A 198,114-nucleotide genomic window follows, 5' to 3' on the forward strand; every position below is an offset into this window, starting at 1 on the left:
AAGCGGTATGCTAGAAACGCCAAGCACGATCCGGGGCGGAAGCCGGGCGGCACCAAAAACCTCGAGCAACAGCTCTGAGGCGCCGTCGGCTACCTTTGGATGCTCGTGAAATTCCGCCGGGCAGGCGATGTAAACGCCCAGTTTGGCAACTGAACGAATCCTATCCAGCGATCCTATATGAGACCGCGCAGCAGCAAGACCGCTGAGGCACGCGGTTCGCGCGGCGTCATAGCCCTCGGCGACCGATAAGTCCTTGCCGACAAGACCAGTGTAACGGGGGACGTGGTCGACCACCGGAAGCATGCCACTCAAGAACAGCAGGGAGCCGGCCCGCGCTGACTGGACGTAAGCGCCGAACGGGGTGGGTGCCGCCGGTACGAGCAGATCGAGTTCCTTCAAACGCGCTTCCGCGCTCGCGACTACCATTTGACGTGATGTGCGCAGTTGTCGACGTGCAGCACCTCCCCGGAAATGCTTGACGATTTTGTCAGATAGACCACGCCATCGACGTCGCCTGTCTTCACCAGGCCTGCTCCGATCCCTTGTGACGTGCCGGTGCCGATCACAGTCTTATGCACGCTCATGCCTACCTCCGTTCTGGCGACGCGGGTACCCTCGGCCGCCAGGTGGCGGTCGGTCGCTCTGGTGTTGAGTGTTCGTTGGACGGCCACGAGCCGGGAGTGTTCCGACGGTCGTGCCGTCTTCCCCTCTGTCAAAAACCATCGCGCATTAAATCCAGACCCGATATTGTACCAAGGTGTCTCCGATACCTTGGGATCGGAAGTTTCGTCAGCACACCAAGGTCTAGTGGACGTGCAGGGGGTCCGGAGCTATCAGCGTGGAACGTCACGCTCGGTAGGGAGTCCCCATGACCCGCTGGCCGGATCGCCTATTTCTCGACCTGTTCGGAAGTCGAGCTTTCCATCATCCAGGCGCCGATGGCTGGCGCAACGACGGTCGACATGGTCGTCGCCGCTGACAAGGCCGGCGCTCTCGGTTCCCTTCCAAGCCCACAGGTAAACGTTGAGGGACTTCGGCAGGCCTTGACCGAAATTAGGACGGCGACAACGGCTGCGGTCAACGTCAACTTCAGCCGAAGGTAAGGCCGCACCGATGCGATGAGAGCTTTGCTTGCGCCCTAAGCGCACGTTCGTCCCTCAGAAAACCGACGACACCATCGTACAATGGAATCGGCGATGTCCATCGAGCATTGCTTCCAGAGCGGACGAAGGGCGCGATACGAGGTTCGGCCCGCCCGTCTGTCTGACCGAAATATGGCTGCATGCCCATGCGAACGAATGAGGATACCGCCGTGGACTTAGATGCGATGACGATGCCGATGAACCCGAATCTTACAGAAGTCGACGGCGGCGAGACGAAGCCGGGCGAAGGCAGTCCCTTGGATGCGCTGATCGAATTCTACCGAGCCTTCAATGATGGCGATCTCACCGGGCTCGAAGCCGTGTGGCTCGGCGGTTCGGAGCCCAGCATGGACAACCCTATCGGTGGTATCCGCCGTGGATGGCAGGAGATCGCAGACGGGTATTCGAAGGTCTTCAGAGGTCAGGCGAAGGTTCACGTGACCTTCCATGACTTCACCAGCCAGGGCGCCGACGACTGGCATCTGTTCGTCGGTCGCGAGCGTGGAGCATGCAGCACGGCGAAGGAAAAGCTCGACGTCGCCTTCCGGACGACCCGGTGGTTCGTACGCAGGGACGGGGCCTGGCGGCAGCTACACCATCACGGGTCGGTCGAGGATCCGAAAATGCTGGCCAATTACCAGAGATTGATTTTCGGATAAAAGATCGGAGAAAGAGGGGGCGCCTCCCGATGTCGGCGCCCGCCGTAGAAGCGCTCTTGCTAGTCGTCAAGTTGTCCTCTCACCAAAGGCGCAACGTGGGTTCCCAGCAGTTCGATCGAACGACGCATCGCTTTCGCCTCAAGGGCGGCAGTGCTCATCTGGAAGGTGATTCGAGCGATCCCTCCCAACGTCCCGTTAACATGCAATATCTTCGCAGCAACAGTTTGCGGGCTGCCGACCAGAAACGCGCCACCTGGCCCGCACATATGCTGGAACTGAGCTTGTGTTGGCGGCGGCCAGCCGCGCTCCCTTCCCGCCTCCGTGAACATCTGGAACCACCCGGGGAAGAACGCTTCCCTGGCAGCGACATCAGTCTCCCCGACGAAGCCCAGAGCGTGGATGCCGATCTTCTGGTTCTTTGGAGGACGGCCGGCGGCCAGCCATGCGCGACGATAGAGTTCGACGAGGGGCAGGAAACGCTCGAAACTTCCGCCGATGATAGCGACCATCAGCGGCAGACCGAGCGTTCCGGCACGGACGAACGATTCGGGCGTCCCGCCGACGCCCAGCCAAATGGGCAAGGCTGGCTGGTGCGGGCGAGGAAAAACACCTTCGCCATTGATCGCAGGGCGAAAACGGCCCGTCCACGTAATGTTGGGCTGCTCCCTAATCTTCAGCAACAGGTCCAGTTTCTCCGCAAAGAGCGCATCATAGTTACGCAGGTCGAGTCCGAACAAAGGGTAAGCCTCCACGGAGGAGCCGCGACCGACCACCATTTCCGCTCGTCCGCGGGATATGAGATCCAGTGTGGCGAACTCCTGGAAAAGCCGCACGGGGTCGGCGGCGCTCAAAACGGCGACGGCGCTTGTAAGCCTGATCGACGTCGTGCGTGCGGCAGCCGCGGCAAGGATCACCGCAGGTGCTGAATCGAGCGCGTTCTCCCGGTGATGTTCGCCCATTCCGAAGACATCGAGTCCGACTTGATCTGCGAGCTCGACTTCTGCGAGCACGCTCGCCATCCGTTCGATGGCTGACTGCAACTGACCTGTAGCGGGGTCGGTCAGCAGCATTGCGAAACTGTCGATTCCGATTTCCAATTCATAAATCCTTTGGGGACGACGAGGCGCTTAAGTAGTTGAGCGACGCGGATGAACACGCAAGCTAGCACACGGCTGGCGAGCCTCGCGCCAGCCTGTTTTTATAATGGGTATCACTGGATAACCAATCCGTGGGACAGGGCGCAGGTTGAACCCTTCGTGATCGGTCACGCCCAGGAATCGACATCCCGGACCGCCTTGGCGAAGGCCTCGGGGGCCTCCTGCGGGAGGTTGTGGCCAACCCCGCCAGTTATCAGACGGTGTTCGTACTTCCCTTTGAATTTCCCGGCGTAGGATTTAGGATCCGGATGGGGGGCTCCGTTAGCGTCGCCCTCCATCGTGATCGTGGGAATGTGGATTTCGGGAGCGGAAGCGAGCTTGGTTTCGAACTCCTCGAACCGCTTCTCGCCTTTCGTCAGACCAAGCCGCCAGCGATAGTTATGAACAACGATCGCGACGTGGTCCGGATTAGCAAACGCCTTGGCGCTTCGCTCGAACGTCGGGTCGTCGAACTTCCAATGCGGGGAGGCGAGTTGCCAGATCAGTTTAGCGAACTCGCTCGTGTATTTTTCATACCCGTCTCGGCCACGATCCGTCGCAAAATAGAACTGGTACCACCACTGGAGTTCGGCAGCGGGTGGGAGGGGGGACTTTCCGGCGGTCTGGTTCCCGATCAGGTAACCGCTGACGGAAACCAGGCCTTTGCATCGTTCCGGCCAGAGCGCGGCTACGATGTCGGCTGTCCGCGCACCCCAGTCGAACCCGCCCAACGTCGCCTTGCCGATCTTAAGTGCGTTCATCAGCTCTATGGCGTCTACGGCAAGGGCCGACGGCTGGCCATTGCGCATCCTGTCGTCGGAACGAAACCTCGTGCTGCCGTATCCGCGCAGATGTGGCACGATCACACGATGCCCCCTCTCTGCGAGCACCGGGGCCACCTCGGCAAAGGCGTTGATGTCATACGGCCAACCGTGAAAAAGGATCACGGGCGAGCCGTCGGCAGGGCCCAGTTCGGCGTATCCGATATTGAGGTCTCCGGCGTCTATACGCTTGTCGGCAACCAGTTCATGGCTATTCTTACGAACGGCCTTCTTTCCCTGGTCCGCACCCGCGGCGCGTCCGGGGAGGATACCCGCCGCCGTCAGTCCTAGTGCGACCCCGCCGAAAGACCGACGTGTGAGGTTCTCAAATTCAAGATTGCGCATGATTGCCTCTCTGATGATGGACGATGAATGGCTGCCGCTCAAAATTCTATCGCAGCGCGGCGGTTGACCAGCGAAGTTTGAGACTGACGGGTCAAAACCGCTAGTAGACGAAGGTGTCGGGAGTGACTGACGGTGACGGCCTCGTCGCCTTCTCTTGCCGAACTGATTGTTTGGAGGCGCACGACACGACGGAGACGATTTCTTTTGCGATCAGGATGAAGCTAGTGATACTCGAACCGGAACGCCTTTGTAGGATGGCGTGCCTGACAATCGATCGTAGTGATTGAGCGACATGACCACGTTCATCTCCGGATAGTAGCCCGCCATCGAACCTCTGGGAATGTCATAGGCGACAACCGTGAATCCGCGCACGAGATGCTTGTCGTCTGCCCCTTCGGTCATCCCCTGGACGTCGACACGATCTCCGTCTTTCAGTCCTCGGCCGGCGAGATCCTCGCCATTCATGAAGACCACGTCGCGCCGCCCGAACACACCGCGATAACGATCGTCCAATCCATAGATGGTCGTGTTGTACTGGTCGTGGCTACGGATCGTGGTCAGCATTAGTGAGTCATGACCGTCGGGTAGAGGATCTTCCCAAAGGCCTGGAGATGTCAGAAAATTTGCCTTGCCCCCAGGGGTGTCCCACCGGCGAAACGACGCCGCGATGTCCAGCCTGAACCCGCCTGGCTTGCGCACGCGCTTGTTAAACTCACAGAAGTCGGGAAAGACCTCCTCGATCTTGTCGCGGATAACGTCATAGTCTGCGATCATGCCGTCCCAGTTGATGCCATGCCGATCGCCAAGCGTGGCTTTGGCGATCCCTGCGATGATTGCCGGCTCGGATCGGACGAGATCGCTCGGTGGGTACAGGAAGCCTCGCGACGCGTGAACCATGGACATCGAATCTTCGACGGTAACCAACTGTGGTCCCGATGACTGCATATCGAGGTCGGTGCGACCGAGGCACGGCAGCACGAGGGTAGTCTTCGCGGTTAGCAGATGGGAGCGGTTGAGCTTCGTTGCGATATGCACCGAAAGGTCGAGTTTGCGCATGCCTTGAAACGTGGCCTCTGGATCAGACATTGCGACAGCGAGATTGCCGCCGAGGCAGATCAGCGCCTTGGCGCGGCCATCGATAGCGGCTTCCACGGCGTCGACCGCGTTGTGGCCTTTCCCGCTTGGCGGTCGAAATCCAAACGCACGTTCCATGCCGTCGAGAAGTGTCTTGCTCGGAATCTCGGTTATGCCGACTGTCCGGTCGCCCTGAACGTTCGAGTGACCCCGGATAGGCGCGATGCCTGCGCCCTCGCGGCCGATGTTTCCTCGCAGCATCAAAAAGTTTGCAATCTGCTGGACGTTGTAGGTGCCCCGCGCATGCTGCGTGATCCCCATGCCGTAGCAGACGATGACCCTTTCTGCCTTCGCGTAGACGCCCGCAGTGCTCTCGATGGCCTGCTTCGTCAAGCCGCTGGCCTCGAAGATCTCGTTCCAACGGGTGGCTTCGACGTCGGCGCGAAGTGCATCAATACCGGAGGTATGCTCGCCGATAAACTGCCTGTCGAGGACTCCGCCGCGGCCTGCGGCAAGACTTGCTGCGTCGAGCTCGAAAACCGCCTTCATGAGTCCCTTTAGAGCGGCCATATCGCCGCCCACGCGGATCTGGTGATAGGCCGAGGCGATCGGCGTCGAGGACATCGTGACCATCTCGACGGGGTCTTGGGGCGCCGCGAACCGTTCGAGCGCGCGCTCCTTAAGGGGATTGAAGACTATGATTGGAACGCCGCGGCGCGCCGCCTGATGAAGAGTCGTCATCATTCGCGGGTGGTTGGTACCCGGATTGTGTCCGAAGCTGAAGATCGCGTCGGCGTGATTGAAGTCTTCGAGCGTCACTGTCCCCTTGCCGACGCCGATGGATTTTGGAAGGCCAACGCTGGTGGCTTCATGACACATGTTGGAGCAGTCCGGGAGATTGTTGGTGCCGTAGGCGCGAACGAAAAGCTGATATAGAAACGCAGCTTCGTTGGAAGCCCGTCCAGACGTGTAGAATTCCGCCTGATCTGGCGAGACGAGAGTATTCAGTTCGCTGCCGATCAACTTGAATGCCGCTTCCCAATCGATTGGTTCAAAGCGGTCGCTGGAGGCGTCGTAGCGTAGTGGGAGCGTGATACGCCCGGCATCTTCCAACTGGTGATCCTTCAAGGTCCAGAGTTTTGACACGGTGTGTTCCGCGAAGAAGCTCGCATCGGTCCTCTTCGCGGTGGACTCCCATGTGATCGCCTTGGCGCCGTTCTCGCAGAACTCGAACGACGAGGTGTGCTTGGGGTCTGGCCACGCGCATCCGGGACAGTCGAATCCTTCCGGCTGGTTCGCCCTCAGCAAGGTTCTGCTGCCCTGCACGGCAATCTGCTGGCGGGCCAGCGTCTTGGCAACCGCCTTCAACGCATCCCAGCCACCTGCCGGATGGTCGTAGCGCAAAATACCCGGGGGGCGGGTCTTCTTCATTTTATTTTCCTTGAACGGTTTATTCGACCTAAAGCGGCGTCCGCTGCCATTGCATGTCACTGGGCGGGGCGTTTGAAAGAGGCCGTCTCCCGGCGGAAGGAGACGGCCCCAAGGCGGATCTTGGCTAAATCCGCGCGCTCCGGCGGAGGGGAGGACGCAGGAGCGTTTCGCTGCTTGCAGCGGATCGCCTTGTCGAAGACGGAGGCGATGTCTAGACGCTATCCCTGACGCCGCCCCTGCATAAGTGCACTTTGGTATCGCCCGTCGTGATTTTGCCTTGCTGTCGGAGGGCCCGCCGCTGGACGCTGCACCATGTTTGATGAACAAATGGATCTTGTAGCGGCCGTCGCGGTCTGCCTCTGCGACGTGCGTTCGCATTTAGCGGCGGTGCAGGGAACGACCGTGTTTGTAAAGCGAACGGAACCTGCGTCCGCCGGTCAGGGCTCAATGCGCCCAAAATTCCCCGCCTTGTCTTCGACGATGCGACTTGCAAGATCGCCGTTCTGCTTCAAAGCGTTTCGAGCCAGGGTCACTCCAAGGTGAGTCGAGCGGACGCCCTCAGGCGGGGATGCGCCGGCCTTCGTGATTTATCGAAACGTTTAGCGCCAGTGTTAAGTCGAGCAAACCGTCACCACGTCCTGCGTTTCCTTGAAGCGCAATGAAAACCACGCAATGCATTCAGTCAGATCGCACGAGATTTGATTGCAATAGGCGTGGGACGTGGTGACGTAGTCGAGCCCTGCGCGAGCCGAACCTGAATCAACAAATTCGCTTACCGCTCAGATCCCCAGACGGCTTCGTGAAGCTGCGTCGTGAAGCTGGTGTCGGTAGGAGCTCCAGGTAGACGCGCCGTCACCTCCTGCAAGGTCCATCCGTTGCCGTCGGGATCCTCGAACGTCAAATAAGAGGCATAGCTCTTCCTATCGGGATTCGGCCCCTTGGCAATTCCCTTGCCGTTAGAGTGATGGAAGATTCCGCCGACGTCGTGGAAAAGGTCGCTGACTTTTACGCCGCGTCGTACGAGGTCGTCGCGCGCGGCAAGGATGTCGGGCACGACTAGATGCATGCCCTGGGCAGAGCCGGGCGCCGCCGTGGTGATGTTCTGGCCGAACATCACGGAGCCTCCTGAGCCGACTGGGGTTAACTGGACAATGCGGTAATCGTCGCCCTTGCCGTGGTCGATGTCCAGCCGCCAGCCCAGGTTTTTGTAGAACGTTAAAGCACGATCCACGTCGGATACCGGGATTACAACGAGTTCAAGATTCATGCTGGGCGGACTGGTGTCTAATGTCTTAGCCGGTGGTTTCGCTTGCAGCGTCGGGTCGGTCATGTCGGCTCCTATTGTTAGCCCGCCGCAGGGTCTTTTCGCGGTGACGTCAGGTAAACAAGGTGGATTCTGACCGGTATTGTCCGAAGGTGTGCCCGACACTTTGGTATTGGCTGCGGCCCACTCGTTACGCCTGAATCGCGAAGCGCCGATAAACTACGCGCAATAGACATTCTGCCGAAAAGCGGTGAAGTGAATGCCGCTGCTCAGCAATTCTCCCGATGATTGTGAGCCCTTAAATCAATCGCACCAACGCCGAGGGCGCCGGGCGGCTCGAGCAAGGGCCGCAGCAATTGAAAAGGATATATATTATGAGCAATCAGCAGAAGGTCGCTATAATCACTGGTGCATCACAGGGCATCGGCGAAGGTCTTGTCCGCGCCTATCGCCAGCGGAACTACCGCGTGGTCGCCACCTCGCGTTCGATCAAGCCGGGTTCCGATGACGGCGTGCATGCCGTAGCGGGCGACATTTCCAATCCAGAGACCGCCGAGCGCGTCGTCCGCGAGGCGATCCAACGCTTCGGTCGGATCGACACGTTGGTCAACAACGCAGGCGTCTTCACTGCAAAGCCTTTCGTCGACTTTACGCAGGAAGACTACGACCTGAACTTCGGCGTGAACGTTTCGGGCTTCTTCCATATCACGCAGCGGGCTGCGAGGGAGATGCTCAAGCAGGGTTCCGGCCACATCGTCAGCATCACGACGAGCCTTGTGAACCAGCCGGTGTCGAGCGTTCCCACGGCTCTCGCTTCGCTCACAAAGGGCGGATTGAACGCTGTGACGAAGGAACTGGCGATCGAATTCGCCAAGACTGGGGTCCGGGTGAACGCCGTATCTCCCGGCATCATCAAGACTCCGATGCACGCGCCTGAAACTCACGAGTTCCTATCCGCTCTCCACCCGGTCGGCCACATGGGCGAGATCAGCGACATCGTCGACGCCGTGATTTACCTCGAGAACGCAAATTTCGTCACGGGAGAGATCCTACACGTCGACGGTGGCCAGAACGCTGGCCGCTAGTAGGTTCACCAGGAAGCGGGTCACGTGGCGTGGTTACGCCGCGGGCCCTGCCGACAAACTAAAGGAAAAAAATGGAACTCGTGCTGGCCGCCGATCCGATGTGCTCTTGGTGTTATGGATTTGCCAAGCAAATGGAACTTCGGATGCATCGGCGTCGGGACGTCTCATTGACGATCATCCTCGGTGGACTGCGCGCCGGAGCGACCGAGACGCGGGCAAGCAGTTCAGACTGCACCATTGGCGAAGGTGGAGGAGGCCAGCGAGGTGCCGTTCAACCGTGAAGGCCTGCTTGCAAGGACTGGGTTCGTCTACGACACCGAGCCTGTATGCCGCGCGGTCGTTACCGCCCGGATCCTTCGCCCGCAGGCGGATCTTCTCAAGGTTTTCCGTGCATTCCAGCACGCGTTTTACGTCGATGCGCTTAACACCACGAACGGCTTCGTACTGGCGGAGGTGGGATCCCGCGCTTTCAAGGACTTAGTCACCCGTCAACCCCGATGAATTCCTCGAGGCCTACAGGAAGCGGAGTACCATCGAAGAGGTCGCGACAGACTTCGCGACGGCTCGTGCCATAGGCGTTTCTAGCTTTCCCACGCTGTTCCTCAAGAAGGGTGGAACTCTGCGAAGGGTCGGCGCTGGCTATGCGCATGTCGATGAACTGGAGAAGCATCTTGCGGCAATGGCCGCCTAGAAACCTAGAAAAACGATTCGAAATCTTGAACGAGGATATTACGAAATGCCCATAGTCACTGTACAGGTAACGCGTGAGGGCTCGGCTCCTGATCGCAACTCGGTCACGGCCGAAGAAAAGGCCGCCATCATCGCGGGCGTCAGCCAAGTCATGCTCGACGTCCTCAATAAGCCGCTCGAATCAACCTACGTGGTCATCGAAGAGTTCGAGCTCGACAACTGGGGCTGGGGAGGTCTTCCAACCGTCCAGTATCGGAAGACTAAGGCCGAAGGGAAAGCCTGACATCGAGTTGATCTCGTGAAGCTAACATGACGCCGCCGGCGGCCCGGCGGCATTTGGTTCCGCCGCGCGGAGCGCCAAAGGATGCGAAGCTCTTGCGTTCGAGTAGTTCTTCAACAGAACGCTCCGGGCATCGGGCATACCATCGTGCAGTAGCGTTCGCTTCTGTCTGTAGGATCCTGCTGCAGATGGAGCGTTTCGGCAAAGGCGGAGACCAGTTCCTGGCAGCGAGATCGGGAATGATTGCTGACTGGCCGTGTGGATTGGGGTCCCGTTCTCGAAATTTGAAGCCCATGAAAGTCTGAGCGACATTGTTGCGGCTCAAGACCATCTGCTTCGGACCACGCTGTTGCTCAACCGATACCAAGGTGCTGGCGATACCAATGTGCAGATGCAAAGCAGGATGATCCCAGACAACATTCCATTCGTACGGCCACCCGCTGTGAAACAGAAATGGAAGGAACTTACACATGAAGATTCTCATGGTATTCACCTCGCATGACATACTTGGAAACACCGGGCGAAAGACGGGCTTCTGGCTCGAGGAGGGCGCTGCACCCTACTATGTCTTCCGCGATGCGGGATTCGATCTGACGCTCGCGTCACCCAAGGGTGGGCAACCCCCGGTCGATCCGAAGAGCGATCTGCCAGAGAACCAGACGCCTGCCATGACGAGGTTCAAGCAGGACGAGGCCGCGCAAAAAGTGTTCGCCACCACGAAGAAATTGAGCGAAGTCCGTTCCGATGATTTCGACGCCATCTTCTATCCAGGCGGCCATGGTCCAATGTGGGACCTCGTGGACAATCCCGACTCCATCAAGCTCATCGAGTCCTTCTACAATGCCGGCAAGCCAGTGGCTGCCGTCTGCCACGCGCCCGCTGTCCTGCATCGCGTGACCTATCAAGGTGCTCCGATCGTCAAGGGGAAGCGGGTGACGGGCTTCACCAACGGTGAAGAAGAAGAAGTGCAACTGACGAAGGTCGTGCCGTTCCTCGTCGAAGACGAACTCAAGCGGCTCGGCGGTCTCTATGAAAAAAAGGGGAACTGGGAAATTTTCGCAATTACCGACGGCAGGTTGATTACCGGACAGAACCCGGCATCTTCCACCGCAGGAGCGCAGGCGCTCGTAAAGCTTCTGAACAGCGCGGCGGCCAGTGCTACCGCCGCATAGCCCTAACCGTGAGGCGAAAAGAGAGAGGTCGCGGGACCAGTGTCGCGCGGCCTTGCGACTTAGTGGTGGAAAAAATTGGCGCGCTCCAGGAGGCGATTCTGGCAAGGACCTTAGCCGGCGATATATTTGCACGGAGGACGTCGGCGGACTTCCTCTATGCCGCGAGTTACCTATGCCGCAAGTCACCGTTCCAGTAGTGGTGCAGGTTTTTTTGTGCGTGGCTCCTCGAGAGACTCACAAATCTCTCGGCAGTACCAACCGCTCAAAGCCGAAGTCCTGCGATGAATGGAGACGAAAGAGAGCCAGCGGCGTCGCAAGGAAACTAGGTCACCACGGCTGGGGCGAGAGTCTCCGGGTCAGCGTTCCTGAGAAGCTTAAGCGCTGCCTCCAGTATCCCAACATCCTGGGCAACAGTGCCGCCGCTTATACCGACGCCGCCGACGACTACGCCGTTTTGCACGAGAGGTGCGCCACCACCCATCGCGCAAAAGCGTTCTTGTGACATCAAATGAAAGAGTCTTTACCGGGCTGCACGAGATCGAATAATGCTGATGTTCGTAGTTGCGTGAGCGCGGAGGTGTAAACCTTGCGCTCTGAAATCAGCATCGAAAAGGCGAGGGCGCCGTTCATCCTATGCTGGAGCACAGTGTTCCCGTGAACATCGATCACGCTGACGCCCATCGGAACTTGGGCACGCAGAGATTCCGTCTTCACATGACCGGCGATGTCCTTCGCCAGAGCAAGCATGTCCATGTCACTGTTCCCCTGTTGAGTTGTGTCAGGTTGGAATGACTGGGAGTTTGCGGCGGCAGCAGCCATATCGCTACTGAACCTTGGTATCGCCGAGACAAAGTATTCGGCTGCGTCACCTTCTCGGAGCGGATCCGATCAAGGAAGCTGAGGGCAGGCTCCAGCGAGGAGCATCGGCGAGTGCGCAGGACGTGCGGTTCGGACTGGGCCTCGGCATCATCAATGCCGAGCAGTGAAGTCCACCTAGGCGACGCCGACGTCTTTTAGGAGTTGGCAGGCGACATGGATGAGTGACGCCAGCTTTCGAATGCGCAGAGCGTGTGACGCTTCCCGCCAGGGATTCTCACGAGGGCACCGTCACACCGGCAAGATATAGCCACCTACTCCGGTCGGCGATACGATCGTATTATAGATTGCCAATGGCTTTGTTCGCTATTTTCACTGAGACGGTCCGGGTGGACTGCGACGGCGGATACGGGCTACCTGCCCTCGCAGGGCTGGCTCGCGAATGCCAACCCGTAGGGAAACAATATGAGATCGGACATCGTGCCGGGCGCGCCATTTCCAGACTATGAATTGAGCGATCACACGGGAAAGCGACGTAGGCTGTCTGAACTCCAAGATTGGAATCCGATGGTGATTGTCCTTAGCCGTGGCAGCTTCTGCCCCAAGGACAGATGCCAAGCGGAACGCCTGCTTCAGCTTCATCGTGAGATGGAGGTAGGATACTGTAAGATGGTCACCATCAGCACTGACACCGTCGCGGAAACCCACGAGTTTCGGAGCGGCGTAGGGGCGCATTGGCCTTTCCTGTCAGACCCGCGACGTACCATCCAAAAGGATTTAGATATCGCGGAGTACACGGATCCGGCGCACAACCCAATGATACCACACGTCGTTGTTCTCGAGCCCGGACTGATCGTTTACAGTGTGTATAACGGCTACTGGTACTTCGGCCGCCCCACAATCGAGGAGCTGCGGCAAGACCTCCGGGCCGTTGGGCGGAAGTGTTTCCCGGACTGGGACATTACGCAACCAGAGCTTCGAACCGCTTGGAAACAAGGCCGCAAGGAACAATTCTATCCGTACGGTAGGTCCTTTTCCCAAACTCTTGCCGACGAACCGTAAGGGACTGGTAGAAGGCAGTGGGAAGGGCGAGTGCCAGCCAGCTTGTTCCGTCCCATCTCGGGTCCGCAGCGACATCCGAAGCGTAACCTGGATATTCTCACGGACTGCCAGCCCCCACGGACCAGCATTCGGACTGACTGCCTTGCCTTCACCGGCACTACTGTAGGTATTTGGACAGGAGCGCTTGAGAAAGTCCAATCCGAACTTGTACGCACTATCATGAGCCTGTGCTGCTCTGACAGCATCGATTGCGCACGAGGTAGACCAGCCGCTTTCAGGCATTATCACCAATGCCGGCGCCTGCCTCCGGGCACTGGCGGCCGATCCACAAAACGTGGATGGAGCGCTGGAAATTGCGCGGCGTTCCATTCGGGACGGCAATCGGGCGGCCGATGTGGGTGTCGGTACAAAAGTATCGCCGATACCAACGTGCAATAGCATCCAATAGATCGCTTAGGTCATCTGCATATCACTTCTGACCCTCGTCAGATGTACCTTTGGACGCCCATCGTCATTGGGACGATGGCGAAAACCCAAGAGAGGTCTACACCATGAACATCAAAGCGATTGGTCTCGGTGCATTTGCACTTTTTTGTGTCGGCAGCACAGCCCTCGCCGGCGCACTCGATGTCGTCGACAACATCGGGCCATTCTACACCGATGCCTCGATGAAGACCCTGAAGCCTATGCCTGAGTTCAAGGCGGTCTTCATGGCCAAGCCGAAGCCCATGCGCGAAATGATCATGCGCGAATGCAACGACGCAGCGATGAGCAAGCCCTATGCCGAGTTCTGCGCCAACGTGAATGCCCTCGGCGGGATGAAATAGTCCCCCGTCATTGCCCCCGCGAACGGCGCCTAAAATGGTGGCGGGCAAGCCCGCCATCAATTTTCCGCGTCGAAGACCACAATCAAACCATGGAGGGAGTTCGCGCATGAAGACGAATCTCTTGTTGGCCTCGTTCCTACTCATCACTTCGATTGGGCTGCCGAATGGCAGTTTTGGGGCCGACGCTATGGGTCTATCGATGAGTTCCAAAGGATCACACGGCTTATCCGTCCAGGGCTCGATTTTCGGCTGGTTTGCCGGCCAATCGGAGTTGGCGTCAATCACGCAAGCCGACGAGTGGCTCAATTCGCCACCACTGACGCCGACGGCACTCCGTGGAAAAGTCGTCCTTGTGAGTTTCTGGACTTACACCTGCATCAACTGGATGCGCGCACAACCCTATCTCCGCGCTTGGTCGAAAAAATACCAAAGCCAGGGGCTGGTCGTAATTGGCGTCCACTCCCCGGAGTTCCGGTTTGAGAAGAACGTCGAGAACGTCCGCCGCGAGGTGAAAGCGCTGGGGGTCGACTATCCCGTCGCCATCGACAGTAAGGGAGCGATCTGGAGCGCTTTCAACAACAATTTCTGGCCGGCATTCTATTTCATCGATGCTCAAGGGCGAGTGCGTGATCAGCATTTCGGTGAAGGTTCATACGACGAGTCCGAGAAGATCGTTCAGCGATTGCTCGCAGAAAGTGGCAACGAGGTCGTAGGCAGTGATCTGGTGTCGGTCGATGCGCGCGGCCTCGAAGCCGCTGCGGACAAAGCCAACCTGAAGTCTCGGGAAAATTATGTCGGCTATGAACGCACCCAAGGCTTTGTTTCCCTGGGCGGAGTAATTCGCAACAAGTCGCATCTCTTTGAAGCGCCGGCACAGTTGCGCCTGAACGAATGGGCGCTTTCGGGCGACTGGATCATGGCAAGCGACGGCGTGTCGGTGAAAAGGACCAACGGCCGCATAACGTACCGATTTCACGCCCGCGATCTGCATCTGGTGATGGGGCCGGCATCGCCGGGAACGTCCGTGAAATTCCGCGTCCTTATCGATGGTCATCCACCAGGCGGATCTCACGGACTTGACGTCGATGAACACGGCAACGGAACGGTAAGCGAACAACGCCTGTACCAGCTTATCCGGCAACTAGGGCCCATCGTAGACCGCCAATTCGATATCGAATTTTTTGGCCCTGGCGTCGAGGCATTCTGCTTCACTTTTGGCTGATTACGAAGCTGTCGCCCATCCCCGTGCCCCTTTGATCGAGCCGAGCAAAAGCGGGATTAGCAAGTGGAGGGATCAAAGCTGTCGATTTTTGGGTTCGGCGACTACGGCGCGTTGGTTGGTGTGCAGGCTACCCAATCGATGCTTTGCTATCTCTGGTGCGGCGAGTTCCGAAGGTATCGGCAACACGTTGGTGCAATGGATTTGCGCATCAGGTCGTCAATTTGTCCTGCACTTTCCGAATGGTTGGGAAGAATACGAGGGGCGCCATGATTGAGTTCTTTCTAGCGGTTTCGTCCGCTGCCGGTTCCGCCAGGTTGGTCCACGGATCGTCGTGCGGGACGCCAACGCCCTGGGAACTGCTCGTAGGCCTCGCGCTGGCTTTTTGGAGAAGACTATCAACCTCGACGTCACGGCGTTAACCGCGCCGCCCTTCCGGCTAAGTCGGCCAAGCGTGGGTGAAGCACGCTGATCGACATTCCTGAGAGTGCCTCGAACGTTCGTTACGTCATATCGCTTTTTCCACACCCCAACTGCGTTCCTCGCGCCGGCTGCGGTGGATCCCCAAGCCGTCGACTTTCATGGACCCTCGATGGTATGCCATCCTGACATCGGCAAGACGCTCTCAAGGTGCCGGCAAAGCCGTATTTTGCATCGCACTTCTTGTTCGTCCTCCAGGCCCACCAAAATTCACTTATAACATTTTGATTTTAGTGCTGCTTTGTGCCGCGGCCCACAAAGTGGACTCAACCCCCCTCGATAGAAGTCAGCTTGGGACAAACTGCCGTCTAATAGGCACGAGAGTTCGCCCGCTTGAGCGATTGAGAGCATGTATGAAAGACAAATAGACAGTGCTGGAACAGAACCAGTGTTCGAAGTTGCCGCGATGTGGCGCGCGATCACGATCATGCGACTGCTGGACCTTCTGGCCAGAAACCGCGTCGCGTGCTGGCCGTGCTGGAGCGGCCCTACATTGCTTTTTTGGTTGTTCGTCTGCGGCTGACTGCGTGGGCGTCCTCTTCGATAGCAGCGGCTATGCAGGATCTCGGTAGATGCATGCCGCATGGCCCACGAGCGGCCAAGGCCCAAAGGACGACAGCATCATACCACCGAAGGCCATTTTCCGTGAGCCGCCACCTAGAAGCGATTGGCCTGGCTGGACGAGCGGCAGGATGTCCGCCGTGCGCAGGCGCACGAGGGCAGAAGTATACGCCTTTGCTCGGAAATCTCGAGCGCGAAGATAGGCGCGCCGTTCATCCGGTGTTGGAGTACCAGATTGCCGTGAACGTCGATGATGCATACTGCGACTGGACGTCGGCCTTTGTCGCTTCCGCTTCCACACGTTCGGCAACCAACTTCGCTTTCTTGGGCAGATCCATGGGATTAGCCTCTGTTTGAGAGGACGCCGTTGCCATCGACAGCGGTTATCGCGGCGGCAACTCGCCTAGGTGAAAAGCCAGCCGATTCTCGACATCTCCGGGCGCCTGGAAGCCCTTAGCGGTAAGCGTTCTGATCCCTTCCTGAGCGGCGGGTCGGCTCAGCGAGGCGATGCAGGCTTCCCAGCCCGCGCCCAGCTCGACATCTGGTGGAAGGCTGGCGTTGACCAAGCGCTTGGTCTGCGCGATCGCCCATTTATCGAACCTGGAAATGCGCGTGGCGAGCGCATCAACGTACGCGTCAAGATCTGCGTCAGGCAGCGCCTTATTCACGTACCCATACGCCTCGGCCTGATCTCCGAGGATGTCCTCGGAGGCCAAAAGGACCTCCATAGCCCGATTGCGACCGATCAGGTGAGGCAGACGGGCCATCGGCCCGCCGCCGGCGACCATACCCACGCCAACCTCCCACTGGGAGATGATGGCCTTTTCCTTACTAGCGAAAGCCATATCGCAGGCAAGGGTGATTTCGCTCCCGTTACCCGTCGCGCGACCTCGGATTAGAGCGATCGAGGCCACAGGCGCGCGCGTCAGTCGCACAAGAAAATCCGGCCAGGGCGGCAGCCCTGTAGACCCAGGCGGCAGCGCGAGCATATCCTCGATCCGTGCCTTGAAGTCTGAATGGTTGAGGAAGTATCCGTCGACGCTACTGTCGAATACCACAACTCGAACGTCTTCGTCAGCCTCAATGGCGTCAATCAGATGTGTGAATTCTTGTACCATCTGCGGACCCATGACATTGAGCGGAGCATTGTCGAACGTAACTCGCCAATAGGCGGGCGTTCGGCGTGTCAGGCGAATCTGCGAGGTGATTGTCTTGGCGTCCACTTGACCCTCCTTCGGTGTTTGCATCCTGGATCTGTTCAACATGAGGCACTGGCTTCCGGCACGCGATTGGACCAACGTATCGTCAAGACCATAGTGTCGGTCCCGCAGAGCAGGGCCGACGGTGATTCAAGCGGGCTTCTGCGCCGTCCCAAGCCGCGCCGTGCCGTCTTGCCTTGTTTCGGGCAGCCCGATTTCTCACGCTCGAACGCAACAACGCGCTCCATCCTGCCGATAGTTGGCAAAGGCCATGTCGGCATCAGCCACCATCTGCGCTGCCCGGCTAGCAAAACGTCCCTAAACGCGTCAGATTGTTGCTTATTAGCTGCCGTATCGGCGTGCCTCAGGCAACTCAATGGAAGGTGCCCGCGGCCGATCCGGTGTGGCCCGGAGTCTGACGAATGGAGCCGCCACCGATCGGCCAAGACTATTCACGCAACAACTCTCAGATTTTGTGGGAGGACGGGGAGCGCATATTCCGTCGCGGCCTGCGATCGACCGACAGTGGTGAACACCGTGCTATCCTCATGGTGGAGCTTGCCGCGAGGCGCCCATCACGCGCAAGCGTCGACCGCCTCATCCATGAATACGAGCTTCGGGATAAGCTCGACGAGGTATGGGCGGCGCGACCTCTGGATTTCGTACGCGAAGGTGGTCGAACCACACTGATACTCGACGATGAGAGGGGCGAGCCACTCGACCGGTTGTTAACGGGGCCTATGGAAGTAGGTCACTTTCTGCGCTTGGCCATCGGAATTGCAGAGGCTGTTGAGAGGCTGCACCGCAGCGGGTTGATCCACAAAGACATCAAACCCGCCCATATCCTGGTTAACGCTGCGACTGATCAAGTGCGGCTGACGGGTTTCGGTATCGCATCGCCGTTACCGCGGGAGCGCCAGCCAGTCCACCCTGCTGACATGATCGCCGGTACGTTCGCCTATATGTCGCCAGAACAGACCGGGCGAATGAACCGGTCGATCGACTCCCGCAGTGACCTCTACGCTCTCGGCATTACCTTCTATCAAATGCTCGCCGGAACTTTGCCGTTCACGGCCGAAGACCCAATGGAATGGGTACACTGCCACCTCGCTAGGTGGCCCGTCGCGCCTGCTGAACGGTTGGGCGATATCCCCGACATCGTTTCGGCCTTAGTAATGAAGTTGCTCGCGAAGACGGCTGAAGACCGCTACCAAACCGCGTCCGGCCTTGTGAGCGACCTTCGCCGCTGCGCGCACGATTGGAGGGCGCAGCGCCGGATTGACGACTTTTCGCTTGGCAAACATGATACGCCGGATCGCCTTTTGATTCCGGAAAAACTGTACGGTCGGCAGAGAGACATCGGGACTTTGCTTGCCGCGTTCGACCGGGCTGTGAAAGGTGGCGCGCCCGAATTGGTGCTGGTTTCCGGCTATTCCGGCATCGGCAAATCCTCGCTTATCAACGAGCTTCAGCCGGTACTCGTTCCTCCGCGGGGGCTTTTTGCCGCTGGCAAGTTTGATCAGCACAAACTCGACGTTCCCTACTCAACGCTTGCACAAGCCTTCGAAAGCCTGATCCGGCCGCTACTCGGCAAAAGCGAGGTCGAACTTGCTCCCTGGCGCGATGCCTTCCGCGAAGCATTGGGCCAAAACGCAGCACTAATTGTCGACCTCGTTCCCGAAATAAAGCTCATTATCGGAGTGCAGCCTCCGGCGGTTGAGCTGCCGCCTCAGGACACGCAACGGCGTTTCCATCTGGTGCTTCGGCAGTTCATTGGCGTATTTGCGCGGCCTGAGCATCCCCTGGCCCTCTTCTTCGATGATTTGCAGTGGCTCGACGCCGCAACTCTCGACTTCCTTGAGGATCTGTTATGCCGGTCCAACCTGCACAATCTCCTTCTCATCGGTGCGTACCGCGACAATGAAGTCACGGCGGCTCACCCCCTCATGCGCCGCCCGCTCGACTTCGCAATGGAACGAGGCAGCAACAAGTTCCCCCAGATCCGGTACGGCCAGCGGGTTGAGCTTAATTTCCTCAATCCTGCCGAGGGGACGCATCATGTCCAACTTGCGGCCTTCGTCGGCTAATACGTGCAGGAACTGGACCGCAAAGAAAGGATTGCCGTTCGTCTTGGCATGAACCAGCTGGGCCAGGGAGGACGTCCTCCTAACCTTCGATCACGAGCAGAGGCAGTGGACCTGGGACCTTACTAGTATCAGCGCAAAGCAATATACCGACAATGTCGTGGAGTTTCTCGCCCCGAAGCTGGCGCGATTACCGCCCGACACGCAGGACGCGTTACGGCAGCTCGCCTGCCTCGGTAACTTTGCCGAAGTGGCGACGCTCTCGATGATTCTGGAGATGCCCGAGGAACAGATGCATGGCGTCCTCTGGGGGGCGCTGCGCGATCAGCTGATCTACCGCCTTGATCGCAGTTACAGGTTCGCTCACGACCGCGTGCAGGAAGCCGCTTATGCGATGATCCCGAGAAGGTCGCGAGCCAGCGCACATTTGAAAATCGGTCGACTGCTCGCATCCGGTATCCCACCGGAAGAGAGAGGCGAGGTGATCTTCAACATAGTCAACCAGTTTGATCGAGCCGCGAGACTGATCACCACCGAGCCGGAACGCGAACAAGTCGCTGAACTAAACCTGATTGCGGGGAAAAGGGCAAAAGCGGCAGGCGCCTCAATGGCGGCGCTGAGATATCTCTCGGCCGGCCGTTCTCTGCTTGGGAAAGCAGCATGGGCACGGAACGGCAGGCTCGTCTTCGAAATGGAGCTCCAATTGGGCGAGTGCCAGTATCTGGTTGGGCGACTGGCGGAAGCGGAACGGCGCCTCTCAGCGCTGTCGAAGCGCGCTCAAAACCCGGTCGATGCCGGCGCTGTCGTCTCTCTGCGCGTCAACCTCTACATGGTAATGGATCGAAGCGACGATGCCGTCGCCTTGGGTCACGCCTATCTGCGTCGGCATCAACCTCGATGGCGGCTGAACCCGACAGCAGAAGATGTCAGGAAGGAATGCGGTCGATTGTGGCGGCAGATCGAGACCTTATCCATCGAGTCGCTGCTTGATCTGCCAGCGATGAGCGATCCGAACCAGCAGGCAACGATGAACGTACTAACGGCGGTGATTGGAGCAGCGCAGTTCACCGACGTGAATCTTTTTCACCTCATCATCATCCATATGGCTGCTCTCAGCCTTGAATACGGAAACACCGAAGGCTCGTGTCTTGCGTACGCAGTCTTAGGCAGCGTGCCAAGTCCGTATCCGGACCAAGCTCAGGCTGGATACCGGGTGGGTAAAATTGCCTTGGAATTAGTCGAGAAGCGCGGATTCCATCGCAGCAGGGGTATCACCCACTATGGATTTACACTTTTCATCGCGCATTGGATACAGCCCCTGGCCACCTGTCAGGAACTGTTCCAACGCGCCTTCGAGTCCGCTCGGGCTGTCGGCGATCTGACCATTGCGTCCTTCGCTCGGGTCGACCTGGTTACAAATCTTTTGGCAACGGGACACCCACTTGAGGAGGTCGAGGACGAGGCCAACAGCGCTCTCGCTTTTGTGCAAAGCGTGGGCTTCGGGCAGATCGGCGACGTCATCGTAGCGCAAATCAGGTTGATCCGGGCGCTCCGAGGACAAACAAATGATCTGAATTCGTTCGAGGATGATGAATTCCGCGAAAGATCTTTCGAGCAGCGTCTTGAAGGCGATGCTCGCCTGGCTATCGCCGCGTCGCGATATTGGATTCGAAAACTGCAGGCCAAGGTCCACGCCGACGACTATGTTGGTGCGGTGGAGGCCGCATCGAAATCGGAGTCGCTTCTTTGGACGCTACCGTCCCAGCAAGAGCTGCCTGAATACCACTTCTATACAGCGCTCGCCTGGGCTGGACATTGCGAAGCCGCTATTCCCGAGGGCCGGCATCATGCTCTGCAGGAATTGCGCTCTCATCACGACCGGATCGCTCATTGGGCCGAGAGCGGGCCCGAGAATTTCGCCAATCGCGCAGCACTCCTCGGCGCTGAACTGGCCAGGCTTGAAGGACGAGAAAATGATGCAATGCAGCTTTACGAACGGGCAATTCGCCTGGCTCGCGAGCAAGGCTTCTTACATAATGAAGGGCTGGCTAACGAGTTGTCCGCGCGATTCTGGGCTGCCCGCGGCTTCGAGACGATTGCGAACGCGTATTTTCGAAATGCCCGCGACTGCTATCTCCGCTGGGGAGCCGATGGAAAGGTGAGGCAACTCGATCGGTTGCTTCCTGGGCTCAGGCCTGAGCACCCGATCGCCGGTCCGACCTCCACGATCACGACGCCGGTCGAGCATCTCGATCTCGCGACGATCATCCGAGTCTCGCAAGCGCTATCGGGCGAGATGGTACTGGAAACGCTAATCGACAGGCTCATGCGATCGGCTATCGAGCACGCAGGCGCCGAGCGGGGGCTTCTGATTTCTCCCGAGAGTGGAGAATTGCGGATAGACGCAGAAGCGACCGCGCGTGGCGAGGTCGTCGTCGTGCGAGTACCAGAACAGCGGGCGCCCAGCACGGCCCAGATGCCAGAGACGCTAATTCGCTACGCAATACGAACGGGAGAGACCGTGATCCTCGGCGATGCAGCGGCCCGAAACCCATTTTCTGGCGATGTTCACATCGTTCAAGGCCATGTTCATTCCGTCCTCTGTCTCCCGTTGGTCAACCAGGGTAAGCTGATCGCCGTTCTCTATCTTGAAAACAATTTGATCCGAGATGTGTTCACGCCGGAACGAGTCACCGTCCTGAAGATGCTTGCGTCGCAAGCTGCAATTTTGCTCGAGAATACGCGCCTTTATCGCGATCTGGCGGATCGAGAGGGAAAGATCCGGCGCCTCGTTGACGCCAACATCCTGGGCATCTGCATTTGGAGTGACGAGGACACCATCGTTGAAGCCAACGAAGCTTTTCTGCGTATCCTTCATTACGAGCGTAAGGATGTCGTGTCCGGCCGGTTGCGTTGGAAGGACCTGACCCCAGCGGAGTGGCGCGAACGGGATGAACGTGCCATGGCAGAGCTCCGAGCAAACGGTACCTTTCAAGCATTCGAGAAAGAGTTTTTTCGTAAGGATGGTGGTCGAACGCCTGTGTTGCTTGGCGGCACTCGATTTGAAGAAGGGCGTAACGGAGGCGTCGCCTTCGTACTCGATCTGACGGAACGCAAGCGCGCCGAAGAGGCACTCCGAGAAAGTGAACGAAACTTACGGTCTGCAATTGATGGGATACCCGGCCTCGTTGCGATCTTGGCTCCCAACGGTGAAGTCGAAGCCGTGAATCGCCAAATCGTCTACTATTGTGGCCGGCATTTGGATGAACTGAGGAGCTCGGGCCTAGGCGGAATTGTACATCATGACGACCTGTCGCGCCTTCTAGAGATTTTCACCAAGTCTATCGCCTCGGGCGTTCCCTATTCGATCGAGGCGCGCTTGCGACGATTCGATGGCGAATTCAGGTGGTTCGACATCCGCGGCATTCCAGTCCGCGACGCATCGGAGCGCATTACCCGCTGGTACGTTTTGCTGACCGATGTCGAGGATCGCACGCAAGCGTTGGTCCGATTGCAGCAGATGCAGTCGGATTTCGCTCACATCAATCGCGTGAGCACGATGGGAGAGCTGGCTGCTTCGCTATCTCACGAAATCCTGCATCCCATTGCCACGGCGCGTAACAACGCGCGCGCGGGAATGCGTTTTCTGGAGATGGATCCGCCAAATCTGGATGAAGCCAGGGAGGCGATCGGCTGTGTCGTCAGAGACGCCGATCGGGCTCGGGACATTGTCGGCCGTGTACGCGATCACATCAAAAAAGCGCCTCCGCGTAAGGAACCCTTCGATCTCAACGAGGCGGTCCGCGAGGCTCTTGCCATGGTACACAGCGCATTTGCGAAAAATAAAATCGCGGTCACTGCTCGATTGCCGGAAGAACAGGTTCCTGTTCAAGGGGATCGCGTTCAGCTGCAACAAGTAATTGTAAACTTGGTTCTCAACGCGGTGGACGCGATGGGTTCGGGTAACGAACGAGTAAATGAGCTAACGATCAGAATTGAACAAGGCGAAGCCGACGGAGTGGTGCTCGTCAAAGTCGCGGACACAGGGCCAGGCATTAGTCCGCAAAATCTTGAGCGTATGTTCGAACCCTTCTACACCACCAAGGACAGCGGAGTAGGGATGGGACTGTCGATCTGCCAATCCATTATCAAAAGCCATGGTGGCCAGCTATGGGCGGAGCCGAACAAGCCTTTCGGCGCCCTATTTCAGTTTACGCTGCCACCTCCGCGGGACGACTCATGAATATTCTCCGAATGGCTTGGCGCTTAAGGCCAAGCTAAGGCAGTGCTCAAGCTCGCCATCGTCCATCGGCTTCCCAAGGTAACAAACCACGCCGTCTTTCATCGCCTGTTTTTTCGCTGCTTCATCGGGGTATGCCGTCACCAAGATGGTTGGGAGGGCGCACCTCACCTTGACTAGATGTCGATAGAGCTCAATGCCAGTCATGCCGGGCATGTGAATGTCGGCGACCAGGCAAGCGGTCTCAGCCAAGACACGAGAGGCCAAAAAATCGGCAGCTGATGGAAAGGCCTCTACATTGTAGCCCAATAGTGTGATCAGTCTCCGCATCGAGTCGCGAAATAGCTGATCGTCGTCAACAATCGATATCAGCGCTGGCTTTGATATGGCGGGATCAGGCATCTTAGCCTCGCTTCGACGGCGCTCCTCGATCTCGCGCCTGCGTACACCGCTAGTGTCAACCGCAGTTCCTTGTGATGCAATGCCGCGATCCCTAAGCGATGGCTTAGATCGCTCAGCCGTTCGCTTAGATGAGAGGTGCTGTTCGACTTCGGCGACTGCCTGTAGGATGAAGCTGATATCGTCGGAAGATGCACTCCGCTTAAAGGCAAGTACCGGATGGGTGACGCAAATCCCAGTGTCCTGATCATTGATGACGATCCTGAGTTTCGTGACTCGGTTGCGCGCCTGTTGCGGACGGTCGGCTTAGAGACACGGCAATTTTCGTCCGTTTCCGAATTTCTCAAGGCTAATCCCACGGACGGCCCCACCTGCCTGGTTCTGGATGTGAGGCTGCCGGGGCAGAGTGGTCTCGAGTTTCAGCGAGAGCTAATTGCAGCCAATCGACAACTGCCCATCATCTTTATGACGGCGCATGCTGACGTAACGATGAGCGTGCAAGCGATGAAGGGCGGTGCGCTGGAATTTCTCACCAAGCCTTTCCGCGATCAGGATCTACTTGATGCCGTTGAGGCCGGCCTTGCTCGCGATCGGGCCCACAAGGATCGCGACAAGATGCTGCGTGCGCTTCGCGAGCGTTTCGGCTCGCTTAGTTCCCGGGAGCGTGAGATCTTCGTCGAAGTCGTTGCCGGCCGCCTGAACAAGCAGATTGCCAGCGATCTCGGGATCTCCGAATCCACCGTCAAGGTACATCGGACAAATCTGATGCGGAAAATGAGGGCGCAGTCGCTTCCCGAACTCAGCCGAATGGCGGGTGCGCTGAACTTGGTTTCGGACGAGCCTAGGCATCAGTAATCGGGCAATTGGCGTCATCGACGCCAGCTTTACATGGACACTTGCCCCATGTGATCGGTGCTTTGGCACGGTGAATTCAGAACGCGTCGGAAGAGACGCATGCCCTCCTCCTAAACGATAGCTTATCCCAGTCGACTACAAGAGAACTATCGAGTCCCAGCGGCCAATAGCGCACGGCCGATTAATCGTCATTTTAGTCACCAAATGAGAGCCCTTCAGAGCTCGCGAAAACGACTACGGCTTAGTCAGGATAGACCAGAACCACGATCGCTCGCCCTGGACCAAGATGACAACCTGGAACCACTATGATCTCGAACCGCAGCCTAGCACCAGACTGCGGGCAAAGGAGCCGGCTCTGGATCGCCGGATCGGCTGGCATCGTGCCGAGGGGTTGATCATGCTTTCTTGGGCTGTTCACAAAGAAACTACTTTCGGAATCCAGCCAACCAAAGCCGTTGCACCGTGGTGCCTGGAAATGGTGATCGGACTAGGTGCGATCACCGGCGAAACTGACGTCTAGGCTACAAGACGGTTCGACGATGCGAATGCCCTCACGCACCACCCCTGGCGGCGAGATCAACCGAACAGAGAGGGTCGCACGAACAAAGCCAAAGAGGCATCCGATCGAGCCTGCCGAGCACTTGGCGACAGGCGCGGTGGGGCGCTGGCGCGATAGAAGGCAAACGCAAGAACGGCTTGCGGAGTCTCGTGGCAGTTTCAAGAGGACTGCAGCAATGGAGATTGATCAGAGCGAGATATTGAATGCGCTTCCGGTCATGGCGTGGACAACATTGCTGGACGGATCTGTAGATTTCATCAATCGACTCTGGTGGGAGTACACGGGCTTTCGAATGGGCCAAAGCGGTGGCTGGGAATGGCAGGCTGCGGCCGAGCCGAGTGATCTGCCACAACTGCGTGAAGAGTGGCAAGTGATCCTGAAATCCGGGAAGCCAGGTGAGATGGAAGCGCGCTTGCGGCGCTTGGACGGGAGGTATCGCAGGTTTCTTATGCAGTTCAACCCGTTGCAGGACAAGGCCGGACGAGTCGTCAAATGGTTGGGGGTAGCGACCGACGTCGAGGATGTTCGGCGCGCAGAGCAAAAGCTGCGGCGAGGCGAGCTCGACCTGCAGTTGAGTATCGACAGCATCTCTGTACCCACGGAGGTGACGACGGCCACAGGCGAAGTCGAGGGCGTCAATCGACCTGCTCTGGAATTTTTTGGCAAGACATTGAACGACCTGAAGGAACGGAAAGCCTCCGAAGTCGTCCATCCAGATGATCTCGAACAATCGATTGCTGTCCAATTGGAGGCGCACCGGTCAAGGAGCGCATACAACATGGAGAGCCGGCTTCGCCGAGCCGACGGGGTGTACCGCTGGAACAACGTCCTCGGCATGCCTTTGCCGGACCAGCCAGGTAACATCCTACGTTGGCTCGATTTGCTCATGGACATCGATCAAAGGAAGCGGGCCGAAGACGCGCTGGCCGCAAGCGAGCGCAATCTGCGGCTGACCATCGATACTATCCCGGCCCTGGCATGGTCGGCGCGACCGGACGGTGCGGCCGAGTTTTTGAGTAAGCATTATCTCGACTACATTGGAGTGTCGGCAGAAAAAGCCCAAGGCTGGGGTTGGTCGTCAGCTGTCCACCCTGACGACCTGGCTGCGCTTACCGCAATCTGGAAGTCTTTGCTCGCCTCGGGATTGCCGGGCGAGGCCGAAGCGCGGCTTCGTCGCTTTGATGGCGAGTATCGATGGTTCATCTTCCGCGTAAGTCCGTTGCACGACGACAGTGGGAACATTGTCAAATGGTATGGTGTCAATACTGACATTGAAGACCGGAAGCACAGTGAGGAAAGCTTCCGCGCAATCGTCGAAACGACGCCCGAATCCGTGAAGGTGATTGCACGCGAGGGCACCGTGCTGCGTGTAAATTCCGCCGGCGCGGTCATGGCTGGCGTTTCGTCGGCCGACGTGCTGGTCGGCCAGAACTTCTTTGACTTTGTCGCTCCCGAGCACCGCGAAAAGTATAGGGCATTCCACGACAGTATCTGCGCCGGGCAAAAAGCCTTCATCGAGTTCGACCTGATTAATGCGCTTGGCGTTCGCCGTCACGTGGAGACCCACGCGGCTCCCTTGCGCAACGGAGACCGATCAGTCGCGCAACTGGGAATCACACGCGACATAACCGAGCGAAAGCAGATGGAAGAAAGGTTGCGGCGCAGCGAGGCATTTCTGGCAGAAGGACAGGATCTGGCTCGAATGGGGAACCTTTCCTGGCGTGTGGCGAGTGGCGACATCGTCTGGTCCGAACAACTCTACCGGATCTTCGAGTTCGAGCAGGGGACTAGGGTAACGCTCGATCGGATTGCCAGCCGGATCCATCCTGAAGATGAGCCGCAGTTGCAGGATATGGTGGCGCGGGCCAAGCGCGGTGAGAGCGATTTCGAATACCAGCCTCGAATCGTGCTGCCTGACGGCTCCATCAAGTACCTACGTTTGATAGCCCACCGTGCTCGCGATGATGAAGATCAGGTCGAGTATATCGGGGCAGTGCTCGACATTACGCAACGCCGGCGCTCTGAGGAAGCGGTGGAGAAGCTGCGATCGGAGCTTGCCCAGGTCACTCGCGTAATGAGCCTTGGCGCATTGACAGCCTCGATAGCTCACGAGGTCAACCAGCCGCTCGCGGGAATACTCACCAATGCCAGCACCTGCCTTCGCATGCTCGCAAGCGATCCACCCAATATCGAAGTCGCCCGAGAGACAGCGCGACGTGCGATACGTGACAGTAATCGTGCCACGGATGTGATCGCGCGATTACGTGCGCTCTTTAGCAAGCGCGAGGTGACCAATGAGCCCGTCGATCTCAACGAGGCCGCGCGAGAAGTCATTGCACTGTCGTCGAGCGATTTGCAGCGCAACCGCGTGATGCTCCGTGCCGAACTGGCTGACGACTTACCGCCGGTCGCCGGCGATCGCGTGCAACTGCAGCAGGTGATCATGAACCTTCTGCGCAACGCCTCGGACGCTATGAGCGTCATCGACGATCGTCCGCGGCTGCTATCCGTCTGCACAAGCCGCGATGCAGATGGCCAAGTTCGCTTTTCTGTACGCGATGCTGGCATTGGGTTCGGGACGGAGGGCACGGAACGGCTTTTTGAGGCGTTCTATACTACGAAGAGCGAAGGCATGGGAATCGGACTGTCCGTCAGCCGATCGATCGTCGAGAGGCACAACGGTCGGCTTTGGGCGCAAGCCAATGACGGTCCCGGGGCGACATTCTCGTTCTCGATACCAGATTGTGGCTGAAATACTCTCCCTCATGCAGAGCCATGGAGCGGCAGGCATCCGATCGGGCTATCGTCGTACCATCAATTGACGTGCGATGCGAAGCTCAAGCCCTCCTGCAATGCCCCGTGAAGGCTTGAAAGCCGCGGCATCATCTTTGCAGTCGACACAAAGTCCTCGTGATCGCTTGACGCCGGCGCACAAATTCGCTCGCGAATCCGGTTCGTCATGCCGAGCGTGGCAACATGCAGCATAAGTACCCGGTCGGTCGAGGCTATTCAAATGCGACCAACATTCAAAGGGGACGTCCTACTTTAAGACGCCCTGGATGAAGAGCAGGTCCTCATCCCGCGGAAAATCACATATCCCTATGGCGCTCGCCGCATCCTGGATCAGCGCGGCCACCTCATGGGGGTGGGAGACCATTACTAGGTGCGAAGCGTCCGGGACGACCACGACCTCCCGAGCATGGGCGCGGGTGGCCATGAAAGCCATAGCAGGGGGCGGAATGTTGCGGTCTGCGGCGCCGTAAATTGACCAGGACGGGATCGTTTTCCACGCCGCCCGAACCGTTCGGTCGGACAGGGCGGCTCGATTCACAGGACGCTGGGCGGCGCCAATCAGCCGCGCGTCGGCATCGTCTTGACCGCGGCGAAGCTGACGGCCTTTATTATCGCTCCGCTTTTTCGTTGCGGCGGTCAAGCCGACAGCATGCCTGCGCGCTGGGATCGTCACCCTTCTGCTGGCATCTGCCGCAATGACATTGTCGGTGGATCTCACCTGGATCAGCGTCTGCCGTATGGTCCAGGGGCTGGCCGGCGGCACAATCCTCGTCGCCGGTCAGACACTGCTGCTCTTTCGTTTCCGGAGTCGAAGCCACGCGGAGACGAGCCCTCCAGTCATTCAGGAGCTAGCTCAAGAGGGTCAGCGCGACAGGGTTGTAGTGCGATCGGATCGCCGGGGCTTAAAGGGCGACGGGTGATTGGGAACACCCGATGGACCACTCTCAATCAAGCATCGCAGCGCTCCTCTTCGCAGGGAATTGAGCCGTTTCTTCCTCAAGGGTGTGTGCCGAAGTTTGAAGGTCTGCGAAATTCGCCGTACTAGGCCGTGAACTCATAAATGCGGTATGACTGAGATGGGTGTGGAAAGAGGACATCCGCTTCTATAGGGATGGAGGATGGTAGACCCACTACTTCTCACCTTCGTTGCACCAATAGTCGTGATCGTTGCCTCCGCTATTGGCTTGCGGTTCGGTTTCCCCTTTTGGCTCGCCATTCCATTTGATGCCGTTGTTTTCGTGGTGGCCGGGTATTCTTCATGAGGGCGTTCAGCAGAGCTGCCTCATTGCTGAAAGCGAATGCATTGGCGCAACAGCCACTGTCTACATCGTCTCCGGCTTCTGGTTCATGGCCGTTGTGACCCTGATCGCCAGCGCTGCCCTCGAGCATCTCGCCGGAGGCTTTTACGTCGACCAGATAGGCGCGGATAAGGCAAATGCTGCCGTGGTCAGAACAAGCCCACGCTCATCTTCGTCCCGAAGCAGGCTGGCGAGACGGTTCAAACCGTCGTGAAAGTTTGGGGCTCTGACTTTGTGGGGTCCACGGCGCAGTTCTCCTACCGCGTTGTCTTAACAGCCTTCTCACTTCTTCCAAGTGGGTATGCCTTGGGAAAATGCGCGCCCCTTGTACCCGGAACCCGACACCGCGGGTGGCCATGCTGGTTGAGCTAGCTTCACAATTACTAGTTTGCGCTGTACTCATGTGAATGGGGAAATATTAGACATGGGTGCAGCAAAGGGGCGAATATCGTGGCAGAGCTTACCGGGGCGGGTGCCATAGAAATCATCCCGATCCACTTCGACGTACCCGAACACCACCTTGAACTGAAAACCTTCATTGAGACTGCCGCACAGACAGAGCTGATTATAGCAGGTCTCAATGAGTACCTGTTTGAAGGAAGGCTTGAATATCAAGTTCTAGTACTACCGCCAGAAATCGGAACATTCAAAACCAGATTGGCAATAGCTGCTGCAACCGCTGCGACAATATCATGGGGTGCTGTCGAAAGCGACATTGGAGCGGCATTCATCAAGGGGCTCACCGGGCATGAACCAGTCTATTGGTCGGAACTCGCTGGTGGTTATGTAGGCGAGTTGCTCGCCGACGAGATGAAAGTACCGCCTTCCGCCACTGACGCCCGAATAGAATGCCGTACGGGCGCACTAATCCTAAGCGAGAGTACAAAATCATTCTTGCAAAAAGACGTTTCAGAACTCAACAAGATCGGTATTCGTCCGATGCAATTCCGAGAAGGTATGAGGCTCGCAACAAATTCTATGAAGCATGTGCTGCAGATACTAAAATACAGGGAGTTGGGTTCACTGATGCCGATGAATTTCCAATCAGGCGCGGTGACTTCGGGCGGTTGCATGTGGCGCTTCCGCCGAAGGAAAAGGATCTCGATGACCGGCCATGGCATGTTGCAATTGATACCGTCAAAGTGACGTCGCCCAATTGGGAGCGCGGCGACAAGCAGCGACAATGGAAGGGCAGAGACAGTTCAGGCCATGAGCGGCTTTTCAGGATCGAAGACGAGCAGTTCTGGCACCTTGTCACAAATCAAAAGCTGAATCCGCACATCTTCGATACCATAAAGGTGCAGTGGGGCTTTCCGTTCAGAAATGGGCAAATTGAAGGACACCCGCGTTCTGCGGGTCCTAGAATATAATGAAAATACCCTAGCGCCGCCGCTTGATGGCAACGCATTGGATGCACTCCTCGGCCAGTATGGAGATATGGTTGGCAGCGCAGCCGGTTCGGGAGGCTTATTCGACCGACTCTGATGACTCGGCGACGCTCGGTTCATCACGAAGTGAATAGGATCCAAAGGCTGGGAGCCTTTTCTTTGGAAAACCATACGGATCGGCGGGTCATTCTTAGTCTGGATCGTTTCGCTGCCTGATCGGCCCGTTGCGGTAGGTAGGTAGGTGGGCTTTCTCAGATGAGGTATCCGGCGACAATGCTCACGCCGACCGTAATGTTCGCTCCTAAAGATTGCAGCCAGAAGCCGTCTGTTCGCTTCGGCCCCAAGGCTGCCGGTCAGCAATGCGCCTCAATGTGTCATTCCCACGACGCCGTCCATCCACCAAAGCGGACATCACACATTTGCAGGCCACAGGCAAGTTGTGCGCCCGACATCCATCTCGAACGACTGGGGTCGGTCCTACGCGGACCATCCGAACAATGGCTCGGAGCTATCTTCCTTTGGCTCGGCAGTAGTGCCAGAGTGGACGGAGGGAGCACGACATGAGTGAGACCCGCAAAATAGCAGCGATCCTGGTCTCGGATGTAGTCGGCTACAGTCGGCTAGCCGGCGCGGATGAAGACCGCATCTTGGCACGGCTGCGCGCGCTGCGTAGCGACCTCATCGACCCCACCATCTCCATTCATCGTGGTCGCGTCGTCAAGCGCACTGGCGACGGGAGCCTCATCGAGTTCAGCAGCGTTGTAGAAGCAGTGCGCTGCGCGATCGAAGTGCAGAATGCCATGGTTGAGCGCAATGCCGGGGTGCCGGATGACCGCCGCATCGAGTTCCGGATCGGCATTCACCTGGGCGACGTCGTGCAAGAACGCGATGGCGACCTTATGGGCGATGGGGTCAATATCGCCGCGCGCCTGGAAGGAATCTGCGAACCTGGCAATATCTGTCTTTCCGAACAAGCCTATTGGCAGGTTAAGTCAAGGCTCGATATCGCGATCAACGATCGCGGTGAGGTGCAACTCAAGAACATTGCCTATCCGATCCGGGTTTATTCGCTGCAGGTCGGCGTCCCAACTAAGGCAAAGCCTGCGGCACCAACTGCGCCTCTTGTTCTAGAGAAGCTTTCGCAGCCGCTCGCACCGCCCGACAAGCCTTCAATTGCTGTGCTGCCCTTCATCAACATGAGTGGCGATTCCGAACAGGAATTTTTCACCGACGGGCTGACGGAGGACATCATCACCGATCTGTCGAATGTGTCCGGCTTCTTCGTGATCGCCCGCAACTCCACCTTTGCCTATAAAGGCAAGCCCACCGACGTCCGTCAGATCGCTCGCGATCTGGGCGTCAAATATGTTCTCGAGGGCAGCGCCCGCCGATCCAACCACCGGTTGCGCGTCAATGTTCAGCTTATCAATGCGGCAGAAGGCGGCGATCACGTGTGGGCCGAGCGCTTCGACCGCGAAATCGCCGACATATTCGACGTTCAGGACGAAGTCACGCGACGCGTTGTTGAAGCGATTTCTGGCAAGCTTGGTGAAAAGAAACTTGTTGCCCGTTCCCGACCGTCAAATCTCGAAGCCTATGATCTTTGTGTTAGGTCGCGAGGCAAGTGCAACAATTCCAGTTCAGACAATCGTGAGGCGTGTGCTGACCTGGAGCGTGCCGTTCAGATCGATCCAAACTACTGCGAGGGGCACAGCAATCTTGCCATCTCACTGCTATTTGGCTGGATTATCTGGGGTGAGCCACAGGAACCCAGCCGCGCAAAGGCTCTGATGCACGCGAAACGGGCCGTGAAAATCGATCCCGACGATTCCCACGCTCGCAGAATCCTAGGCTGCGTTCAGCTTTATGAGCGCAACTGGGATGAAGCAAAATCCCAATTCGATGCTGCCGTTCAGCTTAATCCCAACAATGCAGATGCGGTTGCGTGGATGGGTGAGCTGCAAATCTACTTAGGCGATCCGCAAGCGGCGCTGATAGCTTGTGGCGCAGCGCTCCGTATAAATCCTCGTCCACCCGGTTGGTATTTCTGGATCATGGGCATGGCGCAGATTTCCGCCGGTCACTACGAAGAAGCAGTTGCGTCCTTGAGCCGAGAGGAAACGTACGGGACGGGTTCGAGGGAGCACCTGGTTCCCGCGCTTGCCCTTGCCGGTCGCGTTCCTGAGGCACAGCAGGAAGCCCGCCTATTTCTGGCGGGCAATCCAAATTGGAAGGTCGGTGATTTGGTGGCGAACTCACCCTTCAAGAGCCCGAGTGATGCGCAGCCGTTAGTTGATGGCTGGCGTCTGGTGGGGTTGCGGGAATAGCGCGTTGGCAGCAAGACTGGAAAGGGGTGCTGGTTAGGGCCGCCGGGCGCCTAACAGCCAAGAGACGTCCCCTTCGCGCGACCTACGGCGTGTCTTCGCTATTAGTGCCATTTATGCTGGAGCCACGGATGAAGGACTGGATTTCGTCCAGATCGATCTTGCCATCACCATTCTCGTCGACGCTGCTGAATATCCTGCCAACCGCGCGATGAACCTCGTCCTCGGACAGCGATCCGTCGCCATCCGTGTCCAACAGCCCGAACGTCAGCCGCATGCCGGCGCCGCATCATTTGATGGTCCCGGTGTCCAGCCATTCTATGTCCTCGGCCCCAGTCACCATGATTCCGCCTGCGGTCGCCATGACGGCTAGCTTCGTCGTGGCGGCCAGCATCCTCGTTGCGATCGCCTTGGTAGGCTCGGCTATCTTCCTCTCGGAAACGTTCTTCAGAATCGCGATCCTGCTGCATCCTATCCCGAACCGCTTGCTCAACCATCTGGCGGATCATTTCGCGTATTTTTCCATCCGCTTGTCCGGTCACATCCGGCAACTGCCCGGCGCCCGGCGGTTCGGTCGCCGGAGCGGGTGCAGGTGTCGAGGGTGCTGGTGTTCCGCTCGTCTGGGCGAGAGCCGGGGAGGCCAAGGCTATGAAAGCGGCGGCCGCGGCCGTCGTGCTGTGTGGAAATCTCATGGCATGCTCCATCGGTCGTGTCTGCTTGGACGGCCAAACTGGAACTCGATCTGATTGTTCCCCGAAGGGCATCAGGTCACGGCGAATTTAACGGGGCATGTCCCCGTCCGGGCCTCGATCACGGCCTTCGCCAGGAAATACAACCCTCCTTGCTGAGGCACAGAAGGGAAGCCCGCCTATTTCTTGCGGGCCTGAGCGCTGCCATTCCGCTTCCCGCCCAAAATTGCCGGACAGCTTTGCACCTATCTTGGTCATCGCGTCATCCCAGCCGCCCACCAAAAGCGGCCCCATGAGCATATCTCCATAATGATCTCAGCATCGGCTTTTTCCTGCCTGACCACCGATCAAGTGTTTTGTGAACAGCATCGTGCTAATATTGCCGTCACTGCGCTCGGCGAGGAAATCGCAGCATGTCGGAAAAGGGTCCGGTCGCGTTGCCGGCGGCCTCGATGGCAACAGGTTTTCTGGGTGGCAACGGCAACAATGCGTCCGAAGCCCGGTACGAGCGCCGGATCCTGACCGCGCTCTGCTACGACCTGGTCGGATCGACCGACCTTCTTGCCATCCTGGACATCGAAGAGTTCGAGGAACTGATATCAGCCTTCCAGCGGGCCGCGAGACAGGCGGTCGCGTCGTGTTCGGGAGCCGTCCAGGTCGAGGTCGGCGATGGCGGCGTTGCTTTGTTTCGTGCCGAAATAGACGCCAAGGACGCAGCATCGCTGGCGATCCGGGCCGGGCTCGAAATCATCGACGCCTGCAGGCGCGTCGGTTCGGACAAAGGCCGCGCCGATTTGCATGTCCGGGTCGGAATCGCGACATCGATGACGCTGATCCACAAGGGTGACGCCGACACCGGTCAGGATAATGTCACCGGCCCTGCCTTCGCGATGGCCGCACGGCTCCAGGCCATCGCGCAACCAGATACGGTGTTGGTCTCGGACGCGACGCGCAACCTGGCGCGACGGTCGCATGTGTTCAGCTTCAGGGGCCCCCATGCGATCAAGGGATTTGCCGAGCCGGAGCTGGTCTGGCGCGCGCTCAGTCACAAGCGCGAGGTCGACCGCTTCTTCGCATTCGGGCAGCTGAGCAGTCCGCTCGTAGATCGCGAGGCCGAGCTCGCCAGCATCGCCGAAACATGGGCTAGTGCCGTTGCAGGAAAGGGCGGCGTGGTGGTGATCGAGGGCGAGGCGGGGATCGGCAAGTCGCGCATTCTTCACGAAGTGCGCCGGCGCACGCGCCAACAGCGCACGAAACTGCTGCTCTTCCAGTGCACGCCCGGCGGGTTGCGCTCGGCGCTGCATCCGCTGCTGCAGAACGTACGCGGCCATCTCGCCGGCAACGAAGGACAGCTGAGCGCTGCCGCCGTGGCGGAAGTATTCCGCGATCATGACGTCCACGATCCCGAAATCATCGACATCTTCTCGTTCCTGCTCGGCGCTCCGGGAGCCGATCCGATGCTCAGGGAAATCGACGCTGAGGCAATGCGCGCGAAAGCCAATTGGGCGGTTCGCCACTCGCTCGAAGCCCTGTGCGCCAGCGGACCGATCGTCCTGGTGGTCGAGGACATCCATTGGATCGACCTAACGTCGAGACAATTGTTGGCTGAGCTTGCACAGTCAGCCCGTCACTTCCCGGCGCTTGTCATCGCGACCACGCGCCCTGAATCCGGGAGCTGGCTGGCAGCATCGAATCCAAGGCATATCTCGCTAAAGCCGCTCAACAGCGAGCAAACCCGGCTGGCGATCGCGGCCATGTGGCCGCAAGGCAAGCCCTCAACTTCCCCGGAATTGCTCGACATGGTGGAACGCGTGACCGGCGGCGTCCCGCTGTTCATCGAAGAGATCTGCCAGTGGATGACGGAGAACGCGGCGTCGGCAACGGATCGGCTGGCGCAGACCGCAATGCGCAGTCATGCCTCGGTGTTCGAAAGCGTGATCGAGGCCAGGCTCGAAACGCTGGGGCCGGCCCGCGAAGTCGCGCGCGCCGCAGCCGTCGCGGGCAATCGTTTCAATCAGGAATTGCTGCGCGCCCTGTTGCCGGAGCTCGATGACGAAATCATCGCAAACGCGCTGGATTCGCTGAGCGAGGCCGGGTTCCTGATGCGCGTGCGGCCTTCCGGCGTTCCGGTCTATGGCGTGCGCCATGCGCTTATCCAGGAGACGATCTACAACGCAACGCTGCGCAAGAGACGGCAGACCTTGCATCGCCGCCTGTTTGCCGCGGTGAGCCGCAACCGAAACCTGGCCGGGTGGCTGGGCACCGCCGAGGTTGCCGAGCACGCCGAGCGCGCAGGCCTTCTGGAGGACGCGATCGCTCAGTTCGTGATCGCAGGCACGGAAAGCTCGTCCCGCTCGGCAATGGCGGAAGCGAGGCAGATACTCGAGCATGCTTTGGCGCTCTGCGAGCGCGTTGCGGCAGCCGACATGCGAGACGCGCTGCGGCTATCGGCAATGATCGTGCTCGGTCCCATCCTGACCGGTGTCGAAGGTCCGAACTCGGCGCCCGCCCGCAAATTGTACGAGGACGGCGTGGTGATCGCCCGGCGTCGGCCGGTGGCCGAGCGGGCCAAGTGGTTCCCGATCTACTGGGGCTGGTGGTTCACGGATACTGTCGTGGACGGCGAGCGCGCGGAAGTCGTGCTCAGCGATCTCAGGGATGTCGAAGATGCTGAAGTGCAACTCCAGGCCAGGCATTGCGTGTGGGCAATCGACTTCAATCTTGGCCGCCACGACCGCTGCATCGCGGCCGTCGACGCCGGACTGTCGCTCTATGAGCACGGCCAGGGCAAAGCCAATGCTGCGTTGTTCGGCGGGCATGACGCGAGGGTCTGCGGGCTCGCCCACCGCGCCTTGTCGCTTTGGTTCGTCGGAAAGCCGGCAAGCGCGATCCATTCGATGTCGGAAGCTAGGAGATGGGCTCAGCAAACCGGACATGCCGGCAGCATCGCGCATGCCTATCTCAACGAGGCGATGCTGCATTGCTATCGCCGCGATTTTTCGATGCTGCGAAGCGTGATAGCGGATCTGCGCCACTTGACGGAGCGCCATTATATGCCCGCTCTCGCCGCCGCAGCGCAAATCTTCGAAGGCTGGTGCGACGGCAACGCCGGCCAGGTCGAGAGCGGCAGGGCAAAAATGCGGCAAGGCCTTGGCCTCCATGGCGAGTTCCAGACGCCTGAGGACGAACCGGTCTATTGCGGCATGCTGGCAGAGCTTTTGACACGAACTGCCGAGGTCGATGAGGCGCTCGCACTGCTGGGCTCGGCTGTGGCGCAGGCCGAGGCCGGCGGCAGCCGCTTCTGGCTGGCAGAGCTCTACAGGCGAAGGGCGGAGCTACTTCTTCTCCAGGGCGATGCGGAGGCGGACGTAATCGCTGCCCTCGAAAAGAGCATCGCCATAGCCGCGGAGCAAAGCGCCGTGCCTTTCCTCGTCAGTACATACGAGACCCTTCAATCATCAGGCCTGTCGCCTGAACTGTCGTCGCGCTATCGCGATCGGGTCGAACGTGCGAAATCCGCTCTCGAGCCGGGCGCCGCGCTGATCGTCAATCCCGAATCGGCCGTTCGCCACTAGCCGCCCTGCAAGAGCAACCGCGATGCTGGAGCGATACAAACGCCTTGGTCCGCCGCCCGACGAGGGGCTGGCGAGCCTGATGAAGATGCGCGAAGGCCTGGGCATCACGCGGATCGCCGACATTACGGGGCTCGACCAGCTCGGCATCCCGGTCGTGCAGGTGACAAGACCTTTCTCGCTCTCCAACGCGGTCGCGCAAGGCAAGGGCGCCATCCTAGCGCAAGCCGCGATATCGGCCATGCTGGAATCGGCCGAGAGCTTCTTTGCAGAGCAGGTAGCGAATTTCAAACCAGTCGTCGGCTGCGCCGATCACTTGGGCATCCCGCCAGATCGTTTCGAACGGCATCTCCAGGGGGGCACGGCGCCCGGATGGCGTGGCAGGGAGACGGCGTGGGTAGCCGCAGACAATCTTCTTACCGGCAGCCGCGACCTGGTCCCGTTCGAGCTCGTGCACACCGCCTATGTGATTCCGTCGCTGCCCCATGACGGCATTTTCGCGGCATCGACGAGCGGTTTGGCTGCAGGCTTCGAGGAGCCGGATGCTATCGTTCATGGCATGCTTGAATGCATCGAACGCGACGCGATCGCCACGGCATATCGGACTCACGGGTTTTTCCACCGTCAACGCATCGATCCCGAGACGATCGATGATCCGTCGCTCCGCGATATCCTGGAAACTTTGGCGGCCAAGAACGTGCTGGTCGGCCTCTGGCAAGCTTTGTCGCCGTTGGGCATACCGGTGGTGTGGTGCCATCTGCTGGAAGACGAACCGACGGAAACGGTTCTTTTGGATCACCCGGCTGATGGCTCGGCCGCCGGTTTCAGTCCTGCCGGCGCGGCGGCGCACGCCATCTACGAAGCGGCCCAGGCCCGTCTGGCGGCGATCTCGGGCGCGCGCGATGACCTGACGCGCGCGTCCTATCCGAAATACCCCGATCGGCAGATGATTGCAGCGCATCGCCGGCTCCTCCGCGATGGCCCGCGCAGCGTGGATTTCCGCGCGCTCGCCGAGCAGAAGTTCAACACGGCGTCGGATGGGCTGTCGGTCCTCTTGGCAATTCTCGAAGAGAGAGGGTTCGATGCGGTTCACCTAATCCGGCTGGGAACGAAACCGCTCGACGCACTGTCGGTTGTCAGGATTGTCATCCCTGCCTTGCAGCCGCTCTTGCAGGGGTAGGATTATGCGCCCGAAACTCGTCTTCACCGGCCCTACCGTGTCCCATTCCGACGCATTGAACGTCGTCGATGCGGTATGCCTTCCCCCGGCCGTGCAAGGCTCGATCGTTTCGGCCGTGCAGCATTTCGACCCGAGTGCGATCCTTCTCATAGATGGCGGTTTTCAGACCGAGCCGGCGGTTCGGCACAAGGAAATCCTGTGGGCCCTCAGCCGCCGCATTCACGTCGTCGGCGCGGCCAGCATGGGTGCCCTTCGAGCAGCCGAGCTGTTCCCCCATATGCAAGGCGTCGGGCTTATCTACCGATGGTATCGCCGCTTCGCCTTTGCACCCGACGACGCAGTAGCGGTATTGCATGGACCGGCCGAAGTGAATTTCGCTCAATTGACGCATGCGCTGATTGACCTGCGCCGAACCCTTCGCGCTGCTTGCCGGCGCGGCGTGATTTCACCCGAACAGCAGGCGAGGCTCGAGGGTGCGGCAAAGGCCGTCAACTTTCGCGAGCGCACCCTGGCACGGATGGTTCGGGATGCGCACGACGGCAAGGGCGACGTCGAGAAATTGTGCAGGGAGCTCGGCGCGGCTTTCGTCCAGCAAAAAAAGCAAGATGCCCTGCGGGCACTCGAACTTTTGCGGGAGCAAGCATTTGAAAAAGCACACCCCATGCCGGAATTACAGCTAACCTCGGCCTTCTCCAAGGATATGGATGATGCGGGGCTGGCGCTATAGGCCCTGAGTCTCTTGGCGGCCGACGATTTACGTAACGTAAGTGCCGTGATAGCGTGGTAGCGTCAAAGGGGGCCAAGCAATTGGACGCGGTCAATCGTGTCGTTGCGCAAGATCTGTTGCTGGGAACGCGGTTCCTGGTCTACCCGCAGGTCCCTCACCTTTCGGGTTACGGAACGCCCGAAACAGTATGGATTTCTACTCCACCCGATCTGATCCGCTCCGGCCCAGAAGATCACCGCATCTACGTTCGCGATCCGCTCCTCGACAAGGAGCCTTACGACTACCCTTATCTGCCACCGTTTGTCGGCGAAATCTTTCCGCCTGCAGAGGCTGGGTTTGACGGCCATTTCGATCAGCTTTCCCTGACCTCGCGGCAGTTCCTTTCTGCGCACGCTTTCGCCTCGGTCAGCCGCGTGCTGGACATCTGGGAAAGCTACCTCGGCAAACCGATCGTCTGGTATTTTGCCGAGACTTACGAGCGGCTCGAAATCATCCCCTTCGTCGACTGGGAGAATGCGCAATCAGGCTATGGCTATCTGGAGCTCGGCCGAGAGCGCGGCATCGACGGAGGCAACTATCCCTATGCGCTCAACTTCGATGTGATCGCACATGAGGTCGGCCACGCAATCTTGTTTTCGCTGTTCGGGACACCAGCCGGCGGCCTGACTCAAGGCGATTTCGGACCGTTCCACGAGGCCAGCTCGGATCTGGTCTCGCTCTTGTCCTTCCTGAATTTCGACAGCGGCATGGACCGGCTGTTGCGGCACTGCGATGGCAACCTGCTTGTTCTCAATGAATTGAACCGGATTGCCGAACTGACCGGCGATCGGCAGATCCGCCTCGCCAGCAACGCACGCCGCATGTCGGAGGTCACGGCGGAAATCCATGACAGGTCACGGCCATTCACGGGGGCTGTGTTCGACACGATCGTCGACGTCTACCACGCGGCACTGGTGCACGAGGGGTTGGCCGACGAGCGGCTGCTGGGGATAGATATCAAGGATGTCGACCAATCCGACATGCAGCGCATCTCGGATTTCACGTCCCGCGCCTTTCGCGCTCGGCCCTTCATGTTCAAGAGCATGCTGATCAGAGCAAGGGACGAGGTGGCTCTCGCACTTGCTCAGGCATGGCCACGCCTCGATGCGGATGACCTGTCGTTCGAAAAGGCCGCGGGGTTGGTGGTGGATGCCAGCGATCGCGTTGCGCCGATGCTCGCGGAAAAATTCGATGAGAACTTTAGCTGGCGGGAGATCTTGTGAACTGAAGGATGCAGCAAAAAGGAGCGAGGAAAATGAGCGACGACTATCACCGACCGACACTAACGTTTCCATCAGGCGCTTACAACGCAACACAGGTCAGGCTCTATGGCTTGGGGGCGGAAATTGGACTCAGCGTGCCCGGTGCGCCAGCACCCTTTGGGGACACGGGCATGTATGTCGAAACCGCGCCCGGGGAACCCATCACCGATGAGCAACGTGTCAACGCACTTGAAGTGTTGGAGAAATATGACAGCAACAAAGGCCGCCAAGATATAATAAATGGAAATCTTCCATTCCCAAAGATACCAATCAGAGTCTCCTTTCATTTCAAGATAGACCTGAAGAATTTTGGCACTGCGGTTCTTTCAACAGTAGGCAGTACCTTCATGCTCGGATCATCTCCAGAGCAGAAAACATCGTGCGGGATAATTGTCGGTTATGCCTATGAGGGACATACCTACGATTTGCCAAAGCCCAAGATAATGATCATCCCGGCGTTTCCGGAGCCCAAGATTCCGGCCGACGATTCGAATTTTGACGCCAAGGAACCTGAAGGCTACGCGGTTTGGCTCGTCGATAAGCTCGACGAATGCGTGGAGTTGGAGATGAACCAAGGCTTCATTGAACAGCTCGTTCTTGACGCCAACATGCCGGGGAAGCGCTCACCAACAATGTACGCTTCCAAGATGACGATGGGCCACCGCAGCGGAAAGCTGAACGACTAGTCTCTCATGTTCCCTGTCAAGGTTGAAGGCAAGAAGGCTCGCCTGCTTGGCAGGTTTGCCATGCAGTCGGATCGGCTGAAGCTGCACAGGGCTGGGCGTTGAACTCAGAGACGACGGTTGATCAGACTCTCATCCGCGGGTTGGATACCGGCCTTCCGTGTCTTCGTCTCGGATCTGTCCTCGATCCAGGGGGCGGGCTTCCGGCGCATCGGCCCGGCCACATAACTGGCCACGGGAGTTCCCCACCTTGGCCCTACCTCCAAGATCGTCGAGGAAATCAACAGCGGTGATTTTTGATATTTTCACGGTTGTACGCCGGCCCAAGTTCCCGGGGGGAAGTAGCGGTATCCGAGCGCAACCAATGTTTGTCGTTGTCACCGCAGGCGTGTCCGGCAAACGGCATTTTAGCAGTCGCACCAGTCAACGAGTGTGTCAGCTTTGCGAGTGCTACCGCCTGAAACCGGACAGGCAGGAAGCGGCCCCATAGCAGTCATCCGACAACTGTCGGTGACTAAACGCTGCTGAGGTGCATGCGCCCGGTTCTTTCCGCTTTTCTGTGGGGAAATCTGTGGGGTATCGGGAGAAACAGACACCTAAGTGTCTGTTTTTTCTGGTCGGAGTGGCAGGATTTGAACCTGCGACCCCCTCGTCCCGAACGAGGTGCGCTACCAGGCTGCGCTACACTCCGTGACCAGACCGCGGGCTTATAGCCGCCACACTTGGTTCCTGCAAGCGGCACGGCGGCACTTCTGTCGCATTTCGTCGGCTTTCGTCGAGCATTGCCCGAAAGGCCCGGATTCCCTTCCGGAATAAACGTGGCTTAAAGCCTTGTGTGCTAAGCCGCAGCCCTCGACAATTCGTAATTTCGGCCATTCGGAGTTTCCAGTCTTGTCCTTCAGCATCGTTGGCGACGCCCGGCCCAACAGTTTCGAATTCGAAACCGAAGCGCTGATCAAGCCATCCGGCTTTCGCGAATATGATGCGCGCTGGTGGTTCGGCCATCCCGGCTCCGCGCAACGACCGGAACTCAATCTGATCGGCGTCCAGGCGCTCGGCATGGGGCTTGGTACGCTGATCCGCCGTCTCGGCGCCGGTCCCGATATCGTCACCGGGCATGATTTCCGCTCCTATTCGCTGTCGATCAAACTGGCCCTGGTGTCCGGTTTGATGGCTGCAGGCGCACGGGTGAGGGACATCGGACTGGCGTTGTCGCCGATGGCGTATTTCGCTCAGTTCGCTTTGGATACGCCCTCGGTCGCCATGGTCACCGCTTCGCACAACGAAAATGGCTGGACCGGCGTCAAGATGGGTGCGGCGCGGCCGCTGACCTTCGGCCCGGAAGAGATGAGCGCGCTGAAAGCAATCGTGCTGTCCGGCGATTTTGACCTTGTCGGCGGCGGCTCCTACGATTTCATCCGCGACTTTCGCGCGACCTATCTCGACGATCTGACCCGCGACAAGCGCATCGCCCGAAAACTGAAAGTGGTCGCAGCCTGCGGCAATGGCACCGCCGGCGCCTTCGCGCCGCAAGCGTTGCAGCGCATCGGCTGCGAGGTCATCGCGCTCGACGTCGAGCTCGACCATACATTTCCGCGCTACAATCCCAATCCCGAGGACATGCGGATGCTGCATGCCATCCGGGACAAGGTGCTGGCATCAGGCGCCGACATCGGCCTTGGCTTCGACGGCGATGGCGACCGCTGCGGTGTCGTGGACAATGAAGGCAATGAAATTTTTGCCGACAAGGTCGGTGTGATGCTGGCAAGGGATATTTCCAGCCAGCATCCCAACTCGACCTTCGTCGTCGACGTCAAATCGACCGGCCTGTTCCATACCGACGCAATGCTGCGCGCCAATGGCGCCGTCACTGACTATTGGAAAACCGGCCATTCCTACATCAAGCGCCGCGTCGCCGAACTCGGTGCTGTCGCCGGTTTCGAAAAGTCGGGTCATTTCTTTTTCAATCCGCCGATCGGGCGCGGATATGACGACGGCCTGGTCACCGCCATCGCCATCTGCCAGATGCTGGATCGCAGCCCGGGCAGTTCGATGGCCGATCTTTATCGCGCGCTGCCGCTGACCTTTGGCACGCCGACCATGTCGCCGCACTGCGCGGACGAGGTGAAGTATGGTGTGGTCGAACGGGTGGTTGCCGACTTTCAGGCCATGAAGCGGGATGGAAGGGTTTTCGCTGGGCAGAAGATCGCAGACCTCATCACCGTCAACGGCGTGCGCGTCGTCGCCGATGACGGCACCTGGGGGCTGGTGCGCGCCTCGTCGAACAAACCGGAACTGGTCGTGGTGGTCGAAAGCCCGGTGTCGTCGCAGCGTCGACGGGAGATGTTCGAGGCTGTCGACGCCGTGCTGCGCCGCAGCTCCGAGGTGGGCGCCTACAACCAGACCTTTTGAATGGTAGTTGAATGACCGAGCGGATCGTCAGTTTTGTCATGAGCGGTGGCGTCGGCTCGCGGCTGTGGCCGCTGTCGCGCGAGGACAACCCCAAGCAGTTCCACGATCTGTCCGGCGACGGCTCGATGCTGGCCAAGACCTTGCGTCGGCTGACCGCCCGGCTGGAAGGCGGAACGCCGATCTTCCTGATCGCCGCGGAGCGCCATGCTGATCGCGTTCACGCCGATCTTGCTGGTCTCGACCTCGCCGGCGGCGGTCCGCTGTTCGAGCCGACCGGGCGCAACACAGCCGCCGCCGTCGCACTGGCGACGCTGCGCACACTGTCTGAATTCGGCGATAGCCTGGTGCTGGTGGTGCCATCGGATCACGAAATATCCACCGCAAGCCAATTCTGGCAGAGCGTAGAAGCCGGCACCGAGGCAGCACGCGAGGGCAGGCTGGTGGTGTTCGGCATCAAGCCGACGCAACCAGAGACCGGCTACGGCTATATCGAGGTCGCGGCCGAAAGCGGCGGCACCTTCGACGTGTCGCGCTTCGTCGAAAAGCCGGATATTGCGACTGCGCAGAGCTATCTCAAGGCCGGAAATTTCTACTGGAACACCGGCATCTTCCTGTTTCGCGCCCGCACCATGCGTGACGCCTTCATAGCGTTGCAGCCGGATATCTGGCAGGCCACCGAAGCAGCCTACAAGGCAGCGACATCGGATCTGTCCGGCCTTTACATGCCGCTGGAACTCTACGCCGCCATTCCGTCGAATTCGATCGACTACGCCATCATGGAGCGGGCAAAAGACATCGCCATGGTGCCGGCCGGCTTCCGCTGGAACGATCTCGGCTCGTGGCAGTCGCTGCTCGATGTCGGCCCCGCCGACGACCGGGGCAATGTCATCATCGGCGATGTCGTCGCTATCGATTGCGAGAATTCCTACATTCGCAGTGACGGCCGCCTGCTGTCGGCGATCGGCATGAAGGACATCGCCATCGTTTCGACATCGGATGCCACCTTCGTTGCCCCGGTCAGCCACAGTCAACACGTCAAGAAGATCGTCGAGCAGCTCGAAAAATCGGGTCGCCTGGAAACCAGGTTCACGCCGGCGCATGACCGCGTCATCGAAAGCGGCGCCTGGCGCCGGCGCGTGCATCACTGGCTGTTTCAGGAGACCTTGCCGCTGTGGTCGACATCGGGGGTCGACGAACGCCATGGCGGCTTTCACGAAGCGCTCGGCCTGGACGCCTCGCCGTTGATGAAGCCCAAGCGCATGCGCACCATGGCAAGACAGGTCTATGCTTTCGCCGTCGCCCGGGCGCGCGGCTGGGACGGCCCGGCCGATCGGTTGATCAGCCACGGCATCGCCTTCATGGCCGGCAAGGGCCGCACCGACAAAGGCGGCTGGGTTCGCACGCTGAATGTCGACGGTTCGGTCGCTGACGCCACCGAGGATGCCTACGATCATTCCTGCGTGCTCCTGGCGCTGGCGCATGCGCATATGTCGGGCAATCCCGACGCCTTGCGCCTCGGCGAGGAAACCTTCGCCTTTCTCGATGCGCATCTCGAAGACAGCCGTATGACCGGCTTCCTTGAGACATCGGACGGCAAAGGCGAGCGCCGCTCCAACCCGCATATGCACCTGCTCGAGGCCTTTCTCGCCTGGCACCAGGCGACCGGCGAGCGCGCCCATCTGCGGCGCGCGGCGCGTATCATCGACCTCTTCCGCAGTCATTTCTTCGATCCGGAAAGCTGGACGCTTGGCGAGTATTTCGATGCCGAATGGAAACCCTCCACCGGCGAGAAAGGGTCATGGACCGAGCCCGGCCACCATTTCGAGTGGGCCTCGCTGCTGGTCGATTTCGCTGGACGCAGCGGCCAGGCCGAGTTGAGCGGATTTGCCAGGAAACTCTACGCCTCGGCTACCGCCAATGGCCTCAACCGCGCCACCGGGCTTGCCTATGGCGCCGTCTCCAGGCAAGGCCTGCCGCTCGACCTGATATCCCGCAGTTGGCCGCAGGCCGAAGCGGTGAAGGCGGCGATCGCGCTGGATGGCTCGGGCGGCCCCGATCTCAAGCCGGAAATCGAAGCGCGCGTCGGCCGGCTGTTTCGCTGGCACATCGACCCGGCGCCGCTCGGCCTGTGGATCGACCGCATCGACGAGCGCGGCCGCTCGCTGGCATCGGACGTGCCGGCCAGCATCTTCTATCATCTGGTGTGTGCGCTGACCCAGTATCTGGACAGCACGGCCGACCCGAAGGCGTAGAAGGCTGGATCAGTACGGGCTCGCCACGTCGCCGGTCTCGACATAGATCGACTTCAGCTGCGAATAGAGTGCCAGCGCCGCCAGTGAATTCTCACGTCCGATGCCTGACTGTTTGAAGCCGCCGAACGGGATTTCCACCGGCGTCAGATTGTAGGCGTTGATCCAGCAGGTGCCGGCCTGCAACTCGGCGATGACGCGGTGGGCGCGCGGCAGGTCGCGCGTGAAGACGCCGGCAGCGAGGCCGAACTCGGTGTCGTTGGCGCGGTCGATCACCTCGTCCTCGCCATCGAATTTCAGCACGCTCATCACTGGTCCGAAAATTTCTTCACGGGCGATGCGCATGCCATCGGTGACGCCGGTGAACACCGTCGGCTCGACGAAGAAACCGCCCTGAAAACCTTGCAACGAAGGCACGTTGCCGCCGCAGGCGAGAACAGCTCCGTCCTGCTTGCCGATTTCGATATAGCCGACCACCTTGTCGTGCTGCGCCCTGGAGACCAACGGGCCCATCTGGGTTTCGGGGTCGAGCGGGTCGCCGATGCGGATTTTTTTGGTCCGCTCGACAAGGCGTTCGACGAAGCGGTCGTGAATGCCGTTTTGCACGAAGACCCGCGTGCCGTTGGAGCAGATCTGGCCGGTCGAATAGAAATTGCCGAGCATGGCGCCGCCAATGGCGTTCTCGATGTCGGCATCGTCGAACACGATCAGCGGCGACTTGCCGCCGAGCTCCATCGTCGCGTGCTTCATTTTTGAGCCGGCCAGCGACAGCACCTTGCGGCCGGTCAGCACCGAACCGGTCACCGACACCTTGGCGACGACATCGTGGCCGACAAGCCCGGCGCCGACATCGCCATAGCCCTGCACGACGTTGAACAAGCCGTCGGGCAGCCCGGCCTCGCTGTAGATCTCCGCCAGTGCGAGTGCTGAAAGCGGCGTGTTTTCCGATGGCTTGAACACCATGGCATTGCCCATGGCGAGTGCCGGTGCCGATTTCCAGCCGGCGATCTGGATCGGATAGTTCCAGGCGCCGATGCCGACACAGACGCCGAGCGCTTCGCGCCTTGTGTAGGCGAAGGGTCCGCCGAGATCGACCGACTCGCCATTGTAGGCGGCGACGGCGCCGCCGAAATATTCAAGGCAGTCCGCGGCGGAAGGCGCGTCCGCCACCAGCGTTTCCTGGATCGCCTTGCCGGTGTCCAACGTCTCGATGCGGGCGAGGTCGGCATTTCGGGCGCGCAATATGTCGGCGGCGCGGCGCAGGATGCGCCCGCGCTCGACCGGTTTCAGCCGCGCCCAAGCGGGCTGCGCCGCCCGCGCTGCCTCGACGGCGAGCTCCAGCACGTTCGGCGTCGCCGAACGTAGCATGGCGATGGTCTCACCGGTTGCCGGATAGATGACCGGCAGCGGCGCGCCGCCTTCGTCCTCGATGTAGCGTCCATTGACATAGTGCGATGCCGTGGGCTGGGCGCGCATGGTTTTCTCCAGATGTATTCGCTACCAAGTCCGTTCGACAATGCCCTATCGATCCGCGACCTGCCAGCGCGGATTGATCCATGGTTCCTGGTTGGACGGCGCCAGCGGCGTGCGGCCAAGGATGTGGTCGGAAGCCTTTTCGCCGGTCATGATCGAGGGCCCATTGAGATTGCCGTTGGTGACGCGCGGGAAGATCGAGGAATCGGCGACCCGCAATCCTTCGACGCCGATGACCCGGCACTCCGGATCGACGACACTCATCATGTCGTCGGCGCGGCCCATCTTGCAGGTGCCGCAAGGATGGTAGGCGCTCTCTGCGTGATCCCTGATGAAGATGTCGAGATCGTCGTCCGACTGCACGTGGCTGCCAGGCGATATTTCCTTGCCCCGATAGGGGTCGAACGCCGACTGGCCGAAGATCTCGCGCGTCAGCCGGATGCAGTGGCGGAACTCCGCCCAGTCGTCAGGATGCGACATGTAGTTGAAGTGGATCACCGGCTTCAATTTCGGGTCCGGCGAGCGCAGCGTCACCGAGCCGCGCGACTTCGAGCGCATCGGCCCGACATGCGCCTGGAAGCCGTGCGACTTGGCCGCCGCCTTGCCGTCATAACGGACAGCCGCAGGGATGAAATGGTACTGGATATCGGGGTAGTCGACGCCGGCGCGCGAGCGCACGAAGGCCGCCGCTTCGAAATGGTTGGTGGCGCCAAGCCCGGTCTTGAGGAACAGCCACTGCGCGCCGATGAGCGCTTTCGAGAACGGATTCAGCACCGAATTGAGCGTGATCGGCAGCAATGATTCCTGCTGGATGTAGAGCTCCATATGGTCCTGCAAATTGCGGCCGACGCCGGGTCTGTCGGCCACCACGGCAATGCCGTTTTCGCGCAAATGCTCGGCCGGGCCGATGCCGGACAGCATCAGGATCTTGGGCGAGTTGATCGATGATGCGGCAACGATCACCTCACGTCGCGCCTTAACGACCTGAATCTGTTTGTTAGCTTCGATCTCGACACCGACGGCGCGTTGATTCTCGATGATCACCCGGCGGGCGAAACCCTTGAGCAGGCTAACGTTCTTGCGTTTGAGAGCTGGCTTCAGATAGGCGGATGCCGCCGACCAGCGGCGGCCGCCGCTTATGGTCTGCTCCATCGGCCCAAAACCTTCCTGCTTGGAGCCGTTATAGTCGTCGGTCAGCTCGAACCCGGCCTGGCGACCGGCCTCGACGAAGGCGCCGTAGAGCGGATTTTTACGCGAGCCGCGCTGCACATGCAGCGGCCCGCCGTGACCGCGCCAGCCATCCTCGCCGCCATCCGAGTCCTCCATGCGCTTGAAATAGGGGAGCACGTCGGCGAAGCTCCAGCCGGCCGCACCCTCTTCGGCCCAATGGTCGAAGTCGCGGGCATGGCCGCGCACATAGACCATGCCGTTGATCGAAGACGAGCCGCCGATGACCTTGCCGCGCGGCGTCGCCAGCACGCGGCCGCCGAGATGCGGCTCCGGCTCGCTGGCAAAGCCCCAGTCGTAGAGGCTCATGTTGAGCGGGATCGACAGTGCCGACGGCATCTGGATCAGCGGCCCGATATCGGTCCCGCCGAATTCGATGACGATGACCGAATGCTTGCCGTCCTCCGACAGGCGATAGGCCATGGCCGAGCCGGACGAGCCGGAGCCGATGATGACGAAATCTGCTTCAAGCATGGTTCGTATGTGCCATAAAGTCGGCGAGCGAGACATTGCCGCCGGTAGCCACAACAAGGACGATCTTGTCCTTCACATCCACCTTGCCGCCGAGCAGTGCGGCGAGTGACGCCGCCCCCGACGGTTCGAGCACCAGCTTCATGCGTTCGAAGGCGATCCGCATCGCCCGGCGGACAGACGCGTCGTCGACGGTGATGCCGCGAACACCCGCGGTCTTGACCGCGGCAAACGGCGCGTCGCCTGGCCGTCGCGACATCAGTCCGTCGCAGATCGATTTCGGCCCGATTGGCATCGTCTCGATGGCGCCATGCGCCAGCGACGAGCCCATGCCGTTGAAACCTTCCGGTTCGACGCCGATGATCTCAGTGGCGGGCGACAGATAGTGGAAGGCGAGCGAAACGCCGCCGATCAACCCGCCGCCACCGACCGAACAGAACAAAAGACCAGCGCTGGCACCTTTGGCTTCGAGTTGGTCGAGCGCTTCGAGGCCGGCGCCCGCCTGGCCGGCGACGATTTCCGGATCGTCGAACGGATGCAGCAGGGCCAAGCCTTCGGTCTCGGCGATCTCGCGTGCCTTGGCGGCCGCGACTTCCTCGCGCGCGCGCTCGCCATGGTCGGTCAGCACGACGCGGGCGCCATAGCCCTCCGTGGCGTCACGCTTGGCGGCCGGTGCGTCGATCGGCATGACGATGGTGACGGGAATGCCGAGCGCCTGGCCGGCGGCCGCCAGCCCTTGAGCGAAATTGCCGGAGGAGTAGGCGACGACGCCTTTCCTGGCCTCGTCGGGCGAAAGCTGTTTCAGCCGCCAATAGGCGCCGCGCACCTTGAATGAGCCGGCCCATTGCAGCGATTCCGGCTTGATGAAGACGCGGGCCGCCCCCGTCTCTCGGGCCAGTGCCGCCGATTCCAGCAGCGGCGTGATCTGTGTCGCCCTGGATGTAACGGCATAGGCCTGCTTGAGGTGGTCGAGGGAGGGAACGAGAAGGTCTGACATCATTCGCCTCGCGGATACCTTTTGCTCTCTTCGAGATTGTCGAGGTTCATGTGATTGCGCATGTAGCGCTCGGACGCTTTTTGCAGGGGCTGGAAATCCCAGGGGTAATAGGCGCCGTTGCGCAGCGCCGGATAGACGACCCAGCGGCGCGCCTGGCTTTCGCGGACAGCGGCGTCGAAGCCGGCCATGTCCCAGCGCGCCTGGACCTTGTCCATGAATGCCGCCACCAAGGCCACATTGGCCGGGTCCTCGGCCAGATTGTCTCGCTCGAGCGGATCGGCTTCGAGATCGAACAGTTGCGGCAGATCGAGTTCGCAGTGGACGAATTTGTATCTGCCGTCGCGGAGCGCCACCAAAGGCGCATTGGACCCTTCGGCCGCATACTCCATCAACACCGGCGCGGTGCGCTCAATGCCCTCGGTGAGCGGCAGCAGCGACTGGCCGTCCGTCCATGGTGCGATCGCAGCGATGTCGATGCCGGCGAGGTCGCAAAGCGTCGGCGCCACGTCGAGATTGGAAACCGGCGCCTCGATCAGCCCGGCTGGCACGCCCTTGCCGGCAATCATCAGCGGCACCCGCGCCGAGCCCTCGAAGAAGCTCATCTTGAACCACAGGCCGCGCTCGCCGAGCATGTCGCCGTGGTCCGAGCAGAACAGGATGATTGTGTCGTCGGCCATGCGGGTGCGCTCGAGAACATCCAGGATCTCGCCCAGCTTGTCGTCGACATAGGAGATGTTGGCGAAATAGCCCTGCCGCGAACGACGCACCTGTTCCGGCGTGATCTCGAAAGAAGGATAGTCGCTGGCGTGGTACAGCCGCTGCGAATGCGCATCCTGCTCGTCATGCGCGATGAACCCGGTTTCCGGATCCAGCGCCTGGCAATACTCATAGAGATCCCAATATTGCTTGCGCGCGACATAGGGATCGTGCGGGTGCGACAGCGAGACGGTGAGGCACCAGGGCCGATGGCTCGCATCGTCCTGTTCGCGCGAAAGCTGATAGAGCTTCTGTGTGGCCAGGAACACGACCTCGTCGTCATACTCCATCTGGTTGGTGATCTCGGCAACGCCGGCGCCGGTCACCGAGCCCAGATTGTGATACCACCAGTCGATACGCTCGCCGGGCTTGCGGTAGTCCGGCGTCCAGCCGAAATCGGCAGGGTAGATGTCGGTCGTCAGCCGCTCCTCGAAACCGTGCAACTGGTCCGGCCCGACGAAATGCATTTTGCCCGACAGGCAGGTGTAGTAGCCGGCAGAGCGCAGATGATGGGCGAAGGTCGGGATCGATGAGGCGAATTCGGCGGCATTGTCATAGACGCCGGTGCGCGACGGCAATTGCCCGCTCATGAACGAGGCACGGCCCGGCGCGCAGAGCGGCGACGCCGTGTAGTTGTTGGCAAAGCGCGCCGAACGTGCGGCCAACGCCCTCAGGTGCGGTACGTGCAGAAACTCCGCCGGCCCGTCCGGAAACAGGGTTCCGTTGAGCTGATCGACCATGACGATCAGGAAATTGGATCGCTTAATTGTCACTGTTTGCGCCGCTCGCCAAGTTTGGTTTCGAGATAGTCCTCGACCAGCGCGATCGCGGTCGCGGCATCAGGCACGCCGTCCTTCAGCGCCCGCCTGATGTAGAGCCCGTCGATCATCGCCGCTGTCGCTTCGGCGGCGCGGTCGGCTTCGGCTCTGGGCAAGATGCCGACAAGCCCGCTCATCAGGTTCGAATGCAGTCGCCGCGCATAGACCCTGAGCAGTCGGCGCAACGCCGATGATTTCTGCGCCTCGACATAGAAGGCGAGCCAGGCGGCGATGGTTTCCGGCTGGAACTGGATGTCGGAGAAATTGACGGCGACCACCGCCGAGACGCGCTCGCGCGCGGTGTTGGCCGAACCAAGGGCGCGCAACGTGTCGGCGGTCAGTTCGGCCAGGATGTGGCGCATCGTTGCCAGCAGCAGCTCGTCCTTGGCGCCGAAATAGTGATGGGCAAGGGCCGACGAAACCCCTGCGCGCCCGGCGATTTCGGACATGGTCACGTCGAGCGAGCCGCGCTCGCCGATCGCCGAGATCGTCGCGTCGATAAGCGCCTTGCGGCGCAGCGGTTCCATTCCGATTTTCGGCATCTTGCAATGATCCCTTTCGAGAAGGATTATTTTTTATTGACGGGTCAATCAACAAAAAAATCAGCACTGGCGTCGCCTGTACCAAGCGATTGTCTGGTTCCAGCCCTTCACGAGGCGAGCAGGATTGTTTAGATTTGAACAATAGAGGCGAAATGCGCCGTGGCCCACATGCTAGGCTGGCGCCAAGGATGGAGACCGCCATGACCGCATGCATCGTTGGCTGGGCGCATTCGCGCTTCGGCAAGCTTGAGGGCGAAACGCTCGAAAACCTCATCGTCAAGGTCGCTACGGACGCGCTCGACCATGCCGGCATTGGTCCGGACGAGGTCGACGAGATCGTGCTCGGCCACTTCAATGCCGGCTTTTCGGCGCAGGATTTCACCGCCAGCCTGGTGCTTCAGGCCGACGACCGGCTGCGCTTCAAGCCGGCGACGCGCGTCGAAAACGCTTGCGCCACCGGATCGGCGGCGGTCCGCCAGGGCATCCGTGCCATCGACGCCAATGCCGCTCGCATCGTGCTGGTGGTCGGCGCGGAGCAGATGACGACAACGCCGGGGCCGGAGATCGGCAAAAACCTGCTCAAGGCGTCCTATCTGCCCGAGGACGGCGAGACACCGGCGGGTTTCGCTGGCGTCTTCGGCAAGGTCGCGCAGGCCTATTTTCAGCGCTACGGCGACCAGTCGGATGCGCTGGCCATGATTGCCGCCAAGAACCACAAGAACGGCGTCGACAATCCCTATGCGCAGATGCGCAAGGATTTCGGCTATGAGTTCTGCCGCCAGGAGAGCGAGAAGAACCCCTTCGTCGCCGGTCCTCTGAAGCGCACCGACTGCTCGCTGGTCTCCGACGGCGCCGCCGCCCTTATCCTTGCCGACACCGCCACGGCGCTGAAGATGCGCCGTGCCGTTGCCTTCCGCGCCAACGAGCATGTGCAGGATTTCCTGCCGATGTCGAAGCGCGACATCCTGACCTTCGAAGGCTGCGAACAGGCCTGGACCCGGGCGTTGAAATCGGCCGGCGTGACGCTCGACGATCTGTCCTTCGTCGAAACGCATGACTGCTTCACCATTGCCGAACTGATCGAGTACGAGGCGATGGGCCTTGCCAAGCCGGGAGAGGGGGCCAAGCTGGCGCTGGACGGCACAACGGCTAGGGATGGTCGCCTGCCGGTCAATCCCTCCGGCGGGTTGAAGGCCAAGGGCCATCCGATTGGCGCCACGGGCGTGTCGATGCATGTCTTGACCGCCATGCAGCTTGTCGGTGAAGCCGGCGGCATCCAGGTGCCGGGCGCAAAACTTGGCGGCATCTTCAACATGGGCGGTGCGGCGGTGGCCAACTACGTTTCCATTCTCGACCGGATCAGATAAACCGCCCGCATTTACGGGAGGGTTCATGACAAATCCGGTTCTGATCGAAGTGTTGCGCGGCGCGATCGTCGAGAGCGCGCATCGCGGCTCAGTCGCGGTCTTCGATGGCGACGGCAAGCCCGTCTGGGAGATCGGCGACACGGCCAAGCCGGTGTTTCCGCGCTCCGCCGTCAAAGCGATCCAGGCACTGCCATTGGTCGAAAGCGGGGCGGCGGATGCCTATGGCTTCGGCAACCGCGAACTGGCGCTCGCCTGCGCCTCCCACTCGGGCGAGCCGGCCCATGTCGACCTTGCGCGATCCATGCTGGCCAAGGCCGGGCTGGACGGATCGGCGCTCGAATGCGGCACGCATTGGCCGTCCAATCATGACGCCGAGATTGCGCTCGCCCGCGCCGGCGGCTCGCCGAACGCATTGCACAACAATTGTTCCGGCAAGCATTCCGGCTTCCTCTGCACCTGCGTCCACGCCGGCATTGCGCATCGCGGCTATGTCAAGCCGGGACATGGCCTGCAGGAGATGGTGCGCGACGCCATGCAATCGGTGACGGGCGCTGTCCATGGTGAGGACCAGCGAGCCATTGATGGCTGTTCGATCCCAACCTATGCGGTGCCGCTCAGGAGCTTCGCGCTCGGCTTTGCCCGCATGGCCACGACATCAGGTTTTGGCCCAGAGCGAGCCAAGGCTGCAAAGCGGCTGCTTTTCGCCTGCATGGCCGAGCCCTTCTTCGTTGCCGGCAGCGGCCGCGAAGACGTCGCGCTGATGCAGGCCGCACCAGGGCGGATTTTCACCAAAGGCGGCGCCGAGGGCGTCCATTGTGCCGCAATTCCGGAGCTCGGTCTCGGCATCGCGCTCAAATGCGACGATGGCGCCGGCCGCGCCGGCGAAGCCATGGCTGCCGCCGTCCTTGCCAAACTGTTGCGCGCCGACGAGGCCTTGGCGTTCAAGCTGAGCGAATTGGCAAACACGCCCATCGAAAACCGCAACGGTGCCAAGGTCGGGGCGCTGAGGCCGACAGCGGCCCTCAACTGACGTGATTGCGCTCGACGGTCAGATGCGCATAGCCGCTATCGTTTGACGAGGCGAGATCGCCTGTCGCCGGCTCGGCCCAGCGCTGCCCGACAACCGCTCCGTTCAGGGCGCCGTCGATGACATTGTCTGAAATGATGGCCGTACCGGCGCCCTCGACCACGGATACGACGATGCCGGTTCCGGCCTTGCGGATGATGTTGCCGGTGGCGACGACATTGCGCAGGTACGGGCCCCAGCCGATCTGCATGCCATAGAGCGGCGTGTTCTCGATGACGTTGTTGGAAACGGTTGTGTCGGCTTCGACGCCGATGCCAACGCCAAACCCTGGCGCGTCGGCAGGGTAGGGGCCGCTGGTCGACAGATTGCGCACAATGTTGCCCGAGCAGACGCCCATGCGGCCGCCTTCGTTGAAATTGACGATCGAGATGCCGTTGGCGGCACCGTCGACGATGTTGTTGCTGATGATGGCGCCTTCGAACGAGAATTCGGAATAGACCGCCGTTTCGCCCGAGCGCGAGCAGGTGTTGCCCGATATCTGCAGGTTGCTGGCGCTGTTGGCCCGGATCGCCGAGAAGGCGCAGTCCGAGACGATGTTGCCCGAGATGACGACATTGCCGGCGCGAAAGGCATTGATGCCGTTGCCGTTCTGCCCGGTTCCGCCTCCGCGTGCCTGGATCCGTTGGACGCGGTTGCCGGTGACCATGGTGCCGTCTTCCGCCGCCTGCCAGCGGTGCACGAGGATGCCGCCATTGGCGCAATCGGAGACGGTGTTGCCCGTGATAGACAGCCCGCCAGCCTCGACCGAGTAAATGCCGGCATCGGCGGCGCCCGATATCTCGCTGCGCTCGACCCGGCCGATCGCGTGTTCCAGCGCCAGCCCGTTCTTGCCGCTGCCGGTGATCTGGCAATTGTCGATGGCGAGGTGCGCGATGCGGCGCAGATCGAGCAGCCCTTGCGTGTAATCGCCCATCGTGCGGTTCGAACCATCGAAGACCAGACCGCTGAGTTCGATATTGTCGGCCTGTTCGGCCATGAACAGGTGGCCGTCACCGCCGTAAACGATGCGCGTCGCGCCCGGCACGCCGGAAAGCCGCACGCGGCCGGGCAGCGAAAGATTGGAGACGACATAGGTGCCGGGCGGCAGGAATATCGGCATGTCGCGGCTGTTTGCGTCACGCAGGAGTTTGGCGAAGGCCTTGCTCTGATCGTCTGATGTGCCGGGCTGCACGCCGAGGTCGGTGGCATTGATCGAGCCGCGGATCGAGGCTTTCTCGATGCCAGTCAGGTTTGCGGCCACCGCCTTGCCAAGCGCAAGCCCCATGACGGCAAAGCCGGCGGTCCCGGTCAGCAGCGTTCGTCTGTTCAACATCGGCACAGAATCCCAGCGTTCAAGCCTGCTTATCGCAGGAATCGTGCCAGCCGTTCTGTCTCTCCTGCCGAGCGCGCGACAATGGCTTGTCGAGCAGCTTCTGCGGGCCTAAGTTCAGGAAATGAGCAGAGCTTTCACGCGCGAGGAAGACAGCGAAAATGCCATCGCCGGCGTCGGTGAACGGCCAGTCAGCCACCATCGCAATCTGGTGACAGAACGCGGCCTGACGCAGATTGAGGACAATCTCGCCGATCTGCGCGATATCTTGGCGAAGGCCGAACGCAAAGCCGACCGCGAGCGCATCGCGGTCGTGTCGCGCGACCTGCGCTATTGGACCGCCCGGCGTGAAAGCGCCGAACTCTCCGTACCGGAGCCGGGCAGTAACCTTGTGCGCTTCGGCATGGGCGTCACGATCGAGAGCAATGACGGCAGGAAGGTGCACTGGAAGATCGTCGGCGAGGACGAGGCCGATCCGGCCAAGGGCACGATTTCCCATGTGTCACCGATGGCTGTCGCCCTGTTCGGCAAGAAGGTCGGCGACTTGGCCAGCGTCAACGGCAAGGAATGGGAAATCGTCAAGCTTTCCGATGGCTAGTCTTCAAGCTTGACGACATGGTCGCGGAAGAAAGCGGCTGCACCGGCTTCATCGATCTCGCTGGCGGCAACCATCATAACCAACTGGATGATATCCGCAGGATCGGCTTCAATGCTCAACCCGTTGAAGTAGAGAAACAAGTCTGCTGCGGCAAAAGCAGTGCGTTTGTTGCCGTCAACGAAGGGATGGTTCTTGGCGATACCGAAGAGATACGCCGATGCTAATTCGCAGAGATCGGGCTCTCCATAGCTCTCTCTCTGTTGCGGCCGGTGGAGCGCCGATTCCAGCATACCCTCATCGCGGATGCCCGGCGCGCCACCGTGAAGGCGCAATTGCTCAGTGTGAAGCGCCTCGACAAATTCTCGCGAATGATGCTGACTCACTTCGCTAGTGCGCGATAAGCAACTTCATATTTTTTCATCCGTTCGCGAGCTACCTTCATTTTGTTCTCAAATTCTTCAGGATCGCTCGCAAGCCGACGAAGCCGAAGCTCGCCTGCGTTCTCGGCGGCAACAAGCGTATCCCCTGCTCGAACATTTAGCCGGTCAAGCATTTCCCGGGGCAAAATCACGCCTTCGGAATTGCCGATTTTGCGTACGGTAATGTTCATTTGTGACCTCCTTCAGTCTCCTCCTGCACGGCTAGTGGACTTGAGTTAACGCTCAAGTCCACTAGCCGTGCAGGAGGAGACACTCTATATGCTGTTGCAACAGTGATTATAACGACAAGCGTTGAATGTCAAGCCAGCAGCCGGTCCAACAAACGATCCGCTGCTTCCGGTATGACCGTGCCCGGCGGGAAGATCTCGGCAGCTCCCGCCTGCCGCACCGCGTCATAGTCTTGCGGCGGGATGACGCCGCCGGCGACGATCAGCATGTCGCCGCGGCCGAGCTTTTTCAGCGCGTCACGTAGTTCGGGGATCAGCGTCAGATGTCCCGCCGCCAGCGACGAGGCGCCGACGATGTGGACGTCCTGTGCGACCGCCAGCCTGGCGATCTCATCCGGTGTCTGGAACATCGCGCCGACGGTGACGTCGAAGCCGAGATCGGCGAAGGCCGTGGCGATGACCTTCTGGCCACGGTCGTGGCCGTCCTGACCCATCTTGGCGACCAGGATGCGCGGCTTGCCGCCGGTCTTCTTCTCGAAGGCGTCAAGCTTGTCCTGCAGACCCTCGACCACGGGATGATCGCCAAGCGCCTTGCGATAGACCCCGGAAATGGTCTGCACCGTGGCGACGTGGCGCCCAAACGCCCTTTCCAACGCGAATGAAATCTCGCCGACTGTGGCATTGGCGCGCGCGGCTCGGATGGCGAATTCCAGCAGGTTTTCATTGCCTTGCGCGGCACGGGTCAGCGCATCGAGCGCGCTTTCGACGGCGGCGACGTCGCGCGTGCCCTTCAGCCGTTGCAGCTTCGACAATTGCCGCGCCCTGACTTCGGCATTGTCGATCTTCAGCACGTCGACCTCGATGTCGGACTCGGGCCGATGGGCATTGACGCCGACCAGCATCTGCTCACCGGAATCGATGCGCGCCTGCGTGCGTGCGGCGGCTTCCTCGATGCGCAGCTTGGGTATGCCCTGTTCGGTCGCAGCGGCCATGCCGCCGAGCGCCTCGACCTCCTCGATATGGGCAAGGGCGCGCGCCGCCAGATCATGCGTCAGCCGTTCGAGATAGGCCGAACCGCCCCACGGGTCGATGATGCGCGTGGTGCCGGATTCCTTTTGCAGGATGAGCTGCGTGTTGCGGGCGATCCGCGCCGAATGGTCGGTCGGCAGCGCCATCGCCTCGTCGAAGGAATTGGTGTGCAGCGACTGGGTATGGCCCTGCGTTGCAGCCATCGCCTCGATCATGGTGCGGATGATGTTGTTGTAGGGATCCTGCGCCGTCAGCGACCAGCCAGAAGTCTGGCAATGGGTGCGCAGCGACAGCGAGCGCTCGTCCTTGGGCGAAAAATTCTTCTGCATCAGGGTCGCCCACAACAGGCGCGCAGCCCGCAGCTTGGCGACTTCCATGAAGAAATTCATGCCGATGGCCCAGAAGAAGGACAGGCGAGGCGCAAAGCGGTCGATGTCGAGGCCCGCCGCGACGCCGGCGCGGGCATACTCGATGCCATCGGCGATCGTGTAGGCGAGCTCAAGGTCGGCCGTCGCGCCGGCCTCCTGCATGTGATAGCCGGAGATCGATATCGAATTGAACTTCGGCATGTTCTTCGATGTGTATGAGAAGATGTCCGACACGATCCGCATCGAAGGTTTCGGCGGATAGATGTAGGTGTTGCGGACCATGAATTCCTTCAAAATGTCGTTCTGAATGGTCCCGGCGAGATCCTTCTGCGCAACGCCTTGTTCTTCCGCAGCGACGATGTAAAGCGCCATGATCGGCAGCACCGCGCCGTTCATCGTCATCGATACCGTCATCTCGTCGAGCGGAATGCCGTCGAAGAGCTGCCGCATGTCGAGGATGGAATCGATGGCGACGCCCGCCATGCCGACATCGCCGGCAACGCGCGGATGATCGCTGTCATAGCCGCGATGCGTGGCGAGATCGAAGGCGACCGACAACCCTTTCTGGCCGGCGGCAAGGTTGCGTCGGTAAAAAGCGTTGGAATCTTCGGCCGTCGAGAAACCGGCATATTGCCGGATCGTCCAGGGCTGCTGGACATACATGGTCGGGTAGGGGCCGCGCACGAAGGGCGGCAGGCCGGGATAGGTGTCGAGATGCGGCAGCCCCTTGAGATCGCTTTGATTGTACAGATGCTTGGCAATGAGCCCTTCCGGCGTGGTCCGCTGGCCTTTGACCTCGACAGGCGTGCGGCGTGGCGGGATCCAGCCGATCTGGCCGAAGTCCGGGATCAAGAGCCGGCTCCGATCGATTGGTCGATGCGGACTGGAAACAGCGGCTCGCAGACGGCAACGCCTTCGGTGAAGGCCGGTCGCCGTTCCGCCGCCAGCGTCTCGACCGGGCGTTCGTCTTTTGATGGATAGAGCGTGGTGCCGATGATGGCCCGTTCACCTGTGCGGTAGGCTGCATTGCGCTGCTCCGCCGCTGCGTGGACGCGCTTCTGGATGTGTCCGTCCTGAAGGCTGGACAGGACACCGCCCTCGGCTTCGATCGTCTGCAATTCCGCCCAGGCCAGCTTGCACAATTCCATGGTCAGCGCCTCGACAGCGCCGGAACCATAGGCGGGATCGGCGACATGATCGATATGGCTTTCATTGGCCATGATCAGCTGCGTGTTGCGGGCAACACGACGTGCAAAACCCGCCGGCAGACCATGCGCGATCATGTGCGGCAGGATGGAGATCGAATCGGCGCCGCCGCACGCCGCAGCAAAGCATGCAATGGTGGTGCGCAGGATGTTGGTCTCCGGGTCCATCGCCGTCATCATGCGAAACGACGTCTCGGCATGGATACTGGCCGTGGATGTCGGGATCGAACAAGCCTCCTGCACCCGCGCCCAGAGCCTGCGCAGCGCCCGCATCTTGGCTATCGACAGCAACTGGTCCTGGTCGACGCTGAGTGCAAAACCGATATGAGGTGCGGCATAGACAAGCGGCTGCCGCGCCGTCTCGAACATTCTGAGGTAGGAGACAGCCGAAGCCAGCATGATGCCAAGCTCCTGCGCTTCCGTCGCGCCGGCATTGTGGAACACGCGCCCGTCAGCTTCCAGCAGCACGCCCGGAACGCCCATCGCGAAGAAATGCGCCAGCGACTGCGGCATGGAGGCCTGCAGCGCCTCGATCGACATGCGCAGCCGACCGGTTCCCGCGAAGATCGCCGCTGGATCGATGCCGAAGGAGAGGTTGAGCTTTGCCGGGTCCGACCGCCGCTTGCTCAGGAAAGCGACCAGCCAGTCGGCCACGGCGCGGCTCCAGGGATGGGCGTCGATGCGAACCTGGATGCGGTTGAGCGGTATGCCGTCCAGCACCGCCTCCAACGCCTCCGCCGTTCTCGGCAAGCCGTATCCGAACGCGTTCGGCGCCCCCTCGAAGACCAGCGACAATCCCGTGGCACCCTGTGCCACATCCTCCAGCGCTTGGCATCTGGCGCGGTTGGTGTCGGGATCGTCGATTCGCTGGCTGACGATCCATGGCGATTTCGGGTTTGCGCGCACGATCGGTTCCGCCGCGGTGCTGCGATCGTAGAGCGGTTCGATACGGATGTTGTCGTCGCTGTGCGAGACCAGCCTTTCCTCGAAAGAAGCGCCTGCCAAAGCCTTTTCCGCCAAGGCGAGCCATCGCTGGCGCTCGATGTTTTCGGGTTCCACGTCCTGGATCAAGGCTCCGGCGCCCATCCGTCCTCCTCGTTTCATGCGGCCGCACCGGCCGGGAGTGGTTCAGTCTACGGTCCCCGGTCCGATATCGCAATGCAATGCGCTTTCAGAGACCGGATTCGATCCATCAGATATAGGTCGGTCCGCGTGGACGACGATTGCCAAACAGCGGCAAAATCCGCAAGCTCCAAAAACCCGACTTGAAAGAATGGGGTGATTTGGACGAATGGCCCGGATTTGGACGAATGGCCCCGATTTGGACGAATGGCATTGTCGCTGTCCAATGGCCTCACTATACCTGCGGCAAGGCCCCTGGCTTTAGACACATCAGTTTGCGGAGACCGTGCATATGGCTGACGACAGCAGTATTTTCATCGGCGCCAGCCGCAAGCCCGACGACAGCTATCAGCGTGCCGAGCAGCTGTTGCTGCAATATGGGAATCGTCATGGCCTGGTGACGGGCGCCACCGGTACCGGCAAGACAGTCACCTTGCAGATCCTGGCCGAAGGATTTTCCAACGCCGGCGTGCCTGTGTTCTGCGCCGACATCAAGGGGGATCTGTCGGGCATCGCGATGATGGGCACGGCACAGGATTTCCTCGTCAAGCGGGCCGAACAGGTCAAGCTCGATCCTTATGACTTCCAGGAATTCCCCGTCATCTTCTGGGACTTGTTCGGCGAACAGGGTCATCCGATCCGCGCCACGGTCTCGGAAATGGGGCCGTTGTTGCTATCGCGCCTGATGAACCTGACCGAGGCGCAGGAAGGCATCATGAACATCGCCTTCCGCCTGGCTGACGAGGAAGGCCTGCTGCTGCTCGACATGAAGGATCTGCAGGCGCTCTTGGCCAACATCGCCGAGCGCGCCGACGAGATCGGCTCACGCTACGGCAATGTGACGAAGCCATCGGTCGGGGCTATCCAGCGCACGCTGCTGGTCCTGGAGCAGCAGGGCGCGGCGAACTTCTTCGGCGAACCGGCACTGCGTATCGCCGATATCATGCGCACCACCCGCGACGGACGCGGGGCCATCAGCGTGCTTGCCGCCGACAAGCTGATGATGAATCCGCGGCTCTACGCGACCTTCCTGCTATGGCTGATGTCGGAACTGTTCGAGGTGCTGCCGGAAGTCGGCGACCCCGACAAGCCGAAGCTGGTGTTCTTTTTCGACGAGGCGCATCTTCTGTTCGACGAAGCACCCAAGGTGCTGATCGATCGCGTCGAACAAGTGGTCCGACTGATCCGCTCGAAAGGCGTCGGCGTCTATTTCGTCACGCAGAACCCTTTGGATATCCCTGAAAAAGTCCTGGCCCAGCTCGGCAATCGCGTCCAGCACGCGCTGCGCGCCTATACGCCGCGTGAGCAGCAGGCAGTCCGGACGGCAGCCGAGACGTTTCGGCCAAATCCCGATTTTGACTGCATGACCGCCATTACCCAGCTTGCCACAGGCGAAGCGCTGGTCTCGACGCTGGAGGCCAAGGGTGTTCCGTCCATGGTGCAGCGGACGCTTATCCGCCCGCCATCCTCGCGGCTTGGACCCATAACTGCCGCTGAGCGGCAAAAGCTGATCCAGGAAAGCCCGGTCGCCGGCCAGTACGATCAGGCCGTCGACCGCGAATCGGCTTTCGAAATGCTGCAAAAAAAGGCCAAGGACGCGCAGGATGCCGAAGAGCAGGCCCAGCAGGCCGGCAGCGGCGGCTCGCGCTGGACCATTCCGGGCTTCGGCAATGACGATCCCGCGCCGCAATCGGGTGGCAGGCGCACATCTGCACCGCGCCCGTCCAACCGCCAGACGGTGGCCGAGGCGGCGATCAAGTCGGTGGTGCGCTCGGTCGGCTCGTCGGTCGGAAGGGCAATCGTGCGCGGGATATTGGGCAGTCTTTCCAGGGGGCGGTGAGCTTCGGATCTGAGGCAGAGGCATCCGCTTTGGCGAAATGCCCGTGGCTTGAAGCCGCATCGGATAGGCGGCATTGAGCCGGTTTTGGCGGACAGACGTTGGTTGGCCGGTTCGAGGAGGGCCCGAACCGACCTTTTCTGCGTCAGGTCGCTTCGAGCACCATGTTGAGTGGGGTCTGGGCAGCCCGCCGGACACGAGAGAACCCACCCGACCGGATCACTTCCGTCAGCCGGTTCTCTCCTGCTTGAGCTCCGAGCGCGAGGCCCGTCTCCTGTGCCAGTGATGTGGGAACGCAGATCATCGTCGAGGCCGAGTAGTACAGCCGTCCGACCGGATTGATATTTTCCTCCAGAGTATCTCCCGCCATGGGTTCGACGATCATCCAGGTGCCGCCCTCTTTTAGCGATTTGCGAATATGCACCGCCGCGGCCTTTGGGTCGCCCATATCGTGCAGGCAGTCGAAGCAGGTGATCAGATCGAAGCCACGCCCGCCAAAATCTTGCGCCCGGCCGACCTCGAAATTCAGGTTCGTCAGTCCGTACGACCGGGCATGCGCGGTCGCGGCGGCAATCGAGGCCGGATGGAAGTCGTAACCTATGAAGCGGGAGGCGGGGAAGGCCTGCGCCATTAGGATCGTCGACAGACCGTGCCCACACCCAACGTCGGCCACCGATGCCCCTGCCTTCAACGTGGCGACGACACCGTCAAGCGCCGGCAGCCAGTCCTTCACCAGGGCATTGACATAACCCGGCCGAAACAGACGTGACACGGCGCAAAACAGACACCCTGCCTGATCGCCCCAGGCAACGCCTCGCCCGGTCCTGAAAGCCGATTCCACTTTTGGCTGGTTCTCGACCATAGCAGCCGCGGTGTCGAAACCGCCAATCAGATGGACCGGGCTGTCGGGTTCGGCAAATACGAATGACTGCTCGGGCGTCAGCGAAAACCGTCCATGTTCATAGTGCACGTAGCCGGACGCCGCCTGCGCCGACAGCCATTCGCGAACGTAGCGACGCGCGCATCCTGCAGCATCGGCAAGTTCGTTGGCCTTCGCAGGGCCGATTTCCTTGAGCGTTTTGTAGAGACCCAGCGCATCTCCGATCCGAACCAACGGCACGCTGACCGCACCACCAAGGTCGCCCAGAACGCGGCCTACCAATTCATTGAGCCTGGTTTCATTGAGTTGCGTCATGTCGGGTTCCTCCTGATCTTCGGACGACGGCTTGTCGCTCCGCCGATTCCGAGGATGAGACCCCCTCTGATGATGGGCATGATGCAGCAGTCCCGTGGGGGAAGTGAAAGCGAATGCAAATAGGGACAGAAGTCCCTTATTTGTGGTCTGCGAGGAACTCAATCGGGCTGGGGCGCTCGCTCTCTGTCGGACAGCGTCATCACGATTGCCTGCGATCGGCTGTGGACGCCGAGCTTGCTGAAAATCATCGACAGTTGATTGCGCACGGTCTTCACGCTCTTGCTCAAGCGCTGCGCGATCGCGCGGTTGTCCAGCCCCTGTTTGACCAGATCCAGAAGCGCCGCCTCGGCAGGTGTCAGGCCGGCCTCTCGGATTGCGCGCGGCTGCCTGGGCCGCTCATCTCCGAGGAAGGCATCGAGTTCATCCTGGAACACCTTCCAGGCTGGCTCGGTCGGCAGGAGAACATGATTCTTGCTTTCAAGCGGCAGGAAGCGCGCTCCAGGGATCGCTGCGGCAAGCTTGCAGCCTTCATCGAACGGCACGCGCATGTCCCCGCGGCTGTGCGCGATCAACGTCGGGACGCGGAGTTTCACCGCGAGGTCGAGGACGTCGATCCCCTGCATCTGCCAGAGCAGGCGGGCGGCTACGTCGGCGCTTGCCGTCACGCGCTCAAGATCGCCCCACCAGCGGTGCTGTTCTTGTGTCCCGTTGGGAATGAAAAGATTGGTGAAGAACTGGCAGAACGCAGGATTTTCGCGTCCCCAGCCAATGCGCACGAAATTGACGAGTGTTTCGGCTTCCAAACGCTCGGCCTCGGTCTGCGCTCGAACTCTCGCACCCTGGCCGTAGGCATTCAGCAGCACCAGATGCGACACCCGCTCAGGATGCCGCAGCGCATAGGCGATGCTGAGAGCGCCGCCTTGCGAAAGACCGAGCAGAACGAAACTTGGCTGCTCGATGGTCGCCGTCACGGCGTCCAGGTCTGCGTGCCACGCTTCGATCGAGAGGTCGGCGACATGGCGATCCGACAGACCGCAACCGCGTGGATCGTAGCGCACAAACTGGTTGTGGGCCGAAAGGGCCTGGAGCCATGGCCGCCAAACCGGGCTTTCGAGATCATAATCGACATGGCTCAGCCAGTGCGCCGCCCGAACGATCACCTTGCCTTCCCCGCATGATGCGACAGCGATGCGGGTACCGTCCTCGGACGTGCAGAACCGTATGCTCTGGCTGAGTTTCATCACCACAGAATATCGCAGTGGGCCGCCACGCGACAGACCGGTCTCCGCCGATGCAGAATCGGTTCCGTTTCAGAGAGACAATCCGGTGAAGGAGCGTCGTAACCGCCGCCCCTTCGCCTGCTCAGAAGATCGAATTGGTAATCGCCTTGACCGGTCCAAGTAGCACCGAACCGTCCGGCACGCCGGCGTCGATCGGGATCGCCTGTCGGTTGGCCGTCGCCACCATGGGTTGGCTGGCGTCGCTGGTCACGACGACCGGCGTCTTCGAGGGCACGCGATCATAGAGGTCGATAATGTCCTGGTTCATCAGACGCACGCAGCCTGACGATACCGACTTGCCGATCGACCGCCATTCAGGCGAGCCGTGCAGACGATAGAGCGTGTCGACATTGCCCTGGAACAGATAGAGCGCGCGTGCGCCGAGCGGGTTCTTCAGGCCGCCGGGCATGCCGCCATTGTCGGCGCTGTAGGGCTTCAATTCCGGCTGGCGGGCTATCATTTCGTCCGGCGGCGTCCACTTTGGCCATTTCTGCTTCCACTGAACGACGGCGTCGCCGGACCATTCGAAACCGGCGCGGCCAAGGCCGACGCCGTAGCGTATCGCCTGACCGCCTGGACGAACCAGATAAAGGAAGTGGCCGGTGGTATCGACGACTATGGTTCCCGGCTTCTGTCCCGTCGGGTCGGGAACGATCTGACGCAGGAACTGCGGATCGATCTTGTCGACGGGGATGGCCGGCAAATCGAAGCCGCCGTCGCTGACTGCCGCGTACATCGTCACATAATCGGTCAGGGGCGGTTCGACATAGGCTGGCGGCGGCGGCTCGACCGGGCCCGGCCCGGTAGTGGCGCATGCGGAAACCGCGATCGAAGCGGCGCCCAGGGCTGCGGCGTTGAGAAAGCCGCGACGGCTCAGGCGAAAAGATTCGATTTCGGTTATGGACATGGTTGCCTTCTTTAAGTCTCAAATCGCAACAAAGCGTGAATTCGCCGACAGTTCCGCGGGGTGCCTGACAACACCTGGGCCGATAGGCGGTTCCGATTCTGGCCCGAACGTGGGCAAACAAAGGCGAAGCTGTGACCGAGCCGCTACTGTGGCGCCAGAGACACAGGTCTCCTAGCTGCCGGGCACAAGGGCTTCGAGCGACGGCAGGATAAGGGCCGGTGGGAAATCCTGGTATTCTTCGGGCTGGTTGGAACGGTTGATCCACACCGTGCGAAAGCCGAATTTGGTGGCGCCTGCAATATCCCAGCGGTTGGAGGACTGGAAGGAAACCGCGCCGGGGTAGAGGCGCCAGCCGGTGGCGACCATATCGTAGACAGCCGGATCGGTCTTGAAGCGCCGCACCCTGTCGACGGAATAGATGTCATCCAGAACCTGGTCGAGCGCGGCGGATTTGACCGCTGCCTGCAGCATTTCGGGCGAACCGTTTGACAGAATCGCCAGCCTCGCTCCCGAAGCCTTGAGCGCCTTGAGCACGGCCGGCACTTCCGGATAGCAATCCAGCCGCCAGTAGGCATCCAGCAATATCGCCTTGAGACCGGGGTCGGCCGAGGGAACCTTGCGCAAGGCGAAATCGAGCGCCTGTTCGGTCAGTTGCCAGAAATCGGCATAGGCGCCCATCAGCGTGCGCACCCAGGAATATTCGAGCTGCTTGGCGCGCCAGATCTCGGACAACAATTGGCCGTCCGGCCCGATCCGGTCTGCATGACGGCGCACGGCGGCATGCACGTCGAACAGCGTGCCATAGGCGTCGAAGACATAGGCGGCGTATTGCATGACAACAGTTTTGAGGGCAGGTGCGACAAGGTGCAAGCTTTGATTGCATTGCGCCCCGGCACTGGCCTCAACAAAACTCCATGATGCCGGTTGACGGCGCCCGCCAAAGCATCTTCCAATGGCCGTCACACGAGACCGATTGAGGCGGGACGACACGATGACACTGGCGGCTGCGGCGCAATCCGCGACATGGACTTTCGTCGATGGTGATTGGCACGAGGGCAACGTCGCCATTCTGGGGCCGCGCAGCCACGCCATGTGGCTCGGCACTAGCGTGTTCGACGGTGGCCGCTGGTTCGAAGGCGTGGCGCCGGATCTCGACCTCCATGCCGCCAGGGTGAATTCCTCGGCGATCGCGCTCGGCCTGAAGCCGAACATGAGCGCCGACAAGATCGTCGGGCTGACATGGGATGGGTTGAAGAAGTTCGACGGCAAGACGGCGGTCTATATCAGGCCGATGTACTGGGCCGAGCATGGCGGCTATATGGGCGTGCCGGCCGATCCCGCCTCGACCCGCTTCTGCCTTTGCCTCTATGAATCACCGATGATTCCGGCGACTGGCTTTTCGGTGACCGTGTCGCCGTTCCGGCGTCCGACCATCGAAACCATGCCGACCAACGCCAAGGCCGGCTGCCTTTACCCCAACAACGGTCGGGCCATTCTCGAAGCCAAGATGCGCGGCTTCGACAACGCAATGGTGCTCGACATGCTGGGCAACGTCGCCGAGACCGGAACCTCGAACATCTTCCTGGTCAAGGACGGTCACGTCTTTACGCCTGCGCCGAACGGCACCTTCCTGTCCGGCATCACCCGCTCGCGCACGATAACGCTGCTCGGCGAATATGGCTTCAGGACCACGGAAAAGACGCTGTCGGTGCGAGATTTCCTCGAAGCGGACGAAATTTTTTCGACCGGGAACCATTCCAAGGTGGTGCCGGTCACGCGTATCGAGGATCGCAATCTGCAACCCGGGCCGGTGGCCAAAAAGGCGCGCGAACTCTATTGGGCTTGGGCGCATTCGACTTCCCCTGCTTGAGCGGATAAAAAGGCGACCGACGCTTCATCCGGAGTTGTCCCAATCCATTCCAGACCTATCTTACTCCGGTATCGACACCGGATTTTTCCACGAGGGAGTACTATCCATGGCCTTTGAATTGCCCGCTCTGCCTTACGACTATGAGGCCTTGCAGCCTTACATGTCGAAAGAGACGCTGGAATATCACCACGACAAGCACCACAAGGCGTATGTCGATAACGGAAACAAGCTCGCCGCCGAGGCCGGCTTGGGTGATCTGTCGGTCGAAGAGGTGGTCAAGCAGTCGTTCGGCAAGAATGCCGGCCTCTTCAACAATGCTGCCCAGCACTACAACCATATCCATTTCTGGAAGTGGATGAAGAAAGGCGGCGGCGGCAACAAGCTGCCGGGCGCCTTGCAGAAGGCAGTCGATAGCGATCTTGGTGGCTATGACAAGTTCAAGGCCGACTTCATTGCCGCCGGCACGACTCAGTTCGGTTCCGGCTGGGCCTGGGTCTCGGTCAAGGATGGCAAGCTGGCGATCTCGAAGACGCCGAACGGCGAGAACCCGCTCGTTCATGGCGCGTCGCCGATCCTTGGCGTCGATGTCTGGGAGCACTCCTATTACATCGACTATCGCAACGCCCGGCCGAAATATCTCGAGGCGTTCGTCGATAGCCTGATCAACTGGGACCATGTCCTCGAATTGTACGAAAAGGCCTGATGCATGTTGCCCAAAAGTGCGCAGCGGTTTTGGGATAACGACATGCACGAAAACAAAGACTCAAACCGCGTCGTTCGAGTCCGCTTGAACACAGCGCGTTTGATGTCCTGATCGATCGTAGAGAAGCCCCGCGCGATGAACTGCTCCCCCGAAGGTTGATGCCCAACTTTCGGGGGGCAGTTCATCGAGCGGGGCTTTTCTTTTTCTGCGTCGAGATTCCCGTAACAACAAAGGTCTGGCAAAAATCATCAGGGGGAAGGGAATTTTCCCCCTGATGCATCCGTTAACGTCCTGTCCCGAAATGCCTTCATCATGGAGCCAATTGAATGAGAAAGCTTGTTATCGCCATCTCTATGCTCGCACTCGCGGCCTCGGCGGCTTTTGCCGACCCGATCCTCGATCGGCAGGCACTGATGAAGGAACGCGGAAAGATCGTCGGCGGCCTGTCGAAAGTGGTCAAGGGCGAGGAACCCTTTGATGCGGCGGCTGTGTTGACGCAACTTCAGGCGCTGCAGGCGAATGCCGACAAATTCGATGCCGATGCGCTGTTCCCGGCCGGCAGCGACACCGGCGACACCACGGCCTCGCCGAAGATCTGGGAAGACATGGCTGGCTTCAAGGCAGCGGAGGACAAATATCTCGCCGACGTCAAGGCTGCGGTCGCTGCGGCTCCCGCCGATGCCGACGCGCTGAAGGCGCAAGTCGGCGCTATCGGCTCCGATTGCGGCACCTGCCATCAAGGCTACAGAATCAAGAAGGGCTGATCACCAGCCATGGCGTGGCTGAAAAAACTTGTCGGCGCCGTCGTCATTCTGGGCGGCGTCGGCGCGGTTGCCGGGTGGGTCCTGTCGGCGCCGGTGAGGCTCGACAGGGAAACTCTGGCCAAGCTCGGTCCTGGCGACGCTGCCAAGGGCAAGCGCATCTTTTATGCCGGCGGTTGCACATCCTGCCATGCAAAGCCGGGCTCACAGGGCGACACGCGGCTTCAGCTCGTTGGGGGCCTCGAACTCAAGACGCCCTTCGGAACCTTCGTGCCGCCCAACATTTCGCAAGATCCCAAGGACGGTATCGGCGCATGGTCTGTCGAGGACCTCGCCAATGCCATGCTGAAGGGCGTGTCGCCTTCTGGTGAGCATTTTTATCCGGCGTTTCCCTATGCATCCTACGCGCGCATGAATCCGGCCGACATTGGCGATCTCTATGCCTTCTTGAAGACGTTGCCGGCCGTCGCCGGCAAGGCGCCGGGCAATTCGCTCGATTTCCCCTTCGATATCCGCCGCGGCATCGGCCTGTGGAAATTGCTCTACCTCAGCGACCAGCCGGTTGTTGCCTTCCCCGAAGGCACGCCTGATCCGGTGATATCAGGCCGCTACCTGGTCGAAGGGCCAGGCCATTGCGGCGAATGCCACACGCCGCGCGATCTTGCGGGCGGCACGAAGAAGAACGAATGGCTGGCGGGCGCCGTGGCCGCGGAAGGCAGTGGCGTCGTGCCGAACATCACATCAGGCGAGGGCGGTCTCGCCGAATGGTCGGAGGCAGATATCGCCAACTATCTCGAAACCGGCTTCACGCCCGATTTCGATTCGGTCGGCGGCGCCATGGTCGACGTCCAGCGGAACATGGCCGAACTGACGCCGCAGGACCGTGCGGCCATCGCCGCCTATCTGAAGGCGATCCCGGCGCATCCAAACGGCTATCCGGCCCGCAAGAAGACGGCGAACTAGACCGGGTCTGCGGATAACAGGTGGCGGTCGCCGAGAAAATCGAAGCCCGTTTCGAAGAAATGGTTGTAGTTGCAGGTCAGCTCTTCGCCAGGCGCGATGTCGCGCAGCGCAAAGCTCTCCTCGGGTGAGGAGACGTCGCAGTTCGGCTCGTCGGCATGGTTCATATAGCGCGCGTCGTCGGCTTCGAAGACGATGTAGTTCGGATCGCGGCGGTCGGGATAGGAGTAGCGATCGAGATAGCTCTTCACCGGGCCGGCCACGCGCTCATAAGTCTCGACCTCGATGAGCCGATCGAACCTTGGGTCCAGCTTCCAGATCAGAGTGCCGCGAGGAATGTGGTTCTTGGCAAAGACGCCGATTCCCTGGATAGGCGATTTGTCGAGATAGACGTCGACGAGCAGCATAATGGACCTTTACGCGATTGGAGGCTGTCAGGCCGGGAAAAGCCGCGCACTGGGTAGCGCGCGGTCACCGCAATTGCGAGTGAAAATGAGCAACGGGAACTTCAAAAAGTCCTGATCACCCAGCCCTCCGGAAAGGGCGCGTCGATCATCGTCTGGAGTCAGCGTTGCTGCAGCGCCAGACGGACGCCCAAAGCGCAGTAGATGCCGCCGACAACTTTGCCCTGCCATCGTAACACTGACGGATTTCGGCGCAGGAGCGTGCCGAGCCGGCCAGCGCTCACGGCAAAGACGACCGTGCTGAAAAGGCCCAGTACGACGAAGATGACCCCCAACGCGGCCATCTGAAGCATCACCGTTCCGTTTTCAGGCCGCACGAACTGAGGCAGGAAGGCGAGGAAGAACAGAGCGGTTTTGGGGTTGAGCACTTCGGTCAGGACAGCCTGTCGAAACGCCTTGCCGGCAGAGATCGCAAGCGCGCCGGCAGCCGGATTGGCCGGTGTTTTCTCCATGATCGCGCGAATGCCGAGATAGATCAGGTAGGCCGCGCCGATGTACTTTATGACGATGAACAGCGTCGCCGACGCGGCGATGACCGCCGATATGCCGATCATCGCCATGACGGTGTGAAAGACATCGCCGGCAGCGATCCCGGCGCCCGTCGCGATGCCGACCTTGGTTCCGGAACTCGTTGCCCGGGCGATCGTCAGCAGGGTGGCGGGGCCTGGAATGAAGACGAAGCCGAAAACGACCGCGATGTAAGCGATCAGAGTGGTGAGGTCGATCATTTGTTGGTTGCTCCCGTAGGCTGCGCCTTGCCCATCACTTTCAGCGCGAAGGAATAGGTGTAGGCGATCTCTTCCAGCCGCGAAAACCGGCCGGAAGCGCCGGCATGGCCCGAATCCATGTTGATCTTGAACAGAACCGGATTGTCCCCGCTCTTGCGATCACGCAGGCGGGCCACCCATTTGGCCGGTTCCCAGTAGGTGACGCGCGGATCGGTGAGACCGGCCAGCGCCAGGATCGGCGGATAGTCGTGATCAGCGACATTGTCATAGGGCGAGTAGGCGGCAATGGTCCGGTAGTCGTCGGCGGACGCGATCGGATTGCCCCATTCGGGCCATTCCGGCGGCGTCAGCGGCAGGGTCGCATCGAGCATGGTGGTGAGCACATCGACGAAGGGAACCTCGGCGACAATGCCGCCAAAACAATCCGGCGCCATGTTGGCGACGGCACCCATCAGCATGCCGCCGGCCGAACCGCCCTGCGCGACGATACGGTCATGCGCCGTGTAACGCTCCGTGACCAGATGGCGCGCGACGGCGATGAAATCGGTGAACGTGTTCATCTTGTTCTCCCGCTTGCCCTCATCGTACCAGCCATAGCCCTTGTCCTTGCCGCCGCGAACGTGAGCGATGGCGAAGACGAAGCCACGGTCGACCAGCGAGAACCAGTTGGTGTTGAAGGCGGCCGGCACGGTGATGCCATAGGAGCCGTAGCCATAAAGCAGGCAAGGTGCGGATCCATCCAGCGGCGTGTCGCGATGATGCAAAAGCGAGATCGGCACCAGTTCGCCGTCGCTGGCCGGCGCCATCAGGCGCCGCGTGACATAGTGGTCCGCATCATGGCCGGACGGCACTTCCTGGGTCTTCAGCAGCACCCGCTCGCGGGTGCGCATATTGTAGTCGAACACCTGCGCCGGCGTCGTCATCGACGAGTAGGAAAAGCGCATGATCTCGGTGTCGTACTCATAAGAACCCGACAGTCCGAGCGAGAAGGCCTCCTCGTCGAGGGACAGAAGATGCTCCTCGCCGCTGATCCGGTCGCGCACGACGATGCGCGGCAGGCCTTCCTTGCGTTCGAGCCGGACCATGTGGTCCCTGAAGCCGATCACCGACAGGATCAGCCGACCGGGCTCATGCGGCACCAGTTCCTGCCAGTTGGCGCGCACGGGATCGCCCGCCGGTGCCGTCATGATCTTGAAGTCCTTGGCGCCGTCGGCATTGGTCAGGATGAAGAAGATATCGCCGCCTTCTTCCAACTCGTACTGAAGGCCAATCTCGCGCGGCGACACCAGTTTCGGCTCGGCAAACGGATCGTCGGCGCGCATCAGGCGGTATTCCGAGGTCTCGTGATCGTTGATGCCGATCATGATCCACTCGTTGTTGCGGGTGCCGTCGACATTCATGAAGAAGCCGGGATCGGTTTCCTCATAGATCAGCTGGTCGCTTTGCGGGCTGTCGCCAAGCGCATGGAACAGCACCTTCGACGGGCGGTGGTTGGGATCGAGACGTGTATAGAAGAAGCCGTCATTGCCGGCGTTCCAGACACCTGAACCGCCGGTGTCGGGGATCTGGTCCTCAAGCTCCCTGCCGTCGGCAAGGTCACGCACGCGAAGCGTGTAGAATTCGGAGCCCTTGTCGTCGAATGCCCAAAGCAGCCTTGCGTGGTCGGCCGAATGGTCGACACCACCAAGACGGAAATAGGCCTTGCCCGCGGCCTCTGCGTCGCCATCGAGCAGGATATGCTCGGCACCGCCGTCGCGTGGCATACGGAAATAGCGCGGCTGCTCGCCACCAAGCTTGAAGGACGAGCCATAGGCATAGGGTCCGTCCTTCATCGGCACGGAAGAATCGTCTTCCTTGATACGGCCCTTCATCTCCTTGAAAAGCTGCTTCTGCAGTTCGGCCGTGTCGGCCATCAGCTTCGACTGGTACGCGTTCTCCGCCTCGAGTTCTGCGCGGATTCCCGCATCGAGCAATGACGGGTCGCGGAACATCTCCTGCCAATTGCCGGCCCGCAGCCAGGCATAGTCGTCGGTTCGCGTGATGCCGTGATGCGTGTCGGAAACCGGCCGCTTCTCGGGCGTAGGCGGGCTGACGATCGGAAATATGGATGTCTTGGTCATTGCGTCTCGCTTTGGCAGTATCTTGAATGGGCCAGTATCTTGAATAGGCCAGTATCTTGAATGGACCATCTCAAATGGAGAAAGATCTTGAACGGCGAATGAACACGCCACTCAGGGCAGGTTCAAGAGCCACAGCGTATGGGTTGTGTCGGCTCCAGGAGATGAGCCGGGAGGAGAGATGATGACTATTTGGTCTCGGACTGCTGCGGCTTTCGCCGTTGCTTCACTAACTCTGGCCTTTGCCGGCCAGTCTCATGCGACCGTATTCGCGGCTTGGCAAGTGGCCAATGTGCCGTTCGGCGATACGCTCAACGTACGCAAATACCCTTCGGGCACATCCCAGAAGCAGGCGGGATATCCGAACGGGACCGTTCTGCAGATGACCGGGCGATGCACCGGCGGAATAAACCTGCTCGACATCGCCAACCAGCCGGCATGGAAGCAGGAACAGAAGATTCGCTATCGCTGGTGCGAAGTCTGGCATGATCCGGCCCAGAACGGCAATTTCATCACCGGCTGGGCCTATGGCAAATACATCACCCCGCATTGATTGACGCGGCAGCAATCAGCCGATCGGTTGGATGACAGGCATGCATGATGCTTGCGTATGACCACGGCAACCTACGGTTTTGTGGATAAATGTGAACAACCAATATTGCTCGGGCGATAGCCAAGCAAGATCAAACATTAAAACCCGTGTCGTGAGTTGCCACGAATGTAACGGCGATCTGACGTTACGTCAGCCGCCGCCGGCGGAGCGCGAAATATCGATAAATTACACAATGCACGAAAGATTGAAGCTGATCGTGGAATAATTGATCAATATCGTTCAATATAGCGTAAGGGCCGAATTGACTTACTTGGTCTGCGCGCCCATTGATGTGCCCGCGACACGAATCGTAGAAACTCTACCTGCACAAAATTCGTGCGATGCCCTGCTTGTAAAAAAGGGCGCAGATCGATGTAACTCTTGTTGGGGCCCGAAGACCATGGATATTGTCGAAACACCTTCCAGAAACAGCGATGCGCTGATCGAATTGACCGCCGATGTGGTGGCCGCCTATGTCAGCAACAATCCCGTGCCGGTCGGCGAATTGCCGAACCTGATATCCGATGTCCATGCTGCGCTCGGGCGTGTGGGCGGAACCGCCGAACAGCCGCCTGCCGACAAGCAGAAGCCGGCGGTCAACCCGAAGCGGTCGGTTCATGACGACTACATCGTTTGCCTTGAAGACGGCAAGAAGTTCAAGTCGCTGAAGCGTCATTTGATGACCCACTATGACCTGACACCGGATCAGTATCGCGAAAAGTGGAACCTTGACCCGACCTATCCGATGGTTGCACCCAACTATGCGGCTGCCCGGTCACAGCTTGCCAAGAAGATGGGCCTCGGCCGCAAGCGCAAAGCGCGGTAATCGCTGCCAGAGCAATTCCAGGAAAAATGTGAAACGGTTTTCCCGGGAAAGCGCATAGAGCTTTCCCTTGGGAATTGCGTTAAAATAAGCCAGATCGGATCGACATCAACGGCGCCTTCGGGCGCCGTTTGATTTTTGCGCGCCGCGACGCGCGGATCGGGTATGGAGGTGTCAGGCGGTCTGCTTGAGCGCTGCCTCGGCGTCGCGCTTGATGCGCTTGACCATCGAGCGAAGGCCGTTGGCGCGCTGCGGCGACAGATGTTCGTCGAGGCCGAGTTCTTTCAATGTCGCTTCCGCATCGGTCTGCTGGATTTCGCTGGCGGTCCTGCCGGAAAACAGCGCCAGCATGATCGCAACCAGTCCACGCACGATGTGAGCGTCCGAATCGCCGGTGAAGGTGACGATCGGGTCGGTCCCGGCTCCGCGTTCGGTGGTCAGCCAGACCTGGCTCACGCATCCCGGCACCTTGTTGGCGGTGCTGCGCTGCTCGTCGGGAAATGGCGGCAGCGCCTCGCCGAGTTCGATGACATAGCGATAGCGGTCTTCCCATTCCTCGAGGAACGAAAAATCGTCGCGGATCGTCTGGATCGTGGTGGTCATGGCCCGGATATAGTCACGCGGCGGCGCCGCGTCACGGAAAAACAAGGACACCGCGGGCGTCGAGAGGGCAGACAGCCCGCGGTGCGCCGTCGAAACGGCTTAATTCTGAGGCGGCAGGTTGACGGTCTCGGGCAAGACGATTTCTTCGGGCAGGCTGCCGGTCATCGTGGATGTGTCGGGGCTGGCGGCGGACTTGTCGTCCATTATCGCTGCCGCGATCTTGGCGGTCTCCTTGGCGCGGGCGGTGATGGTGTGCATTGCCGACTTGCCGGTCTCGCAGACATCGGGCTTGCGTTCGCAAATGCCGGCGATATCGCCAACCGCTTCGCGTGCCGCAAACAAGGCCTGGATCGGCCCGACGCTTTCGCGGCCCGATTCATCGGGGCCGACAGTCAGCGGCAGCGCCAGCAGCACCAGCGAAAACCAGAAAGCCATTCTTATGAGGAAGACCATGCCCTTGCCCTCTCGTCGTGACCGGATCATGCATCCATATGGCATGACCTCTTTTGTAGGCAGGATCTTGGCACACAGGCGCAAAGGACGGCTTGCAGGCAAAGAGAGAATTTTCCTCAAATTTTAGGCAAATTCGAGACGAAGCGTTCTGCAATCGTTTTGTCTCAATTGCCAGTGATTTTCCTTAACAACAAATAACCATATATCCCCATGATTTTCCTGTATTTTTCTTGGAATGTGGAAGTCCGAGTGCCGTGTGCGTCTGTCCGATAGGTGCCGTCGCCGGATAACTCTCCGTTTACTATGGCTGCATTTGCCCGTGCTTTCGGCGGCCGGCATCCCGATATTTGCCGCAGGCCAGGGCCTTGGTCGGCCCTGCCTTATCCATTCCTTAAACGCTGGATGCGAGTTTCAAAGCCAACCAGAACCATCTGCAAAGCAGAGCTGTCCACGACAAGTGCGAGTGCGTTGAGTTGAGTTCAATCAAGGCCAGATACGTTGAATTGCCTGGCGCGATTTCTGCCGGTTGCGAACGTATGGTCCATCCGTCCATCCTTGGGCGGAGCGACCGCGAGCGCCAGCGCCGTTTCATCGGCGTCATGCTCGCCGCTCCTTTCTTTGCCGCCGGCGCCGCGGTCACGCTGGTCACTTCAGGCATGGGCGTTGCCGTCACCATGGCCGCCATCTTCGCCGCCTTTGGCCTGTGCTGGTTCGTCGCCTTGCTGGTGGCGGCGACCGGCAAGATGGCGATGGCGAGTCGGGTCGCCCTGGTGCTGGCCGGCATTTCGCTCGGCAGTCTCATTGCCGCCGCGGGCGGGTTGGGTTCGCCTGTCGCCATGCTTGTCTTGGCGCTGCCTTTCGAAGCCTGGTGGATCGGCGGCTCGCGACGTGCAGCACTGTGGGGAGCCGTGTCGGCCGCTGTCGCCATCCTGGCTCAGCCTTTGGCTGGAACCGTATTTCCTTTCGCAGGAGCGCAGATCGCGGCGTGGCACTGGCTGGTGCCGTTGGTGTGGGCGCTGACACTGATGCCGCGTGCATCGGCGTTTCAAAACACCGCCGACGCGGCTGTGGTCGACACTGCCGACCGGCTCGAAGACATCATCGATGCGGTGGTCTTGCGCGTTGCCCGTCATGGCGAGGTACTGGACGCGTCGCCAAAGGCCCGCACGCTTTTGAAACTGCCGCCCGAACTGCTGTCCGGAAACGGCCTCTTCGATCGCGTCCATCTGTCGGATCGCGTTTCCTATCTCAGCGCGATGGCCGACATGCGCGACGGTGCGCTGTCGCGCCGGCTCGAATTGCGCATCCGGCTGCCTCAGAACGGCAATAGCCTGACGGCCGACAATTACCGGCCGTTCTCGCTTGATCTGGTGCGTGGTGAGGAACAGGGTGACGTCTTTACGCTCGTCCTGCGCGAGAATGACGAGATCAGCCGGTTGCGCGAGGATCTCGCGGCGGCCAATGAGGCGGCCGCATCCGCCGAAGTGGCGAAGGGGCGCTTCCTGGCGGTGGTCAGCCACGAACTGCGCACGCCGTTGAATGCCATCATCGGCTTCTCGGATATGCTGCTGCACGAGATGTTCGGCGCCTTCAAGGATCCGCGCCAGAAGGAATATGTCGGCTTGGTACGGGATTCGGGCCAGCATCTGCTCGCCGTCGTAACCTCGATACTCGACGTGTCCAGGATTGAATCGGGCGTTTACGCGACCGAACCCGAGCCGTTCCGGTTCGCGGAAGCGGTCGACATGTGCCAGTCGATGATGCAACTGCAGGCGCAGGCCAAGAACATCGATCTGCGGGCGCAGATCGCGCCGGACGCCGGCGACATCAATGCCGATCAGCGCGCCGTGCAGCAGATGCTCATCAACCTGGTCTCCAACGCGATCAAGTTCACCCCCGACGGCGGCGACGTCGTCGTCGGTGCCAAGCGGATCGGTTCGCGCCTGCATTTCTGGGTCAGGGACACCGGCATCGGCATCGCCGAGGAGGATTTCGCCAATCTCGGCAAGCCCTTCATGCAGATCCAGAACGACTATACCCGCCGTTTCGAGGGGACTGGTCTTGGCCTTTCACTTGTCAAGGGTCTGGTGGCGCTCCACGAAGGCACGATGTCCATCGAAAGCATGCCGGGCGAGGGCACCACGGTGACCATCAGCCTGCCGGTGAACGGACCGAAGGGACATCAGGCGGAGAAGGCCGGCGTGCTGACCATGCCTGTAGCGATGGCGAAAGGGGACAGAAATGGCTCGCTCCGCAAAACAGGCTAAGGCGGTCAAGCGCCGCAGCAACGCCTTTCAGGACGGCGCTGTCGCCGTCGGCGGCATGATCTCGCGCAACCCTGTCCTGGTGGGCGGCTCGACGGCATTCCTGGTGACGCTGTTCTACGTCTCCGCAAATGCCTTGTGGTACCAGCCTTTCCCGCATGCCGGCGCATTCTTCGCGACCCGCAGCATTGCGGGTTTTCCGCACGCGGCGCCCGACGAGCCGGAAACGACGTTCAACATCGTGCGGCCATCCGGCGCGCCGGCACCGATCAAGGGCGATCCGGTTGTCGAGCAGGTGCAAGGCATATTGAAGGATCTCGATTTCTATTCGGGAACGGTCGACGGCATTTCCGGACCCAACACCCGCAAGGCTATCCAGGACTATCAGCAGAAGGTTGGGCTCAACACGTCCGGCGAGATCGACGCGCTTCTGCTCGATCAACTGGGCGCGACGCCGAAAACCGCTTCCGTGGTACCCAGGCCGCAGCCGCGTCCGGATACGCCGGCCGCCGTTCCGGTGTCTTTGCAGACAGGTTCGGGACAGACAAATTCCGGACAGGCGAATGCCGCGACGCAAGCGCCCGATGCCCGCATCGTCAAGATCCAGGCCGGGCTCAAGGCGTTCGGCAATGACGACATGCAGCTGGATGGTGTCGTCGGCGCGCGCACCAAGGCAGCGATCAAGGAATTCCAGTCGCTGTTCGGGCTGCCGCAGACCGGCGAGCCCGATGAGATCGTCTACGTCAAGATGCGCGAGATCGGCCTGACCAACTGACGGCTGAACGACGGCTCGCCCAGCGGCGGAAATATCGACAAAGCAATTCCAGGAAAAGTGTGAAACGGTTTTCCGTCCGGAATCGCGTCAAACAAGGGCTAAAGTAGTTTGCCGTTTCCTTGAAACGGCAAACTACTTTAGAGAACCCGCCTGCCTTGTTCTCATGCATGCCGTTGTTCCAAAACCGGAACCCACCTTTTGGGCGACATGCATTCGCGGAGTTTTCTCATGCGTGTCACATCGGATCTGTGGGTCTCGGCCCTGTTGCGCCGGGTTTTCGGCGCCGGCGGATTTGCCGCCGTGGTCAAGCGCGGCGCGACCGAGGCCGGCGCTATCTTCGTCCTGGCGCGGGGCAGGCTGGGCGAGGTTGCCCTCTTCGGGCCGGCGCCGCAGACAAGCTATGATTCGGCCAAGCCCGACGACCGGTTTTTCACTCTGCTCGGAGCCGGCGAGGATGCCTCCGTGCTCGACGCCAGGCTGGAAAGGGAGAAAAAGTTCGATCCCGACATTTGGGTGGTCGAGATCGAGGCCGGCACCGTGCCTGTCGAGGAGCTTATTTCCGTGAAGACGCCCTGAGGCCGGAGGTATCAGCCGCATCGTCGCTGTTCGAGGCGGTGCGTGTATCGCTGTTGGCAGGTGCTGCGCCGCGAACCGCCCTTGAAAGGGTTTCCGCCCGCCACGACCGCATCTTGTCCTGGGCCGCTTCGCGATGCAGCAGCCGGTAACGGTCGAGGAAAGTCCGGATAGCCTGCGGATGCGGGAACTGGCTGGGATAGACGGCAACCGCGATCAGGAAGGCCCTGTCCTCGCTGAGGTCGAGCGAGCGTAAGGCGGCAAGCAGTGAGGCATAATTCTGGTTGGCGGTGAGCGATCGCGCGATCTCGAAATCGATATCGAGTGCATCGGCGAGCGCGGTTTGGAAGAACGCGGCGTTTCCCGTCAGAGCTGTCTCGCGCAATTTCACATAGGTGTCGGCGCCCTTGAAAGGATCGGCGTTCGTCGCTGCCGCCTCATCGCCCGGGCGCATCATCGAGCGCAGCCTGCGCCGTGCATTCTCGGCTGCGATGCCGAGCGCCTGTTCCCGGGCCAACTCGCCGGAGGCGGTTTCCGCGCTCGCTGGCGCGATCTTGTCTGCCGCGGCGGCGTTCGCATCCGGTTCAGGCGCACGCACCAGGGTTGGCCTCTCTAGGGCCCTGATCAGATCAGCAATGGTCGGGTTCAAGCCCTTGCGGCGGGCGATGGCACGCGCATGCGGCAGGCCATGTCGCCCGATCAGGGCGATGAGATCGATGTCGCTGACGGCGCGTGAGCGGATGAGCAGCGGCGCGGCAATGTCGACCGGTTCCTCGCAAAGGCGGCGCACCAGGGCGGCGGGGGCGTATTCGCATTCGGAAAGGGCGGCCGCCACGTAACGGCGAGATTCGACGGACACATTGTCGAACAGCGGCAGCGTCAGGTCTTCGAGTTGGCCAATCTCACGGCGTGAAGGGCGGGTGAGCGAGCAGAACGCCGACACCGCGGCGCGGAACAGCCTTTCGGCCTTTCCCGAGTCTTTTCGTACCGCGATTTGCCTGAAGTCCGAAGATGACACGAAGGATACGCCCGTACTCGACACAACCTTGACGACGCTCGACCGGGACCGTGTCGGTTCCGAGAATGCCAAGAACAAAGTTCAAGTTAGCGACGATCCGTTAGCGTTCCGTTAACCCTCTGCCGGCCTTAATGACATTTGGAGGCGTTGCGTTGTGCTCCGGGGAAACCGAGAGGAATGCGCGAACCATGGGCATGGTACTGTCTTTCGTGCCGCGTACGGCACCAAACACCAGAGTAAAGCAAACCGCTGAAATGCCGGCGGCGGTGATCATCTTTCCCGGCATCCGCTACGAGCGGCCGTGTGCCGGCGAAGTGCGGCCGGTCGATCCCGACAAGCCGGGCTCGCCAGGAACAAAACCGGTCCCGCACCACTGAGTTTCGGCGGCCACCGACCACTGGTCCGGGATCATGGCTAGAAGTCCTGCAACTCGCAGGAACTCTGTTCGAAGAAGTGCGACACGATCGGCTTCCAGCTCTCGTCGGGGACGAAGGCGCGGATGACGAAGATGCCTTCCTCGATCGGCGCTTCGACGAAGATCGCCCCCTGAAGATCCTCTGGAAGATCCTTGCGCACGTCGATCATCTGCGCCGGCGTCAGCACGACGGCATCCAGAACGCCGCCGGTCGCTGTGTGGTCGTTGAAGGAATAGATGTTGTGGCCGCTGCGGTCATAGACCGAGACCGACCAGAACGGGACATGTCCAGGTGCCTTGACGCGGACCATGCCTTCGCCCAGATCGAACCGGCAGGCCGTCGCGTAAAACAGCGGGTCGACGGATTTCACCACGGGCGCGCCACCGGCCTCGGCATCGAGCCGCGTCATCTTGTATAGGTCCGACGCCATGGACAGCCGCGACCAGGCATCGCGTTCGGAAAACTCGGGCACCAGCAGCAGCACGGCGATGTGCACGATGCCGGCGCCGAGCAGGCCGAGCAGGACGGCATGCAGAAGTCCGCGCATCGCAGCGTAAAAACTACGCATTGCAGCCGACCTTGACGATTTGCGGCAGCGAGACGTCCGACAGGCCGGTGCTGCTGGCGATCGGCGTGTCGTAGAAGGTCAGCACGAAATACATCCTGCCGGAGCCGTCTGTCAGCAGCCAGTTGCCCGGCATCGGGTGATGGCCGGCGGAAATGATCACCGAATTGTCGGGCTGGCGCACCACCCCATAGGATTGCAGCGCCGCCAGCCGGGGTTTGCCGGTTTCGACCACGCCGAGCGACTGGTCGGCGGCATAAAGCGTCCAGAACCGTGCCGTCGGGAAACCACCCTCGATTGTGTAGGTGCATTCGCGCTTGAGCTCGGCGCCGCCCGTGTCGCGCTCGGCGACGAAGGACAGCCCCTCGGCGCGGCCGAGCGCAAGCACACCCTCGCGCGCCACGCGGGCTTTGGAATAGGGATCGGCGGCCGGCGTGCCGATATCGGGAAAGGCCGTCCATTGGCCGATCCTGATGGCGCCGACACCATCCTGGACTTTCAGCGCATACCAGACGCTGCCGCCACCGCCGACGATGGCTATGGCAAGCGAAAGCAGCGTCAGGAAGGCATTCTTGAGCATGAGGGGCCGGGAACACGAAGAGTTGCCGCTCGGGGATATCGCGGCGCGGGGCCTTGTGGCAAGCGGGCCGATGGATTTGCCGCCCCGGACCAGTTGAAAGACCTGCCCAGTCGGAAAGATCACAGCGCCGACAGCGTCTCCGGCGGTTGAGGCGTACTGAGGACGGGGGCCGACTGGAACAGCGTGGTCATGTCCCGCAGCGTCTGGGTCGTGCGGCTGGACAGCACCGGCGGCCGCTCGGCCGCCGCATTGGCCGCCGCCTGTTCGTCGCTCTTCTTCAGCGCTTCCTCGGCCTTGGCCGCGATCTCCTCGTCGACGAAAGGTTTGTCGATGCCCGGGATCGGCTTGAGGTCGATATTCTGGTGCGCGTAGACCATCAGTCGCTGCCACACCATCGCCGGCAGTGAGCCACCGGTCATGTTCTTGGTCGGCGTGAAGTCATCATTGCCCATCCACACCGCCGCCGTGTAGTTGCCGGTGAAGCCGACAAACCAGGCGTCGCGGTAGGACTGCGTCGTGCCCGTCTTGCCAGCGACGACGATGTTGGGAAGTTGAGCCCGCCGCGCGGTGCCCATCACCGGCACTGCCGCCAGCATGGTGTTCATCGATTTCAGTGCCTGCTCCGACAGCACCCGGTGCGGCGGCGGCGCATCCTTGGCGAAATCATAGACCACCTCGCCGGTGCGGGTGACGAGCTGGCTGACGCCGTGCCGGGAGCCGACGAAGCCATTGTCGGCGAACACGCTGTAGCCCGTCGCCTGGTCCATCACGGTCATGCCCGAGGTGCCGAGAACCATCGTCTTGTGTGCTTCGATCGGCGATTCCACACCCATCGCCTCGGCCATGGCCTTGATCGGGCCGATGCCGAGATGATCCTTGGCCAGCCGCACCGGCACGGTGTTGATCGATTTGGCCATTGCCATGATCAAGGTGACGTTGCCCGCCGACCCGCCGTTGTAATTGTGCGGTGACCAGCTGCCCCAACTGATCGGGCCGCCGGAAATAATGGAGTTGGGAGTGAAGCCGTGTTCCATCGCCGTTGCGTAGACATAGGGCTTGAATGACGAGCCGGTCTGGCGCAGCGCCTTGGTGGCGCGGTTGAACTGGCTGGCGCCGTAGTCGCGGCCGCCGACGATGGCGCGCACGGCGCCGTTGGTCTCGATGACCACGACCGCGCCCTCGGTGACGTTGTACTCCTTGCCGAACTGGCGCAGGTGGAATTCCACCGATTCTTCCGCCGCCTTCTGGATGTTGGCGTCGAAGGTCGTGTGGGCGACGAGCGAGTGCTGGCCGGGCTTGGCGATCTTCTTGACCTCGTCGAATGCCCAGTCGAGGTAATAATCCGGGCTCTTCTGTTCGCCTCGATCGACGACGTCGGCCGGATGCAGCCTGGCCTGCAGGACCTGGCCCTCGGTCATGAAGCCGGCATCGACAAGGTTGGACAACACCACATTGGCGCGCGCACGCGCCGCCGGCAGGTTGATGTGGGGGGCGTATTTGGTCGGCGCCTTGAACAGACCGGCCAGCATCGCCGCTTCGGCGAGGTTCAGGTCCTTGACGCTCTTGCCGAAATAGAAGTCGGCGGCCGCCTCGATGCCGAACGTCCCGCCGCCCATATAGGCGCGGTCGAGATAGAGTTGCAGGATCTCCTTCTTCGATAGATTGGCCTCGAGCCACAGCGACAGGAAGGCTTCCTTGATCTTGCGCTCCAGCGTGCGCTCATTGGTGAGGAACAGGTTCTTGGCCAGCTGCTGGGTGATGCTCGAGCCGCCCTGAACGACGGAGTTCGCCCGCACATTCTCGAAGATGGCGCGCGAAAGGCCGAGCACATCGATGCCGTAGTGATCGAAGAAGCGACGGTCCTCGGTGGCAAGCACCGCCTTGATGACGTGATCGGGCATCTCGTCGACCGGCACGGAATCGCGCTGGATGATGCCGCGCTGGCCGATCTCGTTGCCATAGCGGTCGAGGAAGGTGACGGCGAAGTCACCCTGGGCGCGCCAGTCGCCGGCCGTGTCCTGGAAAGCCGGAATGGCCAGCGCCAGCATCACCACGATGCCGACGGCGCCGAGCGTGAAACCTTCGCTCAACAGTTCGATGATGCCACGGCGCCAGCCGTTGACGCGGAAGCGCCGCGAGAAGATCGTCGCCGATTCCCAGAACTGGCGCGCCTTGAAACCGATCTCGTAGAGCGAGGAATCGATCCACGCGTCGAGCGCCAGCAGCCGGGCGGCGATCGGACCTCTTCTCTTGCGCGGTTCGGGACTGGCCATTCGATATCCGGCTAGCAATTGCACGACCTGAGAACCGCAAACCGGCAATTTCAGGGCGATGCATTCCGCAAGACTATTCCTCCATTTTTCCAGCACTCACAAGGGCGGCGAAGACACAGTATCGGGTTTGTTGCTGATGGGCCGGGCCGGGAATACAACTCGACGCCAACAGCATGTGACAGTAAAAGCCCGCGCCTCCAGCGGCGACGTGTGCTTTTTTATCACTGCAGCACGGGCGCGCCTCAAGCAGCTCGCAGGCTTTCTTTCGGGCGCAAATTCTGGTTCATGCGGAACAGGTTCAATGGGTCGTAGCGCTGCTTGATTTCCAGAAGCCGTCGATGGTTGCCACCATAGGCCGCTTCGACCCGGTCGACCTCGTCCTCTGGCATGAAGTTCACATAGGCGGTGCCGGCGGCATAAGGTTTGGCCGCCTCGCAGATTGAACGAGCCCAGTCGGTGCAAGCCTTGTCCATCGTCGGTTCGCGCCAGCGGGCGTGAACGTTCATGACGAAATGCGAACTGCGCTGTGGAAACGCCGTTGCGTCCTCCTTGACGCGACCTGCCGCGCCGCCGACATGGCCGATAAATATCTCGCATTCGGGTCCCGGCAGCCTGGCTATTGCCCCCCTGACGACCGCAGCCGCCTCCTCGGAAAACTCGGTGAAGTCATGGCTCTTCCAGTAGTTGCGGGCGCCGGGCGTGAGCAGTGGGTCGAATGCCTGCTGCCAGCCGGTGAACGGGCTGGGGCCCACGACATCGGCAATCGGCGTGCCGATGGCTCGAAGTTTTTGCGTCGCCTTTTCGCCTGCCTCGATGTCGCCGCAATAGCACATGGCCAGCACCAGAACCTCCTTGCCATGCCACTCCGCGGGCAGGAAGGGCAGCGGCGGCGCCTGCCGCATGACCACCCAGCAGGTCAACTCGTCAGGTGCGGTCTCGAGCGCCTTGCGATACTCCCGCAGCACCTTTTCGGCATCGGCGAAGGGATGGACGACAAGCCCCGCCAGCACTTGCGGTCCAAACTCATGGAGTTCGAACTCGAATGCCGTGACGACGCCGAAATTGCCGCCGCCGCCGCGCAGCGCCCAGAACAAGTCCGGATTTTCGGCATGGCTGGCCCGGAGCAGTTTGCCATCGGCGGTGACCACATCGACGGAGGCAAGATTGTCGATGGTCAGGCCGAATTTGCGGGTGATCCAGCCGAAGCCGCCACCCAGCGTCAGGCCGGATATGCCGGTGGTCGAGTTGATGCCGGTCGGTACCACCAGCCCGAAGGCCTGCGTTTCCTTGTCGACATCGGCAAGCGTCGCGCCAGGCCCGACCCATGCCCGCCGCGCAGCGACATCGACCCGCACCGATTTCATCAATGACAGATCAATCATCAGGCCACCATCGCAGACCGCACTTCCGGCAATGTTGTGGCCGCCGCCGCGCACCGAGACGAGAAGCCTGTTCTCCCTGGCGAAATTCACGGCACTGATGACATCGGAAGCTCCGACGCAGCACACGATCAGCCCGGGCAGCCGGTCGACCGTGGCATTCCAGACGGTCCGTGCTTCGTCATACGCTGCATCGCCTTCGCTCAGCATTTTGCCGCGCAATTGTGCCGAAAACGCTTCCAGGGCTGCGGCGTCGACTGTCGTTTTGCCGCGTTCAAGCGTGGTGAGGCTCATGGTGTTCATGGTTTCCTCCCGATTTGCAGATGAGCTGTCCTATCCCAAAAGACGGTTTTACTGTGCGCTTATATTAGCTATCGCGCAAGTTTCGCATCGGGCAGCGTTCCGACTCGCAAGCCGGGCACATGGTGCCGCCAGCCGGCGATCTCAGCCGTTTTGCCCGCGCGACCTTGCACCCTCGGCCGCCAGGATGCCGATCATGCTGATGCGAATGTGAGCGAAGCAGCGTAGCGCTATCCCACTCCTCAGGCCGGTTCGCGCTTCAGCGCCTGCGCCATGCAGTGGATGCCGCCGCCGGTCTTGGAAATCTCGTTCATGTCGACGGCCGCGACCTCGAAACCGCGCGCCTTGAGCTGGCCGATCAGCGTCTGGCTGGAGGTCGGCGCGATCACCCGGTCCTTGCCGAGCGACATGAAGTTGCAGCCGAGGGCCATCGTGTCCCGGAACGGCACGTCGATGATCTCGTGGCCCTTGCCCTTCAGCCAGTCGACGATGCCGGGTTCGGTGCAGGCGAGGCAGACGGCGGTCAGCTTTTCGGCGATCGGCACCACCATCAGGTCGATATGGACGTAGTATTCGTCGATGAAGGCGATGCGGGTTTCCCAGCCCTCCTTGTCGAACCAGGCTTGTACTTGGCGCGCGCCTTCCTCCTGCGTGCGGGCGCCGCCGCAGCCGATCAGCACGACGCCGTCCTCGATGACGTTGAAGTCGCCGCCCTCGAACGTACCAGCCGTGACCATGTCGTAGATCGGGATGCCGAGCTTTTCGTAGCTGCGGATTGCGGCATAATTCTCGCCGCGCCGCCACCAGTTGGCCATGGCGGTGATGAAGGCGCCGTAGGGCGTCATGACGCTGGAATCGCGGGAATAGACCTGCATCGGCAGTTCCGGCGTCGGCTCGTGCCAGTGGATGTGGACGCCGAAATGCTCGTAGGCGGCGACAAGGTCCTTGTGCTGCGCCTGGGCAATCTGCACGTTGCAGGGTGCCTCGCGCAGATGCTTTCGCGACAGCGAGCTAGTCGAGAGATGACGCAGGAAATTGGGTGAGCCGAGCAGCACGTCGGTCAGCACGTCGGTCTCGTTGGCGAAGCCCCAGGCGGTCAGCGGCTTGGTGCCGCCGGCAGGGTTGCGGCGCTGCAGCGAAAACGGCTCGGCGACAATGCGGTCATGAACGGTCATGGGGTGCTCCTCGTGAGGGTGTCTAATTGCTCGGTATCCACCAGTCGCGTCCGCGTGGGGTGGTGACATATTCAGGCCAACGAAATCCAATCGGCGGCTCGTAGTCGCAGAGCGGCGCGATCCAGTTCGAGCCGCCTATGCCGCCGCCGGTGCGGGCGACGAATTCATTCATCGCCGCATCGCGGGCGGTTTTGTCCTCGAGCAGGCGAAGGGCGGCGAGCGCGATCGTGCGGGAGGCGCAGGCCACCATCGGGTCGATGGTGGCGGGAATACCGCCCAACGCATTCATCACCCATGACGGATAGGGATAGCCGGTCTCCGAACGCAGCGCCGGGCGGGCGACATAGAAGCGCGCCGTCGGCGCATGCCACGACATGTCGGTGTAATCGTCGGAGGTCGAATTGACCTGCGAGGGCGGCAGATCGCGGCGCAGGATCGCTTCCGCCGCCTGCGGCTCGATCAGGCGCTCCAGTTCTTCTATGAACGGCTCGTCGCTCGCCATGCGCCCGGCATTGACCTGTATTTCGCGCGCGACTGCCTTGGCGTCTTCGTCCCAGCGCGGCGGCCCCACGCTCGACAGTGCTTCATAGGCGATTTCGGCCATGGCATGGTTGGCAAGTCCCGGCCGTGACTTCGACACCCAATGCCGCTCATGGCGGCAGCCGCTCATGCTGGCAGCGGCCTCGGCATTGCGGTCGAGCACCGCGGTGACCTGCTCGGCCATGGCAAGCGTCGGCACGCGGATCATGTACTGGATCTCGGCCAGCCCCGCCGGCAAATTGTCGGCGGTCGCTTGCCCCGCCGTCAGGATCGCCTCGCTGATCGACCAGCCGCCCTGGTGAGGCAGCATGGAATCGCGCAGAGCCTTGGAGGCCATGTACATCATCATCAATGCGTCGTTGGCGCCGGGCGCGCGCGCCGCCGAATGTGCTTGCGGAATGGGTGCGGCACCCGCAGCCAGCGCCCAGCGCTCCGGTTGGTCGCAGATGAATCGATAGATCATCGCGTAGGCCGCGCCGCAATGCGTGTCCCAGCGCGCCGTGTTGCAGAGCGGCAGCATATAGAACGGATGAAAGGAGATCATGCCGGCAAGGCCGTCATAATAACCCTTGGCGGCATGGATCGGCTTGGACCCACGCACCTTTTCCGCCGGTTCGCCGGTGAAGCGCAGCGTGCCTGATATGCCGTGGCGCTGCATCGCGGCCTTGGTCGCCAGCAGCCCGCCGAGGCTCGAAATACCCAGTCCGGAATGCGGGTCGGTGTGGCCGCCGGCCTGGTTGCCAAGTCCCCGGCGCGGACGCTCGACCGTAGCGGCATCCTGGCAATTGCCCGGCACCGCGTCGTATTCGGCGTACATGCCGATGGTCGGGCCGGGGCCATTGGTCCAATGCGCGCAGAAGGCGGTCGGCATGCCGCCGGAACCTTCTTCGACGGAAAAGCCTTCGAGTTTCAGCCGCTCGACATACCAGGCGGCTGATTGATACTCCCGCCACGCGGTCTCGCCGTAATCGAAGATGGTGCGTGTCCACGCGGACAACAACGGCTGGATGCCGTCGAGACAGGCAAGGGCGGTTGCTTGCGCCGAGGTGGCCACCGGTTTCTCCATGGCATGAGAAGAAAGCAGTGAAGCGGGTCGCTAAAAAGTGATATGTTTTCCCGGTTCGTGCAAATTCGGTTCACCTGAGGCTCCTTGCGTATACCATCGACACAAGCGCTGCGTGCGCTCGACAGCTTCGCCCGCCACGGCAGCGTCTGGCGCGCCGCCGACGAGTTGCACCTGACCCGCAGCGCTGTCAGCCATCAGCTTCGCCTGCTGGAGCGCGACCTCGGCTTCGACCTGCTCGAACGCATCGGCAAGGGCGTGGCGCTGACGCCGCGCGGCCAGCGCTACGCCAGCGACGTGCGCAAGGCGTTGACCGTGCTGGGCGACGCGGTGACGCGTGATGCCGGCACCGGCGTCGGCGGCTCGTTCGCCGTCAGTTGCACGCCCGGCTTCGCCTCGCTGTTCTTGTGCACCCATATCGGCGAGTTCCGGCAGATGTATCCTGACGTGGCGCTGCGCATTCTGACGCCGCGGCGGCTCGACGATGTTAGCAACGCCGATGCCGATGCCTTCATTGCGTTTGGTGTCGGCAATTGGCCGAACCGGGCGGTCGAACCGCTCTGCGAAATCTCGTTCACGCCGCTCTGCAGCCCGACGCTGCTCAACAAGATCGGCGGTTTTTCCCGGCCGTCGGACGTGCTGCGGGCCAACCTGCTGCATCTCGATGACACCGAGGATTGGGCGCGCTGGCTGGCGCTCTCCAAGGTGGAAAACCCCGACATTGAGGGCGGCATCTTCTTTTCGGACATGAACCTCGTCTTTTCGGCGGCGATTGCCGGCCAGGGCATCGCCATGGGCGACGAACTGACCAGCCGGCGGGCGCTGAGCGAGGGCCGGCTGGTCAGGCCGTTCGACATCGCGATCAAGTCGCCGCGCTCCTATTTCCTGGTCTCCGAACATGCCAAGGCTTCGCATCCGGTTCTGGAAGCGTTCGCGGGATGGCTGCGGTCGAAACTCCAGGAGAACCGCATTCTGCCGTATTGAGGGCAGTTGGCGACATCTCGCCATAGATGAATGGAATTTGCCGATCACGCGAAAACTATTCGGTTGCGGTGAGCCGGCACCCTGCCTACGATTTCGACAAGCGTTAGGGAAAGGGCAGTATGCAGCAACCCGGCCGTGCCGCAGAGATCAAGGCAATCGGGATCGGCAAGAGCTTCGGCTCGTTCCGTGCGCTGGACAATCTGTCGCTCGATATCGGCCGTGGCGAGTTCCTGACCCTGCTCGGGCCGTCCGGTTCGGGCAAGACCACCTTCCTGATGATCCTTGCCGGCTTCGTTCAGCCGACCGAGGGCAAGCTGTTCAGCGACGGCGTCGACATCACCGACCGGCCGGCAGAGCAACGCGCCGCCGGCATGGTGTTCCAGGGCTACGCGCTGTTCCCACATATGAGCGTAGAAGCCAACATCGCCTTCCCACTCAAGGTGCGCAAGAAATCGGCCGCCGACATCAAGCGCCGTGTCGGCGAGATGATCGAGCGCGTCGGCCTCAAGGGCCACGAGAAGAAACTGCCGGCGCAGCTGTCGGGCGGCCAGCAGCAGCGCGTGGCGCTGGCGCGAGCGCTGGTGTTCGAGCCGGGCGTGCTGTTGCTCGATGAGCCGTTTTCCGCACTCGACAAGGGCCTGCGCGGCCAGATGCAAGCCGAGATGAAGCGGCTGCATCAGGAGACCGGAACCACCTTCGTCTTCGTTACCCACGACCAGAGCGAGGCGCTGGCGCTGTCGTCGCGCGTCGCCATCTTCAACCATGGCAAGCTGCTGCAGGTCGGAGCGCCCGACGAGGTCTACGACCGGCCGGACAACCGCTTCGTCGCCGAATTCCTCGGCGAGATCAACATGCTGCCCCTAAAGGGGGTCAAGCCCGCCGGCAATGGCTCGACTGGCCTGTGCGAAGACCGCGCGGTCAGCATGGGCTGCAAGGCCGAACTCGTGCGCGGCGATGCCATCCTGGCGATCCGGCCCGAATACATGTCGATATCGGGCGAGGCGGCAGATGGTGAGAATGGCATCGCCGCTACCGCCACCAACTCCACCTATCTCGGCGCGGCAACGCGGCTCGACCTGACAACGCTGCAAGGCGCCAAGGTCACGGTCTCGGTGCCGAACGAGGTGGCTGCCGCGGCCTTGAGCAAGGGCAACTCCGTCTGGCTCACCTGGCCGGCGGAAAAGGGTTTCCTCCTTCCGTATGGAGGGCAATGACGAACGGTGTGGCGAGATATCGCAGCACCGTTTTCCGGCACTATCAACAACAAAAAAGGGGAACTGACATGACACATGACACCAAGAAACAAGCCATCGAGAGCCTGTCCGCCAGGGCAGGTCGCGGCGAGATCTCGCGCCGGCAATTCACACAGTTGGCGGCACTCGTGCTGGCCGGCACGCCGATGCTGCTGCGCTCGACAGGTGCCTTTGCGCAGGCCAAGGAACTTGTGCTGGTCAACTGGGGTGGCGATGCCATCACCGCCTACGATGCCGCCTATGGCCAGGCCTTCACCAAGGACACCGGCATCACCGTCAAGATGGACGGTTCGGGTCCGACCGAAGGCGCCATCGCCGCACAGTTCAAGAGCGGCGCGCCGACCTGGGATCTCGTCGACGTAGACCCGTTCTCGGCCATCACGCTCGGCGCCCAAGGGGCTCTCGAGCCGATCGATTACAACATCGTCGACAAGAAGAAGATGCGGCCCGGCTTTGGTTGGGAATACGCCGCCTCGACCTATTTCTTCTCCTATGTCATCGCCTATGATTCCGAGAAGTACGGCAAGGACGCGCCGACCGGCATGGCCGATTTCTTCGACGTGAAGAAATTCCCCGGCAAGCGCTCGCTCTACAAATGGGGCGTGTCGAGCTGGGAAGCGGCGCTGCTCGCCGACGGTATCGCGCCTGCGTCGCTCTACCCGCTCGACCTCAAGCGCGCCCATGACAAGATCGCCGCCTTCAAGGAAAATGTCGTTGCCTATTGGGGCGGCGGCGCCGAAAGCCAGAGCGTGCTGCTCAATGGCGAGGCCTCGATGGCGATCGTCTGGTCGACCCGCGCCTCGCTGATCGAGCAGGATTCGGGCGGCAAGATCAAGTTCATCTGGGACCAGGGCCTGATCTCGCCCGGCGCGCTGGCCGTGCTCAAGGGCAACCCCGGCGGCAAGGACGCTGCGATGAAGTTCATCGCCAGTGCCCAGGACCCTGAAAAGCAGCTGGTCATGTTCGACAAGCTCGGCCAAGGTCCTGCAAACCCGGCTGCCGACGCGCTGATCCCCGCCGACAAGAAGCGCATCAATCCGGTCGATCCCGAGAACATGAAGAAGCAGATCGCGCTCGACATGGACTGGTACGCCAAGAATTACGGGCCGGCGCTCGACGAATACACCAAGATCATCTCGGCCTGATCAGGGGCGGGGTAATCGGGTCGAAATGAGATTTTATCTCTCCGACAGGATGGGCGCGGCGCTGTTGATGGCGCCGCTGCTCCTGTTTCTTGTCCTGGCCTATGCCTGGCCGTTCCTCGGCGTCGTCAAATGGAGCTTTACACTGCCGACGCCCGGCCTCGGCCAGTATGAGGCGCTGCTCACCGACGATCTCGTGCAGTCGGTGTTCATCCGCACGCTGCGCATCGCGGCGGTCGTCACTGTCGTTTCGGTGGCAGCTGCCTACGCCATCACCGTCGTCTGGGTGCGTGGAACCCCGGCACAGCGCCTGATCGCCGAGTTCTGCATTCTCGTTCCCTTCTGGATTTCCGTGCTGACCCGTGCTTTCGGCTGGGTGGCGCTGCTCTCCAATCGCGGCCTGATCAACACCTGGCTGCAGGCGATCGGCTTCATTTCCGAACCGCTGGCGCTGGTGCGCAACGAATTCGGCGTCATCGTCGGCATGACGCACTTCCTCATTCCGTTCGCCGTCTTCCCGCTGGCATCGGCCATGCGCAGTCTCGACGACCGCGTGCTCCTGGCCGCGCGCGGGCTCGGCTCCAGCCGCATGCGCACCTTCTGGACGGTGTTTGTGCCGATGACGCGCTCCGGCATCATCGGCGCGGCGATGATCGTTTTCGTCTTCTCGCTCGGCTTCTTCGTCACGCCGGCGATCCTCGGTGGCGGCCGCAGCGTCATGATCGCCGAGCTGATCTATCTCAGGATCTTCCAGAGCCCGGACTGGGGGCTGGGTGCAGCGATCAGCGTCGTGCTGGTGCTGTTCGTCGGCGCGCTGATGGCGCTTTTGTTCCGCTATGTCAGACCGAAGCAGTTGATCTGATGCCGACCTACCGCCCCGGTCCCGTCTCGCTGATCATCGCCGCCTTCGTGGCGCTGTTCCTGCTGATGCCGCTGCTTGCGGTCATCCCGGTATCGCTGACGCCGAGCCGCATGCTGGCTATGCCGTCGGGCGAACTATCGCTGCGCCACTACCGGGCGCTGGTCGAGGACCCGCGCTGGCTCCAATCGATCCTGCTCTCGATCCGCATCGGCGTCGTCAGCAGCGCCTTTTCCACCGTGCTCGCGCTGTGCTTCAGCCTTGGCGTCTGGATGTTCCAGCCGCGCTTCACCGCGGCCTTGGTCGGCTTCGTGCTGCTGCCGATGGTGGTGCCGCCGGTGGTCTCGGCGATCACGCTCTACTTCCTGCTGACCTCGATCTCGGGGTTCAGCGCGTTCTTCGGCTACGACACCTGGCTTGGCGTCGCCATGGCGCATTCGGTGATGACCGTGCCCTTCGCCACGGTGCTGATGCTGGTCTCGCTCAGCCAGCTCGACCGCCGCATCGACCTTGCCGCGCGGGGCTTAGGCGCCACTGTGTGGGAGCGCGCCACCCGCATCATCATGCCCAACATCAAGTTCGGCATCATTACCGCGGCGCTTCTCTCCTTCGTGCTGTCCTGGGAAGAAATCGGCGTCACCCTGTTCATCACCTCGGTCAACGCCATCACGCTGCCCAGGCTGATGTGGATGGGCCTGCGCGACAACATCGACCCAGCGATCGCCGCGCTCTCGGTGATCCTGATCATCATCACCGTTCTGGTGCTGGCGGTGCGCAGTTTCGTGGCCAGGCAGCGTGGGGGCTATTAGACAAACCGCACGGAGACGCTGCCGAACCTGCCCAAATCGCCAATGACTTCGTCGCCGGCCTCGACCCCAATCGGCGTCACGCAGGTACCTGTAATCACCACCTGTCCCGGTTGGAGCGCTATGCCCAGGCCCGACAGCTCGTTGACGATCCAGGTGAGCGCGATGCGAGGATCGCCCAACACGGCTGCTCCCGATCCGCTATGTTGCGGCCTTCCGGAAACGGAGGCGACCACGGGGTGCTTTGCAAGGTCCACGTCTCGCCAGTCGTCCGCCGCCTCGCCGATGACAAACAGATTGGCGCAGGCATTGTCCGCAATGAGTTGCGGCGCCCCGACGGCGCAAAAATCGTCATAGCGTGAGTCCGGAATTTCGATCGCCGGGTGCAAGGTCGCCACGGCTTTCATCACCTCGGCGATTTCATAGGGTGCCGGACGAGGCGGCAGTTCGCGTCCGAAGCGGAAAGCGAACTCGATCTCGGCCACGCGCATCTTGCTCGTCGCCAGGGAAACCGTCCCGCCGACCTCCACCGCTTTTTCGGCCAGGAGACGTCCGGCCATCGGGCCGTCGACGTTAATGTGCCTTTGTCCGGCCAGACTGGTCGCGGCAATCTTCCAGCCGAAAAGTGGGGCCACCGAGCGATCCATGACATGCGACTGGATGGCGTAACCTTCGAGCCGTGTTTGTGGGCGCAACGCCTCAGGTATGGCGTCGAGACGGGTGCCCTTGTCCCAGTGGCCTACCAACAACCGAGACGCAGCCCTGGTCTTTTCTGCATCGAGCATCATCAGCTTCCGAAATGGCTTCGTGGATCAAAAACGGCAAGGAACATTGCGTCATGCGACCCTGTAGAGCGAGAATATGTGACCAGGAATCGAGTGTCTATGCTCCCGGCGCGGTGCCCGCGGACGATGGTGTTGGTAAAGTCGCCTTTCGAGATCATCGGCATCATTACGATGACGAATCGCCATCGCCTCCGCGCGTCGAATGGCTATATCTGTCAGAACACGCAGAACGCGGACAGGCTTCCGAAAAGCAATAGTCGGCAGCGCAGGAACCGGAGGAAAAGACGATGACCGCGCCAGGCGATTTACAGCAGGCACTGTTTCTCAGGCTGAAAAGCGATGCATCGCTGTCGGCCTTGCTGGGCGGCGCCGGACTGCTCGAACGGCCAACCGATAATGCCGCTTTTCCGTACGTGACCTGGGGCCATACCTCCGCTTTCGACTGGGATACGGGCACCGAGAACACCGACGATCAGTTGATTACGCTGCATGTCTGGTCGAAAGCCCATGGCGACGCGGAAACGCTTGCCATCATGGCCGCCATCCAGGCGCGCCTTGCCGACGCAGCATTGGTGATTGGCCCTCGCGGCCAGACACGACTGTCGCTGGAATTTGCCGAAGCCCGCCATGACGAGGATCTGCTCGTGCATCACGGGCTGCTGCGTTTTCGCGCGATAACGCAGGAAAATGCCTGATGCGCTTTCAATATGGTCAAAACCGAGTCTAGACTGGACTTTCGCGGGATTTCACCTGTTCGAGGCGGTGAAATTCCAGGTTGATTGTCTCGCGTTGCAGGGGTGTGGCGAGCATGTTTTCAGCGACGTTCACCGTTCATTTCACGTTCAGCACCGATGCGTTACAACGCCGGTCATGAAAACGCTTCGCTCCCACTTCCGAACCGCGACACTGGCGCTTTGTGCTGCCGGACTGTTCGCGTCGCAGGCGATAGCGATACCGGTCATCGCGCCGCCCGACCTGGCCAGTCCGATCGTACTGGCGGCGTCCGATTGCTACGCCATCGGCCAACAGGTGGCCGAACAGAATGGCGGAACGCTGGCCAAGGCCTCGCAGTCGACGCGCGGCGGCCAGCCGGTCTGTGTCATCGTCGTGCTCGTTCCGGGCAAGGACGGACAACGTCCGCGCCGTTCCGAAATCGTCGTTCCGCTGAACTGATCTAATCAACCTTAGGCTACGTTTCCCAGGCCGCCGGAATCGGCCTATATCTGCCCCAGTCTTCAATCTGACAAAGCTCTTCAACAGGTAAAGCTCTTCAACAGGTATCGAACTCCGCATGCGTGTACTCGTCGTCGAAGATGACAAGGATCTCAATCGGCAGATATCGGATGCGCTGGTCGATGCCGGCTATGTCGTCGACCGCGCCTTCGACGGCGAGGAAGGCCATTTCCTTGGCGACACCGAGCCCTACGACGCCGTCGTGCTCGATATCGGCCTGCCGCAGATGGACGGCATCAGCGTGGTCGAGCGTTGGCGACGCGGCGGCCGCAAGATGCCGGTGCTGATCCTGACGGCGCGCGACCGCTGGAGCGACAAGGTCTCCGGCATCGATGCCGGCGCCGATGACTACGTCACCAAGCCGTTCCACATCGAGGAGGTGCTGGCGAGGCTGCGGGCCCTGATCCGGCGGGCTGCCGGCCATGCGTCGTCCGAACTGACCTGCGGGCCGCTGCGTCTCGACACCAAGGCCTCCAAGGCCGATGTCGACGGCGTGCCGCTGAAACTGACGTCGCACGAGTTCCGCCTGCTTGCCTATCTGATGCACCATATGGGCGAGGTCGTCTCGCGGACCGAACTGGTCGAGCACCTCTACGATCAGGATTTCGACCGCGATTCCAACACCATCGAGGTGTTTGTCGGGCGGCTGCGCAAGAAGATGGGCATCGACATGATCGAAACCGTGCGCGGCATGGGCTACCGCATGCGTGAGCCGGAGGCGTAACTCGGAACCGCTCAAACCAACCGCAAGGACGCCGCTTTCGCTGCGTTTGTGGCCGCGTTCGCTGACGTTCCGCGTCATCGCCTTTTCCACGGTCTGGGCGATCGTGACGCTCGTCGTCATCTTCACCTTGATAACCACGCTCTACCGCCAAGCCAGCGAACGCGGCTTCGACAGCCTGCTTTCGGCGCATCTGTTCAACCTGATCGGTTCGATCGGCATCTCCGACAGCGGGGCGCTGACTGGCGCGCCAGACCTCGGCGACCTTCGGTTCTCGGAGCCGAATTCGGGCTGGTACTGGTCGGTGGAGCCCGCTTCGGAAGGTGTGCATGGTGATCTTCATTCGTCTTCGATGTTGAAAAACATCCCGTCGCCGAGCGTTGCCGAGGTGCCGTTCAATGCCAGCTTTCAGCGCAGCTACGCAGCCGAAGGCATCGACGGCGAGCAACTCGAAGTTTTCGAGAGCGAATTCGTTCTCGACGCCAAGAACCGGGCCGCGCGTTTCCGCGTCATGGGCAACCAGAGCGAACTCGAACAGGAAATCGCTACCTTTCAGCGCCGCCTGCTGACCTATCTCAGCCTGTTCGGCGTCGGCATGATCGCCATCAACGCGATCGCCATCCTGCTCGGCCTGCAGCCGCTGCGCCGGGTCAGGAACGCGCTAGCCATGGTGCGCGAAGGCACCGCCCAGAGGCTCGACGGCCGCTTCCCGGCCGAGATCGAACCGCTTGCCAACGAAACCAATGCCTTGATCGAAAACAACAGGCGCATCGTCGAGCGGTCGCGAACACAGGTCGGCAATCTCGCCCATTCGCTGAAGACGCCGCTGGCGGTACTGCTCAACGAGGGCCGCGCGCTCGGCGGTGCCAAGGGGCAGCTGATCGCCGAACAGGCCGCTTCCATGCAGAAGCAGGTTGAACACTATCTCCAGCGCGCCCGCGTCGCGGCACAACGCGACAGCGTCGTCTACCGCACGCCGGTGACGCCGCTGGTGCAGCGCATGGTGCGGGTTATGCAGAAGCTCAATCCGCGGACAAATCTGTCGCTGTCGCTGCCGGCGGCCGAGATCGTCTTCGCCGGCGAGCGCGAGGACCTTGAGGAGTTGCTGGGCAATCTCCTTGAAAACGCGATGAAATGGGCAAAGAGCGCGGTGCAGGTTTCGGTCGTGCCCTTGACCGGCAAGGACGANGCATAGAGGATGACGGTCCAGGCATTCCCGAGGACAAGGCGCGCGACGCGCTGAAGCGGGGACGGCGTCTGGACGAGACAAAGCCCGGAACAGGCCTGGGGCTGGCCATTGTCGCAGACCTCGTCAACGAGTATGGAGGCGTTCTGGCGCTCGAGCGGTCCGGTATGGGCGGATTGAAGGCGGTGGTGCGATTGCGGAGCCTTCAGTGATGTTCACTAGGGCCAATCGACATAGAGGGACGGGAGATGTTATTGGCGGCATTTCGATTGGTCCTGCAGCGGCCAGCGGCCAAATTTCCGACAAATATCAATACTATGGCCACGCCAACTTCTCCGATGACGCGGCCCCCGGCGCGTCCATGGCAGGCTCCCACTCAAGAAAATCGGTTGTTGGCATGAAGATTCGCGTCGCTCTCGTTTCCGCATTGCTGGCTGTTTCCGGCTGCACCACCTTGAGCGGCAAGGGTCCAACCGTGGCAGTGACACCGGCCTCGACACCTCCTTCCAGCGGCAAGGTGACCACGACGATCATTTCGGCGATGGGCGGCGGCCTCATCAGCGGGGCGATCGGCAACGGCCTCAGCGAGACCGAGAAGCGCAGCGCGCTTGAGGCTGAATACAAGGCGCTAGAATATACGACCAGTGGCCAGAAGGTGACGTGGAAGGGCGCTCAGGCTTCGCGCTACGGCGAGGTGGTTCCGGCCCAGCCGTACCGCGTCGGTTCGCAGGACTGCCGCCAGTACACGCAGACGGTGTTTTCCGCCGGTGCCGGGGTCACGGCGCGTGGAACCGCTTGCCGCAACGCCGATGGCAGCTGGACGCCGCTGACCTGACGACCGTCTGCCGACGATTGGCGGCTGGCGTCGTCAAAGCGTCGCAGCATGCATCTGTTGGCACGGCAGAGCTCTGCCGGTATTGGAAGAACCATGCTGTTCTGGGTCATAGCCGCCATTCTCACGCTGGGTGCAAGCCTGGCGGTGCTGCTGCCGCTGGCCGCCAGCGCCAAGGGCGCGTCGTCGAGCGGCGAACATGATCTCGAAGTCTATCGGGACCAATTGTCCGAGCTTGACCGCGACGCCGCGCGTGGCTTGATCCAGCCGGCCGAAGCCGCCGAGGCCCGCGCCGAGATCGCTCGCCGCATCCTTCGCCTTGACAATGCGGGTGCCGTCGGCGGCGCAAACCCTGGCCGAGCGCCGGTCACGGCAAGGCTGGTGGCAACCGTAGCCGTGCTGGCGGTGCCGCTGGTCAGTTGGGGGCTCTATGTCAAGCTTGGCTCTCCTGACCTGCCGTCGCAACCGCTCAGCGAGCGGTTGGCCAAGAATCCTGCCGACAGTTCGGTCGACGAGCTGGTGGCGCGGGCCGAAGCCCATCTGGCCGCCAATCCCACTGACGGCAGGGGCTGGGACGTGCTGGCACCGGTCTATCTGCGCATGCAGCGCTTTTCCGACGCGGCAGGAGCCTATCGCAACGCCATTCGGCTCGATGGCGACAGCGCCGTTCGCCAGGCCGGTCTCGGCGAGGCGATCGCCAGCGCGGCAGGCGGCATTGTCTCGGCCGATGCCCAGGATGCTTTCGAAGCAGCCCTGAAGCTCGATCCGGCCAATGCGAAGGCCAGCTTCTACCTGGCCATGGCATTGGCGCAGGAGGGTCGCGCCAAGGAAGCGACCACGGCATGGCAGGCGATGCTGGACAGATTGCCGCCGGATTCGCCATGGCGCGGTGCCGTCGAGCAGGCGCTCGCCAAATCCGGAAGCTCCGACGTCGCTTCCGGCGGCGCCACCAACGGTCCCGATGCCGGCGATGTCGACGCCGCATCCTCGATGTCGCCGCAGGACCGGGAGACCATGATCAATACGATGGTTGCCGGCCTCGACGACAAACTGCGGCAAAATCCGCGCGATCCGGAAGGATGGATGCGGCTCGTTCGTTCCTATGTCGTGCTCGGCAAGGCCGATCAGGCGCGTGAGGCGCTCGGTCGCGCCATTGCCGTCTTTGGAGCCGACAGCGACCAGGCGAAGAAATTCACTGCCTTTGCCGCTTCGCTTGGGCTTGCGGCGACGGAGTAGAACAAGACATGACGCGCAAGCAGAAACGATTGTCGGTGATCGCGGGCGGGCTGGTCTTCCTGGCTGCCGCGACCGGGCTGACTTTTTACGCGCTTGGCCAGAAGGCCTCCTATTTCTACATGCCGGCCGATCTCACCACCGCCAGCGTCCAGCCTGGCCAGCGCATCCGGTTGGGTGGATTGGTCGAAAAAGGCACGATCCAGCGCGGGCAGGGGGCCACGGTCGGCTTTTCGGTGACCGACACGCACAAATCGGTCAAGGTCACCTACACCGGCATCCTGCCCGACCTTTTCCGCGAAGAGCAGGGCGTCATCACCGAGGGTACTTTCGGCCCGGACGGGGTTTTTGTTGCCGATAGCGTGCTGGCCAAGCATGATGAGCGCTACATGCCCAAGGAGGTTGCGGACGGCCTCAAGGCCAAGGGCGTCTGGCAGGAGAACAAGAGTGAATAGCTCCGGCAGGAGAGCGACAATGGATCACGGGCATGGTTGAAACGGGACATTTCGCCCTCGTCCTGGCGTTTGCGCTTTCGCTGGTGCAGACGGTGGTGCCGCTGTTTGGCGCGCGCCTGAACAACCAGCGCCTCATGGCCGTCGGCGGTCCGGTCGCAGTGACCGGCTTTGCCTTGACGGCGCTGTCCTTCGCAGCGTTGGCGAGTGCCTATGCAAGCTCCGATTTCTCGGTGGCGAGCGTGTGGGAAAACTCGCATTCCTTGCAGCCGTTGATCTACAAGATCACCGGAACTTGGGGCAATCATGAAGGCTCGATGCTGCTTTGGGTGTTGATCCTGACCTTCTTCGGCGCGCTCGTCGCCGCTTTCGGCTCCAACCTGCCGGCGACGCTGCGCGCCAATGTGCTTGCGGTGCAAGGCGCCATCGGCGCCGCCTTCTTCCTGTTCATCCTGGCGACGTCCAATCCGTTCATCCGGCTCAATCCGGCGCCGATCGAAGGCCGCGATCTCAACCCGATCCTGCAGGATCTCGGCCTCGCCATTCACCCGCCTTTTCTCTATCTCGGCTATGTCGGCTTCTCGATCTGTTTTTCCTTCTCGGTTGCCGCTCTCATCGAAGGCCGCATCGACGCGTCCTGGGCACGCTGGGTGCGGCCGTGGACGCTGGTCGCCTGGATGTTCCTGACCGGCGGCATCGCCATGGGATCGTACTGGGCCTACTACGAGCTCGGTTGGGGCGGTTTCTGGTTCTGGGATCCGGTCGAGAACGCCTCCTTCATGCCGTGGCTGGCGGGGACCGCGCTGCTCCATTCGGCCATCGTCATGGAAAAGCGCTCGGCGCTGAAGATCTGGACGCTGCTGCTCGCCATCCTGACCTTTTCGCTGTCGCTGCTCGGCACCTTCCTCGTGCGTTCAGGCGTGCTGACCTCGGTGCACGCCTTTGCCACCGATCCGACGCGCGGCGTGTTTATCCTGTGCATACTGACGCTGTTTATCGGCGGCTCGCTGGCGCTGTTTGCGCTGCGCGCTTCCCGGCTGACGACCGGCGGCCTGTTCCAACCGATTTCCCGAGAAGGGGCGCTGGTCCTCAACAATCTGTTCCTGACGACGGCGACGGCGACCGTCCTCGTCGGCACACTCTATCCGCTCGCCGTCGAAGCCTTTTCAGCCGACAAGATCTCGGTCGGCGCGCCGTTCTTCAATCTCACCTTCGGACCGCTGATGGTGCCGCTGCTGCTCGTGGTTCCGTTCGGGCCGTTGCTGGCCTGGAAGCGCGGCGATGTCTTCGCCGTCGCGCAGCGCCTTATGGCGGCCTTTGCAGCGGCGCTGCTGGCGACGCTGGTCACCGCTTTGTTCATCGACGGCGCCTCGGTGTTCGCAGCCCTGGGCGTTGGCCTTGCCGTCTGGCTGATCCTTGGCGCGCTCACCGACCTCGCCGTCAAATCGGGGGTCGGCAATGTCGCAGCGGGGATCATGGTCAGGCGCTTGCTCGGCCTGCCGCGCTCGGTCTTCGGCACCGCCTTCGCTCACCTTGGCCTCGGTCTGACCACGCTCGGCATCGTCGGCACACTTTGCTTCGGCACCGAGAAGATTCTGTCGATGCATGCCGGTGAGACCGTCGAACTGTCCGGCCATACGCTGCGTTTCGTCGGGCTTCATCCGGCCCAGGGACCGAATTACAGCGAGGATCTCGGCCGCTTCGAACTGATCGGCGTCAGCGGCAGCCCTGTTGGCGAAATCAGCTCCGCCAAACGGTTTTATCCGGTGCGGCAGATGACGACGACGGAATCGGGCATCAGGACGATTGGTTTCTCGCAGCTCTACATCTCGCTCGGCGACGAGGGCAATGACGGTTCCGTCGTCGTCCGTCTGTGGTGGAAACCGCTGGTGACGTTGATCTGGGGCGGCGGCCTGATGATGATGGCGGGCGCGGCGATGTCACTGATGGACCGGCGCCTGCGCGTCGGCGCGCCGTCGCGGCGGCGCAAGCAGGCGAGCGCGGTGCCATCCGCGACCCTGCCATGAACGCGCGGCTTTCGCTGACCTCCATTGTCCTGCTGCTGGCGCTGTCCTTTGCCGGCACGGCCCTGGCGGTGAAGCCTGACGAGGTGCTGCCTGATCCGACGCTGGAGGCGCGGGCGCGGGCGCTCTCGGAAGGCTTGCGCTGCATGGTCTGCCAGAACCAGTCGATCGACGAATCCGATGCCGACCTTGCCCGCGACCTGCGCGTCCTTGTGCGTCAGCGCCTCGTCGCCGGCGACACCGACCAGCAGGTGATGGATTACGTCGTGTCGCGTTACGGCGAGTTCGTGCTGCTGAAGCCGCGTTTCGACCTGCGCAATGCGTTGCTTTGGGGCACGCCCGTCCTGCTGTTGCTGGTGGGAGGCGGTTTCATCGTGCTGACCGCGCGGTCGCGCCGCGTGCTGGCGACCAATGCGTTGACCACTGAGGAACAGGCGGCGCTGGACAAGATACTAGGCAATTAGCTCGGCCATTCCTCCGAGGGCCAGTCCCGCGACGTGTGAATGACGCGCAGGATAGCGACGCTCTGACGGCTAGCGATCGGGCGCAACTCATAGGCAATGATGTAGGGCAGGCGGTCGATGAGCTTCTCATATGTGCCTGTCACTCGGCCTGGGCGGCCCGTCGCCATCTCACCAAGGCCCTGGCCCATTTCACGAATACGATCCGCCAGGCGTCGGGCGGCAGCAGGATTGTCCTGAGCGATAAAGGCAACTTGCTGCTTAAAATCGTCCAGCGCTTCTCGCGACCAGGCGACGAACCGCTTCACGCCTTGCCCAAGCGCCTGGCTTCCGCCGATTCGATGACTGCGTCGATTTCCGCCATCGCATCGTCGTGAGGCACGACACGGCCAGCCGCCGCATCTTCCATGCCGCGTTTGATGCCTTCAATGATATCGAGTTCGCGATCGACGTAGGCCGAGACCGCCTCGGCGGCGAGGAACGATTTGCTACGCCGGGTGTCGGTGGCGATCCGCTCCAGCTTCAGCTTGGTTTCGGGAGAGACCCGGATGGTCATGGTGGTGCTTGCTGTCATTTATGAAAGCCTTGTGCTGAGTTGTGTACAAGATAGCACATTGGACATCGCAGCCAAGGGGATTGTACGTCCCCTGACTCCCAAACATTACCAAAGTTTCATGTGTCGGAAATGGCGCTGTAATGTGTGCCGCTCTAATTCTCCTTTCCTGAGGATGCCGACCAAGCAGCGTCCGTTGAAAGAGGATAAGAAATCCATGAATATTGCCCCCAATTCATATTCCGTCACCCGCAAGCGTCTCATGGCTGCCGTCGCATCTGTCGCGGTGGCCGGTGCGATCGGCGTTGGCGCGCTGACCAGCGGAACCAGCCCTGTTCTGGCCGATGCCGTGCGCGTCGAGGCGCCGCAGGTGCCGGGCTTCGCCGATGTCGTCGAGCGCGTTTCTCCCGCCGTTGTCAGCGTCAAGGTCAAGGCCAAGATCAGCCCGGCCGCCGATGATGGCTCCGACCCGTCCGACGACCAGGATGGCATGAACAACCTGCCCAACAATCCACAGCTGCGCCGCTTCTTCAAGGAATTCCGTGGCTTTGGTGACCAGGACGGCCAGGGTGGCGGCAACAGGCGCTTCAGCCACCGCGACCGCAACAACGACCAGCCGCGGCCGGTTGCTCAAGGGTCCGGCTTCTTCATCTCGGATGACGGCTATCTCGTCACCAACAACCACGTCGTTTCGGAAGGCTCGGCCTTCACCGTGGTGATGCATGACGGCAAGGAGCTCGACGCCAAGCTGATCGGCACCGACCCGCGCACCGATCTCGCCGTGCTTAAGGTCGACGGCGTCGGCAAGTTTACCTATGTCGACTTCGCCGATGACTCCAAGGTTCGCGTCGGCGACTGGGTGGTGGCCGTCGGCAATCCGTTCGGCCTTGGTGGAACCGTCACCGCCGGCATCGTCTCCGCCCGCGGCCGTGACATCGGCGCTGGCCCTTATGACGACTTCATCCAGATCGACGCATCGGTCAACCGCGGCAATTCTGGCGGTCCGACCTTCAACCTCAACGGCCAGGTCGTCGGCATCAACACCGCGATCTTCTCGCCGTCAGGCGGCAGCGTCGGCATCGCCTTCGACATTCCCGCTTCGACCGCCAAGCAGGTCGTTCAGGACCTGATGAAGAGCGGTTCCGTGCAGCGCGGCTGGCTCGGTGTGGAAATCCAGCCGGTCACCTCCGACATCGCTGAGTCGCTTGGTCTGAAGTCCAACAACGGCGCACTGGTTTCCAGTGCCCAGGACGATGGTCCCGGCAAGAAGGCGGGCATCACGGCCGGTGACGTGATCACCCAGGTCGACGGCAAGGATGTCGCTTCGCCGAAGGAACTGGCCCGGCTGATCGGCGCCTATTCGCCTGGCAAGTCGGTCGACGTCACCGTGTGGCGCGACGGCAAGAGCCAGACGGTCAAGGTCGATCTCGGCAAACTGCCCTCGAACGACAAGCAGGCCTCTGTCGACCAGCAGCAGCCCGCCGCCCCGGCCAAGCCCGACACGCTGGCCGATCTCGGCCTGACCGTTACCAAGTCTGAAAACGGCAAGGGACTGGTGGTGACCGATGTCGATCCCGACAGCGATGCCGCCGATCGCGGTATCCAGCCGGGCGACGTCATCACATCGGTCAATTCGACCGAAGTGAACGGCACCGACGACGTCACCAAGGCGATGACCGATGCAGTCAACTCCGGCCGCAAGGCAGTGCTGATGCAGATCACCCGCGACGACACCAATCGTTTCGTCGCGCTGCCCGTCGCCAAGGGCTGAGGTCGGTCCCGGAGCGTTCTCTCGGCCTTTCCAGGTGGGTGAGGGCGTTCCGGCGGCAGGTTGGACTTTTCCAGTGCGGCAGTTTCAACACCCCGAGCCGCCGTACGGGAAAGCATGGAGGAGCGCGCGTTAGTCAGTCATCGCGCCTTCCCCCGGCGGCAGCGGGCTTCCCATCGTCCGCTGCCGCACACTTTCTAAAGCGCTTCCGCGATCCGATGCAAACGACATCGGCGGCGAGCAGCTTTATCGCGCACGGCTTCGGGCAATCTTGATGGCGGTGCGCTTTGGCAAAGGCCACAATGCAGATGTCTGCCACTCAACCTTCCGGCGAAATCGCGTATAACAGCCCTATGAAGATTCTCGTCATAGAAGACGATCGCGAGGCTGCGGATTACTTGCAGAAAGCCTTTGCCGAGGCGGGTCACACCGCTCATGTCGCCGGTGACGGCGAAACCGGCTTTGCGCTCGCCGACGCCGGCGACTACGACGTGATGGTGATCGACCGGATGATGCCGCGTCGCGACGGCCTGTCGGTCATTGCCGGTCTCCGGTCCAGGGGCAACACGACGCCGGTGCTGATCCTGTCGGCGCTCGGCGAGGTCGATGATAGGGTCACGGGGCTGCGCGCCGGCGGCGACGACTACCTGACGAAACCCTATGCCTTCTCCGAGCTTCTCGCCCGCGTCGAGGTGCTGAACCGGCGCGCCAGTGCCAAGGAAGCCGAAACCGTCTACCGCGTCGGCGATCTCGAACTCGACAGGCTGTCGCATTCGGTCCGCCGTGCGTCACGCGAGATAACGCTGCAGCCGCGTGAATTCCGCTTGCTCGAATATCTGATGCGGCATGCCGGCCAGGTGGTGACGCGCACCATGCTGCTGGAAAATGTCTGGGACTACCATTTCGATCCGCAGACCAATGTCATCGACGTCCATGTCTCCCGGCTGCGCGGCAAGATCGAGAAGGGCTTCGACAAGCCCATCCTGCATACGGTTCGCGGCGCCGGCTATATGCTGAAGAGCGGCTAGCTGCGGCATGGCTCTTTCCGTGCCAGCCATCATGAAGACGACGGCAGCCCGGCTTTCGGCGCTCTACTTCCTGCTCTTCGCGCTGTGCGCGGTGGCGCTCGTCTTCTACATGACGTCGCTGTCGGCGCGAATGCTGACCGCGCAGACGCAGGAGACCATCAATGACGAAGTGCTCGGCCTTGCCCGCGCCTACCAGCGCGGTGGCCTGCCGATCCTGGTGCGCGTGGTGGAACAGCGCTCGCGCCAGCCCGGCGCCAACCTTTACCTGATCGCCGACGCCAACGGCCAAATCCTGACCGGCAATGTGCAGAGCCTGGAGCCGGGCGTTCTCGAGAACGAAGGCTGGACCAGCAGTCCGTTCTCTTATCAGCGCTTTGGCGAGGGAGAGCTCGAGCGCCTGCGCAACCTTCCCGCCGAGCAGGGTACCACCACCCAATCCGAGCAGAACGATGCGCAGGCGCAGGGCGAAAAGGGCCACAACGCCATTGCGCTGGTGCTGCGGCTGCCGAACCAGATGATCATGCTGGTCGGCCGCGACCTTGGCGAGCCGGAGCGGTTTCGTGCGGTCATCCGCCGTGCGCTGATGCTGGCGCTCGGCATGATGGGGCTGGGCGGATTGCTGATCTGGTTTTTTGTCGGCCGCGCCGCGCTGAAGCGCATCGACAGCGTGTCGGAAGCCAGCCGCCGCATTATGGGCGGCGATCTGTCGGGCAGGCTGCCGGTGACGGGGGTTGGCGATGAGTTCGACCGGCTCTCCGAAAATCTCAATGCCATGCTGGCCAGGATCGCCGCGCTGAATGAAGGCTTGAAGCAGGTTTCCGACAACATCGCGCATGATCTGAAGACGCCGCTGACCCGGCTGCGCAACCGGGCCGAAGCGACGCTTTCGGGCAAGCAAAAGCCTACCGACTACCGGCAGGCGCTGGAAGGCACCATTGCCGAGTCAGACCAGTTGATAAAAACCTTCAACGCCATCCTGATGATCTCCCGGCTGGAGGCTGGCTACTCCTCGGAGAACACCAACCGCGTCGATCTGGCGGAGGCCGTGCGCGATGTCGTCGAACTCTACGAGCCGGTGGCGGAAGAGGCAGGCGTGTCACTGGAAGCAGACGCGCGCGAGGCGGTGTCCGTCAACGGCAACCGCGAACTGATCGGCCAGGCGCTGTCGAACATCGTCGACAACGCCATCAAATATTCCACCGGCGCCAATGCCCAGCCGGCGGTGCGCGTCACGCTCGAGCGAGCCGGTGCGGACGTTCGCCTGTCCGTTGCCGACAATGGACACGGCATTCCCGACGATGGCGACCGCGCCCGCGCCACGGAACGTTTCGTGCGGCTGGAGAAGAGCCGTTCGCAGCCGGGTTCCGGTCTTGGCCTCAGCCTCGCCAAGGCGGTCATGACGTTCCACAATGGCCGGCTTGAACTCTTGCCTGGCAATCCTGGACTATCCGTGGTCATGAGTTTCCCGGCTCGGGAGGATCACTGATGAGCACTGCAGCGAAGCGGGTGGAGACTGGATGGCTGCTGAAGCCGGCTGCCAAGCTTGCTCCGCTCGACAAGGACCGTGCGCGGTTGGAACTGGCCGAGATCGCTTCCGCCGCGCGCGAAGAAGGACTGACGCGGCTGGCCAAGTTCCTGGCAGGCAAAGGGGAGGGCCAGGATTTCCTTGCCGCCGTCTTCGATCTGTCGCCGTTCCTGCGTGATACCGCACGTCGCCGGCCGCAAATCCTGGACGGGCTGTTCGAGCAGACGATCGAGGCTCGGCTGGAGGCGATCGGCGCCGCCATCGACCAGGTGCATCTAACCGAAGCAGTCTCGGAATCCGGCCTGATGATGGAGCTGCGCCAGTGGAAGGCGGAGGCGCATTTCCTGATCGCGCTGGCCGATCTTGCCGGCGAGGCCGAAACGGCGCTGACGGTCCGGCGATTGAGCGATCTTGCAGACGCCTGCACCCGTGCGGCCGTCGACTTCCTGCTGCGTGACGCGCATGGCCAGGGCAAACTCAAACTGCCGGATGTCGGCAATCCGTCGAAACAGTCGGGCTGGATCCTGCTCGGCATGGGCAAGCTCGGCGCGCATGAGCTGAATTTTTCCTCCGACATCGATCTGGTGGTTTTCTTCGATCCGGAAGCGCCCGCCGTCGTCGATCCGCTCGACGCCACCGAGTTGTTTTCGAGGCTGACGCGCCGCCTGGTGCGCATCCTGCAGGACCGCACCGAACACGGTTATGTCTTCCGCACCGATCTGAGACTGCGCCCAGACCCCGGTTCGACACCGCTGGCGATCCCGGTCGAGGCGGCATTGCGCTACTATGAGGCACGCGGCCAGAACTGGGAGCGCGCCGCGATGATCAAGGCACGCCCGGTGGCAGGCGATCTGGCCGCGGGTGCGGCCTTCCTCAAGGAGTTGCAGCCCTATATCTGGCGCAAATACATGGACTACGCGGCGATTGCCGACGTCCATTCGATCAAGCGCCAGATCCACGCCCACAAGGGCCATGGCGAGATTGCGGTCAAAGGCCACAACGTCAAGCTTGGCCGCGGCGGCATTCGAGAGATCGAGTTCTTCGTCCAGACCCAGCAGCTCATCGCCGGCGGACGCTTCCCTGAACTGCGTGGCCGCGAGACCGTGCCGATGCTCGGTGAGCTTGCGACCCGCGGCTGGATCACCACCGAGGCGCGCGATGCGCTTGCCCGCCAGTACTGGTTCCTGCGCCGCGTCGAACATGCCGTGCAGATGGTTGCCGACGAGCAGACGCACACACTGCCGGAAGATGATGAAGGCCTGGAGCGCATCGCCCGCATGCTCGCCTTTGCCGACGCTTCTGCCTTTTCCCAAGCGTTCCGTGCCTCGCTGCAGCAGGTCGAACGCCACTACGCGGCACTGTTCGAAACAGCACCCGAACTATCGACCGGCATCGGCAACCTGGTCTTCACCGGCGATGTCGACGATCCCGATACGCTGCAGACCTTGCACGGGCTCGGCTTTCAGCGGCCAAGCGACATCTGCCGCGTCATCCGTGGCTGGCATTTCGGCCGCTATCGCCTCACCCAGTCGGCGGAGGCACGCGAGCGGCTGACGGAACTGACGCCGGCGCTGCTGCGCGCCTTCGGCCAGACGCGCCGGGCCGACGAAGCTCTGATGCGCTTCGACGAGTTTCTCGCCGGCCTGCCGGCTGGCATCCAGCTGTTCTCCCTGCTGCAGTCCAATCCTGCCCTGCTGAAGCTTCTGGCGACGATCATGGGGGCCGCCCCCCGGCTGGCGGCGATCATCACCCGCAGGCCGCATGTCTTCGATGGTTTGCTCGACCCGGCCTTGCTCACCGAACTACCGGACCGCGCCTATCTGTCGGCGCGACTTTCCGCCTTCGTCGAGGGCGACCGACTTTACGAGGATGTGCTCGACCGGCTGCGCATTTTTGCCTCCGAGCAGAAATTCCTGATTGGTGTCCGGCTGCTCGCCGGCTCGATCGATCCGGCGCGGGCCGGCCGCGCCTTTTCCGATCTGGCGGATCTCACCATCGAGGCTGCGTTGAAGGCGGTGACGGCCGAATTCGCGGCACGCCACGGCACCATTGCCGGCGGCGTGGTTTCGCTGCTCGGCATGGGCAAGCTCGGCAGCCGCGAGTTGACTGCCGGATCGGATGTCGACCTGATCCTGCTCTACGACCACGCGCCGGATGCCGAAGAGTCCAACGGTGACAAGCCGCTGGCGCCTTCGCATTACTACACCCGCATGACGCAAAGGCTGATCGCGGCGGTGTCGGCGCCGACGGCGGAGGGCGTGCTCTACGAACTCGACCTGCGCCTGCGGCCGTCCGGCAACAAGGGGCCGGTGGCCACCCATATCGATGCCTTCAAGAAATACCAGCGCCAGGAGGCCTGGACCTGGGAGCACATGGCGCTGGCCCGCGCCCGCGCCATTGCCGGCGACGCCAGCCTGTGCGGCGAGGTTGAAGCGGAAGTGGCGACGGTGCTTGGACAGCCGCGCGACGCCGCCAAGGTGATGGCCGAGGCTGCGGACATGCGGGCCATGATCGAGAAGGAAAAGCCGCCGCGCGATCTCTGGGACATCAAGCTTATTCCCGGAGGATTGATCGATCTGGAATTCATCGCCCAGGTGGCCGTCATCACCGGGCAGGTCGAGACCGGGCGCCGCGCCACCGGCACCGCCGAGATCCTGTCGCGCCTTGCATCGGGCTTCGCCGATGCCGGGATAAGGCAGGAGCTTGGCGATGCCTACGCGCTCTATCTTGCACTGACCCAGATGACGCGGCTGTGCCTCACCGGAGCCTTCGAGCGCGACGACGTTCCGCCGGGGCTTTCGGATCTGCTTCTGGCGGTGACCGACTTGCCGGATTTCGGTGTGCTGGAAGCACACCTCAAGGAGACGTCGCAGAAGGTCAGGAAGGACTTTGATCTTTTGTTTCGTTCGGGATCACCGTGAAGCGATCGCCCCTTGGAATTGAAGACGTTTCGTGTTTTCCAGTCTCATGCAGCTACTCTGTTCGCCGAATCTGCCGGAGCGCGCGGCGTGCGTGAGCCTGCAAAATTCTCTCCCGCAGATAGGCGTAGAAGCGCGGCGGCAGCATACATAGTCGAATCGGGACGGTTTGCTTCCCGCGATGGGCCTGAGATCGGGACCCGGCCAGAGGAAGTCATTGGTTTCGGTCACGACGATCCATGACGGCGTGTCATCGAGGCCGAGATGGGCTTTGAGTGGCGCAGGTATTTCTACTGCATCGGCAGGATCAGCCGGTGGCGAGTGTGTGACCGGAACGACCGTTATGACTTCACGGCCCTCCACGACCCGGCGCGCGGCGACAATGGCGCATGGTCGGTTTTTGCGACCTTCTTCGGCACCCTTTCGTGTTCTCTCACCCAGAGGTAAGAATAGGAAATCACCAGACCCGGGATAGGTTTGGGCAGGCTCACGGTGTCCAGTCTTTGAGCATCGCATCGAGCCCGGCATATTCGCTCGGTACGGCGCTTTCGGCGATGGCGTTCAGCGTCTCATCATCCAGTTCTTCCGCGTTACGGGCGACTCGTCCCTTGACCAACACCTCGAACATCGCCGCCGACAGGAGTACCGTGTGGGTCCGGCCATTCTTTGTGATTGCGACCGGCGCACGCTGGGCAGCGTCCTGAAAACGCCCGACATTCTGCTGGAATTCTGTTGAAGTCACTCGCATGACAAAGTCTACCTTTCTTATCTAAGGTGGATAAAATAGATAACTTTGTCAAAGCGTTTCACCTCGCGTCCATGAGGTGGGATCAGGCCTGGGATGGTGATAAAATATTCACGCTGCAACCTTGATCGCCGGCACGGCCCTCTTCACCGGAATGCGCACCGACACGATCGTGCCGACACCTTCGCTCGACCGGATCTTCAGCGCGCCGCCCTGAAGCTCGGCCAGCGAACGTGAGATGGCAAGGCCAAGGCCAGACCCGGCATGGCTCTTGGAGAACTGGTTCTGCACCTGCTCGAAGGGCCGTCCTAGCTTGCCGAGCGCCTCCTTGGGAATGCCGCAGCCATTGTCCTCGATCGTCAGCACCAGCGCGCCGGATGTGTTGCGGGCCCTGACCGATATGTGGCCGCCCTGGCCGGTGAATTTCACCGCATTGGACAAAAGGTTGATGACGATCTGCTTGATCGCGCGGCGATCGGCGACCAGCGTCAGCGCATCGGCAATGCGCGTTTCCACGGTGATGGCCTTTTGCGCCGCCTGCAGCGAGACGACGCGAACCGTTTCGCTGATCAGCGGGCCAAGATCGATCTCTTCCCGGTCCAGCGAGAATTGGCCGGCCTCGATCTTGGACATGTCGAGAATGTCGTTGATGACGCCCAGCAGATATTTTCCGCTGCTGTTGATGTCGGTGGCATATTCCTCGTAGCGCTCCGATCCGAGCGGGCCGAACAGCCCTTGTTCCATCAGTTCGGAGAAGCCGATGATGGCGTTCAGCGGCGTGCGCAACTCATGCGACATGTTGGCCAGGAATTCGGATTTGGCCCGGTTCGCAGCTTCGGCGCGTTCGGTTTCCTTCATGTATTTGCGGTTGAGGTCGACCAGTTCGCGCGAACGCTCCTCTTCGGCCCGCCGCGCGAGGCTGAGATCATGGATCGTTGCCATCAGCCGTCGCTCGCTGTCGACCAGCTTCTCCTGGTGCAGCTTGATCTGGGTGATGTCGGAGCCGACCGAGACGATGCCGCCGTCCCGGGTCTTCAGTTCGTTGACCTGCAGCCAGCGGCCATCGGCCAGCTGCCGCTCGAAAGTGGCGCCGCCCTGCAGGCCGCTGGTGTGGGCAAGCCGCCGTTCGGAAGCAAAGGCCAGCATGCGTTCTTCCAGCGCCGCGCGCGCGGTGCCCGGCATCACGTCGCGGTCCGAAAGCCCGTTGTCCTGCTGGTATTTGGAATTGCACATGATCAGGCGCTGCGTCGAATCCCACAGCACGAAGGATTCGTTGATGTTCTCGATCGCCGTTCTGAGGCGAAGGTCGGCAGCCTCGGAACGCAGCGCCAGATGACGCTGTTCGGTGACGTCGACGGCGATACCGATCAGCTGGATCTCCGGCGCTTCCGGATCGATGACCTGTGCCCGTGCGCGCATCCAGATCCATTGGCCGTCGGCATGGCGCATGCGGAACACCTGGTCGATGTGATCGATCTCGCGTGCGACGATTCTGTTGGCGAGCTCGAACAGGTCGCCGTCCTCGGGATGGATGATCTGATCGACCTCGCCGAAGGACAGCATCGTTTCGCACGGCTTGTAGCCGAGCATGTCGTACATCGAGCGCGACCAGTACATCTTGCCGCGCACCATGTCCCAGTCCCACAGGCCGCAGCGGCCGCGAACCAGCGCCATGTCGATGCGCTGATGCGCTTCGAGGTAGATGCGGTCGGCCGCCTGCGCACGCGCGGCCTGGCCGAAATAGGCATAGAGGATGACGATCAGCACGCCGGCCGTCAGCACGAACAGGGTGACGTTCAGCGAAACGGTCTTGCGCCAGGCATCGAAAACCGCGTCCTGTGGCACCAGGGCCGCCGATGCGCCCTTTCCGCCATCCGCCAGGCTGACCGCGGCGTACCAGTCCCGTCCGCCGATGTTGACGTCCATGACGCCGGCACGATCGCCGAACATGAACAAGGGCTGGCCGCCCTCGACGAGGCCGTCCAGCGAATGGCCCTGCCATGGCATCGAGCGCGGCGTCACCGCGACGATCTTGAAAGCGCTGTCGGTGATGACAAGCACATGGCTGCGGCCCATCGCGCCCTGACGGCTGGTGGTCTCCAGCAGATCCTGTATGGCGCCGGGCACCGTTTCCGAGGTGGTGGCGAGCGAACTGGCCAACTGGCCCGCCGCCAGCGTCAGGATCGCCTTGGCATTGCGCTCGACATCGTCGCGCTCGTTCATCAGTGACAGCACGCGCAGCGCTGCGATGACGATCAGGAAGGTGATGATGAGGGCGGGTATTGATCGGCGCAGCAGCGGCTCGGCGGCCAGAAGCCGCCGGTAGGCCGGTTCGGCGATGAGCCGCGTATTCCCGGCAAGACCGTCGCCGCGCGTCTCGCGATGCGCAAAAACCGTCCCTCCGGGCGCGCCCCACGCGTCCGCCTTCGCCATAAATGGCACTCCCCGAATTTGCCTATGCTGCTTGGCGATCCGGCAAACGCCGCACATCCGAATCGTCAGTAAAGAATCAAAGGTGATTCGCCTTGTCCAGTGGTCCGGCGAAAAAAGATTAAAAATCGACTAAAATAACGCCGAAACGGCCCAATGTCTCTTGCCGGGCGCCCGCTTATGCCAGCGTACGCTCGACAATATCCCGCAGATCCGCCGATAGGTTTTCGGCGCCGGCGATCGACAGCAGCGCTTCCCTGGCCTTGGCTTGCCGCAAAGGTTCGAGCGAACGCCACGATCTGAGCGCCGTCGCCAGCCTGGCTGCCACTTGCGGGTTGCCCTTTTCAACCTCGAGCACAGTCTGAGCAAAGAACCAGTAGCCTTCGCCGTCAGCACGATGGAAGCCGGTCTGGTTGGCGCTGGAGAAGGTGCCGATCAGCGAGCGAACTCGATTCGGATTGCCCATCGAGAAGGCCGGGTGGTTGGTCAGGGCCTTCACGGTGTCGACGGTTTGCGGCCCCGGAACGCTGGCCTGGATCTGGAACCATTTGTCCATGACCAGCGGGTCGGACCCATAGGTCGTCTCGAAAGCCGCCAGCGCCTCGACCGCCTCGGGCGAACCGTGGTGACGATGCGCGAGCACGGCAAGTGCTGCCGCGCGGTCGGTCATGTTGGTCGCCGACTGGAAATGCCCGGCGGCGAGTGCTGCTCCACCCGGCTGCAGCGACAGATAATCCAGCAAGGTGTTGCGCAAGGCGCGTCGTCCGGCGCTCGCCGCGTCGAGGCTGAACGCTTCTCTGTCGGCAAGGCTGCGGTAGAGGCCCGAAAAAACGTCCCGGTTCGCAGTGCCGATCGCCAGCGCCAGTGCCTCGCGAGCCGCATAGATGGCATCGGGGTCGATGTTCCTGCCGATGTCGCGGGCGATGTCGGCTTCGCCGGGCAATGCCAGCGCCAGTGCTCGATAGGCCGGCTCCAGCGTCTCGTCACCGGCGATGCTGCCGGCGAGTTCGATCAGCCGCGGTGCAAAGGCCGGCTGCTTGCCGCCGAGGACCTCGCGGAAGGCTGATATCAGTGCATCGGTCAGCAATGTGTTGAAGGCCTGCCAGCGCGAGAAGGCGTCGCTGTCATGGCGGGCGAGAAAGAACTGGTCGTCGGCTTTCTGCTCGACGGACAATGTCACCGGCGCCGAAAAGCCGCGGTTGAGCGACACGGCCGGGCGCTCGGTGACGCCTGAAAACCGCACCATGTGGCGGCGCTTGCGGATATGGATGACGCCGTCCTCGACGCTGGCGCCTTCGACGCCGCTATACGGCACAGGCTTGCCGCCGGCGCCGATCAGGCCGAAAGCCAGCGGGATGTGCATCAGCCGCTTGCGGCTTTCGGACGGTGTCGGCGGCACCGACTGCTCGATTTCGAGCGTGAATTCTTGCGCGGCCGGATTGTGCGTCGAACTGATCGTCAGGTTCGGCGTGCCTGCCTGATGATACCAGAGCGCGAACTGCGACAGGTCGCGGCCGGACGCATCCTCGAACACCTTGATGAAATCCTCGATCGTCGCCGCGTCACCGTCGTGTCGCTCGAAATAGAGGTCCATGCCGGCGCGAAAGACGTCGGCACCGAGAATTGTGCGGATCATGCGCACCACTTCGGAGCCCTTCTCGTAGACCGTCGCCGTGTAGAAATTGTTGATTTCGCGGTAGCGGCGCGGCCGCACCGGATGCGCCAGCGGACCTTGGTCCTCGGGAAACTGGTGGGCGCGCAAGGTGCGCACTTCGGCGATGCGCTTGACCGCGCGCGAACGCTGGTCGGCAGAGAATTCGTGATCGCGGAAAACCGTCAGGCCTTCCTTCAGGCAGAGCTGGAACCAGTCGCGGCAAGTGATTCTGTTGCCTGTCCAATTGTGGAAATACTCATGCGCGATGATCGCCTCGATATTGGCGAAATCGGCGTCCGTCGCGGTCTCCCGGTCGGCCAGCACATATTTGTCGTTGAAGATGTTAAGGCCCTTGTTCTCCATCGCGCCCATGTTGAAGTCGGACACGGCGACGATGTTGAAGACGTCGAGATCGTATTCGCGGCCGAACGCCTCCTCGTCCCATTTCATCGACCGCTTCAGAGCATCCATCGCGTAGCCGGCCAGGTTCTCCTTGCCGGGCTCGACATAGATGCCGAGTTCGATCGTGCGGCCCGATAGCGTGACGAAACTGTCCGCAAGCTGGCCGAGATTGCCGGCCACCAGCGCGAACAAATAGGACGGCTTGGGGAAAGGGTCGTGCCACACTGCATAGTGCCAGCCGTCGCCGAGGTCGCCCCTGTCGACCGGGTTGCCGTTGGACAGGAGCAGCGGCGCTTCGTCACGTATTGCCTCTATGCGCACCGTGTAGACGGACAGGATGTCGGGACGATCGAGGAAATAGGTGATGCGGCGAAAGCCCTCGGCTTCGCATTGCGTGCAGTAGACATGGCTCGAGCGGTAGAGGCCCATCAGGGCTTCGTTGCCGGCCGGCGCCACCTCGGTCTCTATGAGCAACTGGAAGCGACGCGCCGCCGGCGGCTTGAGGATGGTCAGTTGATCAGGCGTCGCCAGCAGATCCGCCGGCTTTACCTTCTTGCCGTCGATCTCTATGCGCTTGAGGGTCAGCCCGTCGCCGTCGAGCACCAGCGGTGCTGACACGGAGACGTCGTCACGACGCTCTATCGTGAGCACGGCGGTGACACGCGTTGCGTCTGGCGAAAGGCGGAAGGTAAGGTCGGTTTTCGGAATGAGGTAGTCGTTGGGGCGATAGTCTTCGAGTTTGAAGACCTGGCCGGTGTCCGTGCGCATTCCGTGGGTTTTCCTGTCGATTGCGTTGGCGGCGGATTGTGTCCGCTGGTCCAAGAAATTTGAAGTCCGCGCTCTTTACACGAAACCGCCCCTCGACAAAACTGAGGCAATGCCTATTTCAGGCGTTCCTTCTCCTGTCATCATCACGAGGCATCCATGACCGTCGTCACACCGAAATTCGGCATGGGCGCATCCGTGCTGCGGCGCGAGGATGCCGCCTTCATCCAGGGCCAGGGCCGCTATACCGACGACATCCAGCCGGCTGGCGTCCTGCATGGCTATGTCCTGCGCTCGCCGGTCGCCAAGGCCAGCTTCACCATCGGTTCGACCGAGGCGGCGAAGGCGGCACCTGGCGTCCATCTGGTGCTGACCGGCAAGGATCTTGCCCATCTCGGCGATCTGAAATCCGGCGTCATGCAGGAACAGCCGGACGGCACCAAGGCTCCGACGCGCGACATCCCGATCCTGTGCCGCGACCGCGTCAACTATGTCGGCGATGCCGTTGCCTTCGTCGTCGCCGACAGCCGAGCCTTGGCGCAGGATGCCGCCGAACTGATCGATGTCGACTACGACGGCGAAGACGCGGCCTCGGGGACGGCAAATGCACTTGCCGAAGGCACGCCGCTGGTCTGGCCGGAGCTTGGTTCCAACCGCGCCTTCAGCTACCACATGGGCGACAGGAAAAAGACCGAAGCGGCTTTCGCCAAGGCCGCCCATGTCACCCGCATCGAGTTCGTCAACAACCGGCTGGTGTGCAACTACATGGAGCCGCGCTCCGCGATCGGCGAATGGAACGTTGAGGAGAAGCGCTTCGTGCTGACCACCGGGTCGCAAGGCGTGCACTCCATGCAGTATATCCTGGCCAGCGTGTTCAAGATCAAGAAAGACCAGCTGCGCGTCATCACGCCTGATGTCGGCGGTGGTTTCGGGCCGAAGAGCTTCGTCTACCGCGAATATCCGCTGGTGCTGGAAGCGGCAAAGCGGCTTGGCCGCCCGGTGAAATGGGCGGGCGACCGCACCGAACACTTCCTGACCGACGCGCAAGGCCGAGACAATTTCGTGAAGGCCGAGATGGCGCTGGACAAGGACGGCCGCTTTCTCGGCATGAAGGTGGACCTGCTCGCCAACATCGGCGCCTATATCTCGCAATACGGTCCGTTCATCCCCTATATCGGCGTCACCATGTCGACCGGCGTCTATGATATCCAGGCGCTCGACGTCTCGGTGACCGGCCTCTACACCAACACCTGCCCGGTCGATGCCTATCGCGGTGCCGGCCGACCGGAAGCAGCCTTCCTGCTGGAAAAGCTGGTCGATGCCTGCGCCCACGATCTCGGCCTGCCTGTCGAGGAGATCCGCCGCCGCAACTTCATCCGGCCGGAGCAATTTCCCTATCGGACGCAAACCGGCCGCCTCTACGACACCGGTGAATTCGAAGGCCATATGGAGCGCGCCATTGAGCAATCCGAATGGAAAGCGTTTCCGGAGCGGCTGGCGCAATCGAAGGCCGGCGGAAAAATCCGCGGTCTCGGCATGGCGACCTATATCGAGGCCAGTGCCTTTCCGGGCTCCGAACCGGCCTTCGTCGAACTCAATGGCGATGGCACGGTGACGCTGAAGATCGGCACCCAGACCAACGGGCAGGGGCACGCCACCGCCTATGCACAGTTCCTGTCGGAAAAGCTCAATCTCGACATCGACAAGATCCATGTCCGCCAGGGCGACACCGACGAATTGAAGGCCGGCGGTGGCACTGGCGGCTCGCGCTCCATTCCGCTGGGGGGTGTATCGGCTTCCCGCGCGGGCGAGGATCTGGCCAACAAGATCAAGCGCATCGCAGCCGACGAACTGGAGGCTTCTGCCGGCGACATTGAGCTGTCTGATGGTGTTGCCCGCATCGTCGGCACCGATCGCTCGATCGATTTTTCCGCTATCGCCAAGGCCGCCAAGACATCAGACGATCTCAAGGGCTTTGGCGAGTTCGTGCAGGACGAATGCACCTATCCCAACGGCACCCATATCTGCGAGGTCGAGATCGATCCCGACACCGGCGCGACCGAGATCGTCCGCTACACCATCGTCGACGATTTCGGCGTCACCGTGAACCCGATCCTGCTTGCCGGCCAGGTGCATGGCGGCGTCGTGCAAGGTATCGGCCAGGCACTGACCGAGGACACTATCTATGGCGAGGATGGACAGCTTTTGACGGCGAGCTTCATGGATTACGCCATGCCGCGCGCCGACAATTTCCCGTTCTTCCATTTCGAGACCCGCAACGTGCCTTCGACCACCAATGCACTCGGCATCAAGGGCGCGGGCGAGGCCGGCACCATCGGCTCGACGCCTGCGGCACTCAATGCGGTGACCGACGCGCTCTGGCGCGCTTATGGCGTCAAGCACATCGACATGCCGGCAACGCCGGCGCGTATCTGGACGACGATCCGGGAAGCGTCGGGAGCGTGAGAGCAGGCCCCGGCAGCCCCTCGGCCACAGCCGGCGATGATGCCGGCGGGCACGACACGCTTACCGGCATCATGCTCAAGATCGTGTCGGTGGCGGTCTTCGTCGGAATGCAGACCTGCATCAAAGCCGCAGGCACGGTTCCGGCCGGCCAGATTGTCTTCTTCCGCTCTTTCTTCGCCATCTTCCCGATCATCGCCTTCCTGGCCTTCAGGAAAGAACTCGGCACTGCCTTCACCACCAGGCGTCCGTTCAACCACATCGCCCGCGGCCTTGTCGGCGTCTGCGCCATGGGGCTCGGCTTTTTTGCGTTGACCCGGCTGCCGCTGCCGGAAGCGATCACGCTGAACTACGCGCAGCCGCTGCTGGTGGTGGTGTTCAGCTCGATCTTCCTCGGCGAGGCCATCCGTGTCTATCGCTGGAGCGCGGTCGCGGTCGGCCTGGTCGGCGTGCTGATCATCTCCTGGCCGGAACTGACGCTGCTGAGTTCCGACGAGGCGCTCGACGATCAGGAAGTGCTTGGCGTCATGGCCGCTCTTGTCGCGGCGGCGATCTCGGCCGTCGCCATGCTCTTGGTGCGCAATCTCGTGCAAAGCGAGCGCACAGCGACCATCGTGCTGTGGTTTTCGGTGACGGCAAGCGTCATGTCGCTGCTGTCGCTGCCATTCGGCTGGCAGGCGCTGACGCCGCTCCAGGCAGCTCTCCTTGTTGCCGCCGGCTTCTGCGGCGGCCTCGGCCAGATCCTGATGACGGCGGCCTATCGCCATGCCGAGGCCTCGGTGGTGGCGCCGTTCGAATACACCTCGATGATCCTCGGCGTCGTCGTCGGCTATCTCGTCTTCGGCGACGTCGCCACGCTCCATATGCTTGTCGGCGGCCTGATCGTCGTCGCCGCCGGCATCTTCATCATCTGGCGCGAACGCCAGCTTGGCCTGGAGCGCACCCGCACGCGCAAGGCGTCTTTGCCTGAAGGGTGATTACGACAGCTCGGCTCGCTCCTTCGCCAACCGAACCAGCACTGTCCTCGTCTGTTCATCGGCGGGGAAAAACGATTCGATCGCCAGTTCCGAAAGCGTCACGTCGAGCGGCGTGCCGAAGACAGTGATGGTGCTGATGAACGACAGCACCTGATCGCCATGCGCCAGCCTGAGCGGATGCACGATGGCATTCGGCTCGACGGACACCGGCCGGCTGCCTTTCAAGCCGGACGGGTAACTGCGCAATTCGCGCTCCAATTCGACCAGCACAGGGTCACCGCTCGCGTCGTTCTGGTGTTTCAGGCGCTCGAGCAGATGCGTTCGCCATTCCTGAAGGTTGACGATGCGCGGTGCGATGCCGCCGGGATGCAGGCTGAGGCGAAGCACGTTGACCGGCGGCGTCAGCAGCGAAGCCTCGCTGACATCGTCAAGGAAGGGTGCAATGGCGGCATTGGCCGAAACCAGGTTCCAGTGGCGGTCGACGGCGAGTGCCGGGAAAGGCTCGTGGCCTTTGAGGACGATCTCGACGGCCGCCATCGCCGGCGCCAGCGTCGTGTCGGTCAGGGAGCGTTCGCCGAAGCTGGGCGCAAAACCGGCGGCGAGCAGCAATTGATTGCGTTGCCTCAGCGGTATCGACAATTGCTCGGCCAGATGCAGCACCATGTCGCGCGAGGGCGCGGCGCGGCCGCTTTCGACGAAGCTCAGATGCCGCTGCGAGATCTCGGCCTCCATGGCGAGGTCGAGCTGCGACATGCGGCGGCGGGTGCGCCATTCGCGAATGAGGCTGCCGGCGGACGTTTGGGGTGTTGTCATGAGGCATGATTAGGTCGAGAGCAGACGTATTTCAATTACCTCGGAGGTTATCGGTACGGCATCCATGTCGGAGATTGGCTACTCGCCAAGCCTCAGCCAACTTCCCGCAGCTTTGCCTTCACCTCGAGAAAATCCCGCCACGCCAGCTTCTTGTGCGCGGGCGTTCGCAAGAGATAGGCCGGGTGCAGCGTCGGCATTGCCGGAATGGCGATGCCGGATGCCGTCGTGTGGACGCGCCAGTTGCCGCGCAGCCGCAGGATGCCTTCACTCGTATTGAGCAGGGTTTTTGCCGACGGACCGCCAAGGTTGATCAGCACCTTCGGATTGACCAGTTCGATCTGCCGCTCGATGAATGGCCGGCAGATCTCGGTTTCGTGCGGCGTCGGCGTGCGATTGCCCGGCGGCCGCCACGGAATGACATTGGCGATATAGACCGAAGTGCGGTCGAGCCCGATCGCCGCCAGCATGCGGTCGAGCAGCCGGCCCGATCGGCCGACGAAGGGCAGGCCCTCGATGTCCTCGTCGCGGCCGGGTGCCTCGCCGACCAGCATGACGGCGGCTTCCGGGTTGCCGTCGGCGAACACCAGGTCCTTGGCGGTGGCCTTGAGATTGCAGCCGTCGAACGCCGCCATGTGCTGGCGAAGCTCGTCAAGCGTTGTTGCCGTCGTTGCCAATTGGCGGGCAAGTGCTGCCTGAATTTCGTCGGGAACCGTGGCCGACGGTGCGCGCAAAACAGGTGGCGCATTTGGCCTGTCGCCCCCTTCGGGGCGATTTGTCGAACGCTGCTGTGCGGCGGTGCCGCCCGCAGGCGCCGCGGTCGGCGCGCGCTCCGCCGGCTTTGGCGCAACCTCGGCAAACCGGTTCACCGGCTGGTCTTCAAGCGCCTCGTCGACGCCCGCGCTGGCATAAAAGGCCAGCAGGTCGGCAATATCAGGTCTGTTGTTTGGGGAAGCAGCAGTCATGGATTCACATTCGTCCGCGTGGCGGCAATTTGCAAGGCTGGCCTCTTGCTCCACCCCGTCGGTATGCGCGGATCCTGCACCAGATAGAAGGTCCATCTGGGCGTATAGTCGGTCATCAGGAAGGCGTGCACTTTTATCCCACGTGTCCATGCATCAAGAGTGGACCCGGAATGCGCACCTTCACCGAATGTATGCGTTCCAAACATGAGTCGAACAACGGAATTGCTGGACAGCGGTCAAAGGAAATAGTGCACTCTCACCGCATACTTGGGCGGCGCGCTGGTGGCAGGCTGAGATTCGGAGTAAAAGACAAGTGTGCGGGTGTCTGCACTTACACAGATCGGATATTGTAATGGCAACGGAGAAAATCGACAAACCAGAGGATTTCATAAATTCCTTTTCATTCCACGATGTTAGTTTGGACCGAATAAATATCGATTTCGATAGTCAGACTGCGAAGCTGGTTACACCGGATATGAATTGGAATTACGAAGGCAGCTGTGGATATGTTAAGAGACCGTGCAGCTTAATATTTGGAGGGGCAACCGCGTATTTCATAGACGTTATTGATTTGGAAGGAGTAAGAATAGGAGACATGAGCACAAATCTCATAGGCGAATTGATTTTGGCAAATATTAATCTTAATCTTGGGGGCGGCAGCTCTGGCCGGGGGCGAGGTCGTGGCAGTATTAGTTTTATGTTTAAAACTCTTGAAATAGCCGACATGTAATACCCGCCCCTACCGCCACGGGCGTCTCTCAGCGGATGGATCGGAATCACACCCTCCGGCCCGCGCCTTCCAATGTGCTGGCCACGCGTCTGTCGAGCGGTAGCGCCGAGATCGAGGTGCAGCCGAATTTCGAAGCGGTGTCCTACGTGATCAGCGATCTGACCGTTGTCACGCGGCTGCAGGGGATTCGGGGCTGATCGACCTCAACGCCGCTGACCAACCTGCTTGCCCAGCGTTTCGCCTCGCTTGGCGTTGATCCGGAGACGGCCAACTAGTTGGCGATCACAGTCGAATATTCCCGCAGCGGCGCCCGCATCTTTGCCGCAGCCGGGAGCGCAGGGAGCCACCGTTCGCGTGCCGGCATCGCTTAGATATCGGCATATTTCACCCCGTCGGTATGCGCGGATCCTGCACCAGATAGAAGGTCCAGCGCGGCGTGTAGTCGGTCATCAGGAATTCGAACCTGGCGGTTTTCAACGGGTCGACCTTGCCATTCCGGAACAGCAGCCGGTCATAGGGTTCGAAATCGCGATCGAAATCGGCGAAATTGCTCGACAAAATATTGTCCGGCGTCTTGTTGCGCTGGTCGAAGGAAAGCCCGTCGCCGAACACGCTCGGCCGATTCAGGATCTCCTGCAATTCGAACTGGAATTCGACCCAGGCCTGGCCGCTGTTGTTGAGCACCTCGATGCGCATATACATCATGCCGTTGGCGAATTCGCCGGCCTTGCCGAAGGCCTGGATCGGCTTTGTCGTGCGGATCGTCAGCGTCACCGGCGTTGACGAATTCAGCTCTTCGGTGATGACGAACGGATCGTCCTTCGTCCCGATGCCCGAGGCGCCGGTGATGCGAAAGCCGCCAAGCTCGTCGGAGAAGGAGTAGGCGCCTGCCGCCCAGACCTTCACTTCGTCGGCGGCAGCGTGATGCGGCGCCAGCATCAGAAGGGCCAAAAGGAGCGCCCGGCGGATCCGGCCGGGCGGGAAAAGAAAGCGCGTCGATGAAAAGCCGGCTGGCCCAGGAATGCGCATGGCGTGAAGTATGGCCGATAAGCAAGCCGTCGAACAATTAAAAACGCGCGCTTCGCAGGCAATGCCGGGCGAAAAGCAGTCTTCCAGCCTCGCAATGCGCGACTTTTTGGCCAAAACGGCATTGTCACGTATGCGCCGGTTTCCTGTCGTCAATTGATGCGCTATGCAGCGCGGGAGCCAGCAAGATACCCGAATGGGATAAGCCAGTGCGGAGGGGTTGATGAGCGACATCGAACGCGAAAGCATGGAATTCGACGTGGTTATCGTCGGCGCCGGACCGGCGGGCCTCGCCGCTGCCATCCGCCTCAAGCAGGTCAATCCCGAGCTTTCGGTCGTCGTCCTGGAGAAGGGCGGTGAGGTCGGCGCCCATATCCTCTCCGGCGCCGTTGTCGATCCGATCGGCATCGACCGGCTCTTGCCGGGCTGGCGCGATGAGGACGGCCATCCCTTCAAGACGCCGGTCACATCAGACCATTTCCTGGTCCTTGGTCCTGCCGGCTCGTTTCGCCTGCCCAACATGCTGATGCCGCCGCTGATGAACAATCACGGCAACTACATCGTCTCGCTCGGCAATGTCTGCCGCTGGCTGGCGACCAAGGCCGAGGCGCTCGGCGTCGAGATCTATCCGGGCTTTGCCGCTGTCGGCCTGCTCTACAATGAGCAAGGCGCCGTCACCGGCGTCGTCACCGGCGACATGGGCATCGAGAAGGACGGAACGCACGGTCCGGGTTTCGCACCCGGCATGGCGCTGATGGGCAAATATGTGCTGATCGGGGAGGGCGCTCGCGGCTCGCTCGCCAAGCAGCTGATCGCCAGATACAAGCTTTCCGATGGCCGCGAACCGGGCAAATATGGCATCGGCCTGAAGGAACTCTGGCAGGTCAAGCCGGAGAACCACCGGCCGGGCTTGGTCCAGCATTCCTTCGGCTGGCCGCTTGACTTGAAGACCGGCGGCGGCTCGTTCCTCTACCACCTCGAGGACAATCAGGTGGCGGTCGGCTTCGTCCTCCACCTCAATTACAAGAACCCCTATCTGTCGCCGTTCGAGGAATTCCAGCGCTTCAAGACCCATCCGGCGATCAGCGGGACTTTCGACGGCGCCAAGCGCCTCGGCTATGGCGCGCGCGCCATCACCGAGGGCGGCTGGCAGTCGGTGCCGAAACTCTCCTTTCCCGGTGGTGCGCTGATGGGATGTGCGGCGGGCTTCGTCAACGTGCCGCGCATCAAGGGCTCGCACAATGCCGTGCTGTCCGGCATGCTGGCGGCCGAGCATGTCGCAGAGGCGATCGGTGCCGGGCGCGCCAACGACGAACTCGCTTCCTACGAGGAAGCCTGGCGCGCGACCGACATCGGCAAGGATTTGAAGAAGGTGCGCAACGTCAAGCCGCTGTGGTCGCGCTTCGGCACCATCGTCGGTGTCGGCCTCGGCGGCCTCGACATGTGGCTGAACACGCTGTTCGGTGTCTCGCCCTTCGGCACGCTGAAGCATGGCAAGGCCGACTATGCGACGCTCGAGCCTGCCGCCCAGCACAAGAAGATCGCCTATCCGAAGCCCGATGGCGTGCTGACCTTCGACAGGCTGTCCTCGGTGTTCCTGTCCAACACCAATCACGAGGAAAACGAGCCGGTCCACCTGCTTGTCGGCGACATGGAACTGCAGAAGCGGTCCGAGCACGATGTCTTTGCGGGCCCCTCGACGCGCTACTGTCCGGCCGGGGTTTACGAGTGGGTCGACAAGGATGGCAATGCCGCCGCCGATCCCACGGCCAAGGATGTGCGCTTCGTCATCAACGCGCAGAACTGCGTCCACTGCAAGACATGCGACATCAAGGACCCGAACCAGAACATCAACTGGGTGCCGCCGCAAGGCGGAGAAGGCCCGGTCTACCAGGGCATGTAGGCCCGCGCCGGCCACAGCGTGCAAAGACCCCGACGACGGCTCGGGGTCTCCCGTGGCATGTGAAACATTAGGACTGTTGAAACTGCCGCGCGCTTATGGTTCCATTCCTTGACGATAAGGAGATGGCCAATGCGCCTGGCGGTTCTGGCATGCCTTGTGGCGATCGGTGCGCTGTTCGGTTTGGCTTCGGCGGCCTCGGCCGGCACCAGGGTGGTGGTCAAGACGCGGACCTACGACATCACCGGGAACACGGGGCTGGCGCTGATGCAGGCTATGGACCGCAAGGGGCCGAAGCACGGCTTCATGACGCATGCCATCGCGCTGACCGGCTACGCGGTGGACTGGGACCTTGACACCAGCCAGGACAATGGCGTTTGCCGCTTGCGGCGTGCCAACGGCACGCTCAATCTCTTCTATACGTTTCCGCGTGTCGCCTCGGCCACCACTCCGACGCTCCGGAAGCGCTGGACGCGGTTCTTCGCCGGCGTCCGCGCCCATGAGGAAACCCATGGCCGCATCGCCAGGGAGATGATGCGGGCCACGGAAAGATCGATCTCCGGCCTCAGGATTGCCGACGACCGGTTCTGCTACAAGACACGTCGCGAGGCACAGCGACGTATCAAGGCCACCAATGCCGCATATGAGGCCAAGCAGCTCGCTTTCGATGCGCGCGAGCATCGCGACGGCGGCCATGTCCAGCATCTCGTCATCGCTTTGGTCAGGCCCTGATCCATCAGCCTGGCGTCTTGCCGGTCTGAACAATGGCCGCGGTCGCGGTTTCATGTTCATCGAGCGGCTTTTGCTGGTTCGGCCTGAGCGAGAACTCCACCATGACCGGAAGGTGATCCGAGCCGGTGTCTTCCAGCCGTGTCGCGGAATGGATGGTCACACCGCCCTTGCTGAAAACCTGGTCGATCGGCAGGCCGGCGAAGCGCCGCAGCAAGTCCGGCAGCTTGATGTGGATCCAGGTCGGGCCGGCGGAAGGCATCACGGTCAGCCCGCCAAGCGCCGCGACCCGCCGCACGGCGGCACTCCACGGCGCGGCATTGCAGTCGCCTGCCATGATGGCCGTCCCGCCGAGCGCGGAAAGCGGCTCCGTCAACTCGCCGATCTGCCAGTACTGCTCGCGTGGCCACGGCCAGCTGAGATGGATCGCCGCGACATCGACGTCGATGCGGCCGAAGTCGACGGTCGCTGTCGCCATGGCGCCGCGCCTTTCGCAACGCGCCTCGGCGCCGGCGGCAAAGGGCCGCCGCGAAAGCAGCGCGACGCCGAATATGCCGTTGGGATAGGGACAGAGGATCCGGTATGGATAGGCGCTGCTGATATAGCCAAGCTCGGTCGCCCACATCGCCGATACCTCGTCCAGGGTGATCACGTCGGGACTGGTCCGGCCGATCAGCGACAGCACCTTCTTCGGCGTTGGATTGTCGTAGCGCAGGTTCATCTGCAGCAGCTTGTAGATCGCCCGGTCTTCGTTCTTGGCTTCATAGGCGGCCTGAACCGGCCACAGGCGGGAGAAGGACAGCGACCCGGAAGTGGTGGCGAAGGCCGCCACGGCAAAAAGCAGTGCCACGGCCGCCTGCAGGCGAAATGTCGTGGCCAGCAGCGGCAGTGCGCAAAGCGCCATCAGCACGGCAAGGTGGACGCGGAAATGCGAGAAGGAATCGAAGGCGGGATGCAGCGTTCCGAAAAACCCGGCCACCAGCGCGATCGAACAGGCCAGCATTGCCAGGAATGCAACCGAAATCAGCAATGTCCCGAAGCTCGCTCTCTCCATGCCGCCTGCTTATCGGCAGAAATGCGGCCCAATCAAGATGAGAAATGCCTACGCGATGCGTGGTATCGGCCTACTGGAACGCCGTTTCCGAAAAACTTCTGAGCTTGCGCGAATGCAACCGCTCCATCGGCATTTCCGCGAGCTTCTCCATCGCCCTGATGCCGATGGTCAGGTGCTGCGCCACCTGGCGCTTGTAGAATTCGGTCGCCATGCCGGGCAGCTTCAACTCGCCATGCAGCGGTTTGTCCGAAACGCACAGCAGCGTGCCGTAGGGAACGCGGAAGCGGAAGCCATTGGCGGCGATGGTCGCCGATTCCATGTCGAGTGCGATGGCGCGAGATTGCGACAGACGCTGGACCGGGCCACGCTGGTCGCGCAGTTCCCAGTTGCGATTGTCGATGGTGGCGACGGTGCCCGTGCGCATGATGCGCTTCAGGTCGTAGCCGGTAAGGCCGGTGACTTCGGCGACGGCTTCCTGCAACGCCACCTGGATCTCGGCCAGCGGCGGGATCGGCACCCAGACCGGAAGATCGTCGTCCAGCACATGGTCCTCGCGCACATAGGCATGCGCCAGCACATAGTCGCCCAGCGCTTGGGTGTTGCGCAGGCCGGCACAGTGGCCGAGCATCACCCAGGCATGCGGCCTCAGCACCGCAATATGGTCGGTGATGGTCTTGGCGTTGGAAGGCCCGACGCCGATATTCACCATGGTGATGCCGCCATGTCCCGATTTCTTCAGATGATAGGCCGGCATCTGTGGCAGGCGGGGAACTGCGACGCCTTCACTGGGCGCGCTTTGCCCGCCCTTGGTGATGACATTGCCCGGCTCGACGAACTCCGTGTATCCGCCGCCGCCATTGGCCATCAGGTCGCGGGCGCGGGCGACGAATTCGTCGATGTAGAACTGATAATTGGTGAACAGCACGAAGTTCTGGAAATGCTGCGGCGTGGTCGCCGTATAGTGCGACAGCCGGTGCAGCGAATAATCGATGCGCTGCGCCGTGAAAGGGGCCAGGGGCCTCGGCTCGCCGAAGGCGACTTCGAAGGTGCCGTTGGCGATCTGGTCGTCGGTGCCATCGAGATCCGGCACGTCGAACAGGTCGCGGATCGGCCGCTTGATGCGCTCCGCCGTCGCGCCGTCGACATGGGTGCCTTCAAGGAAGGCGAAATGCAGCGGGATGGGTGTGGTCGATTCCGACACCGTGACCGCAACCCCATGATTGCGCATGATCAGGCGCAACTGCTCGACGAGGTAGCTTTCGAACAGGCCCGGCTGGGTGATGGTGGTGGAAAAATGCCCAGGCGTCGGCATATGGCCATAGGCCTGGCGCGAGTCGATCTGGGTGAATGAGTTGGTGGTGACGCCGATCTCCGGATAGAAGGCCCGGTAGCGCTTGCCATTGTCGCCGCCTGCTGCCGCCAGCTCTGCGAAGGAGTCGCGCAGGAACTTGGTGTTGCGGTCGTAAAGCGCCTGCAGTGCCTTGACGGCCTTTTCGGCGCTATCAAAGCTTTGCCGGCCAAAAGGCTCCGGCATGACGACAGATTCGATGGCTTGTGGGTAGATTCGCTTTTCCATGGCTCAATATAGAGACTTGGATCGGCACTTGGGAGGGGTGTCGCGACCGAAGGCGGCCAAAGCGCCGTTTTTCTTCAACCGCGCTGCAGGCTGACCAGGAGCACAAAGCCGACGCCGGACTTCTTCAGGGCTGGTGCGTCGATCGTCGAGCCGGCATCGGAGCGCATCATCGGCACGGCCAGAACCGGAGCGGCCAGAACCGTCAGGATAAGCGCCGCCCGCGGCAGAAGCCGAAGGGTCTTGAGAGTGTTGGCGGCGATGCGGTTCATGGTGTTTCAGCTTTTCTTTTCGAGGTCTTGGTTTCTTTGTTCAGTTGCGAAGATGGGTGGGGCAGGCGAGGCGGCAGGTTCTGGAACTGGCTTCGTCCCAGGCGCGGGCCGGACGGCCCGCTTCGGCGACGAGGATGGCGAAGAACATTCCAAACAGGCTCACCAGCAGGCAGACGATGGTGAAGCGGCGAGCAAGCATTGGGTCGGTCTCCTTCAACACGCCGGAGAATGCCCTGATGCAACTGAACCGGCTCTGATGCCGGCGTTCATCTGCGGTTCAAGATGGTTGACGGGGCTTCGACGGCGCCGGCGTCGGTTTGGATAGCCGCCGGCGGGTATCGAGCATCACCGGCGCAGGATGTGTCGACAAAACGAAAACGGGGCCCGTCGAGGCCCCGTCATCATGTCGTAAGGGTGCGGTCGATCAGAGCTTGTGCCAGGTCTGGCTCTTGCAGATCAGTCCGCCGAGCACGCAGCCGCTCATCTTGAGAGAGCTGCCCGACAATGTCGCCTTGCCCGAATAGGTCTTGTCGTTTGCCGGATCGGTGATGTTGCCGGCATATTTGTTGTCGCCCGTCGCCTTGAGCGAGCCGATGGTCTTGCCGGCATATTTCCCGGACCTGAGGGTGATGGAAAACGAGCCGCCGCCGGCGATGGCCGCGGTTTCGCCGGCCTGCGTCTTCCAATTGCCTTCGATCGGATCGGCCCATGCCGCACCCGCCACGATCAATGTGGCCGCAAGGGCCAGGCTCAGTTTTCGAAACATGTCTTCCTCCCTGTGGATGTCCGGCCGGACGCTCCGCCTCGCCGGTCTGCCGCTTACGCAAACGTAAGCTAATCCAGCTCCCGGCAAAACAAAAGCGGTGCCGTAGCGGAAGACTTTGGGATTTTGAAGCCGCCTGAAAGCGCCTCCTCGACGACGAAATGAAACGTTCGGCGCATCGCCTTTGTCTGCCGTGGTTAGCGAAGTCTTGCCTCCGCGTGAGAAAACTCTCGTCAAATTTGACGCAAGCAGGCTGAATTGCTGGGTTTGTATCCTTAACGATTTTCGGCGTTTACCTCTTGTTTTAGCTTTGTTTTCCTCAAATTAAGCACGCCATTTAACGACGGATTCAAGCCTGCACGGCATTCTCGAAAGCATCGGAAGAGCAGCCGGCAAGACGAAAGAAGGCAGCTCTCGGGAGCCTGACAGGGGCCGGAAAACAGGGGATTGAAATGGCACGTTTTGAAATGCTTGAAGCAGGTTTCGGCGCCATGGGAGCAACTGCCCAGGCCGACATCCTTTTCGAACTGGGCATGATGTATGCGACCGGCCGCGATTGCGAGACCGATGTCGTTGCCGCCCACAAATGGTTCAACATCGCCGCCATCAAGGGCTCGGCCCGCGCCGCGGAACTGCGCTCGGAACTGTCGGCGGCCATGTCGAAGGTCGAGATCGCCACCGCGCTGCGCGAAGCCCGCGAATGGATGACCATGCACTGAAATCTGCCGATCGCAGACAGGCTATCGAAGACAGGGAAGCTCCGGGATCAAGGCCGCACAGACGGCCAGACCCGGCGGAACGAAGGCCGCGCAAGACGGTCACGGTGTCAAGAAAGAGAACGCGGCAGGCCGCAAGGCCCAGTCGTGCGCGACACAGGGAAGCTGAGCGGGATTCTTAGGCGCGGGGGCGCCTCGAGATTGCTCGACGGGCAAAAAAAGCCACGACCAGCCGGAACAAGGCTGGCGTGGCTTTTTGCGTGGATGACGTCTCGCAGGCCCAATCGAGCGGCGCCAATGCGCCTAGACAGGCCGAATGAAGGATGAAATTGTCCGGCCTCTCTGGAAGAAGCGCGGCCGGGGCGGCCGCGCGTGAGTGGAGGAGTTCTACAACAATGAAAAAATTGAGCATTTTGAACGCAGCCATATTCGGCCTGATGATGAGCACGCCGGTCGCATTCGCCGATGACATCACCTTTGCGGTGATCGGCCCGATGACCGGACAGCTCGCCACAATCGGCGATCAGTTCAAGCAGGGCGCACAGGCCGCTGCCGACGCGATCAACGCCGCTGGCGGCATCAACGGGTCGATGATCAAGCTTGATATCGAAGACGACCAGTGCGATCCCAAGCAGGCCGTGTCGGTTGCCAACCGCGTCGTCGCCGATGGCGTCAAGTTCATCGACGGCCATGCCTGCTCCGGTTCGAGCATTCCGGCCTCGGCCGTCTATGCCGAAGCCGGCGCGCTGATGATGAGCCCGGCTTCTTCCAACCCGGTGCTGACCGACGCGGCCGCCAAGGCCGGCTGGCCGACGATCATGCGCCTTTACACGCGTGACGATGCGCAGGGCGCCTTCATCGGCCCATGGATCGCCAAGAAGTTTGCCGGCAAGAATGTCGTCGTCCTGCACGACAAGAGCGCCTACGGACAGGGCGTGGCTGACGCCGTCAGGGCAACGATGAATGCCGGCGGCCTCAAGGAGGTCTACTATGACGGCATCAACGCTGGCGAGAAGGACTATTCGGCTCTCGTCACCAAGCTCAAGGACTTGAAAGCCGACGTCGTCTATTTCGGCGGCTACCATCCTGAAGCTGGCCTGATCCTGCGTCAGTCGGCGGAACAGAACCTGAAGTTCCAGCTGATCATGCCGGACTCCATCGCCTCGCCCGAATTCTGGCAGGTTGCCGGCCCGGCCGGCGAGGGCACCATGTTCGTCTTCCCGTCGGATCCGCAGGCAAAGCCGGAAGCCAAGGCTGCCGTCGAGAAGATCAAGGCCGGCGGTTTCGTGCCGGAGGGCTTCACGCTGTTCTCATACGCCACCATCCAGGCATTCGCCGAAGGCATCAAGCGTGCCGGCAGCGACGACCCGGCCAAGGTTGCCGAAGCGTTGAAGAACGGCACGCCGATCAGCACCGTTGTCGGTGATGTCACCTTCGACGAGAAGGGCGATCTCAAGAATGCCAGCTACGACATCAACCAGTGGCATGACGGCAAATACGCGCCGATCGCGCAGTAATCGCCGACTTGGCGACCAAGTAGCGTAGAGAAATGGCCGGGTCCGTCCCGGCCATTTTCTTTTTACCTTCGAACCGTCAGCTGGCTACAGCGGTCGAGGCGGCTTGTTCCCCGACGAACCGCACCAGCACCGTCCCGTCGGTCACCTGCGCGCCCTCGGTGGCGATCTCAGCGATCACGCCGTCATGCGGCGCGGCGATGGTGTGCTCCATCTTCATCGCCTCCAGGATCAGCAGCGGCTGGCCCTTGATCACCGTATCGCCTTTTCCCACGCGCACCAGCTTGACCAATCCCGGCATCGGCGCACGCAGGCTGCCGGCGCTTGCCGCCGCCTCATCGGCCCGTGCCAACGGGTCCGACACGGCGAAGGTGTAGCCAACGGCGCCTTCGAACACGGTGATGTGGCCGGGCCAGCGGGCAAGGCGCGGCGCGGCGCGAAAATCATGCGAATTGGTGTCGTCATAGGGCTTCTCCAGCGCGACCTGGAAGCGCCCATCCGGCCGCACCGAAACCTTCGCCGCGATATCGTCTTCACCGAACTTCAGCCATGTGCGTCGCGCCACGCTGTGGAAATGGGCATAACCGGCAAGCGACGACCACGGATCGTCTGACAACGGCGATGCTCCGGCCCCCGAGGCTGCGACTGCGGCCGCGGCTATGGTTTCTCCGCTCGGCGGCGGGACGATCGTCAAAGCCGCCTGGTGTCTGCCAATCAGGCTGGTGTCGACGTCGCCTGCGGCGAAATCCGGATCGGCGGCGAGAGCGGCAAGAAAGGCGGTGTTGACGGTCGAGCCGGCGATCTCGGTCCGGGATAGCGCCGCGCCAAGCGCTTCCAGAGCCGCCTGGCGGTCCGTGGCGTGGACGACCAGCTTGGCGATCATCGGATCGTAGTACGGCGAGATGGCGTCACCCGCCCGCACGCCGGTCTCGATGCGCATCGTGGCGCCTGGCGGGGCCGCGTCTGGAAATCTCAGATGATGCAGCGTGCCCGTTGCCGGCAGAAAACCTTTTGCCGCGTCCTCGGCATAGATGCGCGCCTCGAAGGCATGGCCGGTAAGCGCGATCTCGCTTTGCGTCTTCGGCAGCTTTTCGCCGCTGGCGACCCGCAACTGCCACTCGACCAGATCGGTGCCGGTCACCATTTCGGTGACGGGGTGCTCGACCTGCAGACGGGTGTTCATCTCCATGAACCAGAAGCGGTCGGCTTTCAGGCCTTGCGAGGCATCGACGATGAACTCGATGGTGCCGGCGCCTGAATAATTGATCGCCTTGGCGGCCTTCACCGCCGCATCCGTCATCGCCTTGCGCAAAGCCTCGGTCATGCCGGGCGCGGGCGATTCCTCGATCACCTTCTGGTGGCGGCGCTGCGCCGAGCAGTCGCGCTCGTAGAGGTGCACGGCGTTGCCGAAATTGTCGCCGAACACCTGCACTTCGATATGGCGCGGCTTGTCGACATATTTTTCGACCAGCACACGGTCGTCGCCGAACGCAGCTTTCGCCTCGCGCCGCGCGCTGGACAACGCTTCGGAAAACTCATCGGGATGCTCGACCCGGCGCATACCCTTGCCGCCGCCGCCAGCGCGTGCCTTGATCAGCACGGGATAGCCGATCTCGCGTGCCTTGGAGGCAAGTAGCACGATCTCCTGCGCCTCGCCATGGTAGCCCGGAACGACCGGAACGCCGGCTTTTTCCATCAGACGCTTGGCCGCGTCCTTCAGCCCCATGGCACGGATCGAGGCCGCCGACGGGCCGATGAAAATGAGCCCCGCCGCCGTCACCTGGTCGACGAAATCGGGATTTTCCGACAGGAAGCCGTAGCCGGGATGAATGGCTTGTGCGCCGGTAGTCAAGGCCGCGGCGATGATCTTATCACCGCGCAGATAGCTTTCGCCGACGCGCGAGGGGCCGATATGCACCGCCTCGTCGGCCATCTCGACATGCAGGGATCTCGCGTCGGCATCCGAATAGACGGCGACAGTGCGCACACCCAGTTTCCGAGCCGTGCGGATGACACGACAGGCGATCTCGCCGCGATTGGCAATCAGGATCTTGGCAAACATGGAGCCTCCGCATGTAAGGCTCGCAGTCCATGGGAAGCAGGGCGCTTCAACACCCCCCTCTGTCCTGCCGGACATCTCCCCCGCAAGGAGGGAGATTGGCAGCTTTGCCCTCGCTGCGAACTTTCAATGTTGGAATTTGGCGAAAGCGATAGCGACAGTCGATCTCCCCCAATGCGGGGGAGACGTCCGGCAGGACAGAGGGGGGTACTGTCCAGCGAGCCATTCCAGCCCTCGGCGTAGACCTCCCCCTTACCAAGGGAGTGCTCTACCTTGCGGTCGGTAGTATCTATTTCGATGACGAAATTGCGCAGCCGCCACTCGCGGTCTTGAGCTTCCACCGTGTCAAGCCGGCCTGGCAATTGCGCAGCGCCGTCTCTTCCGCCGCCTTCTGGGACGGCGCGTTGAGCTTCGTCCCGCAGACAATGTAGAGGTCGACGACACGCGAATAAAAGGTTGTGGCGTAGGCCGAATGGCCGCTCGCCGCGACGTAGCCCTTGTAGGCAACGTTGCATTCGCCCGAACCCAAGGTCGGCGGAAAACGCACGTCTCCCTTGCGTCCCGCGAGCGATTCCGCCGAACTGATGCCGGTTGCCATTAATATTAGGAATATGGAAAGTATCGAAGCAGCCGTTCCCTGGCAATATTTCAGTTTCATTTCCAGCCCGTCCCCATTGCCCCATGCTGGATAAGCAGTATCGAATATTTTGCCTCGCCGCCAGTTCACTGTTTGAGATTCGAAGCCGCCTATGCTGATGAATCGGTTGTTCCATACAGTTCAGCCTTTTCGCACGGCAGCAACGGCCTGCTGGTATAGTTCCGCCGTTTGTCCGTCGAAGTTGACCGTCCATTCTCACATCCGAAACACGCCGAAGTGCGTGTCCTCGATTTCGGCGTTGAGCGCAGCGGACAGGCTGAGCGCCAGCACGTCGCGGGTCTTCGCAGGGTCGATGATGCCGTCGTCCCAGAGGCGTGCGGACGAATAGAGCGGATGGCCCTCATGCTCGTATTTCATCAGGATCGGCTTCTTGAATTTCGCCTCTTCCTCGGCGCTCCATTCCCCGCCCTTGCGCTCGATGCCTTCGCGCTTGACCATGGCAAGCACCGTTGCTGCTTGCTCGCCGCCCATCACCGAGATGCGGGCGTTCGGCCACATCCACAGGAAGCGCGGCGAATAGGCGCGGCCGCACATGCCGTAATTGCCGGCGCCGAACGAACCGCCGATGATGATCGTCACCTTTGGCACGCGGGCGGTGGCAACGGCCATCACCAGCTTGGCGCCGTCCTTGGCGATGCCGCCTGCTTCATATTTTCGACCGACCATGAAGCCGGTGATGTTTTGCAGGAAGACCAATGGGATCTTGCGCTGGCAGCACAGTTCGATGAAGTGCGCCCCCTTCAGCGCGCTTTCGGAAAACAGCACGCCGTTGTTGGCGATGATGCCGACCGGCATGCCATGGAGATGGGCAAAGCCGGTGATCAGCGTGGTGCCGTAATTCTGCTTGAACTCGTCGAATTCGGAACCGTCGACGATGCGCGCAATCACCTCGCGTGCGTCATAGGGCTGGCGCAGGTCGGTCGGCACGATGCCGTAGAGTTCATCCGCCGGATGAAGCGGCGGAATCGATCTCTGTAAGTTTAGGCTTACAGTCTTGTTCCGATTCAGGTTTTTGACGATGCGGCGGCAGATGGCGAGCGCATGGTCGTCGTCCAGCGCATAGTGGTCGGCAACACCGGAGAGCCTGGTGTGCACATCGGCGCCGCCGAGATCCTCGGCGCTGACATCCTCGCCGGTCGCCGCTTTCACCAGCGGCGGACCGCCGAGGAAGATGGTCGCCTGGTTGCCCACCATGATCGTCTCGTCGGACATCGCCGGCACATAGGCGCCGCCCGCCGTGCAGGAACCCATGACGCAGGCGATCTGCGGAATGCCGGCTGCCGACATGTTGGCCTGGTTGTAGAAGATGCGGCCGAAATGCTCCCGGTCGGGAAACACCTCGTCCTGATTGGGCAGGTTGGCACCGCCGCTATCGACGAGGTAGATGCAAGGCAAATTGTTCTGCAGCGCGATCTCCTGCGCCCGCAGATGCTTCTTCACCGTCAGCGGGTAATAGGTGCCGCCCTTCACCGTGGCGTCGTTGACGACGACCATCACCTCGGTGCCCTCGACGCGGCCGACGCCGGCGATCATGCCGGCCGACGAAATCTCCTCGCCATACATCGACCAAGCGGCGAACTGGCCGATCTCGAGGAAGGGTGAACCGACATCCAGCAATTGCGCGAGGCGCTCGCGCGGCAGGAGCTTGCCGCGCGAAACATGCCGCTCGCGCGCTTCCTCCGAGCCGCCGCGCTCGACGGTGGCCGCCTTCTCCGCAATGTCGGCGACCAGCGCCCGCATGCGCTCGGCATTGGCACGGAAGGTTTCGGAGGAGGGGGATATCTGGGTTTGCAGCGTAGCCATGCTATACCCCCTCCGCCATGATCTCGCGGCCGATCAGCCAGCGGCGGATTTCGCTGGTGCCGGCGCCGATCTCATAGAGCTTGGCATCGCGCAGCAGGCGGCCGGTCGGATAGTCGTTGATGTAGCCGTTGCCGCCAAGCAGCTGGATGGCGTCGAGCGCCATCAGCGTCGCCTTCTCGGCGGCAAACAGCACGCAGCCGGCGGCATCCTTGCGCGTCGTCTGGCCGCGGTCGCAGGCGGCGGCAACGGCATAGACATAGGCGCGCGCGGCGTTCATCACCGTGTACATGTCGGCCAGCTTGCCTTGCACCAGCTGGAACTCGCCGATCGCCTGGCCGAACTGCTTGCGCTCGTGCACATAGGGGATTGCCACGTCAAGGCACGCCGCCATCAGGCCGATCGGGCCGCCGGCAAGCACCGTGCGCTCATAGTCGAGGCCAGACATCAGCACCTCGACGCCGCGCCCTTCCTCATGCAGCACATTGTCGAAGGGCACCTCGACATCCCTGAACACCAGTTCGCCGGTGTTGGAGCCGCGCATGCCGAGCTTGTCGAGCTTTTGCGCCACGGAAAACCCGGCCATCGCCTTCTCGACGATGAAGGCGGTGATGCCGCGCGAGTTTTGCTCCGGATCGGTCTTGGCATAGACGACCAGGGTCTCGGCATCCGGCCCGTTGGTGATCCACATCTTGGTGCCGTTCAGCACATAGCGATCATTGCGCTTTTCGGCGCGCAGCTTGAGCGAGACGACGTCCGAGCCGGCGCCGGATTCCGACATCGCCAGCGCGCCGACCCGCTCGCCCGAGCACAGTGGCGGCAGGAATTTTTCCTTCTGCGCCGTCGTCGCCCAGCGGTTGATCTGGTTGACGCAGAGATTGGAGTGAGCGCCGTAGGAGAGGCCGACGGAGGCCGAAGCGCGCGAGATTTCCTCGACGGCGATCACATGCGCGAGATAGCCCATGCCGCTGCCGCCGAAATCGGGATCGGCCGTGATCCCAAGCAGGCCGAGCGCACCGAGTTCACCCCACAGATGCGCCGGAAATTCGTTCGAGCGATCGATGTCGGCGGCGACCGGAGCGATCCGGTCCTGGGCGAAGCGCCGCACCAAGTCGCGCAGCGCCTCGATCTCCTCGTCATGCCCGAAGCTGAGTGTGTTCGTGTACATGCTTGTCCTCCCTGCGCATGACCCCGAAAATCGCCTTTGATTTTCGGAAAGGGATCATGCGCGAAATCAAAATGCTGCAGCGTCCTTTGCGCGTCCGAAGGGACGCGCGGCGCTGTAGGCGTCGATCTTCGCGCCGACGAGCCGCATTGTCATTGAAAGATATGTCGCCGTTACTTCAGCGATCGACAGCCGTTCGCCCGGCCGAAACCAGACGATGACGCCGGTCATCATCTGGATCAGCGCCATGGCCGTCAGCCCGGTGTCGTCGATGCTGAAGGCGCCCGTCTCGTCGCCATCGCGCAGGATGGCGCGCAGTTCCTTCTCGTAAGCTGTGCGCATGCGCAGAATCTGCGTCAGCCGTTCGGGCGACAGGCTGCGCAATTCCATGTTCGACACATGCGTGGCGTGCCGTCGCTCGATGTGAAAGGCGATGTGATTGCGCACATAGGCCGAGAGCCGTTGCGCGGGATCTGCGCTGACGGGGCGGGCGGCTTCCCACGCATCGGTAAGACCTTCCATGTGCTCGCGCATCAGCGTGAACAGAAGCTCTTCCTTGGTTGGAAAGTAGCGGTAGAGCGCAGCTGCCTGGACGCCGACTTCGCTGGCCAACTGGCGCATCGACATCGCCTCGTAACCAAGGCGCGCGATGAGGTTGACCGCTGCCTCACGGATAGTCGCTTCGGTCTTTTCGCCATCGGACCCCGTGGTGCGTGCCATGTCAGCTCCTCTGCGGAGCAATAATAAAACGAACGTTCAATTAATTCAAGGCGCCCGATCCAAATTCACCTTCATGCAACGATCCTGAACCCAACAGAGGCGTTTTCTGCCACCAGCTCCTCGATGTCGACCTTGGAAACCGAAGCTCCGGCCGGCCCTTCCCAGAGGCGCTTGATCATTGTCGAGACCGCTTCATCAAGGCCTGCAATTTGCGTCGTTACGGACCCATCCGCTTCATTGCAAACCCAGCCCGCAAGACCAAGGCCTGCGGCCTCATCCCGGGCCCATGCTCTGAAGCCGACGCCTTGCACATTGCCGTAGATGCGCGCCTGCACTTTCCTGCGATGACCAGTCATGAATCTCTCCAAGCCTGTCTCGTTAAAATCTGGTGCATGGCTCAGGGAATGCAACATGAGAGTTGCGCGCACGACGCAATAGCTGGGCCCTCTGGCTTTAAATTTCATTGACTCAGTCCATTAATTTTGAAAAATGGAGCTGCCTTATTGGGAGTTGGCTGCGGATGTTGGACGAACGCAACGCATTGGTGGCCGATGTCAGGCGCTTCAATCGCTTCTACACGCGCACCGTCGGCCTTCTCGACGAGACGCTGACACAAAGTGCATTCACTTTGACCGAGGCGCGCGTGCTGTTCGAACTGGGTCACCGCAGCAACCCGGCTTCCGCCGAAATCGCGGGCGAGCGAGGTTTCCTGGCTGGGGCTTTTCGGCTGGAGAATGGCCCGGCGGCCTCCGAAATATCAAGACAGTTGCGTGTCGATGCCGCCTATCTGACGCGGATCCTGCGCAAGTTCGCGGGCCAGGGGCTGACCGAGGCCAGAACGGACCCGGCTGACCGGCGCCGAAGGGTCCTCTCGCTGACCTCACGAGGCGAGGCAGCGCTTGCCAGACTGCAAGCGGCGGCCGATCGGGACACGGCGCGGCTGATCGAAAGCGTCCCCGACGACAGGTTGCATGAACTGCGCAGCGCCTTGCGCAAGGCGGGGGAATTGCTGGGCGACCCCACCCGTGAAAGCAGCGAGGTGACGTTGCGGCCGCATCGCGTCGGCGATGTCGGCTGGGTCGTGCAGCGCCAGGCCCAACTCTATGCCGAGGAATATGGCTGGACGATCGAGTTCGAGGCCATGCTCGCCGAGATCGGCGCCGATTTCATTCGCAATTTCGTGCCCGGCCGCGATTTCTGCTGGATCGCCGAGCGCGGTGGTCAGCCGGTCGGCGCGGTGTTCCTTGTTCATCAGGACGACAAGGTGGCCAAGCTGAGAATGCTGCATGTCGAGGCGTCGGCGCGCGGCCTCGGCATCGGCAAACGACTGGTCGCGGAATGCGTGAACCGGGCTCGAGCTTGCGGCTACACCAAGCTGGTGCTGTGGACCAACGACATCCTCGTTGCGGCGCGTGCAATCTACGAACGTGCCGGCTTCACGCTGGTCTCGCAGGAGCACCACCACAGCTTCGGCAAGGATCTGACCGGCCAGACCTGGGAAATGGATTTGTAGGCAGCTTTTGCTGCTGGGCTGCTTGCAGACGCGATTCTAGTTCCCCCGCGCCGTTGCCAGCGCGCCAGGCAACTCCTCGGCAAGAATATCGAGTTCGTGATCGAGACCGACGCTGACGCGGATACAGCGGTCGAGCCGTGGCACCATCGGTTTGCGGATGAACACGTCGCGCGACAGCAGGCCTTGCAGAACTTTCAGCGCGAAGGCGCCATCGCCGCAGCAATCGATGGTGACGAAATTGGTCGCCGACGCCAGTGGCTTCAACCCGTTCGCTTCGGCAATGCCGGCGATGCGTCGGCGGCCGGCCGCGACCCGCGCCACCACGCTTCTGAGATAGTCCTGATCGGCGAGCGCCTCGACGCCGGCGATCTGCGCCATGCGGCTGACGCCATAATGGTTGCGGATCTTCTCGAAGTCGCGGATCACCTGAGCCTCGGCGATCGCATAGCCGCAACGTATGCCCGCCAGCCCGTAAGCCTTCGAGAAGGTGCGCATGCGGATGACGTTTGGCCTGGAGGTATCGATCGGCGGCAGCGCCGAGGCCGGTCCGAGTTCGCCATAGGCCTCGTCGAGCACCAGCATGGTGGTTTGCGGCAGCGCCTCGATGAAGCGGATGATCTCGCTCGCCTCCCACCAGCTGCCCATCGGATTGTCGGGGTTGGAGAGATAGACCAGCGGGGCCCTGTCCTTGCGCACCGCCGCCAGCAGGCCATCCAGGCTTTCTCTGTCGTTCTCGTAAGGGACTGTCACCAGCCGCCCGCCGACACCGGCAATGTGGAAGTTGAAGGTCGGATAAGCGCCGAGCGACGTGACCACAGCATCGCCGGGCGCGACATACATGCGTGCCACCAGGCTGAGCAGGCCATCTATGCCTTCGCCGACAACGACGTTCTCGGCCTTTACGCCGTGATGCGCGGCCACCGCCGCCTTCAGATCGTGATTGTCGGGATCGCAATACATCCACATGTCGCCGGCGATCTCGGCCATGCGGGCGATGACGCGCGGCGAGGGACCAAAACTGCTCTCATTGGCGCCAACGCGGGCGCGAAAAGCGCGGCCACTCTCGCGCTCCTGCGCTTCGGGGCCGACAAACGGCACCGTCGAGGGAAGCGCTGCGATGAGCGGCATGAGGGGAGGGCGCTGGTGCATGGTGGAAGCTCGCTTGAAAGGGCCTTCTTGCTAGCGCGCCGGATGGGTCGGTGCAAGTTGCCGCTGGGCAGATCCGTAGCGCTGGATTCTTTCGTCCCTTTTTGCTAGCGACACGCAATGAACAATCGTCTGCCGCCTGCCTGGTCCAAGCACATCAAGCCCGGTCCCGCGCCGAAACCGCAAGCCAATTTGCCGGTGGCAAATTCGCCTTCACATGCGCAGGTCGATGAAGCGCTGCTGAAACAGGCATACGCTTTCCAGCAGGCAAAACGGCTCAACGAGGCTCAAGACCTGTGCCTTCGAGTTCTGTCGCGCACGCCAAATCATCCGCTCGCTCTGTATATCCTGGGGACCATTTGCCTCGGCTACGACGATGAGGCGGCTTTGCGATATTTCGCCAGGGCCGTCGGTGAGGAACCGAAAAACCCTTACTACCACCTCAGCCTGGGCGAGGCCTATGTGAAGGTCGGGGAATATTCGTCGGCAATCAAGCATATGCTGCACGCGCTGCAGTTGAAGCCGGATCTGGTCGATGCGCTTTGCGCATTGGGGCGCGCTTACAATGAATTTGGCAAACCCGACATGGCTTTGCCGGTCTACGAGAAGGCGCTGAAGATCAACCGCCATCACCCTAAGGTGCTGGTCGGACTGGCCAGCGCGCTAACCAGCCTGGGGCGCATGGACAGCGCCTCCGCCCACTTGAAGGAAACAATCAAGCGTCGCGTCGCGGTTCCCGCTGCTTACAACGATCTTGTACAGACACAGAAGTTCACCGAAGAGCCGGTGGAACTCCAATCCATCCTTCTTGAACTTCGCAATCCCAAGCTTGATTCAGACGGCGCTCAGAAGCTTCATTTCGCTGCCGGTAAGGTGCTGAATGACCTCAAGCGCTATGAAGAAGCGTTCGATCATTTCAACGAGGCGAAAAAGGCTTCCGGCTACAAGTTCCACATCGAACTGTACCGTCGCTGGGTCGATTCGATGATTGAGACCTTCACGCCGGATATGTTGGCCGCCAAGGCAGGGTATGGAAATTCTTCGGACGCGCCGGTGTTCGTGGTTGGCATGCCGCGCTCGGGGACAACGCTCACGGAACAGATCTGCGGCAGCCATCCCGATGTTCATGGGGCAGGGGAACTCAGCAAACTTCGGCGAGTTGCGAATGCGATTGGCCTCAAAACGTCATCGGCTGGAGATCTGAGCCGGCCGATCATGTCGATCACGGCGGACCTCTCCAGAACACTGGCCGAAGAGCATCTGTCCTATCTGAGGGAACGAGCGCCTGCCGCACTTCGGGTGGTGGACAAGACGCCGCACAATTTTGAGCTGATCGGACTTATTGGTCTTCTTTTTCCTGGCGCGCGCATCATTCATTGCCGCCGTGACGCCATCGACAATTGCGTGTCTTGTTTTGTCCAGAACTTCAGCGAGGGGCACAGCTACAATAGCGATCTGAGAACACTGGGCCTCTATTATCGCGAATATGACCGCCTGATGCGGCATTGGGATAAGATTTTTCCAGGCCTGATTTTCGAAAACCGCTACGAAACGCTGGTCGAGGATCAAGAAGCGCAGTCACGCCGCCTCATAGATTACCTTGGTTTGCCCTGGGATGACGCCTGCCTGCGTTTTTTCGACAGGGATGGTTCGGTCAACACACCCAGCCGCTGGCAGGTCCGCCAACCGATCTACAAATCGTCGGTCAAGCGCTGGAAGAATTATGAAAACGAAATTCAGACGCTGATTGATGCGTTGGGCGATCTAGCGGACAAATAGTCCAATCCGTAATTTGCCGACGAGCTTTGCGGGTGCATGCAATGCGTCCGAGACTTTCGCTGTTAATACCGAATCAGCACCGCATCCGATGGTCGTACAACGTCCTGAAAAAACCCGGCGGTTGCCCGCCAGGTTTCGATTTCGACAAGTCGAAATGTATTAGAACGAGCGCTGGAAGCGGAGCAGGCCGCCGACGCTGTTCTTCTTGTCGGCCGGAGTCCAGGCGACGTTATCCGTGCTGCCCTCATCGAACTTGCCGGCGTGAAGATAGTCAACTTCGGCCGTGACGGTGAAGCCGGGGACGATGTCATAGGCAACGTTCGCTGCGACGCCGACGTTCTTCCAGTCATCAGCAGACGCCTGAAGGTTGAACGAGGTCTTCTCGTTGAACTTGTAGGTGCCACCGCCCCAAACTGCCCAGTTGCCGCCCCACTGCTTGTAGAAGCCTCGACCGCCCGCGGGCTGATCGTAGGTCGGGTCGTTGAGGTTATCGTCGGTGCCATAGCCACCAATGATGAACAACGACAACTCGTTGGAAACGTTCACATCCAAGCGAACCTTGCCAGCGACTTCTTCGTAGTTGCTGTCATACGCAACGACACCGGTGATCGCGCCCCAGCCCTGGGTCCACTTCACGCCGCCGACGACATGGGGAACATAGCTGTCGATCGTGCCAACGCCATACTTGCCGTTGCCGAGATCGTCGACAGAGCCAGCGCCCGAGCCTTCTTCGAGCGAGAGCACGGCCGAGAAACCATTGCCTGCGTCGAAATAGTACTGGACGACGTTGGTGTCGAAGTCGCCGTAGGGAACCAGCGTATCCTGGATGACGTTGCCGGCGTAGCCGATGAACGTATCGAAGGCCGATTCGTCTTTACCGACGCGCAGACCGCCGAGTTGGATCCAGGCGAAGTTCAGCGATACGTCCTTGTTGTGCGCATCGTTCGGGCCAAAGTCGGGATCACCGTTGCTGTTGCCGAAATTGAAGCGGGTCTCGGTGTAGGTCTTCAAGGTACCGAGCTCGGTCTCCTGGCCGGTCCAGGTTTTGAGCGTGAAGCGGGTGTTCTTGTACCAGGCTCCCTGGTTCTTGCCGTCCTGCACGTCGTTGCTGCGAGCACCATCGAACGAGCCGACGTCGCCGGCGCCGATGTCATAACGGACATAGCCGCCGATGCGCAGGCAGGTTTCGGTGCCGGGGATGTAGAAGTAGCCAGCGCCGTAGACGTCGCAAATCTTGACGTATTCAGCGGGTTCCGGCTCGGCGACGACGACGGCGTCGGCGGCGCGCGCACCGGAAACTGCGATCAGGGCCGCAGCGGAGCCGAGGAGAAGGCTCTTGATGTTCATTTTCTGACCTCCAGTCANACCGGAAACTGCGATCAGGGCCGCAGCGGAGCCGAGGAGAAGGCTCTTGATGTTCATTTTCTGACCTCCAGTCAGAATCGAACGAAACAGCGGAACCGGCAAACCGCTTTTATGCGTTAAGTGATTGAGGCTCCAGAGTTTTTCGAAAATATACTGGATTTTCCGCCGTCGCGCGAACAATCACCAAAGACGTTTGCTGGCGAAAGCGTGTCCGGAGCCGGATTTGAGATAACGTTCGAACGAGGTCGCCTTGGCTCGATTCGAGAAGGCGATATAGGTGACGATCCGCCATGGCATGAACTTGGATGTATGGCTGGATTTTCCGGCGTTATGTTCGGCAAGTCGGCGCTTCAGGTCTGAAGTCACGCCGATGTAGCGCTCACCTTCCGTAGCCTTGCTTTCCAGCAGGTATACGTACCACACGAGCCACCCCCTTAACCAAGCGAGTATCCTGGCTCGGGGAAGGCGGCCCGCCAACCCCTGCTTTTGCTGGGATCGCACAGAGGTCTGGACTTGTCCTGCGAAGCGCACAGTGCAAGCAGAAAACCTTGTTTTGCTAGGGTTTTAGCCCTCCTTCGCCGAGGCTTCGGAGGGCATCCTGCTTCGCGCAGAGGTCTGGACTTGTCCTGCGAAGCTCGAAGAGCGAAGCAGGATGGCGGAGAGGATGGGATTCGAACCCACGAGAAGCTTTTGACCTCTACTCCCTTAGCAGGGGAGCGCCTTCGACCACTCGGCCACCTCTCCGTTGCGCCGGTGGATAAAGAAAAGCGCCGGCACAATCAACAAGCCTGCATCATTATATGGAAAAATAAGATGCACTGAACCGTGGCCTTCCATGGATGCGGCGGTTCTGCGGTTGTTTCCTGGCTAGCGACTCGGGAGCTTGCCATGATTCCGACGGCCCTTCGCCGGATTCGGCGGCAAACAAGGGGGTGCGGCGGGCCTGATGGTTAACGAGAGCTTTCTGAGTGAGGCCAAATCGTGTCATTTGTGCAACAACGCCGGGGGATAGCAGCCAGGCAGCCCTTTCGCCGGTACGATCGTGGTTGAACGCCGCCGCCTCATGGGTAATGTCGATTTCGAAGGAGCGGCGCGGTGCGCATCTTTTTCGGTAGTGGGGATGGGGCAGGGAACGCTGTCCTTCAGCAAAGAATACCCAGACCCGTTTTTTAACTTTTGACTGGAGGTCAGAAAATGAACATCAAGAGCCTTCTCCTCGGCTCCGCTGCGGCCCTGATCGCAGTTTCCGGTNAGCCTTCTCCTCGGCTCCGCTGCGGCCTTGATCGCAGTTTCCGGTGCGCGCGCCGCCGACGCCGTCGTCGTCGCCGAGCCGGAACCCGCTGAATACGTCAAGATCTGCGACGTCTACGGCGCTGGCTACTTCTACATCCCCGGCACCGAAACCTGCCTGCGCATCGGCGGCTATGTCCGTTATGACATCGGCGCTGGTGACATTGGTTCGTTTAATGGTGCTCGTGCTATCGACCGGATGGATGGTGACGTCCAGGATACCTGGAGAAAAAATGCACGCTTCACGCTGAAGACCTGGACCGGCCAGGAGACCGAACTCGGTACCTTGAAGACCTACACCGAGACTCGTATCAATTTCGGCAACACGAATTTTAGCGACGAAGCCTTCAATAAGGGCATTTCGCTTAATTTCGCTTGGATCCAGCTCGGTGGCCTGCGCGTCGGTAAGGACGAATCGGCGTTCGATACGTTTACCGGTTATGCTGGCAACGTCATCCAGGATACGCTCGTTCCTTATGGTGGCTTCGACACGAACGTGATTCAGTACTACTTCGACGCTGGGAACGGCTTCTCGGCTGTGGTCTCTCTCGAAGAAGGCTATGGCGACTTCACGATCGACAGCTACGTCCCTCATGTCGTTGGCGGCGTGAAGTGGACGCAGGGTTGGGGTGGCATCAGCGGTGTCATTGCTTATGACAGCAATTACGAAGAAGTTGCTGGAAAGGTTCGTTTGGATGTGAACGCCACGAATGAACTTTCGCTGTTTATCATGGGTGGCTACGGCACTGATGATAATATCAACGACTTCGGCGGTGGTCGCTCCATGTACAAGCTGTGGGGCGGCAACTGGGCAGTCTGGGGCGGTGGCACCTACAAGTTCAACGAGAAGACCTCGTTCAACGCCCAGGTGTCGTATGATGAAGACGAGAACCTCGGCATCGCGGCGAATATCGCCTATGACGTCGTTCCCGGCTTCACGGTCACGGCCGAAGTCGACTACGTCAATGCGGGCAGCTTCCCGGCGTCCAACTGGACCGGCGCTGACGATGACAGCAGCATCGGCGGTATCCTCCGCTTCCAGCGCTCGTTCTAAGGGCTGGTTCCTTACAGGTGAAATCCAGCCCGGGCGCACAACGCCCGGGCTGTTTTTGTTTCGTGACTGGATCAAGGCAAACGGAAGGATGGGGGTAACGGTAGCTGAATAAATCCGTGGGGTGATTTCGTGGGATCCGCTGATGGGCGGATGAAATCACAACTGCGTGATTAAAATCTCTTGAAAGGACGCTTCCAAGCGGGTAGGGCTGACCTATCCCACTCGGGGGTGTGGCAAATGATGACGAACGAAGCGATTCAAGAGGGCGAGACCTCTGATCATTTTTCGATGTTTTCTTCTCAAAGTCCGAAGATTCGATACACCTACAACAAGATTAGAGAAGTAAAGTCGCATCGGGTCGGAGATCTTTTTTCAGCATATCGGGACATATTATGGGATGATGGGCGGCATAAGTATAATGTCAGCTCGTTCATCGGCGAAATAGACGAGATTCTCCTTGGGGAGCGTTTCAGCGCCTTTGACCAAAGTACCCTGGACAACCTTATCGGCACCTTGCGCCAGCGCGGCAACAGCAACGCAACCATCAATCGAAAAATGGCTGCCCTCAGCAAACTGCTGCGCAAGGCTCACAAGATGGGAGATATCCACAGCCTGCCCGAGTTCCGCCGCCAGAAGGAGCGGGCGGGTCGGATTCGCTTCCTCGAAAGGGACGAAGAGGCGCGCCTGTTCGCCGCCATCAAGAACCGCAGCGAGGATGCCTACAGGCTTTCCGTCTTCCTGGTCGACACCGGATGCCGTCTCGGCGAGGCGCTTGGGCTGATCTGGAACGATATCCAGGAGCATCGCGTCAGTTTCTGGATCACCAAATCCGGCCGCAGCCGCACCATTCCAATGACCGAGCGAGTCAAAGAAGTCATCAAGCTGCCTCCCACTGAGGGTCGCCGGCCCAAAGGACCGTTCACCAAGCTCAGCCAGGCACAGTTTCGTGCCATCTGGAACGACGCGAAGGCCGAAGTCGGCCTCGGCGCCGACGACCAGGTGGTACCCCACATACTGCGCCATACCTGCGCCTCGCGCCTTGTCCAGGGCGGCATCGACATCCGGCGCGTGCAGATGTGGCTCGGCCACCAGACGTTGTCGATGACCATGCGCTACGCGCATCTGGCCACCAACGATCTCGATGGCTGCGTCATCGTGCTGGAAACGCCTCGATCGACTCAGCCGGGCGGCAATCGCGCTGAAGGCTCCATGTTTTCTTCGCCCGTGACGACGCCTTCGTCGCCGACGGCAGGGCGAAAAAAGAGGGATGAGGCAGCCGCCGCCGCAAAAGAGTCGCCGAAAGCGGCTCGGAAAAATTCAAAAGCCAAGTAGGCTGAAGAATTCTGCTTATAGTATTGTAGCTATCCCGTGACTTTGTTTGGTCATGGGATTTACGTGGGGATATTCTTCCGCTCGGCTTGGTCGAGAAAAGCGGCTATGTCGCTCGGCAGGCTGCCGGTATCGAGGAATGGCGCATGGCCCTGGCCCTCGACAGTGATCGTCTCGATCATGGAATGGCGCTCTCTCATCTGCTTGAGCGTGTCCATGGACAGCAATCTCGAATTGGCACCACGTATGGCGAGCAACGGGATGGCCGCCAACGCCTCGAATTGAGGCCATAGATCAGGCAGCTTCTGCGTCAGATCGAGGCTCGCCACGGTATCCACCAGCTTCGGATCGAAATCCGGCACCAGCCCACCATCCGTTTCGCGGTAGAGAGCCCATGCCATCCGATCCCAATCGGGGCCGGCAAGGGCGGGGAAGTCTTCGCCATGCACGCTGCGCTGGGCGGCGGCCGCCTGTGTGCGGGTTTTCGGTGCCGGGTCGCGCTCGAGATAAGACTGGATATGAGCAAGTCCGGCCGTCTCGATCACCGGCCCGATGTCGTTGAAAACAATGGCTTTCAGGACGGATGGCCGCATCATCCCGAGCACATGGATGATCAGCCCGCCGCGCGAGGTGCCGATGAAGGCCGCTTCTCCTCCGATGTTCAGCGCCGTCAGCCCGGCCAGGATGTCGCCAGCCTCCACGCCGACATTGTAATTTTTGACGTCGGGATCATAGGCTGACTGCCCGCGCCCACGGTAGTCGAAGGCGATGACCTTTCGCGGAGTTGCCGCATCCGTCGACAGATAGAGCGCCAGCTCGTGAAAATCCTTGGCGTTGCGGGTCAGGCCAGGCAGGCAGACAACCGGCCAGGATCCGGTATTGGCCTCACCATAGATGCGCGCATGAAGGCGTAGCCCATCGGGTGCGCTGAAGAAGAAGTCGGAGAAACTTTGCTCGCTTGCCATCAGAATGTTCGATCTCGCTGTACCGATCTGGACAGCTACAGGCGAGGGCAGGGATGGTCAAATGAAAGGCTCTTTTGCCTTCTCCCACAAGGGGAGAAGGACAGAAAGCCTCAACTCCGCCCGTTCACCAGATCTCCCACGATGTCATATTTACCCGAAATACGCATCTTGTAGACTTCGTAATTCTCCATCACGCGCTGAACGTAACTTCTTGTTTCCGTGTAGGGAATTCGCTCGATCCAGTCGACGACCGCGTCGATGTCCTTGCCGCGTGGGTCGCCATACCTGGCCACCCATTGGCTGGCCCGGTTGGGGCCGGCATTGTAGCCGGCGAAGGTCAGCACGTAGGAGCCGTTGAAGCGGTCGAGCTGTTCGCCGAGGAAGGCCGAACCAAGCGTCGCGTTATAGCCGGCATCAGTGGTCAGCCGTGTTTGCGAAAACTGCAGCCCGGCCTTCTTCGCCAGTTGCCTTGCGGTTCCCGGCATCAGCTGCAGCAGCCCGCGCGCGCCGGCGCTCGACACGGCGCCGATGTTGAATTCGCTTTCCTGGCGGGCGATCGCATAGGCCAGCGCCTTGCCCGAGCCGGAAATGTCGGCCGAATCGGGAATGACGCCGAGCGGATGCGACAATGCGCCGACATCGATGCCGCGCGCCCCGGCGATCTTGCCGATTTTCAGCGCCATGAAATGGTTCCCTTGCTTTTCCGCAAGGACAGCCAGCAGCGCCAGTTCTCCCGGACTCGTCAACTGCCCGGCAAGGTCGCGATAGAGCGTCTCGGCATAGCGGTCGTAGCCCGCCTCCTGCAGCCGCTTGATGGCGCTGACGGCCTCGCGGCCGGCAAAATTCTGCCGGTCGGCTGCACTTGGCGAGGGATAGACGATGTTCAGCGCCTGCCGGCCCACGCGTTCGGCGGCAAGCTGGCCGTAGAATGTCGTGCCATAGGCAGTGGCGCGTGCAAAATAGTCCTTGGCATTGCCCGGACCGCCGACTTCCGCGGCACGGCCGAGCCAATAATAGGCGCGCGACAGCGTCATCGGCCCCTGGGCGAGGTCCGCGATGCGAGCGAAATGACTGGCCGCGGTTTTTGGGTCGTTCAGGCCACGCAGCGCGTACCAGCCAGCATGGAATTCGGCGTCTGCCGCATTGGCGGCACTTTCGGCGGCGTGTGTGGCGACGATCTTGTACGCGGCCTTCATATCGCCCTGGTCGACCAATTCGCGCGACAGCACCCGGCGCTCGACCCACCAGGCATCCGGATCGACGAGAGCGTCGCGATCGGTCGGCGCCTGCATCACAATGGCGGCGGCCCCGGCAAAATTCTCTTGCTTGCGCAGATATTCGGCCTGCGCGAAGAAGTAGCCGGCCGAACGCTGCGCCGCCGGCACCGCCTTCAGCAGTTTGGCGGCGTTCTTGTCGCCTTTGTCGGCTGCCGCCCAGGCCTCGGCGAGCTGCTGGGCACCGGCCAGGCCGGCGACGCGCAAGGCGGAATTCGCGCGGTCGGCATAGAACATGCGCTCCATGCGAAAACGGTGGTCGGCGGCCGGGATCAAGCTGCCGAATTCCTTGATCAGCGCCGCCTCGTCCCTGGCCTCCAGGATCGCGGTGCGCCAGAAGGGCGACAGCACCGAACGTGCCGCCTTGATATTGCCTGACGTCACATAGGCGCGGGCAAGAACCATCACGCCTTCGAATGTCTGCGGCTGGCCGCCGTCGAATGCCGCAATGACGGCATCGGGGGCGGGATTTTCACGATAGAGTGCGCGTTCGCTGTTTTTGCGCAGGACGACGGTGCCCGGCCAATTGGGCAGCATCTTGGCCGCAGCAGTGATATCGCCGCTCGGAATCTTGTCGCCGCCATAAAGCGCGATCGCCCAGGCAAGGATATGCTGGTCGAGCGACTGAGCGGGAAGGCCATCGCGCACACCACGAGCGCGGGGACTATCGCCCGCCGCCAACGCATCCAGCCCGCTTTTCAAGGGGGCGACGTCGGGCAAGGGCTGTAGGGTCCTGCCCTGCAGGTCAGGCAGCGCAATTGCCGCGCCTGGCATCGGAATGGCTGAGGTGACCCGTACGTCCACGCTACCACTGATCGCCATGCCCGGCATCAGCGCGAGCGTGGCGCCAAGCAGCGCGAGAATGTGAGGCCGACCGCTCGGCATGATCCTTAAGTCTTTCCTTGTCCTGGCATTCCACAAGCTGGCGAAGATGCCTCAAAGCCTAAACTTAGGTCGTGAAGAGCCCGTAAACAAAGAGTTAGCGAGGCTGTTCGAATTGCGCTTGCTGGCACCATGGCAATGCTTGCCGCGCAACCATGTCGAGACTATGGTGCGCCGCTTCGCTTTCGGCTAGAAGGCGCGCACGACAAAACACCGACACAAAATAGAAGTGCCAAGGAGTTGGACGATATGCTGAGAGGCTCGCTTACTGCGCTCGTGACACCGTTCGAAAAGAGCGGGCGTTTCGACGAGAAAGCCTTTCGCGCATTCGTCGAATGGCAACTCGGCGAGGGCACGACTGGACTGGTGCCGGTCGGCACCACCGGCGAGTCGCCGACGCTGTCGCATGACGAGCACCGCCAGGTCGTCAAGGTGTGTATCGAGGTGGCCAAGGGCCGCGTTCCGGTCGTCGCCGGCGCCGGCTCCAACAACACCGAGGAAGCGGTCGGCCTCGTGCAGTATGCCGAGAAGGCCGGTGCGGATGCTGCACTCGTTGTCACGCCCTATTACAACAGGCCGACACAACGCGGCCTGTACGAGCACTTCGCGGCGGTCGCCAGGGCGACCAAGCTGCCGATCATCATCTACAACATCCCGCCGCGCTCGGTGATCGACATGATGCCGGAGACGATGGGGCGGCTTGCGCACGACTTCAAGAACATTGTCGGCGTCAAGGATGCCACCGGCAAGGTCGAACGGGTCTCCGAGCAGCGCGCCACGTGCGGCATGGATTTTATCCAGCTTTCGGGCGAGGATGCTTCGGCGCTTGGATTCAACGCGCATGGCGGCGTCGGCTGCATCTCGGTGACCTCGAATGTCGCGCCGCGGCTGTGCGCGGAATTTCAGGAGGCGACGCTGTCCGGCGACAGCGCCAAGGCACTGGAATTGCAAGATCGTCTGCTGCCGCTGCACAAGGCGATCTTTATCGAACCTGGCGTTTCCGGGGCGAAATATGCGCTGTCGAAGCTGGGCAAGGTCGAAAATGTGCTGCGTTCGCCGCTAATGACGGTCGAACAGTCGACCGCCGACAAGATCGATGCGGCGATGAAGCACGCCGGCTTGATTAATTAGGGATGAGGCGCCACCTCTCCGCATCATGAATCAAGTCAGAAAAGCCGATCCCAACAACAAGACCGTTTCGGAAAACCGCAAGGCGCGGTTTTCCTATGAGGTGCTCGACACGGTCGAGGCCGGTCTGGTGCTGACCGGCACCGAGGTCAAGTCGCTGCGCCAGGGCCAAGCCAACATCCAAGACAGCTATGCCTCGGTCGAAGGCGGCGAGATCTGGCTGATCAACTCTTATCTGCCGGAATATCTGCAGGCCAACCGCTTCAACCATGAGCCGCGCCGGCGCCGCAAGCTGCTGCTCAACAAGCGCGAGATGGCGAAACTGTCGCAGAGTGTCGACCGCGAAGGCATGACGCTGGTGCCGCTGAAAATCTATTTCAACGACCAGGGTCGCGCCAAGCTGTTGCTCGCCGTCGGCCGCGGCAAGAAACTGCACGACAAGCGCGAATCCGAGAAGCAGCGCGACTGGTCGCGCGAGAAGGGCCGGCTCTTAAAAGAGCGTGGGTAGGCTGGGGCCATTCGCTTGACGAACCGGATTGTTCTTTTCGGTCTAGCGAGCCTGGTCTCGGTGTGCCTCATCACGGCAGGCGGCTATCTCTACTTCCGCACATTCTCGCCGGATCGCGATAAATATCCGGTCAGGGGCATCGACGTCTCCCATCATCAGGGCCAGATTGATTGGCGGCGCGTAGCCGCCGACGATGTCGCCTTTGCCGTCATCAAGGCGACCGAAGGCGGCGATCATGTCGATGATGCTTTCGCACGGAATTTGGAAGAGGCCCGGGCCGCCGGTCTCGCCGTCGGCGCCTATCACTTTTTCACCTTTTGCCGGCCGGGTGCGGACCAGGCGAAGAATTTCATCTCGGTGGTGCCGCACGATCAGCCCCTGCTGCCACCCGTGGTCGATATCGAATTCGGCGGCAACTGCCCGCAGCGGCCGACGCCCGAACAATTGAACGCCGAACTGGCCGCGTTCCTCGCTCCAGTCGAGGCGGCGTTCGGCAAGCCGGCGGTGGTCTATCTGACCGACGACGCAGCGGAAGCGTATGCAGCGCGGATTGCTGCCCGTCCGCTCTGGCTCCGCTCATTGCTCCTGGAGCCGGATCGCGACGACTGGGTCTACTGGCAGTACCACAACAGGGGTCGCGTCGACGGCATCAACGGCGATGTCGACCTGAATGTGCTGCAGGGTGGGCCGGAGAAATTGGCCGAGCTGTTCGCTGCACCTTGATCAGACGAATTCCGCTGGCGAGATGGAGAACCAAATGTCGGCGCGCTGATTCGTGTTACGCAGCGTTCCGTCCTGCCTGCGCGCTCACGAAGGTCAGTTTCAGACCAAGCGCCTCGGCCACTTTCATGATCGTTGCGAATTCGGGATTCCCTTCGCCGCTCAGGGCCTTGTAGAGAGCCTGTCGCGTCATACCGGCTTTCTCGGCAAGTCTCGTCATGTTCTGCGCACGCGCAATGACGCCAAGCGCATGAGCAATCTCCGCTGCGGTGCCATCTTCGCACGTCGCTGCCAGATATGCTTCGATTGCCTCTGGAGTGTCGAGATATTCGGCCCCGTCAAAGGCTGTGACTTTCATTGCCATATTGCCTTGTCCTTCCATTCCTTGGCGAGTTTTTTTGCGGCTGCGATGTCTCTGCTTTGCGTTCCTTTGTCGCCACCGCAAAGGAGCAGCACGCACAAGTTGCCTGCTTGGAGGAAATAGATGCGATAGCCAGGACCATCGTCGATCCGCATTTCGCTTATGCCCTCGCCAACGGGCTTGACGTCTCCCGGATTGCCTACAGTCAGTCGGTCGATGCGCCGAACAATGCGGGCTTTTGCTTGCGCGTCGCGGAGGTCTTCGAGCCAGCGTTTGAATGTATCGGTTTCGAAAACCTGCATCATGGTAACTGTAAACCATGGTTGACTATTGTCAAGGGGAGAAGCTGATTGCTTATCGTGCCTACTTGCCCAAGAACGCCGCTATCTGGCTGAAAACGCTGACGAACATTGCCTCGGTCAGCACGCCGGTATTGGTGTTGTAGCGTGAGCAGTGATAGCTCGAAAACAGCGTGACGCCACCGGCCGGCAGCTGCCCGCCATGCTTGAACGGGTAGGCGGCGACGCGCCCACCCAGTGCCCGCACGGTCGACTGGTGCGCGATCGATCCCAGTGCCAGCACGGCGCGCAAATTGGGGAACCGCGCGATCGTCGGCACCAGGAATGTCCGACAGGTGGCAATCTCTGCGGCCACCGGCTTGTTCTCCGGCGGCACGCAGCGCACCGCGTTGGTGATCGCGGTGCCGACAAGCTCCAATCCGTCGTCGGGTCTGGCCTTGAATTCGCCGCGTGCAAAACCGTGCGAAATCAGCGTCGAGTAGAGCAGGTCGCCGGCATAGTCGCCGGTGAACGGGCGGCCCGTTCGGTTGGCACCGCGAAGGCCGGGCGCCAGCCCGACGATCAGCAGTTGGACCGTCGCGTCACCTTCGGGAGGCAAAAAAGTCGGCACCGGCGCATTGAACCAGGACGGCTCGCGCTGCCGCCATTCGGCGATGAAGTCATGCAGCCGCGGGCAGAGCGGGCAATCGCGGCCGGGTTCGGAGGCGGAAAGGGCGGTCAAGGCGACTGGCCTCAGTAATCGTCCTCGTCGACTTCGGCCGGCTCGGGCCGCCGCACCGACCGCTCGGAGGGATCACGGCCGACCTCGTTCTTCAATGTCATCAGGTCGATGAAATGGTCGGCCTGGCGGCGCAGGTCGTCGGAGATCATCGGCGGCTGCGAGGCCATGGTCGAGACGATCGACACCTTGCGGCCACGCCGCTGCAACGCCTCGACCAGCGTGCGGAAGTCGCCGTCGCCGGAAAAGATGACGTAGTGGTCGACGACATCGGCGAGCTGCAGCGCATCGACCGCAAGCTCGATGTCCATATTGCCCTTGATCTTGCGGCGACCGGTCGAGTCGGTGAACTCCTTGGCCGGCTTGGTGACCACCTTGAAGCCATTATAGTCGAGCCAGTCGATCAACGGACGGATCGAGGAGTATTCCTGATCCTCGACCAGCGCCGTGTAATAATAGGCGCGCAACAGATAGCCGCGCTTCTGAAAGCTCGACAGGAGCTTGCGATAGTCGATGTCGAAGCCGAGTGCACGCGACGTCGCGTAAAGATTGGCGCCGTCGATGAATAGGGCGATTTTTTCACGAGGGTCGAACATGGAAAATATTCCTTCTCGAAATAAACGGCCGTCTAAACGAAATGCGATAGCGTTCGGTCAGGCTCATAATAAACCGGCTGACCTCCATGCCATCCGAGATAGCGCCAGTTTCGCGGCAATCCAAGGGTGCGTGCTGTACTGCAAGCAATTGTGATCGGGACACCGAACACATAACCACAGACAGGTTTTGCCAAATCGGGTGTTTGAACCAAGGTTTGGGCGCCATGCAGCCCGGCCATTGCCATGATGCTTGTATTTTGGCGGCGTTCGGGTTATGGACCGCGCCTGTTTTCCATCAAATCCATCGCATGAAAGGGGCAATCCATGGCCCGCGTAACCGTTGAAGATTGCATCGACAAGGTCGACAACCGCTTCGAGCTGGTGCTCTTGGCCGGCCACCGCGCCCGCCAGATCAGCCAGGGCGCGCCGATCACCGTGCCGCGTGACAACGACAAGAACCCGGTCGTGGCGCTGCGCGAGATCGCCGATGAGACGCTTTCGCCCGACGACCTCAAGGAAGATCTGATCCATTCGCTGCAGAAGCATGTCGAGGTCGACGAGCCCGAAGCCGACGGCGAGGCGATTGCCGATCAGACCGGCGCCGCCGTTGCGGCCACCGACGCCGATGACACCGAGGAGAACGTCACCTTCGACCGGATGACCGAGGAAGACCTCCTGGCCGGCATCGAGGGCCTGGTGCCGCCGGAAAAGAGCGACGACTACTAAGCCAGCGCTCTGGACCTGCCTGGAATACGTTTCCGGCACTTCCGTCCAGTCAGTTTCGTGGCTATCTATGGGATGCGCCGTACGCTAGTGCGGCGCATCAATCATTTCAGCACCGCGAGATCCCGCCCATGATGCGTCAGTATGAGCTTGTCGAGCGCGTCCAGCGCTACAAGCCTGACGTCAACGAGGCGTTGCTCAACAAGGCCTATGTCTATGCCATGCAGAAGCATGGCCACCAGAAGCGCGCTTCCGGCGACCCGTATTTCTCGCACCCGCTCGAAGTCGCCGCCATCCTCACCGAGATGCATATGGACGAGGCGACGATCGCGGTCGCCCTGCTGCACGACACGATCGAGGACACGACCGCCACACGGGCCGAGATCGACGATCTGTTCGGCCCCGAAATGGGCAAGCTGGTCGAGGGCCTGACCAAGCTGAAGAAGCTCGATCTCGTCTCGAAGAAGGCCGAGCAGGCGGAAAACCTGAGAAAGCTTCTGCTGGCGATTTCAGAAGATGTCCGCGTGCTGCTGGTCAAGCTCGCCGACCGCCTGCACAATATGCGCACCCTCGACCACATGCCGGAAGCCAAGCGCCTGCGCATCGCCGAGGAGACGATGGATATCTACGCGCCGCTGGCCGGCCGCATGGGCATGCAAGGCATGCGCGAGGAGCTGGAGGAGATCGCCTTCCGCTTCATCAATCCGGAGGCCTATCGCGCCGTCACCGCACGGCTTGCCGAAATCTTCGAGCGCAACAAGGGCGTGCTGACGGACATCGAAAAAGCGCTGTCCACGCTGTTCGAGAAGCATGCGATCAACGCCGGCGTGAAGAGCCGGCAGAAGAAGCCGTGGTCGGTGTTCCGCAAGATGGAGGCCAAGGCACTGTCCTTCGAGCAGCTCTCGGATATTTTCGGCTTCCGCGTCGTCGTCGATACGGTCGAGGACTGTTACCGGGCGCTTGGCGCCATCCACACCGCGTGGTCGATGGTGCCGGGCCGCTTCAAGGATTACATCTCGACGCCGAAGCAGAACGATTATCGGTCGATCCACACCACCATCGTCGGCCCGTCGCGCCAGCGTGTCGAACTGCAGATCCGCACCCGAGAGATGAACAAGATCGCCGAATACGGCGTCGCTGCCCATTCGATCTACAAGGACACCGGCGGCAAGACGAATGGCGCCGCCCACGCGATTTCGAAGGAAACCAACGCCTATGCCTGGCTGCGGCGCACCATCGAGCAGCTTGCCGAAGGCGACAATCCCGAGGATTTCCTCGAAAATACCAAGCTAGAACTGTTTCAGGACCAGGTGTTCTGCTTCACCCCGAAAGGCATGTTGATTGCGCTGCCGCGCGGCGCGACACCGATCGACTTCGCCTACGCGGTGCACACCGATGTCGGTGACACCTGCGTCGGTGCCAAGGTCAACGGCCGCATCATGCCGCTGATGACGGAGCTGAAGAACGGCGATGAGGTCGAGATCATCCGCTCCAAGGCACAGGTTCCGCCGGCGGCGTGGGAATCGGTCGTCGTCACCGGCAAGGCGCGCTCGGCCATCCGCCGTGCCACCAAGAATGCCATCCGCAAGCAATATTCGGGTCTCGGCATCCGCATCCTGGAACGCGCCTTCGAGCGTGCCGGCAAGACCTTCACCAAGGAGAGCCTGAAGCAGGTGCTGCACAGGCTGGCGCGCAAGGACATCGAGGATGTGCTGGCCTCCGTCGGGCGCGGCGAGCTCGCCTCCACCGACGTCATGAAGGCGGTATTCCCCGACTACAAGGATGAGCGCGTCACCACGGCCGTCCCCAAGCCGCGCGAGGAGGGCTGGTCGAAGATCCGCAATGCCGCCGGCATGCTGTTCCAGATTCCGGGTCGTGCCGCGCGCAAGGACAAGGACCAGCCACGCGATGGCGCCGTGCCGATCCGCGGCGTGCGCGGCGATCTGCCGGTGCGCTTCGCGCCGGAAGGGGCGGTGCCTGGCGATCGCATCGTCGGCATCGTCCAGCCGGGCACCGGCATCACCATCTATCCGATCCAGTCGCCGGCGCTGCAGGCGTTCGACGATCAGCCCGAACGCTGGATCGACGTGCGCTGGGACATCGACGAGCGCACCAAGGAACGCTTTCCGGCGCGCGTATCGGTCACCGCCATCAACGCGCCGGGGTCACTCGCCGATATAGCGCAGGTGGTTGCCTCGAACGACGCCAACATCCATACACTGTCGATGGTGCGCACTGCTCCCGACTTCACCGAAATGCTGATCGATCTCGAAGTCTGGGATCTCAAGCACCTCAACCGGCTGCTGTCGCAGCTCAAGGACAATTCGAGCGTCAGCGACGCAAGACGCGTCAATGGCTAGACCATGCTCCGGTTTCGGACAAAGTCATGGTCAATCAAAAAGAGGCAGACATGAACACCGATGAAGTGCTGGGCATTTTCCGCGAGGCGGGTGCTGTTCTGGAAGGGCATTTCATTTTGACCTCGGGCCTGCGCAGTCCGGTCTTCCTGCAGAAGGCGCGCGTGTTCATGCATGCCGACAAGACCGAGCTTCTGTGCAAGGCGTTGGCCGAGAAGATACGCGCTGGCGTGCCAGGCAAGATTGATTATGTCGTCGGCCCGGCGATCGGAGGGCTGATCCCAGCCTACGAGACCTCGCGTCATCTCCGCGTGCCGGCGATCTGGGTCGAGCGGGAAGGGGGCGAGTTCCGCTTGCGCCGCTTCGAGATCGCCAGGGGCTCGCGTGTCGTCATCGTCGAGGACATCGTCACCACTGGCCTGTCGATCCGTGAGACCATCGAGTGCCTGCGCGATCTTGGCGCCGAGGTGGCGGCCGCGGCCTGCATCATCGACCGTTCGGCCGGCAAGACCGATGTCGGTGTGCCGCTCATCGCGCTTGCCGAGTATGAGGTCCCGGCCTATCCGGCCGACCGGCTGCCGCCGGAGCTTGCCGCCATCCCGGCGATCAAGCCCGGCAGCCGCAACATCTGACGGGGCATTTTTTTCGCCCAACAATGTGCGGCGGTTTTGGGGAAAGCGACATGCGTGAAGACAGATTGGAAATGGTCGCCGGCATCGATCATTTCGTGCTGACGGTCGCTTCGCTGGAAGTGACCTGTGAGTTTTACCAGCGCGTGCTGGGTTTTGAGCGCATCGACGCGGCGGATCGGCCGACGGCGCTGGCTTTCGGTACCCATAAGATCAATGTGCATGAGGTCGGCCGCACTTTCGAGCCCAAGGCGAAGTCGCCGACATCAGGATCAGGTGATTTCTGCCTGATCACCGACCGGCCACTGGATGAGGTCCGTGCCCGGCTCGCGGCCAATGGTGTGGTGGTGGAACTCGGCCCGGTTGAACGTATCGGGGCCCGAGGTCCGATGATGTCGGTTTATTTCCGTGACCCAGACGGCAATCTGGTCGAGGTCAGCGAATACCTGCCGTAGCCGCCGGCGACGATGCGCCTTTCGGCGATGCGACTGCCGGTTCCCTAAATTCGCCGCGATTATCCGATGTTCGAAGCAAGACCTGCCGCCCCGAAGGGCGGCGACAAGCGCGGCGCACAGAAGGTGTTTGGTTGTTCTTGCGCCAGCGCGTCGTTATATAAGGTGGCGATTGCCATAGGGTGATCGTCAAGCGCAAGATGTGGCTGCCACGCCCGGCTGAAGGTGCCGTTGCGGGCGCTGTGGAACGGGAACAGAGTGCTTTTTCGACGCCGCAAGCCTGATGGCTTTTATGAGCGGGTGCGTACCTACCTTTGGCCGCGCCGCTCGTTTTCGCGCTCGCTTCAGTATTTTTCCAAGCGCATCCTGCGGCTGAAGGCCACACCGCATGCGGTTGCGGCCGGTGTTGCGGCCGGTGTCTTCGCTTCATTCTTTCCCGTCGGTTTCCATTTCATCATCGCTGCCCTCCTGTGCTGGGTGATCGCCGGCAATCTGGTGGCGGCCGCTCTCGGCGCGGTTTTTTTCGGCAACCCGCTGACCTTCCCGTTGCTATGGGGCGCGTCGTGGGAAACGGGCAAGCTCATCCTGCATGACCGCCTGCCGACGCATGGGCCGCCGGCACATCTGGGCGAGATGCTGCATAATCTCTCCTTCGCGCAATTGTGGAAACCGGTCCTCGAACCGATGCTGATCGGCGCGGTTCCGCTCGGGCTCGCCTTCGGGCTGCTGTTCTACGCCATCACGCGCTGGGGCATGAACGCTTTCCGCGAACAGCGGCGCAAGCGTCTGGCCGAGCGTGCAAGCCGGCATGCGCAATCGTCCCATCCCGGCGCAAGCATCGGTTCCACCGCGCGATGATCATCGGCATCGGCAGCGACCTGATCGACATCAGACGCATCGAAAAGTCGCTGGAGCGTCACGGCCAGCGCTTCATCCAGAGAATCTACACCGAGATCGAACAGGCCCGCTCCGAAAACCGGCGGGCGCGTGCTGCCTCCTATGCCAAGCGGTTCGCTGCCAAGGAGGCCTGCGCCAAGGCGCTGGGCACCGGTCTGGCGCAGGGCGTGTTCTGGCGCGACATGGGTGTCGTCAACCTGCCCAGTGGCGCGCCGACCATGGCGCTGACGGGAGGAGCGCAGGCCAGGCTGGACAAAATCCTGCCAAAGGGCCACCGGGCGGCGATCCACCTCACCATCACGGATGATTTCCCGCTCGCTCAAGCCTTTGTGATCATCGAGGCGCTGCCCGTCGAAGAAGCGCCACATTGATTGCCTCTGACGACCGGCATTGACGTTGCCCAGCGCGCGCCGAGACTCTATACCATCCAACGCACAATCGAGGACGACATGAGCGTGGCTGAAAAATCCGAGAAGAAATCCGGCGGGCTTGGCGAGACCGTCAGCGTCATCGTCCAGGCGCTTTTGCTCGCCCTGGTCATCCGCACGCTGCTGTTCCAGCCTTTTTCGATCCCGTCGGGATCGATGCGGCCGACGCTTTTGGAAGGCGACTATCTGTTCGTCACCAAATGGTCCTACGGCTATTCGCGCTACTCGCTGCCTTTCGGACCCGATATTTTTTCAGGCCGCATCTGGGGCTCCGAGCCGAAGCGCGGCGATGTAGCGGTTTTCAAGTTCCCGCCTGATCCGTCCGTCGACTACATCAAGCGCGTGGTCGGCCTGCCGGGTGACAAGATCCAGGTCAAGGACGGCCAGCTGTTCATCAACGGCGTCGGCGTGCCGCGCGTGAAAACAGGCCAGATCGACAATCCCGACATCACCGAGGAATCGCGCCCGATCGACGTCTATCGTGAGACCTTGCCCAACGGCGTCAGCTACGACACGCTCGATCTGAATTCGAACTCGATCGGCGACAACACCCGCGAATTCGACGTGCCGGCCGGCCACTATTTCATGATGGGCGACAACCGGGACAATTCCGCCGACAGCCGTTTCACCGTCGGCTACGTTCCCGCGGAAAATCTGGTTGGCCGCGCCAATCTTGTCTTCTTCTCGATCGCCGGCAAGGCGAGCCCTCTCGAAATCTGGAAATGGCCGTCGCTGATGCGCGCTTCGCGCCTGTTCCACTTCGTCAATTGATGGCTTTGAAGCGTCCGACGGGCGAAACTCTGGCCGGTTTGGTGAAGGCCAAGACCGGTCACGTCTTCAAGGATATCCGTTTGCTCGAGACCGCCTTGACGCATTCCAGTGCGGTCAAGGCGGCCAGCAACAACCAGCGTCTGGAATTCCTTGGCGACCGCGTGCTTGGGCTTGTCGTCGCCGATATGCTTTTCGAGAAATTTCCCGATGCGCCGGAAGGTGAAATCGCGCCGCGCTTCAATGCGCTGGTCGATGCGCGGACATGCTCCGAAATCGGCATCGAAATGCAGCTGGAGGATCTGGTCCGCGCCGATTCCGCCTTGAAGATGCGGTCGCGTGGCTCGGGCGGAAACTATCTGGCGGATGCGGTCGAAGCGCTGATCGCGGCGGTTTACGTCGACGGTGGCATCGAGGCCGCGCGGCGGTTCGTCCTGCGCTACTGGGAACCGCGCTCGCATACGGTGATCGCAAAGCCGCTCAATCCGAAATCCGATCTGCAGGAATGGATTGCCAAGACCCGCGATGCGCGCCCTGAATATGTGATCGAGAAACGAGAAGGCCCGGACCACCAGCCCGTCTTCACCGTGTCCTTGCAGGTCCGCGGCTTTGCGCCGATAAGCGGTACTGGCGGCTCCCGCAGGGTTGCCGAAGAAGCGGCGGCTTCGGCATTTCTTGTGCGCGAAGGCGTCTGGGCCACCACGTCGGCCCAAAAACCGGAGCGCGCGCGCTCAAGTGAAGGGAGTGCGGCATGACCGCCACCGAAGAGCCGGCGACCGCAGCCGCCACGCATTCCGGCTTTGTCGCGCTGATCGGCGCGCCCAACGCGGGCAAGTCGACCTTGGTCAACCAATTGGTCGGTGCCAAGGTGTCGATCGTCACCCACAAGGTGCAGACGACCCGCGCCATCGTGCGCGGCATCGCCACGCATGATAATGCGCAGATCGTTTTTGTCGACACGCCCGGCATCTTCAAGCCAAAGCGGCGGCTCGACACGGCGATGGTGACCACCGCCTGGGGCGGCGCCAAGGACGCCGATATCGTGCTGCTTTTGATCGACGCCGAACGCGGCATCAGGGGCGACGCCGACGCCATCCTCGAGCGGCTGAAGGATGTGCGCCAGCCGATGGTGCTGATCCTCAACAAGGTCGACCGGGTCAAGCACGAGGCGCTGCTGGCCTTATCGGCGGCAGCCAACGAAAGGGTGCCGTTCAAGCGCACCTTCATGGTGTCGGCGTTGACCGGTTCCGGCTGCAAGGACGTGCTCGATTATCTGGCCGAGGCTCTGCCGGTCGGCCCCTGGTACTATCCGGAAGACCAGATCTCGGACCTGCCGATGCGCCAACTCGCGGCCGAGATCACGCGCGAGAAGCTGTATCTCAGGCTGCATCAGGAACTGCCCTATTCCTCGCATATCGAGACCGAGAAATGGGAAGAGAAGCCGGATGGCTCGGTGCGCATCGACCAGACCATCTATGTCGAGCGCGACAGCCAGAAGAAGATCGTGCTCGGCCACAAGGGCGAGACCATCCGCGCCATCGGCCAGGCGGCACGCATGGAAATAGCCGGTATCCTGGAACAGAAGGTGCACCTGTTCCTGTTCGTCAAGGTGCGCGAGAACTGGGGCGACGACCCCGAGCGCTATCGCGAGATGGGGCTCGAGTTTCCGCGCTAGACCGAAGGTTCGCGTAGCGACAGCGGCAAGCGGTTTTCGGAGAGTTCAAATAAATCGCTCCAGGTCCATGGTCAGCAATCTGAACATCGACACGGCGCTTGTCAGCCGACTGGTCGCCACGCAGGAGTGATCTTGCGGTCAGGCCGGTCGAGATTGGCAGCTGAGGCTTCTATCTTAGCGACGAGATGAGGTGGAAAAGGGCGATCCCGCCTGTGATCTGGCAATTGCCTGGACGCTTTTCGAGGGCAAAAGCCGGGAAGCGTTCTGCGCCGACCTTCCCGCCGACGAAGCGATGATGTGCAAAGCGCTGATCACGGTCGGCGGATACATCGGCATCAACCCCGTCGAGTTTGAAAAATCCTGGCACGTGGCCGATGAAGTGCTTGCCGATCACGCGCGCGGGCGTGAAGTGCCGAACGGTACGCCGCTCTAGCCAACCAGAACCCTGATCCTGTCGCCGGACCATCCGCCATCGCATGGCGTGACCAGGGACATTCTGGCCGAAGCGATGCTTTCCAGGACCTATGTGTGCCAATCCGCCTATCGAGGCGGGCGACCACGTCGCCTGCGTCGCCAAGGTCGACTGAGAGGCGTCGCGAAGGAATCGCCTTCAACGGTTGACTGCTGTCACAATCAGCGACGCGACAGCGCTCCAGGGGGTTTCGATCGCTTTGGAAGAGGCAGACAGGCTTGGAGGCGTCATCCTGCTTTTCGCCTCGGTATCAAAGTGGGTTTGGCGGATCGGCGGCATCTGACGATAAAGGGGGCGGCAAGATTCAGGCGATTTCGGCGTAAATCAGGTAGATATTCCGCATTATACGGTCATTTTGGAAATATAGCACGTCACAATTGTATTTAGCCGCGAAAGTATCGGTATATATATTTAATAAATGACATTGTGCCAGTTGTGCCACTCGTCGGATTCGCAAGTGTTATTTGTGCAACACAGTATTAATCTGTTCAAGGAATTGGCATTATTCGAGAAATCGTCATTGAAGACAGATGATCGATGGGTATGTTCGCCGCTGAAAAGGGCGAGCGATGCGAGCCTTTTTCGCTGTGGGGGTGAGGCGGGAAAACATTGCCGCCAGCCACAAATCCGAAGCCATTTATAACTATGACTGGAGAGGTCAGAGAATGAACATCAAGAGCCTCCTTCTCGGCTCAGCCGCGGCCCTCATCGCGGCCAGCGGCGCGCGCGCCGCGGACGCTGTCGTCGTTGCCGAGCCGGAACCTGCCGAATACGTCAAGATTTGCGACGTCTATGGCGCCGGCTACTTCTACATCCCTGGCACCGAGACCTGCCTGCGCATCGGCGGCTATCTTCGCTACGACATGGGCGTCGGCGATTCCGGCACGTTCGATGGTGTCAACAACGTTGCCGATCACATGGACGGCGATAGGCACGACACTTATTACAAGAACATGCGCTTCACGCTGAGGACTTATACCGGCCAGGAAACCGAGCTCGGCACGTTGAAGACCTTCACCGAGACCCGGTTCCAGTTCGGCAACTCCTCTGGCGACTATGACGGAAGCTCAAGCACTGGCTGGCAAGCCGGCAATAACAAGGCAGATGGAACCAGCAAGACTTCGCTGAATTTCGCCTGGATCCAGCTCGGTGGCCTGCGGGTCGGCAAGGATGAAACGGTATACGACCAGTTCATCGGCTATGCCGGCAATGTCATCCAGGACACGCTCATCCCGTATGGTGTCAAGGATACCAACCTCATCAGCTACTACTTCGACGCAGGCAGCGGCTTCACGGGCGTGGTCTCGCTCGAAGAAGGCACCGCCGTCAACACGATCGACAGCTACGTTCCGCATGTTGTCGGCGGTTTGAAGTACAAGGGCGACTGGGGTGCGATCACCGGCGTCGTGGCCTATGACAGCAACTATGAGGAAGTGTCCGGCAAGGTCCGTCTGGACGTCAACGTCAGCAAGGAACTGACGCTGTTCGTCATGGGCGGCTACGGCACCAACGACAACATCAACGACTTCGGCACAGGCCGTACCCAATACAAGCCATGGGGCGGAAACTGGGCGATCTGGGGCGGCGGCACCTACAAGTTCAACGACAAGACCTCGTTCAACGCCCAGGTCTCCTATGACGACTGGAAGAACCTCGGCGTCGCGGCCAACGTTGCCTACACCATCGTCCCCGGTTACACGATCACGGCCGAAGTCGATTACCTCAATGCAGGAAAATTCGACGACTTCGATTTCAACAACTGGACCAAGGCCGACAAGAAGAGCAGCGTCGGCGGCATCGTTCGCTTCCAGCGCAATTTCTAACAGATCGACTGACCTCACCAGCCCGCCCGCAGCACATCGCTGCGGGCGGTTTTTTATGCCATTGGCATGAGAGTTACCCAGGGCCAAGCCGATACCTTGATTTCGCCACCCGATCGGTGAAAAGCTCCTGAAATGGAATGGCGCGACGAGGGAATCATTCTCGGCACCCGCAAGCATGGCGAAACCAGCGCCATTCTCGAGGTGTTGACGCGAGCGCATGGCCGTCATCTCGGCCTTGTTCGCGGCGGCCGTTCGCGCAAGCAGCAGCCTGTTCTCCAGCCCGGCAACCGTGTCGACCTGTTGTGGCGAGCGCGCCTTGACGAGCACCTCGGCACGTTCCAGGCCGAAGCGATCGAGATGAACGCGGCCCGGCTGATGGACAGCGCCGTCGCCGTCTACGGCTTGCAGACCATGGCCGCGCATCTGCGCCTGCTGCCCGAGCGCGATGCGCACGAAGGTCTTTACGAAACGCTTGCCGTAATGATCGTCCATCTCGACGATGCCGAAATTGCCGGCGAACTGGTGGCGCGCTTCGAGCTTCTGGTGCTGGACGAACTCGGCTTCGGCCTCGATCTCAGTCAATGTGCCGCCACCGGCACGCGACAGGACCTGGCCTATGTCTCGCCGAAGTCGGGACGCGCGGTATCGCGCGAAGCCGGTTTGCCTTGGCGCGACAAGATGCTGACTCTGCCGGCTTTCCTGCAGCGCGGCTCCGGCCTGCGCGCCGATGCGGCAGCGGTCGAGGACGCCTTCCGGCTCACCGGCTTCTTCTTCAACCGCCATGTCTATGAGCCGCGCGGCTTCGAGCCGCCAGACGCTCGTACCGGCTTCCTCGCCGCCTTGCGCAAACATCACGCGCGCGGCAAGGCCATAGCTGGCGAGGACGCAGCCAGAGAAATCATCACATGAGCGAGGTCGAACTTTATCCTGGCCGGGTCTCACCGCTCGGCCTCGGCACCATTCCGCACGCCGACATCCTGAAATACACCGGTTTGGAATTGCTGCAGCGCATCGTCGACGGCAAGTATCCGGCGCCGCCGATTTCCTTTCAGCTGAATTTCACTCTCACCGAAGTCTCGGAAGGGCGCGCTGTCTTTCGTGGCATGCCGAGCGAGCGCCATCTCAATCCGCTGGGCAGCGTACATGGCGGCTGGGCGGCGACGCTGCTCGATTCGGCACTGGCCTGTGCCGTGCAGACGCTGCTCGAAAAGGGCGAGGCCTATACGACGGCGGAGTTCAAGGTGAATTTGACGCGTCCCATCACGCCGAGGACCGGCGAGGTGGTGTGCGAGGGCAGGGTTGTTCACAAGGGCCGCACGTTGGCGGTGTCGGAAGCGACGTTGAAGGATGCCGGCGGCAAGCTGCTGGCTTTCGGCACCGAAACATGCTCGATCTTTCCGGCCGCCAATCTGGCGGCGCGTTGACTGGCGGCGCATTGAGTTTTCCGAGCTTGGATTTTCTGGCCGCTTGGCCGCCGCATTTGAATGTCAGTACGACGGATGTCAGTGAAAACTGGCCTGGTTTGGGGGAACCGCCATGTTTGAAAGCCTGATCGGCCTTGTCGCCATCATCGCTTTGTTCGTCATCATTTCGCGCCAGCAGAGCCGCATCGGCCTTGTCGAGCGCGAGCTTGGCGCGCTGCGCAGCCTGGTCCTTTCCGGTGCCGTGCCGCCTGCGGCCCAGTCGTCCGAACAGGTGGACGACAACGCGCCCGCCGACATGGCTCCGGACGCAGCGGCTGCGACCGATATCGTTCCGCCGGAGGTAAGCGCATCAGTCACCGCCCCGGCGCCAGCCACGGACACGGAAGACTCGACCGGCGAGATCGTCTCCGGGCCGTGGACCGCTCCAGAACCGGCACCGAAGGCGGTGGATCCCGCGGAGCTTCCCGGAGCGGCGAAAGCCGCCCGCCAATCCGATGTCGAAACCGCGCTCGGCACCCGCTGGGCGGTCTGGGTCGGAGGCATCGCACTGGCGCTGGGCGGCCTGTTCCTAATCCGCTACACCATCGAAGCCGGCATTTTCGGTCCCGGCGTGCGGCTGAGCATGGCCGGCGTGCTCGGCCTTGTGCTGGTCGCCGGCGGCGAGTTCATCCGGCGCACCGGCTTCAAAGTACCGGTGCAAGGCGCTGCCGGCGCCTATATCCCGGCGATCCTGACCGCGGCCGGTGCCTTCATCCTGTTCGGCACCGTCTATGCCGCGCATGGCATTTACGGCTTCATCGGCCCGGCACTTGCTTTCATTCTGCTTGGCGTCATCGGGGTGGCGACGATCGCGGCAGCCCTTGTCCATGGCCAGGCGCTGGCCGGCATCGGCCTTGTCGGCGCCATGGTGACGCCAGTGCTGGTCGCCTCGCAGGCACTCAGTCCCTGGGCGCTGTTCGGCTATCTCGCGATCGTGCTCGCAGCGACCGGCGTCATCGCCCGCATGCGCGACTGGAAATTACTGATCGCGGCCGCCTTTTTCGGCACCGGTGTCTGGACCATCCTCTATATGACCGATGCGCCGGGGGCGAACCTCTCCGCCATCCTGTTCATCGACGCCGTCACGCTGGCTGTGCTGGCCCTTGTCTGGCTCGCTCGCCGTGGCGATGAAACCGGGCCGGCCAGGGTTTTCGACTGGCCGTCTATCGTGCCTGGCTTGTTCATCGCATTCTCGGCGCTGGGCCTGTCGGTCGACCCGGTCTTTGCAGCCGCCGGCGATGCCTTGCCGGGCGCGGTGGTGATCGCCGCAATGGTGGCTGTCGCGCTTTATCGTCCGCTGGCGCTGCCGCTCCTCTATGCCGCGGGACTGGTCATGGTGCTGATCTATCTCGGCATCATCCCGCCAACCTCGATCGCTTCCGATTTTTCGGGCGGTGCCCTGGGCGTCGACGGACTGCCGGTGGCCACGTCCAACGCGCTGACCTTGCGCATCGGCATCGTACTTGGCCTGGTTTTCATCGGCGCCGGCTTCTGGGCCGCACGCCGGTTCGCCGCCGGCACGCAGATCCGCGCGGCCTCATGGGCAGCGTGGGGCGTCATCGTCCCGCTGGTCGTCCTGCTGGCGCTCTGGTTCACTTTCGGCAATCTCGACCGTGACTTTGTCTACGCTGCCGCGGCGGCACTGCTGGTCGTCATTTTCGCCGCCGGTGGCGAGTGGATCGCGCGGGCCGAGGAGCCGCCGCTCAAGGGCGGTGTCGCGGTGTCGTTTGCCCTGGGCGGCGCGGCCATCGCCGGGCTCCTGCTCATGCATATGGCTTTCGATTCCGGCTGGACCACCATCCTGCTCGGTGCGGCGGCCATCGTGCCGGCGCTGGCCACGCGCCGGCGCGCCTATCCGGTGCTCGGCTGGATTTCGGTCGGCGCTGTGATCGCGGTGCTTGGCCGCGTCGCTTTCGACCCGACCATTGTCGGCGCCGGGTTCCTGTCGAGGACACCGGTCTTCAACTGGCTGTTGCCCGGCTACGGCGTGCCGGCGCTGGCCTTCGGCTTCGCCGCCTGGCAGCTCGCCCGCACCACGAATGGCCGGCCGCGCCTTGCCATGGAGGCGGCTGCGGCGCTGTTTGCGCTGCTCACGCTCGCCATGCTGGTGCGCCACGCCATGCACGGCGGCGTCATCGACACGGGTGCCATGACGCTCGCCGAACAGTCGATCTACACGCTGATCGCCATTGGCGCCGGCGCCATCCTGGTCGCCATCGACATGCGCTCGCCAAGCTCGGTGCTGCGCTATGGTTCGATGGCCGCCGGTGTGGCCTCGGTCGCCTTCATCGTTGTCAGGCATTTCGTCTTGCTGAACCCATTGTTCACCGACGAATCGACCGGCCGCATCCCGGTGTTCAACCTGTTGTTCCTCGCCTATCTCCTGCCGGCGATCGCCGCCGGGGGACTGGCGCTCTACACCAGGGACAAGCGGCCGAAATGGTATGCGCAGATGCTGGCTGTGGTGGCTGCCGCACTTGCCTTCGCCTATGCCACGCTCTCGGTGAGGCGTCTGTTCAAGGGCGAGTTCATCGGCTTGTGGAGCGGCCTCGGCCAGCTGGAAACCTACACCTACTCGGCGCTTTGGCTGGTCATCGGTGTGGCGCTGCTCACCGCCGGCGTCTGGCTGAAGTCGCAGGTGCTGCGAATTGCCTCGGCCGCGCTGATCGCGATCGCCGTGCTGAAAGTCTTCATCTTCGACATGTCGGAGTTGGAGGGAGTGCTCAGGGCGCTGTCCTTCATCGGCCTCGGCGCGGTGCTGATCGGCATCGGACTGTTTTATCAGCGGCTGCTGACGCGGGCGGCGAAGGAGGGATGACACGCTTGCTTCCGTGAACAGTTCTTACCGGTTCATGGACCGCCTATTCGCTATTTTCGGATGGTGCCACGCACGCGGCGTTGTACGACTGCCTCTTTGATGAGGCCCGCGATCTTGCGGACAAACGCCGGGCTGAAGGGGCCTATTGGCTTCGTCGTGACCAGATCATAAGCTTCGTCGACTTGTACGCGGTTGTACTCGTCTAGAATCAGCCACGACGGAAAATCGAGCCCACCTCTGCGGCACTCGATTTCGCTCACGGCAACATGCGTGTGGGACTGGTCGGGCTTTTGCGAAGTGAGCGGGAACAAGAAGAGTGCGGCAGGCGTTGCCGGGCGTTCTAACCACAATGCAGACGGGCCGCGCCTTGCGGCCGGACTCCTCGCCGACATCAGCCTGCCGCGCCCATAGATAGTAGTATCGAAGCAAATCGCCGGGCTTAAGCATCCGGCTTGTCGCCGGTTGTGATGGCCTCCAATCCGGACATGAGTTCATCGTGGATCTCGTCCGGCGCGTCCTCAAGCGTGTAGGCTACGGCATGAGGCGAACTGACGAGCTGCCGGTATTGGGTGGCTGACAGGATGATCAGCTTCTCCTTGCCACGTTTCGTGAGAGCGACAGGCTCGATCATTGCCGTTTCGAGAATTTCGCCGGACGCCCGGTTCATGTCTGAAAAGGTGAACTGCTTCATCGGGTGGTCCTCATACGTATTTCACCTATTGTGCATATTTTACGTATCTAAGCAATCGATTTGCCGCTGCCTTCCGGTCGGGAATAAATCGGCACCAGCCAGCGTTATCTCATTGCTTGGGTGACCGGAGCGGCGGACCGCTTCGCGCTGGCCGCTTGCGCCGCGCCCGGAAGGCGCGTTCAATCGGATCAACAAGGGCGACCTCGAAAACCAGCGGTCATGGACGAAAAGAAGGCAGCAATCCTTGGCGAAATACCGCGCCTGCGCCGCTACGCACGCTCGCTTTTGCGCGACCGCGACGCTGCCGACGATCTCGTCCAGGATTGCCTCGAGCGGGCGCTCGTGCGGCTCGACAATTGGCAGACAGGAGAAAGCCCCCGGAGGTGGCTGTTTACGATCATGCATCATTTGTTCATCGACCAGATGCGCAAGGTGAACCGTCGCGGCGAGGCGGCGATGTTGCCGCTGGAGGCGGGCGAGGCCGTTGCCCAGCCGGCCGAGCAGATGGAGAGCATTGCCTCGCGCGAGATCATCGACGCATTGCAGGCGATCAGCCCCGACCGTCGCGCAGCCCTTGTCATGGTTGCCATCGAAGGTTTTTCCTACGCCGAAGCCGCCAACATTCTGGGCGTGCCTGCGGGCACGCTGATGTCGCGCATTGCGCGCGGGCGTGAGGAATTGCGCGGGTTGCTGGACGACACGGCGCGCCGCCGGGCGATAAGGATCGTCGAGAAATGATCCGCCGCGACTTTTCCGAACGTGACATCCACATGGCGCTCGATGGCGAGCTGCCCGGCGATGAGCGCTCGGCCTACGATGCCTGGCTCGACGCCAATCCCGAGATGAAGGCCAAGAGCGCCCGTTTCACCGCCGACCGAGCGGCGCTGCGTGCCGCCTTCGCCGACGTGCTGGACGAAGCCGTGCCTGCGCGGTTGCGCAAGGTCGTGCTTGGCGAGACGCCGGTCAAGGCATCTGTGCCACGCTCACGCTGGTGGCTTGCCGCTGCTGCCGCCGTGCTTCTGGTCACTGGCGGACTTGGTGGCTACTTTGCCGGCATCGATGGCATCGGCCAGGAGGACCCGGCGGAAGATCGGCTGGCCGAGCAGGCAATCGCGGCCCATGTCATCTATGCCGCCGAAAAGCGGCATGCCGTCGAGGTGCCGGCCAGCGACAAGGACCATCTGCAGACCTGGCTGTCCAACCGGATAGGGCTGAAGCTGGTGGCGCCGGACCTGACCGCCGACGGATTCCAGCTGGTCGGCGGCCGGCTGTTGCCGGCAGGCGAGAGCAAGGCCGCCATGCTGCTTTACGAGGACGGCAATGGGCAGCGTATCTCGCTGTTCGTCACCACGGAATCGACCGAGAATGCCAAGGGCACCTACGCCGCCGCGCAAGACGGACCCGAGGCCGTCTACTGGCTGGACAAGGGCTATGGCTGTGCCGTGGTCGGCTCCTTGCCGCGCGAGCGGTTGGCCGAGGTCGCGAGGAGCGCCTACACGCAACTTGTAAACGGGCTGGCAAGCTGAACGGCATCGCTTTTGCCGGTGCCGTCGATGCGCGAATGCTGATCCGGCCGAAGGACCTTTTGCGCCCGTCGGGCCGGCGTCGGATTTGTCACAATTCGGCCCTAATCGAGGTGCGATAGCGCTTGATGAATGCCGTCGCATCGCCCCGAAAATCGGAAACGGTTTTTGGAAACCCGAGGCGAAGATTCAAGGTGGTGGAGCGGACTTCGTGCGCCCAGGTGGACGCCGGTTTTCCCAACGCCCTGGTTGGCGTCAAGGACGTGTTCGAGTAGGGCCATTTCCACCACCAATCGAGGTTTTCTGAAGCCGCATGCCTGCCGAGATCCGCACGGCCCGCGCGTCTGACGTCGATGATCTCGCCGCCATTGAGAAAGCTGTTTTCTCAAGCGACCGTATTTCCCGCCGCTCCTTCCGCCTGTTCATCGAGCGTGAAACCGCCGAGACGCTGGTCGCCGAAGTCGACGGCCGCGTGGCCGGCTATGCGATCGTGCTGTTTCGCAAGGGCAGCGGCGTGGCGCGCCTCTACTCGATTGCGACCAGTCCGTTTTTCGGCGGACTGGGTGTCGGCCGCATGCTGCTCGGATCCGCCGAAGATGCCGCCTTCGAGCACGACCGCATGATGCTGCGCCTCGAAGTTCGCGAGGACAACAGCCGCGCGATCCGCATCTACGAACGGGCCGGTTATCACAAGATCGGCCGTGAGCCCGGCTACTATGAGGATGGCGAAACGGCACTTCGCTACGAAAAGACCTTGCGTGGCGGCATTCCGATCGCCACCAAGGTTCCGTTCTACCCGCAGACCTGCGAATTCACCTGCGGCCCGTGCTGCCTGATGATGGCGATGGCCAATTTCGATCGCGGCTTCGTGCCGGATCCGGTCATGGAAATCCGCCTGTGGCGTGAAGCGACGACCGTCTTCATGATGTCGGGTCCCGGTGGTTGCGAACCGTTCGGCCTTGCTGTCTCGGGCTACGAAAGCGGGCTCGCGGTGGAGATCTACGTTTCCTTCTATGGCGCGCTGTTCCTGCAATCGGTGCGCAGTGAGGACAAGCGCAGGGTGATGGAACTGGCCCAGGTCGACTTTCGCCGACGCGCGGAACTTTACGGTATCCCGGTGAATTACCGTGCATTCACAATCGACGATATCCGCGCTGCGATCGCTGGGGGAAAGCTGGTGCTGGTGCTGATCAGCGGCTTCCTGATGTTCGGCAAGAAGGTGCCGCACTGGGTGCTGGCGATCGGCGATGACGGCGACCATATCCTGATCCACGACCCTTGGGTCGAGGATGAAAGGCAGGAGACCATTCTTGATGCAGCCAACATTCCCGTGCCTTACGGCATCTTCATGAACATGGCGCAGTTCGGTCGCGATGGACTGCGTGCCGCCATCACTCTGGGAAAGCGTGACAGATAATGACCTGGGTCATCCTTACCGGCAGGCAGAGCGATCTCGACCAGGTGGCGACACCGCACAAGATCATCACCAATCGCGACTATCTCGCGCATCCGTCACTGTTTCGCGGCCAGCGGCCGAAGGTCATCAACCTGTCGAACAATTACGCCTACCAGAGCCGCGGCTACTATGCGTCGCTGCTGGCAAGCTCGCGCGGCCACAAGGTGATCCCGACGGTCGAAACGATGATCGACCTTTCGGAGCGCAAGCTCTATGAACACGCGCTGCCGGAACTGGAGCTGGCGCTCAACAAATGCCGCAAGGACCTCGGCGACGTTTTTCCGCAAAAGGTCTGCATCTTCTTCGGCATCGGCCCGTCGAAAATCTGGGACCGCTTCGCCAAACTTCTGTTCGACTGGTTCCGCGCGCCGGCGCTCGAAGTCCACATCAAGGACAGCGCCGAATGGGCCTCGATCCGCAAGATCGGTTTCCATCCGCTGGCGCGGATGACCGAGGACGAGGAAAAAAGCTTCATCCAGTGCCTGGAGACCTACACCAACCGCGAATGGCGCGACACCAAGGGCCGCACGCCGGCGCGCTACACCTTCGCCACGCTGGTCGACCCGCATGAGGAATTGCCGCCCTCGGAGATATCGTCGCTGCGCTATTGGGCCAAGATCGCCGAGAAGATGGGCGTCGAAATCGAGCCGATCACCAAACGGGACCTCGCCAAGCTCGCCAATTACGACGCGCTGTTCATCCGCGAGACCACCTCGATCTCCAACCACACCTATCGTTTCGCCCGCCGCGCCCAGCAGGAAGGAATGCCGGTGATCGACGATCCGCTGTCGATGATCCGCTGCACCAACAAGGTCTATCTCAACGAGCTGATGGCCTACAACAAGGTGCCGGTGCCGCCGACGGTGATGATCGCCGGCACCTCGGATCTCGAACTGGCGGCGCAGACCCTGGGCTTTCCGCTGGTGCTGAAGATCCCGGATTCGTCGTTCTCGCGCGGCGTCAAGAAATGCGCCAATTTCGAGGAACTGAAGACGCTGGCCACCGAATGGCTGGAGGATTCCGACCTTCTGATCGCGCAGAAATTCATTCCGACCGAGTATGACTGGCGCGTCGGCGTGCTCGGCGGCCAGCCATTGTTTGCCGTGCACTATCTGATGGCCAAGAAGCACTGGCAGATCGTCAACCACAAGGCCAACGGCAAGCCCGACCAGGGCGGCATCAAGACCTTCACGCTAAAGGAAACGCCGGCGCATGTCGTCGAGACGGCAGTGAAGGCGGCGCGCTGCATCGGTGACGGGCTCTATGGAGTCGATCTCAAGGAGACCAAGGACGGCGTCTTCGTCATAGAGGTCAACGACAATCCCAACCTCGACCATGGCTGGGAGGATTCCGGCGAGAAGGACGAGGTCTGGGTGCGGCTGACGCAGTGGTTCCTGGAGCGGCTGGACCGGCCGGGGCGGTAATTTGATCGGGGGTAGAACATGCAGTTCATCGTCATCGAGGATTTCACCGGCTGCGATCGCAAGGAGATCTACCGTCGCTTTCGCGACCGGGGCCGCCTGAAGCCGGACGAGCTTCTCGTGCACCACAGCTGGATCGCGGCGGACATGAGCCGTTGCTTCCTGCTGGTGGAAGCCAATGACGTCACGCTGCTGCAGCGCTGGGTCATCGAATGGGCGGATCTGGTGGAATTCGAGATCGTTCCCGTGGCGACAAACAAGGACATGGCTGAGGCATTGAGCGGGCACCTCTGATCATCGCCGCACACTACGTCAACGCAGTGCCGGCGAGCCGACTGCGCGCCGACACTCGTCGATCAGCCACAGGCGAAACGCCGCCACGACATCGCGCCTGGCGCTGCGCTCCGGGATCGTCAGGCAATAGGGCTGGCGCAGCTCCAGTGCCTGGGCGAGGGGCCTGACAAGTCGGCCGTCTGCCAGCGCCGCGGCACAGTAGATCCCTTGCGCCAGCGCCACGCCCAATCCCGAAATGGCAAGGTCGAGTGCCGCGCGCGATGAGTTGGCCGAGAGGCCGCGCTGCGCTGCCCGGCCGGGCTCGATGCCGGCCGCCTCGAACCAGTTGTGCCAGGACGGAAAGGACGCACCAGTCGGTCCCCAGCCCGTGTGGATAAGCGGCAGGCTGGCCAGGCCCTCGGGTTTGATTGTGTCCGCCAGCCCGGGGGCACACACGGGATAGACTGCGTCCTGGACGATGTCCTCGGTCGGGTGCTCGCGATAATGCGGCCCATAGGAGAGCCTGATGTCGATCAGTTCACGGTCGAACGGCACCGGGTCGTCGTCGCCTCTGAGCGATATGTCGACGACGCCATGGCTTGAGGCAAAACCAGCGAGACGCTGCGAAAGCCAACCCATGGCCATGGATGGCGACACCGACACCACAAGGCGTGGGCGGAACGTATCGCCGCCCAGCTGGCGCGCGACGCTGCCGATCTCCTGGAAGGCCATGGTCAGCCTGGGCAGCATCTCGACGCCTGCCTCGGTGAGGACGACGCGCCGGTTGACGCGGTGGAACAGCTTGCGGCCCATCTGCTCCTCGACCGTGCGGATGAGCTGACTGACGGCAGCGGCCGACACCGAAAGCTCTTCCGCCGCCGCGGCAAAGCTGCCTATACGGGCCGCAGCCTCGAAAGCTTGAAGCCCTTTGAGAGAAGGAGGTACGGCCATAATCACCGAATAGATAAGTTCAGCTTATCTAGATTGCAGAAATCGTCGTTTTTGGAAAGGTTGTTCATTGGCTACAGTGGGTTCATCAAACTCCAGTCTGGATCGAAGCACGTGGATCATCGTGACGTAATTTCATCGCTGACGCAGGAGGAGCGCAATCGGCTGACCGCCAAGTCTGATGTTGCGGGCCTCGTTCAGCTTGCTGCTCATTGGGGCGCGATCATGGTCGTCGGATCGCTGATCGCCGTCAAGGTGCCGTTCTGGCCACTGCTGATGCTGCCGCAAGGTATCCTCATCGTCTTCCTGTTCACGCTGCTGCACGAAACGGTCCATCGCACGGCCTTTGAGTCGCAATGGCTGAACGATGCCGTGGCGCGGGTGTGCAGCCTGGCGATCGCGCTGCCGGCGGACTGGTTTCGCTATTTCCATTTCGCCCACCATCGATACACGCAGGACCCGCAGAACGACCCGGAACTGGCCTTCCCCAAACCGGAGACATGGCGGCAATATCTCGTCCACATATCCGGCATCCCTTTGTGGTGGGGCCACCTCAAGACGCTTTATGCCAATGCGATGGACCGCGGCCGGGAAAGCTACGTTCCGCCAAAGGGCTATGACAAGGTGCGCATCGAGGCACGCGCCATGATTGCCTTTTACGCCGTGGTCCTTCTGCTGGCCGTCTATTTCCGGCTCTCGGTGCTTCTCTATGTCTGGATCTTGCCCGCTCTGTTGGGGCAGCCGTTTCTGCGCCTCTATCTCTTAGCCGAGCACGGCCGTTGTCCGTTCGTCGCCAACATGCTGGAGAACACCAGGACCACGCTGACCAACTGGCTGGTCCGCAGGCTGGCGTGGAACATGCCGTTCCATGCCGAGCATCATGCCTATCCAGGCGTGCCGTTTCATCAACTGCCGCGGTTTCATGCGCTGATCGAGCGGCATCTCAAGGTGGTCGAGCCCGGCTATGTCAGCTTCCACGGCAAATACATCGACACGCTGCGTTGACGATGGCCGGCCTCAGCCGGTCTGGCTGTGGAGCGCTCGGGATTTCAACAGACGCTGGATCTCGGCGGCCGTTGACGGCACGCCGATCAGATAGCCCTGCGCCTCTGTACAGCCATTGCCGCGCAGGATGTCGAGTTGCGCCTCGGTCTCGACCCCCTCGGCGGTGACAGTGATGCCAAGCTCGGCGCCCAGCCCGATGACGGTGCGAACGATCGCCGCGGCGTCACGATTGCCCAGGTCGTGGATGAACGAACGATCGATCTTGATCTTGTCGACGGGAAAACGCCTGAGATAGCCGAGCGAAGAATAGCCGATGCCGAAATCGTCCAGCGCGATACGGATGCCGAGTTCGCGCAACTGCCGCAGCGTCCTTAGCACCGCCTCGCTTTCGTCCATCAGCACGGTTTCGGTGATTTCAAGCTCCAACCGACCGGCTGGCACGCCGGAGAAAGCCAGCGCCGAGATGACGCTGCGGGCGAAGCTGCCGCTTTTAAGTTGCACGGCCGAGACATTGACCGCGACGCGCAGGCCGGCGGGCCAGTCGGCCGCCGCCGTGCAGGCTTTCCTCAGCGCCCATTCGCCAAGCGGCACGATCAATCCGGTGTCTTCGGCGACCGGAATGAAGCTGTCCGGCGCCACCGTGCCGCGTGTCGGCGAATGCCAGCGCATCAAGGCTTCCGCGCCGACGATCTCCCCGGATGCGATGTTCATGATGGGCTGGAAATCGAGGTCGAACTCCTGGCGCGGCAGCGCGGTCTCAAGGTCGACCTCCAGCGCACGCCGTGCCTGTACCATTGCGTCCATTCCGGGTTCGAAGAACCGATACAGATTGCGCCCTTCGCTCTTCGCCCGGTAAAGCGCTGTATCGGCGTTCCTCAGCAGCGTGTCGGCATCTCGGCCGTCGTCGGGGAAAACCGCGATACCCAGGCTGATTCCGATATGCATCTCGCGGCTCTTGTCGCGGAACGGTTTTCCGATTGTCTCGACGATGCGCTTCGCGAGTTTTTCAGCACTGGCAATGCCCTTGAAATTGAACTGGATGATGACGAATTCATCGCCGCCGAAGCGGGCGACGACGTCGTTTTCATTATGCAGGCAGCGCTGTAGTCGCTCGGCCACGCTCTTCAGAAGCCAGTCGCCGGCCGGATGTCCCCAGGTGTCGTTGACCGCCTTGAAGCGATCGAGATCGAGCGAGAAGATCGCCAGCGGCGTGGCCGCCGTGTCCTCCAGCGCAAGGTCGAGCCGTTCGCGGAACATCGAGCGGTTGGGCAGGCCGGTCAGCATATCGTGATGCGCAAGATGGGTCATGCGCTCTTCGGTACGGCGGCGCTCCGTAACATCGTCGAAGGTCGCCACCCAACCGCCGCCGCTCATCGGCTGGCGGGTGACCAGAACCGTCCTGCCGTCGGTAAGATGCCGATAGGCCGAGTGCATTTTTCTCGCCACCAGGCAGGCCTCGGTCTTGGCGACTTCGCTGTCGACATCGATCTTCGTATAGATGCCGAGCTCCAGCAATCGTTCGAGCGCGTCGCGGTGCGTTGTTCCAAGCGGGAAGTCCGCCGCGGTGACGTTGTAGAGTTCTAGAAAACGCCCGTTGCGCACGATCATCTTGCCGTCGGCGTCATACATCAGCAGGCCTTGCGACATGTTGGCGAGCGCTGCGTCGAAGCGGCGGTGCTGCTCCTTGAGATCCTCTTGCGCGCGGCGCTGCTCGGTGATGTCTTCATAGATCGAGACCCAGCCGCCCAGAGCCAGAGGGCGGTGCGAGATGCTGACGATGCGGCCGTCCGACAGTGTTTCTTCGTAGGTCGACGGCTTTGCCTGATCGATATAGGGCTTGCGGATGGCGTAGAGTTCGTCGGCGGTTTGCGAGGCGATGCCGATATCGGCGCTGTGGCGCAGAATGTCGAGGAACCGGATGCCGGGCCTTATCACGCTGGCTTCGAGGCAAAAGATGTTCAGGTAGTTGCCGTTGCAGATGATCATCCGCTCGTCGGCGTCGAACATGCACAGGCCGTGCGACATGTTCTCGACCGCAGCCGAAAAGCGTTGGTTCTGCTCGCGCAGTTCGTCTTCCATGTGGCGGGAGTGGTCCATGCCTTCGGCCTCCCGTTTCGGGATGGTCGGACCATCCTTGGCATCAGCGACGGGCATGAGCGCGCCTGCGGACCGTGATCGAACGCGCTATTATGGCCGCCGCCGGTTAATTTAGCGTTTTTAGCCGATTGCGGTCGCCGAAACCTGGTGCCGCGACGTCTCGATCGCGGAAAACCGCTTCAGGAACGCATTTTGCGCCCAGGTCACCGAGCGTGGCGTGAAATCGAAGCGGTCGGCATTGAAGCCGCGCGGCCGGCCGAAGAACTCGGTCGCCTCGGCGGTCGAAAAGCCGGCGAGCAGCGTTGCCTCGAAATAGGCGGCGATCTGGTCGGCGCGCTTGATCTCCTTGCGCAGCGCAGCACCCGGTTCCGGCAGCGAGAAGCGCAGATGGATGGCGCGCTGCAGCCGCAACTCACAATCCTTGTAGCTGCCGCCCATTACCGATTTGAACGGTGAGATCATGTCGCCGATGACATATTCGGGGGCGTCGTGCAGAAGAGCCGCCAGCCGGGCGTCGGCCGAAGCCTCGGGTACCAGGTCGCGGAACAGCGCTTCGACCAGCAGCGAGTGCTGGGCAACCGAAAAGGCATGCTCGCCGCTGGTCTGGCCGTTCCAGCGGGCAACGCGGGCGAGCCCGTGCGCAATGTCTGAAATCTCGATGTCGAGCGGCGAGGGGTCGAGCAGGTCGAGCCGGCGGCCCGACAGCATGCGCTGCCAGGCGCGTGCCGGTGCGCCGACGCGGTCGGCCGCCATCAGACCCCCTCCGCGCTGGCGGCTTCCTGCGGGAAGGTGAATTTTGCCCAACCGGGAATGGCCAGCGTAACTGGAACGTCCGCCGCCATGATCGGCAGATCGGCGTCGAGCGCCGCCTTGATCCGGTCGATACGGACAATCGCCAGACCAGCCGTGCCGGCAGTCGAGCCAAGCGTGCCAACCGGCCTGCCTTCGACGGTCAGCTCAGAGCCGGGCGCGGGCAGGGGCCGGTCGGCTGACACAATCAGCACGCGCCGCCTGGCGGTGCCGCGATGCTGCATGCGCGAGACGACCTCCTGGCCGACATAGCAGCCCTTCTTGAAGCCGACGCCACCGGTTTCGTCCAGCAGCACGTCGTGGGGGAAGGCGTCTCCGAGTTGGTAGTCGCTGCCGCTTTCGGCAATGCCGCCGGCAATGCGGAAGGCTTGCCACGCGGCAAGATCGCTGCGCTCATCTGTTTCGCCATAGGAACGCGTGACGGCACCCTTCGGAAAGCGTGTGTCGGCGGCTGCCGTTGAATCAGATTGTGAGGGTGTTGATTCATGTCCCCATGCGACGGTGACAAATGCCTGATCGGATTTTGCAATCTCGACCTTGGCGCGCAGTTTGTAGAGCGTCAGCCGGCGTATGAAATCGTCCGCTATGTCGGCACGGCATTCGAGCCGGAATGCATTCTCGCCGGTGCGCGAGATCAGGAAATCGAACAGGATCTTGCCTTGCGGCGTCAGCAGCGCACCGGGCTTGGCTTCGCCGGGAGCCAGAATGTCGAGATCGGTGGTCACGATGTTTTGCAAAAAATGCTCGGCATCCGGACCTGATACGGAAATGAGGGCGCGGTCTTTGAGCTGGGCAAAGGGCATGGGCGGAAAAGCAACCTGATCTTGCAAAATGGTCGGCCTTTACGTAAGCCGCTGGCACTCCCCCCGCAAGAGAGCATGGCCATGATCTACGACCTCATCCTGACAGGCGGCACAGTGGTCAACCATGACGGCGAAGGGGCTCGCGACATCGGCGTGAAGGACGGGCGCATCGCTGCCATCGGCGGTCTCCGCCAGGCCTCGGCCGGCGAGACGATCGACTGCCGCGGCCTGCATATCCTGCCGGGTGTCATCGACAGCCAGGTGCACTTTCGCGAGCCGGGACTGGAGCACAAGGAAGATTTGGAAACGGGGTCGCGCGCGGCCGTGCTTGGCGGCGTCACCGCCGTGTTCGAGATGCCCAACACCAATCCTTTGACCACCAGCGAGGCAGCGCTTGCCGACAAGGTCCGGCGCGGCACGGATCGCATGCATTGCGATTTCGCCTTCTGGGTCGGCGGTACCCGCGAAAACGCCGGGGATGTCGGCGAGCTTGAGCGGCTGCCGGGCGCTGCCGGGATCAAGGTTTTCATGGGCTCGTCCACTGGCGACCTGCTGGTCGAGGATGACGAGGGCGTGGCGTCGATCCTGAGAAACACGCGCCGGCGCGCCGCCTTTCATTCGGAAGACGAATTCCGGCTGCGCGAGCGTCTTGGCGAGCGCATCGAGGGCGACCCGGCATCGCACCCTGTCTGGCGCGACGAGATCGCCGCCTTACGCTGTACCGAACGGCTTGTACGCATCGCGCGCAGCGTTCGCGCCCGCATTCATGTCCTGCACATCTCGACGGCCGAGGAGATTGTGTTTCTCGAACAACACAAGGATGTCGCGACCTGCGAGGCAACGCCGCATCATTTGACGCTAAGCGCCGACGACTACGCACGCCTTGGCACGCTGATCCAGATGAACCCGCCGGTGCGCGCCGCCCGCCATCGCGACGGCGTCTGGCACGGCATTGCCCAAGGCGTCGTCGACGTGCTCGGCTCCGACCATGCGCCGCACACGCTGGCCGAGAAGGCCAAGCCGTATCCGGCCTCACCGTCGGGAATGACCGGCGTGCAGACGCTGGTGCCGATCATGCTCGACCACGTCAATGCCGGCCGGCTGACCTTGCAGCGCTTTGTCGACCTGTCCAGTCATGGCCCGCAGCGGATCTTCGGCATGGCCAGGAAAGGCCGCATCGCCGCCGGCTATGACGCCGACTTCACCATCGTAGACATGATGCGGCGCGAGATGATCACCAATGCGCAGGCCGGCTCGAAAGCCGGCTGGACGCCTTATGATGGCAGGGAAGTGACGGGTTGGCCGGTCGGCACCGTCATTCGAGGCCGACGTGTCATGTGGGAGGGCGAAATCGTCACGCCAGGCCAAGGCAAAGCGGTGGAGTTTTCCGAGGCATTGCCCGTCTAGGCTCCCGGATCTCTGCAAGGGCAGAGGCAGAAAGCTCAATCCCCGGCGACGAAGAACGACCACTGTCCGGCAGGCGTGATGCCGACACGGTAGAAGATATAGGCGCCGAACTGCTTCATATCATTGAAATCGCCGGCGGTGACGATCTTGAAGAGCTCGACCCGCTGCTTGGCGTCCAGCTTGTCCAGCGGCAGGGCGAAGAAATACGGCCACACATAGAGTTCTTGTGGCGTGCCGGCATCGAGGTGGACGTAGCCGGCATTAAGCACCTCCTCCAGGATGGCCAGAATCTCCTGGCCGTCTGGGTCTCCGGAGAGGCCCTTGAGGAAGGCGATGGCGTCGCCGTCTATGTCGGTCAGCGATATCTGTGTCATGCTCTCGCCCGTGCCGATCAACGGTCGCAGCTTTTCGATATCGCCGCCCTTGCAGGCTTCGACGATCAGATCGTGCATGCGCCGCACCGGTTCCGGCAGCTTGCCGAGATCGTAGACGACCTCAGGCACCGGCGTTTCCGGATCGACGCGCGGTCTGGTCACGCCGCCATCCGCCGGGCTGTCCGGCTCGGCTTCGGCAGGAGCAGTCGGCTGGCTGGCCGGCGGCGGTGTTCCGACCGGGTTGGGCATTGGCACGGCGCTTCCGGGGGGCGACATGTCGTCGTCGGCCGGCGGCGTGACTGTCGGGGGGAGCTCTTCGCGCTTGATTTCGCTCAGCGCATACACGGGGCTGCTCGCGAGACACACAAGCAGGGGAATCGCGGCACAGCAAGCGGCGAAGGAGATGCGAAGGATCAAGCCACACGGCTTGCCTGACATCGAAAAACTCACTGCCCGTTTCTCCCTGCTTCCGGGCATGACGCCCGAGCGGCATGTTCCCGTCAAAGAACCGGACGTCGGTTCAGTGCCGCAGCCGTTCAGGTTCGAAGGCGCCAGCAATCACCTTTTCACGCATACGGTCGAGCAGGGCAAGGGCCGAGGTCTCGCCATTGGCACGCAACATCTCGCCGAAGGCTGTTTCGAGCGCTGCTTCGGCGATGATCTCGGGCTCTATCCCGGCGGAGAGACCTTCCGCCCAGGCCTCGCTGTGGCTTTCCACGGCGGTCAGGCGTTTTTCTTCCCTGACCAGCGCGTCGATGTCGTTGACACCATGTTCCATAAGCGAATGTCCACCCTTTCAAGCTGCGATCCATCGATGTGGATCAGGCCTGATCTGTTCATTTCACACGCAGGGGCAATTAAGTATTTGTAAATACGACATTTTTTTGATCGTCTTTTACAAAGCCCGATTGCCTTGTGCGAAGCTGCGTTCAGCTCGAGTCAAACTTAGCCGATTGGGGCGGCCTGCGGGGCGAAAACCTTCAGTTTGAGTTAATTCCGCTTTCGCGCGGTAAGGTTTCGTTAATACTGTTGCAGAAGTGCAACATGAGGATTGCACCAAGATATCGCCTGGCACAAGCCGATATATCCGCTGTGCCCAGCAATGATCCGGATAGTTGTTGATGAGCGAGTGCCTAGTTGCCGTAACGCGAGGCGATATCGCGAGATAGCGTCTCGCCTTCCTTCATGTAGCGGCTGATGGCTTCGGTCGCCGAGGGCGTGCACCTCGTATAGGTGCCGCCGAAAGAGCGGTAGCCGCGATTGAAGCTGGCGATGAAGCGGGCGCGCCGCTCGGCGTCCGGATTTTCCGAATCGAGCAGTTTTGTCATCTCGACACGCCACTGCTCGCCCTTCTCGCCGCACAGATTGCGCAGGAAATGCAGCGAGCCCAGAACCTCCGCCAGCCGCATCAACCCAGGCTCGAACGGCGACTCGGCGCTGAGCGCGGGCCGTATCGAAACGGTCGTGCTGACGGAAAGACACACGGCGAGGAGCATGGATGGACGGTTCATAAGCCTTCTCTACCCAACGGCGTGGCTCTGCCAAACAGGATAAGTCTTTGTGGCGAAACAATTTGTCGCCTGCAAGGCGGTTTTCAGGGCAGCAGTCCGGCGTTTCTGCCAGGGGCCAACAAGTCTTCTGCGACCGCGAATACCGAGCCTGCTAGCGGCAGCGCCGCCATCTCGATGAGCGTATAGAAGGCCGCCGTCTCTGCATCGTCGCTGGCCACCGCCTCGCCGCCGGCATAGACGGCTCCGAAGACTGTGAGGAGATAGTCAACCGGGTGGCTGTCGTCCCTGCCGTCGATGTGGATTTCCCGAAGCCGGCGATAATCGGTGGCCCGCAAGCCGGTCTCTTCCAACAGTTCGCGAGCGATGGCTTGCTCCAGCGTTTCGTCGGGCTCGACCTTGCCGCCTGGAAAGGCATAGAGCCCCTGCGAGGGTTGCCGCGCCCGCTTGACCAGAAGCACGGTGTCTGCGCGCACGACGGCGACCGAAACTGCCGGAAGTGTCTTGCGCGCTTTGTTCATGGGTTCCCGATCAGGCGTGAAGCTGGTCTGTTGTGGAACCGCCAGCATGCGGAAGCTTTAGCGGTTGCGCAACGGCGGTTCTATCGCCACTTTCAAGCTGAACCATTCGAAGGGCGCCAATCGACCATGTGCGGACGTTTTGCCTTGACCGCGACGCCGGACCAGACTGCCGCCTTGCTAGGTTTGGCTGAACTGGAGGATTTCCCGGCGCGCTACAACATCGCACCAACCCAACCGATCCTGATGGCGGTCGCCGGCCCCCCGCAGGCGCCGGGCTCCAATCTGCCGGACCGGCAGCCGATGCTGGTGCGCTGGGGGCTGATTCCGACCTGGGTCAAGGATACCAGGGAATTTCCGCTGCTGTTCAACGCGCGCTCTGAAGGCGCAGCTGAGAAGGCCTCGTTCAAAGCCGCCATGCGCCATCGCCGCGCGCTGGTGCCGGCGTCGGGTTTTTACGAGTGGCGGCAAACTGGTGGCAAGAAGGGGCAGCCCTACTGGATCAGGCCTAGGCATGGCGGGTTGCTCGCCTTTGCCGGCTTGATCGAGACCTATGCCGAGCCGGGCGGTTCGGAAATGGACACCGGCGCTATCTTGACCGTCAACGCCAATGCCGACATCGCCCATATTCACGACCGCATGCCGGTGGTGATCGATCCCAGGGATTTCGCCCGCTGGCTGGATTGCCGCACGCTCGAGCCGCGCGATGTCGCCGACCTGTTGCGGCCGGCACAGCCTGATTTCTTCGAGGCAATTCCCGTCTCCGACCTCGTCAACAAGGTCGTCAACACCGGACCGGAGATCCAGGAGCGGGGCGAGATCGGGCCGGAGCCCGAAAAAGTCAAGCGCCAGAAGCCCGGCGCGGACGACAGTCAGCTGACGTTGTTTTAGCTGAGCTGTTCTTCAGGGCCGCATGTCAGCGCCCTCATGCCTGGCACCTTTGGCGCCAGCCACACACTGCTTCAGGCAGCGCGGGGCGATACGATCTTCTGCGCCGGCTTCTTCTTCTTCGCGGTGTGGAGAAGTGCGGCGACGATCGCGGCCGGGCCTATGGCGCGATAGTGGTTGGCCAGCGCCGGTTGCTTGGCGCGATTGGATTCCTGCTTGCTTCGGAGCATGTCTCTCTTCCCAGGTAACATTTTCGTGTCTGCGTTTGATGGCCGATTCTGACCAAATCGTGACGCCTGCTGATCTAGCCGGCGAATGTTTCATGACTGTGCCGACATGTTTAATAAAATGTTTCAGTGGCTCATTACCTGTGATCCAGCGACGTTTTTGCCGAAACTAGCGACTTGACGGCAACACTCGCCAAGGCGATAAAGCCGCCCATGAAAACGTCTTTCGCCATTTGTGGCATTTGCATTATTGGCTAGCCTCGCGCTGGTCCGGACGTTTTCGCCTCATCTTTCCCCAGATTGGACAAACGCCCCGGCCAGCAGGCTGGAGCCTGATTTGCGTCTTGGCGCGGGCTGGCTCCATCCAGATGAAAGATCTGAAACGGGAAGGCACGAATGTCTGACGCATCGCAGGGCCTGCGCCTCTACAACACGCTGACGCGGACGAAAGAGGATTTCGTCCCGATCGATCCGCTGAACGTGCGCATGTATGTCTGCGGTCCGACCGTCTACGACTTTGCCCATATCGGCAATGCCAGACCGGTGATCGTCTTCGACGTGCTGTTCCGCCTGCTGCGCCAAGTCTATGGCGAGGCGCACGTCACCTATGTGCGCAACATCACCGACGTCGACGACAAGATCAACGCGCGCGCTCTGCGCGACTTCGGCGGCGAGATCGCTTCCGGAACACTTTCGCTCAACGAGGCGATCAGGCGGGTCACCGAAAAGACCGCCGACCAGTTCCACAGCGATGTGGCGGTTCTCGGCTGCCTGGAGCCGACGGTCGAGCCGCGCGCCACCGAATTCGTCGAGCCCCGCGCCGACGGCAAAGTCGACATGATCACCTTGATTCAAAGCCTGATCGAACGCGGCCATGCCTATGTTGCCGCGGGCGAAGTCCTGTTCGATACGGCGTCGATGCCGGACTACGGCCAGCTGTCGAAGCGCAATCTCGACGAGCAGCAGGCTGGTGCTCGCGTCGCCGTCGACGCGCACAAGAAAAATCCCGGCGATTTTGTCCTGTGGAAGTTGTCGTCGCCGGAGGAGCCCGGCTGGAATTCGCCATGGGGCAGGGGTCGGCCGGGCTGGCACATCGAATGCTCGGCAATGTCGGCCGCCTATCTTGGCGAGGTGTTCGACATCCATGGCGGCGGCCTCGACCTGATCTTCCCGCACCATGAGAACGAGATCGCCCAGTCGCGCTGCGCCCATGGCACGGACGTGATGGCCAACATCTGGATGCACAACGGCTTCCTGCAGGTCGAAGGCCAGAAAATGTCGAAAAGCGTCGGCAATTTCTATTCGATCAACGAACTGCTGGAGACCGAGACCTTTGGCGGCCGCAAATGGCCGGGCGAGGTGCTGCGGCTGGCGATGCTGATGACGCACTACCGCGAACCAATCGACTTTTCCGTGCGCAAGCTGGAAGAGGCCGAGAACACGCTGCGCAAATGGAAGCGAGTAGCTGATGGAGCGCGTTATGAAACGGGCCCCCCTAGCAGCTTTGTTAAGGCACTTTCGGACGACCTTTCGACACCTCAGGCCTTTTACATATTGGCGGAGCTCGTTTCAGACGCGAGCAAAGGTCTGGGGTCGGAGGGCTCAGAAACGCCCTTTGTTGAAATTGATGGCGATCCAATAGACGTCGAATTTAAGTTGAATGCCGCTGCTGAGGTAAAGGCAGCTTTGTTATTTCTTGGTTTTGACTTTGCGGAAGCAAAAGTTGCCGAACATGCCATTGTTGAGGCAATTGAAACCCGACTTGCCCTCATAGCGTCGAAGAACTGGGCCGAGGCCGACCGCATCCGCGACGAACTGCTGGCGCAAGGTGTACAGTTGAAGGACGGTAAGGATCTGGTCACTGGCGAGCGAGTGACGACGTGGGAGGTCAAGCGGTGAGGTTGGCGCGAAACACTTTTGAAAGGTTGGCGGAGACCCTGGTGACAGCCGATCTCCCCCCTTGCGGGGGAGATGTCCGGCAGGACAGAGGGNCCCCCCTCTGCCCTGCCGGGCATCTCCCCCGCAAGGGGGGAGATCAGCCCTCGTCGCCGATTTCGCTAATCACCGGCGAAGGGGTGTTTGATGGGACACGATCTCGTTCCGCAACGACACCGCCGGAATGCAAAATCCATGCGTCGCGTCATGACCGATGCGGAGTTGAAACTTTGGAATGAGTTGCGTGCTCACCAGCTTATGGGGATGAGCTTTCGACGGCAGGTGCCGATCGGACCTTATATCGTTGACTTTGCTTGCTCGGCCTATCGTCTCATCGTCGAGGTAGACGGCAGCCAGCATGCGGATAGCGAAAATCTACAACAAGACGAGACACGCAGCGCATATTTTAAGAGCAGTGGCTGGACCATCCTGCGCTTCTGGAACGACGACGTCATTCGCGATATCGACAATGTCTGCCAGCACATCGTCATCGAGGCCGGCCTGGCCGCTGCCGAAGTGCTGGCGATCGAACCAGCTAGGGAGGCAATTTCATGATAGACCATCTTGGCATCACCGTTGCCGATTTCGATGCTTCGAAGGCTTTCTATGACAAGGCGATGGCGCCGCTTGGTGCAGCGCTCCTCTACATGGTGCCGCTGGAATACACCGGCGGCGCCAAGGTCGGCGGCTATGGCCGTGACCGGCCGGTGTTCTGGCTGAGTTCGGCCAAGGACAAGCCCAGGGATCACCAGCACGTCGCCTTCACCGCGCGCAGCCGCGCCGAGGTCGATGCCTTCCACGCAGCGGCACTTGCTGCCGGTGGCAAGGACAATGGCGGGCCGGGCCTGCGCCGGCATTATCACCCGAACTACTATGGCGCCTTCGTCTTCGATCCCGACGGCAACAATGTCGAAGCCGTCTGCCATGCGCCGGAGTGAGCCGAGATGAGCCTCGACAACCGGCCGATCTACACCGGCGGCTGCCAGTGCGGCGCGGTGCGCTTTCGCGTTGAAGGCGCGCTCGGCGACGCTTCGGTCTGCCATTGCCGCATGTGCCAGAAGGCGTTCGGCTCGTTCTATGCGCCGCTGGTTTCGGTGCGTGGCGCCCGGCTCGACTGGACGCGCGGCGAGCCGAAATACTTCCGCTCCTCCAACCATGTCGATCGCGGTTTTTGCGCCGATTGCGGCACGCCGCTGACCTTCACCGCGCCGGACGGCGTTGGCCTCGCCATCGGCGCGTTCGACAATCCGGCGGAGATCGTGCCGCTGATCCAATGGGGTGTCGAGGCAAAGCTGCCTTATGTCGATACGATCCCGCAATTGCCGGGCGAGGAGACGATGGCCGACGTGTCGTCGGCCTCTTATCTGGCCGATCTCGTCTCCTATCAGCATCCGGACCACGACACCGAACAATGGCCGCCGAAGGAAAGACCATGACCGAGACAGTAAGAACTGGCGGCTGCCAATGCGGCGCCGTGCGTTTCCGCATTCATGGGGCGCTCGGCCGTCCCTCGATCTGCCATTGCCGGATGTGCCAGAAGCAGTTCGGCTCGTTCTTCGGTGCGCTGGTCACGGTGCCCAGGGATGGCGTCAAATGGACCCATGAAGAGCCAAGCTATTTCCAGTCGTCGGTCAACATCGATCGTGGTTTCTGCGCCCGCTGCGGGACGCCGCTGACCTACCGGCAGCCCGGTGGACTTGAGATCGCTATCGGTGCCTTCGACGACCGCTCAGATCTCGCCCCGCAGATCCAGGTCAACTACGCCGCGCGGCTGCCCTGGGTGGAGACGATCTTCGATCAGCCCGTCCACCAGGATCCCGACTACTATAACAGGCAGGAATCCATCATCTCCTTCCAGCACCCCGACCATGAAACAGCGGACTGGCCGACCAAAGGTTTGCAACTATGAGCAGTCAATTGCGTACCCTCTATCCCGAGATCGAGGCCTTCGAGTCCGGCATGCTCGATGTCGGCGACGGCCATCAGGTCTACTGGGAACGTTCCGGCACCAAAGGCGCCAAACCGGCGGTGTTTCTGCATGGCGGGCCGGGCGGCACCATCTCGCCAAAGCACCGGCGGCTGTTCGACCCGAAGCTCTACGATGTCATCCTGTTCGATCAACGCGGCTGCGGAAAATCGACGCCCAATGCCTCGCTCGAAGCCAACACGACCTGGCACCTGGTCGCCGACATCGAACGCCTGCGCGAAATGGCCGGCTTCGACAAATGGCTGGTGTTCGGCGGCTCCTGGGGGTCGACGCTGGCGCTCGCCTATGCCGAAACGCACCCCGAACGCGTCAGTGAGTTGGTGGTACGCGGCATCTACACGCTGACACGTGCGGAACTCGAATGGTACTATCAGTTCGGCGTCTCGGAAATGTTCCCGGACAAATGGGAGCGCTTTCTGGCGCCGGTCCCGGAGGCCGAGCGCGGCGACATGATGGCTGCCTACCGCAAGCGGCTGGTCGGCACGGATCGCAAGGCGCAGATCGAAGCCGCCCGCGCCTGGAGCCTGTGGGAGGGCGAAACGATCACGCTGTTGCCGGAACCGGAGACCAGTGGACCGTTTGGTGAGGACGACTATGCCATTGCCTTCGCCCGCATCGAAAACCACTATTTCGTCCATGCCGGCTGGCTTGAGGAAGGGCAGCTGCTGCGCGACGCGCACAAGCTGAGCGACATTCCCGGCACCATCGTCCATGGCCGCTACGACATGCCGTGCCCGGCGCGCTATGCCTGGGCGCTGCACAAGGCCTGGCCGAAGGCGGATTTCCATCTGATCGAGGGCGCCGGTCATGCTTATTCGGAGCCGGGGATTCTGGATCAACTGATCCGGGCGACGGATCGGTTTGCAGGGAAGATATAGTCGATGCACGGCGATCCTTCACACCCCCCTCTGTCCTACCGGACATCTCCCCCGCAAGGGGGGAGATTGGATGTCGCCTTCGCTTTCGCCAATCGCCGACGATGCAGGACCAGCGCTATCGTCAAAGCTGCCGATCTCCCCCCTTGCGGGGGAGATGGCCGGCAGGCCACAGGGGGGTGCTCAAGCACCTTGCTGTCATGAAAAAGGAAAGACTGTTCCTCTTCGACACCACCTTGCGCGATGGCCAGCAGACGCCGGGCATAGACTTTTCCGTCGAGGACAAGATCGCTATCGCGAAACTGCTCGACGCTTTCGGCCTCGATTATGTCGAAGGTGGCTATCCCGGCGCCAACCCGACCGACACAGCCTTCTTCCAGGAGAAACGTACGTCGCGCGCCAAATTCGTCGCCTTCGGCATGACCAAACGGGCTGGGGTGTCAGCTTCCAACGATCCCGGCCTTGCGTCACTCGTGCAATCCAAGTCGGATGCCATCTGCTTCGTCGCCAAGAGTTGGGACTACCATGTCCGTGTCGCGCTCGGCTGCACCAATGAGGAGAACCTCGACGCCATCAAGGCCTCCGTCGAGGCGGCGATCGCCGCCGGCAAGGAGGCGTTGGTCGATTGCGAGCATTTTTTCGACGGCTTCAAGGCCAATCCCGATTATGCGCTGGCCTGCGCCAGGACCGCCTGTGATGCCGGCGCGCGCTGGGTGGTGCTGTGCGACACCAATGGTGGCACGCAACCCTCGGAAGTCCGCGCCATCGTCGAGAAGGTTATTTCATCAGGTATTTCAGGCGATTATCTCGGCATCCATGCTCATGACGACACCGGCCAGGCAGTGGCGAATTCCCTCGCCGCTGTCGAGGCCGGCGTGCGCCAGATACAGGGCACGCTCAACGGCATCGGCGAGCGCTGCGGCAACGCCAATTTGATCTCGATCGTACCAACGCTGGCGTTGAAACCGACCTTCGCCGATCGTTTCGAGACGGGCATTTCGGCTGAGGCGCTGACCGGCATTTCGCGCCTGTCCCGCGCCTTCGACGAACTCCTGAACCGCGCCCCGGAAGCGCAAGCGCCCTATGTCGGGGCCTCTGCTTTCGCCACCAAGGCGGGCATCCATGCCTCCGCGCTGGCCAAGGAGCCGGCGACCTATGAGCATGTGCCCCCGGAAACGGTCGGCAACCGCCGCCGCGTCATGGTTTCGGACCAGGGCGGCAAGGCCAATTTCCTCGCCGAGTTGAAGCGGCGCGGCATCGACGTGCCGAAAGATGATCACCGGCTCGACGCGCTGATATCAGTGGTCAAGGAGCGCGAGGCCGAGGGCTACGCCTATGAGGGCGCCGATGCCAGCTTCGAGCTCCTGGCACGCAAGATGCTGCACGGCCTACCGGAGTTCTTCAACGTCACCTCGTTCCGCTGCATGGTCGAGCGCCGCTTCGACGCCAACGGCCAGCTGAAGACGGTCTCCGAAGCGATCGTCAAGGTGGTGGTCGACGGCGAGGAGAAGATGTCGGTGGCCGAGGGGCATGGCCCGGTCAACGCACTCGACATCGCGCTGCGCAAGGACCTTGGCAAGTTCCAGAGCGAGATCGCCGACATGGAACTGGCCGACTTCAAGGTGCGTATCCTCAATGGCGGCACCGAGGCGATCACCCGCGTTCTGATCGAATCGCATGACGGCACCGGCGCGCGCTGGTGGACGGTCGGCGTTTCCGAAAACATCATCGACGCCTCGTTCCAAGCGCTGATGGATTCCATCGTCTACAAGCTGATGAAGAACCGCGAGATGGCCGGACTGGTGGCCGCCGAATAGGGTTGAACCATCAGCGAAAGTCCATTGATCCATCAGAACTTTGCGATGGTCTTGCCAAGGTGGCTGGGCCATAGCGTTGGCCCATGGCCACTGAAACAATCACCCTGGATGCGGATTCCAAGGCCCGTCGCGGCTTCCTGCTGGCACTGGGGGCCTATCTGCTATGGGGGCTGCTGCCTTTTTACATGAAGGCGGTCGCTCATCTGCCGCTCGCCGAAGTCATTGCCCATCGCATCGTCTGGTCGGTGCCGATCGCCGCCGCCGTCCTGATCTGGGCCGGCCGCACGGCGGATTTCAAGGCGGCACTGCGTTCGCCGCGCACCATCGCCATGGCCGCGCTGACGGCTGCGCTGATTTCGGTCAACTGGGGCATCTATGTCTGGGCGATTGCCGTCGACCGCACTGTCGAGACCGCGCTCGGCTACTACATCAATCCACTGGTCAGCGTCGTTGTCGGCGCGCTGCTGCTTGCCGAGCGCCTCGACCGGCTGCAGATCGCGGCGGTGGTGCTGGCGGCCGTCGCGGTCGCGGTGCTGACCATCGAGGGCGGCAAGCTGCCCTGGGTGTCGCTGGCGTTGGCTTTTTCCTTCGCCGCCTACGGCTTCTTCCGCAAGACGCTGCCGATCGGACCGAGCCAGGGATTTTTGCTCGAAGTGCTTCTGCTGTCGGTGCCGGCACTTGGCTACATCGTTTATCTCATCGCGACCGGGCAGGACCACATCGTATCCAGCAGCGGTGCCGATAGGGCGCTGCTGATCGGCTGCGGTCCAGTCACGTCGATACCGCTGCTGCTGTTCGCCTTCGGCGCCAAGCTGCTGCGCCTGTCAACCATCGGCATCATGCAATATATCGCGCCGACCATGGTGTTCCTGATCGCCGTTCTGATCTTCGACGAGCCTTTCGGCACCACCCAGGCGATTGCGTTCGCGCTGATCTGGGCGGCCTTGGCGGTCTATTCCTGGTCGATGTTGACGACAGCGCGCCGCGCCGCGCCGCAGCCCGCACGGTAAGGAGTTTCGATGTACCTGCTGCATATCGCCAACAAGAACTATTCCTCATGGTCGCTGCGGCCCTGGGTGTTGATGCGCGCGCTGGATATCCCATTCGAGGAGCGGCTGACGCCATTCCCGACCGCATCGAGCTGGGAACTCTACCGGTCGTTTTCGCCCAGCGGCCGGGTGCCGTGCCTGATCGAGGACGGCTGGGCGGTCTGGGATTCGCTGGCCATCGTCGAATATCTGGCCGAACGCCACCATGGCGTGTGGCCCGTCGAAGCCAAGGCGCGCGCCTGGGCACGCTCGGCCGCCGCCGAGATGCATTCGAGCTTCACCGCATTGCGCGGGGCATGCCCGATGAGTTGCGGCGTGCGGGTAAAGCCGTTCCCGATGTCCGATGGGCTGAAGCAGGACCTTTTCCGCCTCGGTGACCTCTGGAATGATGGTCTTGCCCGTTTCGGCGGGCCGTTTCTGGCCGGCGCTCATTTCACCGCCGTCGACGCTTTCTTTGCTCCGGTGGCGTTCCGCGCCCAGTCCTATGGGCTCCCCTTCGAGGGTGCGGCTGCGGCTTATCCGGCGCAATTGCTTGCTCTACCGGCGATGCGCGAATGGTATGCGGCTGGCCTTGCCGAAATCTGGCGCGAGTCCGATCACGAAGCGGAAGTGGCCGCCGCCGGCACAGTCATCGAGGATCTTCGCGCCACGGCGTGATAGCCGCCGGCGGGTGCTACATCTGTCCGAGCCGCCTGACAAAGAGATAGGTCGCTCCCGCGATTACCATCGCTACCGCCGTCACCACCCAGAAGCCCATTGGCGTGTCGACCAGCGGCAGGCCGCCGACATTCATGCCGAACAGGCCGGAGATGATGGTCATCGGCAACAGCACCGCCGTCATCACCGACAGTACGTACAGCAGCCGGTTCGACTGCGTTGTCAGCTTGGCCATCAGCTCGTCTTGCAAAAGCCGGGCGCGGGCCTGCAACTGCTCGCCGTCATAGTGCAGCGTCTGCGCACGATGCGACAGCCGCGCCGCCATGTCGTTGATGGAATCCGGCAGGTCGTTGCGGTGCGAATGGTCGAGATGGCGAAACAGATTGGTCAGCGTCGCCATCTGCCGGTGGATCACCACCAGGTGCCGGCGCGCGTCGACCAGCGCCTGCCGCTCATTGTGCCATGCGTCGCAGACGATGCGATCCTCGATGCCGTCGAGACTGTCGCCAAGTGCCGCAAGTTCGGCCACCATGCCGTCGAACGACTGGCCGACGACCGCCTCGATCAGCGCGGCCGGCGAGCGGAATTTGCGCGATCCGTTCTCGATCGCCTTGCGGATGTTATCGACAGACTGCAGCGGCTGCTTGCGGGCGCCGACCAGCATGGTGTCGTTGAGGGCGAAGCGGAAATGGCCAAGTCCGCCCGTTTCCGCCGAATAGTCATGGCGCAGATCCGGCAGGTCGCCATAGAGCCAGTCGTCCTCGAGGTCGATGTGGCAGCCATGGCTGGCGGACAGGAAAGCTTCACGCACCGGTGCCGGCAAAGCCTGATCGGTGCCGATCTCATGGCGAGCGCGCATGTCGGAAAGCTGGTAGCTGCGCCATGTCCAGTGCGCGGCGGCGGCGTCCCTGGTTCGCACGCCCTCAGCGGTGAAGTGATAGATGAAGAACAATCCGTGCTCGTCGGGCAGGTAGGGCGACAGGTCGGTGCCTTCCGGGGCGACAGTGATATCCATGGGGGCGGTGCCAGATGCATGTTCCGAAGATGGCACCGCACGGCGGCTGCCTGGCCTTGATTTCTAGCACGAGCGAACCCGGTTCCGTGTGACGGTTTCTTGACAGCCGATCACGGTCTGTCGATCACCTACGTCAATCCGGTGGTGACGGCCTTCGCCACCCCCGGATTGTGTCCCTGTCAGTGCTTCGGGCCGAAGCCGGGGTAGGGCTTTAGGGATACGATTGCGGCAATGTCCATCATGCCGGCCTTGACCAACGGCAAGGGTGGCGAGGTGGGCGCGAACCTCTGCATCATCGGCTGCCTCGAACATCATGCCGCTGCCCGGGATGTCGCCTCGGTTCCACATCTGGCGTACCGCGCCTTCGGCATAGAGCGTGCGCCGCTGTTCGGCTTCGCCGGGTAGAAGCGGAGCGAAATCGGCATCGGCAAATTTTTCGGTGTTGCGGGTGAGAAGGGCAAAGAACTGCATGGCGGTCTCCTTTGGTTGGAATGGCCGAATTATCGCTCCCGCCGGTCAGACTGTCCAAGACTGGTTAGGCTAAAGTTGAGACCTGGGGGGACTGGAGCCCGGAGAAAAATGTTCGATCTGCGTCAGCTCCGCTATTTCGTCACCGTCGCCGAAACCGGCAATGTCGGGCGCGCCGCCGAAATGCTGCATATTTCTCAGTCGCCACTCAGCCGGCAGATCATCCAGCTCGAGGAGCAACTCGGCGTCGCTTTGTTCGAACGGGCAAAGCAGCGGGTCCACCTCAACGCCGAGGGCCGCGCCTTCCTCGTCGAAGCCCGCGCGCTGCTGTCCAATGCGCGACGTTTGGAGCAGTTCGGCCGCAACCTGGCCAGCGGCGCCGTCGGCCGGCTCGCCATCGGCTATGTCGAAGGCGCCGTTCATGCCGGGCTTGTCGCTGGGATGCTGCGCCAGTTCCGTCGCGACCGGCCGGATTTCCACCTGCAGCTGAGAAGCCTGCGTTCGGCGGCGCAGTTGGAAGGGCTACGGCAGCGGTCGCTGGATCTGGGCTTTGTCTACTCGCCGCCAGCCGATGATGACCCGGATGTCGCCGCGATAGCGCTGCGGCATGAGCCGCTGGTGCTGGCGATCCCCGAAGATGATCCGCTTGCTGAAGTGCCAGAGATTGGGCCCGACCACCTTGACGGTCGCACCTGGATCACCGTCGTGCGCCAGCCGGACGACACCAATCGCGGCCAGTTCCTTGCCGCCTGCGCCAAGGCCGGCTTTCTGCCCGACATCGCCTATGAGACGGCGGACCCGCTGACCTCGCTCGGCCTTGTCAGCGCCGGTCTCGGCCTTGCGACGGTGCAAGCCAGCCTGCGTGTCGCTGCGCCGCCGCGGATCGTATTTCGCGACCTGCCGTGGTTCGACCGCACGGTCTCCATCTATCTCGCCTGGCGGCGTCATGACCGACGGGCGGTGATTGCCGATTTGCGGCAGGCAGCTGAGGAATAGGGGAATAGGGGAATAGGGGAATAGGGGAATAGGGGAATAGGGGAATAGGGGGCGCCGTTCCCAGGCACTTCACATATTCCCCTACTGCCTTACTCCCGTATTCCCCTACATCTTGTCTATCACCGACTGCACGCCCTCGGTCGGGGCGTCTACGGAGGATCCAGCCACCATGATGGCGGCGACGATCGCTTCGGGGTCGTCGACAACCAGCGGCTTGACCCGTTGCGCGGTGTGGATGAAGCCCTCAGCGGCCATGTGATCGAGCAGCGTCAGCATCGGATCCCAGAATCCTCCGACATTGCCGAAGACGATCGGTTTGCGATGATGGCCAAGCTGCGCCCAGGTCATCACCTCGACGATCTCCTCGACCGTGCCGATGCCCCCCGGCAGCGCCACAAAGGCGTCGGATTTCTCGAACATCTTGTGTTTGCGCTCGTGCATGTTGTCGGTGATCAGCAACTCGTCGAGCCGGTCAAGCGCGGTTTCGGTTGCCTCCCTGTTGATCAGGAAGCGCGGAATGATGCCCGTCACCTTGCCGCCGGCGCGCAAAGCGCCTTCGGCGACAGCGCCCATGATGCCTTTGGTGCCGCCGCCATAGACCAGCCGCATTCCTGCTTTGGCAATCGAGCGTCCGAGCAGGTTTCCGGCCTTGATATAGATTTCATCACGGCCCGGAGACGAGCCGCAATAGACGCAGACGGATCGAATCGTGTTCATGCCGATGATTGGTGATTGGGTCTGAAAGCGTGGTCAAGCCCCAAGGGTCAACAAGCCCGGGCTTTTTCTTGTCGGCCCGTTTTTCTTGTCGGCATTGGCAAAACAAGCTAGACCGGCGTTAGGTGGCTAAGGGGTAGGGAAATATGGCAATTAATCCACTGAAGGCGTTCCTGTTCGCGGCGGGTGGGACCGTTGCTGCCGCGGGAACCGCCTATGTATCGGGCGCACTCGACCCGTATCTCAATCCCACGCCGCCGGCGCAAGTGGCGGCGCAGACGTCGCCCGCAGCGCCAAAATCGGCCGATCCCGGCACCGAAGCGCGGCTGCCCGCCGCGGAGGTCCCCGCGGCTCCCGCCGC

General features: G+C 61.5%; 181 protein-coding genes, 2 tRNA genes and 5 pseudogenes (1 of these 188 cut by a window edge). 103 read left to right on the plus strand and 85 right to left on the minus strand.

Features of this window, described 5'->3' with window-relative positions; translation table 11 throughout:
• On the minus strand, positions 1–426 hold the 5' portion of the coding sequence (locus X735_RS143960; protein WP_023812726.1) for a RidA family protein. The gene continues 45 nt to the left of window position 1, outside the view; only the first 426 of its 471 coding nucleotides appear in the window; it begins with the start codon at positions 424–426; the stop codon falls past the left edge of the window.
• Positions 420–509 (minus strand): annotated as a pseudogene (locus X735_RS1000000168890) (3-oxoacyl-ACP reductase); the annotation flags it as partial. The pseudogene X735_RS1000000168890 and the gene X735_RS143960, both read right to left, overlap by 7 nt.
• Before the next feature lie 359 nt (positions 510–868).
• Between X735_RS1000000168890 and X735_RS1000000170420 the strand changes: the two are divergent.
• Positions 869–1,091: pseudogene (locus tag X735_RS1000000170420) on the plus strand (nitronate monooxygenase); the annotation flags it as partial.
• A 248-nt stretch (positions 1,092–1,339) separates the two neighbouring features.
• Positions 1,340–1,801, plus strand: coding sequence for a nuclear transport factor 2 family protein (locus X735_RS143955; protein ID WP_023812729.1), 462 nt, complete (start codon positions 1,340–1,342; stop codon positions 1,799–1,801).
• Between the two features lie 59 nt (positions 1,802–1,860).
• Here X735_RS143955 and X735_RS143950 read toward each other — a convergent pair whose 3' ends face one another.
• From X735_RS143950 to X735_RS143935, 4 genes are all read right to left on the minus strand, one after another.
• Positions 1,861–2,898, minus strand: a complete 1,038-nt coding sequence (locus tag X735_RS143950; RefSeq protein WP_023812730.1) for an LLM class flavin-dependent oxidoreductase — start codon at positions 2,896–2,898, stop codon at positions 1,861–1,863.
• A gap of 167 nt (positions 2,899–3,065) precedes the next feature.
• On the minus strand, positions 3,066–4,103 hold the full coding sequence (locus X735_RS143945; RefSeq protein WP_023812731.1) for an alpha/beta hydrolase: 1,038 nt from the start codon (positions 4,101–4,103) through the stop codon (positions 3,066–3,068).
• Positions 4,104–4,313: 210 nt separating this feature from the next.
• Positions 4,314–6,608: an FdhF/YdeP family oxidoreductase gene (locus tag X735_RS143940; RefSeq protein ID WP_023812732.1), complete on the minus strand. Its 2,295-nt coding sequence runs from the start codon at positions 6,606–6,608 to the stop codon at positions 4,314–4,316.
• 772 nt (positions 6,609–7,380) lie between these two features.
• Entirely contained in the window at positions 7,381–7,938 is a 558-nt protein-coding gene (locus X735_RS143935; RefSeq protein ID WP_050592726.1) for a VOC family protein, read from the minus strand.
• Positions 7,939–8,246: 308 nt separating this feature from the next.
• On the opposite strand from X735_RS143935, the gene X735_RS143930 reads away from it, so the two are divergent.
• The 3 genes from X735_RS143930 (at position 8,247) to X735_RS143925 (ending at position 9,930) form a co-directional block, all read left to right on the plus strand.
• Positions 8,247–8,957: an SDR family oxidoreductase gene (locus tag X735_RS143930; RefSeq protein WP_023812734.1), complete on the plus strand. Its 711-nt coding sequence runs from the start codon at positions 8,247–8,249 to the stop codon at positions 8,955–8,957.
• A 237-nt stretch (positions 8,958–9,194) separates the two neighbouring features.
• Positions 9,195–9,458 carry a hypothetical protein gene (locus X735_RS1000000169945; RefSeq protein ID WP_245273263.1) on the plus strand — a complete coding sequence of 88 codons (264 nt, stop codon included), beginning with the start codon at positions 9,195–9,197 and terminating at the stop codon, positions 9,456–9,458.
• Between the two features lie 235 nt (positions 9,459–9,693).
• On the plus strand, positions 9,694–9,930 hold the full coding sequence (locus X735_RS143925; RefSeq protein WP_023812735.1) for a 4-oxalocrotonate tautomerase family protein: 237 nt from the start codon (positions 9,694–9,696) through the stop codon (positions 9,928–9,930).
• On the opposite strand, the gene X735_RS1000000168895 is transcribed toward X735_RS143925, so the two are convergent.
• Positions 9,908–10,411 carry a hypothetical protein gene (locus X735_RS1000000168895; protein ID WP_128302955.1) on the minus strand — a complete coding sequence of 168 codons (504 nt, stop codon included), beginning with the start codon at positions 10,409–10,411 and terminating at the stop codon, positions 9,908–9,910. The genes X735_RS143925 and X735_RS1000000168895 overlap by 23 nt on opposite strands.
• On the opposite strand from X735_RS1000000168895, the gene X735_RS143920 reads away from it, so the two are divergent.
• Positions 10,398–11,099, plus strand: coding sequence for a type 1 glutamine amidotransferase domain-containing protein (locus X735_RS143920; protein ID WP_023812736.1), 702 nt, complete (start codon positions 10,398–10,400; stop codon positions 11,097–11,099). The two genes, X735_RS1000000168895 and X735_RS143920, sit on opposite strands and share 14 nt — an antisense overlap.
• Before the next feature lie 504 nt (positions 11,100–11,603).
• Here X735_RS143920 and X735_RS1000000170305 read toward each other — a convergent pair.
• On the minus strand, positions 11,604–11,852 hold the full coding sequence (locus X735_RS1000000170305) for a heme-binding protein (RefSeq protein ID WP_196815342.1): 249 nt from the start codon (positions 11,850–11,852) through the stop codon (positions 11,604–11,606).
• A 528-nt stretch (positions 11,853–12,380) separates the two neighbouring features.
• On the opposite strand from X735_RS1000000170305, the gene X735_RS143915 reads away from it, so the two are divergent.
• From X735_RS143915 to X735_RS143905, 3 genes are all read left to right on the plus strand, one after another.
• A complete protein-coding gene (locus tag X735_RS143915; RefSeq protein ID WP_023812737.1) occupies positions 12,381–12,977 on the plus strand; it encodes a redoxin domain-containing protein in 597 nt (198 codons plus the stop codon).
• Between the two features lie 551 nt (positions 12,978–13,528).
• The gene (locus X735_RS143910) at positions 13,529–13,804 is read left to right on the plus strand and encodes a hypothetical protein (protein ID WP_023812738.1); all 276 of its coding nucleotides are present in this window, start codon (positions 13,529–13,531) and stop codon (positions 13,802–13,804) included.
• 106 nt (positions 13,805–13,910) lie between these two features.
• Positions 13,911–15,026 (plus strand): redoxin family protein, encoded by a 1,116-nt coding sequence (locus X735_RS143905; protein ID WP_023812739.1) that lies wholly within the window; start codon positions 13,911–13,913, stop codon positions 15,024–15,026.
• A gap of 1,250 nt (positions 15,027–16,276) precedes the next feature.
• On the opposite strand, the gene X735_RS1000000170310 is transcribed toward X735_RS143905, so the two are convergent.
• Together X735_RS1000000170310 and X735_RS143900 are read right to left on the minus strand one after the other, a co-directional pair.
• Positions 16,277–16,402, minus strand: a complete 126-nt coding sequence (locus X735_RS1000000170310; RefSeq protein ID WP_023812740.1) for a hypothetical protein — start codon at positions 16,400–16,402, stop codon at positions 16,277–16,279.
• Positions 16,403–16,447: 45 nt separating this feature from the next.
• Positions 16,448–17,287: an enoyl-CoA hydratase/isomerase family protein gene (locus X735_RS143900; RefSeq protein ID WP_023812741.1), complete on the minus strand. Its 840-nt coding sequence runs from the start codon at positions 17,285–17,287 to the stop codon at positions 16,448–16,450.
• 398 nt (positions 17,288–17,685) lie between these two features.
• On the opposite strand from X735_RS143900, the pseudogene X735_RS0134730 reads away from it, so the two are divergent.
• A pseudogene (locus X735_RS0134730) lies at positions 17,686–19,218 on the plus strand (AAA family ATPase); the annotation flags it as partial.
• 289 nt (positions 19,219–19,507) lie between these two features.
• A complete protein-coding gene (locus X735_RS01000000166180; protein ID WP_050592732.1) occupies positions 19,508–23,590 on the plus strand; it encodes an ATP-binding protein in 4,083 nt (1,360 codons plus the stop codon).
• On the opposite strand, the gene X735_RS143895 is transcribed toward X735_RS01000000166180, so the two are convergent.
• Positions 23,585–23,989 carry a response regulator gene (locus X735_RS143895; RefSeq protein WP_031213567.1) on the minus strand — a complete coding sequence of 135 codons (405 nt, stop codon included), beginning with the start codon at positions 23,987–23,989 and terminating at the stop codon, positions 23,585–23,587. The two genes, X735_RS01000000166180 and X735_RS143895, sit on opposite strands and share 6 nt — an antisense overlap.
• A 216-nt stretch (positions 23,990–24,205) precedes the next feature.
• Between X735_RS143895 and X735_RS143890 the strand changes: the two genes are divergently transcribed.
• A complete protein-coding gene (locus X735_RS143890) occupies positions 24,206–24,841 on the plus strand; it encodes a response regulator (RefSeq protein WP_023812743.1) in 636 nt (211 codons plus the stop codon).
• A gap of 734 nt (positions 24,842–25,575) precedes the next feature.
• Positions 25,576–28,152 carry a PAS domain S-box protein gene (locus X735_RS143880; protein WP_023812745.1) on the plus strand — a complete coding sequence of 859 codons (2,577 nt, stop codon included), beginning with the start codon at positions 25,576–25,578 and terminating at the stop codon, positions 28,150–28,152.
• A gap of 288 nt (positions 28,153–28,440) precedes the next feature.
• On the opposite strand, the gene X735_RS1000000169955 is transcribed toward X735_RS143880, so the two are convergent.
• Positions 28,441–28,956 carry an alpha/beta hydrolase gene (locus tag X735_RS1000000169955; protein WP_023812747.1) on the minus strand — a complete coding sequence of 172 codons (516 nt, stop codon included), beginning with the start codon at positions 28,954–28,956 and terminating at the stop codon, positions 28,441–28,443.
• A 985-nt stretch (positions 28,957–29,941) separates the two neighbouring features.
• Between X735_RS1000000169955 and X735_RS143865 the strand changes: the two genes are divergently transcribed.
• Positions 29,942–30,637, plus strand: a complete 696-nt coding sequence (locus tag X735_RS143865) for a hypothetical protein (protein ID WP_023812750.1) — start codon at positions 29,942–29,944, stop codon at positions 30,635–30,637.
• Positions 30,638–31,439: 802 nt separating this feature from the next.
• Positions 31,440–33,206 carry an adenylate/guanylate cyclase domain-containing protein gene (locus X735_RS0134745; protein WP_031213570.1) on the plus strand — a complete coding sequence of 589 codons (1,767 nt, stop codon included), beginning with the start codon at positions 31,440–31,442 and terminating at the stop codon, positions 33,204–33,206.
• Positions 33,207–33,288: 82 nt separating this feature from the next.
• Here the strand turns inward: X735_RS0134745 and X735_RS1000000169960 are convergent, their stop codons facing one another.
• On the minus strand, positions 33,289–33,480 hold the full coding sequence (locus tag X735_RS1000000169960) for an EF-hand domain-containing protein (protein WP_023812753.1): 192 nt from the start codon (positions 33,478–33,480) through the stop codon (positions 33,289–33,291).
• Between the two features lie 12 nt (positions 33,481–33,492).
• Positions 33,493–33,696, minus strand: a complete 204-nt coding sequence (locus X735_RS1000000169965; RefSeq protein WP_023812754.1) for a hypothetical protein — start codon at positions 33,694–33,696, stop codon at positions 33,493–33,495.
• Between the two features lie 609 nt (positions 33,697–34,305).
• Between X735_RS1000000169965 and X735_RS143860 the strand changes: the two genes are divergently transcribed.
• The 5 genes from X735_RS143860 to X735_RS1000000166850 all read left to right on the plus strand — a co-directional run bounded on the left by X735_RS143860 (position 34,306) and on the right by X735_RS1000000166850 (position 41,358).
• Positions 34,306–37,467, plus strand: coding sequence for an AAA family ATPase (locus X735_RS143860; RefSeq protein WP_023812755.1), 3,162 nt, complete (start codon positions 34,306–34,308; stop codon positions 37,465–37,467).
• A 22-nt stretch (positions 37,468–37,489) separates the two neighbouring features.
• Entirely contained in the window at positions 37,490–38,644 is a 1,155-nt protein-coding gene (locus X735_RS0134755) for a YcaO-like family protein (RefSeq protein ID WP_023812756.1), read from the plus strand.
• 4 nt (positions 38,645–38,648) lie between these two features.
• Positions 38,649–39,371, plus strand: a complete 723-nt coding sequence (locus tag X735_RS143855; protein ID WP_023812757.1) for a TfuA-like protein — start codon at positions 38,649–38,651, stop codon at positions 39,369–39,371.
• An 80-nt stretch (positions 39,372–39,451) separates the two neighbouring features.
• The gene (locus tag X735_RS143850) at positions 39,452–40,633 is read left to right on the plus strand and encodes a hypothetical protein (protein WP_023812758.1); all 1,182 of its coding nucleotides are present in this window, start codon (positions 39,452–39,454) and stop codon (positions 40,631–40,633) included.
• 32 nt (positions 40,634–40,665) lie between these two features.
• A complete protein-coding gene (locus X735_RS1000000166850) occupies positions 40,666–41,358 on the plus strand; it encodes a hypothetical protein (RefSeq protein ID WP_128302964.1) in 693 nt (230 codons plus the stop codon).
• A gap of 611 nt (positions 41,359–41,969) precedes the next feature.
• On the opposite strand, the gene X735_RS143845 is transcribed toward X735_RS1000000166850, so the two are convergent.
• Positions 41,970–42,046: transfer RNA gene (locus X735_RS143845), tRNA-Pro, on the minus strand.
• A 200-nt stretch (positions 42,047–42,246) separates the two neighbouring features.
• On the opposite strand from X735_RS143845, the gene X735_RS143840 reads away from it, so the two are divergent.
• Entirely contained in the window at positions 42,247–43,767 is a 1,521-nt protein-coding gene (locus X735_RS143840) for a phosphomannomutase/phosphoglucomutase (RefSeq protein WP_023812760.1), read from the plus strand.
• An 11-nt stretch (positions 43,768–43,778) separates the two neighbouring features.
• Positions 43,779–46,019 carry a mannose-1-phosphate guanylyltransferase/mannose-6-phosphate isomerase gene (locus tag X735_RS143835; protein WP_023812761.1) on the plus strand — a complete coding sequence of 747 codons (2,241 nt, stop codon included), beginning with the start codon at positions 43,779–43,781 and terminating at the stop codon, positions 46,017–46,019.
• Positions 46,020–46,028: 9 nt separating this feature from the next.
• Here the strand turns inward: X735_RS143835 and betB are convergent, their stop codons facing one another.
• Genes betB through betI form a run of 5 tightly spaced genes read right to left on the minus strand, consistent with a single transcriptional unit; the run spans position 46,029 to position 52,300 of the window.
• Complete coding sequence (gene betB, locus X735_RS143830) at positions 46,029–47,492, minus strand: betaine-aldehyde dehydrogenase (RefSeq protein WP_023812762.1); 1,464 nt, start codon at positions 47,490–47,492, stop codon at positions 46,029–46,031.
• A gap of 45 nt (positions 47,493–47,537) precedes the next feature.
• A complete protein-coding gene (betA, locus tag X735_RS143825) occupies positions 47,538–49,190 on the minus strand; it encodes a choline dehydrogenase (protein WP_023812763.1) in 1,653 nt (550 codons plus the stop codon).
• Positions 49,183–50,184: a threonine/serine dehydratase gene (locus tag X735_RS143820; protein WP_023812764.1), complete on the minus strand. Its 1,002-nt coding sequence runs from the start codon at positions 50,182–50,184 to the stop codon at positions 49,183–49,185. The genes betA and X735_RS143820 overlap by 8 nt, the downstream gene beginning before the upstream one ends.
• The gene (gene betC / locus X735_RS143815; RefSeq protein ID WP_023812765.1) at positions 50,184–51,713 is read right to left on the minus strand and encodes a choline-sulfatase; all 1,530 of its coding nucleotides are present in this window, start codon (positions 51,711–51,713) and stop codon (positions 50,184–50,186) included. The genes X735_RS143820 and betC overlap by 1 nt, the downstream gene beginning before the upstream one ends.
• Entirely contained in the window at positions 51,710–52,300 is a 591-nt protein-coding gene (gene betI, locus X735_RS143810) for a transcriptional regulator BetI (RefSeq protein ID WP_023812766.1), read from the minus strand. The genes betC and betI overlap by 4 nt, the downstream gene beginning before the upstream one ends.
• A gap of 200 nt (positions 52,301–52,500) precedes the next feature.
• Between betI and X735_RS143805 the strand changes: the two genes are divergently transcribed.
• Together X735_RS143805 and X735_RS143800 are read left to right on the plus strand one after the other, a co-directional pair.
• The gene (locus X735_RS143805; RefSeq protein WP_023812767.1) at positions 52,501–53,667 is read left to right on the plus strand and encodes an acetyl-CoA acetyltransferase; all 1,167 of its coding nucleotides are present in this window, start codon (positions 52,501–52,503) and stop codon (positions 53,665–53,667) included.
• 25 nt (positions 53,668–53,692) lie between these two features.
• Entirely contained in the window at positions 53,693–54,697 is a 1,005-nt protein-coding gene (locus X735_RS143800) for an asparaginase (protein WP_023812768.1), read from the plus strand.
• On the opposite strand, the gene X735_RS143795 is transcribed toward X735_RS143800, so the two are convergent.
• Positions 54,690–56,066, minus strand: a complete 1,377-nt coding sequence (locus tag X735_RS143795; protein ID WP_023812769.1) for a TIGR03808 family TAT-translocated repetitive protein — start codon at positions 56,064–56,066, stop codon at positions 54,690–54,692. The genes X735_RS143800 and X735_RS143795 overlap by 8 nt on opposite strands.
• A gap of 121 nt (positions 56,067–56,187) precedes the next feature.
• Between X735_RS143795 and greA the strand changes: the two genes are divergently transcribed.
• Positions 56,188–56,661 carry a transcription elongation factor GreA gene (greA, locus tag X735_RS143790; protein ID WP_023812770.1) on the plus strand — a complete coding sequence of 158 codons (474 nt, stop codon included), beginning with the start codon at positions 56,188–56,190 and terminating at the stop codon, positions 56,659–56,661.
• Here greA and X735_RS143785 read toward each other — a convergent pair.
• The 4 genes from X735_RS143785 to X735_RS143775 form a co-directional block, all read right to left on the minus strand.
• Positions 56,658–57,044: a type II toxin-antitoxin system death-on-curing family toxin gene (locus X735_RS143785; protein WP_023812771.1), complete on the minus strand. Its 387-nt coding sequence runs from the start codon at positions 57,042–57,044 to the stop codon at positions 56,658–56,660. The two genes, greA and X735_RS143785, sit on opposite strands and share 4 nt — an antisense overlap.
• Positions 57,041–57,271, minus strand: coding sequence for an AbrB/MazE/SpoVT family DNA-binding domain-containing protein (locus X735_RS1000000167920; RefSeq protein ID WP_081734931.1), 231 nt, complete (start codon positions 57,269–57,271; stop codon positions 57,041–57,043). Before X735_RS1000000167920 ends, X735_RS143785 begins: the two co-directional genes overlap by 4 nt.
• Positions 57,272–57,399: 128 nt before the next feature.
• On the minus strand, positions 57,400–59,517 hold the full coding sequence (gene scpA / locus X735_RS143780) for a methylmalonyl-CoA mutase (protein WP_023812773.1): 2,118 nt from the start codon (positions 59,515–59,517) through the stop codon (positions 57,400–57,402).
• The gene (locus tag X735_RS143775; RefSeq protein WP_023812774.1) at positions 59,514–60,956 is read right to left on the minus strand and encodes a methylmalonyl-CoA mutase subunit beta; all 1,443 of its coding nucleotides are present in this window, start codon (positions 60,954–60,956) and stop codon (positions 59,514–59,516) included. Before X735_RS143775 ends, scpA begins: the two co-directional genes overlap by 4 nt.
• A gap of 328 nt (positions 60,957–61,284) precedes the next feature.
• Here X735_RS143775 and X735_RS143770 point away from each other — a divergent pair, with 328 nt between their 5' ends.
• Positions 61,285–62,832, plus strand: coding sequence for a helicase HerA-like C-terminal domain-containing protein (locus tag X735_RS143770; RefSeq protein WP_023812775.1), 1,548 nt, complete (start codon positions 61,285–61,287; stop codon positions 62,830–62,832).
• 142 nt (positions 62,833–62,974) lie between these two features.
• On the opposite strand, the gene X735_RS143765 is transcribed toward X735_RS143770, so the two are convergent.
• From X735_RS143765 to X735_RS143750, 4 genes are all read right to left on the minus strand, one after another.
• Positions 62,975–64,024, minus strand: a complete 1,050-nt coding sequence (locus X735_RS143765; RefSeq protein WP_023812776.1) for a class I SAM-dependent methyltransferase — start codon at positions 64,022–64,024, stop codon at positions 62,975–62,977.
• 158 nt (positions 64,025–64,182) lie between these two features.
• Positions 64,183–65,265, minus strand: coding sequence for an alpha/beta fold hydrolase (locus X735_RS143760; RefSeq protein WP_023812777.1), 1,083 nt, complete (start codon positions 65,263–65,265; stop codon positions 64,183–64,185).
• Between the two features lie 121 nt (positions 65,266–65,386).
• A complete protein-coding gene (locus X735_RS143755) occupies positions 65,387–66,211 on the minus strand; it encodes a L,D-transpeptidase (protein ID WP_023812778.1) in 825 nt (274 codons plus the stop codon).
• 171 nt (positions 66,212–66,382) lie between these two features.
• The gene (locus X735_RS143750) at positions 66,383–67,045 is read right to left on the minus strand and encodes a haloacid dehalogenase type II (protein WP_023812779.1); all 663 of its coding nucleotides are present in this window, start codon (positions 67,043–67,045) and stop codon (positions 66,383–66,385) included.
• Positions 67,046–67,202: 157 nt separating this feature from the next.
• Between X735_RS143750 and X735_RS143745 the strand changes: the two genes are divergently transcribed.
• From X735_RS143745 to X735_RS143730, 4 genes are all read left to right on the plus strand, one after another.
• Entirely contained in the window at positions 67,203–68,081 is an 879-nt protein-coding gene (locus X735_RS143745; RefSeq protein ID WP_023812780.1) for a branched-chain amino acid aminotransferase, read from the plus strand.
• Positions 68,082–68,187: 106 nt separating this feature from the next.
• Positions 68,188–68,784, plus strand: a complete 597-nt coding sequence (locus tag X735_RS143740) for a superoxide dismutase (protein WP_023812781.1) — start codon at positions 68,188–68,190, stop codon at positions 68,782–68,784.
• A gap of 326 nt (positions 68,785–69,110) precedes the next feature.
• Entirely contained in the window at positions 69,111–69,548 is a 438-nt protein-coding gene (locus X735_RS143735) for a cytochrome c (RefSeq protein ID WP_023812782.1), read from the plus strand.
• Between the two features lie 9 nt (positions 69,549–69,557).
• Positions 69,558–70,508, plus strand: a complete 951-nt coding sequence (locus tag X735_RS143730; protein ID WP_023812783.1) for a cytochrome c — start codon at positions 69,558–69,560, stop codon at positions 70,506–70,508.
• On the opposite strand, the gene X735_RS143725 is transcribed toward X735_RS143730, so the two are convergent.
• From X735_RS143725 to X735_RS143715, 3 genes are all read right to left on the minus strand, one after another.
• Positions 70,505–70,912, minus strand: coding sequence for an SET domain-containing protein-lysine N-methyltransferase (locus tag X735_RS143725; protein WP_023812784.1), 408 nt, complete (start codon positions 70,910–70,912; stop codon positions 70,505–70,507). The genes X735_RS143730 and X735_RS143725 overlap by 4 nt on opposite strands.
• A 158-nt stretch (positions 70,913–71,070) precedes the next feature.
• Positions 71,071–71,697: a LysE family translocator gene (locus X735_RS143720; RefSeq protein WP_023812785.1), complete on the minus strand. Its 627-nt coding sequence runs from the start codon at positions 71,695–71,697 to the stop codon at positions 71,071–71,073.
• Positions 71,694–73,817, minus strand: coding sequence for a S9 family peptidase (locus X735_RS143715; protein ID WP_023812786.1), 2,124 nt, complete (start codon positions 73,815–73,817; stop codon positions 71,694–71,696). The genes X735_RS143720 and X735_RS143715 overlap by 4 nt, the downstream gene beginning before the upstream one ends.
• Positions 73,818–73,998: 181 nt before the next feature.
• Between X735_RS143715 and X735_RS143710 the strand changes: the two genes are divergently transcribed.
• Together X735_RS143710 and X735_RS143705 are read left to right on the plus strand one after the other, a co-directional pair.
• Positions 73,999–74,367, plus strand: a complete 369-nt coding sequence (locus X735_RS143710; RefSeq protein ID WP_023812787.1) for a hypothetical protein — start codon at positions 73,999–74,001, stop codon at positions 74,365–74,367.
• Between the two features lie 439 nt (positions 74,368–74,806).
• Positions 74,807–75,232, plus strand: coding sequence for a MucR family transcriptional regulator (locus X735_RS143705; protein ID WP_013532660.1), 426 nt, complete (start codon positions 74,807–74,809; stop codon positions 75,230–75,232).
• A 171-nt stretch (positions 75,233–75,403) separates the two neighbouring features.
• On the opposite strand, the gene X735_RS143700 is transcribed toward X735_RS143705, so the two are convergent.
• Complete coding sequence (locus tag X735_RS143700; RefSeq protein WP_023812788.1) at positions 75,404–75,832, minus strand: SufE family protein; 429 nt, start codon at positions 75,830–75,832, stop codon at positions 75,404–75,406.
• A gap of 99 nt (positions 75,833–75,931) precedes the next feature.
• Positions 75,932–76,285 carry a DUF5330 domain-containing protein gene (locus X735_RS143695; RefSeq protein WP_023812789.1) on the minus strand — a complete coding sequence of 118 codons (354 nt, stop codon included), beginning with the start codon at positions 76,283–76,285 and terminating at the stop codon, positions 75,932–75,934.
• A gap of 536 nt (positions 76,286–76,821) precedes the next feature.
• Here X735_RS143695 and X735_RS143690 point away from each other — a divergent pair.
• The 3 genes from X735_RS143690 to X735_RS143680 all read left to right on the plus strand — a co-directional run bounded on the left by X735_RS143690 (position 76,822) and on the right by X735_RS143680 (position 79,900).
• Positions 76,822–78,552 carry an ATP-binding protein gene (locus X735_RS143690; protein ID WP_023812790.1) on the plus strand — a complete coding sequence of 577 codons (1,731 nt, stop codon included), beginning with the start codon at positions 76,822–76,824 and terminating at the stop codon, positions 78,550–78,552.
• A complete protein-coding gene (locus tag X735_RS143685) occupies positions 78,527–79,324 on the plus strand; it encodes a peptidoglycan-binding protein (RefSeq protein ID WP_023812791.1) in 798 nt (265 codons plus the stop codon). Before X735_RS143690 ends, X735_RS143685 begins: the two co-directional genes overlap by 26 nt.
• A gap of 228 nt (positions 79,325–79,552) precedes the next feature.
• Positions 79,553–79,900, plus strand: coding sequence for a DUF1491 family protein (locus tag X735_RS143680; protein WP_023812792.1), 348 nt, complete (start codon positions 79,553–79,555; stop codon positions 79,898–79,900).
• On the opposite strand, the gene X735_RS143675 is transcribed toward X735_RS143680, so the two are convergent.
• Complete coding sequence (locus X735_RS143675; protein ID WP_023812793.1) at positions 79,878–80,915, minus strand: hypothetical protein; 1,038 nt, start codon at positions 80,913–80,915, stop codon at positions 79,878–79,880. The two genes, X735_RS143680 and X735_RS143675, sit on opposite strands and share 23 nt — an antisense overlap.
• 188 nt (positions 80,916–81,103) lie before the next feature.
• Between X735_RS143675 and X735_RS1000000167925 the strand changes: the two genes are divergently transcribed.
• Positions 81,104–81,292, plus strand: a complete 189-nt coding sequence (locus tag X735_RS1000000167925; protein WP_023812794.1) for a hypothetical protein — start codon at positions 81,104–81,106, stop codon at positions 81,290–81,292.
• 37 nt (positions 81,293–81,329) lie between these two features.
• Here the strand turns inward: X735_RS1000000167925 and X735_RS143670 are convergent, their stop codons facing one another.
• The 6 genes from X735_RS143670 to X735_RS143645 all read right to left on the minus strand — a co-directional run bounded on the left by X735_RS143670 (position 81,330) and on the right by X735_RS143645 (position 89,209).
• Positions 81,330–81,899 (minus strand): DUF1254 domain-containing protein, encoded by a 570-nt coding sequence (locus X735_RS143670; RefSeq protein WP_023812795.1) that lies wholly within the window; start codon positions 81,897–81,899, stop codon positions 81,330–81,332.
• Positions 81,892–82,476: a DUF1214 domain-containing protein gene (locus X735_RS143665; protein WP_023812796.1), complete on the minus strand. Its 585-nt coding sequence runs from the start codon at positions 82,474–82,476 to the stop codon at positions 81,892–81,894. The genes X735_RS143670 and X735_RS143665 overlap by 8 nt, the downstream gene beginning before the upstream one ends.
• Positions 82,477–82,595: 119 nt before the next feature.
• Positions 82,596–84,749: a penicillin-binding protein 1A gene (locus tag X735_RS143660; protein WP_023812797.1), complete on the minus strand. Its 2,154-nt coding sequence runs from the start codon at positions 84,747–84,749 to the stop codon at positions 82,596–82,598.
• A gap of 242 nt (positions 84,750–84,991) precedes the next feature.
• Positions 84,992–86,431 (minus strand): FAD-binding oxidoreductase, encoded by a 1,440-nt coding sequence (locus X735_RS143655; protein WP_023812798.1) that lies wholly within the window; start codon positions 86,429–86,431, stop codon positions 84,992–84,994.
• A gap of 239 nt (positions 86,432–86,670) precedes the next feature.
• Complete coding sequence (locus tag X735_RS143650; RefSeq protein WP_023812799.1) at positions 86,671–87,603, minus strand: dimethylarginine dimethylaminohydrolase family protein; 933 nt, start codon at positions 87,601–87,603, stop codon at positions 86,671–86,673.
• A gap of 22 nt (positions 87,604–87,625) precedes the next feature.
• Complete coding sequence (locus X735_RS143645; RefSeq protein WP_031213575.1) at positions 87,626–89,209, minus strand: peptidase M20; 1,584 nt, start codon at positions 89,207–89,209, stop codon at positions 87,626–87,628.
• An 84-nt stretch (positions 89,210–89,293) separates the two neighbouring features.
• On the opposite strand from X735_RS143645, the gene X735_RS143640 reads away from it, so the two are divergent.
• The 5 genes from X735_RS143640 (at position 89,294) to X735_RS143620 (ending at position 94,253) form a co-directional block, all read left to right on the plus strand.
• The gene (locus X735_RS143640; protein WP_023812801.1) at positions 89,294–90,190 is read left to right on the plus strand and encodes a LysR substrate-binding domain-containing protein; all 897 of its coding nucleotides are present in this window, start codon (positions 89,294–89,296) and stop codon (positions 90,188–90,190) included.
• 119 nt (positions 90,191–90,309) lie between these two features.
• Positions 90,310–91,404, plus strand: coding sequence for an ABC transporter ATP-binding protein (locus tag X735_RS143635; protein ID WP_023812802.1), 1,095 nt, complete (start codon positions 90,310–90,312; stop codon positions 91,402–91,404).
• Positions 91,405–91,472: 68 nt separating this feature from the next.
• Positions 91,473–92,588, plus strand: a complete 1,116-nt coding sequence (locus X735_RS143630; RefSeq protein ID WP_023812803.1) for an ABC transporter substrate-binding protein — start codon at positions 91,473–91,475, stop codon at positions 92,586–92,588.
• A 25-nt stretch (positions 92,589–92,613) separates the two neighbouring features.
• A complete protein-coding gene (locus tag X735_RS143625; RefSeq protein ID WP_023812804.1) occupies positions 92,614–93,447 on the plus strand; it encodes an ABC transporter permease in 834 nt (277 codons plus the stop codon).
• Positions 93,447–94,253: an ABC transporter permease gene (locus X735_RS143620; RefSeq protein ID WP_023812805.1), complete on the plus strand. Its 807-nt coding sequence runs from the start codon at positions 93,447–93,449 to the stop codon at positions 94,251–94,253. The genes X735_RS143625 and X735_RS143620 overlap by 1 nt, the downstream gene beginning before the upstream one ends.
• Here X735_RS143620 and X735_RS143615 read toward each other — a convergent pair.
• On the minus strand, positions 94,250–95,035 hold the full coding sequence (locus X735_RS143615) for a fumarylacetoacetate hydrolase family protein (protein WP_023812806.1): 786 nt from the start codon (positions 95,033–95,035) through the stop codon (positions 94,250–94,252). The two genes, X735_RS143620 and X735_RS143615, sit on opposite strands and share 4 nt — an antisense overlap.
• 287 nt (positions 95,036–95,322) lie before the next feature.
• Here X735_RS143615 and X735_RS143610 point away from each other — a divergent pair, with 287 nt between their 5' ends.
• The 9 genes and pseudogenes from X735_RS143610 to X735_RS143575 all read left to right on the plus strand — a co-directional run bounded on the left by X735_RS143610 (position 95,323) and on the right by X735_RS143575 (position 103,180).
• A complete protein-coding gene (locus X735_RS143610) occupies positions 95,323–95,730 on the plus strand; it encodes a DUF3168 domain-containing protein (RefSeq protein WP_023812807.1) in 408 nt (135 codons plus the stop codon).
• A gap of 175 nt (positions 95,731–95,905) precedes the next feature.
• On the plus strand, positions 95,906–96,208 hold the full coding sequence (locus X735_RS143605; RefSeq protein ID WP_023812808.1) for a hypothetical protein: 303 nt from the start codon (positions 95,906–95,908) through the stop codon (positions 96,206–96,208).
• A 118-nt stretch (positions 96,209–96,326) separates the two neighbouring features.
• Positions 96,327–96,992: a response regulator transcription factor gene (locus tag X735_RS143600; RefSeq protein WP_023812809.1), complete on the plus strand. Its 666-nt coding sequence runs from the start codon at positions 96,327–96,329 to the stop codon at positions 96,990–96,992.
• Positions 96,976–98,387, plus strand: a pseudogene (locus X735_RS01000000166190) (ATP-binding protein). The gene X735_RS143600 and the pseudogene X735_RS01000000166190 overlap by 17 nt, the downstream one beginning before the upstream one ends.
• 185 nt (positions 98,388–98,572) lie before the next feature.
• Complete coding sequence (locus tag X735_RS143595) at positions 98,573–99,010, plus strand: hypothetical protein (protein WP_023812810.1); 438 nt, start codon at positions 98,573–98,575, stop codon at positions 99,008–99,010.
• A gap of 93 nt (positions 99,011–99,103) precedes the next feature.
• On the plus strand, positions 99,104–100,243 hold the full coding sequence (gene ccmI / locus X735_RS143590; RefSeq protein ID WP_023812811.1) for a c-type cytochrome biogenesis protein CcmI: 1,140 nt from the start codon (positions 99,104–99,106) through the stop codon (positions 100,241–100,243).
• Between the two features lie 8 nt (positions 100,244–100,251).
• On the plus strand, positions 100,252–100,695 hold the full coding sequence (ccmE, locus tag X735_RS143585) for a cytochrome c maturation protein CcmE (protein ID WP_023812812.1): 444 nt from the start codon (positions 100,252–100,254) through the stop codon (positions 100,693–100,695).
• A gap of 32 nt (positions 100,696–100,727) precedes the next feature.
• Positions 100,728–102,719, plus strand: coding sequence for a heme lyase CcmF/NrfE family subunit (locus X735_RS143580; protein ID WP_023812813.1), 1,992 nt, complete (start codon positions 100,728–100,730; stop codon positions 102,717–102,719).
• Positions 102,716–103,180 carry a cytochrome c-type biogenesis protein gene (locus X735_RS143575; protein ID WP_023812814.1) on the plus strand — a complete coding sequence of 155 codons (465 nt, stop codon included), beginning with the start codon at positions 102,716–102,718 and terminating at the stop codon, positions 103,178–103,180. The genes X735_RS143580 and X735_RS143575 overlap by 4 nt, the downstream gene beginning before the upstream one ends.
• On the opposite strand, the gene X735_RS143570 is transcribed toward X735_RS143575, so the two are convergent.
• Both X735_RS143570 and X735_RS143565 read right to left on the minus strand, forming a co-directional pair.
• Positions 103,177–103,485 carry a type II toxin-antitoxin system RelE/ParE family toxin gene (locus X735_RS143570; RefSeq protein ID WP_023812815.1) on the minus strand — a complete coding sequence of 103 codons (309 nt, stop codon included), beginning with the start codon at positions 103,483–103,485 and terminating at the stop codon, positions 103,177–103,179. The two genes, X735_RS143575 and X735_RS143570, sit on opposite strands and share 4 nt — an antisense overlap.
• Positions 103,482–103,751, minus strand: coding sequence for a CopG family ribbon-helix-helix protein (locus X735_RS143565; RefSeq protein ID WP_023812816.1), 270 nt, complete (start codon positions 103,749–103,751; stop codon positions 103,482–103,484). Before X735_RS143565 ends, X735_RS143570 begins: the two co-directional genes overlap by 4 nt.
• A gap of 196 nt (positions 103,752–103,947) precedes the next feature.
• On the opposite strand from X735_RS143565, the gene X735_RS143560 reads away from it, so the two are divergent.
• The 4 genes from X735_RS143560 (at position 103,948) to X735_RS143545 (ending at position 110,972) form a co-directional block, all read left to right on the plus strand.
• Positions 103,948–105,501, plus strand: a complete 1,554-nt coding sequence (locus tag X735_RS143560; protein WP_023812817.1) for a Do family serine endopeptidase — start codon at positions 103,948–103,950, stop codon at positions 105,499–105,501.
• A gap of 350 nt (positions 105,502–105,851) precedes the next feature.
• Positions 105,852–106,526, plus strand: coding sequence for a response regulator transcription factor (locus X735_RS143555; protein WP_023812818.1), 675 nt, complete (start codon positions 105,852–105,854; stop codon positions 106,524–106,526).
• 7 nt (positions 106,527–106,533) lie between these two features.
• The gene (locus tag X735_RS143550; protein WP_023812819.1) at positions 106,534–108,012 is read left to right on the plus strand and encodes a HAMP domain-containing sensor histidine kinase; all 1,479 of its coding nucleotides are present in this window, start codon (positions 106,534–106,536) and stop codon (positions 108,010–108,012) included.
• Positions 108,012–110,972: a bifunctional [glutamine synthetase] adenylyltransferase/[glutamine synthetase]-adenylyl-L-tyrosine phosphorylase gene (locus X735_RS143545; protein WP_023812820.1), complete on the plus strand. Its 2,961-nt coding sequence runs from the start codon at positions 108,012–108,014 to the stop codon at positions 110,970–110,972. The genes X735_RS143550 and X735_RS143545 overlap by 1 nt, the downstream gene beginning before the upstream one ends.
• A 484-nt stretch (positions 110,973–111,456) precedes the next feature.
• Here X735_RS143545 and X735_RS143535 read toward each other — a convergent pair whose 3' ends face one another.
• The 3 genes from X735_RS143535 to pepN all read right to left on the minus strand — a co-directional run bounded on the left by X735_RS143535 (position 111,457) and on the right by pepN (position 116,968).
• Positions 111,457–111,717 carry a type II toxin-antitoxin system prevent-host-death family antitoxin gene (locus tag X735_RS143535; protein WP_023812822.1) on the minus strand — a complete coding sequence of 87 codons (261 nt, stop codon included), beginning with the start codon at positions 111,715–111,717 and terminating at the stop codon, positions 111,457–111,459.
• A 108-nt stretch (positions 111,718–111,825) separates the two neighbouring features.
• Complete coding sequence (locus tag X735_RS143530) at positions 111,826–114,147, minus strand: PAS domain-containing sensor histidine kinase (protein ID WP_023812823.1); 2,322 nt, start codon at positions 114,145–114,147, stop codon at positions 111,826–111,828.
• A gap of 175 nt (positions 114,148–114,322) precedes the next feature.
• Positions 114,323–116,968 (minus strand): aminopeptidase N, encoded by a 2,646-nt coding sequence (gene pepN, locus X735_RS143525; protein ID WP_023812824.1) that lies wholly within the window; start codon positions 116,966–116,968, stop codon positions 114,323–114,325.
• Positions 116,969–117,124: 156 nt separating this feature from the next.
• On the opposite strand from pepN, the gene X735_RS143520 reads away from it, so the two are divergent.
• Together X735_RS143520 and X735_RS143515 are read left to right on the plus strand one after the other, a co-directional pair.
• A complete protein-coding gene (locus tag X735_RS143520; RefSeq protein ID WP_023812825.1) occupies positions 117,125–119,431 on the plus strand; it encodes a xanthine dehydrogenase family protein molybdopterin-binding subunit in 2,307 nt (768 codons plus the stop codon).
• 71 nt (positions 119,432–119,502) lie between these two features.
• The gene (locus X735_RS143515; RefSeq protein WP_245273271.1) at positions 119,503–120,405 is read left to right on the plus strand and encodes a DMT family transporter; all 903 of its coding nucleotides are present in this window, start codon (positions 119,503–119,505) and stop codon (positions 120,403–120,405) included.
• On the opposite strand, the gene X735_RS143510 is transcribed toward X735_RS143515, so the two are convergent.
• Positions 120,406–121,218 carry a helix-turn-helix transcriptional regulator gene (locus X735_RS143510; protein WP_023812827.1) on the minus strand — a complete coding sequence of 271 codons (813 nt, stop codon included), beginning with the start codon at positions 121,216–121,218 and terminating at the stop codon, positions 120,406–120,408.
• A gap of 92 nt (positions 121,219–121,310) precedes the next feature.
• Complete coding sequence (locus X735_RS143505) at positions 121,311–122,180, minus strand: uracil-DNA glycosylase (RefSeq protein WP_023812828.1); 870 nt, start codon at positions 122,178–122,180, stop codon at positions 121,311–121,313.
• Positions 122,181–122,532: 352 nt separating this feature from the next.
• On the opposite strand from X735_RS143505, the gene X735_RS143500 reads away from it, so the two are divergent.
• Both X735_RS143500 and X735_RS1000000168910 read left to right on the plus strand, forming a co-directional pair.
• Entirely contained in the window at positions 122,533–122,910 is a 378-nt protein-coding gene (locus X735_RS143500; RefSeq protein ID WP_023812829.1) for a hypothetical protein, read from the plus strand.
• 35 nt (positions 122,911–122,945) lie between these two features.
• Entirely contained in the window at positions 122,946–123,107 is a 162-nt protein-coding gene (locus X735_RS1000000168910; protein WP_155930594.1) for a hypothetical protein, read from the plus strand.
• Positions 123,108–123,294: 187 nt separating this feature from the next.
• Here X735_RS1000000168910 and X735_RS143495 read toward each other — a convergent pair whose 3' ends face one another.
• Complete coding sequence (locus tag X735_RS143495; RefSeq protein WP_023812832.1) at positions 123,295–123,939, minus strand: hypothetical protein; 645 nt, start codon at positions 123,937–123,939, stop codon at positions 123,295–123,297.
• 10 nt (positions 123,940–123,949) lie between these two features.
• Here X735_RS143495 and X735_RS1000000168915 point away from each other — a divergent pair, with 10 nt between their 5' ends.
• The 3 genes from X735_RS1000000168915 (at position 123,950) to X735_RS143485 (ending at position 126,568) form a co-directional block, all read left to right on the plus strand.
• Positions 123,950–124,096, plus strand: coding sequence for a hypothetical protein (locus tag X735_RS1000000168915; RefSeq protein WP_155930595.1), 147 nt, complete (start codon positions 123,950–123,952; stop codon positions 124,094–124,096).
• A gap of 63 nt (positions 124,097–124,159) precedes the next feature.
• The gene (locus tag X735_RS143490) at positions 124,160–125,839 is read left to right on the plus strand and encodes an electron transfer flavoprotein-ubiquinone oxidoreductase (protein WP_023812833.1); all 1,680 of its coding nucleotides are present in this window, start codon (positions 124,160–124,162) and stop codon (positions 125,837–125,839) included.
• Positions 125,840–125,968: 129 nt separating this feature from the next.
• The gene (locus tag X735_RS143485; RefSeq protein WP_023812834.1) at positions 125,969–126,568 is read left to right on the plus strand and encodes a DUF922 domain-containing protein; all 600 of its coding nucleotides are present in this window, start codon (positions 125,969–125,971) and stop codon (positions 126,566–126,568) included.
• Between the two features lie 4 nt (positions 126,569–126,572).
• On the opposite strand, the gene X735_RS143480 is transcribed toward X735_RS143485, so the two are convergent.
• The 5 genes from X735_RS143480 to X735_RS143465 all read right to left on the minus strand — a co-directional run bounded on the left by X735_RS143480 (position 126,573) and on the right by X735_RS143465 (position 130,230).
• Positions 126,573–127,619, minus strand: coding sequence for an endonuclease/exonuclease/phosphatase family protein (locus X735_RS143480; RefSeq protein ID WP_031213576.1), 1,047 nt, complete (start codon positions 127,617–127,619; stop codon positions 126,573–126,575).
• A gap of 70 nt (positions 127,620–127,689) precedes the next feature.
• Positions 127,690–129,195: an AMP nucleosidase gene (locus X735_RS143475; RefSeq protein ID WP_023812836.1), complete on the minus strand. Its 1,506-nt coding sequence runs from the start codon at positions 129,193–129,195 to the stop codon at positions 127,690–127,692.
• 74 nt (positions 129,196–129,269) lie between these two features.
• A complete protein-coding gene (locus X735_RS143470; RefSeq protein ID WP_023812837.1) occupies positions 129,270–129,464 on the minus strand; it encodes a hypothetical protein in 195 nt (64 codons plus the stop codon).
• Between the two features lie 40 nt (positions 129,465–129,504).
• Positions 129,505–129,663, minus strand: a complete 159-nt coding sequence (locus X735_RS1000000169360; RefSeq protein ID WP_023812838.1) for a hypothetical protein — start codon at positions 129,661–129,663, stop codon at positions 129,505–129,507.
• 225 nt (positions 129,664–129,888) lie between these two features.
• On the minus strand, positions 129,889–130,230 hold the full coding sequence (locus X735_RS143465) for a DUF2147 domain-containing protein (protein ID WP_023812839.1): 342 nt from the start codon (positions 130,228–130,230) through the stop codon (positions 129,889–129,891).
• A gap of 449 nt (positions 130,231–130,679) precedes the next feature.
• On the opposite strand from X735_RS143465, the gene X735_RS143460 reads away from it, so the two are divergent.
• Both X735_RS143460 and X735_RS143455 read left to right on the plus strand, forming a co-directional pair.
• The gene (locus X735_RS143460; RefSeq protein ID WP_013532614.1) at positions 130,680–130,946 is read left to right on the plus strand and encodes a sel1 repeat family protein; all 267 of its coding nucleotides are present in this window, start codon (positions 130,680–130,682) and stop codon (positions 130,944–130,946) included.
• A 392-nt stretch (positions 130,947–131,338) separates the two neighbouring features.
• The gene (locus X735_RS143455; protein WP_023812840.1) at positions 131,339–132,460 is read left to right on the plus strand and encodes an ABC transporter substrate-binding protein; all 1,122 of its coding nucleotides are present in this window, start codon (positions 131,339–131,341) and stop codon (positions 132,458–132,460) included.
• Between the two features lie 76 nt (positions 132,461–132,536).
• Here X735_RS143455 and X735_RS143450 read toward each other — a convergent pair whose 3' ends face one another.
• The 6 genes from X735_RS143450 to X735_RS143425 form a co-directional block, all read right to left on the minus strand.
• Complete coding sequence (locus X735_RS143450; RefSeq protein WP_023812841.1) at positions 132,537–134,519, minus strand: acetyl/propionyl/methylcrotonyl-CoA carboxylase subunit alpha; 1,983 nt, start codon at positions 134,517–134,519, stop codon at positions 132,537–132,539.
• Positions 134,520–134,805: 286 nt separating this feature from the next.
• Positions 134,806–135,174, minus strand: a complete 369-nt coding sequence (locus X735_RS143445) for a hypothetical protein (protein ID WP_023812842.1) — start codon at positions 135,172–135,174, stop codon at positions 134,806–134,808.
• 195 nt (positions 135,175–135,369) lie between these two features.
• Positions 135,370–136,977 (minus strand): carboxyl transferase domain-containing protein, encoded by a 1,608-nt coding sequence (locus X735_RS143440; RefSeq protein ID WP_023812843.1) that lies wholly within the window; start codon positions 136,975–136,977, stop codon positions 135,370–135,372.
• Between the two features lies 1 nt (position 136,978).
• Positions 136,979–138,142: an isovaleryl-CoA dehydrogenase gene (locus X735_RS143435; RefSeq protein ID WP_023812844.1), complete on the minus strand. Its 1,164-nt coding sequence runs from the start codon at positions 138,140–138,142 to the stop codon at positions 136,979–136,981.
• Between the two features lie 66 nt (positions 138,143–138,208).
• Positions 138,209–138,859: a TetR/AcrR family transcriptional regulator gene (locus X735_RS143430; protein WP_023812845.1), complete on the minus strand. Its 651-nt coding sequence runs from the start codon at positions 138,857–138,859 to the stop codon at positions 138,209–138,211.
• Positions 138,860–138,930: 71 nt separating this feature from the next.
• Positions 138,931–139,215: an acylphosphatase gene (locus tag X735_RS143425; RefSeq protein ID WP_023812846.1), complete on the minus strand. Its 285-nt coding sequence runs from the start codon at positions 139,213–139,215 to the stop codon at positions 138,931–138,933.
• A 164-nt stretch (positions 139,216–139,379) separates the two neighbouring features.
• On the opposite strand from X735_RS143425, the gene X735_RS143420 reads away from it, so the two are divergent.
• Positions 139,380–140,372, plus strand: coding sequence for a helix-turn-helix domain-containing GNAT family N-acetyltransferase (locus X735_RS143420; RefSeq protein WP_023812847.1), 993 nt, complete (start codon positions 139,380–139,382; stop codon positions 140,370–140,372).
• 36 nt (positions 140,373–140,408) lie between these two features.
• Here X735_RS143420 and X735_RS143415 read toward each other — a convergent pair whose 3' ends face one another.
• Positions 140,409–141,521, minus strand: coding sequence for a pyridoxal phosphate-dependent aminotransferase (locus tag X735_RS143415; RefSeq protein ID WP_023812848.1), 1,113 nt, complete (start codon positions 141,519–141,521; stop codon positions 140,409–140,411).
• 117 nt (positions 141,522–141,638) lie between these two features.
• Between X735_RS143415 and X735_RS143410 the strand changes: the two genes are divergently transcribed.
• On the plus strand, positions 141,639–143,297 hold the full coding sequence (locus X735_RS143410; RefSeq protein WP_023812849.1) for a sulfotransferase: 1,659 nt from the start codon (positions 141,639–141,641) through the stop codon (positions 143,295–143,297).
• Between the two features lie 159 nt (positions 143,298–143,456).
• Here X735_RS143410 and X735_RS143405 read toward each other — a convergent pair whose 3' ends face one another.
• From X735_RS143405 to X735_RS143395, 3 genes are all read right to left on the minus strand, one after another.
• Positions 143,457–144,644: a porin gene (locus X735_RS143405; RefSeq protein ID WP_023812850.1), complete on the minus strand. Its 1,188-nt coding sequence runs from the start codon at positions 144,642–144,644 to the stop codon at positions 143,457–143,459.
• 198 nt (positions 144,645–144,842) lie between these two features.
• Positions 144,843–145,085, minus strand: coding sequence for a GIY-YIG nuclease family protein (locus X735_RS143400; RefSeq protein ID WP_023812851.1), 243 nt, complete (start codon positions 145,083–145,085; stop codon positions 144,843–144,845).
• A gap of 230 nt (positions 145,086–145,315) precedes the next feature.
• A tRNA-Ser gene (locus X735_RS143395) sits at positions 145,316–145,406 on the minus strand.
• A gap of 535 nt (positions 145,407–145,941) precedes the next feature.
• Between X735_RS143395 and X735_RS07685 the strand changes: the two genes are divergently transcribed.
• Together X735_RS07685 and X735_RS143390 are read left to right on the plus strand one after the other, a co-directional pair.
• Complete coding sequence (locus tag X735_RS07685) at positions 145,942–147,006, plus strand: porin (protein ID WP_023812852.1); 1,065 nt, start codon at positions 145,942–145,944, stop codon at positions 147,004–147,006.
• A gap of 237 nt (positions 147,007–147,243) precedes the next feature.
• A complete protein-coding gene (locus tag X735_RS143390; protein WP_023812853.1) occupies positions 147,244–148,338 on the plus strand; it encodes a site-specific integrase in 1,095 nt (364 codons plus the stop codon).
• A 59-nt stretch (positions 148,339–148,397) separates the two neighbouring features.
• Here X735_RS143390 and X735_RS143385 read toward each other — a convergent pair whose 3' ends face one another.
• Together X735_RS143385 and X735_RS143380 are read right to left on the minus strand one after the other, a co-directional pair.
• Positions 148,398–149,300 (minus strand): alpha/beta hydrolase, encoded by a 903-nt coding sequence (locus X735_RS143385; protein ID WP_023812854.1) that lies wholly within the window; start codon positions 149,298–149,300, stop codon positions 148,398–148,400.
• 110 nt (positions 149,301–149,410) lie between these two features.
• Positions 149,411–151,459, minus strand: a complete 2,049-nt coding sequence (locus X735_RS143380) for a lytic transglycosylase domain-containing protein (protein ID WP_023812855.1) — start codon at positions 151,457–151,459, stop codon at positions 149,411–149,413.
• Between the two features lie 246 nt (positions 151,460–151,705).
• Here X735_RS143380 and dapA point away from each other — a divergent pair, with 246 nt between their 5' ends.
• From dapA to X735_RS143360, 3 genes are read left to right on the plus strand one after another with little or no spacing between them, the layout of a single operon-like run.
• On the plus strand, positions 151,706–152,587 hold the full coding sequence (gene dapA, locus X735_RS143370; protein WP_023812857.1) for a 4-hydroxy-tetrahydrodipicolinate synthase: 882 nt from the start codon (positions 151,706–151,708) through the stop codon (positions 152,585–152,587).
• Positions 152,588–152,612: 25 nt separating this feature from the next.
• Entirely contained in the window at positions 152,613–153,092 is a 480-nt protein-coding gene (gene smpB, locus X735_RS143365; protein WP_013532594.1) for an SsrA-binding protein SmpB, read from the plus strand.
• A 15-nt stretch (positions 153,093–153,107) separates the two neighbouring features.
• Positions 153,108–153,815, plus strand: coding sequence for a GH25 family lysozyme (locus tag X735_RS143360; protein ID WP_023812858.1), 708 nt, complete (start codon positions 153,108–153,110; stop codon positions 153,813–153,815).
• 55 nt (positions 153,816–153,870) lie between these two features.
• Here X735_RS143360 and X735_RS143355 read toward each other — a convergent pair whose 3' ends face one another.
• From X735_RS143355 to X735_RS143340, 4 genes are read right to left on the minus strand one after another with little or no spacing between them, the layout of a single operon-like run.
• A complete protein-coding gene (locus X735_RS143355) occupies positions 153,871–154,176 on the minus strand; it encodes an addiction module antidote protein (RefSeq protein WP_023812859.1) in 306 nt (101 codons plus the stop codon).
• Positions 154,167–154,478: a type II toxin-antitoxin system RelE/ParE family toxin gene (locus X735_RS143350; RefSeq protein ID WP_023812860.1), complete on the minus strand. Its 312-nt coding sequence runs from the start codon at positions 154,476–154,478 to the stop codon at positions 154,167–154,169. The genes X735_RS143355 and X735_RS143350 overlap by 10 nt, the downstream gene beginning before the upstream one ends.
• A 58-nt stretch (positions 154,479–154,536) precedes the next feature.
• Positions 154,537–155,193, minus strand: coding sequence for a uracil-DNA glycosylase (locus X735_RS143345; protein WP_023812861.1), 657 nt, complete (start codon positions 155,191–155,193; stop codon positions 154,537–154,539).
• 11 nt (positions 155,194–155,204) lie between these two features.
• Complete coding sequence (locus X735_RS143340; RefSeq protein WP_023812862.1) at positions 155,205–155,786, minus strand: NYN domain-containing protein; 582 nt, start codon at positions 155,784–155,786, stop codon at positions 155,205–155,207.
• A 324-nt stretch (positions 155,787–156,110) separates the two neighbouring features.
• Between X735_RS143340 and rpoZ the strand changes: the two genes are divergently transcribed.
• The 14 genes from rpoZ to X735_RS143270 all read left to right on the plus strand — a co-directional run bounded on the left by rpoZ (position 156,111) and on the right by X735_RS143270 (position 170,291).
• Positions 156,111–156,512, plus strand: coding sequence for a DNA-directed RNA polymerase subunit omega (gene rpoZ, locus X735_RS143335; protein ID WP_023812863.1), 402 nt, complete (start codon positions 156,111–156,113; stop codon positions 156,510–156,512).
• Between the two features lie 128 nt (positions 156,513–156,640).
• A complete protein-coding gene (locus X735_RS143330; RefSeq protein ID WP_023812864.1) occupies positions 156,641–158,869 on the plus strand; it encodes a bifunctional (p)ppGpp synthetase/guanosine-3',5'-bis(diphosphate) 3'-pyrophosphohydrolase in 2,229 nt (742 codons plus the stop codon).
• Between the two features lie 50 nt (positions 158,870–158,919).
• The gene (gene pyrE, locus X735_RS143325) at positions 158,920–159,498 is read left to right on the plus strand and encodes an orotate phosphoribosyltransferase (RefSeq protein WP_023812865.1); all 579 of its coding nucleotides are present in this window, start codon (positions 158,920–158,922) and stop codon (positions 159,496–159,498) included.
• 50 nt (positions 159,499–159,548) lie between these two features.
• On the plus strand, positions 159,549–159,950 hold the full coding sequence (locus X735_RS143320) for a VOC family protein (protein WP_023812866.1): 402 nt from the start codon (positions 159,549–159,551) through the stop codon (positions 159,948–159,950).
• Between the two features lie 255 nt (positions 159,951–160,205).
• Positions 160,206–160,805, plus strand: a complete 600-nt coding sequence (locus tag X735_RS143315) for a DUF2062 domain-containing protein (protein WP_023812867.1) — start codon at positions 160,206–160,208, stop codon at positions 160,803–160,805.
• Positions 160,802–161,215, plus strand: coding sequence for a holo-ACP synthase (acpS, locus tag X735_RS143310; protein ID WP_023812868.1), 414 nt, complete (start codon positions 160,802–160,804; stop codon positions 161,213–161,215). Before X735_RS143315 ends, acpS begins: the two co-directional genes overlap by 4 nt.
• Positions 161,216–161,293: 78 nt before the next feature.
• Positions 161,294–162,043 (plus strand): signal peptidase I, encoded by a 750-nt coding sequence (lepB, locus tag X735_RS143305; protein WP_023812869.1) that lies wholly within the window; start codon positions 161,294–161,296, stop codon positions 162,041–162,043.
• Positions 162,043–162,795: a ribonuclease III gene (gene rnc / locus X735_RS143300; protein ID WP_023812870.1), complete on the plus strand. Its 753-nt coding sequence runs from the start codon at positions 162,043–162,045 to the stop codon at positions 162,793–162,795. The genes lepB and rnc overlap by 1 nt, the downstream gene beginning before the upstream one ends.
• Positions 162,792–163,715 (plus strand): GTPase Era, encoded by a 924-nt coding sequence (era, locus tag X735_RS143295; RefSeq protein WP_023812871.1) that lies wholly within the window; start codon positions 162,792–162,794, stop codon positions 163,713–163,715. Before rnc ends, era begins: the two co-directional genes overlap by 4 nt.
• A 190-nt stretch (positions 163,716–163,905) precedes the next feature.
• Entirely contained in the window at positions 163,906–164,148 is a 243-nt protein-coding gene (locus X735_RS143290) for a hypothetical protein (protein WP_023812872.1), read from the plus strand.
• A gap of 704 nt (positions 164,149–164,852) precedes the next feature.
• Positions 164,853–166,010, plus strand: coding sequence for a porin (locus X735_RS143285; RefSeq protein ID WP_023812874.1), 1,158 nt, complete (start codon positions 164,853–164,855; stop codon positions 166,008–166,010).
• Between the two features lie 132 nt (positions 166,011–166,142).
• Positions 166,143–166,919, plus strand: coding sequence for a DNA repair protein RecO (gene recO / locus X735_RS143280; protein WP_023812875.1), 777 nt, complete (start codon positions 166,143–166,145; stop codon positions 166,917–166,919).
• Positions 166,916–167,434: a PaaI family thioesterase gene (locus X735_RS143275; RefSeq protein WP_023812876.1), complete on the plus strand. Its 519-nt coding sequence runs from the start codon at positions 166,916–166,918 to the stop codon at positions 167,432–167,434. The genes recO and X735_RS143275 overlap by 4 nt, the downstream gene beginning before the upstream one ends.
• Before the next feature lie 112 nt (positions 167,435–167,546).
• Entirely contained in the window at positions 167,547–170,291 is a 2,745-nt protein-coding gene (locus tag X735_RS143270; RefSeq protein ID WP_023812877.1) for a DUF2339 domain-containing protein, read from the plus strand.
• A gap of 50 nt (positions 170,292–170,341) precedes the next feature.
• Here the strand turns inward: X735_RS143270 and X735_RS1000000169970 are convergent, their stop codons facing one another.
• Both X735_RS1000000169970 and X735_RS143265 read right to left on the minus strand, forming a co-directional pair.
• Complete coding sequence (locus X735_RS1000000169970; RefSeq protein WP_245273265.1) at positions 170,342–170,551, minus strand: hypothetical protein; 210 nt, start codon at positions 170,549–170,551, stop codon at positions 170,342–170,344.
• A 179-nt stretch (positions 170,552–170,730) separates the two neighbouring features.
• Positions 170,731–170,982 carry a type II toxin-antitoxin system Phd/YefM family antitoxin gene (locus X735_RS143265; RefSeq protein ID WP_023812878.1) on the minus strand — a complete coding sequence of 84 codons (252 nt, stop codon included), beginning with the start codon at positions 170,980–170,982 and terminating at the stop codon, positions 170,731–170,733.
• A gap of 219 nt (positions 170,983–171,201) precedes the next feature.
• Between X735_RS143265 and X735_RS143260 the strand changes: the two genes are divergently transcribed.
• The 5 genes from X735_RS143260 to X735_RS143240 all read left to right on the plus strand — a co-directional run bounded on the left by X735_RS143260 (position 171,202) and on the right by X735_RS143240 (position 175,676).
• A complete protein-coding gene (locus tag X735_RS143260) occupies positions 171,202–171,720 on the plus strand; it encodes an RNA polymerase sigma factor (RefSeq protein WP_023812879.1) in 519 nt (172 codons plus the stop codon).
• A complete protein-coding gene (locus X735_RS143255; RefSeq protein WP_023812880.1) occupies positions 171,717–172,508 on the plus strand; it encodes an anti-sigma factor in 792 nt (263 codons plus the stop codon). Before X735_RS143260 ends, X735_RS143255 begins: the two co-directional genes overlap by 4 nt.
• Positions 172,509–172,818: 310 nt before the next feature.
• Positions 172,819–173,922 (plus strand): peptidase C39 family protein, encoded by a 1,104-nt coding sequence (locus tag X735_RS143250; RefSeq protein WP_023812881.1) that lies wholly within the window; start codon positions 172,819–172,821, stop codon positions 173,920–173,922.
• Positions 173,922–175,385 (plus strand): RimK family protein, encoded by a 1,464-nt coding sequence (locus X735_RS143245; RefSeq protein WP_023812882.1) that lies wholly within the window; start codon positions 173,922–173,924, stop codon positions 175,383–175,385. Before X735_RS143250 ends, X735_RS143245 begins: the two co-directional genes overlap by 1 nt.
• 18 nt (positions 175,386–175,403) lie before the next feature.
• Complete coding sequence (locus tag X735_RS143240; RefSeq protein ID WP_023812883.1) at positions 175,404–175,676, plus strand: DUF3303 family protein; 273 nt, start codon at positions 175,404–175,406, stop codon at positions 175,674–175,676.
• Between the two features lie 18 nt (positions 175,677–175,694).
• On the opposite strand, the gene X735_RS143235 is transcribed toward X735_RS143240, so the two are convergent.
• A complete protein-coding gene (locus X735_RS143235; protein WP_023812884.1) occupies positions 175,695–176,606 on the minus strand; it encodes a LysR substrate-binding domain-containing protein in 912 nt (303 codons plus the stop codon).
• 111 nt (positions 176,607–176,717) lie between these two features.
• Here X735_RS143235 and X735_RS143230 point away from each other — a divergent pair, with 111 nt between their 5' ends.
• The gene (locus tag X735_RS143230; RefSeq protein ID WP_023812885.1) at positions 176,718–177,608 is read left to right on the plus strand and encodes a fatty acid desaturase family protein; all 891 of its coding nucleotides are present in this window, start codon (positions 176,718–176,720) and stop codon (positions 177,606–177,608) included.
• Between the two features lie 12 nt (positions 177,609–177,620).
• Here X735_RS143230 and X735_RS143225 read toward each other — a convergent pair whose 3' ends face one another.
• The 3 genes from X735_RS143225 to X735_RS143215 form a co-directional block, all read right to left on the minus strand.
• Entirely contained in the window at positions 177,621–179,762 is a 2,142-nt protein-coding gene (locus tag X735_RS143225; protein WP_023812886.1) for an EAL domain-containing protein, read from the minus strand.
• A gap of 63 nt (positions 179,763–179,825) precedes the next feature.
• Positions 179,826–180,458: an HD family hydrolase gene (locus tag X735_RS143220; protein ID WP_023812887.1), complete on the minus strand. Its 633-nt coding sequence runs from the start codon at positions 180,456–180,458 to the stop codon at positions 179,826–179,828.
• Complete coding sequence (locus X735_RS143215; RefSeq protein WP_023812888.1) at positions 180,458–181,318, minus strand: folate-binding protein YgfZ; 861 nt, start codon at positions 181,316–181,318, stop codon at positions 180,458–180,460. The genes X735_RS143220 and X735_RS143215 overlap by 1 nt, the downstream gene beginning before the upstream one ends.
• 75 nt (positions 181,319–181,393) lie before the next feature.
• Between X735_RS143215 and X735_RS143210 the strand changes: the two genes are divergently transcribed.
• The gene (locus tag X735_RS143210) at positions 181,394–182,725 is read left to right on the plus strand and encodes a dihydroorotase (RefSeq protein WP_023812889.1); all 1,332 of its coding nucleotides are present in this window, start codon (positions 181,394–181,396) and stop codon (positions 182,723–182,725) included.
• Between the two features lie 35 nt (positions 182,726–182,760).
• Here X735_RS143210 and X735_RS143205 read toward each other — a convergent pair whose 3' ends face one another.
• From X735_RS143205 to X735_RS143190, 4 genes are all read right to left on the minus strand, one after another.
• Positions 182,761–183,549: a hypothetical protein gene (locus tag X735_RS143205; RefSeq protein ID WP_023812890.1), complete on the minus strand. Its 789-nt coding sequence runs from the start codon at positions 183,547–183,549 to the stop codon at positions 182,761–182,763.
• A gap of 70 nt (positions 183,550–183,619) precedes the next feature.
• A complete protein-coding gene (locus X735_RS143200; protein WP_008874920.1) occupies positions 183,620–183,877 on the minus strand; it encodes a hypothetical protein in 258 nt (85 codons plus the stop codon).
• Between the two features lie 355 nt (positions 183,878–184,232).
• Positions 184,233–184,610 carry a TIGR02301 family protein gene (locus tag X735_RS143195; protein ID WP_023812891.1) on the minus strand — a complete coding sequence of 126 codons (378 nt, stop codon included), beginning with the start codon at positions 184,608–184,610 and terminating at the stop codon, positions 184,233–184,235.
• Positions 184,611–184,693: 83 nt separating this feature from the next.
• A complete protein-coding gene (locus X735_RS143190) occupies positions 184,694–185,128 on the minus strand; it encodes an NUDIX domain-containing protein (RefSeq protein ID WP_023812892.1) in 435 nt (144 codons plus the stop codon).
• A gap of 126 nt (positions 185,129–185,254) precedes the next feature.
• On the opposite strand from X735_RS143190, the gene X735_RS143185 reads away from it, so the two are divergent.
• On the plus strand, positions 185,255–186,016 hold the full coding sequence (locus tag X735_RS143185) for an SOS response-associated peptidase (RefSeq protein ID WP_023812893.1): 762 nt from the start codon (positions 185,255–185,257) through the stop codon (positions 186,014–186,016).
• A 71-nt stretch (positions 186,017–186,087) separates the two neighbouring features.
• Here X735_RS143185 and X735_RS1000000167935 read toward each other — a convergent pair whose 3' ends face one another.
• Positions 186,088–186,243 carry a hypothetical protein gene (locus X735_RS1000000167935; RefSeq protein ID WP_023812894.1) on the minus strand — a complete coding sequence of 52 codons (156 nt, stop codon included), beginning with the start codon at positions 186,241–186,243 and terminating at the stop codon, positions 186,088–186,090.
• Between the two features lie 393 nt (positions 186,244–186,636).
• Between X735_RS1000000167935 and cysS the strand changes: the two genes are divergently transcribed.
• The 9 genes from cysS to X735_RS143140 all read left to right on the plus strand — a co-directional run bounded on the left by cysS (position 186,637) and on the right by X735_RS143140 (position 194,560).
• The gene (gene cysS, locus X735_RS143180; RefSeq protein ID WP_023812895.1) at positions 186,637–188,139 is read left to right on the plus strand and encodes a cysteine--tRNA ligase; all 1,503 of its coding nucleotides are present in this window, start codon (positions 186,637–186,639) and stop codon (positions 188,137–188,139) included.
• A gap of 183 nt (positions 188,140–188,322) precedes the next feature.
• The gene (locus X735_RS143175) at positions 188,323–188,730 is read left to right on the plus strand and encodes an endonuclease domain-containing protein (RefSeq protein ID WP_023812896.1); all 408 of its coding nucleotides are present in this window, start codon (positions 188,323–188,325) and stop codon (positions 188,728–188,730) included.
• Positions 188,727–189,113, plus strand: a complete 387-nt coding sequence (locus X735_RS143170) for a VOC family protein (RefSeq protein WP_023812897.1) — start codon at positions 188,727–188,729, stop codon at positions 189,111–189,113. The genes X735_RS143175 and X735_RS143170 overlap by 4 nt, the downstream gene beginning before the upstream one ends.
• Positions 189,114–189,119: 6 nt before the next feature.
• Complete coding sequence (locus X735_RS143165; protein ID WP_023812898.1) at positions 189,120–189,611, plus strand: GFA family protein; 492 nt, start codon at positions 189,120–189,122, stop codon at positions 189,609–189,611.
• Positions 189,608–190,084 carry a GFA family protein gene (locus tag X735_RS143160; protein ID WP_023812899.1) on the plus strand — a complete coding sequence of 159 codons (477 nt, stop codon included), beginning with the start codon at positions 189,608–189,610 and terminating at the stop codon, positions 190,082–190,084. Before X735_RS143165 ends, X735_RS143160 begins: the two co-directional genes overlap by 4 nt.
• On the plus strand, positions 190,081–191,040 hold the full coding sequence (pip, locus tag X735_RS143155) for a prolyl aminopeptidase (RefSeq protein WP_023812900.1): 960 nt from the start codon (positions 190,081–190,083) through the stop codon (positions 191,038–191,040). The genes X735_RS143160 and pip overlap by 4 nt, the downstream gene beginning before the upstream one ends.
• A gap of 197 nt (positions 191,041–191,237) precedes the next feature.
• Positions 191,238–192,854: a citramalate synthase gene (gene cimA, locus X735_RS143150; RefSeq protein WP_023812901.1), complete on the plus strand. Its 1,617-nt coding sequence runs from the start codon at positions 191,238–191,240 to the stop codon at positions 192,852–192,854.
• Positions 192,855–192,937: 83 nt separating this feature from the next.
• Positions 192,938–193,864, plus strand: a complete 927-nt coding sequence (gene rarD, locus X735_RS143145; protein WP_023812902.1) for an EamA family transporter RarD — start codon at positions 192,938–192,940, stop codon at positions 193,862–193,864.
• Positions 193,865–193,873: 9 nt separating this feature from the next.
• Positions 193,874–194,560, plus strand: coding sequence for a glutathione S-transferase family protein (locus X735_RS143140; RefSeq protein ID WP_023812903.1), 687 nt, complete (start codon positions 193,874–193,876; stop codon positions 194,558–194,560).
• A 16-nt stretch (positions 194,561–194,576) separates the two neighbouring features.
• Here X735_RS143140 and X735_RS143135 read toward each other — a convergent pair whose 3' ends face one another.
• Both X735_RS143135 and X735_RS1000000167945 read right to left on the minus strand, forming a co-directional pair.
• Complete coding sequence (locus tag X735_RS143135; protein WP_023812904.1) at positions 194,577–195,575, minus strand: transporter; 999 nt, start codon at positions 195,573–195,575, stop codon at positions 194,577–194,579.
• 63 nt (positions 195,576–195,638) lie between these two features.
• Entirely contained in the window at positions 195,639–196,046 is a 408-nt protein-coding gene (locus X735_RS1000000167945; RefSeq protein ID WP_245273266.1) for a hypothetical protein, read from the minus strand.
• 108 nt (positions 196,047–196,154) lie between these two features.
• Between X735_RS1000000167945 and X735_RS143130 the strand changes: the two genes are divergently transcribed.
• Positions 196,155–197,039, plus strand: a complete 885-nt coding sequence (locus X735_RS143130; RefSeq protein WP_023812906.1) for a LysR substrate-binding domain-containing protein — start codon at positions 196,155–196,157, stop codon at positions 197,037–197,039.
• Positions 197,040–197,144: 105 nt separating this feature from the next.
• On the opposite strand, the gene X735_RS143125 is transcribed toward X735_RS143130, so the two are convergent.
• Positions 197,145–197,756 (minus strand): TIGR00730 family Rossman fold protein, encoded by a 612-nt coding sequence (locus X735_RS143125; protein ID WP_023812907.1) that lies wholly within the window; start codon positions 197,754–197,756, stop codon positions 197,145–197,147.
• 143 nt (positions 197,757–197,899) lie between these two features.
• Here X735_RS143125 and X735_RS1000000167950 point away from each other — a divergent pair.
• Positions 197,900–198,114, plus strand: a pseudogene (locus X735_RS1000000167950) (peptigoglycan-binding protein LysM); the annotation flags it as partial.

Origin of the sequence: Mesorhizobium sp. L2C084A000 (assembly GCF_000502875.1) — a bacterium.
Classification (GTDB): domain Bacteria; phylum Pseudomonadota; class Alphaproteobacteria; order Rhizobiales; family Rhizobiaceae; genus Mesorhizobium.

Excerpts from the sequence above, each read along its gene's own strand:
- X735_RS143915 (WP_023812737.1), top strand. The coding sequence starts at position 12,381 with ATGAGATCGGACATCGTGCCGGGCGCGCCATTTCCAGACTATGAATTG.
- X735_RS143270 (WP_023812877.1), top strand. The coding sequence starts at position 167,547 with ATGTTTGAAAGCCTGATCGGCCTTGTCGCCATCATCGCTTTGTTCGTC.
- X735_RS143880 (WP_023812745.1), top strand. The coding sequence starts at position 25,576 with ATGGAGATTGATCAGAGCGAGATATTGAATGCGCTTCCGGTCATGGCG.
- X735_RS143185 (WP_023812893.1), top strand. The coding sequence starts at position 185,255 with ATGTGCGGACGTTTTGCCTTGACCGCGACGCCGGACCAGACTGCCGCC.
- X735_RS143685 (WP_023812791.1), top strand. The coding sequence starts at position 78,527 with ATGGCTCGCTCCGCAAAACAGGCTAAGGCGGTCAAGCGCCGCAGCAAC.
- acpS (WP_023812868.1), top strand. The coding sequence starts at position 160,802 with ATGATCATCGGCATCGGCAGCGACCTGATCGACATCAGACGCATCGAA.
- X735_RS143920 (WP_023812736.1), top strand. The coding sequence starts at position 10,398 with ATGAAGATTCTCATGGTATTCACCTCGCATGACATACTTGGAAACACC.
- X735_RS143565 (WP_023812816.1), bottom strand. The coding sequence starts at position 103,751 with ATGACAGCAAGCACCACCATGACCATCCGGGTCTCTCCCGAAACCAAG.
- X735_RS143465 (WP_023812839.1), bottom strand. The coding sequence starts at position 130,230 with ATGTTTCGAAAACTGAGCCTGGCCCTTGCGGCCACATTGATCGTGGCG.
- X735_RS143175 (WP_023812896.1), top strand. The coding sequence starts at position 188,323 with ATGGGACACGATCTCGTTCCGCAACGACACCGCCGGAATGCAAAATCC.
- X735_RS143680 (WP_023812792.1), top strand. The coding sequence starts at position 79,553 with ATGCGTGTCACATCGGATCTGTGGGTCTCGGCCCTGTTGCGCCGGGTT.
- X735_RS143720 (WP_023812785.1), bottom strand. The coding sequence starts at position 71,697 with ATGATCGACCTCACCACTCTGATCGCTTACATCGCGGTCGTTTTCGGC.
- X735_RS143125 (WP_023812907.1), bottom strand. The coding sequence starts at position 197,756 with ATGAACACGATTCGATCCGTCTGCGTCTATTGCGGCTCGTCTCCGGGC.
- X735_RS143835 (WP_023812761.1), top strand. The coding sequence starts at position 43,779 with ATGACCGAGCGGATCGTCAGTTTTGTCATGAGCGGTGGCGTCGGCTCG.
- X735_RS143800 (WP_023812768.1), top strand. The coding sequence starts at position 53,693 with ATGACAAATCCGGTTCTGATCGAAGTGTTGCGCGGCGCGATCGTCGAG.
- cysS (WP_023812895.1), top strand. The coding sequence starts at position 186,637 with ATGTCTGACGCATCGCAGGGCCTGCGCCTCTACAACACGCTGACGCGG.
- X735_RS143380 (WP_023812855.1), bottom strand. The coding sequence starts at position 151,459 with ATGCCGAGCGGTCGGCCTCACATTCTCGCGCTGCTTGGCGCCACGCTC.
- X735_RS143530 (WP_023812823.1), bottom strand. The coding sequence starts at position 114,147 with ATGGCGAAGGCGGACGCGTGGGGCGCGCCCGGAGGGACGGTTTTTGCG.
- X735_RS143750 (WP_023812779.1), bottom strand. The coding sequence starts at position 67,045 with ATGCAATACGCCGCCTATGTCTTCGACGCCTATGGCACGCTGTTCGAC.
- X735_RS143910 (WP_023812738.1), top strand. The coding sequence starts at position 13,529 with ATGAACATCAAAGCGATTGGTCTCGGTGCATTTGCACTTTTTTGTGTC.
- X735_RS143505 (WP_023812828.1), bottom strand. The coding sequence starts at position 122,180 with ATGACTGCTGCTTCCCCAAACAACAGACCTGATATTGCCGACCTGCTG.
- X735_RS143240 (WP_023812883.1), top strand. The coding sequence starts at position 175,404 with ATGCAGTTCATCGTCATCGAGGATTTCACCGGCTGCGATCGCAAGGAG.
- X735_RS143935 (WP_050592726.1), bottom strand. The coding sequence starts at position 7,938 with ATGACCGACCCGACGCTGCAAGCGAAACCACCGGCTAAGACATTAGAC.
- X735_RS143745 (WP_023812780.1), top strand. The coding sequence starts at position 67,203 with ATGACACTGGCGGCTGCGGCGCAATCCGCGACATGGACTTTCGTCGAT.
- X735_RS143235 (WP_023812884.1), bottom strand. The coding sequence starts at position 176,606 with ATGGCCGTACCTCCTTCTCTCAAAGGGCTTCAAGCTTTCGAGGCTGCG.
- X735_RS143660 (WP_023812797.1), bottom strand. The coding sequence starts at position 84,749 with ATGGCCAGTCCCGAACCGCGCAAGAGAAGAGGTCCGATCGCCGCCCGG.
- X735_RS143755 (WP_023812778.1), bottom strand. The coding sequence starts at position 66,211 with ATGTCCATAACCGAAATCGAATCTTTTCGCCTGAGCCGTCGCGGCTTT.
- X735_RS143700 (WP_023812788.1), bottom strand. The coding sequence starts at position 75,832 with ATGACCACCACGATCCAGACGATCCGCGACGATTTTTCGTTCCTCGAG.
- X735_RS143560 (WP_023812817.1), top strand. The coding sequence starts at position 103,948 with ATGAATATTGCCCCCAATTCATATTCCGTCACCCGCAAGCGTCTCATG.
- X735_RS143545 (WP_023812820.1), top strand. The coding sequence starts at position 108,012 with ATGAGCACTGCAGCGAAGCGGGTGGAGACTGGATGGCTGCTGAAGCCG.
- X735_RS143535 (WP_023812822.1), bottom strand. The coding sequence starts at position 111,717 with ATGCGAGTGACTTCAACAGAATTCCAGCAGAATGTCGGGCGTTTTCAG.
- X735_RS143860 (WP_023812755.1), top strand. The coding sequence starts at position 34,306 with ATGTCGGAAAAGGGTCCGGTCGCGTTGCCGGCGGCCTCGATGGCAACA.
- X735_RS143940 (WP_023812732.1), bottom strand. The coding sequence starts at position 6,608 with ATGAAGAAGACCCGCCCCCCGGGTATTTTGCGCTACGACCATCCGGCA.
- betI (WP_023812766.1), bottom strand. The coding sequence starts at position 52,300 with ATGCCGAAAATCGGAATGGAACCGCTGCGCCGCAAGGCGCTTATCGAC.
- X735_RS1000000166850 (WP_128302964.1), top strand. The coding sequence starts at position 40,666 with ATGAGCGACGACTATCACCGACCGACACTAACGTTTCCATCAGGCGCT.
- X735_RS143190 (WP_023812892.1), bottom strand. The coding sequence starts at position 185,128 with ATGAACAAAGCGCGCAAGACACTTCCGGCAGTTTCGGTCGCCGTCGTG.
- X735_RS143265 (WP_023812878.1), bottom strand. The coding sequence starts at position 170,982 with ATGAAGCAGTTCACCTTTTCAGACATGAACCGGGCGTCCGGCGAAATT.
- X735_RS143460 (WP_013532614.1), top strand. The coding sequence starts at position 130,680 with ATGGCACGTTTTGAAATGCTTGAAGCAGGTTTCGGCGCCATGGGAGCA.
- pip (WP_023812900.1), top strand. The coding sequence starts at position 190,081 with ATGAGCAGTCAATTGCGTACCCTCTATCCCGAGATCGAGGCCTTCGAG.
- X735_RS143760 (WP_023812777.1), bottom strand. The coding sequence starts at position 65,265 with ATGAAACTCAGCCAGAGCATACGGTTCTGCACGTCCGAGGACGGTACC.
- X735_RS143450 (WP_023812841.1), bottom strand. The coding sequence starts at position 134,519 with ATGTTTGCCAAGATCCTGATTGCCAATCGCGGCGAGATCGCCTGTCGT.
- rarD (WP_023812902.1), top strand. The coding sequence starts at position 192,938 with ATGGCCACTGAAACAATCACCCTGGATGCGGATTCCAAGGCCCGTCGC.
- dapA (WP_023812857.1), top strand. The coding sequence starts at position 151,706 with ATGCTGAGAGGCTCGCTTACTGCGCTCGTGACACCGTTCGAAAAGAGC.
- X735_RS143615 (WP_023812806.1), bottom strand. The coding sequence starts at position 95,035 with ATGCTCGATGCAGAAAAGACCAGGGCTGCGTCTCGGTTGTTGGTAGGC.
- X735_RS143765 (WP_023812776.1), bottom strand. The coding sequence starts at position 64,024 with ATGACGCAACTCAATGAAACCAGGCTCAATGAATTGGTAGGCCGCGTT.
- X735_RS143405 (WP_023812850.1), bottom strand. The coding sequence starts at position 144,644 with ATGAACATCAAGAGCCTTCTCCTCGGCTCCGCTGCGGCCCTGATCGCA.
- X735_RS143455 (WP_023812840.1), top strand. The coding sequence starts at position 131,339 with ATGAAAAAATTGAGCATTTTGAACGCAGCCATATTCGGCCTGATGATG.
- X735_RS143710 (WP_023812787.1), top strand. The coding sequence starts at position 73,999 with ATGACTATTTGGTCTCGGACTGCTGCGGCTTTCGCCGTTGCTTCACTA.
- X735_RS143740 (WP_023812781.1), top strand. The coding sequence starts at position 68,188 with ATGGCCTTTGAATTGCCCGCTCTGCCTTACGACTATGAGGCCTTGCAG.
- X735_RS143695 (WP_023812789.1), bottom strand. The coding sequence starts at position 76,285 with ATGGTCTTCCTCATAAGAATGGCTTTCTGGTTTTCGCTGGTGCTGCTG.
- X735_RS143170 (WP_023812897.1), top strand. The coding sequence starts at position 188,727 with ATGATAGACCATCTTGGCATCACCGTTGCCGATTTCGATGCTTCGAAG.
- X735_RS1000000167945 (WP_245273266.1), bottom strand. The coding sequence starts at position 196,046 with ATGCAGTTCTTTGCCCTTCTCACCCGCAACACCGAAAAATTTGCCGAT.
- X735_RS143260 (WP_023812879.1), top strand. The coding sequence starts at position 171,202 with ATGGACGAAAAGAAGGCAGCAATCCTTGGCGAAATACCGCGCCTGCGC.
- X735_RS143340 (WP_023812862.1), bottom strand. The coding sequence starts at position 155,786 with ATGTTCGACCCTCGTGAAAAAATCGCCCTATTCATCGACGGCGCCAAT.
- cimA (WP_023812901.1), top strand. The coding sequence starts at position 191,238 with ATGAAAAAGGAAAGACTGTTCCTCTTCGACACCACCTTGCGCGATGGC.
- X735_RS143500 (WP_023812829.1), top strand. The coding sequence starts at position 122,533 with ATGGCAACGGAGAAAATCGACAAACCAGAGGATTTCATAAATTCCTTT.
- X735_RS143275 (WP_023812876.1), top strand. The coding sequence starts at position 166,916 with ATGAGCGAGGTCGAACTTTATCCTGGCCGGGTCTCACCGCTCGGCCTC.
- X735_RS143715 (WP_023812786.1), bottom strand. The coding sequence starts at position 73,817 with ATGACCAAGACATCCATATTTCCGATCGTCAGCCCGCCTACGCCCGAG.
- X735_RS143580 (WP_023812813.1), top strand. The coding sequence starts at position 100,728 with ATGGTTGAAACGGGACATTTCGCCCTCGTCCTGGCGTTTGCGCTTTCG.
- rnc (WP_023812870.1), top strand. The coding sequence starts at position 162,043 with ATGGCTTTGAAGCGTCCGACGGGCGAAACTCTGGCCGGTTTGGTGAAG.
- X735_RS143575 (WP_023812814.1), top strand. The coding sequence starts at position 102,716 with ATGAACGCGCGGCTTTCGCTGACCTCCATTGTCCTGCTGCTGGCGCTG.
- X735_RS143515 (WP_245273271.1), top strand. The coding sequence starts at position 119,503 with ATGCTCAAGATCGTGTCGGTGGCGGTCTTCGTCGGAATGCAGACCTGC.
- X735_RS143855 (WP_023812757.1), top strand. The coding sequence starts at position 38,649 with ATGCGCCCGAAACTCGTCTTCACCGGCCCTACCGTGTCCCATTCCGAC.
- X735_RS143140 (WP_023812903.1), top strand. The coding sequence starts at position 193,874 with ATGTACCTGCTGCATATCGCCAACAAGAACTATTCCTCATGGTCGCTG.
- X735_RS143220 (WP_023812887.1), bottom strand. The coding sequence starts at position 180,458 with ATGGCGGCCGACCGCGTCGGCGCACCGGCACGCGCCTGGCAGCGCATG.
- greA (WP_023812770.1), top strand. The coding sequence starts at position 56,188 with ATGAGCAGAGCTTTCACGCGCGAGGAAGACAGCGAAAATGCCATCGCC.
- X735_RS143600 (WP_023812809.1), top strand. The coding sequence starts at position 96,327 with ATGCGTGTACTCGTCGTCGAAGATGACAAGGATCTCAATCGGCAGATA.
- X735_RS143160 (WP_023812899.1), top strand. The coding sequence starts at position 189,608 with ATGACCGAGACAGTAAGAACTGGCGGCTGCCAATGCGGCGCCGTGCGT.
- X735_RS143820 (WP_023812764.1), bottom strand. The coding sequence starts at position 50,184 with ATGTCAGACCTTCTCGTTCCCTCCCTCGACCACCTCAAGCAGGCCTAT.
- X735_RS1000000170305 (WP_196815342.1), bottom strand. The coding sequence starts at position 11,852 with ATGGACATGCTTGCTCTGGCGAAGGACATCGCCGGTCATGTGAAGACG.
- X735_RS1000000168910 (WP_155930594.1), top strand. The coding sequence starts at position 122,946 with ATGGATCGGAATCACACCCTCCGGCCCGCGCCTTCCAATGTGCTGGCC.
- X735_RS143250 (WP_023812881.1), top strand. The coding sequence starts at position 172,819 with ATGCCTGCCGAGATCCGCACGGCCCGCGCGTCTGACGTCGATGATCTC.
- X735_RS143425 (WP_023812846.1), bottom strand. The coding sequence starts at position 139,215 with ATGACTGGTCATCGCAGGAAAGTGCAGGCGCGCATCTACGGCAATGTG.
- X735_RS143605 (WP_023812808.1), top strand. The coding sequence starts at position 95,906 with ATGAAAACGCTTCGCTCCCACTTCCGAACCGCGACACTGGCGCTTTGT.
- X735_RS143595 (WP_023812810.1), top strand. The coding sequence starts at position 98,573 with ATGAAGATTCGCGTCGCTCTCGTTTCCGCATTGCTGGCTGTTTCCGGC.
- X735_RS143415 (WP_023812848.1), bottom strand. The coding sequence starts at position 141,521 with ATGCACCAGCGCCCTCCCCTCATGCCGCTCATCGCAGCGCTTCCCTCG.
- X735_RS143645 (WP_031213575.1), bottom strand. The coding sequence starts at position 89,209 with ATGGAGAAACCGGTGGCCACCTCGGCGCAAGCAACCGCCCTTGCCTGT.
- X735_RS143730 (WP_023812783.1), top strand. The coding sequence starts at position 69,558 with ATGGCGTGGCTGAAAAAACTTGTCGGCGCCGTCGTCATTCTGGGCGGC.
- X735_RS143330 (WP_023812864.1), top strand. The coding sequence starts at position 156,641 with ATGATGCGTCAGTATGAGCTTGTCGAGCGCGTCCAGCGCTACAAGCCT.
- X735_RS1000000167925 (WP_023812794.1), top strand. The coding sequence starts at position 81,104 with ATGGGCATGGTACTGTCTTTCGTGCCGCGTACGGCACCAAACACCAGA.
- X735_RS143445 (WP_023812842.1), bottom strand. The coding sequence starts at position 135,174 with ATGAAACTGAAATATTGCCAGGGAACGGCTGCTTCGATACTTTCCATA.
- X735_RS143520 (WP_023812825.1), top strand. The coding sequence starts at position 117,125 with ATGACCGTCGTCACACCGAAATTCGGCATGGGCGCATCCGTGCTGCGG.
- X735_RS1000000170310 (WP_023812740.1), bottom strand. The coding sequence starts at position 16,402 with ATGGATCTGCCCAAGAAAGCGAAGTTGGTTGCCGAACGTGTGGAAGCG.
- X735_RS0134745 (WP_031213570.1), top strand. The coding sequence starts at position 31,440 with ATGAGTGAGACCCGCAAAATAGCAGCGATCCTGGTCTCGGATGTAGTC.
- X735_RS143225 (WP_023812886.1), bottom strand. The coding sequence starts at position 179,762 with ATGCCCGTCGCTGATGCCAAGGATGGTCCGACCATCCCGAAACGGGAG.
- X735_RS143955 (WP_023812729.1), top strand. The coding sequence starts at position 1,340 with ATGAACCCGAATCTTACAGAAGTCGACGGCGGCGAGACGAAGCCGGGC.
- X735_RS1000000168895 (WP_128302955.1), bottom strand. The coding sequence starts at position 10,411 with ATGAGAATCTTCATGTGTAAGTTCCTTCCATTTCTGTTTCACAGCGGG.
- X735_RS0134755 (WP_023812756.1), top strand. The coding sequence starts at position 37,490 with ATGCTGGAGCGATACAAACGCCTTGGTCCGCCGCCCGACGAGGGGCTG.
- X735_RS1000000167935 (WP_023812894.1), bottom strand. The coding sequence starts at position 186,243 with ATGCTCCGAAGCAAGCAGGAATCCAATCGCGCCAAGCAACCGGCGCTG.
- X735_RS143670 (WP_023812795.1), bottom strand. The coding sequence starts at position 81,899 with ATGCGTAGTTTTTACGCTGCGATGCGCGGACTTCTGCATGCCGTCCTG.
- X735_RS143210 (WP_023812889.1), top strand. The coding sequence starts at position 181,394 with ATGGCCATGATCTACGACCTCATCCTGACAGGCGGCACAGTGGTCAAC.
- X735_RS143435 (WP_023812844.1), bottom strand. The coding sequence starts at position 138,142 with ATGTACACGAACACACTCAGCTTCGGGCATGACGAGGAGATCGAGGCG.
- X735_RS143630 (WP_023812803.1), top strand. The coding sequence starts at position 91,473 with ATGACACATGACACCAAGAAACAAGCCATCGAGAGCCTGTCCGCCAGG.
- X735_RS143510 (WP_023812827.1), bottom strand. The coding sequence starts at position 121,218 with ATGACAACACCCCAAACGTCCGCCGGCAGCCTCATTCGCGAATGGCGC.
- X735_RS143390 (WP_023812853.1), top strand. The coding sequence starts at position 147,244 with ATGATGACGAACGAAGCGATTCAAGAGGGCGAGACCTCTGATCATTTT.
- X735_RS143440 (WP_023812843.1), bottom strand. The coding sequence starts at position 136,977 with ATGGCTACGCTGCAAACCCAGATATCCCCCTCCTCCGAAACCTTCCGT.
- ccmE (WP_023812812.1), top strand. The coding sequence starts at position 100,252 with ATGACGCGCAAGCAGAAACGATTGTCGGTGATCGCGGGCGGGCTGGTC.
- X735_RS143635 (WP_023812802.1), top strand. The coding sequence starts at position 90,310 with ATGCAGCAACCCGGCCGTGCCGCAGAGATCAAGGCAATCGGGATCGGC.
- ccmI (WP_023812811.1), top strand. The coding sequence starts at position 99,104 with ATGCTGTTCTGGGTCATAGCCGCCATTCTCACGCTGGGTGCAAGCCTG.
- lepB (WP_023812869.1), top strand. The coding sequence starts at position 161,294 with ATGAGCGTGGCTGAAAAATCCGAGAAGAAATCCGGCGGGCTTGGCGAG.
- X735_RS143350 (WP_023812860.1), bottom strand. The coding sequence starts at position 154,478 with ATGATGCAGGTTTTCGAAACCGATACATTCAAACGCTGGCTCGAAGAC.
- X735_RS143620 (WP_023812805.1), top strand. The coding sequence starts at position 93,447 with ATGCCGACCTACCGCCCCGGTCCCGTCTCGCTGATCATCGCCGCCTTC.
- X735_RS143245 (WP_023812882.1), top strand. The coding sequence starts at position 173,922 with ATGACCTGGGTCATCCTTACCGGCAGGCAGAGCGATCTCGACCAGGTG.
- betA (WP_023812763.1), bottom strand. The coding sequence starts at position 49,190 with ATGCTTGAAGCAGATTTCGTCATCATCGGCTCCGGCTCGTCCGGCTCG.
- pyrE (WP_023812865.1), top strand. The coding sequence starts at position 158,920 with ATGAACACCGATGAAGTGCTGGGCATTTTCCGCGAGGCGGGTGCTGTT.
- X735_RS143200 (WP_008874920.1), bottom strand. The coding sequence starts at position 183,877 with ATGGAACATGGTGTCAACGACATCGACGCGCTGGTCAGGGAAGAAAAA.
- X735_RS143550 (WP_023812819.1), top strand. The coding sequence starts at position 106,534 with ATGGCTCTTTCCGTGCCAGCCATCATGAAGACGACGGCAGCCCGGCTT.
- X735_RS143650 (WP_023812799.1), bottom strand. The coding sequence starts at position 87,603 with ATGACCGTTCATGACCGCATTGTCGCCGAGCCGTTTTCGCTGCAGCGC.
- X735_RS143130 (WP_023812906.1), top strand. The coding sequence starts at position 196,155 with ATGTTCGATCTGCGTCAGCTCCGCTATTTCGTCACCGTCGCCGAAACC.
- X735_RS143610 (WP_023812807.1), top strand. The coding sequence starts at position 95,323 with ATGACCGCGCCAGGCGATTTACAGCAGGCACTGTTTCTCAGGCTGAAA.
- X735_RS143665 (WP_023812796.1), bottom strand. The coding sequence starts at position 82,476 with ATGCTCAAGAATGCCTTCCTGACGCTGCTTTCGCTTGCCATAGCCATC.
- X735_RS143255 (WP_023812880.1), top strand. The coding sequence starts at position 171,717 with ATGATCCGCCGCGACTTTTCCGAACGTGACATCCACATGGCGCTCGAT.
- X735_RS143925 (WP_023812735.1), top strand. The coding sequence starts at position 9,694 with ATGCCCATAGTCACTGTACAGGTAACGCGTGAGGGCTCGGCTCCTGAT.
- X735_RS143195 (WP_023812891.1), bottom strand. The coding sequence starts at position 184,610 with ATGAACCGTCCATCCATGCTCCTCGCCGTGTGTCTTTCCGTCAGCACG.
- X735_RS143705 (WP_013532660.1), top strand. The coding sequence starts at position 74,807 with ATGGATATTGTCGAAACACCTTCCAGAAACAGCGATGCGCTGATCGAA.
- X735_RS143135 (WP_023812904.1), bottom strand. The coding sequence starts at position 195,575 with ATGGATATCACTGTCGCCCCGGAAGGCACCGACCTGTCGCCCTACCTG.
- X735_RS1000000167920 (WP_081734931.1), bottom strand. The coding sequence starts at position 57,271 with ATGAACATTACCGTACGCAAAATCGGCAATTCCGAAGGCGTGATTTTG.
- X735_RS143355 (WP_023812859.1), bottom strand. The coding sequence starts at position 154,176 with ATGGCAATGAAAGTCACAGCCTTTGACGGGGCCGAATATCTCGACACT.
- X735_RS1000000169360 (WP_023812838.1), bottom strand. The coding sequence starts at position 129,663 with ATGCTTGCTCGCCGCTTCACCATCGTCTGCCTGCTGGTGAGCCTGTTT.
- X735_RS143625 (WP_023812804.1), top strand. The coding sequence starts at position 92,614 with ATGAGATTTTATCTCTCCGACAGGATGGGCGCGGCGCTGTTGATGGCG.
- X735_RS143410 (WP_023812849.1), top strand. The coding sequence starts at position 141,639 with ATGAACAATCGTCTGCCGCCTGCCTGGTCCAAGCACATCAAGCCCGGT.
- X735_RS1000000169960 (WP_023812753.1), bottom strand. The coding sequence starts at position 33,480 with ATGCGGCTGACGTTCGGGCTGTTGGACACGGATGGCGACGGATCGCTG.
- X735_RS143320 (WP_023812866.1), top strand. The coding sequence starts at position 159,549 with ATGCGTGAAGACAGATTGGAAATGGTCGCCGGCATCGATCATTTCGTG.
- X735_RS143655 (WP_023812798.1), bottom strand. The coding sequence starts at position 86,431 with ATGAACACCATGAGCCTCACCACGCTTGAACGCGGCAAAACGACAGTC.
- X735_RS143165 (WP_023812898.1), top strand. The coding sequence starts at position 189,120 with ATGAGCCTCGACAACCGGCCGATCTACACCGGCGGCTGCCAGTGCGGC.
- X735_RS143285 (WP_023812874.1), top strand. The coding sequence starts at position 164,853 with ATGAACATCAAGAGCCTCCTTCTCGGCTCAGCCGCGGCCCTCATCGCG.
- betB (WP_023812762.1), bottom strand. The coding sequence starts at position 47,492 with ATGCGCGCCCAGCCCACGGCATCGCACTATGTCAATGGACGCTACATC.
- X735_RS1000000168915 (WP_155930595.1), top strand. The coding sequence starts at position 123,950 with ATGGCCGATAAGCAAGCCGTCGAACAATTAAAAACGCGCGCTTCGCAG.
- X735_RS143930 (WP_023812734.1), top strand. The coding sequence starts at position 8,247 with ATGAGCAATCAGCAGAAGGTCGCTATAATCACTGGTGCATCACAGGGC.
- recO (WP_023812875.1), top strand. The coding sequence starts at position 166,143 with ATGGAATGGCGCGACGAGGGAATCATTCTCGGCACCCGCAAGCATGGC.
- X735_RS143385 (WP_023812854.1), bottom strand. The coding sequence starts at position 149,300 with ATGGCAAGCGAGCAAAGTTTCTCCGACTTCTTCTTCAGCGCACCCGAT.
- X735_RS143555 (WP_023812818.1), top strand. The coding sequence starts at position 105,852 with ATGAAGATTCTCGTCATAGAAGACGATCGCGAGGCTGCGGATTACTTG.
- X735_RS143895 (WP_031213567.1), bottom strand. The coding sequence starts at position 23,989 with ATGCCTGATCCCGCCATATCAAAGCCAGCGCTGATATCGATTGTTGAC.
- X735_RS143890 (WP_023812743.1), top strand. The coding sequence starts at position 24,206 with ATGGGTGACGCAAATCCCAGTGTCCTGATCATTGATGACGATCCTGAG.
- X735_RS143945 (WP_023812731.1), bottom strand. The coding sequence starts at position 4,103 with ATGCGCAATCTTGAATTTGAGAACCTCACACGTCGGTCTTTCGGCGGG.
- X735_RS143905 (WP_023812739.1), top strand. The coding sequence starts at position 13,911 with ATGAAGACGAATCTCTTGTTGGCCTCGTTCCTACTCATCACTTCGATT.
- X735_RS143485 (WP_023812834.1), top strand. The coding sequence starts at position 125,969 with ATGCGCCTGGCGGTTCTGGCATGCCTTGTGGCGATCGGTGCGCTGTTC.
- X735_RS143420 (WP_023812847.1), top strand. The coding sequence starts at position 139,380 with ATGTTGGACGAACGCAACGCATTGGTGGCCGATGTCAGGCGCTTCAAT.
- X735_RS143475 (WP_023812836.1), bottom strand. The coding sequence starts at position 129,195 with ATGGAAAAGCGAATCTACCCACAAGCCATCGAATCTGTCGTCATGCCG.
- X735_RS143795 (WP_023812769.1), bottom strand. The coding sequence starts at position 56,066 with ATGTTGAACAGACGAACGCTGCTGACCGGGACCGCCGGCTTTGCCGTC.
- X735_RS143725 (WP_023812784.1), bottom strand. The coding sequence starts at position 70,912 with ATGCTGCTCGTCGACGTCTATCTCGACAAATCGCCTATCCAGGGAATC.
- rpoZ (WP_023812863.1), top strand. The coding sequence starts at position 156,111 with ATGGCCCGCGTAACCGTTGAAGATTGCATCGACAAGGTCGACAACCGC.
- era (WP_023812871.1), top strand. The coding sequence starts at position 162,792 with ATGACCGCCACCGAAGAGCCGGCGACCGCAGCCGCCACGCATTCCGGC.
- X735_RS143470 (WP_023812837.1), bottom strand. The coding sequence starts at position 129,464 with ATGAACCGCATCGCCGCCAACACTCTCAAGACCCTTCGGCTTCTGCCG.
- pepN (WP_023812824.1), bottom strand. The coding sequence starts at position 116,968 with ATGCGCACGGACACCGGCCAGGTCTTCAAACTCGAAGACTATCGCCCC.
- X735_RS143430 (WP_023812845.1), bottom strand. The coding sequence starts at position 138,859 with ATGGCACGCACCACGGGGTCCGATGGCGAAAAGACCGAAGCGACTATC.
- smpB (WP_013532594.1), top strand. The coding sequence starts at position 152,613 with ATGAATCAAGTCAGAAAAGCCGATCCCAACAACAAGACCGTTTCGGAA.
- X735_RS143735 (WP_023812782.1), top strand. The coding sequence starts at position 69,111 with ATGAGAAAGCTTGTTATCGCCATCTCTATGCTCGCACTCGCGGCCTCG.
- X735_RS143770 (WP_023812775.1), top strand. The coding sequence starts at position 61,285 with ATGGCTGACGACAGCAGTATTTTCATCGGCGCCAGCCGCAAGCCCGAC.
- X735_RS143495 (WP_023812832.1), bottom strand. The coding sequence starts at position 123,939 with ATGCGCATTCCTGGGCCAGCCGGCTTTTCATCGACGCGCTTTCTTTTC.
- X735_RS143480 (WP_031213576.1), bottom strand. The coding sequence starts at position 127,619 with ATGGAGAGAGCGAGCTTCGGGACATTGCTGATTTCGGTTGCATTCCTG.
- X735_RS143775 (WP_023812774.1), bottom strand. The coding sequence starts at position 60,956 with ATGGGCGCCGGAGCCTTGATCCAGGACGTGGAACCCGAAAACATCGAG.
- X735_RS143215 (WP_023812888.1), bottom strand. The coding sequence starts at position 181,318 with ATGCCCTTTGCCCAGCTCAAAGACCGCGCCCTCATTTCCGTATCAGGT.
- X735_RS143690 (WP_023812790.1), top strand. The coding sequence starts at position 76,822 with ATGGTCCATCCGTCCATCCTTGGGCGGAGCGACCGCGAGCGCCAGCGC.
- X735_RS143805 (WP_023812767.1), top strand. The coding sequence starts at position 52,501 with ATGACCGCATGCATCGTTGGCTGGGCGCATTCGCGCTTCGGCAAGCTT.
- X735_RS143490 (WP_023812833.1), top strand. The coding sequence starts at position 124,160 with ATGAGCGACATCGAACGCGAAAGCATGGAATTCGACGTGGTTATCGTC.